This is a genomic window from Vreelandella mediterranea (genome assembly GCF_970647075.1).
On the sequence record NZ_OZ310198.1, the window covers coordinates 3,519,237 to 3,721,309 of the forward strand.

The 202,073-nt window shown below is 61.1% G+C and carries 192 protein-coding genes (1 of these 192 only partly in view); 80 read left to right on the forward strand and 112 right to left on the reverse strand.

Going from position 1 to position 202,073, the window contains the following annotated elements; genetic code table 11:
• On the reverse strand, window positions 1–445 hold the beginning of the coding sequence (locus tag ACWFVE_RS16235) for an FAD binding domain-containing protein (protein ID WP_447530296.1). Its footprint begins 506 nt before the window's first position; only the first 445 of its 951 coding nucleotides appear in the window; its start codon is at window positions 443–445; the stop codon falls past the left edge of the window.
• Window positions 442–999: a 2Fe-2S iron-sulfur cluster-binding protein gene (locus tag ACWFVE_RS16240; protein WP_447530297.1), complete on the reverse strand. Its 558-nt coding sequence runs from the start codon at window positions 997–999 to the stop codon at window positions 442–444. Before ACWFVE_RS16240 ends, ACWFVE_RS16235 begins: the two co-directional genes overlap by 4 nt.
• 191 nt (window positions 1,000–1,190) lie before the next feature.
• Between ACWFVE_RS16240 and ACWFVE_RS16245 the strand changes: the two genes are divergently transcribed.
• Both ACWFVE_RS16245 and ACWFVE_RS16250 read left to right on the forward strand, forming a co-directional pair.
• Window positions 1,191–2,165 carry an XdhC family protein gene (locus ACWFVE_RS16245; protein ID WP_447530298.1) on the forward strand — a complete coding sequence of 325 codons (975 nt, stop codon included), beginning with the start codon at window positions 1,191–1,193 and terminating at the stop codon, window positions 2,163–2,165.
• Window positions 2,155–2,739, forward strand: a complete 585-nt coding sequence (locus ACWFVE_RS16250; RefSeq protein WP_447530299.1) for a nucleotidyltransferase family protein — start codon at window positions 2,155–2,157, stop codon at window positions 2,737–2,739. Before ACWFVE_RS16245 ends, ACWFVE_RS16250 begins: the two co-directional genes overlap by 11 nt.
• Window positions 2,740–2,765: 26 nt before the next feature.
• On the opposite strand, the gene ACWFVE_RS16255 is transcribed toward ACWFVE_RS16250, so the two are convergent.
• On the reverse strand, window positions 2,766–3,902 hold the full coding sequence (locus tag ACWFVE_RS16255; RefSeq protein ID WP_447530300.1) for a Gfo/Idh/MocA family protein: 1,137 nt from the start codon (window positions 3,900–3,902) through the stop codon (window positions 2,766–2,768).
• Between the two features lie 72 nt (window positions 3,903–3,974).
• On the reverse strand, window positions 3,975–4,355 hold the full coding sequence (locus tag ACWFVE_RS16260) for a DUF423 domain-containing protein (RefSeq protein WP_447530301.1): 381 nt from the start codon (window positions 4,353–4,355) through the stop codon (window positions 3,975–3,977).
• A gap of 122 nt (window positions 4,356–4,477) precedes the next feature.
• On the opposite strand from ACWFVE_RS16260, the gene thiS reads away from it, so the two are divergent.
• Genes thiS through trmB form a run of 3 tightly spaced genes read left to right on the forward strand, consistent with a single transcriptional unit; the run spans window position 4,478 to window position 6,311 of the window.
• Complete coding sequence (thiS, locus tag ACWFVE_RS16265; protein WP_447530302.1) at window positions 4,478–4,699, forward strand: sulfur carrier protein ThiS; 222 nt, start codon at window positions 4,478–4,480, stop codon at window positions 4,697–4,699.
• A gap of 31 nt (window positions 4,700–4,730) precedes the next feature.
• The gene (locus ACWFVE_RS16270; RefSeq protein ID WP_447530303.1) at window positions 4,731–5,525 is read left to right on the forward strand and encodes a thiazole synthase; all 795 of its coding nucleotides are present in this window, start codon (window positions 4,731–4,733) and stop codon (window positions 5,523–5,525) included.
• A 36-nt stretch (window positions 5,526–5,561) separates the two neighbouring features.
• Window positions 5,562–6,311: a tRNA (guanosine(46)-N7)-methyltransferase TrmB gene (gene trmB / locus ACWFVE_RS16275; protein WP_447530304.1), complete on the forward strand. Its 750-nt coding sequence runs from the start codon at window positions 5,562–5,564 to the stop codon at window positions 6,309–6,311.
• A 472-nt stretch (window positions 6,312–6,783) separates the two neighbouring features.
• On the opposite strand, the gene ACWFVE_RS16280 is transcribed toward trmB, so the two are convergent.
• The gene (locus ACWFVE_RS16280; protein WP_447530305.1) at window positions 6,784–6,921 is read right to left on the reverse strand and encodes a DUF2256 domain-containing protein; all 138 of its coding nucleotides are present in this window, start codon (window positions 6,919–6,921) and stop codon (window positions 6,784–6,786) included.
• A gap of 307 nt (window positions 6,922–7,228) precedes the next feature.
• The gene (locus ACWFVE_RS16285; protein WP_447530306.1) at window positions 7,229–8,146 is read right to left on the reverse strand and encodes an AEC family transporter; all 918 of its coding nucleotides are present in this window, start codon (window positions 8,144–8,146) and stop codon (window positions 7,229–7,231) included.
• 116 nt (window positions 8,147–8,262) lie between these two features.
• Between ACWFVE_RS16285 and ACWFVE_RS16290 the strand changes: the two genes are divergently transcribed.
• Both ACWFVE_RS16290 and ACWFVE_RS16295 read left to right on the forward strand, forming a co-directional pair.
• Window positions 8,263–8,763, forward strand: coding sequence for a hypothetical protein (locus ACWFVE_RS16290; protein WP_447530307.1), 501 nt, complete (start codon window positions 8,263–8,265; stop codon window positions 8,761–8,763).
• A gap of 3 nt (window positions 8,764–8,766) precedes the next feature.
• A complete protein-coding gene (locus ACWFVE_RS16295) occupies window positions 8,767–9,378 on the forward strand; it encodes an SCO family protein (RefSeq protein ID WP_447530308.1) in 612 nt (203 codons plus the stop codon).
• A gap of 18 nt (window positions 9,379–9,396) precedes the next feature.
• Here the strand turns inward: ACWFVE_RS16295 and ACWFVE_RS16300 are convergent, their stop codons facing one another.
• The 8 genes from ACWFVE_RS16300 to ACWFVE_RS16335 form a co-directional block, all read right to left on the reverse strand.
• Window positions 9,397–10,446: an alpha/beta hydrolase-fold protein gene (locus ACWFVE_RS16300; RefSeq protein WP_447530309.1), complete on the reverse strand. Its 1,050-nt coding sequence runs from the start codon at window positions 10,444–10,446 to the stop codon at window positions 9,397–9,399.
• Window positions 10,447–11,286: an FKBP-type peptidyl-prolyl cis-trans isomerase N-terminal domain-containing protein gene (locus tag ACWFVE_RS16305; RefSeq protein ID WP_447530310.1), complete on the reverse strand. Its 840-nt coding sequence runs from the start codon at window positions 11,284–11,286 to the stop codon at window positions 10,447–10,449.
• A gap of 121 nt (window positions 11,287–11,407) precedes the next feature.
• Window positions 11,408–12,118, reverse strand: coding sequence for an FKBP-type peptidyl-prolyl cis-trans isomerase (locus ACWFVE_RS16310; protein ID WP_447530311.1), 711 nt, complete (start codon window positions 12,116–12,118; stop codon window positions 11,408–11,410).
• A 128-nt stretch (window positions 12,119–12,246) separates the two neighbouring features.
• Window positions 12,247–12,690, reverse strand: a complete 444-nt coding sequence (locus tag ACWFVE_RS16315) for a universal stress protein (RefSeq protein ID WP_447530312.1) — start codon at window positions 12,688–12,690, stop codon at window positions 12,247–12,249.
• 18 nt (window positions 12,691–12,708) lie between these two features.
• Entirely contained in the window at window positions 12,709–13,992 is a 1,284-nt protein-coding gene (locus tag ACWFVE_RS16320; protein ID WP_447530313.1) for a TRAP transporter large permease, read from the reverse strand.
• A 29-nt stretch (window positions 13,993–14,021) separates the two neighbouring features.
• Complete coding sequence (locus ACWFVE_RS16325; protein ID WP_447530314.1) at window positions 14,022–14,600, reverse strand: TRAP transporter small permease; 579 nt, start codon at window positions 14,598–14,600, stop codon at window positions 14,022–14,024.
• Between the two features lie 155 nt (window positions 14,601–14,755).
• Window positions 14,756–15,805, reverse strand: coding sequence for a TRAP transporter substrate-binding protein (locus ACWFVE_RS16330; protein ID WP_447530315.1), 1,050 nt, complete (start codon window positions 15,803–15,805; stop codon window positions 14,756–14,758).
• 159 nt (window positions 15,806–15,964) lie between these two features.
• A complete protein-coding gene (locus ACWFVE_RS16335; protein WP_447530316.1) occupies window positions 15,965–16,537 on the reverse strand; it encodes a TIGR02444 family protein in 573 nt (190 codons plus the stop codon).
• A 26-nt stretch (window positions 16,538–16,563) separates the two neighbouring features.
• Between ACWFVE_RS16335 and ACWFVE_RS16340 the strand changes: the two genes are divergently transcribed.
• Entirely contained in the window at window positions 16,564–18,504 is a 1,941-nt protein-coding gene (locus tag ACWFVE_RS16340) for an ABC-F family ATP-binding cassette domain-containing protein (protein WP_447530317.1), read from the forward strand.
• A 156-nt stretch (window positions 18,505–18,660) separates the two neighbouring features.
• On the opposite strand, the gene dtd is transcribed toward ACWFVE_RS16340, so the two are convergent.
• The 6 genes from dtd to ACWFVE_RS16370 form a co-directional block, all read right to left on the reverse strand.
• Entirely contained in the window at window positions 18,661–19,101 is a 441-nt protein-coding gene (gene dtd / locus ACWFVE_RS16345) for a D-aminoacyl-tRNA deacylase (protein WP_447530318.1), read from the reverse strand.
• Window position 19,102: 1 nt separating this feature from the next.
• The gene (thiD, locus tag ACWFVE_RS16350; protein ID WP_447530560.1) at window positions 19,103–19,924 is read right to left on the reverse strand and encodes a bifunctional hydroxymethylpyrimidine kinase/phosphomethylpyrimidine kinase; all 822 of its coding nucleotides are present in this window, start codon (window positions 19,922–19,924) and stop codon (window positions 19,103–19,105) included.
• A 13-nt stretch (window positions 19,925–19,937) separates the two neighbouring features.
• Window positions 19,938–21,329, reverse strand: a complete 1,392-nt coding sequence (locus ACWFVE_RS16355) for a TRAP transporter large permease (protein ID WP_447530561.1) — start codon at window positions 21,327–21,329, stop codon at window positions 19,938–19,940.
• 20 nt (window positions 21,330–21,349) lie between these two features.
• Window positions 21,350–21,898, reverse strand: a complete 549-nt coding sequence (locus ACWFVE_RS16360; protein WP_447530319.1) for a TRAP transporter small permease subunit — start codon at window positions 21,896–21,898, stop codon at window positions 21,350–21,352.
• A 133-nt stretch (window positions 21,899–22,031) separates the two neighbouring features.
• Window positions 22,032–22,877 (reverse strand): endonuclease/exonuclease/phosphatase family protein, encoded by an 846-nt coding sequence (locus ACWFVE_RS16365; protein WP_447530562.1) that lies wholly within the window; start codon window positions 22,875–22,877, stop codon window positions 22,032–22,034.
• 5 nt (window positions 22,878–22,882) lie between these two features.
• Entirely contained in the window at window positions 22,883–23,515 is a 633-nt protein-coding gene (locus ACWFVE_RS16370) for a thiol:disulfide interchange protein DsbA/DsbL (protein ID WP_447530320.1), read from the reverse strand.
• 326 nt (window positions 23,516–23,841) lie between these two features.
• Between ACWFVE_RS16370 and yihA the strand changes: the two genes are divergently transcribed.
• Window positions 23,842–24,501, forward strand: coding sequence for a ribosome biogenesis GTP-binding protein YihA/YsxC (yihA, locus tag ACWFVE_RS16375; protein ID WP_447530321.1), 660 nt, complete (start codon window positions 23,842–23,844; stop codon window positions 24,499–24,501).
• 40 nt (window positions 24,502–24,541) lie between these two features.
• On the opposite strand, the gene ACWFVE_RS16380 is transcribed toward yihA, so the two are convergent.
• The 8 genes from ACWFVE_RS16380 to ACWFVE_RS16415 all read right to left on the reverse strand — a co-directional run bounded on the left by ACWFVE_RS16380 (window position 24,542) and on the right by ACWFVE_RS16415 (window position 32,727).
• Window positions 24,542–25,294: an HAD family hydrolase gene (locus ACWFVE_RS16380; protein ID WP_447530322.1), complete on the reverse strand. Its 753-nt coding sequence runs from the start codon at window positions 25,292–25,294 to the stop codon at window positions 24,542–24,544.
• Window positions 25,291–26,202 carry a tyrosine recombinase XerC gene (locus tag ACWFVE_RS16385; protein ID WP_447530323.1) on the reverse strand — a complete coding sequence of 304 codons (912 nt, stop codon included), beginning with the start codon at window positions 26,200–26,202 and terminating at the stop codon, window positions 25,291–25,293. Before ACWFVE_RS16385 ends, ACWFVE_RS16380 begins: the two co-directional genes overlap by 4 nt.
• Window positions 26,195–26,905, reverse strand: coding sequence for a DUF484 family protein (locus ACWFVE_RS16390; RefSeq protein ID WP_447530324.1), 711 nt, complete (start codon window positions 26,903–26,905; stop codon window positions 26,195–26,197). The genes ACWFVE_RS16385 and ACWFVE_RS16390 overlap by 8 nt, the downstream gene beginning before the upstream one ends.
• Window positions 26,906–26,922: 17 nt before the next feature.
• Window positions 26,923–27,756: a diaminopimelate epimerase gene (dapF, locus tag ACWFVE_RS16395; protein WP_447530325.1), complete on the reverse strand. Its 834-nt coding sequence runs from the start codon at window positions 27,754–27,756 to the stop codon at window positions 26,923–26,925.
• Entirely contained in the window at window positions 27,756–29,027 is a 1,272-nt protein-coding gene (gene lysA, locus ACWFVE_RS16400) for a diaminopimelate decarboxylase (RefSeq protein ID WP_447530326.1), read from the reverse strand. The genes dapF and lysA overlap by 1 nt, the downstream gene beginning before the upstream one ends.
• A complete protein-coding gene (gene lptM / locus ACWFVE_RS16405) occupies window positions 29,027–29,140 on the reverse strand; it encodes an LPS translocon maturation chaperone LptM (RefSeq protein ID WP_447530327.1) in 114 nt (37 codons plus the stop codon). Before lptM ends, lysA begins: the two co-directional genes overlap by 1 nt.
• Complete coding sequence (gene argH / locus ACWFVE_RS16410) at window positions 29,137–30,540, reverse strand: argininosuccinate lyase (protein WP_447530328.1); 1,404 nt, start codon at window positions 30,538–30,540, stop codon at window positions 29,137–29,139. The genes lptM and argH overlap by 4 nt, the downstream gene beginning before the upstream one ends.
• A 117-nt stretch (window positions 30,541–30,657) precedes the next feature.
• Window positions 30,658–32,727: a sensor domain-containing protein gene (locus tag ACWFVE_RS16415; protein WP_447530329.1), complete on the reverse strand. Its 2,070-nt coding sequence runs from the start codon at window positions 32,725–32,727 to the stop codon at window positions 30,658–30,660.
• Window positions 32,728–32,881: 154 nt separating this feature from the next.
• On the opposite strand from ACWFVE_RS16415, the gene hemC reads away from it, so the two are divergent.
• The 6 genes from hemC (at window position 32,882) to ACWFVE_RS16445 (ending at window position 38,635) form a co-directional block, all read left to right on the forward strand.
• Complete coding sequence (hemC, locus tag ACWFVE_RS16420) at window positions 32,882–33,826, forward strand: hydroxymethylbilane synthase (protein WP_447530330.1); 945 nt, start codon at window positions 32,882–32,884, stop codon at window positions 33,824–33,826.
• A gap of 13 nt (window positions 33,827–33,839) precedes the next feature.
• Window positions 33,840–34,619: a uroporphyrinogen-III synthase gene (locus ACWFVE_RS16425; RefSeq protein WP_447530331.1), complete on the forward strand. Its 780-nt coding sequence runs from the start codon at window positions 33,840–33,842 to the stop codon at window positions 34,617–34,619.
• Between the two features lie 16 nt (window positions 34,620–34,635).
• The gene (locus tag ACWFVE_RS16430) at window positions 34,636–36,084 is read left to right on the forward strand and encodes a uroporphyrinogen-III C-methyltransferase (RefSeq protein WP_447530332.1); all 1,449 of its coding nucleotides are present in this window, start codon (window positions 34,636–34,638) and stop codon (window positions 36,082–36,084) included.
• Window positions 36,081–37,340, forward strand: coding sequence for a heme biosynthesis HemY N-terminal domain-containing protein (locus ACWFVE_RS16435; RefSeq protein WP_447530333.1), 1,260 nt, complete (start codon window positions 36,081–36,083; stop codon window positions 37,338–37,340). The genes ACWFVE_RS16430 and ACWFVE_RS16435 overlap by 4 nt, the downstream gene beginning before the upstream one ends.
• Before the next feature lie 298 nt (window positions 37,341–37,638).
• The gene (locus tag ACWFVE_RS16440; protein WP_447530334.1) at window positions 37,639–37,953 is read left to right on the forward strand and encodes a hypothetical protein; all 315 of its coding nucleotides are present in this window, start codon (window positions 37,639–37,641) and stop codon (window positions 37,951–37,953) included.
• Between the two features lie 367 nt (window positions 37,954–38,320).
• Complete coding sequence (locus ACWFVE_RS16445; protein ID WP_447530335.1) at window positions 38,321–38,635, forward strand: hypothetical protein; 315 nt, start codon at window positions 38,321–38,323, stop codon at window positions 38,633–38,635.
• A gap of 86 nt (window positions 38,636–38,721) precedes the next feature.
• Here the strand turns inward: ACWFVE_RS16445 and ACWFVE_RS16450 are convergent, their stop codons facing one another.
• From ACWFVE_RS16450 to mscL, 4 genes are all read right to left on the reverse strand, one after another.
• Window positions 38,722–40,035: a c-type cytochrome gene (locus tag ACWFVE_RS16450; protein WP_447530336.1), complete on the reverse strand. Its 1,314-nt coding sequence runs from the start codon at window positions 40,033–40,035 to the stop codon at window positions 38,722–38,724.
• An 11-nt stretch (window positions 40,036–40,046) separates the two neighbouring features.
• Window positions 40,047–41,819, reverse strand: coding sequence for a GMC family oxidoreductase (locus ACWFVE_RS16455; protein WP_447530337.1), 1,773 nt, complete (start codon window positions 41,817–41,819; stop codon window positions 40,047–40,049).
• A gap of 2 nt (window positions 41,820–41,821) precedes the next feature.
• Window positions 41,822–42,526, reverse strand: a complete 705-nt coding sequence (locus tag ACWFVE_RS16460; protein WP_447530338.1) for a gluconate 2-dehydrogenase subunit 3 family protein — start codon at window positions 42,524–42,526, stop codon at window positions 41,822–41,824.
• Window positions 42,527–42,811: 285 nt separating this feature from the next.
• Window positions 42,812–43,303 carry a large conductance mechanosensitive channel protein MscL gene (gene mscL / locus ACWFVE_RS16465; RefSeq protein WP_447530339.1) on the reverse strand — a complete coding sequence of 164 codons (492 nt, stop codon included), beginning with the start codon at window positions 43,301–43,303 and terminating at the stop codon, window positions 42,812–42,814.
• 344 nt (window positions 43,304–43,647) lie between these two features.
• On the opposite strand from mscL, the gene gbdR reads away from it, so the two are divergent.
• From gbdR to etfB, 7 genes are all read left to right on the forward strand, one after another.
• Entirely contained in the window at window positions 43,648–44,790 is a 1,143-nt protein-coding gene (gbdR, locus tag ACWFVE_RS16470) for a choline metabolism transcriptional regulator GbdR (RefSeq protein ID WP_447530340.1), read from the forward strand.
• 228 nt (window positions 44,791–45,018) lie between these two features.
• Window positions 45,019–45,996, forward strand: a complete 978-nt coding sequence (locus ACWFVE_RS16475) for a dipeptidase (RefSeq protein ID WP_447530341.1) — start codon at window positions 45,019–45,021, stop codon at window positions 45,994–45,996.
• A 70-nt stretch (window positions 45,997–46,066) separates the two neighbouring features.
• Window positions 46,067–46,600 carry a DUF5943 domain-containing protein gene (locus ACWFVE_RS16480; protein ID WP_447530342.1) on the forward strand — a complete coding sequence of 178 codons (534 nt, stop codon included), beginning with the start codon at window positions 46,067–46,069 and terminating at the stop codon, window positions 46,598–46,600.
• A 10-nt stretch (window positions 46,601–46,610) separates the two neighbouring features.
• On the forward strand, window positions 46,611–48,683 hold the full coding sequence (gene dgcA / locus ACWFVE_RS16485; protein ID WP_447530343.1) for a dimethylglycine demethylation protein DgcA: 2,073 nt from the start codon (window positions 46,611–46,613) through the stop codon (window positions 48,681–48,683).
• Window positions 48,684–48,763: 80 nt separating this feature from the next.
• Window positions 48,764–50,785 (forward strand): (Fe-S)-binding protein, encoded by a 2,022-nt coding sequence (locus ACWFVE_RS16490; protein WP_447530344.1) that lies wholly within the window; start codon window positions 48,764–48,766, stop codon window positions 50,783–50,785.
• The gene (gene etfA / locus ACWFVE_RS16495; protein ID WP_447530345.1) at window positions 50,782–52,062 is read left to right on the forward strand and encodes an electron transfer flavoprotein subunit alpha; all 1,281 of its coding nucleotides are present in this window, start codon (window positions 50,782–50,784) and stop codon (window positions 52,060–52,062) included. Before ACWFVE_RS16490 ends, etfA begins: the two co-directional genes overlap by 4 nt.
• Complete coding sequence (gene etfB / locus ACWFVE_RS16500; protein ID WP_447530346.1) at window positions 52,052–52,861, forward strand: electron transfer flavoprotein subunit beta; 810 nt, start codon at window positions 52,052–52,054, stop codon at window positions 52,859–52,861. Before etfA ends, etfB begins: the two co-directional genes overlap by 11 nt.
• A gap of 281 nt (window positions 52,862–53,142) precedes the next feature.
• On the opposite strand, the gene ACWFVE_RS16505 is transcribed toward etfB, so the two are convergent.
• Both ACWFVE_RS16505 and ACWFVE_RS16510 read right to left on the reverse strand, forming a co-directional pair.
• Window positions 53,143–54,030: a DMT family transporter gene (locus tag ACWFVE_RS16505; protein WP_447530347.1), complete on the reverse strand. Its 888-nt coding sequence runs from the start codon at window positions 54,028–54,030 to the stop codon at window positions 53,143–53,145.
• An 84-nt stretch (window positions 54,031–54,114) separates the two neighbouring features.
• On the reverse strand, window positions 54,115–55,860 hold the full coding sequence (locus ACWFVE_RS16510) for a sodium:solute symporter family protein (protein ID WP_447530348.1): 1,746 nt from the start codon (window positions 55,858–55,860) through the stop codon (window positions 54,115–54,117).
• Window positions 55,861–56,241: 381 nt separating this feature from the next.
• Between ACWFVE_RS16510 and ACWFVE_RS16515 the strand changes: the two genes are divergently transcribed.
• Window positions 56,242–56,478 carry a hypothetical protein gene (locus tag ACWFVE_RS16515; RefSeq protein ID WP_447530349.1) on the forward strand — a complete coding sequence of 79 codons (237 nt, stop codon included), beginning with the start codon at window positions 56,242–56,244 and terminating at the stop codon, window positions 56,476–56,478.
• Between the two features lie 103 nt (window positions 56,479–56,581).
• Here ACWFVE_RS16515 and ACWFVE_RS16520 read toward each other — a convergent pair whose 3' ends face one another.
• Window positions 56,582–57,874 carry an aromatic ring-hydroxylating oxygenase subunit alpha gene (locus ACWFVE_RS16520; RefSeq protein ID WP_447530350.1) on the reverse strand — a complete coding sequence of 431 codons (1,293 nt, stop codon included), beginning with the start codon at window positions 57,872–57,874 and terminating at the stop codon, window positions 56,582–56,584.
• A 380-nt stretch (window positions 57,875–58,254) separates the two neighbouring features.
• Here ACWFVE_RS16520 and ACWFVE_RS16525 point away from each other — a divergent pair, with 380 nt between their 5' ends.
• On the forward strand, window positions 58,255–59,361 hold the full coding sequence (locus tag ACWFVE_RS16525) for an FAD-binding oxidoreductase (RefSeq protein WP_447530351.1): 1,107 nt from the start codon (window positions 58,255–58,257) through the stop codon (window positions 59,359–59,361).
• A 149-nt stretch (window positions 59,362–59,510) separates the two neighbouring features.
• Here ACWFVE_RS16525 and fdhA read toward each other — a convergent pair whose 3' ends face one another.
• Window positions 59,511–60,698, reverse strand: coding sequence for a formaldehyde dehydrogenase, glutathione-independent (gene fdhA / locus ACWFVE_RS16530; protein ID WP_447530352.1), 1,188 nt, complete (start codon window positions 60,696–60,698; stop codon window positions 59,511–59,513).
• 384 nt (window positions 60,699–61,082) lie between these two features.
• On the opposite strand from fdhA, the gene glyA reads away from it, so the two are divergent.
• From glyA to ACWFVE_RS16565, 7 genes are all read left to right on the forward strand, one after another.
• The gene (glyA, locus tag ACWFVE_RS16535) at window positions 61,083–62,414 is read left to right on the forward strand and encodes a serine hydroxymethyltransferase (protein ID WP_447530353.1); all 1,332 of its coding nucleotides are present in this window, start codon (window positions 61,083–61,085) and stop codon (window positions 62,412–62,414) included.
• A 45-nt stretch (window positions 62,415–62,459) separates the two neighbouring features.
• The gene (locus ACWFVE_RS16540) at window positions 62,460–63,710 is read left to right on the forward strand and encodes a sarcosine oxidase subunit beta family protein (protein WP_447530354.1); all 1,251 of its coding nucleotides are present in this window, start codon (window positions 62,460–62,462) and stop codon (window positions 63,708–63,710) included.
• Window positions 63,711–63,721: 11 nt separating this feature from the next.
• Window positions 63,722–64,111 carry a sarcosine oxidase subunit delta gene (locus ACWFVE_RS16545; protein WP_447530355.1) on the forward strand — a complete coding sequence of 130 codons (390 nt, stop codon included), beginning with the start codon at window positions 63,722–63,724 and terminating at the stop codon, window positions 64,109–64,111.
• Entirely contained in the window at window positions 64,108–67,161 is a 3,054-nt protein-coding gene (locus tag ACWFVE_RS16550; protein ID WP_447530356.1) for a sarcosine oxidase subunit alpha family protein, read from the forward strand. Before ACWFVE_RS16545 ends, ACWFVE_RS16550 begins: the two co-directional genes overlap by 4 nt.
• A complete protein-coding gene (locus tag ACWFVE_RS16555; protein ID WP_447530357.1) occupies window positions 67,154–67,804 on the forward strand; it encodes a sarcosine oxidase subunit gamma in 651 nt (216 codons plus the stop codon). Before ACWFVE_RS16550 ends, ACWFVE_RS16555 begins: the two co-directional genes overlap by 8 nt.
• 57 nt (window positions 67,805–67,861) lie before the next feature.
• Window positions 67,862–68,728 (forward strand): formyltetrahydrofolate deformylase, encoded by an 867-nt coding sequence (gene purU / locus ACWFVE_RS16560; protein ID WP_447530358.1) that lies wholly within the window; start codon window positions 67,862–67,864, stop codon window positions 68,726–68,728.
• Window positions 68,729–68,881: 153 nt separating this feature from the next.
• Window positions 68,882–70,264: an L-serine ammonia-lyase gene (locus ACWFVE_RS16565; RefSeq protein ID WP_447530359.1), complete on the forward strand. Its 1,383-nt coding sequence runs from the start codon at window positions 68,882–68,884 to the stop codon at window positions 70,262–70,264.
• 79 nt (window positions 70,265–70,343) lie between these two features.
• Here ACWFVE_RS16565 and pobA read toward each other — a convergent pair whose 3' ends face one another.
• Complete coding sequence (gene pobA / locus ACWFVE_RS16570) at window positions 70,344–71,528, reverse strand: 4-hydroxybenzoate 3-monooxygenase (RefSeq protein WP_447530360.1); 1,185 nt, start codon at window positions 71,526–71,528, stop codon at window positions 70,344–70,346.
• 152 nt (window positions 71,529–71,680) lie between these two features.
• Here pobA and ACWFVE_RS16575 point away from each other — a divergent pair, with 152 nt between their 5' ends.
• Complete coding sequence (locus ACWFVE_RS16575; protein WP_447530361.1) at window positions 71,681–72,583, forward strand: helix-turn-helix domain-containing protein; 903 nt, start codon at window positions 71,681–71,683, stop codon at window positions 72,581–72,583.
• A gap of 75 nt (window positions 72,584–72,658) precedes the next feature.
• The gene (locus tag ACWFVE_RS16580) at window positions 72,659–73,372 is read left to right on the forward strand and encodes a lipopolysaccharide kinase InaA family protein (RefSeq protein ID WP_447530362.1); all 714 of its coding nucleotides are present in this window, start codon (window positions 72,659–72,661) and stop codon (window positions 73,370–73,372) included.
• 4 nt (window positions 73,373–73,376) lie between these two features.
• Here the strand turns inward: ACWFVE_RS16580 and ACWFVE_RS16585 are convergent, their stop codons facing one another.
• The 4 genes from ACWFVE_RS16585 to ACWFVE_RS16600 all read right to left on the reverse strand — a co-directional run bounded on the left by ACWFVE_RS16585 (window position 73,377) and on the right by ACWFVE_RS16600 (window position 77,054).
• Complete coding sequence (locus ACWFVE_RS16585) at window positions 73,377–74,666, reverse strand: TRAP transporter large permease (protein ID WP_447530363.1); 1,290 nt, start codon at window positions 74,664–74,666, stop codon at window positions 73,377–73,379.
• Window positions 74,656–75,183 (reverse strand): TRAP transporter small permease, encoded by a 528-nt coding sequence (locus tag ACWFVE_RS16590; protein ID WP_447530364.1) that lies wholly within the window; start codon window positions 75,181–75,183, stop codon window positions 74,656–74,658. Before ACWFVE_RS16590 ends, ACWFVE_RS16585 begins: the two co-directional genes overlap by 11 nt.
• Before the next feature lie 3 nt (window positions 75,184–75,186).
• Window positions 75,187–76,218 (reverse strand): TRAP transporter substrate-binding protein, encoded by a 1,032-nt coding sequence (locus tag ACWFVE_RS16595; RefSeq protein ID WP_447530365.1) that lies wholly within the window; start codon window positions 76,216–76,218, stop codon window positions 75,187–75,189.
• A 170-nt stretch (window positions 76,219–76,388) separates the two neighbouring features.
• Window positions 76,389–77,054: a GntR family transcriptional regulator gene (locus tag ACWFVE_RS16600; protein ID WP_447530366.1), complete on the reverse strand. Its 666-nt coding sequence runs from the start codon at window positions 77,052–77,054 to the stop codon at window positions 76,389–76,391.
• A 149-nt stretch (window positions 77,055–77,203) separates the two neighbouring features.
• Between ACWFVE_RS16600 and ACWFVE_RS16605 the strand changes: the two genes are divergently transcribed.
• The 3 genes from ACWFVE_RS16605 to ACWFVE_RS16615 are packed head-to-tail and all read left to right on the forward strand — an operon-like array spanning window position 77,204 to window position 80,299.
• The gene (locus tag ACWFVE_RS16605; protein WP_447530367.1) at window positions 77,204–78,268 is read left to right on the forward strand and encodes an aromatic ring-hydroxylating dioxygenase subunit alpha; all 1,065 of its coding nucleotides are present in this window, start codon (window positions 77,204–77,206) and stop codon (window positions 78,266–78,268) included.
• Window positions 78,265–79,230: a PDR/VanB family oxidoreductase gene (locus ACWFVE_RS16610; RefSeq protein WP_447530368.1), complete on the forward strand. Its 966-nt coding sequence runs from the start codon at window positions 78,265–78,267 to the stop codon at window positions 79,228–79,230. The genes ACWFVE_RS16605 and ACWFVE_RS16610 overlap by 4 nt, the downstream gene beginning before the upstream one ends.
• 43 nt (window positions 79,231–79,273) lie before the next feature.
• Window positions 79,274–80,299, forward strand: a complete 1,026-nt coding sequence (locus tag ACWFVE_RS16615; protein WP_447530369.1) for a TRAP transporter substrate-binding protein — start codon at window positions 79,274–79,276, stop codon at window positions 80,297–80,299.
• A 95-nt stretch (window positions 80,300–80,394) separates the two neighbouring features.
• Here the strand turns inward: ACWFVE_RS16615 and pcaG are convergent, their stop codons facing one another.
• From pcaG to mdlC, 5 genes are all read right to left on the reverse strand, one after another.
• Window positions 80,395–81,027 carry a protocatechuate 3,4-dioxygenase subunit alpha gene (gene pcaG / locus ACWFVE_RS16620; RefSeq protein ID WP_447530370.1) on the reverse strand — a complete coding sequence of 211 codons (633 nt, stop codon included), beginning with the start codon at window positions 81,025–81,027 and terminating at the stop codon, window positions 80,395–80,397.
• Window positions 81,028–81,043: 16 nt separating this feature from the next.
• On the reverse strand, window positions 81,044–81,766 hold the full coding sequence (gene pcaH, locus ACWFVE_RS16625; protein ID WP_447530371.1) for a protocatechuate 3,4-dioxygenase subunit beta: 723 nt from the start codon (window positions 81,764–81,766) through the stop codon (window positions 81,044–81,046).
• Window positions 81,767–81,893: 127 nt separating this feature from the next.
• Window positions 81,894–82,832: a pca operon transcription factor PcaQ gene (gene pcaQ, locus ACWFVE_RS16630; protein ID WP_447530372.1), complete on the reverse strand. Its 939-nt coding sequence runs from the start codon at window positions 82,830–82,832 to the stop codon at window positions 81,894–81,896.
• Between the two features lie 67 nt (window positions 82,833–82,899).
• Window positions 82,900–83,916, reverse strand: coding sequence for a TRAP transporter substrate-binding protein (locus tag ACWFVE_RS16635; protein ID WP_447530373.1), 1,017 nt, complete (start codon window positions 83,914–83,916; stop codon window positions 82,900–82,902).
• Window positions 83,917–83,992: 76 nt separating this feature from the next.
• Window positions 83,993–85,573: a benzoylformate decarboxylase gene (mdlC, locus tag ACWFVE_RS16640; protein WP_447530374.1), complete on the reverse strand. Its 1,581-nt coding sequence runs from the start codon at window positions 85,571–85,573 to the stop codon at window positions 83,993–83,995.
• Window positions 85,574–85,674: 101 nt separating this feature from the next.
• On the opposite strand from mdlC, the gene ACWFVE_RS16645 reads away from it, so the two are divergent.
• Complete coding sequence (locus ACWFVE_RS16645; RefSeq protein ID WP_447530375.1) at window positions 85,675–86,577, forward strand: LysR family transcriptional regulator; 903 nt, start codon at window positions 85,675–85,677, stop codon at window positions 86,575–86,577.
• 84 nt (window positions 86,578–86,661) lie between these two features.
• Here the strand turns inward: ACWFVE_RS16645 and ACWFVE_RS16650 are convergent, their stop codons facing one another.
• From ACWFVE_RS16650 to aroQ, 7 genes are all read right to left on the reverse strand, one after another.
• Window positions 86,662–88,113, reverse strand: coding sequence for an aldehyde dehydrogenase (locus tag ACWFVE_RS16650; RefSeq protein WP_447530376.1), 1,452 nt, complete (start codon window positions 88,111–88,113; stop codon window positions 86,662–86,664).
• A gap of 57 nt (window positions 88,114–88,170) precedes the next feature.
• Window positions 88,171–89,343: an alpha/beta fold hydrolase gene (locus ACWFVE_RS16655; protein ID WP_447530377.1), complete on the reverse strand. Its 1,173-nt coding sequence runs from the start codon at window positions 89,341–89,343 to the stop codon at window positions 88,171–88,173.
• An 11-nt stretch (window positions 89,344–89,354) separates the two neighbouring features.
• Window positions 89,355–90,557 carry a 3-oxoadipyl-CoA thiolase gene (pcaF, locus tag ACWFVE_RS16660; RefSeq protein ID WP_447530378.1) on the reverse strand — a complete coding sequence of 401 codons (1,203 nt, stop codon included), beginning with the start codon at window positions 90,555–90,557 and terminating at the stop codon, window positions 89,355–89,357.
• 24 nt (window positions 90,558–90,581) lie between these two features.
• The gene (locus ACWFVE_RS16665) at window positions 90,582–91,355 is read right to left on the reverse strand and encodes a CoA-transferase subunit beta (protein ID WP_447530379.1); all 774 of its coding nucleotides are present in this window, start codon (window positions 91,353–91,355) and stop codon (window positions 90,582–90,584) included.
• Window positions 91,352–92,173, reverse strand: a complete 822-nt coding sequence (locus tag ACWFVE_RS16670) for a CoA transferase subunit A (protein ID WP_447530380.1) — start codon at window positions 92,171–92,173, stop codon at window positions 91,352–91,354. The genes ACWFVE_RS16665 and ACWFVE_RS16670 overlap by 4 nt, the downstream gene beginning before the upstream one ends.
• Before the next feature lie 184 nt (window positions 92,174–92,357).
• The gene (locus tag ACWFVE_RS16675) at window positions 92,358–93,686 is read right to left on the reverse strand and encodes a class-II fumarase/aspartase family protein (RefSeq protein ID WP_447530381.1); all 1,329 of its coding nucleotides are present in this window, start codon (window positions 93,684–93,686) and stop codon (window positions 92,358–92,360) included.
• Between the two features lie 164 nt (window positions 93,687–93,850).
• Window positions 93,851–94,300, reverse strand: a complete 450-nt coding sequence (gene aroQ / locus ACWFVE_RS16680; protein WP_447530382.1) for a type II 3-dehydroquinate dehydratase — start codon at window positions 94,298–94,300, stop codon at window positions 93,851–93,853.
• Window positions 94,301–94,436: 136 nt separating this feature from the next.
• Here aroQ and ACWFVE_RS16685 point away from each other — a divergent pair, with 136 nt between their 5' ends.
• The 3 genes from ACWFVE_RS16685 to ACWFVE_RS16695 all read left to right on the forward strand — a co-directional run bounded on the left by ACWFVE_RS16685 (window position 94,437) and on the right by ACWFVE_RS16695 (window position 97,651).
• On the forward strand, window positions 94,437–95,231 hold the full coding sequence (locus ACWFVE_RS16685; protein ID WP_447530383.1) for an IclR family transcriptional regulator domain-containing protein: 795 nt from the start codon (window positions 94,437–94,439) through the stop codon (window positions 95,229–95,231).
• A 58-nt stretch (window positions 95,232–95,289) separates the two neighbouring features.
• Window positions 95,290–96,144 (forward strand): DUF72 domain-containing protein, encoded by an 855-nt coding sequence (locus tag ACWFVE_RS16690; RefSeq protein WP_447530563.1) that lies wholly within the window; start codon window positions 95,290–95,292, stop codon window positions 96,142–96,144.
• A 163-nt stretch (window positions 96,145–96,307) separates the two neighbouring features.
• Window positions 96,308–97,651 (forward strand): sodium-dependent transporter, encoded by a 1,344-nt coding sequence (locus tag ACWFVE_RS16695; RefSeq protein ID WP_447530384.1) that lies wholly within the window; start codon window positions 96,308–96,310, stop codon window positions 97,649–97,651.
• Between the two features lie 102 nt (window positions 97,652–97,753).
• Here the strand turns inward: ACWFVE_RS16695 and ACWFVE_RS16700 are convergent, their stop codons facing one another.
• Window positions 97,754–97,972: a PA3496 family putative envelope integrity protein gene (locus ACWFVE_RS16700; protein WP_447530385.1), complete on the reverse strand. Its 219-nt coding sequence runs from the start codon at window positions 97,970–97,972 to the stop codon at window positions 97,754–97,756.
• 264 nt (window positions 97,973–98,236) lie between these two features.
• On the opposite strand from ACWFVE_RS16700, the gene hexR reads away from it, so the two are divergent.
• The 3 genes from hexR to ACWFVE_RS16715 all read left to right on the forward strand — a co-directional run bounded on the left by hexR (window position 98,237) and on the right by ACWFVE_RS16715 (window position 102,557).
• Window positions 98,237–99,091 carry a transcriptional regulator HexR gene (gene hexR / locus ACWFVE_RS16705; RefSeq protein ID WP_447530386.1) on the forward strand — a complete coding sequence of 285 codons (855 nt, stop codon included), beginning with the start codon at window positions 98,237–98,239 and terminating at the stop codon, window positions 99,089–99,091.
• Window positions 99,092–99,165: 74 nt separating this feature from the next.
• Complete coding sequence (gene uvrD, locus ACWFVE_RS16710) at window positions 99,166–101,367, forward strand: DNA helicase II (protein WP_447530387.1); 2,202 nt, start codon at window positions 99,166–99,168, stop codon at window positions 101,365–101,367.
• 101 nt (window positions 101,368–101,468) lie between these two features.
• Window positions 101,469–102,557 carry a TRAP transporter substrate-binding protein gene (locus ACWFVE_RS16715; protein ID WP_447530388.1) on the forward strand — a complete coding sequence of 363 codons (1,089 nt, stop codon included), beginning with the start codon at window positions 101,469–101,471 and terminating at the stop codon, window positions 102,555–102,557.
• 57 nt (window positions 102,558–102,614) lie between these two features.
• Here the strand turns inward: ACWFVE_RS16715 and ACWFVE_RS16720 are convergent, their stop codons facing one another.
• A complete protein-coding gene (locus ACWFVE_RS16720; protein WP_447530389.1) occupies window positions 102,615–103,031 on the reverse strand; it encodes an acyl-CoA thioesterase in 417 nt (138 codons plus the stop codon).
• Window positions 103,032–103,152: 121 nt separating this feature from the next.
• Here ACWFVE_RS16720 and ACWFVE_RS16725 point away from each other — a divergent pair, with 121 nt between their 5' ends.
• The 6 genes from ACWFVE_RS16725 to cysZ all read left to right on the forward strand — a co-directional run bounded on the left by ACWFVE_RS16725 (window position 103,153) and on the right by cysZ (window position 109,047).
• Entirely contained in the window at window positions 103,153–104,100 is a 948-nt protein-coding gene (locus ACWFVE_RS16725) for a PstS family phosphate ABC transporter substrate-binding protein (RefSeq protein WP_447530390.1), read from the forward strand.
• Window positions 104,101–104,174: 74 nt separating this feature from the next.
• Window positions 104,175–105,287 carry an ABC transporter permease subunit gene (locus ACWFVE_RS16730; RefSeq protein ID WP_447530391.1) on the forward strand — a complete coding sequence of 371 codons (1,113 nt, stop codon included), beginning with the start codon at window positions 104,175–104,177 and terminating at the stop codon, window positions 105,285–105,287.
• The gene (gene pstA, locus ACWFVE_RS16735; RefSeq protein ID WP_447530392.1) at window positions 105,287–106,702 is read left to right on the forward strand and encodes a phosphate ABC transporter permease PstA; all 1,416 of its coding nucleotides are present in this window, start codon (window positions 105,287–105,289) and stop codon (window positions 106,700–106,702) included. The genes ACWFVE_RS16730 and pstA overlap by 1 nt, the downstream gene beginning before the upstream one ends.
• Window positions 106,687–107,493: a phosphate ABC transporter ATP-binding protein PstB gene (pstB, locus tag ACWFVE_RS16740; protein WP_447530393.1), complete on the forward strand. Its 807-nt coding sequence runs from the start codon at window positions 106,687–106,689 to the stop codon at window positions 107,491–107,493. Before pstA ends, pstB begins: the two co-directional genes overlap by 16 nt.
• 29 nt (window positions 107,494–107,522) lie before the next feature.
• Window positions 107,523–108,248 (forward strand): phosphate signaling complex protein PhoU, encoded by a 726-nt coding sequence (gene phoU, locus ACWFVE_RS16745; protein ID WP_447530394.1) that lies wholly within the window; start codon window positions 107,523–107,525, stop codon window positions 108,246–108,248.
• Window positions 108,249–108,315: 67 nt separating this feature from the next.
• Window positions 108,316–109,047 carry a sulfate transporter CysZ gene (cysZ, locus tag ACWFVE_RS16750; RefSeq protein WP_447530395.1) on the forward strand — a complete coding sequence of 244 codons (732 nt, stop codon included), beginning with the start codon at window positions 108,316–108,318 and terminating at the stop codon, window positions 109,045–109,047.
• 353 nt (window positions 109,048–109,400) lie between these two features.
• On the opposite strand, the gene ACWFVE_RS16755 is transcribed toward cysZ, so the two are convergent.
• From ACWFVE_RS16755 to ACWFVE_RS16775, 5 genes are all read right to left on the reverse strand, one after another.
• Window positions 109,401–109,736 (reverse strand): hypothetical protein, encoded by a 336-nt coding sequence (locus ACWFVE_RS16755; RefSeq protein WP_447530396.1) that lies wholly within the window; start codon window positions 109,734–109,736, stop codon window positions 109,401–109,403.
• A 294-nt stretch (window positions 109,737–110,030) separates the two neighbouring features.
• On the reverse strand, window positions 110,031–111,335 hold the full coding sequence (gene phoR / locus ACWFVE_RS16760) for a phosphate regulon sensor histidine kinase PhoR (protein ID WP_447530397.1): 1,305 nt from the start codon (window positions 111,333–111,335) through the stop codon (window positions 110,031–110,033).
• A gap of 3 nt (window positions 111,336–111,338) precedes the next feature.
• A complete protein-coding gene (phoB, locus tag ACWFVE_RS16765) occupies window positions 111,339–112,028 on the reverse strand; it encodes a phosphate regulon transcriptional regulator PhoB (protein WP_447530398.1) in 690 nt (229 codons plus the stop codon).
• Between the two features lie 95 nt (window positions 112,029–112,123).
• Window positions 112,124–113,014: a 4-hydroxybenzoate octaprenyltransferase gene (gene ubiA / locus ACWFVE_RS16770; RefSeq protein ID WP_447530399.1), complete on the reverse strand. Its 891-nt coding sequence runs from the start codon at window positions 113,012–113,014 to the stop codon at window positions 112,124–112,126.
• Window positions 113,015–113,047: 33 nt separating this feature from the next.
• Complete coding sequence (locus ACWFVE_RS16775; RefSeq protein ID WP_447530400.1) at window positions 113,048–113,611, reverse strand: chorismate--pyruvate lyase family protein; 564 nt, start codon at window positions 113,609–113,611, stop codon at window positions 113,048–113,050.
• Between the two features lie 168 nt (window positions 113,612–113,779).
• On the opposite strand from ACWFVE_RS16775, the gene ACWFVE_RS16780 reads away from it, so the two are divergent.
• The 4 genes from ACWFVE_RS16780 (at window position 113,780) to yccS (ending at window position 118,258) form a co-directional block, all read left to right on the forward strand.
• Window positions 113,780–114,967, forward strand: coding sequence for an NAD(P)/FAD-dependent oxidoreductase (locus tag ACWFVE_RS16780; RefSeq protein WP_447530401.1), 1,188 nt, complete (start codon window positions 113,780–113,782; stop codon window positions 114,965–114,967).
• A 104-nt stretch (window positions 114,968–115,071) separates the two neighbouring features.
• A complete protein-coding gene (locus ACWFVE_RS16785) occupies window positions 115,072–115,344 on the forward strand; it encodes an HU family DNA-binding protein (RefSeq protein ID WP_447530402.1) in 273 nt (90 codons plus the stop codon).
• The gene (locus tag ACWFVE_RS16790) at window positions 115,344–115,700 is read left to right on the forward strand and encodes a hypothetical protein (RefSeq protein WP_447530403.1); all 357 of its coding nucleotides are present in this window, start codon (window positions 115,344–115,346) and stop codon (window positions 115,698–115,700) included. Before ACWFVE_RS16785 ends, ACWFVE_RS16790 begins: the two co-directional genes overlap by 1 nt.
• A gap of 374 nt (window positions 115,701–116,074) precedes the next feature.
• Complete coding sequence (gene yccS, locus ACWFVE_RS16795; protein ID WP_447530404.1) at window positions 116,075–118,258, forward strand: YccS family putative transporter; 2,184 nt, start codon at window positions 116,075–116,077, stop codon at window positions 118,256–118,258.
• Between the two features lie 4 nt (window positions 118,259–118,262).
• On the opposite strand, the gene recG is transcribed toward yccS, so the two are convergent.
• Together recG and ACWFVE_RS16805 are read right to left on the reverse strand one after the other, a co-directional pair.
• Window positions 118,263–120,341, reverse strand: a complete 2,079-nt coding sequence (recG, locus tag ACWFVE_RS16800) for an ATP-dependent DNA helicase RecG (protein WP_447530564.1) — start codon at window positions 120,339–120,341, stop codon at window positions 118,263–118,265.
• Complete coding sequence (locus ACWFVE_RS16805) at window positions 120,338–121,249, reverse strand: hydrogen peroxide-inducible genes activator (protein ID WP_447530405.1); 912 nt, start codon at window positions 121,247–121,249, stop codon at window positions 120,338–120,340. Before ACWFVE_RS16805 ends, recG begins: the two co-directional genes overlap by 4 nt.
• 152 nt (window positions 121,250–121,401) lie before the next feature.
• Here ACWFVE_RS16805 and ACWFVE_RS16810 point away from each other — a divergent pair, with 152 nt between their 5' ends.
• Entirely contained in the window at window positions 121,402–122,280 is an 879-nt protein-coding gene (locus ACWFVE_RS16810; RefSeq protein ID WP_447530406.1) for an SDR family oxidoreductase, read from the forward strand.
• 63 nt (window positions 122,281–122,343) lie between these two features.
• On the opposite strand, the gene ACWFVE_RS16815 is transcribed toward ACWFVE_RS16810, so the two are convergent.
• The 4 genes from ACWFVE_RS16815 to gmk all read right to left on the reverse strand — a co-directional run bounded on the left by ACWFVE_RS16815 (window position 122,344) and on the right by gmk (window position 126,005).
• The gene (locus ACWFVE_RS16815) at window positions 122,344–122,733 is read right to left on the reverse strand and encodes a RidA family protein (RefSeq protein ID WP_447530407.1); all 390 of its coding nucleotides are present in this window, start codon (window positions 122,731–122,733) and stop codon (window positions 122,344–122,346) included.
• A gap of 136 nt (window positions 122,734–122,869) precedes the next feature.
• Window positions 122,870–125,002, reverse strand: coding sequence for a RelA/SpoT family protein (locus tag ACWFVE_RS16820; RefSeq protein WP_447530408.1), 2,133 nt, complete (start codon window positions 125,000–125,002; stop codon window positions 122,870–122,872).
• Window positions 125,003–125,029: 27 nt separating this feature from the next.
• A complete protein-coding gene (gene rpoZ / locus ACWFVE_RS16825) occupies window positions 125,030–125,287 on the reverse strand; it encodes a DNA-directed RNA polymerase subunit omega (protein WP_447530409.1) in 258 nt (85 codons plus the stop codon).
• Between the two features lie 85 nt (window positions 125,288–125,372).
• Window positions 125,373–126,005 carry a guanylate kinase gene (gene gmk / locus ACWFVE_RS16830; protein WP_447530410.1) on the reverse strand — a complete coding sequence of 211 codons (633 nt, stop codon included), beginning with the start codon at window positions 126,003–126,005 and terminating at the stop codon, window positions 125,373–125,375.
• A 179-nt stretch (window positions 126,006–126,184) separates the two neighbouring features.
• Between gmk and ACWFVE_RS16835 the strand changes: the two genes are divergently transcribed.
• Window positions 126,185–126,880: an extensin-like domain-containing protein gene (locus tag ACWFVE_RS16835; protein ID WP_447530411.1), complete on the forward strand. Its 696-nt coding sequence runs from the start codon at window positions 126,185–126,187 to the stop codon at window positions 126,878–126,880.
• A 13-nt stretch (window positions 126,881–126,893) separates the two neighbouring features.
• Here the strand turns inward: ACWFVE_RS16835 and ACWFVE_RS16840 are convergent, their stop codons facing one another.
• The 4 genes from ACWFVE_RS16840 to ACWFVE_RS16855 form a co-directional block, all read right to left on the reverse strand.
• On the reverse strand, window positions 126,894–127,145 hold the full coding sequence (locus tag ACWFVE_RS16840) for a hypothetical protein (RefSeq protein ID WP_447530412.1): 252 nt from the start codon (window positions 127,143–127,145) through the stop codon (window positions 126,894–126,896).
• A gap of 81 nt (window positions 127,146–127,226) precedes the next feature.
• Window positions 127,227–128,423 (reverse strand): MFS transporter, encoded by a 1,197-nt coding sequence (locus ACWFVE_RS16845; protein ID WP_447530413.1) that lies wholly within the window; start codon window positions 128,421–128,423, stop codon window positions 127,227–127,229.
• Between the two features lie 189 nt (window positions 128,424–128,612).
• Window positions 128,613–128,939, reverse strand: coding sequence for a helix-turn-helix domain-containing protein (locus ACWFVE_RS16850; RefSeq protein ID WP_447530414.1), 327 nt, complete (start codon window positions 128,937–128,939; stop codon window positions 128,613–128,615).
• Window positions 128,936–130,279, reverse strand: a complete 1,344-nt coding sequence (locus ACWFVE_RS16855) for a type II toxin-antitoxin system HipA family toxin (protein ID WP_447530415.1) — start codon at window positions 130,277–130,279, stop codon at window positions 128,936–128,938. The genes ACWFVE_RS16850 and ACWFVE_RS16855 overlap by 4 nt, the downstream gene beginning before the upstream one ends.
• Before the next feature lie 135 nt (window positions 130,280–130,414).
• Between ACWFVE_RS16855 and ACWFVE_RS16860 the strand changes: the two genes are divergently transcribed.
• Window positions 130,415–131,041 carry a DNA-3-methyladenine glycosylase family protein gene (locus ACWFVE_RS16860; RefSeq protein WP_447530416.1) on the forward strand — a complete coding sequence of 209 codons (627 nt, stop codon included), beginning with the start codon at window positions 130,415–130,417 and terminating at the stop codon, window positions 131,039–131,041.
• Here ACWFVE_RS16860 and ACWFVE_RS16865 read toward each other — a convergent pair.
• The gene (locus tag ACWFVE_RS16865; RefSeq protein WP_447530417.1) at window positions 131,038–131,913 is read right to left on the reverse strand and encodes a pirin family protein; all 876 of its coding nucleotides are present in this window, start codon (window positions 131,911–131,913) and stop codon (window positions 131,038–131,040) included. The two genes, ACWFVE_RS16860 and ACWFVE_RS16865, sit on opposite strands and share 4 nt — an antisense overlap.
• A 205-nt stretch (window positions 131,914–132,118) precedes the next feature.
• Here ACWFVE_RS16865 and hsdR point away from each other — a divergent pair, with 205 nt between their 5' ends.
• The 6 genes from hsdR to ACWFVE_RS16895 all read left to right on the forward strand — a co-directional run bounded on the left by hsdR (window position 132,119) and on the right by ACWFVE_RS16895 (window position 143,447).
• Window positions 132,119–135,661, forward strand: coding sequence for a type I restriction-modification system endonuclease (hsdR, locus tag ACWFVE_RS16870; protein WP_447530418.1), 3,543 nt, complete (start codon window positions 132,119–132,121; stop codon window positions 135,659–135,661).
• Window positions 135,662–135,881: 220 nt separating this feature from the next.
• On the forward strand, window positions 135,882–136,625 hold the full coding sequence (locus ACWFVE_RS16875; RefSeq protein WP_447530419.1) for a Fic family protein: 744 nt from the start codon (window positions 135,882–135,884) through the stop codon (window positions 136,623–136,625).
• A 75-nt stretch (window positions 136,626–136,700) separates the two neighbouring features.
• Window positions 136,701–136,952 (forward strand): hypothetical protein, encoded by a 252-nt coding sequence (locus ACWFVE_RS16880; RefSeq protein ID WP_447530420.1) that lies wholly within the window; start codon window positions 136,701–136,703, stop codon window positions 136,950–136,952.
• A gap of 17 nt (window positions 136,953–136,969) precedes the next feature.
• Window positions 136,970–138,595 (forward strand): N-6 DNA methylase, encoded by a 1,626-nt coding sequence (locus tag ACWFVE_RS16885; protein ID WP_447530421.1) that lies wholly within the window; start codon window positions 136,970–136,972, stop codon window positions 138,593–138,595.
• A complete protein-coding gene (locus ACWFVE_RS16890; protein ID WP_447530422.1) occupies window positions 138,595–139,902 on the forward strand; it encodes a restriction endonuclease subunit S in 1,308 nt (435 codons plus the stop codon). The genes ACWFVE_RS16885 and ACWFVE_RS16890 overlap by 1 nt, the downstream gene beginning before the upstream one ends.
• Window positions 139,899–143,447, forward strand: coding sequence for an AAA domain-containing protein (locus ACWFVE_RS16895; protein ID WP_447530423.1), 3,549 nt, complete (start codon window positions 139,899–139,901; stop codon window positions 143,445–143,447). Before ACWFVE_RS16890 ends, ACWFVE_RS16895 begins: the two co-directional genes overlap by 4 nt.
• 201 nt (window positions 143,448–143,648) lie before the next feature.
• Here the strand turns inward: ACWFVE_RS16895 and ACWFVE_RS16900 are convergent, their stop codons facing one another.
• Both ACWFVE_RS16900 and ACWFVE_RS16905 read right to left on the reverse strand, forming a co-directional pair.
• The gene (locus ACWFVE_RS16900) at window positions 143,649–144,395 is read right to left on the reverse strand and encodes a glutathione S-transferase family protein (protein WP_447530424.1); all 747 of its coding nucleotides are present in this window, start codon (window positions 144,393–144,395) and stop codon (window positions 143,649–143,651) included.
• A 93-nt stretch (window positions 144,396–144,488) separates the two neighbouring features.
• Window positions 144,489–145,367 carry a YicC/YloC family endoribonuclease gene (locus tag ACWFVE_RS16905; RefSeq protein ID WP_447530425.1) on the reverse strand — a complete coding sequence of 293 codons (879 nt, stop codon included), beginning with the start codon at window positions 145,365–145,367 and terminating at the stop codon, window positions 144,489–144,491.
• 124 nt (window positions 145,368–145,491) lie between these two features.
• On the opposite strand from ACWFVE_RS16905, the gene rph reads away from it, so the two are divergent.
• On the forward strand, window positions 145,492–146,229 hold the full coding sequence (rph, locus tag ACWFVE_RS16910) for a ribonuclease PH (protein WP_447530426.1): 738 nt from the start codon (window positions 145,492–145,494) through the stop codon (window positions 146,227–146,229).
• 102 nt (window positions 146,230–146,331) lie between these two features.
• Here the strand turns inward: rph and ACWFVE_RS16915 are convergent, their stop codons facing one another.
• Window positions 146,332–147,099: an exodeoxyribonuclease III gene (locus ACWFVE_RS16915; RefSeq protein ID WP_447530427.1), complete on the reverse strand. Its 768-nt coding sequence runs from the start codon at window positions 147,097–147,099 to the stop codon at window positions 146,332–146,334.
• A gap of 136 nt (window positions 147,100–147,235) precedes the next feature.
• Here ACWFVE_RS16915 and pyrE point away from each other — a divergent pair, with 136 nt between their 5' ends.
• Window positions 147,236–147,913 carry an orotate phosphoribosyltransferase gene (gene pyrE, locus ACWFVE_RS16920; protein WP_447530428.1) on the forward strand — a complete coding sequence of 226 codons (678 nt, stop codon included), beginning with the start codon at window positions 147,236–147,238 and terminating at the stop codon, window positions 147,911–147,913.
• On the opposite strand, the gene ACWFVE_RS16925 is transcribed toward pyrE, so the two are convergent.
• Window positions 147,908–148,372 carry a tRNA (cytidine(34)-2'-O)-methyltransferase gene (locus ACWFVE_RS16925; protein ID WP_447530429.1) on the reverse strand — a complete coding sequence of 155 codons (465 nt, stop codon included), beginning with the start codon at window positions 148,370–148,372 and terminating at the stop codon, window positions 147,908–147,910. The two genes, pyrE and ACWFVE_RS16925, sit on opposite strands and share 6 nt — an antisense overlap.
• A 229-nt stretch (window positions 148,373–148,601) precedes the next feature.
• Here ACWFVE_RS16925 and rep point away from each other — a divergent pair, with 229 nt between their 5' ends.
• The gene (gene rep / locus ACWFVE_RS16930) at window positions 148,602–150,668 is read left to right on the forward strand and encodes a DNA helicase Rep (RefSeq protein WP_447530430.1); all 2,067 of its coding nucleotides are present in this window, start codon (window positions 148,602–148,604) and stop codon (window positions 150,666–150,668) included.
• A gap of 57 nt (window positions 150,669–150,725) precedes the next feature.
• Here the strand turns inward: rep and ACWFVE_RS16935 are convergent, their stop codons facing one another.
• Window positions 150,726–151,481, reverse strand: coding sequence for a c-type cytochrome (locus ACWFVE_RS16935; protein ID WP_447530431.1), 756 nt, complete (start codon window positions 151,479–151,481; stop codon window positions 150,726–150,728).
• 225 nt (window positions 151,482–151,706) lie between these two features.
• Window positions 151,707–152,633, reverse strand: coding sequence for a GNAT family N-acetyltransferase (locus tag ACWFVE_RS16940; protein WP_447530432.1), 927 nt, complete (start codon window positions 152,631–152,633; stop codon window positions 151,707–151,709).
• A gap of 71 nt (window positions 152,634–152,704) precedes the next feature.
• Here ACWFVE_RS16940 and ACWFVE_RS16945 point away from each other — a divergent pair, with 71 nt between their 5' ends.
• The 3 genes from ACWFVE_RS16945 (at window position 152,705) to ACWFVE_RS16955 (ending at window position 155,518) form a co-directional block, all read left to right on the forward strand.
• A complete protein-coding gene (locus ACWFVE_RS16945) occupies window positions 152,705–153,382 on the forward strand; it encodes a response regulator transcription factor (RefSeq protein WP_447530433.1) in 678 nt (225 codons plus the stop codon).
• Window positions 153,379–154,773: an ATP-binding protein gene (locus tag ACWFVE_RS16950; protein ID WP_447530434.1), complete on the forward strand. Its 1,395-nt coding sequence runs from the start codon at window positions 153,379–153,381 to the stop codon at window positions 154,771–154,773. The genes ACWFVE_RS16945 and ACWFVE_RS16950 overlap by 4 nt, the downstream gene beginning before the upstream one ends.
• Before the next feature lie 130 nt (window positions 154,774–154,903).
• Window positions 154,904–155,518: a CBS domain-containing protein gene (locus ACWFVE_RS16955; protein ID WP_447530435.1), complete on the forward strand. Its 615-nt coding sequence runs from the start codon at window positions 154,904–154,906 to the stop codon at window positions 155,516–155,518.
• Between the two features lie 117 nt (window positions 155,519–155,635).
• Here ACWFVE_RS16955 and nhaD read toward each other — a convergent pair whose 3' ends face one another.
• From nhaD to ACWFVE_RS16980, 5 genes are all read right to left on the reverse strand, one after another.
• Complete coding sequence (nhaD, locus tag ACWFVE_RS16960) at window positions 155,636–157,102, reverse strand: sodium:proton antiporter NhaD (protein WP_447530436.1); 1,467 nt, start codon at window positions 157,100–157,102, stop codon at window positions 155,636–155,638.
• Between the two features lie 149 nt (window positions 157,103–157,251).
• The gene (gene glmS, locus ACWFVE_RS16965) at window positions 157,252–159,078 is read right to left on the reverse strand and encodes a glutamine--fructose-6-phosphate transaminase (isomerizing) (protein ID WP_447530437.1); all 1,827 of its coding nucleotides are present in this window, start codon (window positions 159,076–159,078) and stop codon (window positions 157,252–157,254) included.
• A gap of 30 nt (window positions 159,079–159,108) precedes the next feature.
• Window positions 159,109–160,476 (reverse strand): bifunctional UDP-N-acetylglucosamine diphosphorylase/glucosamine-1-phosphate N-acetyltransferase GlmU, encoded by a 1,368-nt coding sequence (gene glmU / locus ACWFVE_RS16970; protein WP_447530438.1) that lies wholly within the window; start codon window positions 160,474–160,476, stop codon window positions 159,109–159,111.
• A 1-nt stretch (window position 160,477) separates the two neighbouring features.
• Window positions 160,478–161,590, reverse strand: coding sequence for an FAD:protein FMN transferase (locus ACWFVE_RS16975; protein ID WP_447530439.1), 1,113 nt, complete (start codon window positions 161,588–161,590; stop codon window positions 160,478–160,480).
• Between the two features lie 27 nt (window positions 161,591–161,617).
• A complete protein-coding gene (locus tag ACWFVE_RS16980) occupies window positions 161,618–162,418 on the reverse strand; it encodes an undecaprenyl-diphosphate phosphatase (RefSeq protein WP_447530440.1) in 801 nt (266 codons plus the stop codon).
• Between the two features lie 179 nt (window positions 162,419–162,597).
• Here ACWFVE_RS16980 and ACWFVE_RS16985 point away from each other — a divergent pair, with 179 nt between their 5' ends.
• Complete coding sequence (locus tag ACWFVE_RS16985; RefSeq protein WP_447530441.1) at window positions 162,598–163,791, forward strand: cation diffusion facilitator family transporter; 1,194 nt, start codon at window positions 162,598–162,600, stop codon at window positions 163,789–163,791.
• A gap of 101 nt (window positions 163,792–163,892) precedes the next feature.
• Here the strand turns inward: ACWFVE_RS16985 and mgtE are convergent, their stop codons facing one another.
• From mgtE to argC, 19 genes are all read right to left on the reverse strand, one after another.
• A complete protein-coding gene (gene mgtE / locus ACWFVE_RS16990; protein WP_447530442.1) occupies window positions 163,893–165,272 on the reverse strand; it encodes a magnesium transporter in 1,380 nt (459 codons plus the stop codon).
• 149 nt (window positions 165,273–165,421) lie between these two features.
• Complete coding sequence (locus ACWFVE_RS16995) at window positions 165,422–165,850, reverse strand: F0F1 ATP synthase subunit epsilon (RefSeq protein ID WP_447530443.1); 429 nt, start codon at window positions 165,848–165,850, stop codon at window positions 165,422–165,424.
• Window positions 165,851–165,874: 24 nt separating this feature from the next.
• The gene (gene atpD / locus ACWFVE_RS17000) at window positions 165,875–167,254 is read right to left on the reverse strand and encodes a F0F1 ATP synthase subunit beta (protein ID WP_447530444.1); all 1,380 of its coding nucleotides are present in this window, start codon (window positions 167,252–167,254) and stop codon (window positions 165,875–165,877) included.
• A 68-nt stretch (window positions 167,255–167,322) separates the two neighbouring features.
• Window positions 167,323–168,210 carry a F0F1 ATP synthase subunit gamma gene (gene atpG / locus ACWFVE_RS17005; protein ID WP_447530445.1) on the reverse strand — a complete coding sequence of 296 codons (888 nt, stop codon included), beginning with the start codon at window positions 168,208–168,210 and terminating at the stop codon, window positions 167,323–167,325.
• A 65-nt stretch (window positions 168,211–168,275) separates the two neighbouring features.
• Window positions 168,276–169,820 carry a F0F1 ATP synthase subunit alpha gene (atpA, locus tag ACWFVE_RS17010; protein WP_447530446.1) on the reverse strand — a complete coding sequence of 515 codons (1,545 nt, stop codon included), beginning with the start codon at window positions 169,818–169,820 and terminating at the stop codon, window positions 168,276–168,278.
• 16 nt (window positions 169,821–169,836) lie between these two features.
• On the reverse strand, window positions 169,837–170,370 hold the full coding sequence (locus ACWFVE_RS17015; RefSeq protein ID WP_447530447.1) for a F0F1 ATP synthase subunit delta: 534 nt from the start codon (window positions 170,368–170,370) through the stop codon (window positions 169,837–169,839).
• An 11-nt stretch (window positions 170,371–170,381) separates the two neighbouring features.
• Window positions 170,382–170,852, reverse strand: coding sequence for a F0F1 ATP synthase subunit B (locus ACWFVE_RS17020; RefSeq protein ID WP_447530448.1), 471 nt, complete (start codon window positions 170,850–170,852; stop codon window positions 170,382–170,384).
• Window positions 170,853–170,928: 76 nt separating this feature from the next.
• The gene (gene atpE, locus ACWFVE_RS17025; protein WP_018918432.1) at window positions 170,929–171,156 is read right to left on the reverse strand and encodes a F0F1 ATP synthase subunit C; all 228 of its coding nucleotides are present in this window, start codon (window positions 171,154–171,156) and stop codon (window positions 170,929–170,931) included.
• 106 nt (window positions 171,157–171,262) lie between these two features.
• Window positions 171,263–172,090, reverse strand: a complete 828-nt coding sequence (gene atpB, locus ACWFVE_RS17030) for a F0F1 ATP synthase subunit A (protein ID WP_447530449.1) — start codon at window positions 172,088–172,090, stop codon at window positions 171,263–171,265.
• Window positions 172,091–172,106: 16 nt separating this feature from the next.
• The gene (locus tag ACWFVE_RS17035; RefSeq protein WP_447530450.1) at window positions 172,107–172,427 is read right to left on the reverse strand and encodes an ATP synthase subunit I; all 321 of its coding nucleotides are present in this window, start codon (window positions 172,425–172,427) and stop codon (window positions 172,107–172,109) included.
• 293 nt (window positions 172,428–172,720) lie between these two features.
• Entirely contained in the window at window positions 172,721–173,653 is a 933-nt protein-coding gene (locus ACWFVE_RS17040) for a ParB/RepB/Spo0J family partition protein (protein WP_447530451.1), read from the reverse strand.
• A gap of 53 nt (window positions 173,654–173,706) precedes the next feature.
• Window positions 173,707–174,474 carry a ParA family protein gene (locus tag ACWFVE_RS17045; RefSeq protein ID WP_447530452.1) on the reverse strand — a complete coding sequence of 256 codons (768 nt, stop codon included), beginning with the start codon at window positions 174,472–174,474 and terminating at the stop codon, window positions 173,707–173,709.
• Window positions 174,474–175,139, reverse strand: coding sequence for a 16S rRNA (guanine(527)-N(7))-methyltransferase RsmG (gene rsmG, locus ACWFVE_RS17050; protein ID WP_447530453.1), 666 nt, complete (start codon window positions 175,137–175,139; stop codon window positions 174,474–174,476). The genes ACWFVE_RS17045 and rsmG overlap by 1 nt, the downstream gene beginning before the upstream one ends.
• The gene (gene mnmG, locus ACWFVE_RS17055) at window positions 175,136–177,040 is read right to left on the reverse strand and encodes a tRNA uridine-5-carboxymethylaminomethyl(34) synthesis enzyme MnmG (protein WP_447530454.1); all 1,905 of its coding nucleotides are present in this window, start codon (window positions 177,038–177,040) and stop codon (window positions 175,136–175,138) included. The genes rsmG and mnmG overlap by 4 nt, the downstream gene beginning before the upstream one ends.
• Before the next feature lie 576 nt (window positions 177,041–177,616).
• The gene (locus ACWFVE_RS17060) at window positions 177,617–178,375 is read right to left on the reverse strand and encodes an amino acid ABC transporter ATP-binding protein (protein WP_447530455.1); all 759 of its coding nucleotides are present in this window, start codon (window positions 178,373–178,375) and stop codon (window positions 177,617–177,619) included.
• 10 nt (window positions 178,376–178,385) lie between these two features.
• A complete protein-coding gene (locus ACWFVE_RS17065) occupies window positions 178,386–179,057 on the reverse strand; it encodes an amino acid ABC transporter permease (protein WP_447530456.1) in 672 nt (223 codons plus the stop codon).
• Between the two features lie 103 nt (window positions 179,058–179,160).
• Window positions 179,161–179,928, reverse strand: a complete 768-nt coding sequence (locus tag ACWFVE_RS17070; protein WP_447530457.1) for a transporter substrate-binding domain-containing protein — start codon at window positions 179,926–179,928, stop codon at window positions 179,161–179,163.
• 166 nt (window positions 179,929–180,094) lie between these two features.
• A complete protein-coding gene (erpA, locus tag ACWFVE_RS17075) occupies window positions 180,095–180,448 on the reverse strand; it encodes an iron-sulfur cluster insertion protein ErpA (RefSeq protein WP_447530458.1) in 354 nt (117 codons plus the stop codon).
• Between the two features lie 120 nt (window positions 180,449–180,568).
• A complete protein-coding gene (argC, locus tag ACWFVE_RS17080; RefSeq protein ID WP_447530459.1) occupies window positions 180,569–181,597 on the reverse strand; it encodes an N-acetyl-gamma-glutamyl-phosphate reductase in 1,029 nt (342 codons plus the stop codon).
• A gap of 218 nt (window positions 181,598–181,815) precedes the next feature.
• Here argC and ACWFVE_RS17085 point away from each other — a divergent pair, with 218 nt between their 5' ends.
• The 5 genes from ACWFVE_RS17085 (at window position 181,816) to ACWFVE_RS17105 (ending at window position 186,692) form a co-directional block, all read left to right on the forward strand.
• On the forward strand, window positions 181,816–183,624 hold the full coding sequence (locus ACWFVE_RS17085) for a chloride channel protein (protein ID WP_447530460.1): 1,809 nt from the start codon (window positions 181,816–181,818) through the stop codon (window positions 183,622–183,624).
• A 9-nt stretch (window positions 183,625–183,633) separates the two neighbouring features.
• Complete coding sequence (hemJ, locus tag ACWFVE_RS17090) at window positions 183,634–184,065, forward strand: protoporphyrinogen oxidase HemJ (RefSeq protein WP_447530461.1); 432 nt, start codon at window positions 183,634–183,636, stop codon at window positions 184,063–184,065.
• A complete protein-coding gene (gene thiD, locus ACWFVE_RS17095) occupies window positions 184,065–184,874 on the forward strand; it encodes a bifunctional hydroxymethylpyrimidine kinase/phosphomethylpyrimidine kinase (protein ID WP_447530462.1) in 810 nt (269 codons plus the stop codon). The genes hemJ and thiD (ACWFVE_RS17095) overlap by 1 nt, the downstream gene beginning before the upstream one ends.
• 93 nt (window positions 184,875–184,967) lie before the next feature.
• Window positions 184,968–186,248 (forward strand): glutamate-1-semialdehyde 2,1-aminomutase, encoded by a 1,281-nt coding sequence (gene hemL / locus ACWFVE_RS17100; RefSeq protein ID WP_447530463.1) that lies wholly within the window; start codon window positions 184,968–184,970, stop codon window positions 186,246–186,248.
• Window positions 186,249–186,422: 174 nt separating this feature from the next.
• The gene (locus ACWFVE_RS17105) at window positions 186,423–186,692 is read left to right on the forward strand and encodes a hypothetical protein (protein WP_447530464.1); all 270 of its coding nucleotides are present in this window, start codon (window positions 186,423–186,425) and stop codon (window positions 186,690–186,692) included.
• 112 nt (window positions 186,693–186,804) lie between these two features.
• On the opposite strand, the gene ACWFVE_RS17110 is transcribed toward ACWFVE_RS17105, so the two are convergent.
• From ACWFVE_RS17110 to ACWFVE_RS17135, 6 genes are all read right to left on the reverse strand, one after another.
• Window positions 186,805–187,641: a curlin subunit CsgB gene (locus tag ACWFVE_RS17110; protein ID WP_447530465.1), complete on the reverse strand. Its 837-nt coding sequence runs from the start codon at window positions 187,639–187,641 to the stop codon at window positions 186,805–186,807.
• Window positions 187,642–187,697: 56 nt separating this feature from the next.
• Window positions 187,698–188,222, reverse strand: coding sequence for a hypothetical protein (locus ACWFVE_RS17115; protein WP_447530466.1), 525 nt, complete (start codon window positions 188,220–188,222; stop codon window positions 187,698–187,700).
• 248 nt (window positions 188,223–188,470) lie between these two features.
• Window positions 188,471–189,301: a CsgG/HfaB family protein gene (locus ACWFVE_RS17120; RefSeq protein WP_447530467.1), complete on the reverse strand. Its 831-nt coding sequence runs from the start codon at window positions 189,299–189,301 to the stop codon at window positions 188,471–188,473.
• A gap of 83 nt (window positions 189,302–189,384) precedes the next feature.
• Window positions 189,385–189,807, reverse strand: coding sequence for a curli assembly protein CsgF (locus ACWFVE_RS17125; protein WP_447530468.1), 423 nt, complete (start codon window positions 189,805–189,807; stop codon window positions 189,385–189,387).
• A complete protein-coding gene (locus ACWFVE_RS17130; protein ID WP_447530469.1) occupies window positions 189,807–190,304 on the reverse strand; it encodes a CsgE family curli-type amyloid fiber assembly protein in 498 nt (165 codons plus the stop codon). The genes ACWFVE_RS17125 and ACWFVE_RS17130 overlap by 1 nt, the downstream gene beginning before the upstream one ends.
• Window positions 190,305–190,324: 20 nt before the next feature.
• On the reverse strand, window positions 190,325–191,017 hold the full coding sequence (locus tag ACWFVE_RS17135) for a LuxR C-terminal-related transcriptional regulator (protein ID WP_447530470.1): 693 nt from the start codon (window positions 191,015–191,017) through the stop codon (window positions 190,325–190,327).
• Window positions 191,018–191,273: 256 nt separating this feature from the next.
• Between ACWFVE_RS17135 and rdgB the strand changes: the two genes are divergently transcribed.
• The 4 genes from rdgB to ACWFVE_RS17155 all read left to right on the forward strand — a co-directional run bounded on the left by rdgB (window position 191,274) and on the right by ACWFVE_RS17155 (window position 194,747).
• Window positions 191,274–191,882, forward strand: coding sequence for an RdgB/HAM1 family non-canonical purine NTP pyrophosphatase (gene rdgB, locus ACWFVE_RS17140; protein WP_447530471.1), 609 nt, complete (start codon window positions 191,274–191,276; stop codon window positions 191,880–191,882).
• Window positions 191,875–193,041, forward strand: coding sequence for a radical SAM family heme chaperone HemW (hemW, locus tag ACWFVE_RS17145; RefSeq protein WP_447530472.1), 1,167 nt, complete (start codon window positions 191,875–191,877; stop codon window positions 193,039–193,041). Before rdgB ends, hemW begins: the two co-directional genes overlap by 8 nt.
• A 44-nt stretch (window positions 193,042–193,085) precedes the next feature.
• Window positions 193,086–193,793: an OmpA family protein gene (locus ACWFVE_RS17150; protein WP_447530473.1), complete on the forward strand. Its 708-nt coding sequence runs from the start codon at window positions 193,086–193,088 to the stop codon at window positions 193,791–193,793.
• A gap of 111 nt (window positions 193,794–193,904) precedes the next feature.
• Window positions 193,905–194,747, forward strand: a complete 843-nt coding sequence (locus ACWFVE_RS17155) for a 23S rRNA (adenine(2030)-N(6))-methyltransferase RlmJ (protein WP_447530474.1) — start codon at window positions 193,905–193,907, stop codon at window positions 194,745–194,747.
• 20 nt (window positions 194,748–194,767) lie between these two features.
• Here ACWFVE_RS17155 and ACWFVE_RS17160 read toward each other — a convergent pair whose 3' ends face one another.
• Window positions 194,768–195,220, reverse strand: a complete 453-nt coding sequence (locus ACWFVE_RS17160) for an Lrp/AsnC family transcriptional regulator (protein ID WP_447530475.1) — start codon at window positions 195,218–195,220, stop codon at window positions 194,768–194,770.
• 108 nt (window positions 195,221–195,328) lie between these two features.
• Between ACWFVE_RS17160 and rarD the strand changes: the two genes are divergently transcribed.
• Both rarD and ACWFVE_RS17170 read left to right on the forward strand, forming a co-directional pair.
• Window positions 195,329–196,237 (forward strand): EamA family transporter RarD, encoded by a 909-nt coding sequence (rarD, locus tag ACWFVE_RS17165; RefSeq protein WP_447530476.1) that lies wholly within the window; start codon window positions 195,329–195,331, stop codon window positions 196,235–196,237.
• Window positions 196,238–196,348: 111 nt separating this feature from the next.
• Window positions 196,349–197,440, forward strand: coding sequence for a cobalamin-independent methionine synthase II family protein (locus tag ACWFVE_RS17170; RefSeq protein ID WP_447530477.1), 1,092 nt, complete (start codon window positions 196,349–196,351; stop codon window positions 197,438–197,440).
• Window positions 197,441–197,717: 277 nt separating this feature from the next.
• Here ACWFVE_RS17170 and mnmE read toward each other — a convergent pair whose 3' ends face one another.
• The 4 genes from mnmE to rpmH form a co-directional block, all read right to left on the reverse strand.
• Window positions 197,718–199,088 carry a tRNA uridine-5-carboxymethylaminomethyl(34) synthesis GTPase MnmE gene (gene mnmE, locus ACWFVE_RS17175; protein WP_447530478.1) on the reverse strand — a complete coding sequence of 457 codons (1,371 nt, stop codon included), beginning with the start codon at window positions 199,086–199,088 and terminating at the stop codon, window positions 197,718–197,720.
• 103 nt (window positions 199,089–199,191) lie between these two features.
• Window positions 199,192–200,877 (reverse strand): membrane protein insertase YidC, encoded by a 1,686-nt coding sequence (gene yidC, locus ACWFVE_RS17180; protein ID WP_447530479.1) that lies wholly within the window; start codon window positions 200,875–200,877, stop codon window positions 199,192–199,194.
• A gap of 115 nt (window positions 200,878–200,992) precedes the next feature.
• On the reverse strand, window positions 200,993–201,394 hold the full coding sequence (gene rnpA / locus ACWFVE_RS17185; RefSeq protein WP_447530480.1) for a ribonuclease P protein component: 402 nt from the start codon (window positions 201,392–201,394) through the stop codon (window positions 200,993–200,995).
• Between the two features lie 13 nt (window positions 201,395–201,407).
• Complete coding sequence (gene rpmH, locus ACWFVE_RS17190; protein WP_447530481.1) at window positions 201,408–201,542, reverse strand: 50S ribosomal protein L34; 135 nt, start codon at window positions 201,540–201,542, stop codon at window positions 201,408–201,410.
• Window positions 201,543–202,073 lie beyond the last annotated feature (531 nt).

Here is a 202,073-nt window from a genome sequence, read left to right on the forward strand (position 1 = left end):
GGCGGGTATCGGCGCCATCGTTGAGCGCGGCGCAGCCCGTGCCTGGCTCGCGCTTGTTGCAGGGCATTGCCGTATCGTAAAAGTAGGGGCAGCGGGTGCGCTGCAATAGGTTGCCACCGGTGGAGGCTTTATTGCGCAGCTGGCTCGAGGCGCCGGCAAAAAGCGCCCGGCTCAGTACCGGGTAGTCGCGGCGGATACGCTCGTCAGCGCCCAGGGCGGTGTTACTCACCAAAGCACCGATGCGCACGCCGCCTTCGTCGGTCTCAGTGATATCGTCAAGGCCGGTGCCGGTAATATCGATTAGATGCGGCGGGACTTCGATCTCGTGCTTCATGAGATCCAAAAGGTTGGTGCCGCCGGCAATGAACTTGCTACCCGGCACTTCAAAGGCGCGCGCCGCCGCCTGGGCGGCGTCATCGATACGCTCGAAGGAGAAGGATTTCATGAGCGCTCCCCGGCTACCTGGTGAATGGCTTTGAGAATGTTGGCGTAGGCGCCGCAGCGGCAAAGATTGCCGGACATGCGCTCGCGAATCTCCTCATCGCTGATCTCGATGGGGCCCTCGAGCTCTTTCGTTACGTGGCTCGGGATACCGGCACGAATCTCTTCGAGGGTCGCTTTCGCCGAGCAAATCTGACCCGGGGTGCAGTAGCCGCACTGGAAGGCGTCGTGGTCGATGAATGCCTGCTGCATAGGGTCCATGTGCTCGACATCCCCCACGCCTTCGATGGTGGTGATCTCATCGGCCTGATGCATGACGGCCAGGGTCAAACAGGCATTCACCCGTTTGCCGTTGATATTCACCGTACACGCCCCGCACTGGCCAAGGTCGCAGCCTTTTTTGGAGCCAGTGAATTTTAGATGTTCGCGCAGGGCGTCCAGCAGCGTGGTGCGATTATCAAGCTCCAGCTCGTAGCGCTGGCCATTGATGGAAAGGGCAACTGCTGAGCGCGTTTGAGCGCCGTCAGGATGCTTCTCGGACGTTGTCGTTGAGGTCATTTTGAATTGCCTTTAATTTTTTCGTCGCTATAGCCTGGTCACGGTCATGACGCATTAAGCATAGCCGCTATTAAAGCCAACGCCTCATCGCATCCAATAACACAAATTAAAGCGCGCCAGTGGTCTACGCTAAGCAGGCAGATGAACGCGAGCCATTTAAAAGGGCCGCCCAACAAGGAATGGTTTTCTCGATGCAACACCTCGACCTCAAGGTCATCGAACGAGCGCGGGATTGGAGTGACGAGGGTCAAACGATTTGGCTCTGCACCGTACTGGACACCTTTGGCTCCTCGCCCCGGGCGCCGGGCGCCTGGCTTGTGGCGAATGCACGCGGCGAGCACGTCGGCTCGCTTTCCGGCGGCTGCGTGGAGGAGGATTTTCTCGAACGGCTCACCAAAGGCGCCTTCGACCAGCCCGTGACCACTACCCGTTATGGCGACACCGCCGATACCGACGCGCCGAACGTAACACTGCCCTGCGGCGGCGTACTCGATGTGCTGGTCGAGCGGCTTTTGCCCGCCCCAAACACCCATGAGCATTTGAGCGCGCTACTCACGGCGCTCGAAGGCCACGCGCCCTTGATGCGCGAAGTGAATACCGCAAGCGGGGCGCGCACGCTTCGCCCTGCCCCACCGACCGGGCCGCGCGTGGAAAGCGAAAATGACGTTATCCACCTGCGCGTCTCACCGGCGCACCGGCTGGTGATCGCCGGTATTTCGCCGATCACCGCGCCCTGCGCCGCCTTTGCGGTCACGTTGGGGTTCGAGGTCATCGTGTGCGATCCGGATGAGCGCGCCTGCGCGCGTTTCGAGGTACCCGGTGCCCGGGTCGAGAACGTGCTGCCGTCAATGTATATCGCCCAGGGCACCTGTCACGCCGCCACCGCCGTGGTGGCGCTGACTCACGACCCGCGCATCGACGATCTGGCGATGATGGAGGCGGTGCGCACCCAGGCGTTCTACATTGGCGTGATGGGATCAAAACGCACCTCCCAGGCGCGTTTTGAGCGCCTCGAACGCTCCGGCGGCCTGAATGAGGCCGAGCTTTCGCGCATCCACATGCCCATTGGCCTGGCGCTTGGCAGCAAAACCCCCGCCGAAATCGCCCTGGCGGTGATGGCAGATATCGTGCGCGTGCAGCACGGGAAACGCCTCGATGAGCTCTGATTCGGTGATGGCGTTGGTGATGGCGGCGGGCTACTCGAGCCGGTTCGGCGCGGCGGATAAACGTCAAGCGGTGCTGAGCGATGGCCGCTCCTTGCTGATCGCAAGCGTTGCCAACGCCCGGCGAGCATTTACGAGCCTGCGGGTGGTGGTGCGCGAAGAGGATGCGCCCCAGGGCCTTGAGGAGTGCTCGCTGATCCGCGTGCAAAGCGCCCGCCACGGGTTGGGGGCGAGTATTGGCGAGGCGTTCAGCGCGATCCTGGAGGATGCGTCCCTGTCAGACATTCAGGCCGCCGCCGTGCTGCTGGGCGATATGCCTTATATCCAAAGCCAAACCCTAACGGCGCTTATGGCAATGAGTGCACCCGACATCATCGTCTCGCCCAGCGTCGAGGACAGGCAGGGCCATCCGGTGATATTCGGTCGTGTCTTCTGGGAAGCACTTTCCAAAATCAAAGGCGGCGAAGGCGCCAGGCGGGTATTAAAGGCCCACGCGGCGCACCATCGGGTGCTGCCGGTCGATGACCCGGGGGTGGCGATGGATATCGACCGGCCAGCGGACCTGGCTGGCCCGTAACACTGCCCCCAAGGCATCGCGGGTTATCAGCCGAGCGGGGTCCAAACACCGTTTTGTCGACTGGAGGCGAGCACCGCGTCGATAAAGCGCATGCCGTCCACGCCATCCTCGATACCGGGTAGCCAAGCGGGTTGCGTCTTCGCCTTCACACCGTCGGCAAACCCCTGATAGAGATTAGCGAAACTCTCGATATAGCCTTCCGGGTGGCCGCCGGGAATGCGAATACTGCGACCCACCGTTTGGCTGACGGCGTCATCCCGGCGAGTCAGACGCTGGCTGGGGGCGTTGAGCGGCTTGAGCCACAGCTCGTTGGGGCTCTCCTGAGCCCATTGCAGGCTCGCCTTCTCGCCGACCAGGCGAATGCTCAGCTCGTTTTCAAAGCCAGGGGCGCACTGGCTGGCCCAGAGCATGCCACTGGTACCGGGCTCGAAGCGCAACAACGCCTGAACGCTGTCGTCCAGTTCCCGCCCTTCGACCGCGGTGGTCAAGGAGGCGCTCACGTCTGCCACCTTCTGACCGCTGACGAACTGCGCGAGTTGAAAGGCGTGAACACCGATATCGCCCAGACACCCCGCTGCCCCCGCCTGATCAGGGTCCATTCGCCAGGCCGCCTGGCGGTTATCCTCGCCTTGCGCCTCGCTCAGCCACTCCTGCACGTACTCCACCTGAACGTGGCGTAACTTGCCAAGCGCCCCCGTGGCGACCATTTCACGGGCGTGCTGAATCATCGGGTAACCCGCGTAGGTGTGGGCGAGCAAAAAGTGCCCTGCGCTTTGCACCGCCGCCGTTTCGAGACGTCCGGCTTGAGCTGAAGTCAGCGTCATGGGCTTTTCGCACACCACGTGAAGCCCCGCCTCAAGGCCTTTGAGTGCGGCGTCGAAGTGCAGGTGGTTGGGCGTGACGATAATCAGCACCTCGATGCCATCGTCCCGCGTCGCCTCGGTCTCGATCAGCGCGTCGACGTCTTTGTAACAGCGCGCCGGCTCGATATAGAGCGCCTTGGCGCTTGCCCGGTTGCGCTCGGCGTTCGAGGAAAACACCCCGGCAAGTAGCTCGAAGTGGTTATCCAGACGCAGCGCCAAGCGGTGCACCGCGCCGATGAACGCGCCCTGGCCGCCGCCCAGCATGGCTGCCCGCAAACGGCGGGGAGTTTGTTCGTGCATGCTTCTCTCCTCGTCAAAACTGCGTTTTATCCCATCACCCTGCGACCGGCGGCCGCTGCCTTGGCACTGGCCTCAAGGGCGCGCGATCAGCACCACCAAAAGAAGTGACAACCACCCGCCGATCAGCGCGAGCCCGCCTATGGGCGTGACCAGCCCCAGGTTCATCCCGCCAAGCGCCATGGCGTAAAGCGAGCCGGAAAAGCAGAGCGTGCCCAAAAGCCAAAGTGATAGCACCAGCCGCTGCCCGGCGCGGGCGCGTTGGCCGCGCCATACGAGCACCGCCAGCATGGCCAGCGTATGCCAAGCCTGGTAGCGTACGCCGGTTTCAACGGCATCAACCATGTCACTGCTCACTCGTTCGGCCAACCCGTGGGCGGCGTAGGCACCGAGTGCGACCATGAGCGCACCGGAAACCGCGACCCAACACCACCATCCTTTATCGGCTTGCTGCACAGTACGCTCCTTGAAAGGTTGTCGAATTCTTTAGCACTTTCATATCCTGGGTGACATACCTTGAGCGCCCCTAAACCGCTACAATAGGGATCGTTTGCCTCATCAAGGGATACTCATCACCCATGTCTACCCCTAATGCCTCCATAGAGCTTAGGCTCAACGGCGAACCTTACGCCATTAATCAAGGGCTGACGGCGGCGGATCTCGTCGCTCAGCTCGGCTTGACCGAGCGGCGCATCGCCGTCGAGATCAACGAACAGATCGTTCCCAAAAGCCAGCTTGGCGCCACCGCGCTGCACGAAGGTGACCAGATCGAAGTGGTGCACGCCATCGGCGGCGGCTAGCCAGGCCTTGCTCGCGCTTGAGGATTTTTTTATGACAGCACTACACGATACGCCGTTTTCCGTTGCCGGTCGCACCTTCGGCTCGCGCCTTTTGGTGGGCACCGGCAAGTACAAGGACATGACCGAGACCGGCGAAGCCGTGGCCCAAAGCGGCGCCGACATCGTCACCTTTGCCGTGCGCCGCACCAACCTGGGCCAGGACGCCGACGCGCCGAACCTTTTGGACGTGATCCCGCCCAGCCGTTACACCCTGCTGCCCAACACCGCCGGCTGCTACACCGCCAAGGATGCGGTGCGCACCTGCCGGCTGGCCCGCGAATTGCTGGACGGCCACAACCTGGTCAAGCTCGAGGTGTTGGGCGACGAGACCACGCTCTACCCCAACGTGGTGGAAACACTCAGCGCGGCCAAAACGCTGATCGACGATGGCTTCGACGTCATGGTCTACACCAGCGACGACCCGATCGTGGCCCGCGAGCTCGAGGCGCTTGGCTGCTGCGCAATCATGCCGCTGGGCTCGCTGATCGGCTCCGGCCACGGCATTCAAAACCCCTACAACATTCGCCTAATCATCGAACAGGCAAACGTGCCCGTACTGGTGGACGCCGGGATCGGCACCGCCTCGGAAGCCGCTCAGGCCATGGAGCTTGGCTGCGACGGCGTGCTGCTCAACTCCGCCATCGCCCACGCAAAAGACCCGCTGCGTATGGCCAACGCCATGAAGCTCGCCGTTCAGGCCGGGCGCGATGCGTTTTTATCCGGACGCATGCCGCGGCGCCAAAGCGCCGACCCGTCGACGCCGTTTGCTGGCCGCATCAACGGCTGATTTAACGCCCCTTAGAGAGAACCCTGCCGAGACACCATGAACGACGACAACGCACCTTCGCCTGAAAATGGCGCTACCGGTCCCGAAAGCCAGGACGCTCCGCTACACCGGCGCGGTATCAAAAGCTACGTGATTCGCGCCGGGCGCATGACCCCGGCGCAAACCCGCGGGCTCGACGACGTCTGGCCCCGCCTGGGCCTCACCCTCGCCGACGGCCTACAGGATCTCGATGCGCTGTTCGGCCGCAAAGCGCCGCGCGTGGTCGAGATCGGCTTTGGCATGGGTAACTCGCTCATCGAGCAGGCCAAAACCCATCCCGAAACCGACTTCATCGGTATCGAAGTACACGCCCCGGGCGTAGGCAAGCTGCTCGACGAGGCGGACAAACTGGGGCTCACCAATTTACGGGTCTACCGTGAAGACGCCTTGAAGGTGCTGGAAGAGTGCCTGCCGGAAGCCTCGATCAACACCGTGCAGCTGTTCTTCCCCGACCCCTGGCCGAAGAAAAAGCATCACAAGCGGCGCATCGTGCAGCCCGCGTTTGTGGCGCTGATTCGCACCCGCCTGGAGCCGGACGGCTTTTTTCATATGGCGACGGACTGGGAAGCCTACGCCGAGTGGATGGCCGAGGTCATGGACGCCGCGCCCGGCTACGCCAACACTGCTGAAAGTGACACCGCGCCCTTCGTGCCCCGCCCCGGCTTTCGCCCGCTCACCAAATTCGAGGCCCGCGGCGAAAAGCTCGGCCACGGCGTGTGGGATCTGATTTACCGGAAGGCGCGCTAACCCGCGATGATTAAAAGCCGCCAGCGTTGGCTAATGCCGATCAATTAAGGCTTTTGCCTACCCACAACGAGCGGTAAATCTATTGTAGCAGCGCGTTGCGCTGCGTTGCTGGCTAAAGCCTGCTCTTACGAGAGATGGGGCACGACTCCATTGTAGGAGCCCAATTCCATTGGGCGATGGCGGCGATAGCCGCCCTTCGATGGCGACGGCACTTTTGGTTGCCATCATCACCAACCCCAGCAGCGCGTTGCGCTGCATCGCTGGCTGAAGCCTGCTCCTACAAGGGATGGATGCAAGATTTCGTTGTTGTGGAGCCCGCTTCAGCGGTAGTCCGACCATTCGGCGAATGGCGCCGTCAGGCGCCTTGGCCAAGCCACCCGTCGCGAGCTAAAGCTCCGTCCCACAGGTGATAGCCAAGCTTAACTGAACGGCATTAGCCAGCGTTGGCGGCTTTTTTTATGGCCATCCGATATCAAACGCCCGAACGCCGACACCGCTGCGAGCAGTAAACGACGTTGTTCCAATCCCGCGCCCACTTCTTGCGCCAGGTGAAGGGTCGCTGACAGACGGGGCAGATTTTGGTCGGCAGGTGGGGTTTCTTGTGGGCCATGATCGCGAGAGCCTGGAATGAAGGACAATGAGTGAGCGCCTCGGTCTAGACACTTTAGCGCGCGCAGCTTGCATCATCGGCAGGGGGTTGAGGCCACGGCGTGCCTGAGATAACGATTCGAAGGGCCCAAAAAAAAGAAAGCCACTCCAGAGGAGTGGCAAAAGACCGTGACTAGCAATGAGAGGGAGAAACCATGACAGAAAAAGTCTGCTGCCTTGGCCCTGACGTCTCATCAAACGCCAGTAAGGACAATATAATCATTCTCATTTACTGCGTCAACACAAATGCGAATACTTTTTATTTATTTTTACCCGCTGGCTAATTGAAGCCATAACGGCAGCGTGAGCATCGCCAAAAGTGTTTGCCCGGTGATGATCGCCGCCATGAGCTCGGCATCGCCGCCGAGCTGGCGGGCAAGGATATAGGCCGAGGTGGCCGTGGGGAGTGCCGCGAACAAAAGCGCCACGTCACGGCTCAGCGCATCGAGGCCTAGAGCCCAGGCCAGCAGCAGCACGACGACGGGCATCACCAAAAGCTTGGTCACGTTGGTGGTGAGTGTTCCCCGGTCTATACGTAAAAGCGCCGCCGGGCGCAGCGCCACGCCAACGGCGACCAGCCCCAGCGGTAGCGCCGCGCGGCCCAGCAGTTTCGCGGCGTTTTCGCTCCAGCCCGGCAGGCCGATCCCGATCAGGTTCAGAAAAATACCCGCAAGGCACGCCAAAATCAGCGGGTTCTTGATCAGCGCCAGGGCGCTGGCGCGAAGGCTCGTTGGGCCAAGCGTCCCCGCCTTGATGAAACTCGCCACGCAGAGAACATTGACCACCGGCACCATCACCGCGACCGCCACCGCCGCGGTGGTTACCCCCGCACTTCCGTGCAGCGCCCCGGCACCGGCCACCCCCACGTAGGTATTGAAGCGAATCGCCCCCTGGAAGACCGAGGTAAACGCCGGCGCCGGGAGCAAAAGCCACCCGCGTAGCCCCCAGAGCAGCAGTGTGAGAAGGATAATCGCGCCGAGCAGCACGCCCGCAAGCCTGGCCACCGGCACCTGGCTTACATCCGCGGTGGCAAGCGTTGCCACCAGCATGGCGGGGAACAGTAGAAAGTAGATGAGTTTTTCCATCTGCGCCCAGAACTCGCTGCCCGGCCAGCGCTTGTAGCCAAGGGCCGCGCCGAGCAGAATCAGTAAAAAAAGTGGCCCTAGCGCCCCGGTAATACTGTTCATCGCTACTCCTGATTGACCCCGCCCACGTGCGACATCCTGGCCACTGGCCTGGGGCACGTTTGCTGCTACCATGCAGTATCTTTTCTAGCCTATGGCCGTATCGTGACGCTTTTCCCATGAACAAACCAACCTCTTCGGGATACGTTACCGGATTTCCTGTCCTCAATGTGCTGATGCTGGTGACCGCCGTGGCGCTGATGGCTTGCCTGGTGTATGGCCTGAACAGCTGGCTGCGCGGCGGCGACGATATCACCTGGTTTGCCCCGAACCCGGGCTGCCAACTCCACGACAGCGCCTGCACCGCCCCCCTGGGTGATGGCAAGCTCAGCTTCGCCGTGGACGTGGATGGCTCGATCGACGCCCTGAGTGTCTTGCCGCTAGAGGTCAAGATCGAAGGGATCGAGGCAAGCCAGGTAAGCGTCGTGTTCAACGGCCGTGACATGGACATGGGGCTTCATCGCTTTAACCTGATGGCCACCGCCCCGGGCCACTTCAACGGCCAGGGCCAGGTGGGTATGTGCACCCAGGCCGTCATGCCCTGGCGCGCACGTGTCATACTAACCACCCCGGAAGGGAAAATCGGCAGTTGGTTCGATTTCGACGTCACCAGGAGTTAGTCAATGCAAACACGTTTAAAAAAGCGCCCTGCGGTCATTGTAGCGGTGTTTTTGGGGGTGGCCGCGCTCGCCGCGCTGGTGCTATTCATCATGGGCTCGAGCGACGATGAGCAGGGCCTGCGCGGCGGGCCGATCGCCATGGCCTCGACCGACGGCGCTTTCGCGCTGACCCAGCTGGAAGAGGACCAGGTGGCCGTGGTCTCTTTTGGTTACACGTTTTGCCCCGACGTTTGCCCGATCACCCTGGCGGTCAAACGCCAGGCGCTGGCTCAGCTCGACGAAGAGACGCGCGAACGCGTGGTGCCGGTGATGGTGACCGTCGATCTGGAGCGCGACACCCTGGCGCGCATGCGCGAATACATGGAGGCGTTCGGTGAGGAGTTCATTGGCCTGGTGGGGTCGCCCAAAGAGCTTGAGGACGTGGCCGAGCGCTACGGCGTGGTGTGGCAGCGAGTCGACACGCCGGACTCCTCCATGGCTTACACCCTGGACCACACCGCCGGGCTTTTTCTGGTCAATCGGGAAGGAGACGTTCTCGAACAGGTGCTTCACTCGCCCACGCCCGGCGCGCTGGTGTCCGCCCTGGACCGGGAGCTTCGCCGCCAAAAAAGCTAACGAGCGCCGCGAAGGCGCTTAATCGAGAGGCGCTTCGAGTCTATCCAGCATGTTCATCAACGCCTGTACCTGCACGCCTTCGCGGGTATCGTGCTGCGGGTTGAGCTGCCAGGTACTTTCGGCAAAGCCCCACCAGTCCCAGCACCCCTGGGGGTTGGCCAGGCTGCTTTCGGCCTGGGGGTAGAGCACGACCTGGCCGTGCTCTACCGCCCAATCATTCAGGCCGCTATGGCGGATGAACACGTCGCCAATGTCCTCGACGCTCATCTGGCAGCCGTGAAGCGCCACGGTCACCGGACACCCACCCTCTTCACATCCCCTGGGCAGGAAAAGATAACCGGTGTCGGCCAGGCCTTTCGCGGCGAAATCGCTTTGATCAAAGGCTATTAGCGCGCCATCGGACGCCGCCCCGGCGCGCTCAGGGTAGAACCACGCGAGCATATCCGCGGCCAGGTCGTCGTCGCAGGCGAGCACGAAGCTGCCCCCGCCCTGGCGGCAGCCCCCCAGCGCGTGGGGGCCAACGCTTGCCTGCGCGGGCAGGCGCACCGGCCAGCCGTGGCCCTGGCTTCCGGGCGTGAAACGCACCTGGTCCTCTGCGCTCCAGCCACGCCATTGGCGGGCCAGCAGCGCACCCAGCTCCGGCGCCACCACCTCGTCGTCGTCGCCGTGGGCAATGAACACACGAAGCGCGCCAAGCGCTTCCCGGCTGCCCACCAGCGACTGCTCGCGGTAGCGCTCGAAGCGCTCGTCCAAGGCCTCGAGCGAGGGCAGCCCCCGGCTCACCTGCATGCACTGGCGAAGCGCCAGACTCAATGTTCCTTGTGCACACCCCCAGGGCCCGGCAGCGACGACACCCAGACCTTTAAAGCGCTCGGGCCACGCTGCCGCTAGCTGGCTGGCCATATAGCCGCCCGCGGAAACCCCGACGACGCTGGCCTGGCCTTGCGCGGCGCCTAACGGGGGTAGCGCCCCGGGCGTGCCATTCTCGGCGACAGCGTCGCTATTCGCGCCTGCCATCGACAAAAGCGCGCCCGCCAACCAAAAGGTAAAACCGCAGGGATTTTTCATTTATTCAATGCTCAATAGCTCGACACGCTGCAGTTGAAGCCCATTATCCTGGTCAAGCTTTGCGGGCGTGTAGAGCATCCAGACATCGCCCACGCGCATGAGCGGCAGTAGCTGTTTAAATCCCCCTTGCGCTTCGTTGATCGCGTAGGTACTCGTCGAGGCCGGTTCACCCGACTCGGTGCCGTCCGGGTTCATACGTTGGATGCTGATCTCGACGCTATCGTCCAGGCCGGGCGAGGCGCCGCTACCGGACTCGAGCTTTTCGAACTGAAAACCGGCTTCGGTTTCGATCACGCCGTCACGCTGGGCATTGCGCGCCAGAAAGGCCTCGCTATCGGCATTCAAGAGCCGCTCTTTCTCGTCGGCCGTTTGAGCGCGGCGTGCTTCAAACGCCTCTCTTGTCGCACTGATCTCGTCGCGGCTTAGCGCCAGCGCGTTACCGGCAAACACGTCACGCATGCCGTCGATGAACGCATCGATATCGACTTCGAGTGGCTCAGCGAGGCCTTCGGTATTACGCATGAAGTTTTGCGCCATGGTAGCACCGTAGCTGTAGCCAAGATGATGCCCGTCGAGGGCGCCACTCGGCCCTTGCTGGACCGCCGTATTGATCACCGGCCAACCATACACCAGCGCGTTGTGATCAAACACATCACGCATGCCGTCGCCGAGTGCCTGTAAATCGAGGTTTTCGATTTCGAGGTTTTCCTGCATATCCTCGGCGATCGTGGCCCCAAAGCTATAGGCGAAGCGCTGTTCGTCAGTGTCCGGCGCCGCCGCCGCATAGGGCGCCGTCAGCAGCCAACCAGCCAAGGCGATAGAAGACAGTAATCCTTTCATTGAAAGCCTTTCATTGAAAACTCTGTTTACCGTAAGGCGTTTAAACGATGACAAAGCGCCCCTGATACTAAAAGCGCCGCTAAAAAGCGGCGCAGAGTAGCTTAAAGGCGTGGGATCATGCTTACTCGATGCCCAGCAGTTCGACGCGGAAGGTGAGCATCTCGTTGGGACCGATCGGGCCCTGTCCCTGCTCGCCGTAAGCAAGCTCGGACGGAATGTAGATCATCCAGCTATCGCCGACGCTCATCATCTGAAGCGCTTCCTGCCAACCTTCGATTACCTGGTTGACCTGGAAGGTGACTGACTCGCCGCGCTCGAAAGAGCTGTCGAACACGGTGCCGTCGAGCAGCATGCCTTCGTAGTTCACTTCCACCGTGTCTTCGGGGCCGGGGGATTGACCGTCGTCTTCGCCGGACTCGAGCACTTCATACTGAAGGCCGGAGTCGGTGACTTCGACGCCTTCGCGCTCGGCGTTTTCTTCGAGGTACTCTTCGCCCTCTTGCTGGTTCATTTCGGCGATTTCGGCGGCCTGCTCTTCACGCTCCTGCATGGAGCGCTGCTGGAACGCGACCAGCGTTTCCATCATCTCTTCTTCGCTTAAGGCAAGCTCGTTGCCTTCGAACACGTCGCGCATACCTTCGGAAAAGGTGTCGATATCAAGATCTTCGACATCGGCCTGCATGCTTTCGCCCAGCGTAACGCCCAGGCTGTAAGCCAAGCGCTGCTCGTCGGTTTCCGGCTCGGCGGCGGCAAAGGGGGCCACCAAAAGAAGACCCGTCAAAGCCGCGGTTTTGAACGTAGTTTTGAACGTAGTAGAGACCATTGCTTTCATTTTAAAACCTTCTTCAAGGACGCTGTGCGCCGGCTAATAAATGCTGTGTCGCTGTTATGCGCAAAGCGTTCGCTGACACGATACGCTTACCTTCGCTTAAGACCTTATGTTGCGTCAAAGGTTTAAGACTACACCACCAGTGTAGGACAGTGCGATGCTCCCGCGACGCGTTGCGAAACGCTGCCCAGCAATAAATTCTTGTCGCCGTTGGTGCCTTGAGCCCCAATCACGGTCAGATCGCACTCCCGTTTTCGGGCAAAGCGCACGATGGTACGCGATGGCCGCCCGCCCTTCACGAAGGCGCGCACTTTGGTGGACTCCGCACCCAGCTCCACCGCGTGGGACTTGGCGTAGACGGCGATTTCGGTGGCGTACTCTTTCAAGGCGTCGTCGGGAATGTCGAGCCGGTTAGGCCGCACCATGGAGAGCGACGCCTCTAAAAGGCTGTGATGCTTGAAAACGCACAGGATGTAAAGCTCCGCACCGGTTAGAAGGTGAAGGCTGACTGCCTTTTCGAGCGCTTTCATGGCGCCCTTCGAGCCATCCACCGGTATCAGGATACGATGAAACATGCCTCACACTCCTTGCGTTCAACGAAAGGCGACATCGCGTAAAAACAGCGCGATCTGCGGGAACATGATCAAAAGCGCCGCGGCGAGAATCAGAATGAAGATAAACGGCGGCGTTCCCTTGATGACGTCCAGGTACGGGCGCTTGAATATCGCGATGGCGGTGAAGATATCGCACCCAAAGGGTGGCGTGGCCGAGCCGATGGCCACCTGCAGCGTGATCAGGATACCCACCAGCACCGGGTCCAGCCCCGTGGCGGCAATCGCCGGGGCGAAGATGGGCGTGAGCACCAGAATCACCACGATCGGGTCGACGAACATACAGGCGATGAAAAACGAGACGCAGATCGCGATCAATACCCCAGTGGGGCCGGCCTCGTTGACGCCTACCGCTTCCAGAATGGCTTGGGGGATCTGGGCAAAGGAGATGATCCAGGAGAAACCGTTACCCACCGCCACCAAAATGAACACCACCGCGGTGATCAAACCGGTGGACTTGGCGATGGTGTAGATGTCGTTCATCTTTAGCGAACGAAACACCACGAACTCCAACAGTACCGCGTAGAGCACACAGGCCGCCGCCGCTTCGGTGGGGCTGAAGACCCCGCCGTAGATACCACCGACGATGATGACCGGAAAGCCCAAGGGCCAGAGCGCCTTTTGCACCGCCACACCGCGCTCTTTCCAGCTCGAGCGTGGCTCGGTGGGCACATCCTTGACGACCGCATAAAGGATGCAGTACGCCGAAAACATGAACAAAATCAGAAGGCCCGGCCCGATACCGGCGATGAACAGCTCGCCGATGGAGGTACCGGAAATGACCCCGTAGATGATCATGCCGATACTCGGCGGAATCAAAAAGGCGATGTCGCTGGCGTTGATGATCAGCGCCAGCGTAAAAGAGTCCGAGTAGCCCGCCTTGAGCATTTTGGGGCGAAGCGGCGAGCCCACCGCCACCACCGTTGCCTGAGTGGAGCCGGAAACCGCGCCAAACAGGGTACACGAAGCGGCGGTACTCACCGCCAGGCCGCCCTTGATATGGCCGATAAACGACATCACCATTTCGATCAGCCGGTTGGCCGATTGCCCCCGAGTCATGATATCGGCGGCGAGAATGAACATGGGAACGGCGATCAGGGAGGCCGGGCGAATACCGGCCATCATCTGCTGAATCAGCGTATCCATCTGGCCGAAACCGTTGAACATCATGTAAAAGCCGATTACCGCCGCGGTAATCAGCGGCACCATCATAGGAAAGCCCAGCAACAGCAGGGCGATCATGGTCACTACCATTATCGTCGTCATAGTGTTTCCCTAAGCCTGCCTTACTCTTGTTAGACTTCCGTTTCGGTATCTTTGTAGCCGTCCACAACGCCGGTCGAGAGGTACACGTCGTGGCTGGTCACGTTTTTCACCGCGGTCAGCAAGTACTGAACAGCAGTGATCAAAAACCCCATGGGCACCCAGATGTAGATCATCCAGATGGGCAGCCCGAGCGAGGGCAGCACCCGCCCCTTGCTATAAAGATCGAGGATGTACACCACCGAGTAGTAGAGCAGAAAGAACATGACGAGCGAGGTAAAAAGCGAAATCACGATCATCAGCGCCCGGCGCCCGCCCACCGGCAGCGCATCGTAAATGGCCGACATGCGGATATGACGCCCGTGACGGGCAGCGTAGCCGATACCCGCGAAGGTGATCATGATGATCAAAATTCGGTTTAACTCGCCGGAAAACATGATGCTGTTGCCAAACACGAACCGGGCAATCACGTTGACCACCGTATTCAACGCCATTAGCAAAACCCCCAGCGCCAGAATCACTGACTCGATTTTGCTAATTGCGGTGTCGATCATGCCCAGCACGCCGGGTAACCCCGAGCGGTAGTTATCTTCGGCTTCTTCATCGGTCATGGGTGTCTCCTTGAGCGGTTTCGAACGTAGCGTCTGGAAAATGGTGGTTAAACGGCCATGGTCAACCGGTGAACACGCCGGTGACATAAAAAAGGGGCAGCCGTGGCTGCCCCTGCGTCATTGCTTTGTGGTGCCAACGTAAGATGGCAGGCGCTTCATGACTCGTTAGTGACGGCTTCGAGATCGGCCTTGAACTGCTCGAGAAGCTCAGCGCCACGCTCACCGGTCATTTCAAGAAACTCTTCTTCGACCTGGGGAGCACGCTCGCGGAACGCCTCGATCTGCTCGTCGTTCAAGCGAGTAACTGTCACTTCGTCGGAAGCGGCCTGGATTTTCTCCAGAGATTCTTCGGCCAAGCCCTGGATGTGCTCCATGGTGTGCTCGTAGGCCGCCCCGGTCGCCTCTTGTACCAGCTGCTGGTCTTCCTCGGAGAGCCCTTCGTAGAAGTCCTGATTGGCCATCATCGCGGTGGTGAACCAGCCGTGACCGGTAAAGGTCAGGTGGGGCGATACCTCGTAAAGACCACCGGACTCGATCCAGAAAATCGGGTTTTCCTGACCGTCGAGAATACCGGTCTGCAAACCGCCGTAAACCTCGCCCCAGGGCAGCGGTGTCGGCGTGGCGCCAAACGCGCTGTAGGTCTCGGACAGCAGCGGATTGGTCATGGTACGAATTTTCTTGTTTTGCATGTCCTCCGGCGAGCTAATCGGCTCATCGGTGGTGATCACCATTTCGCCTTCCGGATACATCTGCAAAAGCTCGAGGCCCTGTTCGGCATAGAGCTCGGGGAACGTCTCGTTGATCGCTTCGCTTTCATCGAAGAACGTGAGAACGGTTTGCTCGTCGGTGGGCAGCAGATACGGAATGAAGAAGATCTGCGCCTCGGGAATCAGCGCACCGGTAAAGCCAGGAGACTGGTTGACGAACTGCAGAATACCGTTTTGCGTCTGCTCCATGATGTCGTCGGACTCGCCCAGCTCGCCAAAGCGATAGACCTGAACGGTATGGTCGGAGTTATCCTCGACGTACTCCTTGAACGCCACCGCGAAGACGTCCTGGACATCGCCCTCGTACTCTTCGTGAGCATAGCGCCAGTTGTCTGCCTGGGCGGTGGCACTTAGCCCGAACAACAGCGCGCCGACGCTTGCCGAGGTAAGAAGTTTCGAGGTGACCGAGCGCGTAGATAAAGCCTTGTGAGCCTTCATGCAGTGTTCCCCTTGCAGTGGTAAGCGCGTCAAGAAGTGCGCAAAAATCCATTTTCGAATAACGGCTAGCGCAGGAGTCGATGCATTACCCGCTACGTTTGAAAGCGGGCACGGGCAACTCAAAAACCACGCGTTATTCAAAAATAGCTTAATTTGAGGCTAGCGCGCACAGTTAACGGGGTCAAGGCGCCAAACCAGCGTGCGCCAGGTGCTTTCAACGCTTCGACCCTGCTCGTACATGAGTTTTTGGCTCTGGGCAAAAGTGAGCGAAAAAAGCCTACTTTGCAGCCAAATGCCTACATCACGCGCGCTTCTGCCGTTTTCGTCAACCGCGGACACAGCATGAGGATTTTTCTCGATAAATGCCTGCCAAGCCTGGAGATTTTCTTTTTCGGCTTGAAGCTCGGCGTTTTTGATCGTCTCGCGCAGCTTAGCAATCGAGCTGCTGTGGGCGGCGTCGGGTTTTAGGTCGCGGCGCAGCTCGCGTAGGGTTTGCGTCACGCTTTGCTGCCAATGCTTTCGCACCGCGCGGGCTTTTTCGAGCGCCGCGGTTTGCGCCTGCAGACCGTATCGGTAAAGCCAGCAGTGAAACAACAGTTCGCACACATCGACTCCGGCGCTGTCCTGAAGGATCAAACACGCCGTCGCCACCTCATCAAAGGCGTAGAAATCGCAGGCGAAATCCCAAAGCGGTGCCTGCTGCAAGCGCTGCAATCGGTTAGAATCGGGCATCACGTAAGCCTCACTGGGGAGAAAGCATGATCGCACTGCGCCAAGTCGCCCTGCAACGGGGCACGCAAACGCTGCTGAACAACGCCGACCTGACGCTCAATAACGGCGTCAAGGCGGGCATCATCGGCGCCAATGGCGCCGGTAAGTCGAGTCTTTTCAAACTGCTGCTTGGCGAGCTAGGCCCGGACCAGGGCGATATCGAAATGAGCGGCGGCCAGCGCGTGGCCCACATGGCGCAAGAGGTCGAGGCGCTGGACCGCTCGATCATCGAATACGTGCTGGACGGCGACACCGCCCTGCGCCAGGCCCAGCAAGACCTGAGTGACGCCCAAAACGCCCAGGATGCCCACCGCGAAGCCGAATTGCACGGTCTGATCGAAACCCTCGATGGCTACACCGCCGAATCCCGCGCCGCCCAGTTGCTGGTTGGTTTGGGCTTTTTACAGGCGAATTTGACCCAGCCTCTATCGAGCTTTTCCGGCGGCTGGCGGATGCGGGTCAACCTGGCGCGCACCCTGTTCATGCCGTCCGATTTGCTGCTGCTCGACGAGCCCACCAACCACCTGGATTTGGACGCGCTGCTGTGGCTGGAGAACTGGCTGACCCGCTACCCGGGCACGCTTTTGTTGATCTCCCATGACCGAGACTTTCTGGACGCGGTGTGCGATCACATCGTGCACATGCACCACCAGGACGTCGAGCTTTACCGCGGCAACTACTCGCGTTTCGAGCGCACCCGGGCGGAAAAACTCGCGCTGCAGCAGGCCGAAGCCGCCAAGCAGCAGGCCAGACGCGAGGAGATCGAGCGCTTCGTGACCCGCTTCAAGGCCAAGGCGACCAAGGCCCGTCAGGCGCAGAGCCGCGTGAAAATGCTCGAGCGTATGGAAGAGATCGCCGTGGCCCACGTCGACTCGCCCTTTCACTTCACCCTGCCCGCCGCGGACAAGACCTCGCACCCGCTGCTGGTCCTCGACGACGCCCAGCTGGGCTACGCTGGCGAAAACGGCCATAACGTGCAGCTCGACAAGGTCAATCTCAGCCTGCTGCCAGGCAGCCGAATCGGCCTGCTGGGCCCTAACGGCGCGGGTAAATCGACGCTGATCAAGTCGCTGACCGGCGAGCTCGAATTACTCACCGGCAAGCGCATCCCCGGCGAGCACCTCTCGATCGGCTACTTCGCCCAGCACCAGCTCGAAGGCCTCGATGTTAGCTCCACGCCCTTCGTGCACGTGCAGCGCCTCTCGCCCACCGCCAGCGACCAGGATATCCGCAACTTCCTCGGCGGCTTCGGCTTCAAAGGCGACGACGCCTTTAGCAACGTGGCCACGTTTTCCGGCGGCGAAAAGGCGCGCCTGGCACTTTCCCTGGTCGCCTGGCAAAAGCCCAATCTTTTGCTGCTCGACGAGCCCACCAACCACCTGGACCTGGAGATGCGCGAGGCGCTCACCCAGGCGCTCTCGGCCTTCGAAGGCACGGTGATTCTGGTCTCCCACGACCGCCACCTCTTGCGCGCCACGGTGGATGAGTTCTGGCGGGTGGCGGATCACCGGGTCGAGCCCTTCGATGGCGACCTGGACGACTACCGCGCCTGGCTGAAAGCGCGCCTGGAAGAGAGCCGCCGGGAGGAGCGTCAGGAGAAAAACGAGCGCCAGGCGCCGACGGTGGATCGCAAGGCGTCCCGCAAGGCCGCCGCGGAGCTGCGCGAAAAGCTCAGACCGCAGAAGAAGGAGCGCGACAAGGCGGAAAAGGCGATGGAGAGCGCGCAAAAAGCGCTCGAGCGCGTCGAAGAGCGCCTGGCCGATGCCGAGCTCTACACCGACCCGGCACGCAAGGGCGAGTTAACGGATGCGCTGGCCGAGCAGGCCAACTGCAAGGAGCGCGTCGAGCGCGCCGAGCAGCAGTGGCTCGCCGCCGAAGAAGCGCTGGAGGCGATGGAGGCCGAAATACTCGAAAGCGAGGCGCACTAGCGCCCGCTCGAACGCTAGGGTCTGTCTGAAAAGTCGACGAGCGAAGACAAGACAAGGCAAAAACTGGCGAAAAAACGGAGTTTACATGTGTAAATGAGTATTTTGAGCCAATTTTTAACGCTGTATTGTCGAGCGCAGGCACTTTTCAGACAGAGCCTAGCGGCTTTCGAGCATGAAGGTCACGGGCCCATCATTGACCAGCGCTACCTGCATATCGGCGCCGAACCGGCCGGTTTCGACGTTCGGCCAAGCCGCTTTAGCCTTACCAACCAGATAATCGAAGAGCCGCTCGCCCTCTTCGGGGGCGGCGGCGCTCGAAAAGCCCGGGCGCAGCCCCTTGCGGGTATCGGCGGCCAGCGTGAACTGAGAGACCAGCAGCAAACCGCCTTCGGCCTGCTGCAGGTTGTCGTTCATCTTGCCCTCCAAATCGCTGAACACGCGGTAGTGAAGCAGTTTGTGCAGGAGCTTGTCCGCGTCCGTTTCGCTATCGCCGCGCTCCACCCCCACCAGGGCCAAAAGCCCCTGCTCGATGGCGCCGACGCTCTCCCCCTCGACGCTGACATCGGCGTTTTTAACGCGCTGAATCAAGGCCTTCATATTACCACCAGCGGTGAAAGTGATGGACCGGCCCGCGGCCGTGGCCGACGTTTAGCCGCTCACTGGCCTCAAGCGCTGCGTGCAGCCACTGTTTGGCCTCCTTGATCGCGGCAATCGGCGCCTGGTTGTCCGCCTCCAGGGGCAGCTTCGCCAGACACGCCGCCACCGCCGATGAGAGCGCGCAGCCGGTGCCGTGCAGGTTCTCGGTGGCGATGCGCGAGGCGGGAAGCCAGGCGTGCTCAGAAGGCGTCGCCAAAAGATCCGGGCAGGTTTCACCGGTCAGATGGCCGCCCTTGAGCACCACGAAAGGCGCGCCGAGCCGGGTGAGCCCGGGCAGCATCGCCTCCATTTCGTCCGGCGTTTTCGGCGAAGCCGACCCCAGCAGCACGGCGGCCTCAGGCAGGTTCGGGGTGATCACATGGGCCAGCGGCACCAGGATATCACGCACCGCGCGGATGCCCTCGTCGTCCACCAAAATATCGCCGCTTTTCGCCACCATCACCGGGTCGAGCACGATCCAGCGCGGGCGGTGCTTGTCGAGCACGTCAGCGATCACTTCGGCGACCTCGCGGCTGCCCACCATGCCGATTTTCACCGCGTCGATCTCGACATCCGCTAACAGATTCTCGAGCTGGACGCGGATCATCGAAGGCGACACCGGCTCGACCTGGGCCACGCCCTGGGTGTTCTGCGCGATCACCGCGGTGATGACGTTGGTCGCGTAAACGCCCAGCGCCGAGAACGTCTTGATATCCCCCTGTAGCCCGGCGCCGCCGGAAGGGTCGGAGCCGGCGATGGTCAGTACCTTTGCAATGTCTGTCATCATTACCTACCTCTTACATCACGGAAGGAAGCCAGGTCGCAATTCCCGGGAACAGCGACAGTGCCAGCAGCATACCCAGTTGCAGCAGGATGAACGGAATCACCCCTTTGTAGATGGCCGAGGTCGGCACACCGGGTGGCGTAACGCCGCGCAGGTAGAAAAGCGCAAAACCGAACGGCGGTGTCAAAAACGAGGTTTGCAGGTTCACGGCGATCATGATGCCCAGCCAAATGGGGTCGACCCCCATGGCGAGCAGCACCGGCCCGACGATCGGTACCACCACGAAAGTAATCTCGATGAAGTCGAGAATGAAGCCGAGCAAAAAGATCACCAGCATCACGATGATCGTCGCCCCGACCACGCCGCCCGGCATCGACTCGAACAGGCTGGTGACCAGCTCCTCGCCGCCGTAGGCGCGAAAGACCAGTGAAAACAGCGCCGCGCCGATCAAAATCAAAAACACCATGCTGGTGACCTGGGCGGTGGAGTAAAGCGCCTCTCTCAGCATCGAAAAGCTCAAGCGCCGATTCGCCGCCGCCAGCACCAGCGCGCCGAACGCCCCGACCGCCGAGGCCTCGGTGGGCGTGGCGAAACCGCCCAGAATCGACCCCAGTACCGCCACGATCAGAAGCACCGGCGGCACCAGTCCTTTCAACAAAAGCGGCCAGATCGCCCCCGTATGATTGAGCTCCGCCTTGAGCGTCTCACGATCCACCGCCGGCGCCGAGGCGGGCTTGAGCCAGGCGAAGACCAGAAGATAAACGATGTAGGCCACGACCAGAATCAGCCCCGGCACCAGCGCGCCGATGAACAGATCGCCGATCGAAAGCGTTTGCGGGCTCCAGACACCCATGGCGAGCTGCGCCTGCTGGTAGGCATTGGAGAGCACGTCGCCCAAAAGCACCAGGGCGATCGAAGGCGGAATGATCTGACCCAGGGTGCCCGTGGCGCAAATGGTGCCGGTGGCAAGCGCCGGCGAGTAGCCACGTTTGAGCATGGTCGGCAGCGACAAGAGCCCCATGGTGACCACCGTGGCGCCGACGATACCCGTCGAGGCGGCCAGCAGCATGCCCACGATGACCACCGAAAGCCCAAGTCCGCCGCGCAGCGAGCCAAAGAGCATCGCCATGGCGTCTAAAAGCGTCTCCGCCACCCGGGATTTTTCCAGCAGCACGCCCATCAGGATGAAAAGCGGCACCGCCAAAAGCGTCGAGTTGGTCATGATGCCGTAAAGGCGGTTGGGCATCGCGCCCATCATGCGCGCCTCGAACGGCACCGATACGCCCAGCGCCTGTAGCGCCATCCCGATACCCGCAAAGGCCAGCGCCGTGCCGGCAAGCGACAGCGCCACCGGGTAACCCAGCATCAACACGCCACACACGGCGGCGAAGAGCACCAGCGGCATGAAGTCCAATAAAACGGCCACTAGACGACCTCCTCGTGCTCATGGGAGGGGTTGGGCAGTGCGCCGCGGATGATCAGCGCCTGGCGGATCAGTTGCGCCACCGCCTGCAAAAGCAACAGCCCCACCATGACCAGAATCAGCGTTTTCAAGAGATACACCGCCGGGATGCCGCCGTTGGGCGAGCGTTCGAGAATGGCCCAGCTACTCGCCACGTAGTGGACGCTTCCGATAGCGATGAAAAGCGCCACGGGAATGAGCAAAAAGAGCGTGCCGAGGAAATCGATCCATGCCCGCGCCCGACTGGAAAGCTTGCGGTAGAAGATATCCACACGGACGTGACCGTCGTGCTTGAGCGTCCACGCCGAGCCCAGCATGAAGACCGCGGCGTGCATGTACATGACCGACTCTTGCATGACGATGCTGTTGGTTCCAATCACGTAGCGCAGCACCACGATGGCAAACTGCACCAGCATCATGACGATCACAAGCCAGGCGATCGCTCGGCCAACGCCTTCGGTTAGCCCATCGAGGGCGCGCAGCAGACGCGGCTCGTGAGAATTTGCACGCATTAGGGTGTCCTGCCTTCAAGAATCGACTCGAAATGATCGCTGATTCTAGCCCTTGCGTCATCCCCTGCGACCACGATAGGTCTTCAAAGCGCCCTTTTATGGCTTAAAGGGCGCTTACGGGCGGTTATAGCGCTTAGTCCGCGGTGGTGGGGCGTTGGTGCTGGCTATCCTTGAGGGCTTGCAGGCAGGCGGCGGGCAGCGGCAAATCGACGGCGACCGGCAGATGATCCGAGAAGAGATGATCGAGCACGTTCACCTCGGCGGCCTCCAGGGTTTGCGAGAGCAGGATATGATCCAGCGCCCGGCGCGGCTGCCAGGAGGGGTAGCTCAAAAGCGGCTTGACCGGATGCAACGGCAAGGAGGCGCTGAAGCGCTCGTGGGCGTGCAGCTGCTCCGGCGTGCAGTTGAGATCCCCCATCACCACCACGTGGCGAAGCGGGGCGATGATATCGCTTAGGTAGTTGAGCTGGCGCACCCGGCCGCGGTGGCTAAGCGCCAGGTGCGCCACGAAGATATGCAGCGCATCCGGGCCGTCGCCAAAGCGCACGTGAATGGCGCCGCGCCCTCGAGTGCCGGGCAGGCGGTGCTCTTCGATGCGACTGGGCTTGAGCCTGGAGAGCAGCCCGTTGCTGTGCTGGGCCATGCGCCCCAGGTTGCGGTTGAGCTGCTGAAAGTGATGCGGGAACCCGGCCTGGGTGGCCAGGTACTCGACCTGGTTGATGCGACTCGAGCGAAAGCTTCCGCCGTCAACCTCTTGAAGCCCCACCACGTCGAACTTGCCGAGCACCCCGCCCATCACATCCAGCCGCTTGACGCGGCGCGGGTGGGGCAAGAAGTGCTGCCAGCTACGGGTCAGGTAATGATGATACGCCGACGTTTGAATGCCCACCTGGAGATTGAAGGTCAAAAGTCTCAGCGACCCTTTTTCCCAAAGCGGGCTATCCGTGCCAAGCGGTTTATCGCTGGCCGAGGTGCTCAGCACGATTACTCGTCACGCTCGCTGCGCACGCGCTCGATCAGCGCCTCGGCGATCACCGGCATGTTGTCCAGCCCCCCGGCGCTGCTGGGCGTGACCACGTAGCGGCCGTCGACGATCAGCGCCGGCACGCCCATCAGGCGCATTTCGCGCATGCGGCTATTGGCGCGGTTGGTTTCGCTGCGCACCGGGAAGGAATTCAGGGCCTTTTTGGCCTCGTCTTCGCTCACGCCGTAGTTGGCGAAAAACGCGGCGATGTCGTCTTCGTCGGTCAGCGACTGGCCGTTTTGATGAATCGCGTCAAAAAAGTCTTCGTGCAGGTCTTCTTCGATACCCAGCGACTGAGCGGCGTAGAAGGCGGTCGCGTGGGTGTTCCAGTTGCCGCCCATGGTGGCCGGCATTTTGATGATCTCGACATCGTCATCCAGGGTTTCGTACCACTCGTTGACCGGCTCCTGCAGGGCGTAGCAGTGCGGGCAGCCAAACCAGAACACTTCGGTGACTTCGACGTTGGCGTCGTCGGCTACGGTCGCTACCGGGTTTTCCAACAGCGTGTAATCCTGCCCTTCTACGACGTCCTGGGCGCTGACGCCAGCGGAAAGGGTAAGACCGGCCAGGGCCGCCACGAATACTTTAAGCATTATAAAAATTCTCCAAAGTTGAGCGAAGCCTATGACTCTCGTAACCGCCAAGCGGTTCCCGGGTAAGCCCCTTTATAGCTTGCGCCTGAGCCCGTCAGACAAAAGTGAAAGCGCAGGGTGAAGATGATTCAAAAGCCATACTTGCCCGCTTTTTCGCCGCCGTCCAGTGTTACACTAGCGTTTTCAGCAAGCCTACCGGCCTGACCAAGTGTAACGAATCCCGCCCATGGCTTAAATGGCCGCCTCTGAACCGGCCACTGTGCGGGCCAGGATTTACAGCTTCAGGGTAGCCTTGATGTGTGACTCAAGCATTCAGGATCTTTTCCATGCCGACTCAAGATCGCGAAAGCGAAAGCCCTCGCCCGGCTAGCCCGCGCCTTAATTACGCCACCGCTCAGTTCATGGTGAGCGCCCCGCACCTGGGCCTCTGCCCGGACGACACCGGCGCCGAAGTCGCCTTCGCCGGGCGCTCGAACGCGGGTAAGTCGAGCGCGATCAACGCGCTGACCCAGCAAAAAGCACTGGCGCGCACCTCACGTACGCCCGGGCGCACGCAGCTAATCAACTTCTTCAGCCTGATGAACAACCCCGCCACGCGCATGGTGGATCTGCCCGGCTACGGCTACGCCAAGGTGCCCGAGTCGGTCAAGCTCGAGTGGCAGCGCCATCTCTCCGAGTACCTGACCGCGCGCTTTAGCCTGAAAGGCGTGGTGCTGTTGATGGACGTGCGCCACCCGCTGACCGAGTTCGACCTGACCATGCTCGACGTGGCCGACCAGCGTGGGCTACCGGTGCACATTCTGCTCACCAAGGCGGACAAACTGAAAAAGGGCCCGGCCAGCGCCTCACTTCAAAAAGTGCGCTCGCGCCTTGTAGAGTGGGAAGACCTGGTATCGGTGCAGCTTTTCTCGTCGCTCAAGCGCGACGGCGTGACCACGCTTTGCCAGACCCTGGACCGCTGGCTCGACGCCCCGGAGCCCGAATAGCTCGGTCCGATAACCAAGTTCAATCACTCAGTCCAATAATTCAGCCCGCCGCGTTCTCCAGCCGTTCGATCAGCGCGGGCAACTCCTTGACGTGGCTCAGCCGGTAAACGCGGCTGGGCAACACCTGGTCGCTCTCGGCGGCGATCCACACCGCGTGCATCCCTAAGCGGCTGGCGGGCAGCACGTCCTCCTCCCAGGAGTCGCCGACGTGCATGGCGTTGTGTGGGTCGACGTTCATCTGTTCGAGCACGGTGACGAACGCATGGGGGTCGGGCTTGGGCGCAAAGAGCTCCCCGGCCGCCACGGCGATGGGAAAATACCCCGCCAAAGGCTGGCGTTTGAGGTGAATATTGCCGTTGGTGATGGCCGCCAGGTGAAAGCGCTGGCCCAGCGTCTCGAGTAGCTCGGCGGCTTCCGGGTGCGGCGTCACCTGCACGCGCAGGCGGTGGAACTCGTTCATCGCCGCCGCCGCCCACAAAATGGCGCTACTGCGCGTAAGGCCCGCCGCCTCCAGCTGCGCCTCGAGGGCGCGAAGGCGCAGCCAGGTGAAGTCGCCCCGGCGCTTGGGGGTCGCTTTTGCAAATGCCTGACGCCTTGTCAGGTAATCCGCCAGACCTTCTTCGAAGTCGATCGCAAGCGGCGCTTCGCCGCGCGCGCGCTGCCACTCGGCCAGCGCGTTTAAAAGCCACTGGTAGTGGCCCTGCTCGGTTTTCAGCATCACGCCGTGATTATCCCAAAGCGTATCGTCGAGATCGAAGGTGATGGCTTTTAGCTCGGCTCTTGATTCGGTCATGGCTCGCTCCGGGGGCGGCGTTTGGCACGGGGGTGGGCGGCGTCGTAGCTCTGGGCCAGATGCTGCCAGTCAAGGCGGGTGTAGACCTGGGTGGTGGCCAAATTGGCGTGGCCCAAAAGCTCCTGCACCGCGCGCAGATCCTGGCTCGACTCCAGCAGGTGGCTGGCAAAGGAGTGGCGCAGCCGATGCGGGTGCAAGTGCTCGGGCAGGCCACGCTCGATAGAAAGCTGCGCCAGGCGCTTTTGAATGGCGCGGTGGCCAAGGCGCCGGCCCTGGCGGCCGATAAAAAGCGCAGCCTCCTCCCCGGCCCAGCCGCCGCGGCCCGCGAGCCACTGATCGAGCGCGGTGCGGGCGCGGCCACCGACCGGCACCTGACGGGGCTTGCCGCCCTTGCCCAACACCCGCACGTAGCCCGCATTCAGACTCGTCACATCCAGCGCGGCAAGCTCGGCCAGGCGCAGCCCGCTGGAGTAGAAAAGCTCGAGCATCGCCTGGTCGCGCTGGGCCAGAAGCGAGCCGTCGTGAGGGGTATCGAGAAACTGCGCCAGAATATCCACATCCAGCGGCCTTGGCAGGTGGCTGGGCTGTTTGGGGGTGCGCAGCAGCTTGATCGGGTTGTCCGCCAGCACCTCCTGGCCTACCAGGTCATCGGCGAAGCGGGAGAGCGCGGCGCGGCGCCGCGCCAGGCTACGAGGGGCGAGCCCGCGGCTTCGCTCGGCCCCCAAAAACGCGCGCGCAAGCGGCGCGTCGAGGGCGGTGACCTCGGTGATCCCGCGCTTGTCGGCAAACCGCGCGAACGCGACTAGATCCTGGCGGTAGCCCGCCACCGTCGCCGGGCTCGCCCGCCTGGCAAGCGTGGTCAGGTAGCCATCGATAGCATCGGCGAGGGTAAGCGTCGGCTCAGCCATGCGGACCCAGGCGCTGCAACAGCCTGGCGACGATATCGCCCAGGTATTCGGTAAATAGCGTGTCCATGCTGGCCTTGTAACACTCCGCATCCGGGCTCGCCAGCACCAGATAGCCCATGGGCTCGCCGGCGGAGAGGCGCGAAATGGCACACGACCCGGCCTTGCGCGGCGCCTTGGTATGGGGCAAAAGCCGTTTCCAGTCGCTCACACTTAGCTTCGCGCAGCGGCTGCTGCGGCCATCGAGCAGCGCGCTCAGCCGCGTAGTGGCGTGCTGGTCGAGCACGTGGCGCGGCGGCTGGGGCAGCGCGGGCTCGTCATCGGTAAGCGCAGACGGGCACCAAAGCGCCATGGCCGGCGTGTCGAAGCGCTCGCTCAGCTGGGTGGCCAGCGCCTGGGCCAGGGCGTCCCGGTCCTCGGCTTCGATCAGCGAAAGCATCGTTTCGCGCAGGCGCCGGTACTGCGCCTCGTTGTGCCGGGCGGTTTCCAGCAGGTGCTCCAGGCGCCCCTCGGCGCCTTCTGCCCGCTGGCGAAGATCCAGCACCAGCCGCTCCAGAAGCGACACGGCGCCGCCGATATCCGGGTGCGGCACCTTGAGCTGCTGAAGCAGGCCCTCCCGGCCGACGAAAAAATCCGGATGGCGGGCCAGCCAAAAGGCGACCTGGTCCGGGTCGAGCGTTTTACGCGGCTCGGGGGCTTGCGACATCGCTATTCTCCTTGGAACTAGTTGAGCGTCACGCGGCCATCGAACACCCGCGTGGCCGGGCCGACCATGACCAGCGGGCCGTTGGTATCCGGCCACTCGATGAGCAGCGTTCCGCCGGGCAGGTGGACCGTCACCGGGCTTTGCAAAAGCCCCTGGCGAATGCCGCTGGCCACCGCCGCGCAGGCGCCGGTACCGCAGGCCAGGGTTTCGCCGCTACCGCGTTCAAAAACGCGCAGGCGGATCTCGCTTTGTGATACCACCTGCATGAAGCCGGCGTTGACGCGGTGGGCAAAGCGCGGGTGCGCCTCCAAAAGCGGGCCCAGCCGTTCGACCGGGGCCTGCTCGACGCTTTCAACGGTGAGCACCGCGTGGGGGTTGCCCATCGAGACCACGCCGATCTCGAGCCGCTCACCTTGAACATCGATCGCGTGCAGCGGGACGTCTTCGGCGGCGTCGAAGGCCAGCGCCTCGGGCTCGAAACGCGGGCGGCCCATATCAACCCGTACCAGACCGTCATTTTGTACATGGAGCGTGAGCGGCCCGCCCGCGGTTTCCACACAAATCTCGTGCTTGTGGGTCAGGCGCTGTTCGCGCACGAAGCGCGCAAAACAGCGCGCGCCGTTACCGCAGTTCTCTACTTCGCTGCCATCGGCGTTGAAGATGCGGTAGCGAAAGTCCATGTCCGGGTCCCGTGGCGGCTCGACCACCAGCAGCTGGTCGAAGCCGATACCGAAGCGCCGATCGCCCAATTGCGCGATCAGCTCATTGGTGAGCCGGGCGCGCTGAGTGACCAGATCGATGACCATGAAGTCGTTGCCCAGGCCATGCATTTTGGTGAAGTGAAGCAGCATCAAGACGCCTCGTCTGGCAGCAGCGTTTCGCCCGCCCACAGGTTCTCGAGCGTTTCCCGAGCGCGCACGATGTGAAAACGCTCGCGATCCACCATGACCTCGGCAGGCCGTGGGCGGCTGTTGTAGTTCGACGCCATCACGTAGCCGTAGGCGCCCGCCGAGCGCACCGCCAGTAGATCGCCTTCGGCAATGGCGAGCTCGCGCTCCTTGCCCAGGAAATCGCCGGTTTCACAAACCGGGCCGACCACGTCATAAATCGCCTCCGAGCGCGCCTCGCGGGTGTCCACGCAGACGATCGCTTGCCAGGCCTGATAAAGCGCCGGGCGGATCAAATCGTTCATGGCCGCGTCGACGATGGCGAAGTTTTTCGTCTCACCGGGCTTTAAAAACTCGACCCGGGTGAGCATCACGCCGGCGTTGGCGGCGATGGAGCGGCCGGGCTCGAACAGCAGGGTCAGGTTTTCGCCGCCTTCCCAGCGCGACAGCCGCGCTAAAAGCTTACTGGCGTAATCGAAGGGCTGGGGCGGGGTCTCGTCGCGGTACGGCACGCCGAGCCCGCCGCCCAGATCCAGGTGCTCGATCTCGATACCGCGCTCGCGAAGCCGTTCCATGAGCAGCAAAAGCCGCTCCAGGGCATCCAGAAACGGCGCCGTCTCGGTCAATTGCGAGCCGATATGGCAGTCGAGGCCCTTGATCTCAAGATTCGCCAAGCCAGCGGCGAGCTCGTAAGCATCGAACGCCTCACTAACGGCGATGCCGAACTTGTTGTCCTTGAGCCCGGTGGAAATATAGGGGTGGGTGCCCGCATCCACATCCGGATTCACACGAAGCGACACCGGCGCAACCATGCCAAGCTCGCCAGCCACTTGATTCAAACGCTCGAGCTCCGGCGTGGACTCCACATTGAAGCACTTGATACCCACCTGAAGCGCCCGAGCCATCTCATCGGCGCGCTTGGCAACGCCAGAGAAGACGATTTTGGACGGGTCGCCGCCGGCGGCCAGCACGCGCTCCAACTCACCGACGGAGACGATATCGAACCCCGCGCCCAGGCGCGCCAGAAGCCCCAGCACTGCCAGGTTGGAGTTGGCCTTCACGGCGTAGCAAATAAGATGCGGGTGACTGCCCAGCGCTTCGGTATAGGCGCGAAAGTGACGCTCTAGCGTCGCTTTGGAGTAGACGTAGCACGGCGTGCCGACCTCCAACGCAATACGGCTAAGCGCCACCTCTTCGGCAAACAGCACGCCGTCGCGGTAGTTGAAGTGATCCATTAGCTCTCCTCGGCGGCGGTTTGCGCGTTATCGTCGGGCTGATAGAGCGGGCCCTTCTGCCCACACCCGGCCAGCAGCAGGGCGATGAGCGTGATCGAAACGAGGGCTTTCATTTCGCCTCCCGGTGCGCCTTGAGGGCTTCCAGGGCGCGGCTGGCCGCGGCGCGCACTTGATCCGGGGCGGTGCCACCGATGTGGTTACGCGCGGCCACCGACCCCTCCAGGGTCAGCACCTCGAACACGTCTTCTTCGATGGTATCGGAGAACTGCTTGAGCTCCTGCAAACTCATCTCGGAAAGATCTTTCTTCTCTTTCAGACCGAAAGCGACGGACTGGCCAACGATTTCGTGGGCATCGCGGAAGGCCACGCCCTTGCGCACCAGGTAATCCGCCAGGTCCGTGGCCGTCGAGAAGCCGCGCCGCGCTGCCTCATACATGCTTTCTTTCTTGGGCTCGATGGCCGGCACCATGTCGGCAAACGCTTTCAGGCAGTCGAGCACCGTGTCCACGGCATCGAACAGGGGCTCCTTGTCTTCCTGGTTGTCCTTGTTATAGGCCAGCGGCTGGGACTTCATCAGCGTCAAAAGGCTCATCAGATGGCCATAGACGCGCCCGGTCTTGCCGCGCACCAGCTCCGGTACGTCCGGGTTTTTCTTCTGGGGCATGATCGAGGAGCCGGTGCAGAAGCGATCCGGCAGATCGATGAAATCGAACTGAGCGCTGGTCCAGAGCACCAGCTCCTCGCTCATGCGCGACATGTGCATCAAGAGGATGCTGGCAAAGCTTGTAAATTCGATGGCGAAGTCGCGATCCGACACCGCGTCCAGCGAGTTTTCTGCCGGACGCGCAAAGCCCAGAAGCTCGGCAGTGACGTGACGATCGATCGGGTAAGTGGTACCGGCCAGCGCCGCCGCCCCCAAGGGCAGCACGTTGACACGCTTGCGAGTGTCCAAAAGGCGCTCGTGGTCCCGGGCGAGCATCTCCTGCCAGGCCAGCAGGTGATGGCCAAAGGTGACCGGCTGGGCGGTTTGCAGGTGCGTAAAGCCGGGCATGATGGTATCGGCCTCATCCTCGGCAAGGCCAATCATGCCCTCGCGTAGGCGGGTGAGTTCGACATCGATCATGTCGATGGCGTCGCGCAGGAACAGGCGAATGTCGGTCGCCACTTGGTCGTTGCGCGAGCGCCCGGTATGCAGCTTCTTGCCGGTAATGCCGATCTTTTGGGTCAAGCGCGCTTCGATGTTCATGTGCACGTCTTCAAGCGGCACCGACCACTGGAATTCGCCGCGCTCGATCTCGCCCTGGATCTCGGTTAGGCCGTCGATGATCGCCTGGCACTCGTCTTCGGTTAATACGCCCACTCGGCTTAGCATGGTGGCGTGGGCGATCGAGCCTTGAATGTCCTGGGGCGCCAGGCGCTGGTCGAAATTCACGGAGGCGGTAAAGCGGGCAACAAAGGCGTCGGTGGGCTCGCTAAAGCGTCCACCCCAGGACTGATTCGTAGCTTGGGTCATCGAGGGTTCCTGCTGACAAAAAAGGTGACAAAAATCAGGGGGAGTCGTTGTCGACGAGTGTATCAGAGTCGACCCCGTTCGCGGCACGGGGTTTTGAGCGCTCTAAAAGTATTCGCCTTAGGCGTCCAGGCGGTCCAAAAGCACCGTGTCGCAGTCGAAGTGATCCAGATAATCGACCAGGGCGTCGAATGCGATGGGGCGGGCAAAGTAGTAGCCCTGCAGGTAGGTCGGGTGCTTCTCGCGCAGGTAACGAAACTGTTCGAGGGTCTCGACACCTTCGATGAGCACCTCGAGCCCCAGCTTCGACGCCATGGTGATCACGCCTTCGACGATGGCGGCGTCGTTCTCATCGTGGGTCACATCGTGTATGAACGAACGGTCGATCTTGAGCTTGTTGATCGGCAGGCGCTTTAGGTAGCTAAGGCTTGAAAAGCCGGTGCCGAAATCGTCCAGCGCGATATGCACGCCAAGCGTTCGCAGCCCGTTGAGCGCCTCGATCGCGTGCTCGGTGCTGTCCATCAATACGCCTTCGGTAATCTCGATTTCCAAAAGCGCCGGGGCCAGACCACTCTCGTTCAGCACTTTTTCGATCGATGCGACGAACCCCGGGCGCTGAAACTGCACCGGCGAGACGTTCACTGCCATGGTGATCGGGCCATGCTCCCCGCTATTCAAGCGCACCGCGTCCTTACAGGCCTGGCTTAGCACCCACTCACTAATCGGAATGATCTGACCGGTCTCTTCGGAAAGCCCGATAAACTCGATGGGCGGGACGTTGCCTCGCTCCGGGTGTTGCCAGCGAATCAGCGCCTCTACGCCCACTACCTGGCCTGTGACGCTATCGATTTGCGGCTGGTAGTGAAGCTCGAACTGCTCCTGCTCGATGGCTTTTTGCAGCGCGTGGCGCAGGTCGACGCGCTCGCTCACTTTGCGGTTGAGCTCGTCGGTGTACCACTGGTAGGTGTTGCGCCCGCGCCGCTTGGCCTTGTACATGGCAAGGTCGGCCTGTTGCACCAGGGTGCGTGGTTTGGCGACGCTACCGTTGTCGGTGCCGATACCGATACTGGCGGTGATGCGTAGTTCCTTATCCTGATACCAGTAAGGCGCGGCGATGCGCTCGAGCAAACGCTCAACCACCTGCATGACGTCCTGCTCGTGGGCCAGATCCGGCAGCAGTACGATGAACTCGTCGCCGCCGATGCGCGCTACCGTATCCCAGGGGCGCAGCTCCTCTTCCAGGCGCCGTGCCACGCTCATCAAAATGAAGTCGCCGACATCGTGGCCCATCGAGTCGTTGATCGGCTTGAAATCGTCCAGGTCGATGAACAGCACAGCCAGATAGCGCTGATAGCGCTTGGCCATCACGCAGCCCTGGGCCAGGCGCTGATTCAGAAGCTGCAAATTGGGAAGCCCGGTCAGCGCATCGTGGTTGGCGTTGTGTCTAAGCTGCGCCTGGTACTCGCGCTGGGCGGTGACATCGTTTTGCACGCCGACGAAGTGGGTCACCACCCCCTGGTCATCGCGCACCGGGGAAATATACAAATCGTTCCAAAACAGCGTGCCGTCGCGGCGGTAGTTGCGCAGCATCACGTGCACGTCGCGCTGCTCCTTGATCCCCCGGCGAAGCTGTCGGCGTACCGCCGGGTCGGTCTCTTCGCCCTGCAAAAAGCGGCAGTTGCGGCCCAGCACCGCCGTGCGCTCATAGCCGGTAATCTGCTCGAAGGCCTTGTTGACGTAGACCATGGGCAAGTCGTCGGCCTGGGCATCGACGATGATGACCCCGTTGGTGCTCGACTCCACGCTTCGCTCTAAAAGCGCCAACTGCTGCGCGGAGGTTTTACGCAGGGTAATGTCCCGGGCGATCACGTAGATCACCTTATCGTTGGCGAACGCGCTCACCTCCAACCACTTGAGCTTGCCGGCGCGACTTGTAGCGCGAACGTCAAACGGGTCGACCAGCTCCCCCTGGTGTATCCGCGCAAGCGCCCTCTCTATAATGGGGTGATCCTGGCGCTCGATGATCACGCCGCAGGGGCGGCCAATGAGCTCCTCGGCACAATATCCAAGCAGGTTTTCGAAGCCGGGGTTAACATTTATAAGCGTCCCTTGGAAATCGATGCAGCAAAGCATGTCCTGGGACAACAGAAAAAATTGATCCAGCTCGCCTTGAAGATCGGCAGAGGGCATAGGGCATTACCTGTGCAAAGACATTTACATTATACGTTAACTAATATTATACGTTAGCCAATTACGGCTGGTTGTTTTTACTGCGAGACCGGGTGCTTTATGATGAGATTTATCATAGTTCGACACGCCGTGTCAGCGGCAAAGGGAGAATAACGTGTCATCCATCACCAAATTGCGCATCGCCACGCGTAAGAGCCAACTGGCCATGTGGCAAGCCGAACACGTCCGGGATCGACTGATGGCGGCACATAGCGGTCTGGAAGTCGAGCTGGTGGCGCTGTCCACCAAGGGCGATAAAATCATCGACACGCCGCTTTCTAAAATCGGCGGTAAGGGGCTGTTCGTCAAAGAACTCGAAGACGCCATGCTCGACGGCCGCGCCGATATCGCCGTGCATTCGATGAAAGATGTGCCCATGCACTTTCCCGAAGGGCTGGGGCTTTCCGTGATTCTGGAAGGCGCCGAGCCGACGGATGCGTTCGTCTCCAACCGCTATCAAAGCGTTGACGAGCTGCCCGAAGGGGCGCGTATCGGCACGGCCAGCCTGCGCCGTGGCCTGCAACTGCGCGAGGCCCGCCCGGACCTGGAGATTTTGAATCTGCGCGGCAATGTGCAAACACGCCTTGCCAAGCTCGACGACGAAGAGTTCGACGCCATCATCCTGGCAACCTCCGGTCTCAAGCGACTGGGGCTCGATGCGCGCATCGCCCAGGAACTGCCGCCGGAGATCTGCCTGCCGGCCTGCGGCCAGGGGGCGCTGGGTATCGAATGCCGCCTCCACGACCCGGACCTGATTGGCCTGCTCACTCCGCTTGACGATCAGGATACCGCCACCCGGGTACGCGCCGAGCGCGCCATGAACACGCGCCTGGAAGGCGGCTGCCAGGTGCCGATCGCCGGCCACGCGGTGCTGGATAAAGCCAACGAAACCATCTGGCTGCGTGGGCTCGTCGGCAACCCGGAAGGCACCGAGGTGCTGCGCGCCGAGGGCCGCGGCTCTATCCATGAGCCCGAAGCGCTGGGCATTCGCGTCGCCGAAGACCTGCTCGACCAGGGCGCGGGCGAAATCCTTGCCGAGGTCTACGGCAACAACGTATGAGCACGCCCGCACCATGAAGGAGCCGGTACTCATCTGCCGCCCGGGCGAGCGCGGCGAAGTGCTCGCCGAGGCGCTGCGCGCCGAGGGCGCGTGGGTCGAGCCGCTGGAGGTAATGACCCTTCAAGCACTCGACGAGGACGCCACGCTTCGAAGCGTATGGCTGGATCTGGATCAGTACCATAAGATAGTCGTCATCAGCCCGTTTGCGGCCCGCTGCCTGGTGGAGGCAATCGATTGCTACTGGCCGCAATTACCGGTGGGCATCGCCTTTTATAGCCCCGGGCGCGGCACGGCGGAGGTGCTCCATGATGAGCTGGGTGCCCGTGTCCATGTCCCGCCGGCAAGCGCGGGCGAGGATACCAGCGAAGCGCTTTTGTCGCTGCCCTCGCTCCAACGCCTTACCCATCAGCGCGTGCTTTTGGTGGCCGGCGAAGGCGGACGGCCGCTGCTGGCGGATACGCTTACCGCCCGCGGCGCCGCCGTGACGCGGCTGGCGGTCTACCGGCGCGTCTACCAGCCGCCTAGCGCCGAGTTGCAAAGGCGCCTGGCGAGTGGCAGTTTTCATACATTGATTGTGACCAGCGGCGAGCTGCTTGAATATCTGGCAAAATGGTGTCAACAGGCGGCGTTGGATCAACCCCTAATCGTTTCCAGTCACCGTTTAGCGACGCTTGCCGGTAAGCTGGGTTTTAGCGACCTTAAGGTGGCGTCGGGCGCATCGAAAGCCGCGCTGGTAGCAGCGTTGAACGAATCCTGCACTCCCCGGGATGCCGATGTCGATCAAAGAACTTAACAAGGGCTAGCGACAGATGAGCAAACAACCACTTGACCAGGAAGGCGCCAACAAAACGCCTGACGATGCCTCTCAAAACCGACCAGCGAGCGAGACGCCTGTGGCGGATGAGTCATCGAGCACGGCCTCGCCCCCGGTCGATGATAAAAACGCCGCTGACCAGGCCGCGCAAAACGACTACGCCACTAAAAACAGCCGTTCGCGTCGCCGCAACAAGGGGGGCAACAACGCTAAAAACGCTAGCGCCCCGGCCACGACCGGCGCCAGCACGCCCGGTTCATCCAACGCCGCGCCCGACAAAACGAGCACCACCGAAGCCAGCACCGGTGCCAAAACGGCGTCCAGTGCCCCGGCAAGCAAAAGCACCGCAAGCGCCACGCCGCCCCCCAAAACGCCCGCCTCTCAAAAACCGGCCTCTTCCGGCGGCGGCGGTAAAGGCGGCGTGGTCGCCCTCGTGTTGGTGCTGATTCTGGCGCTTGTGTTGGGCGTGGTCGCCTGGCAGCTTTGGCAGCGCCTGGATAACCAGCAGGCGCGTATCGACGAGCTCGACCAACAGACCCAAGGCAGCGCCACTCAGCAAAACTTGAGTGAGCTGGAGTCCCGCCTTGAAAGCAATGAGGCCGAGCGCAACGAAACCCTCGAGAACACCGCTCGCGAACTGCGCGCCGAGCTTGACGAGGTCCAGGCCAGTGTCGATGAAACCGTGTCTGAGGTGCTCGACCAGCTCTCCCAGGCCCAGGATACCGATGAGCGCGACTGGCTCCACGCCGAAGCCGCCTACCTTTTGCGTCTGGCCAACCAGCGCCTGCAGCTCGAAGGCGACGTTGAGGGCGCCGCGGCACTGCTGCGCACCGCCGACGCCCGCCTGGTAGACGCCGACAACCCGGCGCTGACGCCGGTACGCCGGGAAATCGCCAGCGAGCTGGCCGCGCTCGATGGCGTTCCCCGCGTTGACCGTACCGGTATTTATCTGGCGCTGAACGCACAGCAGGAGCGTGTGGCCGGGCTTCGCCTCTCCCAGGAAATCGAGGAGCGTGCGGTCAATTCCGGTATCGAACAGCCGCCCCAGGGTTCTTTCGAGCGCCAGCTGGCGCGCTTTGGCGCCGAGCTGCGTGATTTGGTCGTGGTGCGTCATCACGACGAAGCGCTGGAGGCCCTGGTCACGCCGGAGCAAGAGTCGTATCTACGCCAGAGCCTGCGCCTGATCCTCGAGCAGGCGCAGCTTGCGCTGCTGCGAGAAGAGCAGCCGCTTTTCGAGGCAAGCCTGGATAAAGCGCTGAATCTGCTCGATAGCTACTACGACACCGAACGTGAAGAGACGCAAAGCGTTATTACGCGCCTCCAGGAGATCAAACAAAACGACGTCGAGCCCGAGCTTCCCGACATCAGCGGTTCGCAGCAAGCAATGTCGCGCTTTATCGACAATCGTTTCGAGTCACGCCGCCAGGGCGGAGGTGACGAATGAGAAAACTGCTGCTGTTAATCGTCGCCGGGCTCGCCGTGGGCGCCCTGTTCGGCCATCTGATGATGTCGGTACCCGGCTACTGGCTGATTCGCGTCGGCGATACCTCCGTACAAACCTCGTTCTGGTTTGGCCTGGTGCTGCTGCTGGGCGCGTTTATCCTGGTGCACTTCGTGCTTCGACTACTTGCCGGCATCCTTCGTCCGATGGGCCGGTTTCGCACCTGGAATAGCCGGGCCCGTAACCGCCGCGCCATGAAGCGCACGGAGCGCGGCCTGGTCGCGCTGACCGAGGGCCGCTTCAAACGCGCCGAGCGCACTTTGGCCGGTGCCGCGGATGACTCCAGCGCGCCGATGGTGAACTATCTTTCCGCCGCGCTTGCTGCCCACTACCAGGGCCATCACGAGCGCTCCCAGGAGCACTTGAACCAGGCCCAACTCTCGACCGACGGTGCGGGTACCGCGGTGGGCCTGATGCAGGCGCAGCTCATGATCGACCGGCAGCAGCCGGAAGAGGCGCTGGCGATTCTCAACCGCCTCGACCAGAAGCTGCCCAACCACCCGCAGGTGCTCAAGCTACTCAAGCAGGTGTACTTGAGCGTCAGCGACTGGGAAGGCCTGCGCCACCTGGTGCCACGGCTGACCGCCAAAAAGCTGATTACCGAGCAAGAGCGCGAGCAGCTCGAGTTCAAAGCCTACCGCGAGCTGATCGTGTTCGAAGCCGGCAACCCGGCCAACATCGAGCGGGTCCGCGGGCTTTGGTCGGACATGCCGGAGTACCTGCGCGGTAACACCGAGCTGATCGTGCTTTACGTAGAAGCGCTCTTACAGTCCAACGAGGAGACGATTGCCGAGCGTCTCTTGAACCAGTCGCTGGACGTTCACTGGGACGCGCGGCTAGTGAAGCGCTACGGGCTTTTGGGCGTCGACGCGGCGCGCCAGCTGGCCAAGGCAGAAAAATGGTTGCAAGAGCGCCCCAACGATCCGGAACTGCTGCTTGCCTGCGGCCGGCTGTCGCTACGTACCGGCCAGTGGGAGAAAGCGCTCGAGTACTTCGAAGCCAGCCAGCGCCAGCGCCCGAGCGGCGAAGTGTGTGCCGAGCTTGCCCGCCTTTACGCAAGCCTTGGCGAGCACAACAAGAGCCAGCTCTACTACCGCCAAAGCGTCGACATGATGGCTCAGTCGCTCCCTTCACTGCCCCAGCCAAGCGATGCAAGCGACAGCGACGGCCCTCGCAAGGGCGCCAAAAAGCGCCGCTAAGCAAGTTCTGCGCAAGCAAGCTGTCTCTTTTCAAGGGTGCCCTCGGGCACCCTTTTTTGGTTGCCCTCGGTACTTTGAAACACCTCTCGCCTCCTCCTGGCCTTGCGGCGGGCGCTGCAAATGAAGCGCGTCTCGGTACGGCGCACTCGCGCTATTATTCTAAATAGACGAACGGTCTATGCGATTTTAAGCGCTTTTTATCCTACTTTTTCGACACTACTATGAGTGCATGTTCTGAAGCGCAGGGCGCGAACAGAGCCCCTAAACATATTCGATAACTACATTAAGGTACGCCACCATGAAAAAACTGACCGCTACTGCCGCCATCGCACTTGCTCTCGTTTCTGGCTCTGCTTTCGCCGAGCGCGGCTCCGCCGAGCTGAACGCCATTAGCCAGCCGGAATCGAGCGCCACGCACCAAGTCGAATCGCGCAACGCCTCCACGCAGCAAGTGATCGCTAAAAACAGTGCCTCCGGCGAGCACGTCACCCCCGCCGCTTCCAGCGGATCGAACACCGACCAAAGCGCCTCCCTGGACCAGGTACAGGCCAGAAACGGTGCGACCGGCGAGCAGACCGATAACGCCGTTTCAAGCACTAACTCGCACGGCTAAGCACGAATCCCCCGCCGCTCGGTGGGGTGTTCACTAAAAAGGGTGCCCCTTCTGGGGGCACCCTTTTTTTGTGTGCGCGGCGCTTGGGGCGTTGTCGTGGCCACCCCGGGCTGGCTGGATCTTCTCCTTGACCGATCATCGTTTGGGTGGCGTGCTTACCGCCTAATGCCTTAAGCACCACAGGTAACATCACCTCCGCCTCATCAAGTAGTACCAGGTATGCATTGATTTATTTTCATATTAATCGAATGGTCTAGATACTTTTAAGCGCTTTTTATACTAATTTTTTAGGCCTACTATATATTCATGTTCTGAAGCAACCGTTGCGACAAGAACCCAACAACTCGATATCTTGAGGTACGCCAGCATGAAAAAATTGACCGCTACTGCCGCCATTGCACTTGCACTCGTTTCTGGCTCTGCATTGGCCGAGCGCGGCTCCGCCGAGCTGAACGCCATCAGCCAGCCTGCATCGAGCGCCACTCACCAGGCCGAAACACGCAGCGCCTCCATGGATCAGGTGATCGCTAAAAACAGCGCCTCCGGCGAGCACGTCACCCCCGCCGCTTCCAGCAGCTCGGACGCCGACCAAAGCGCCTCCCTGGACCAGGTACTGGCCAGAAACGGTTCGACCGGCGAGCAGACCGATAAAGCTGCTTCACGCGCTCGCACGCACAGCTAAGCATTAAAAAACCCCACGCACTGTTGGGGTTTTCATTAAAAAAAGGGTGCCCCTCATCGGGCACCCTTTTTGGTTTGCGCGGAAGGTCAGTCGTCGATGACCGGCGCGCTCGTTATGCGCTCCTCGGGCAGCTCTTCGCGGATGTCGGCTACGTCACCCGCGCTGACACCGCCGGCTTCGTTACCCCAGGCGTTACGTACGAAGTTGGCCACCTCGGCGACCTCGTCGTCAGAGAGCCGCCAGGCGAAGTCCGGCATGGCCAGTTGCGCCGGGCGCTGCTCGGTAGACGGCAAGCGAGCGCCGCCCAGAATCACACGAATCAGCCCGGTGGCATCGTCGGCATTGACCATCGAGCTTCCCGAAAGCGAAGGGAAGACGCCGGAGGCGCCCTGACCGTTGGAGAAATGGCAGGCGTTGCAGTTATCCAGATAAAGCCGCGCGCCCAGATCATCCCCCACGTCGGCACTGGTCAGCCGGGTATCGGTTTCATCCACCTGTTCGGTGGTAATCACGCGGCGCCCCTCGTCATTGCCCAGCGACTTCAAGTAGCCAGCGATCGCGTGCAGGTCGCTCTCGTCAAGACGCGAGGTGCTGTGCGCCACCACCGACGTCATCTCACCGGCCACGGCGCTATGGTCGTTACGCCCGGTGGCCAGATAGTCGACGATGTCCTGCTCGTTCCAGCGCTCCATGGCGCTGCCGCCATCACCGTCGCCGCGCAGGCTGGGCGCATACCATCCATCCAATACCTCACCGGCCAGATAAGCCTCATCGCCATCGCTGAGCGCTTTCTCCTGGAAAAAGAACCCGCGCTCGGTATGACAGCTACCGCAGTGGCCCAGCCCCTGCACCAGGTAGGCGCCGCGGTTGAGTTCTTCGCTGCGCTCGGTATCGGGTGTGAAGGGCTCGTCTGCGGTAAACAGCCAATTCCAGGCCCCGATGCCCCAGCGCTGGCTGAACGGAAAGCTAAGGTCCGTTTGCGGCGGCTCGTTATGCACGGGCTCGACCCCTTCCATGAAGTAGGCATAGAGCGCGTCGATGTCCTCATCGTTGATCAGCGAGTAGGACGGATACGGCATGGCCGGATAGAGATTCTTGCCGTCGGCACGCTTGCCTTCTCTCAGCGCGGCGGCGAACTCGTCGCGGCTGTAGTGACCGATGCCGGTTTCCGGGTCCGGGGTGATGTTGGTCGAGAAGATATCGCCAAACGGGCTGTCTACCGCCAGGCCGCCGGCGAAGGGCTCGCCCCCCGGCGCACTATGGCAGGCCACACAGTCGCCGGCGCGGGACAGGTACTCGCCGCGTTCGATGTCGGCGTCGTCGAACGCCAGCAAGGGCGAGGCCACGCTTAAAAGCCCTACGCCGACAAGCCCCTGGCGCCATTTTGGGTAATGCTTCATGGTCGCTCTCCTTAGGCTTGAACCAGCGGGCCGGGATTGGGCAAGTACTGCTCGCGGATGGCTTTCGCCGACCAGTAGGTCAGCGCGCCGACCAACCCCGTGGGGTTGTACTGGATGTTCTGCGGGAAAGCGCTGGCGCCCATCACGAAGACGTTGTGCACGTCCCAGCTCTGCAGGTAGCGGTTCAACGCACTGCTCGAGGGGTCGGTACCCATGATCGCACCGCCCACGTTGTGGGTGGTTTGATAGGGGCGTACGTCGTAATGGGAGTCGAAGTCCTTGAACGACAGCTTGTAGTCGTCCGGGCCCAGGGCCTTGGAGAGCGCGTCGATTTTTTGCTTCATGAACTGGGTCATGCGCACGTCGTTGGGTTTCCAGTCGAAGGTCATGCGCATCAACGGCCGGCCATGATCGTCAGTGTAGTTCGGGTCCAGATCCAGGTAGCAGTCACGATACGACATGTTGCTGCCATGAGAGCCGATGGTCATGGTGTGGCCGTAGGTCTCTTGTACCGCTTCTTTCCAGCCCACGCCCCAGCTCGGCGCGTCCGCGCGCAGCGGCATGTTGCGAATCGGTTGGCCGTTGGTCATCGCCGCATTGAAGTAGGAGCCGCCGATGAACCCTTCCTGGGCGAAGTCGATCTGCTCGACGCCGAAGTCGTTGATGATCTCGCCGTTGGCGCCAGCGCCGACGAAGGGGTTGAACTCCTTGTCATTGAAGTAGAGCGTCGAACCGCCGTTCATCTGGTAGGCGTAGTTCTTGCCCACCACGCCCTCGCCGCTTTCCGGGTCGTAAGGCGTACCGATGCCGGAGAGCAGCATCAGATGAACGTTGTGCAACGAATAGGCACCCAGGATCACCAGGTCGGCGGGCTGGAATATCTCGTTGCCCTCACCGTCGATGTAGGTCACGCCGGTGGCCCGCTCGCCGTCGTTATCGAGCTCCACGCGCAGCACTTCGCTGTTGGTGCGGTAGGAGAAGTTCTCGCGGCGTTTGAGCGCGTCCAGAATGCAGGTTTGCGGCGACGACTTGGAGTAGTTCAAACAGCCGTAGCGTTCGCAGAAGCCGCAGAAGTTACACGGGGCCAACTGCATACCGTAAGGGTTGGTATAGGCCTGGGAGGCGTTGGCGGCGGGCATCGGGAAGGGATGATAGCCCTCGCTTCGCGCGGCGTCGGCGAAAAGCGCGTCGTTGTAGGTACGGGGCATGGGCGGCATCGGATACTCATCCGAGCGCCACCCTTCGAAGGGGTTGCCGCCGGTCTGGATCTCACCGTTCAAATTACCCGCTTTCCCGGCAATACCGGCGACCTTCTCGAAGAAATCGAAATGCGGCTCGAGCTCCTCGTAGCTGATACCGAAGTCTTGAATAGTCATCTCGTCGGGAATGATATCCGCGCCGAAATTCTCCTCCACATAACTCCTCAAACGAAGCTCTTCAGGCTGTGGGCGCCAGGTGTGGCCATTCCAGTGAACGCCGGCGCCGCCGACGCCATCACCGGGCAGAAACGAGCCGAGGTTTCGGTAGGGTACCGCCATATCGCCCATGTTGTGGCGCACGGTGAGCGTGCTCTTTGCCGGGCGCTGCATCAGTTTATAGCGCACCCCATAGGTAAGCTCGTCGGCTATTTTGGGGTAGGCAAAATCCGGTACCGTATCCCGGTCCTCGCCGCGCTCGAGGGCGAGTACGTTGAGCCCCTCTTCGGTGAGCTCCATGCCCATGATCGAGCTGGTCCAGCCGAAGCCCACCAGCACCACGTCAACGGGTGGTTGTGTCTTAGCCATGCTTATCCTCTCTCCCCGTTAATGCTGACCGGTCCCAGCGGATACTCGACGTTATGCTGGTCGACCCACTCGCGATACGACCCCCGCGCGCCGGGGAAGCCGATGAACTTCCACGCCGCCATGTGCTTGTTGCCGCCGTGGATGGGGTCGGCAAAATAGCCCTCTTTGGTGTTTTGCAGCAGCATGTCGAAAAAGTAGCTGCTCCGCATCGCTTCCATTTCGACATCCCCCTGGGCGAGCGCGGTGAGTACGTCATCGCGCGCCGCGTCGTCGAGGGCGGCGAAGGCCTGACCGTGCTGGCGCTGGCAAAACGCGTTGACCGCAGGTATGCCCTGCCGGTACATGTCGCGGGGGGCCAGCGATATCTGATGGCCGAACAGTTCAGGGACGTCGTCGGGAAACGGCCCTTTCATGTACCAATCGGCGGCGTGGCCGAAACGGCCTTCCATTTGACGGTCGATGAAGATGGGGACGTTGGTTTCGAGCGCGCCGGGGCCGGGGCCATCGCCGGGGATCAGCCGGTCGCAGGCGGCGATGATGAATTCCCACTCGCTCTCATCGAAAAATACCGGCTGGTAGTCGCCAAGCTGCTCGGGGGGTTCATCGGCGGGGGCAGTCAGCGAAACGCCGCTACCGATCGTGACCGCGGGGATACTGGTCAAGGCGCCTTTCATAAAGCGCCGGCGTGATGCGTCTTTAAGGCTCACGTGCTCTCCTCTTCTTTGCGTCGACGGGCCATGGCGTAACGAGTCCTTCAATCGCTTTAAAAGCGAAGCGTTTATAAGACTTCTTTTAATTATGGCGGTTAGCTTAATGCAAAACCGGTTAATTAGCTTAGTAACGATCAAAGCAAATTGCCCGAGCGCTTGGAAAAAAAGCACCCCCAAAAAGCGACGCCCGGCGGATGCCGGGCGTTTCAGACGGGATTACAACTTTGGTAGTAAGGGCTTTTATCATCCGCGTTTATATACCCGAATGTACTGCGCCAATGATTAGCTCTGTGCCTTTGGCGCGTCCTCCTCCACTTTTGTTAAAGCAGAAGTACAGTGCCCGCAGCGGCTTGCCTTGATCGGCACGGCCATAAAACAGTACGGGCAGGACTTTTCTACCGGGCTTTTGGGTTCATCCACTTCTTCACGCTTTAGGCGGTTGATGGTGCGTACCAGCATGAACACCACGAAGGCCACGATAGCGAAGCTAATGACGGCGTTTAGAAAAAGCCCGATATTGAGCGTCACCGCCCCCGCCGCCTGGGCCGACGCCAGTGTCAGGTAAGGCCCCGCCACCGCCCCTTCGCGCAACACAATGAAAATGTTCGAGAAATCGATTCCGCCGATCAACAAACCAATGATCGGATTCATGATATCCGCCACCAGACGCTGGACGATGAGCGTAAAAGCGCCGCCGATGATAATACCCACCGCCATATCGATGACGTTTCCTTTAACGGCAAACTCGCGAAACTCCTTGAAAAACCCCGACATTTCAGCACTCCTCGTTTAGAAAGTTTATTAGCATATAACGCTTTAATCATAAAACCCGCTACTTCAATAACTTATAAAAAGCGACGCCGGGTGTTCAGAAAACGTTGCGTTTTACTGGTTAATGCGAGAAAACCTCATTGGAGGGTTTTACAGGCGACCTTGGCCATTCTATTTGCGACAAGCCGTGCACCTCTTTCAAGATTGCTTTGTCAGTATAAGTGTCATCCATGCCACTATGCAGGCAGGACGCAAAAAAGCTCGTTCATGGATTAAAACAACACGCCAGCGACATACCAGAAAAACAATAAAAAACCCAAGACGTTTAGGTGATAGAGGTAAAGACCATGACATCCGATCAAGTAACATACGGCGCTCCCGAGAGCCGCCCCAGCGCACCGCAAACCCTCGGTTTTCTGCTGCTGGATAATTTCACCCTGATTTCCCTGGCGTCTGCCATTGAACCCCTGCGCATGGCCAATCAGCTGGCCGGCCGGGAGCTTTACCGCTGGTATACGCTCACCCAGGACGGTGCGTCGGTACGCGCCAGCGACGGGCTCAACGTGACCCCGGATGCCGCCATGCAGGCGCCGCTTTCGCTTGATTGGGTGATCGTTTGCGGCGGAGTGGCGCCCCAGCACAGCGTCAGCCGCGAGCACATTCACTGGCTGCAGGCCCAGTCGCGCCAGCTGCGCCACCTGGGCGCCATCTGTACCGGCAGTTGGGCGCTGGCCAAGGCGGGGCTTCTGGATCACTACGAAACCAGCATTCACTGGGAGTGTTTGGCCTCGGTGCAGGAAGCGTTCCCGAAGATCGTGCTGACCACCAAGCTTTTTTCCATCGACCGGGACCGCTTCACCGCCTCCGGCGGCACCGCCCCTTTGGACATGATGCTCAACCTGATTGCCCAGGACCACGGCAAAGCGCTGTCGGCGGGTATTTCGGAGATGTTCATTTACGAGCACATGCGCAACGAGCAGGACCAGCAGCGCGTCCCCTTGAAGCACGTGCTAGGCACCACCCAGCCCAAGCTTTTGGATATCGTGGCGCTGATGGAATCCAACCTCGAAGAGCCTTTAGAGCTCAATGAACTTGCCACCTACGTGGATGTGTCCCGGCGCCAGCTCGAGCGGCTTTTCCAGCGCTACCTGCACTGCTCGCCCTCGCGCTACTACCTGAAGCTTAGATTGGTACGCGCGCGCCAGCTTTTGAAGCAGACGTCGCTTTCGATCATCGAGATCGCCTCTGTGTGTGGTTTCGTCTCCACGCCGCACTTCTCCAAGTGCTACCGCGAGTGCTTCGGCATTCCCCCACGCGACGAGCGCTTGGGCTCGCAGTCGCGCCAGTCGCCCCAGATCAAGGCCGCGCCGATGATCCAGCACTGGGGCGTCGAGCCAACCGGCGGCGAACCCGCCTCGAGCGCCCTGCTGGCGCTGGCCTACGCCCAGGGCGAGCCGACCTTTGCAAGCGTACCGCTGGTGAACTACTAGCGCGCCCGGCCACTTGCCGTAAGCACTGCCGAAGAGCTGCCCCATGGGCAGCTCTTTTTTTATATCGCCCCTTCCCAGTGCCCCGGTGCTTTTTAACGCGAAGCCGAGGGCTTTGCCACGCGCATTGCTCATGATGACGCTTTTGGAATTTCCGTCGTCGTTTCCAAGAGCAGAGCAGGCCCAGGGCAGCGCTATGCTCCCCTTCATGGACAACCCTGGAGCCTCGTTATGAACCCTGCTGAATTACACCAAGACGCCATCGTCATCGACGGTTTGATCATCGCCAAATGGAACCGGGAGCTTCTGGAAGACATGCGCCGCGGTGGCCTGACGGCGGCCAACTGCACCGTCTCGGTTTGGGAGGGCTTCAAGGCCACGGTGGACAACATCGTCGCCTCCAACAAGCTGATGGAAGAGTGCAGCGACCTGGTCCGCCCGGTGCGCACCACCGCGGATATCACCCGCGCCAAGGAAGAGGGCAAAACGGGCATCATTTACGGGTTCCAGAACGCCCACGCCTTTGAAGACCAGATCGGCTACGTGGAGGTATTCAAGCAGCTCGGCGTGGGCATCGTGCAGATGTGCTACAACACCCAGAACCTGGTGGGCACCGGCTGTTACGAGCGCGACGGCGGGCTCTCGGGCTTTGGTCGCGAGATCGTCGCGGAGATGAACCGCGTTGGTATGCTGTGCGATCTCTCCCACGTGGGCGCCAAAACCTCCGAGGAAGTCATTCTCGAGTCCAAAAAGCCGGTGTGCTACTCCCACTGCCTGCCCTCGGGCCTTAAAGAGCACCCGCGCAACAAGTCCGACGACGAGCTCAAGTTCATTGCCGACCACGGCGGCTTCGTCGGCGTGACCATGTTCACGCCGTTTCTCAAAAACGGCGTCGATTCGACCATCGACGACTACTGCGAAGCCATCGAGTACATCATGAACATCGTCGGCGAAGACGCCATCGGCATCGGCACCGACTTCACCCAGGGCCACGACCAAAACTTCTTCGAGTGGCTGACCCACGACAAGGGCTACGCGCGGCGCCTGACCAACTTCGGCAAGATCATCAACCCGGAAGGCATTCGCACCATCGGCGAGTTCCCCAACCTGACCGAAGCGCTTTTAAAGCGGGGCTTAAGCGAGTCCCAGGTCAGAAAGATCATGGGTGAGAACTGGGTGCGCACCCTGAAGGACGTGTGGGGCGAGTGAACACCGCAGGAATATACCGACGCGCCGTGAACCAATAGCGTGAACAAATATAAGTTTAAGGAATATCACCGTGACCAAGACAGCTCCCGAACTCCCGATCGAGGTCGACAGCGAAACCGGTATCTGGACGACCGACGCACTGCCGATGCTCTACGTGCCGCGCCACTTCTTCGTTAATAACCACATGGCGGTCGAAGAGGCCCTGGGCGCGGAGAAATATGCCGAGATTCTCTATCACGCCGGCTACAAGAGCGCCTGGCACTGGTGCGAAAAAGAGGCCGAGCTTCACGGTCTCGAAGGCGAGGCCGTTTTCGAGCACTACATGAAGCGGCTTTCCCAGCGCGGCTGGGGGCTTTTCATCACCGAGGAAATAGACCTGGACGCGGGCACCGCGCGGGTACGCCTGGAGCACAGCGCCTTCGTGTACCAGATGGGCAAGGTGAATCGTAAGATCGAGTACATGTTCACCGGCTGGTTCGCCGGCGCCATGGACCAGATTCTGGCCGCGCGAGGAAGCGAAACGCGCACGGTGGCCGAGCAGACCCAAAGCGGCGCCGAAGACGGCTGCGAGCACGGTCTGTTTGTCGTAACGCCCGTGAACTGAGGTTATTCCCATGGCATTCGATGCACTATTCAAACCGATCCAGATCGGCAGTCAGACGATTCGTAACCGCGTGGTCAGCACCGCCCACGCCGAGGTGCACGCCACCGACGGCGGCATGACCACGGATCGCTACGTCAAATACTACGAAGAGAAGGCCAAGGGTGGCTGCGGGCTTTGCATCTGCGGCGGCTCATCGATCGTTTCCATCGACAGCCCCCAGGGCTGGTGGAGCTCGGTGAATCTGTCCACCGACCGTATCATCCCGCACTTCCAGAATCTGGCGGACGCCGTCCATAAGCACGGCGGCAAGATCATGATTCAGATTACCCACATGGGCCGCCGCTCACGCTGGGACGGCTTCGACTGGTCCACCCTGGTCTCGCCTTCGGGTATCCGCGAGCCGGTCCACCGCTCGACCTGCAAGACCATCGAGGAAGAGGAGATCTGGCGCATCATCGGCGACTTCGCCCAGGCCGCGCGCCGGGCGAAGGAAGGCGGCCTCGACGGCGTCGAGCTCTCTGCGGTGCACCAGCACCTGATGGACCAGTTCTGGAGCCCCCGGGTCAACAAGCGTACCGACGAGTGGGGCGGCACGTTTGAAAACCGCATGCGATTCGGCATGGAAGTGCTCAAGGCGGTGCGCGCCGAGGTCGGCGACGACTTCGTGGTGGGTATGCGCATCACCGGCGACGAGTTCCACCCGGACGGCCTCGATCATGAAGAGATGAAGCGCATTGCGGCCTATTTCGACGCCACCGGCAAGGTCGATTTCTTCGGCGTGGTGGGTTCGGGCTGCGATACCCACAATACGCTCGCCAACGTCATTCCCAACATGTCCTACCCGCCGGAGCCCTTTCTGCACCTGGCCGCGGGCATCAAGGAAGTGGTCAACGTGCCGGTCATTCACGCCCAGAACATCAAGGACCCCAACCAGGCCCAACGCATTCTGGAGGGCGGCTACGTCGACATGGTCGGCATGACCCGCGCGCACATCGCCGACCCGCACATCATCGCCAAGATCAAGAACGACCAGGTGGATCAGATCAAGCAGTGCGTGGGGGCGAACTACTGCATCGACCGCCAGTACCAGGGCCTCGACGTGCTGTGTATCCAGAACGCCGCCACCGCGCGGGAGTACATGGGTTTGCCGCACATCATCGAGAAAACCGACGGCATCAAGCGCAAAGTCGTCGTCGTGGGCGGCGGCCCCGGCGGTATGGAAGCCGCCCGGGTCTGCGCCGAGCGAGGGCACGACGTGACGCTGTTCGAGGCCAAGGACCAGATCGGCGGGCAGATCACCATCGCCTCCAAAGCGCCCCAGCGCGACCAGATCGCCGGCATCACCCGCTGGTATCAGTTGGAGCTCAACCGGCTGGGCGTCGACCAGCGCCTGGCCATCAAAGCCGATGAAGCCACCATCCATGACCTGCGCCCGGACGTGGTGATTCTGGCCACCGGCGGCCAGCCGTTTCTCTCCCAAGTGCCCGAGTGGGGCTATGACGAGGACACCGAGCAGAGTTTGGTGGTCAGCACCTGGGCGATCCTCAACGGCGACGTGGAGCCTGGCAAGAACGTGCTGATTTTCGACACCATCTGCGAGTTCTCCGGCGTCTCGGCGGCGGACTACCTGGCGGACAAGGGCTCAAGAGTCGAGATCGTCACCGACGACATCAAACCCGGCGCGGCGGTGGGCGGCACCACCTTCCCCACCTACTACCGGAGCCTGTACGAGAAAGAAGTCATCATGACCTCGGATCTCGCGCTGCATAAGGTGTACCGCGAAGGCGAATCCTTGGTCGCGGTGCTCGAAAACGAGTACACCGGCGCCCAGGAGGAGCGCGTGGTCGATCAGGTCGTGGTCGAAAACGGCGTTCGTCCGGACGAGGCGCTCTACTACGCGCTCAAGGCGCAGTCGCGCAACAAGGGCCAAACCGACATCGAAGCGCTCTACGCGATCGAGCCCCAACCTTGCCTCTCACAAAGCGGTGAAGGCTTTGCCCTGTTCCGCCTGGGGGATTGCACCGCGCCGCGCAACACGCACGCCGCCATCTACGATGCGCTGCGCCTTTGCAAGGACTTCTGACACAATAACGCTGTAAGCTGAACGGCCCGGGGCACGCCCCGGGCCGCAGACCTTACGGTGTCTCTGAGAGGAGAGACGCCATGCTCGATACCCTGTTACCGATTTTACTGTTTTCCGCGCTGGCGCTGGCCATCGTCGGGGCGGTTCGCCGTGCCCGCCTTTGGCGCCAGGGGCGGCCCTCTCCCGTACCCGTATTGAAGGGCCTAATGCAGGTGCCCAGGCGCTACCTGGTCGACCTGCACCACGTCGTCGAGCGGGACAAGTACATCTCCCACACCCACGTGGCCACCGCTGGCGGCTTCGTGCTGGCCGCGCTTCTGGCGATCATCGTCCACGGCTTTGGCCTGGACAGCGCGATTCTCGCCTGGGTACTGCTGGCCGCCACCACCAGCATGTTCCTGGGCAGTATCCTGGTCGCCAAGCGGCGAAGCCCCCCGCCATCAAGGCTTTCCAAAGGGCCCTGGATGCGCCTTCCGAAAAGCCTGATGGCGTTCTCGATCGGCATGTTCGTGGTCACGCTGCCCACCGCCGGTATCCTGCCGGAAGGCGTTTTCCAAAGCGGCATGGGCTGGGTTGTGGCGCTGGTGCTGGCCGCGGTCATCGTCTGGGGCCTGGGCGAGATGTTTTTTGGCATGACCTGGGGCGGGCCGATGAAGCACGCCTTCGCCGGTGCGCTGCACTTGGCGTTTCACCGCCGTCCGGAGCGCTTTTCGGACAAGACGGGCGGTGAGCACCGCTCCACCGGCTTGAAGGCGCTGCACCTGGGTGATGACCACGCCAAACTTGGCGTCGAAAAGCCCGCGGACTTTACCTGGAACCAGCTGCTCGGTTTCGATGCCTGCGTGCAGTGCGGGCGTTGTGAAGCCGCCTGCCCGGCGTTTGCCGCCGGCCAGCCGCTCAACCCCAAAAAGCTGATTCAGGACATGGTCGTCGGTATGGCCGGCGGCAGCGACGGCCACTATTACGGCTCGCCCTACCCCGGCAAGCCGGTCGGCGAACACACCGGTGACCCCTTTGGGCCCATCGTCGCCCGGGAAGGCACCTCGCTGGTGGATGCCGAGACGCTCTGGTCCTGCACCACATGTCGCGCCTGTGTGGAAGAGTGTCCGATGATGATCGAGCACGTCGACGCCATCGTCGATATGCGCAGATTCCTAACGCTTGAGCACGGCAACACGCCCAACAAGGGTTCCGAGGTGCTGGACAACCTGATCGCCACGGACAACCCCGGCGGCTTCGATCCCGACTCGCGCCTCTACTGGGCGGCGGATTTGAACCTGCCGCTGATGGCGGACAAGGGCGAGGCTGACGTGCTCTTGTGGCTGGGCGACGGCGTGTTCGATATGCGCAACCAGCGCACCCTGCGCGCCTTCATCAACGTACTGCGGGCAGCAAACGTCGACTTCGCGGTGCTGGGTAATGAAGAGCGCGACAGCGGCGACGTGGCCCGCCGTCTGGGCGACGAAGCGACCTTCCAGACGCTCGCCAAGCGCAACATCCAGACCATGAGCCGCTACCGCTTTAACCGCATCGTCACCTGCGACCCGCACAGCTTCCACGTGCTCAAAAACGAGTACGGGGAGCTTGGCACCGATGATGCCCCCGCCCGCTATCATGTGCAGCACCACAGCACCTATATCAACGAGCTGGTGGTGGGCGGTGCGCTCACTTTCAAGGAGTGGAAAGGCGGCCGCGTGACCTACCACGACCCGTGTTATCTGGGCCGCTACAACGGTGAGTACGAAGCACCGCGCGACGTACTCAAGGCGCTCGGTATCGAGGTGCAGGAAATGGCGCGCTCCGGCTACCGCTCGCGCTGCTGCGGCGGTGGCGGCGGCGCGCCGATCACCGATATTCCCGGCAAGCAGCGGATTCCCGATATGCGCATGGAAGACGTCCGCGCAACCGGCGCGGATCTCGTCGCCGTTGGCTGCCCGCAGTGTACCGCGATGCTGGAGGGCGTGGTCGAGCCACGCGCCGGTATCAAGGATATCGCCGAGCTGGTCGCCGACGCGCTGATCATCGATGCACCAACCGATAAAGCCGCGCCTGAACAGAGCGCTTCCACGCCGGCGCGCGCCGTAGAGGAGGTAACGCCATGAGCGACCTGATTCGCCGCGACCCGCGCAAGGAGTGGATCGCGCGTAACCGCCTGCACCCGCAGCATTTAACGGTACTGGCCGAACTCGGCGGTGGCGCTAAAGCCACCGAGTGGATGGGCCCTAACGGCGTCATCCGCCGCGACCCTCGCGCGATCGGCTTTATGGGTCCGAACGGCGTTCGCCGCATTGATCGTAGCGGCGCCCAGCAAGCGGCCCAGGCCCCGGCGCACAGCACCGAGGCAAAGGACACGCGCAAGTCCGTCACTATCGAGTCGCCGGCGTTTATGGTCGCCGTGGTGCCGGATATGGCCGGCGGACGGCTGTCGGCACATGATCGCGACCTGCTGGGCCTGGCGCGCCAGCTGGCCGATACCGACCCGGCCAACCCCGGTGCGGTGGTGGCTATCGTGTTTGGTGAGCACAAGGAGAGCAGCTTTGGTGACGCCGGTATCGACCGGCTGATGCACCTGGAGGGCGAGCGCTTCTCCGGCTACCTGCCGGAGCTCAAGGTGGCGTCGCTTCAAAGCGTCGCGCGCGAGCTGGCGCCGCGCTTTTGGCTGCTGCCTGATTCCATCATCGGCGGCGGCGAACTTGGCCGACGCCTGGCCGCGCGGCTGGGGGAGCGTCCGGCGGCGCAGGTATGGCAAGTCGAAGGCAATGATGAAAGCCCCTCCGGGTGGCGGGCCACCGCGCGCGCCGGCGCCGGGCGCCACGATGTTCACCGCGCCCTGCCCCGGGTCGTGCTGGCGCTAGCCGAGTGCGCCGACCCGGTCAGCGACACCCGCCACGCCGCCCAGGCCCTCGAGCTGAACCAGCCGCTTCCCGACGTGCTCGGGCGCATCGAGGATCTCGGCGAAGTGGCGGTGGACCCGGCCAGCGTCTCGCTTGCCGAAGCCGAGTTCATTCTCTCGGCGGGTAACGGCGTCAAGGATTGGGAGGGCTACCACCACGCCGCCGAGGTGTTGGGTGCAGCCAAGGGCGCCTCGCGGGTGGCGGTGGACGACGGCTACATGGCGCGGGACCGCCAGGTGGGCGCCACCGGCACCTGGGTTTCCGCCCGCGTGTACCTGGCCATCGGCATTTCCGGTGCCATTCAGCACCTTCAGGGCATTCAAAGCTGCGATAAAGTCGTTGCCGTCAACCTCGACGAAGGCTGTGACATGGCCAAACGCGCCGACCTGACCGTGATTGGCGACGCCAGCGCGGTGCTCGCGGCGCTGGTGACACGGGTCGAGCAGTACCGCGCCGAGCAACAGGAGAACCGCGATGCCGCCTAACGCCCCCGCCAAACAAAGCGCGTCACTCGACGTGGCCGTACTGGTCTCGATCGGCCGCCATCCGCTGACCGCCCGCGCCCGGCGCGCCGACCAGGATGCCCGCGCGGTGGAAATGGCGCTCACCCTGGAGAATGCTTCTGTGCGCCTGCTGCACGCCGGCCAGCACGAAAGCGAGCAGGAAGAGGCCCTGCGCGGCTACCTCGGCATGGGCATCGACCATATCGGGCTAATCGAGCAAAGCGAGAACGCCGACGTGATTCCGGCGCTCGTCGAGGCGCTTCGACACGATGCCCCGCAGCTGATTCTGACCGGCAGCCGCGCGGAAACCGGCGAAGCCTCTGGCCTTCTGCCCTACCAATTGGCCGAGGCGCTGGGCTGGCCGATCATCACAAGCCTGGCCGCGGTCGAGAAGGTCGAGCAGGGTACGGCGGTGGTACTCCAGGCCCTGCCCCGCGGCAAGCGCCGGCGCCTGCGCATTCGCCTGCCGGCGATTGCCACGATCGACACCAGCGCCCCGGCGGCGCGCCAAAGCGCCTTTGGCCCGGCCCGGCGCGGCGAGCTGGCGCTAAGCGAGGCACAAAGCAAAATTGATGAGACGTTAGCCGGTTGGCAGTTCCACCCGGCGCGCAAGCGTCCGAAACGCCTCAAGATCGTCAAATCCTCCTCGGCGCGAGACCGCTTCAAGGCTGCCGCCGCCAAGGCGGACGGCGGCGGCGGGCAAACGCTCAACGATGTCACCCCGGAACAGGGCGCCGAGGCGATTTTCAAGCTGCTCAAGGAGGAAGGCGTGCTGCGCTAGTCACGCATCCGCGCCCCTCCAGCACGAACCGCCCACCCCAGCGACGCGTTGCGCCGCGTCGCTGGCTAAAGCCTGCTCCTACGGAAGATGAATCACACTGCACGAATGGCCACGGGGTTTCGTAGGAGCCCGATTTATTGGTGGTCCGACACTTCGGCGATGGCGCCGACAGGCGCCTCGGATGAGGCCGCCGTGACATCGACCACCCCAGCGACGCGTCATGGGCCAAAGCGCCCTGTCACAAGATCAAACCGCGTTCGTTGAACAGCGATTCGAGGGGCTTATTTTACGGCAACCCCCGGATGCAACCTCAGCCGCTGGCGCTCTCGGCGCAGGCCAATCCAGGAGTGCAGCACCAGCACGGTAATGACCACCACCCCGCCGGCCAGCGTCGAGGCGGTGGGCTCCTCACCCAGCAGCCACCACACCCAGAGCGTGCCCAGCGCGGTTTCCACCAGATAGAAAAGCGCTACTTCGGTGGAGGGCAAGTAGCGCGTGGCGCTGTTGATCAGCACGGTGGCCAGCGGCATTTGGATCAGCCCCATCAGCGCCAGCACGCCAAACTGCGAAGAGTTCAGCGCCAGCGGCGCGGCCAAGGGCAGCGCGATCGCCGCGGAGAGAATCCCGCCGCCGGCAATCAACGCGATCCGGTCAAGACCGGGAAAGCGACGTAAAAGCGTGAGATTGCCCCCCACCGCGGCAGCGGCGGCGAGCGCATAAAGATTGCCCAGAAGCATGCCATGGGCGCCCTCACCCATGAACACCAGACCCATGCCGGCCATACAGAGCGCAATAGCGACCAGGGTGCGCAGTGCAACACGCTCGCCCAGAAACACCCGTGACAGAATCGCGGCAAACAGCGGCGCCGAGCTTAGAATGACCACCACGTTGGCGACGTTAGCGTTCATTACCGCCAGTACGAAGAGCAGCGAAATCAACCCCAGCAAAATGGCCGAGGCGAGCGCCGCGAGCGGGTTTGCGCGCAGCGTGGCAAGGCGCTTACCGGAAAGGCAAAAAAGCCCCAGCACGGCGAACATCAGAAAACCGCGCCAGAACACGATCGTAAAGCCATCGGTACTGGCCAGCCGGATCAGCAAACCGTCGAAACTGAGACATACCACGCCCAGCACCACGATGACCAGGCCGCGTTGATAAGCACTTGGCTGCATTGTTTTAGCTCCGGGTCGGTTAAAAAAAACCAACCGCCCGCCATGAAGGCGGGCGGTTGGGCGGTAAGCGGACGTCCTTTGGTTTTAGCGGCTCGCCGCGCTAGCCCGATGAGGGGCGCTTGGCGAGCGCGGGCGCACCAGCCAGAAGCCGACGCCGCCGGCCATCAATAACATGGTGCCGCAGCCAATAGCCAGCACGTAAGCGCCCTGCACCGCGCCGGGGGCGACGCCGAACGGCTCGGCAAAGCCTGCCAGCGTGACCGCGTACTGCTGCCACAAAAAGACCCCGATCGCCACGCCGCAGAGCATGGTGCAAAGCGCGATCCAGCGGGTGCCCGGCACCCAGCCGCGAACGGCCTGGGTATCGACGTCATGCAGAAACGCGCGGTAGGTATGCTCGGCCTGGCTGACGTGCGTGGCCTTGGAGGCAAGCCCAATGGCCACCAGCGCCATCAGCGTGCTCAATAGCACCGGGTGCAGATACACCGGCAGGCTCAGCCACTCGGCCTGTACCATCAACGAAATGGCCACGTTGCCGGCAAAACCGACCGCCAGCCCCCAGCCCGCACCGGCGGCGGTGATGCGCTTGCTCCAGATGCTCAAAAGCGCCACCGGCCCCCAGGACGAGGCGAACAGCGTCGCGGCAAACCACACCACGGCCATGACCGCCGGCGGCTGAAAAAGCGCCAGCACCAGCGCGACCAGCCCGGCAGCCAGCACCGCCAAACGGCTTTTGCGCATCGCCGAGGCCTCGTCTTTCGAGGCGGCAAGAATATCGTTGGAGATGCTAAAGCCGATGATCGACAGAAAGGTCGAACACGACGAAAGCCCGGCGGCGAACACCCCGGTCAAAATCACGATGCCAAGCCAGGTCGGCAGGATGTTGAGCGCCACCCAAATCATGGAGCGCTCCGGGTCGAGGCCCGGGTCGTACAGGTTGATCGCCGCCCCGGTCACCATCATCAGCGCGTAGAAAACGGCGAGTGCCACCGCGGTGAGCATGGCCGAGCGCATCACCACGTGCTCGTTGCGCGCCATCAGGTAGCGACTCGACTGCCAGGGGCTCGCCGCGAGCACCGCCGCCCACACAAGACCCAGCGTCAAACCCCAAACCAGCGCCTCGCCGGGGGTGGAGAAGGTAGCGTTCGGGCCTTCCAGCACGCCGTGCCACAGCGCGATATCGGGCTTGTCGGTTTGACTTAGAAGCCCTTCGATCACACCGCTGAAGCCGCCCAGGTCCTGAATCACATAGATCGATCCGCCTATTGCTGCCAGCGAAAAGATCACGAACATGATCGTGTCGGTCAGCATGACCCCGGGGGAGCCGGAGTAGAGAATAAAGCCAGTGTAAGTCGCCCAGACCAGTACCAGGCCCACCCAGTAGGGCATACCGGTCAGCTCGGCAAACATGATGCCCGCGCCCTGCATCACGCCCAAAAGGTAGGCGCCCAGGCCGATGATCGTGGTGAGCCCGGCAATGATTTGCACCCGACGCGAGGCGAAGCGCTTGCCGAAAAATTCCGGCACGGTATTCGCCTCGCTTCGGCGCAGATAGCGGCCAAACACCAGCGCGCCCAGCAAGCAGCCCGAGGTGCTGATCGCGGCAAAGATCAGCATGACGAAAGGATAGCCCTGGTAGGCAAACCCGGTTTCACCCAGAAACGCGCTGGTGCTTAGGTAGCTTGCCACCAGGGTGCCCAGAATGAAAAAGGTCGGTGCGTTGCGCCCAGCCACCAGGTAGTCGTCCAGGCCCTTGACGCGCCGCCCGGCCAGATGCCCGATCACAAAGTAGCCGACCAGGCTCAACAGTATCGCGATGGTGTAAATCATAAGCGCAGCCGTAAGGTTATTGATGTTGTTAAGCGGGGTTGCCAAGCGCTTTCAAGACGCTTTACAGCATGATGCAGCGCTTTATAAGCGTACTCTTAGCTATTAACGCCAGCGGCTGCCGGAATTACGACATACGCCAATGCACCTGCGAGAAAGGCAGCTCTGGGGCAAGCGACATCACCTTTTCACCCCTTGTTGTGCGCGGCACGCCTGTACCGGCCACGGCTTATAAAGCCTTGAGCCCGGCACCGAAACCCGGTTGCCCAAAACCGACCTCGACGTAGCCAAAGACGCTGTCCATCGCGCACGTACAAAGCGACTTTGCGTACACTGAGCGCTTTAGCCTCGCTTGTCGCGACCCATTGATAAGAGGATGCAGCCATGATGATTGTCGAACTGATCGACGGTGATGACTTTCGTGCGCGGCTCGAGACGCTGGGGATCGCGCTCCCCCTGGATGCCGACCAGGACACCTGCGCCCGGATCGCGGCCAGCGCCCACCGCCAGCAGCCCGTCGATGGGTTACCCGCCTTCATTGAAGCGCTAAAAGCCCGGCAGGATATCGTGCTGCCCGAGGTTCGCGAGGCGGTCGAGCGTCATCTGGCCTTTATCGAGTAGGCCAGTCGGCCGCCAGTGCTTGAAGGGCTCTTGAAGGGATAGAAACGAAAAACCGGCGCCCCGCTAAGCGGGAGCGCCGGTAGGTAGACCAAAAGGCGGGCGGCTAGCCTTGGGCCTTGGCAAGCGTGAGTGAAACGCCCTCGCCGCCAAGGTTCTCCAACATGCGCTCGGCGTACCAGTTGACGAAATCGATCACGCCGAACTCATAGGTTTCCGAGTACGGGCCGGGCTGGTAGGCCTTCGAGTTGATGCCGCGCTGGTTCTCTTCGGCAAGCCGGCGGTCCTGGTCGTTGGTGGCGTCCCACACCCGGCGCATGTTCTCCGGATCGTAATCCACGCCTTCGACCGCGTCCTTGTGTACCAGCCACTTAGTGGTCACCAGGGTCTGCTGCGGGCCCAGCGGCAGCACGCGAAACACGATCGAGTGATCCCCCATGAAATGGTTCCAGGAGTTGGGCAGGTGCAGGATCCGCAGCGAGCCCATGTCCGGACTGGTTAGCCGGCCCATCAGCTTGCTGCAGGCGGGCTTGCCATCCATGGTCATGGAGACCACGCCATCCAGCAGCGGCGTGCGGGTGATCCGGTTGCGGCTACCAAAGCGCTTGAGCTGCCAAGGCACCTGTTCGCCGTTCCAATCTGACTGCTTGCGCGACACCAGATCCTTGTACTTATCGGTGGCCCGCGGGTCTTCGGTGTCGTCGAACTCCATTAGCGAGTTCAAAAGCTCCGGATGAGCGCCGTTGCAGTGGTAGCACTCGCGGTTATTCTCGAGCACCAGCTTCCAGTTTGCCGCCTCAACGATACTCGACTCCACCGCCACCTTGACGTTGTCCATCTGGTAGGGCTCGAGGTAGTGCTCCAGCGTCACCAGGAAGTCGTCGATCGACGAGGGGTTCTCGCTTAAGTTGATGAACACGAAGCCGCCGGCGGTGCGTACGCTCACCGGCTTCAAGCCAAACTCATTCAAATCGAAGTCGGCCCCCATGTCGCTGCCGGCAAACAGCAAACGGCCATCGAGCTCGTAGGTCCACTGATGGTAGGGGCAGACGAGCTTGGCCACCTTGCCCTTATCGGTGGTGCAGAGCCTGGAGCCGCGATGGCGACAGACGTTATGGAAGGCGTGGATCTCGCCTTCGCCGCCGCGCACGATCACGATGGGGTTGTCACCGACGTTCAGGGTCATGAAGTTGCCCTTGGCCGGGATCTCGCAGCTCATGCCCGCGAACAGCCACTCTTTCTCGAAGATCTCTTGCATATCGAGGGCAAAAAGCCGGGCGTCGTTATAAAACGGCTGAGGCAACGAGTAGGTGCGCGCCCGAGACGTGAGCATCTCGATCGTCTCTTCACGCATGGCGGCCAGGGGGTCGTTCTGGGTGTAATCCGTCGTGTTGTTCATACCAGATATCCTTTTAAACCCGCCTCCCCATGAGGGCGGCGACACAGTCATTGACCAAACGTAGTTGTCTTGTTGTTTAAGTTGCGTGACCTGACGTTGTGCGGGCGCGCGGCGATGGCTATTTGTGATTTGCTACTTATGAAAAGGATTGTGGTCCAGGGGTTTTGACGTCAATTATCTGCCGACGACACTGCGTAGCGTGCCGACGACGCGAAAACGGATTTCTCACGGTCTGGAGGTGGCACCAGATAAGTGCGTGTCGCTAACAGGTAAGCTGGCCCGAAAGCGCGTATCCAGAATGCAGGCAATGGTGCTGGACCGTGCAGTGCAAGGACGGGCCGGTGAAGGCAACGCGATAGCACGGCCATATTGAGACGACGATGACAACGAACTATTTCAACCCCGTCACGACCCAGACCTGGACCAATGGCCGCCACCACGTGCGGTGCGTCAAGATCATTCAGGAAACCCCGGACGTGCGCACGTTCTGCTTCATGGCCGAGCAGCCCGTCATGTTCTTCTTCAAGCCGGGCCAGTTCGTCACCCTGGAGCTCGAAATCGACAACCAGCCGGTGATGCGCTCCTACACCATCTCGAGCTCGCCCTCGATCCCCTACAGCTTCTCGATCACGGTCAAGCAGATACCAGGCGGCCAGGTCTCCAACTGGCTGCACGCCAACATGAAAGTCGGCGACGAGCTGGTGGTTCACGGGCCGGTGGGTAACTTCAACTCCATCGACTTCCCCGCGGACAAGGTACTGTTTCTCTCCGGTGGCGTGGGCATCACGCCCTTGATGTCGATGACGCGCTGGTTTTTCGACACTAACGCCAACGTGGACGTCGAGTTCATTCACAGCGCCCGCGCGCCTCGGGATGTCATCTATCACCGCGAGCTGGTGCACATGTTCTCGCGCATTCCCGAATTCAAGCTGCATATCGTCTGCGAGAAAAAAGACGATATCGGCGAAGCCTGGGCGGGCTACCGGGGGTTTTTGACTCAGCCCATGCTCGAGCTCATGGCGCCGGACTTCCTCGAACGGGAGATTTTTTGCTGCGGCCCGGTGCCCTACATGAATGCCGTCAAGGCGGTATTGCGCGCCAACAACTTCAACATGGACCACTACCATGAGGAGCTTTTCGGCGCCACGCCGGTCGACGTTCAGGAAGACGTCAAGGAGCTTGCAGAGCAGGCGGAAGTGGAAGCCGAGCTTGCCGAGCCCGAAGACCTTCTCAGCGTCGAGTTCGCCCAGTCGAACAAGAGCGTGCGCATCCAGCCTGGCGAGACGGTCCACGCCGCCGCGGCCAAGCTTGGGCTACATATTCCCAAGGCGTGCGGTATGGGGATCTGCGGCACCTGCCGGGTGCAGCTCAAGTCCGGCGACGTGGAGATGGAGCACAACGGCGGCATCACCGAGGAGGATATCGAAGAGGGGTATATTCTCAGCTGCTGCAGTCGGCCCAAGAACAGCCTGGTGGTGGATTTTTAAGCCACCACACTCAAAGAGCGCAACTCAAAGGGCGCAAAGCGGATACCACCTCGTGGTATCCGCTTTTTATGCCCATATCGTGCTGGAACCAAAGATAAAAAAACGCCCGCGGCAGTGGCCGCGGGCGCTGGGTGAGGCGACGAGACGCGTTAAGCGACGCCGAGCAGCCCATGCGGGTCGAGCACGAACTTGCTGGCCACGCCCTGATCGAACTGCTCGTAGCCCGCTGGCGCGTCCTCGAGTGAGATCACCTGGGCGTTGACGATCTCGGCGATGTTCAGACGCCCATGCAGAATCGCCTGCATCAGCTGGCGGTTGTACTGCACCACCGGGGTCTGGCCGGTATGAAACGACAGGCCCTTGGCCCAGCCCTGGCCAAAGCGCAGGCTAAGGCTTCCGGTTTGCGCGGCTTTTTCCGTCGCGCCCGGGTCTTCGGTCACGTAAAGGCCCGGAATACCGATGGAGCCGCCTTCGCGGGTGATGTCCATCATCTGGTTGAGCACCACCGCGGGCTGCTCCTTGCCGCTATGGCCCACGGCCTCGAAGCCTACCGCGTCGATGGCGCTGTCCACGCTCGGCTCGCCGACCACGGCGGCGATCATTTCGCCCAAGCGGTCGTGGTTGTTCAAATCGATCGGCTCGAAGCCCATCTTGCGCGCGTGCTCCAGGCGATCCTTGTTGAAGTCGCCGATCATCACCACCGCCGCTCCCAGCAGGCGCGCCGAGGCGGCCGCGGCCAAACCGACCGGACCCGCGCCGGCGACGTACACCGTGGAGCCCGCGCCGACGCCGGCTTTTAATGCACCGTGGAAGCCCGTGGGCAGGATGTCGCTCAACATGGTGAGGTCGCGAATCTGGCTCATGGCCTGGTCCCGGTCCGGGAACTTCAAAAGGTTGAAGTCCGCGTAGGGCACCATGACGTAGTGCGCCTGACCGCCGACCCAGCCGCCCATGTCGACGTAACCATAGGCGCCGCCGGCGCGGTCGTCGTTGACGTGTAAGCAAAGGCCGGTATGGCCCTCTTTACAGGTGCGGCAGCGCCCGCAGGCAACGTTGAACGGCACCGAGACGATATCGCCGATGCCCAGGAATTCGACGCCCTTGCCCTTCTCGATCACTTCCCCGGTGATCTCGTGGCCCAGCACCATGCCAGTCGGGGCGGTCGTGCGCCCGCGCACCATGTGCTGGTCCGAGCCGCAGATGTTCGTTGAAACCACTTTCAGGATCACGCCGTGATCGATGGGCTTGCCATTGGGGGTTTCCATTTTCGGGTAGGCGATATCCTGTACGTCGACCTTCCCGTCGCCGATATAAACAACACCACGATTGTTGGACATGGGACATCCTCTTTTCCAGGTGCCGCGCGGCCATGACCACGCGGCATCGTTATTCTTGAAGGGAACTGGCGTATTTGGCGCGGCGACACAAGCCCATGCTTGTCAGAAACCCGCCAAAGAGCATTAGCTTGCTGCTCCAGCATGGTCCATTAGCCGGTTTGAAAATTACTCACAGACGACATCGAACGGTAGATGGGCGACCTCTTTTGGCGCTAAACACGATTTTGTCGCCAATGTCGCAAATACGCCGCGCGGTGACGTCGGCAAGCATCCTGGGGGCGAGGCCCGGCGATACTATCGCGGCAGGATAGCGTCAAACGGTAGTCAAAATACCGGCGCTAACAGACTCTCAGACCGAATAGAGCGACTAGCCTGGAGCACTCGATGTCACACAATAATTTTCTTTCTGATGCCCGTCTGGCCGACTACGACACAGCCCTTGCCTCGGCAATCGCTGAAGAAACGTCGCGCCAAGAAGCCCATATCGAGCTGATCGCCTCGGAAAACTACACAAGCCAAGTGGTGATGGAAGCCCAGGGCACGCAGCTGACCAACAAGTACGCCGAAGGCTACCCGGGCAAGCGCTACTACGGCGGCTGCGAGTTCGTCGACAAGGTCGAAGCACTCGCCATCGAGCGCGCCTGCAGCCTGTTCGGCGCCAACTACGCCAATGTGCAGCCGCACTCCGGCGCCCAGGCCAACGCGGCGGTCTTCATGGCGCTGGTCAAGCCTGGCGACACCATTCTAGGCATGAGCCTGGCCCACGGCGGTCACCTGACCCATGGTGCGGCGCCCAACTTCTCCGGCAAGCACTACAACGCCATCCAGTATGGCCTGGTCGAAGGTACCGGCGAGATCGACTATGAAGAAGTCGAGCGTCTGGCCCGCGAGCACCAGCCGAAAATGATCATCGCCGGCTTCTCGGCCTATTCCCGCGTGGTCGACTGGCGCCGTTTTCGCACCATCGCTGACGAAGTAGGCGCTTATTTGATGGTCGACATGGCCCACGTGGCGGGCCTGGTCGCCGCGGGCCTCTACCCAAGCCCCCTGCCCCACGCCCACGTGGTGACCACTACCACCCACAAAACACTTCGCGGCCCGCGCGGTGGCCTAATTCTCTCCGCCGAGGGCGACGAGGCGCTCAACAAAAAATTCAACGGCGCGGTCTTCCCGGGCCAGCAGGGCGGCCCGCTCATGCACGTCATCGCCGCCAAGGCCGTGGCGTTCAAGGAAGCGATGAACCAGGATTTCGTCAACTACCAGCGCCAGGTCATCACCAACGCCCAGGCCATGGCGCGGGTCTTCGTCGAGCGCGGCTTCGACGTCGTCTCCGGCGGCACCGACGACCACCTCTTTTTGGTTTCGCTGATCAAACAGGGCGTGACCGGAAAAGACGCCGACGCCGCTCTGGGCCGCGCGCACATCACGGTCAACAAGAACAGCGTACCCAACGACCCGCAAAGCCCGTTCGTCACGTCGGGGCTGCGCATTGGCACCCCGGCGGTGACCACCCGCGGCATGAATGAAGCCGACTGCGAACACCTGGCCGGCTGGATCTGCGACATTCTCGACGTGCTTGCCGATCAAAAAGATACCACTGAGGTAGAGAACCAGGTGCGCGACAACGTCTCTGAGCTGTGCGCCCGCCATCCGGTGTACGGCCAGGCCCAAACCCAGAGCGAGCAGACCACCGAAAGCGCCACTTCCATCGCTTAACGATCGCCGCCGGCGGGCTTTCCGGCGCCGATTCAGGAGAGATTTATGCAACGTTATTCCGGCTTCGGATTGGTCAAACATGCGCTCGGCCATCACGAGAACTGGGAGCGCCAGTGGCGCAACCCCGAGCCCAAAAAACGCTATGACGTGATCATCGTCGGCGGCGGCGGCCACGGTTTGGCCACCGCCTACTACCTGGCCAAGGAGTTCGGCGTCAAGAACGTCGCCGTGGTCGAAAAAGGCTGGCTGGGCGGCGGCAACACCGCGCGCAACACCACCATCGTGCGCTCCAACTACCTGTGGGACGAAGCCGCCAGACTTTACAACCACTCCCTCGACTTGTGGAAAGGCCTTTCCCAGGATTTGAACTACAACGTCATGTTCTCCCAGCGCGGGGTATTGAACCTGGGCCACACCCTGCAGGACATGCGCGACATTCAGCGCCGCGTCCACGCCAACCGCTTGAACGGCGTGGATAGTGAAGTGGTGACCCCGCAGCAGATCAAGGAGATCGAGCCGGAGCTGGATATCTCCAACCGCGCGCGCTATCCGATCATGGGGGCCTCTTGGCAGAAAAGCGCGGGCGTTGCCCGTCACGACGCGGTGGCCTGGGGCTACGCCCGCGCCGCCGACGCCCTGGGCGTGGATCTTCTGCAAAACACCGAAGTCACCGGATTCAAGATTCGCGATGGCAAGGTGCTGGGCGTGCACACCAACCGCGGCGACATCGAAGCCAATACCGTGGGCTGCGTGGCGGCGGGTAACTCCGGGGTGCTGGCCAACATGGCGGGCATCAAGCTGCCGCTCGAGTCCCACCCGCTGCAGGCGCTCGTTTCCGAGCCGCTCAAGCCGGTGCTCAACACCGTCACCATGTCGAATCACGTGCACGGCTACGTTAGCCAGTCCGACAAGGGCGATTTGGTCATCGGCGCGGGTATCGACGGCTACGTGGGTTATGGCCAGCGCGGCAGCTACCCCACCATCGAGCACACCCTGCAGGCCATCGTCGAGATGTTCCCGATGTTCTCGCGGGTGCGCATGAACCGCCAGTGGGGCGGCATCGTCGACACCTGCCCGGACGCCTGCCCGATACTTTCGAAAACGAAGGTGAAGGGGCTTTATTTCAACTGCGGCTGGGGCACCGGCGGCTTCAAGGCCACCCCCGGCTCCGGCCACGTGTTTGCGGCAAGCCTGGCCAAGGGTGAAATGCACCCGATCGCCGCGCCTTTCTCCATCGACCGCTTCCACACCGGCGCGTTGATCGACGAACACGGCGCCGCCGGCGTTGCGCACTGAGGAGAGCCACCATGTTTTATATCTTATGCCCCTACTGCCAGGAGCACCGCGAGGAAGAGGAGTTTCACCCTCGCGGGCAGGCTCACCTGATGCGCCCCGCGGACCCGGACAACACCACCGACGAAGAGTGGGGCGACTACCTGTTCTTTCGCGATAACCCGCGCGGTATTCACCATGAAATGTGGGTGCACTCGGTGGGCTGTCGCAAGTTTTTCAACATCACCCGCAACACGGTGACCTACGAAATCCTCGAGACCTACCCGATGGGCGAGCAGCCGACCATCACCGCCGAGTCCGAAAAAGTCCGCAAGGAAGAGGGCGTACAAACCGCCGACGGCGGCTGGCAAACCATCGGTGCCCAGCCCGAAACAAAGGCCCTGAACGAGGAGGCTTCGTCATGACGCAGACCAATCGTATCGATGCCGGCGGTCGTGTCGATCGCTCTCAAGTGCTCGAGTTCACCTTCAACGGCCAGCGCTACCACGGCCTCAAGGGCGACACCCTGGCCTCGGCCTTGCTCGCCAACGGCGTGGACATCGTCAACCGCAGCTTTAAGTATTCGCGAGCCCGCGGCATCGTCGCCGCCGGCGCCGAAGAGCCTAATGCCGTGGTCCAGCTCGGCGCCCGGGACGACACCCAGGTGCCCAACGTACGCGCGACTCAGCAGGCGCTTTATAAAGGCCTGGTCGCGCGCAGCACCAACGGCTGGCCCAACGTCCAGCGCGACGTGATGAGCTGGGTCGGCCGCCTGGGGGGTGGTTTCATGCCGCCAGGCTTTTACTACAAGACCTTCATGGCCCCGGCCTCCATGTGGATGACCTACGAAAAGTACATCCGCAAGGGCGCGGGCCTTGGCCGGGCGCCGACCGAGTCCGACCCGGATATCTACGACCACATGCACCACCACTGCGACGTAATGGTCGTGGGCGCCGGCCCTGCCGGGCTAACGGCGGCACTGACCGCCGCCCGCGCTGGCGCCCGGGTGATCCTCTGCGACGAGCAGGAAGAGATGGGCGGCTCGCTTTTGGATAGCCGCGAAACGCTGGGCGGCGTTTCCGCCACGCGCTGGGTCGAGGAGAGCGTCAAAGAGCTGGCAGGCCTGGAGAACGTCACGCTTCTACCGCGCACCACCGCCAACGGCTACCACGACCACAACTTCGTGACGCTGCACGAGCGGCGCACCGAGCACCTGGCCGACACCGCTCGCGAAGCCGGCTTCCCCGGTAAGTCCCGCGCGCGGCTGCATCGCGTGCGTGCCACCCAAGTGGTACTGGCGAGCGGCACTCACGAACGCCCGCTGGTGTTCGCCAACAACGACCTGCCCGGCACCATGCTCGCCGGCGCGGTATCGACCTATATCCGTCGCTACGCCGTGGTGCCGGGTAAGAAACTGGTGCTCTCGACCAGCAACGACCACGCCTACCGCGCCGCACTCGACTGGAAAGAGGCCGGCCGCGAGGTGGTCGCCATCGTCGACGCCCGCGCCAACCCGGACGGCGACCTGGTGCGCCAGGCGCGGGACAGCGGCATTCGCGTGATCACCGCAAGCTCCGTCGTCGAGGCGCGCGGCAATCAGCGCGTTACCGGCGCCCGCGTTTGCGCCATCGATTTGGAGCGCTTCGTGGTCACCGGTAAAACCGAGGATCTTGAGTGCGACACCATCGCAAGCTCCGGCGGCTATAGCCCGGTGGTGCATCTCTCCTCGCACACCGGCACTCGGCCGGTATGGAACGACGAGCTTTTAGGCTTCGTGCCCGGCGAAGTAAAAGGCATGGTCTCGGTAGGCGGCGTGGCCGGCCACTTCGCGCTCACCGAGACGCTGGCCAACAGCACTCGCGCCGGCCAACAAGCGGCCCTAGCAAGCGGCTTCGACGACGCCCAAGCGATCGCACTGCCCGAAACGCAGCCCCGCCGCGACGGTTTGGGCTGCGCGCTTTACCAGGTCCCCCACGAGAAGAGCGCGCTGCGCGCGCCCAAGCAGTTCGTCGATTTGCAAAACGACGTGACCGCCGCCGGTATCGAAGTCGCCACCCGGGAAGGCTTCGAGTCCATCGAGCACGTCAAGCGCTACACCGCGCTGGGCTTTGGTACCGACCAGGGCAAGCTTGGCAACATCAACGGCATGGCGATCGCCGCGCGCTGTTTGAACCGCTCGATCCCCGAGGTGGGCACGACGGTTTTCCGCCCCAACTACACGCCGATCACCTTTGGCGCCATCGTCGGCCGCCACTGCAACGAGCTTTTCGACCCGAAACGCTACACTGCGATGCACGAGTGGCATCTGGAAAACGGCGCCGAGTTCGAGGACGTCGGCCAGTGGAAGCGCCCTTGGTACTTTCCCAAAAAACGCCGCGCAGACGGTAACGAGCGCATGGAGACCATGCACGAGGCGGTCGCCCGAGAGTGCCTGGCGGTGCGCGAAGGCGTGGGGATTCTGGATGCCTCGACGCTTGGCAAGATCGACATTCAGGGCCCGGACGCCCGCGAATTCCTGGGCCGCGTTTACACCAACAAGTGGGCCAAGCTCGACGTCGGCCGCGTGCGTTACGGCTTGATGTGTAAAGAAGACGGCATGCTGATGGACGACGGCACCACCAGCTGCCTGGGCGACAACCACTTCCTGATGACCACCACCACCGGCGGTGCGGCGGGCGTGATGGAGTGGCTGGAGCTTTGGCACCAGACCGAGTGGCCGGAACTACAGGTCTACTTCAACTCGGTGACCGACCACTGGGCGACCATGACCGTGACCGGGCCGGACGCGCGCAAGCTGATGGCGGAAGTCACCGATATCGATCTGGATAAAGAGCAGTTCAAGTTCATGGACTGGAAGGAAGGCAACGTGGCCGGGGTACCGGCGCGGGTGTTCCGGATCTCGTTTACCGGGGAGCTTGCTTACGAGATCAACGTTCAGGCCAACTACGCCCTGCACGTCTGGAAAAAGCTCTTCGAGCACGGCGAGAAGTTCGATTTGACGCCCTACGGCACCGAAACCATGCACGTGCTGCGCGCCGAAAAAGGCCTGATCATCGTCGGCCAGGACACCGACGGCTCGGTGACCCCGGAAGATTTGGGCATGCAGTGGGCAATCGGCTACGACAAACCCTTCCCCTGGATCGGCAAGCGCGCGCTGAGCCGCCCGGACACCATCCGCGGCGACCGCAAACAGTTCGTCGGCCTGAAGCCCAAAGACCCAAGCGTGGTACTCGAAGAGGGCGCGCAGATCGTGTTCGATGGTACGCAAAGCATTCCCATGGCGATGAAGGGCCACGTCACGTCGAGCTACTACAGCCCGTCATTGGGCCACGGCTTCGCCCTGGCCGTGGTGGTCGAAGGCCGCGAGCGCATGGGCCAGACCGTCTACCTGCCCATGACCGACGGCACGATGCACGAGGCCGAAATCGTAAGCCCCGTCTTCATCGACCCGAAAGGAGAGCGTCAGCATGTCTAACGCGAGCGTATCGAACGTGCAGGAGTTCAACACCGTGCCTGACGGCAACCCAGCGGTCGAGTCGCCGCTGGCCTGGAGCTACCAGCAGCAAGCGACGCCGGAGGCGCGCCAAGCGTCGCCGGGTGTGGTGCTGCGCGAAAAAGCCCTAATGGGCCATCTGGTGCTGCGCGGTGGCGCTATCGTGCTGGACGAGGCGGTGCGCCAGGTGCTGGGGCTGAGTCTTCCCGCCAAACCCAACACCGTGACACAGGACGAAAGCGGCGAACGCTCGATTCAGTGGATCTCGCCGGACGAGTGGCTGGTGATCGTGCCCGGCGGCGAAGAGTTCGCCCTTGAGCGTTCCCTGCGCGACACCCTGGGGGATGCCCACTTCAGCATCGTCAACGTCAGCGGCGGCCAAACGCTGCTCACCTTGAGCGGCCCGAACGCGCGCGAAGTGCTGATGAAATCGATCTCCTTCGATGTTCACCCCAGCGCCTTCCCGGTGGGCAAGGGCGTCACCACGGTATTCGCCAAGGCGAGCGTGGTGCTGCGCCGCTCGTCTGACACCGAGTGGGAGCTGGTGCTCAGGCGAAGCTTTGCCGACTACTGCTACCGCTGGCTGCTCGATGCAGCGAAAGAGTACGGGATCGACACACAATAACAAACACTTCGGCCGGCCCCGCCGGCCACCCCTGACTGTGGATGAATGAGACGCGCCATGAGCCGAATGACGGATACCTGGATTATCACCGCCCAATGCCCCAGTATTCTGGGGACGGTCGATGTCGTGACCCGCTTCTTAAAGGAGCAACACTGCTACATTACCGAGCTGAGCTCCTTCGATGATCGGCTCGGCGAGCGTTTCTTCATTCGCGCGGAGTTTCGCCCGGAGCGCGAGCCGTTCAACGAGCAGGCGTTCCTGGAGGATTTCACGTCCCGCGCTGACGCGTTCGAGATGGCCTTCGAGCTGACGCCGCCGGCCAAGCGCACCGGGACGGTCATTCTGGTCTCCAAGGCGGACCACTGCCTGAACGATCTGCTCTACCGTTACCGCACCGGGCAGTTGCCGCTGGATATCCGGGCGATCATCTCCAATCATCCGGATTTAGAAGCGCTGGCCGACTGGCACGACCTGCCCTACCATTACTTACCCATCACCCCGGACACCAAGGCCGAGCAGGAAGCCCAGGTGCTCGATATCATCGAAGAAACCGGCGCGGAGCTGGTGATACTGGCACGCTACATGCAAGTACTTTCACCTCGTATGTGCGAACTACTGGACGGGCGGGCGATCAACATTCACCATTCGCTTTTGCCGGGATTCAAGGGCGCCAAACCCTACCACCAGGCCTACGACAAGGGGGTGAAGCTCGTCGGCGCCACCGCCCACTACATCAATAACGACCTGGACGAAGGCCCGATCATCGCCCAGGGCGTCGAGCCGGTGGACCACGCGCACTATCCGGAGGACCTGGTGGCCAAGGGGCGCGATATCGAATGCCTGACGCTCGCCCGGGCGATTGGCTACCACCTCGAGCGGCGCGTGTTCTTGCACAACGGCCGCACCGTGGTGTTCGGTAACTAGTATCGCCTGGCCTTTGCGGCCCACGTGATGGGCACAGCACAACAACAATGAAATCTGCTTGCCGAGTAGCGCGTGCGACGGCGCGGCATCACTGCGCGCCGCGTGTCCTATACTCAGTGAGCGGGCTTTATACTCTCAATTCAGAGGTCTCCCATGCCTATCAGTGTCTTCGATCTTTTCAAGATTGGCGTCGGTCCATCCAGCTCGCACACGGTCGGCCCCATGATGGCGGCCTTCAAGTTTGCCAAGGCCGTAGACGAGGGCCAGATGCTCGGCCAGGTCAGCCGTCTGGAAGTACATCTTTACGGCTCGCTCTCGGCCACGGGCATCGGCCACGCCACCGACCACGCCATCATCATGGGCCTACTCGGCGAGCGCCCGGACACGATCGACCCGGCGATCATCGGCCCAGCCATCAGCGCGCTCAAAGAGACCCAGCGCCTGTCATTTTGTCGCCAGCAGGACGTGGCCTTCGTGTGGGATCGGGATTTGGTGTTTCACGAAGAGAGCCTGCCCCATCATCCCAACGCCATGAAGCTCTGCGCGTTTGCCGAAGACGGCCGAACGCTACTCGAAAACACCTACTACTCGGTGGGCGGCGGCTTCGTGGTCGACCAAAGCCAGGTGGACGCCAAGCTCGAAGACATGGACACCGCCGAGATCCCCTTCGACTTCAACTCCGCCGAAGAGCTGCTGGCGCTTTGCAAGCGCGAAAACATGAGCGTCAGCCAGTTGATGATGGCCAACGAAAAAACCTGGCGGCCCGAGCAGGCGGTGCGCGACGAGCTTTGGCGCATTTGGCAGGTGATGTGCGAGTGCGTCGACAACGGGCTGACCCACGAAGGCGTGCTGCCCGGGGGGCTCAACGTCAAACGCCGCGCCAAACTTCTGCATCAACGCCTATCGGCCGCCGAACAGGACCCCTGCCTGATCGCGACCACCTTCTCCGCCATGGAGTGGGTCAACATCTTCGCGCTGGCCGTGAACGAGGAAAACGCCGCCGGCGGGCGCATGGTGACCGCCCCCACCAATGGTGCTGCGGGCATCATCCCGGCGGTGCTGCACTACTACATGAAGTTTCAGGCGGGCGCCTCTGAGCGCAACGTGGTGGATTTTCTGCTCGCCGCCGGCGCGATCGGTATCCTATGCAAGAAAAACGCCTCGATTTCTGGGGCCGAGGTGGGCTGCCAAGGCGAGGTAGGTTCCGCCTGCGCCATGGCCGCCGCAGGGCTTGCCGAGGTGATGGGCGCCACCCCGGAACAGGTCGAGCACGCCGCGGAAATCGGCCTGGAGCACAACCTGGGGCTGACCTGCGACCCGGTGGGCGGCCTCGTTCAGGTGCCCTGCATCGAGCGCAACGCCATCGCCACCGTCAAGGCGATCAACGCCGCGCAAATGGCCCTACGTGGCGACGGCAGCCATTTCATCTCGCTGGATAAAGTGATCCGCACCATGCGCGACACCGGCCGCGACATGCTCGACAAGTACAAGGAGACCTCCAAGGGAGGGCTGGCGGTGAATGCGATCGAGTGTTGACACGGGAAACGGGCTCGTTCCGATACAAAGCCCAGGCCTTGCCTGGGCTTTGTTGTATCAAGCAGACTCGAAAAAGTCGCTACTCCAGCGGCTCGTAAGGTAACCCTACATAGTTCTCGGCAATCGTCGTCAAACCGGCTCGAGAGCTGGTTACGTAATCGAGCTCCGCTAGCTGCATGCGGCTGTTGAAATCCTCTTCATCAGAGAAGTTATGCAGCATCGAGGTCATCCACCAGGAGAAACGCTCGGCTTTCCAGATGCGCTTTAGGCACGTTTGCGAATAGCGCTCGATCAGATCCGTGCGGCCATCGTGATAGACCTTCACCATCAGCCGGTAAAGCGTATTCACGTCGCTGGCGGCCAGGTTCAGCCCCTTGGCGCCGGTAGGTGGGACGATATGCGCGGCGTCGCCCACCAGAAACAGCTTGCCGTACTGCATGGGCTCGACCACGTAGCTGCGCAGCGGCGCGATGCTCTTTTCGATCGAGGGGCCGGTCACAAGCTGTTCGGCCACCTCGTCGGGCAAACGGCGCTTGAGCTCCTCCCAAAAACGCTCGTCCGACCAGTCTTCGACTTTTTCATCCAGCGGCACCTGCAGGTAGTAACGGCTGCGGGTCGCGGAGCGCATGCTGCATAGGCTGAAACCGCGCGGGTGGCGGGCATAGATCAGCTCATCGGAGACCGGCGGCGTATCCGATAACATGCCGAGCCAGCCAAACGGGTAAACCTTTTCGAACTCGGTCAGGCGGTCTTCGGGAATGGCCTGGCGGGAAACGCCGTGATAGCCATCGCACCCGGCGATATAGTCGCAGTCGAGCCGCACGGTTTCGCCGTTGTGTTCGAAGGTTAAATAGGGCGAGTCGCTTTCCAGATCGAAAGGCTGAACATTTTCAGCTTCATAAAGCGTCGTGGCACCCGCCGCCTCGCGGGCCTGCATCAAATCGCGGGTCACCTCGGTCTGTCCGTAGACCATCACTTTGCTGCCGCCGGTCAACTCATCCAACGCAACGCGCACGCGGCGGTTATCGAAGGCCAGCTCGAAACCATCGTGAGGCATGCCCTCCTGGTCCATGCGCTCCTCGACGCCGGCTTCGCGCAGCAAATCCACCATGCCCTGCTCGAGCACGCCCGCCCGTATACGGCCAAGCACGTACTCGCCGCTGCGCCGCTCGACGATCACGTTGTCGATACCCTGGCGATGCAGTAATTGTCCCAGCAGCAGTCCGGCAGGGCCGGCACCGATAATCGCAACCTGTGTCTTCATGGGGGAGGCCTCATCGTCATTATTATCAAGCAAAACGTCTGGCTTGTATTTTTGACCGATAAAGGCACTAAAATAAGGCAGAATATCGAGAGTCTCTTGGACTTTTCACGTATCCATGACCCACCTTGGTCGAACACGGTGATTGCCGCCCGATGACACAGCGCCCGATCGTCCCCGTCTTCAAGCTATACGGCGAAACCGAGCACTGGCCGACGCCGGACTTGCTGCACTGTGAATCCATTGCCGAGCGCAGCCGCTTGCACGATTGGCGTATTCGCCCACACCGGCACGCCGATCTCGTGCATATCCTGTTGATCAAGCGGGGCAGCGTAGCGCTGGAGCTGGAGGGCGCCCATCACCACTTCCAGGATATGGGGACGATCGTGGTACCGGCCATGACGATTCACGGTTTTCGTTTCTCTGCTGACGTGGAGGGCGACATCATTACCCTCGCCAAACCTTTGGCCGAGCACCTTTCCCGCGCCCTGGAAGGGAGCAGAGTACTGTCGAAGGCGGGGTTTTATCGTTTGGAAGGCGCCAGCAACCAGCAGCAGATCGCCACGCTGGTCGGCCAAATCAGTCAGGAGTACCATCGACCGGCACCGGGGCGTCGTCAGCTACTGGAGATATTAGCGCAGGCGCTGGCGATCGAGCTGGAGCGCCTCACACTGCCTGAAAAGACAAGCATCAAAAGCCGCCGTTCCCAGCGAAGCGAGAAAGGGCGTCAGCACTTCGAGCGTTTTCAGGCATTGGTCGAAACACACTACCGCCAGCAACCCAGCATCGCTATGCTGGCAGACCAGCTAGGCATGAGCAGCGCCCACCTCAATTTGACGTGTCGCAAACAAGCGGGGCTCAGCGCGCTGCAACTCCTGCACGAGCGCGTGTTATTGGAAGCCAAGCGGCAACTTACCTACACTAACATGACGGTTGCCGAAATCGCCGATAGCCTGGGGTTCTCCGAGCCGGCGTACTTTACGCGCTTTTTCAAGCGCAATACGGCGCAGGCCCCGCGCGAATTTCGCCAGCGGCAAACGCACCTGTTAACGCACTAGCGGGGTAGATCGATCAACCGGCCGTCGGCGCTGCGAACGTAGCTCCCCCGATTAACGTCATTATCCAAGATTTCAATGAAGAAAAAATTACAGCGCTTCATCTTTCCCGAAAGACCGTCCTGGTACCTTGTCCGCGACACCCAGAATGCCCGCTTGCTAAGCCTTGGCGAGCTGCAGCCCATGCCACAGCTCGATGCGCAGAGCAGCAGTCGCTTTTATGCCCAACCGCAGTCGAGCACCCTGTTCAAGCTGGTGGGCGACAAGTACTCCCCCCGGCAGAATTTCTGGCGCTGGCTGGGGCGCGATATCCTCTCCAAGCGCTTGGCGGGTTCCTACGATGCTCACAAGGAGTTCAAAAGCCGCCGGGTCCTCAAAAAGCTGGGCCAGCGCACGGTGGACGTGCGCTGTTACGGCGTAGCGCTCAACTTTCTGAACCCGCTGGGGTCACTCTATGCGATGGAGTACATGAATAATTGCACACCGGGCAGCGCCTATTTCGAAGCGCAGGATGAGCAGGGGCGCCACGCGTTTATCGAATCTCTCGGCCAGCAGGTCGCTCAACTTGCCCAGGCGGGCTATTACCATCGTGACCTGCACATCGATAATTTACTGGTCGACAGCGAGCACCATTTGATCTGGATCGATACCCATATCAAGGCGCTGCCATCCTCGGCGAGCAAACGGGCCAAACTGCTCGAGCACATGCTCGACCATAACCGCATCGAGGGCGCTGCTTATCGAGCCGAGCTCAGCGCTCGGCTCGCGCCCTATTTCCAGGGTGCGCTTTGAGAGACTAAAGCAGGAAAAACGTGCTCAAGACGGGGAATGCGATCAAAAGCGCCAGGCGGATGAAGTCCGAGACGATAAACGGCGCTACGCCTTTGAAGATTTCCCCTAATCTTACGTGGGGGGCCATGGCCTTGATGACGAACACATTCATCCCGACCGGCGGAGTAATCAACCCAAGCTCCACGGTCAACACGGTAATAATCCCGAACCAAACCGGATCGATACCCAGTGCCTGAATAATGGGATACACCACGGGCACCGTGATCACCAGCATGGCGATCGAATCCATGAACATGCCCAGCACGAAATAGAGCAGCAGGATACAGAGCACGATCGCGATGGGTGCCAGATCCACGCCCATCAAAAAATCGCTGATCGAGAAAGAGATCCGCGAGACCGAGATGAAATAACCCAGCGTCTCGGCACCCACCAGCATGAAGAACACGACCGCCGAAAGCGCCAGCGTTTCTTGCAGGCTTCGCCATAAACCGACCAGGCGCATCCCTTTATAGAAAGCGTACAAAAGCGTGGCGAAGGCCCCCACGCTTGCGCCTTCGGTCGGAGTAAAAAGACCGAAATAAATCCCCAGAATCATCACCAAAAACACGGCGAAGAAAGGCAGCAGTCCGGAGATCGAGCCCAGCTTCGCCCGCCAAGTGGTCGGCTCGCCGGCTACCGCCAGCTGGGGGCGCAGGCGCATCACCACCGTCACCGTGAGGGCGTACATCACAAGCCCCATCAGACCGGGAATGAGCCCGGCCATGAACATGTCACCAACGGACTGCTCGGTTAAAATCGCGTAGATCAGCAGGGCAATGCTGGGCGGAATCATGATGCCCAGGGTGCCGCCAGCGGCAAGAGCGCCGGTCGCCAGGCCCCGGTTATAGCCATAGCGTTCCATTTCCGGCAGGGCCACCCGGGTCATGGTGCTCGCCGTGGCAAGCGACGAACCGGAAATGGCCGAAAATACCCCGCACGACCCCACCGCGGCGATCGCCAGGCCCCCTTTCCAGCCCCCGCAGATCGTGCGCGTGGCATCGAAAAGCTTGCCCGCCATGCCCGAATGCGCGGCCAGTACGCCCATCAAGATGAACATGGGCACGGCACTGAAGCTGTAGTTCGAAAGCACTTCGATAGGCACGGTCTTCAACTGCGCGATGGCGGCGTCCCAGCTAATGATCCACGCAAAGCCGCCCACCCCGATCACCAGCATGGTCAACGCGACGGGCACCCGCAGCACCATAAGAACCAGTAGTAGCCCAAGGCCAATGGCCCCGATCATTTCACTCCCCATTGGCAACGTCTCCCTCAGCGCCAAAGAGCGCACCCAGCAAAGCATGCAGGGCGCTGCGAATACCCAGCATCAGGCTCATGGCGGCCGCGGCGTAATAAATGGGCCCCATGGGCAGGCGTAAATCCTGGGTTACCTCTCCGTGTCGCGACGCCGCGGCCGCCGAATCCAAAAGCCCGGTGAACAGCACCAGCCCCAAGGCGGCAAAACCGAACAGATAAACACCATGGAGCCGGTTTTTCATCCAGGCGGGCAGACGGTGTGAAAATGCCTCGACCACGACCTGGCTTTTTTCGACGTTGGCGGCCATGGCGGCCAGCAAGGAGCACAGCATGAGATAGCTCACAAGCTCCACACTACCGCTGACACGCAGCGCGAACGCGCCGTCCGTCAACCGGTAAAGATAGCGTGTGCTGACATCCGCAATCGTGACCATCAGCAGCGCCACCAGGGCGATCCCGGCAATGACACGGCATAACAGGGCCAGCCCATGGCTGGCCCTTTCCAGGGAAGTCTGCATTCATTACTCCTGGTCAGCGGCGCAGTCGGCGCTGGCGCTCAAGGCCGCCTCGTAGACATCGCGCGCCTGGCTCAAGCCGCGTTCTTCCAGACGGGTCAGGTAGGTTTCGATACCAGCTTCCAGCGGGCCTTGCCAATCGGGATGCTCGAGCGGATTTTCTATCTCGCGAATAGTGTGGCCCGCGTCGACGGCTTCCTGCTTGCCCTCTACATCCAGGCGATCGAAGACCTCCCCGGCCTTCTCGGCCCACTTCATGCCCGAATTATCGTCGATCACCGCCTGCTGTTCGGGCGTCAAACGCTCGTAAGCGCCCTGATTCATGGTGGCAACGAACACCAGCGTATAAAACGGCACTTCGGTGTGATAGCTCACCAACTCGTTGATACGAAAGCCCGCAAGGCCCTCCCAGGGAAAGCTCAAACCATCGATGACGCCGCGTTGCATAGCGGTATAGATATCCGGCGCTGGCATCCCGACCGGGCTTGCGCCCATGTTCTCCAGCATTTGACCGGCAACGGCGGTCGGGCGGCGGATACGCAGGCCTTCCAGGTCAGCGGGGGTTTGAACATCGGTATCGATGGTATGGATACCGCCAGGCCCGGTGGTGAACATGAAAAGCGGGCGCGTATCTTCATACTCGCTATCCAGATGGCCATCGTCATAAAGGGTTTGCAGCACGCACGCGCCTTGGGTTGCCGAGTTGGCAACGCCGGGTAGCTCGACGATTTGAGAAAGCGGGAAACGGCCCGCCGTGTACCCCTGCGCCGTCGCCCCGATATCGGTAATACCGTTGGCCGCCGCTTCGTAGATGGAATCGGGCTTGGCAAGCGTCCCCGAGGGGAACATCTGTACCGTCAGATCGCCGTCGGACTCTTCGGCAATGGTATCGGCCCAGGCTTGTAGAACGTCTTCATTGACACCGGATGCCCCCGGCCAGAAGTGGGCCATACGTAGCGTGGTGGCCGCCTGGGCTGAGGCCATCGAGAGACCCGCAATGGTGGCGGCAATCGCACACCGAGTGAAAATTGCTTTCATGAGAAGCTCCAGTCCAGTCAGTAGAACGCGCTTGTTCGCATAACGAATATTAGTTCGTTTTATGAAAACAACCTTAATCCACTAATCCCCTCAGAGCTAATCGACCTTGGTCTACTTTTTTGTAAAATCCTTTGGGCACAGGCGTCTGGTGAGCGACGCCGAGCGGTGAATCAGAAGCGTTCTGCATAGCGAATACCAATCAAAGCGTGCTCGCGCATCAACATTTCGACACGCGCCCCCTCGCCGTTTTCAAGCGCCTGATAAATAAGCTCGTGATGCAGCTGGGCCAATTGCAACTTTCTAAATTCACGGATCAATTCACTGTCGTCGATCACGATGGAGGCCGCGGCCGCGAAGGGCAGGTGGTTGTTACGCGCAATGGCATCGCCAATGACACCACTACCGGCTGAATTCACGATCTTTTCATGAAAACGGTAATTGAGTTCGATCCAACACTCGATATCGGCCTCACTCAAAAACCCCTTCTCGATCACCTCGCGCCCTTTTTGGATCCAAAAGAACAAATCACGGCGCTGCTCTTCCGATACGCCCTGCTCGGCCAGGCGCCGCGCGGCCAAGCCTTCCAAAACGCCGCGAACCTCGACGGCACAGTGAATGTCGGCCTCGGTAAACTCGCGCACCATAAAACCGCGCTTACCCGCCCGCTTGAGTAGCCCTTCTTGCTCCAGGCTTCTGAACGCCAGGCGCACAGGCGTTCTCGAGACCCCCAGATGCTCGGCGACGGCCTCTTCGCCCAGCCGCTCACCTTGCGGGTAGTCCCCTTCCTCGATCAATTTACGAAGCCGGCTGGCAACGCTTTTATCGTTGCTACTCATCAACGCGTCCCTATATCAACAGTTTTTTATCAACCGCTTTTAGCCCCACCCCGAAAGAAGGCTAAACCAAAGTATGGGTTGACCACCAAATCACTCATGTCCTTTACTTTGGATCCAATAAAAAAGAAACCTTCAAAGAGGATATCACCGTGACGCAACAAGCTCCCTACCCATTGAATACCTGGTACGTCGCCTGCACGCCGGATGAACTGGACGGCAAGCCGCTAGGACGGACCATCTGCAACAAGCAACTCGTGTTCTTCCGCGGTGACGAAGGCCGCGTGGCCGCCATGGAGGACTTCTGCCCCCACCGCGGCGCGCCGCTCTCGCTGGGGTTCGTGCGCGACGGCAAGCTGGTGTGTGGCTACCACGGCCTGGAGATGGACTGTAGCGGCAAGTGTGACAGCATGCCCGGCCAGCGCGTGCGCGGCTTCCCCAGCGTCACGTCCTACCCGGTCGAGGAGCGCTATGGCTTTATCTGGATCTGGCCCGGCGACCCGGACAAGGCCGACGCCGACCTCATCCCGGTTCTCGAGTGGGCGAATAATCCCGAATGGGCCTACGGCGGTGGCCTTTACCACATCGGCTGCGAATATCGGCTGATGATCGACAACCTCATGGACCTGACCCACGAGACCTACGTGCACGCCTCGAGTATCGGCCAGCCCGAGATCGAGGAGTCCGCTCCCGACACCAAAACGAATGGCGACGAGGTCATCACCAGCCGCCAAATGGAAAACATCTCCGCACCGCCCTTCTGGCAGGCGGCGCTGCGCGGCAACGGCCTGGCCGACGACGTGCCGGTGGACCGCTGGCAAATTTGTCGCTTCACCCCACCAAGCCACGTGCTGATCGAAGTCGGGGTCGCCCACACGGGCAACGGCGGCGCCGATGCACCGGCAGACAAGAAGGCCTCGAGCGTGGTGGTGGACTTCATCACCCCGGAATCCGACACCTCGATCTGGTACTTCTGGGGCATGGCGCGCAACTTCAAGCCCGAGGATCAGGAACTGACCGACAAGATTCGCGAAGGCCAGGGCCAGATTTTCGAAGAGGATCTCGAGATGCTCGAAGCGCAGCAGCGCAACCTGCTCGCCTATCCGGATCGCCAACTGCTGAAGCTCAACATCGACGGCGGCGGTGTACAGGCGCGCCGGATCATCGACCGCATCCTCACCGAGGAGCGTGAAACGGCGGCGGAGACGAGCGAATGAGCCATACAGCCCCTTCGCTGATCGTGGAGGTCAAGGCACGCCACGAGGAAGCGCTCGATATCGTCACGCTTGAACTCGCTGATCCGCACGGCCGGGAGCTCCCGGCCTTTAGCGCCGGTGCGCATATCGATGTGCGCGTCAAAGAGGGGCTCATCCGCCAGTATTCACTTTGCAACCACTCGGACGACCGCGCGCGCTACCTGATCGGCGTGCTGCGCGACCCGGCCTCCCGCGGCGGCTCCCACGCCATGCACGACGAGCTGCAGGTGGGCGATCTGGTGCAGATCAGCGCACCCAAGAACCACTTCCCCCTGGAACCCGCCAAACGCACCCTGCTACTGGCCGGAGGCATCGGCATTACCCCGCTGCTCTGCATGGCCGAACGCCTGGCGCACACCAACGGCGAGTTCGAGCTCCACTACTGCACCCGATCGCAGGAACGAACCGCGTTCTACCAGCGCCTGAAAGAGTCCGCGTTCGCCGAGCGGGTGCACTTTCACTTCGATGATGGCGAACCAAATCAACACCTGAACCTCGAGACGCTGCTCGGGCAGCCGGATCCGGATACCCATGTTTACGTCTGCGGCCCCAAGGGGTTCATCGACGCCGTCTTGACCGCCTGCAAGGCCGATGGCTGGACGGATGACCGGGTACATACCGAGTATTTCAGCGGCGCCGAGACATCGAGCGACGATGGAAGCTTCGAGGTGCGCATTGCCAGCAGCGGTCAAAGCTTTACCGTACCCGCGGACAAGACGGTACACCAGGTGCTCGCCGAAAACGGCATCGAGGTCATGGTCTCCTGCGAACAAGGCGTGTGCGGCACCTGCTTGACCCGCGTGCTGGAGGGCGAGCCGGACCACCGCGATCTTTACCTGGAAGATGACGAGCACGCCGCCAATGACCAATTCACGCCCTGCTGCTCGCGTTCCAAAAGCAGTGTGCTAGTGTTGGATCTTTGACCCGCACCTCGCCATCGATTGGTTAGAAACAAGGATAACGACAATGAAAAAATCTCATAAAACCGCGACCCGAGCGGCGCTGATCGGCGCGCTCGCCCTTTTGCCGGCCGCCGTTCAGGCGCAAACGACACTGCGCCTGGCCCACGTCTGGCCTGGCGGTTCGATGATCGACAGCGCGCTTTTTCAAACCTGGGCCGAAAGCATCAACGAGGCTTCCAACGGCGAGCTAAACGTCGAGGTTTTTCCCAGCCAGACGCTGGCCAAGTCCGCGCAAACCTACGAAAGCACCGGGCGCGGGATCGCGGATATCGGCTCATCCGCTCAGGGCTACACCGCCGGGCGCTTTCCGCTGACCCAAATCGTCGAGCTGCCTGGCGTCTCCTCGAGCGCGCGCGAAGGCGCCTGCATTCTGCAATCGCTTTATGAGCAGGGCCACCTGGACGACGAGTACGCCGACACGCATCCGCTGTTCTTCTTCACCACCGGCCCGGGCTACCTGCACACCAAGGAGCGCCAGATTGAAAAGCCAGAAGACCTGGCGGGCTTGAGACTGCGACGCCCCACGCCGGTCGTGGGTGACATGATGGAGCGCTTGGGCGCCCAGGCCGTCGGCATGCCCGCCCCGGATGTGTTTACCGCCATGCAGCGCGGCGTGGTGGATGGCTTGAGCTTCAACTGGGAAGGGATGAAAACCTTCCGCCTCAACGAGCTGGCCAACTACCACACCGAAGTGCCGCTTTACGATTTGTCGCTGTTCGCGGTCATGAACCAGCGCAACTATGAAAACCTTTCCGGAGAGCTTCAGCAAGTGATCGACGACCACAGCGGCATGGAGTGGTCGATGCGTGCCGCCGAGGTCTACGACACACTGATCGCACAAGGCCGCCAGGAGGCCGTCGAAGCAGGCCACGAGTTTATCGCCATCGAGGATGCGCTGAACGACCCGGACTGGGGCCCCGTACTGCGCGAAACCATCGATCGCTACCTGGACGAGGTAGGGGGTAACGCCAAAGAGGTCTACGATGCCGCCATGGGCTTTAAACAGACGTGCGCGACGACCAACGCCTAGCCATCACACCCCGTTTGACTCGCGTGGATAAACGGCAAGCGCCGCACAGGAGTGCGGCGCTTTTTCGTGGTCTGGCTTTTACCCATACGACAAGGCTAGAAATCAAAAAAGACCGTCTCACCCGGGCCTTGAAGGCGGATATCGAAACGGTAGCGGATGACGCCGTCGGCCTCTTCGCGCTTGGCGATCAGCGTCTGACGGCGGCTGTCCGACTCGACCCGCGAGAGCACCGGGCACGCGCGGTTGGCCTCGGCCTCATCGTCGAAGTAAAGGCGCGTCTGCAGCTGAATATTGATGCCCCGGGCAAACACCGCCAGATTGATGTGCGGGGCCATGGGCGTGCCGCCAGGATGGACGACGGCGCCCGGCTTGACGGTCTTGAACAACCACTCGCCCTGTTGCTCTGCGATCGTGGCGGTGCGCCCGAAGCTGTTGAATGCATTACGTAAATCGTAATTTGTTTGATAATGGCCGTCGGCGTCGGCCTGCCACGCCTCCAGAAAGGCATCGCGCACCGGGTCACCATTGCCATCGATGACGGTGCCGATGATCTCGATATGCTCGCCCTTGGCATCCGGCCCGGCCATCTCGTTCCAGATTTCTTCGTCGCGCTCGGGATTACCGGCGGCGGCGGGCGCCAGGCCGATGTGTACATAAGGGCCGGCGGTCTGCGAGGCGGTTTCGCGCAGCATCAGCTCGCTGGTCGGCTGGGTGTTAGGCTGTTTCATGATGGTCTTCCCCGCCTCACTGGTTTTCGAAATAGGTTTGCAGTTCACCGCGCACCACGATATCGAAGCGGTACGCAAGGCAATCCATCGGCCGGCTCTGGGCCATGTCCAGCCGCCCGATCATCGTTTCGACCGCCTCCGGGTCGTTCAGCGTATGAACGATGGGGCAAAGCGGAATCAGCGGGTCGCCCTCGAAATACATCTGGGTAATCAGCCGCGTCGAGATCGACGGCCCCATCACCGAGACGTGAATGTGCGCCGGGCGCCAGCTGTTCACGTCGTTGGGCCAGGGGTAGGGGCCGGGTTTGATGGTGCGAAAACGGTAAAAGCCCTGGTCGTCGGTCAGACAGCGCCCCACGCCGCCGAAATGGGGATCCAGTGGCGCCAAGTAGGCGTCTTTCTTGTGCCGGTAGCGCCCGCCAGCGTTGGCCTGCCACATTTCCACCAGCGTGTGGGGCACGGGCTTGCCGAACTGGTCGACCACGCGGCCATACATGATGATCCGTTCGCCCTGGGGCAGCCCTTCGCCCTGGGTGAAATTCATCAGCAGGTCGTTATCGAAACGGCCCATGCGCAGGTGGCTGAAGTCCGGGCCGGTCAGCTCCGAGGCGGTGGGCTGCTGCAGGCTCATCAGCGCCTGCTGGGGCGAGCGCGCCACCGAGGTTTTGTAGCCGGGGGCGTAGGCAGGGGGATGCCAGTTACGGTCGCGGGTCACGAAGCGGTTATGATTATGGGTCATGGACGAAGCTCTTGATGACGTTGTAAGCACCGGCCGCGCTTGCGCGGCCAGGTTGCGAGTGTGGCGCGTTGCCCTACCCTTGCCAATTGAAGAGTCGTGCCCACCCATAACCCATAGGTTATGGCGACTAAGACCTTGGTTGAATACGCTGCGCCGCGACTTGGCGCAACGTTTCGCAGAACGCATCCCGAGTCATCGACTTTTCCATGCTTACGTTGGTGCAGATCCCCACCGAGCCCCCCTGAGCTTCGAAGGGTAGCGCGATTTCGACGAGCTCCCCTTTTTCGAGCTCCCCGACTACCGCTTCCCGCGGGGCGATCCAGAGCGCGTCGCTCTCCAGGGTGTAGCGGTGGCTGACCGGCAGCGAGAGGGTTTCCAGCAGCAGCGCCGGCAAGGTGATGGCGTGGCGTACACAGAAGCTATCGACCTGCTGGCGCAGCGTGGTCTGGGGTGGAGGCAACGCCCATGGATAGGCGATCAATTGCTCGGCGGCTACCGAAGAGAGGGCCGCCAAAGGGTGCGCCTGCCGTGCAACGATAACCAAAGGCTCATAGTAGAGGTGCTCGAAGTAGAGATCCCCGATCTCCCGCGCCTCGGTCATGCGGCCCACTACCATGTCCAGCTCGCCCAAACGCAGCCGCGACAGCAGATAGGCGCTGGCCCCGCTCACCACCGAGACACAGGTATCGCCCTGGCCCGGCGGCGGCGCGCTATGCCAGCGCTGGATCGCTACCGGCAGCAGCCGGCTCTCGACGGTGGAAAGCGCGCCCACGCGCAGCCAGCGCTTGCCACGGTGGGCATCGCCAATGGCGCCCACGCCTTCGTCCAGCGCGCGCATGGCGGGGCCGGCGTGGCGCAGCAGCGTCAGCCCCGCCTGGGTGAGCGACACCCCTTGAGAGGCGCGCTCGAAAAGCGGCGTCTCGAGGATCTCCTCGAGTTCGCGTATCGCCTTGGAAATGCCCGGCTGGCTGATCGCCAGCGCCTCGGCGGCGCGGGCGAAGCTGCGCCGCTTGGCCACTTCGAGAAACGCCATCAGGTGGCGCAGTTTGATGCGAGCGTTCAGCATGGCTCTCCATCCGCGAAAGGAAAGCCCCTACCTTCGCCGATTCACCCGCGCAAGGAAACCACGCGATTCACTCTGCACACTCGTCACGCAGGCTCAAGGCGCGCTCATGGACCTCGCGGGCGTTATCCAGGCCGCGCTGTTCGAGCCGCGTCAGGTAGCGCTCGGTGCCCTCTTCCAGCGGCCCTGCCCATTCGGGGTCGTTCAAGGGGTCTTCCACGGTGTGGATGGTATCGCCCTGTTCCAGCGCTTCTTCACGGCCCACCGCGTCGAGTTGGTGATACACCTCACCGGCCACCTGGGACCATTCCATACCACTGTGCTGGTCGATCACCGCGCGCATATCATCGCTCAACCCCTCATAGGCATCACGATTCATGACCGCCATCACCGCCCCCGAGTAGTAGGGCACTTCCAGGTGGTAGTCGACCAATTCGTTGATGCTAAACACGCGCATCGCCTCCCAGGGAAAGCTCAAACCATCCATGACGCCGCGCTGAAGCGAAGTATAAATATCCGGCGCGGGCATACCCAGCGGATCCGCCCCCAGGCTCGAGAGCATCTCACCGGCGACGTCGCTCGGTCGGCGGATACGCAGCCCCGCCAGATCCGAAGGCGACTGGATCTCGGTGCTGCGCGTATGCAGGTACGCCGGCCCGGTGGTGAACAAAAACAGCACTTTGACGTCCTCGTACTCGCTGGCGATCAGGTCTTCGTCGAAGAGCGTCTGCAGAATGCACGAACCTTGCGGTGCGCTGCTGGAGACCCCGGGTAACTGCACGATCTCGGAGAGCGGGAAGCGACCGGAGGTGTAGCCCTGAAGCGAGGCGGCGATGTCGGAAATACCGTCGACCGCCCCCTGGTAGGCGTGATCCGGCTTGCTCAGCGTGCCTGAGGGAAAGATCTGGACGTCGAGTTCCCCTTGGGAGGCCTGTTCGACGCTCTGCGCCCAGGTTTCGAAAATCTCCTGATGAACGGCAGAGGCCGAGGGCCAGAAGTGGGACATTCGCAGCGTTTCGCCCTGGGCGCCGAAGGACGCGGTGGCGACGCAAGCGGCCAGCAGGTTGAGTGAGATGGCGCGTTTCATGAGGTCGTCCTCTTGTTGTCATTATCAAGCGATGGTCATTGTCGAGCGAGTTGCGAAAGCGTGGTGGCACCCGCGTTTAGGTCTGGAGCGTGGGCACCTCGATCAGCAGCGGAGTATCCATGCCAAGGCCCTTCGTCAGCGCGGCTTCCAAATCCTCGCGGTTCGTGGCGCATACGGCCTCCACGCCGTAGCCTTCGGCCAGCGCACAGAAATCGATGTCGGGCACGTCGAGCCCCGGCGCGTCGTCCACCTGCATGTGCCGGGCAAAGCCGCGCAGGGCGCCGTAGGTGCCGTTCTTCAGGATGATGAAGATCACTGGAATGCGGTACTGGGCCGCGCTCCAGAGGGCTGTGATGGCGTAGTTGGCCGAGCCGTCGCCGACCAGGCCAATCACCTGGCGCTCCGGCCGGGCGAGCTGGACACCGACCGCCGCCGGCAAACCAAAGCCGAGCCCGCCGGCGGCGGGGAAGAAGTAGCTACCGGGGTGGCGCATCTCGACCCGCTCCCAGAAAATTTCCACCGTCGAGGTGGCCTCCTTGACGTAGATGGCATCCTTGGGCGCCAGCGCGTTCACCGCTTCGAACACGTTAGCCGGCGCCATTCGGTCCTGCCCGTCCTGCACGGCGTCGGGCGTCGGTAGCGCTTCGGGCATCGCGCGGCTGCTTGCCTCGAGATGCGGCAAGAGCGCCTCGAGCATGCCGTGCACGCTGCCCACGTACGCCTCGCCCATCGGCGCCCGGGCGGCCTCGTCCGCGTCGGAGGTAACGTGCACGAGGCTCGCCCCTTCGGGTAGATAACGCCCCGGGGCGTACTTGTGATAGCGAAACACCGGCGCGCCGATGACGACGACCAGATCATGGCCCTCGAGCTGCTCACTGATCCCGGCGATGGCCGCGGGCAGCACGCCGCGAAAGCAGGGGTGGCGGTTGGGAAACGGGCAGCGCGACGCCGACGGCGCCACCCAAACCGGCATTTTCAGGCGCTCGGCAAGCTCGACGGCCAGGGCGCTTGCCTGCTCGGCGTCGACCTCCGGGCCGAGCACCAGCACCGGGTTCGCCGCCGCCTGAAGCCGCCCGGCCAGGCGCTCGACCTGCCCCACCTGCGGCGCATTGGCATGGCGCACCTCGCGCTCCAGCAGGTGACGTGTCTCCTCGCCGGCCTCGCGCTCCCAGTCGTCGTGGGGAATGGAGACGTAGACCGGCCCCCTGGGCGGCGCGCTCGCGCTGTGGATCGCCTGACTCAGCGCCCGTGGCGTGTCTTCGGCGCAGGACGGCTCATAGCTCCACTTGACCAGCGGCCGGGGAAGCTGCGGCGCGTCGACGTTGGCGAGCATCGACTCGACGCCGATCATCGAGCGCGCCTGCTGGCCGGCGGTGAGCACCAGCGGCGAGTGGGAATACCAGGCGTTGGTCAGCGCGCCCATGGCGTTGCCCGTGCCCGCCGCAGCGTGCAGGTTCACGAAGGCGGGCTTGCCGCTAGCCAGCGCATAGCCATCCGCCATGCCGGCCACCACACCCTCGTGAAGGCCTAGAATGTACTCGAAGTCCTCCGGCATACCCTTGAGAAACGGCAGCTCGTTGGAGCCTGGGTTGCCGAAGATCTTGGTGATCCCCTGGCGGCGCAAGAGCGCGTAGGTCGTGGCGTGAACGCTGGGCATTGACTGCTCCTTTTTGGATGTCTTGCATCCAACCTAGCGGGCTCGCCTATAATTGATCAAATCAATAATATTTCTTATAAAAATAGATGAGGCTTATAGTTATGGCGCAGGTCGATCTGAACCTGATTCGCACCTTCCTGATGCTGCATGAAACCGGCAGCGTGACGCTGACCGCCGAAAAGCTCCACGTCACGCAGCCGTCGGTCAGCTACGCCTTGAATCGGCTAAGAGAGCTGTTCGACGACCGGCTGTTCGTGCGCACTGCCCACGGGATGGAGCCCACCACGGTCGCCCGCCAGCTCTATCCGTCGCTGAAAGAGGCCATGCGCCAGATCAACGACACCATCGACGGCAGCCGCCACTTCACTCCCGAGCGCTGCAAACTCCGTTTCCGACTCGCGCTGACCGACCTGGGCGAAATGGCACTGCTGCCCGCCATTTTGAAAGCCTTCTACGCCCAGGCGCCCCAGGCCGAGCTCGACGTGGTACCACTGGAGATCGACAAGGCGCGGGAGTGGCTGACCACCGGCAAGGTCAATGCGGTGATCTGCAGCCGGGCGCTCGGCGGCGCCGATATCGACAAGCACGTGCTGCTCGAGGACCGCTACGTCTGCCTGCTCGACCGGCAAGGCGGCGCGGCCGACGAAAACTTGAGCATCGAGCGGTTCGTTCACGGTCGGCACGTGTCGATCGCCTCCTCGTCGGGCCACGACCTGGTCGAGGAGGTCATGGCGCAGCGCGGTATCGAGCGCAAGGTGAGCCTGTCGCTTTCGCACTTCTCGGTGCTCCCCCAGGTTCTGCAAGGCAGCGATCTCATCGCGATTTTGCCCCTTCAGATCGCCGCGCGCTTTGCTGATGCCAGGCTCCGGGTCCATGAGTTGCCCTTCGCGGTGCCGAGTTTCGAGGTCGCGCTGCACTGGCACGCTCAACCGCGCAGCGCGGCGTCCCAGCGCTGGTTCTGCGCTACCGTCATCGACGCCGTGACCGCCGCACAACGAGCGTAGCCTCGCGGCGGCCCGGCCCAAAAAAGCGGCGCACAAGGCACCGCTTTCAGGGTCATGACTAAAAGATGGCTAATGACGCAGGTATCAGATCGGATAGTGGCGCGGGCCGGTCTGTAGCGTCATCCAGCGCAGGTCGGTGAACTCTTCGATCACCGCCTTGCCGCCGAAACGGCCGTAGCCGCTGCTTTTGACACCGCCGAAGGGCATCTGCGGCTCGTCGTGCACCGTGGGCGCGTTGATGTGGCAAATGCCGGTGACGACCTGCCCCGCCACGCGCAGCCCGCGGGCGCTGTCCCGGGTGAAGACCGCCCCGGAAAGGCCGTACTCGCTGTCGTTGGCGATGCGAATCGCCTCCTCTTCGCCCTTGACGCGCATCATGGCCACCAGCGGCCCGAAGGACTCCTCTGCGTAGAGGCGCATATCGGCGGTCACGTTATCCAAAAGCGTGGGCTGCATCACCACGCCCTCGGCCTTGCCGCCACACGCGAGCCGCGCACCCTTACCGGTCGCGTCGTCGATCAACGCATTGAGCTTGTCGCCGGCGGCCGCCGCCACCAGCGTGCCCAGAGCGTTGCTATCGTCGCGCGGGTCGCCGGCGCGCAGCGTTTTCGCCTTCGCCGCGAGCTTCTCAGCGAACTCGTCGGCCACGGCGTCATCGACGATCAAGCGCTCCGTGGACATACAGATCTGGCCCTGGTTGAAGAAGGCGCCGAAGGCCGCCGCCTCCACCGCCGCGTCGATGTCCGCGTCGTCGAGCACCAAAAACGGCGCCTTGCCGCCCAGCTCGAGAAGCACGGGCTTTAAGTGTTTGGCCGCTTGCTCGGCGATGATCCGCCCCACGTGGGTGGAACCGGTGAAGTTGATACGCCGCACCGCCGGATGCGCGATCAGCGCGCTGACCACGTCCGCCGCCTGCTCTGGGTCGTTGTGAAGGACGTTCACCACGCCGTCGCCCAGGCCCGCCTCGATGAGCACCTCGCCGATCAGCGCGTGGGTGTGCGGGCACATCTCAGAGGCCTTGAGGATCACGCTGTTGCCGCAGGCAAGCGGCCCAGCGATGGCCCGGGTGCCGAGGATGATCGGCGCATTCCAGGGCGCAATTCCCACCACCACGCCGCAGGGCACCCGGACACTCATGGCCAGGTTATCCGGCACGTTGGAAGGGATCACGTCGCCCTGGATCTGGGTCGTCAGCGCCGCCGATTCGCGCAGCACGTTGGCCGCTACGGTGACGTTGAAAGCGGCCCAGCCCGGCGTGGCGCCGGTCTCGTCGACCATGGCGTCGACGAACGCCTGCTGACGCGCCTCCATCAGGTCGGCGGCCTTGTTGAGCTTCGCCCGCCGCTCGCTCGGGCCGACCTGCGACCAAGCCTTGAACGCCCGCTGCGCCGCCTCGGCGGTGCGCGTCACGTCCTCGAGCGACGCCGCCGCCACCTCGGACACGGCCTCACCACTCAACGGGTTGTTGCGCGTAAACGTGGCGCTCTGTGAGGCCGGGCAGGGTTGGCCGTCGATTAAAAGTTGAACAGGCGTCATGGCGTGGCTCCTTGGGGTTCGTTGAATTGTTATTAAGGACGACTGACGAAAGATTGGCTACCCCTCACCCCAGCCAAGCTCCTTGGCCAGAGTGAAAGCGTGGTTGGCCGCCGGTACCCCGGCGTAGATCGCCACGTGCATCAACACCTGGCGCAGTTCGGCCTCGCTCAAACCGATACGTTGAGCGGTTTTCAGGTGCAGCGTTAGCTCTTCACGGCCGAGTGCTGCCAAAATGGCGGTGGTGATCATGCTGCGCTCGCGCCGCGTTAGGTCCTCGTTGCTCCAGAGCTCGCCCCAGGCCAGCCGCGTGATCATCTGCTGAAAAGGTGTATCCAGGCTGTTGGCGTTGGTGGTGGAACGTTCGACGTGCGCCTCGCCCAGCACCTGCTTGCGGGTTTCAAGACCGGTGGCGTAGGTCACGCCTTCGTTGGCCACGTCGCCAAGCTCGATCGCCATGACGCTCAGAAGTGTCTCGGCAAAGCGCGCCGGCGCCTCGACCGACGGCACGTGGCCTACGCCGTCAAAAACCTCGAGCGGTGCACCGCCGAGTTCTTTTGAGAGCGCCTCGAGGGTCGCCGGCGGCGTCGCGAGGTCTTCGCTTCCGCCAAGCAGGTGCACATTGGCGCGCTTGCCGGCCAGCCGGCCGGTGAACGTATCGCGGCCCAGCATCTCACAAAGCTGGGCATAGGATTCGTCGTCCCCGCGGCCCATCTGGACACACCAGCCCGCTTTGAGGGCGGGGCTCGCATCGAACGCCCGGGGCGCGAACCAGCGTGGCACGATCTCCTTTGCCATGGCCTCGAGCCCCTCTTCACGCACGCGGCCGGCACGGGTGTTCCATAAATCCGGGTTACCGATCACCGCTCCGGTATTGGTGAGGGTCGCGGAGAGCAGTTGATCGCCATGCTCGGCGATCAACTGCTGGCCCACGACACCGCCGATCGAGGTGCCCACGAAGTGAAAACGCCGCGCGCCGACAAGCTCTGTCAGCGCCAAGGTTTCCTGGGCCAGATCGGCGGGGCTGATTTTGGCGTCGTTGACCGCTTGACTGGCGCCGTGGCCGGGCAGATCCCAGGTCAGTACGCGGTAGCGGGGGAGCAGTGCGGGTATCACGTCGTCCCACACGGCCTGGCTCATGCCCAAAGGGTGGGCCAGCACCACCAGCGGATTGGCTTGCGAGCCGAGCAGCCGATAGGCAACGCTGCGGCCATTAATCGTATGAAACGCCATGATGGCCTCCGTTAAACGCGTTCGATCAGCGTGGCAATACCCTGGCCGACGCCGACACACATGGTACAGAGTGCGTAGCGCTTGCCGCTATTTTGAAGCTCATAAGCAGCGGTGAGCAAAAGCCGCGCGCCGGACATGCCCAGCGGGTGGCCCAGCGCAATCGCGCCGCCGTTCGGGTTCACGCGCGGGTCGTCGTCCTTGAGCCCCAGATCGCGCATACAGGCCAGCGACTGGGAAGCGAACGCCTCGTTGAGCTCGATGACGTCGATATCGTCGAGGGAAATGCCGGTACGCGCGAGCAGTTTTTTCACCGCCGGTACCGGGCCGTAGCCCATGATGCGTGGCTCGACCCCGGCGGTGGCCATGCCAATGATCTTCGCCATGGGCGTCAGGCCGTGCTGCTTCACGGCGGCTTCGCTGGCCACCAGCATGGCGGCAGCGCCGTCGTTGACGCCGGAGGCGTTACCCGCGGTGACGCTGCCCCCTTCACGAAACGGCGTAGGAAGACCGGCGAGCTTCTCGAGCGTCGTTTCCCGCGGGTGCTCGTCGGTATCGAAAATCAGGGGCTCCTGCTTACGCCGGGGGATCTCGATGGCAGTGATTTCGCGGGCGAAGCGGCCGGCCTTTTGCGCCGCGGCGGCTTTTTGCTGAGAGCGCAGCGCGAAGGCGTCCTGATCTTCCCGGGCAATATCGAACTGCTCGGCGACGTTTTCCGCGGTCTCCGGCATGGAGTCGATACCGAAGGACTTTTTCATGATCGGGTTCACGAAGCGCCAGCCGATGGTGGTGTCTTCGATTTTCTGGCCGCGGGAAAAAGCGCTGTCGGCCTTGCCCATGACAAACGGCGCGCGGGACATCGACTCCACGCCGCCGGCAAGCGCGAGTTCCATTTCCCCGGCTTTAATGGCGCGAAACGCGGTGCCCACGGCGTCCATGCCCGAGCCGCACAGCCGGTTCATGGTGGTGCCGGGCACCGAGGTGGGAATGCCCGCCAAAAGCGACGACATGCGCGCCACGTTGCGGTTGTCCTCGCCGGCCTGGTTGGCGCAGCCCATGAAGACTTCCTCGATGGCCGCCGGGTCGAGGCTCGGCGCCTCTTGAAGCACCGCCTTGAAAATCGTCGCGGCCATATCGTCCGGGCGAACCGGCGCCAGGGTACCGCCGAAGCGGCCGACCGCGGTGCGGCGGGGGTGGCACAAATAAACGTCGCTCATCGTTCTCTCCTGTAACTCAAACGCCTACTGGCCGGCGTGGGCGCGGTCGGTGCGCTCTTTCAGCTCGCGCAGCACCGACAATTCGTTCTCATCCGGCACCGGGGTGCTTTCCAACTGCTCGGCAAAGCGGATCTCCCAGCCGGTGGCTTCCTGGACCTGCTCCCGGGTTACCCCCGGATGAAGCGACACCACCACCAGCTCCCTGGTCTCCGGATCGGGTTTCATCACGCACAGGTCGGAAATCACCCGGGTAGGCCCCTTGCCGATGTTGGGGACGCCGTCGCGGCCCTTTCCATCGCGACCAAAGCCGAGCGTCGTCACGAAATCGACCCGCTCGACGAAGGCCCGGCTGGAGTGCTTCAAGGTAATGAACACTTCGCCGGCGTTGGTGGCGATCTCCGGCGCGCCGCCGCCGCCGGGCAGACGCACTTTGGGTTCGCGGTAGTCGCCGATCAAGGTGGTGTTGAGGTTGCAGTACTTGTCGATCTGGGCGGTGCCCAGAAAACCGACGTCGACCTTGCCGCCCTGCAGCCAGTAGCGAAACATTTCCGGCACCGAAACGGTGGTCAGCGCGGTTTCGGCCAGCTCGCCGTCGCCGATGGAGAGCGGCAGTACGTTGGGTTTGGTCTGCAGCGTGCCGGATTCGTAAATCAGCACGACATCCGGGGCGTGGGTGAGACGCGCCAGGTTGGCCGCCTCTGACGGCAGGCCGATCCCCACGAAGCAAGTCGAGCCGTTTTCCAGCGCCCGGGCGGCGGTGACCGTCATCATTTCAGACGAGGTGTATTCGAGGCTCATTGGGCGTTCTCCCCTGCCTGGTAGACGTTATCGTCAAGCCACTGGGTGAAGGTGTCGCGGTCCCGGGCAATGGCGTCCCACTCCTTATAGAAGCGGTTGCTGCGCCCGTAGTAGCCGTGGGTGTAGGAGGGCAGCGCGCCCTTTTCGGCCACCGCGATGGCGCTGATCGCCCAGCCCGGAATCACGCAGGCGTTGGGGTGGGTGTCCAGATCGTCGACGATCTCTTCCACCGTGACGATGCTGTGCTTCGCGGCCAGTACGGCCTCTTTTTGAACGCCGACGATGCCTTCCACCAGCACGTTACCCTGGCGGTCCGCGCGCTGGGCGTGAACGATCGAGACGTCCGGGCGCACCGACGGTACCGCCGCCAGGCGCTCGCCGGTGAACGGGCACTCGATGAACTTGATCTGGTCGTTGACGCTGGGCAGCTCGCTTCCCACGTAGCCGCGCAGCACCGCCAGCGGCAATCCCGCCGCACCGGCTTCGAACGCGCAGGCCATGGCAGCATGGCTGTGCTCCAAAATCTCGATTTTGCGAGGCCAGCCCTTCTCGACCGCGTCGCGCAGGCGGTGAAGCGAACCGACGCCCGGATTGCCGCCCCAGGAAAAGATCACCTTTTTGGCGCAACCGGCGCCAATCAGCTGATCAAAAATGATGTCCGGGGTCATGCGGATCAGGGTGAGGTCGCGCTTTTGCTGGCGGATCACTTCGTGGCCCGCGGCAAACGGAATGAGGTGGGTAAAGCCTTCCATGGCCACGGTCGCGCCGTCTTCGACGTAGCGCGCCACCGCGTCATGCAGGCTGAGAAACTCGGCCATAGGGGTGCCTCTTAGCAGGGAATTGCCATCTCTGACATCTTGTTCACATAACGAACATACATTCTTTATACGAACAAGTTACTGCGCTAAGCGAATAGCGTCAAACCCCAAGCCATGACGGTAGCGCTTCGATAACCGGCACCCTTTTTAAACTCCGCTTAATTAATCTATATAATTCATTTGCTTATGATTTTTCCAACCAATCTTTAGCGCGGCTTACCTGGGCGACGCTGCTACCAAGGTATAAAGCGGGATCACAAGTCTTCTCCAGTGCCTCTTGGCTAACGGCGTTTGCCACGTCGGCGTACTCGGCGAGTACCTCGGCGTAGGGGCGTTCCTGCTTGCGCGCTCGTTCGGCGGCTTCGGCGCTCACCGCCTTTGCCCGCTCTGCTCCCAGCGCGGGTGTCAGCAAACGCGTGACCGGCTCGGCCATAATGCCGCCGCCGGTTGCCGACAGATTGCGCCGCATCGCTTGCGGATTTACTTCCAATCCCTCGAGTAGCACCGCGGCCTGCTCCAGCATGCCCTCGACCAATAGCGCGCTTTCCGTGAGCGGGGCCCACTCGGCATGCCACTCGCCCAGGCCACGCTCCAGGGGCTGCGCCGCCGCGTTCGAAAGCACACTGGCATGGCCGTGTACCTGCCGGGCGGCGCCGCGAATCAACGCGCAGCGCACCGGATTGCGCTTATGCGGCATCGACGACGATTCGCCCATACCGGGGGCCGAAGGTTCGGCCACTTCACCGACTTCGGTCTGGGTTAACAGCGAAATATCCAGGGCGATGCGCTCGACCGACCCTGCGACGCCATCAAGCGCGGCGCCCAGGGTTTGAACCGGGTAGCGGTCGGTGTGCCAGGGCAGCACCGGCGCCACCAGCCCCAGCCGCTTTGCCAGCGCGTCCATCCAGCCAAGGCCGTGATCCCCCCAGCCCGAGTGCACGCCCACGGCGCCGCCAAACTGAACCGGGAGCTCCACCCCTGCCAAACGTCGGCGCGCCTGCTCCAGCCCAATGGCCCAGTGGGCCACCTTGACCCCGAAGGTGATCGGCAGCGCCTGTTGCATCAGCGTGCGCCCTACCATAGGCGTTTCAGCGTGGGCCTCCATAAGCAAACCCGCCGCGGCGCGGCAGCGCTTTAACCTCTGATCGAGCGCTTCAAGACGCGGCTTGAGCAGGAGCATCAGCGCGGTGTCCACCACGTCCTGGCTCGTGGCGCCTTGGTGCCAGTAGCGCTTGAGGCCGTCACCGAGTCGCGCCCGGCCCTGCTTAACGAACGGAATCGCGACGTTACCGCCGCTGGCGATGCCCTCGGCGAGTTCGGCGGTCTCAAAAGTAGCGCTTTCGAGCTGCTTGCGCATTTTCAGGGCTACGCCTTCGGGCGCTGCCCCCGAGGCTTCCTGGATTTCCACCAGCGCCAGCTCGAAAGCCAGCATGGCGCGTACCATGGCGCTTTCGTCACAGGTGGAAAGCGCGCTCTGGCTCATGAAGGGGTGTTTAAAGAAGGGGGCGGGCATGGGTGTGGGGCTCCGATGACGATTATTCAGAGCATGAAAATAGCGTAAAAACCGCACCCAATGAAAAAATGGTATGAATATTCGCTATGTGCACCGAGGCACTCAAGGTGTATTCCAGATATCAATTACTCCTCGTTACCGCTCGTTATGCCACTGCCCACGTTTTATGCAGCACCGCGCGCTTTCATGATGGCCTCAAGCGCCGCCAGGTAGCCTTGTGTTCCAAGCCCGGCGATCACCCCGTCAGCACGCAGTGACACGTAGGAGTGGTGACGAAAGCTTTCGCGCTTGTGCACGTTGGAAATATGCACTTCTATGACCTTCCCTTCGAAGGCGTTGAGCGCATCCAGGATAGCAACGGAGGTGTGCGTATAGGCCGCCGGATTGATGATGATCGCCATGCTCCCGTCTTGCCGGGCAGCGTGGATCGCATCGATCAGCGCGCCTTCGTGATTGCTTTGAAAGCAGTTGACGTTCCACCCCGCCAGCACCGCCGCTTCGCGCAGCCGGTTGTTCACGTCCTCCAGCGTTTCGTGGCCGTAGATATCAGGCTGGCGGGTGCCCAAAAGATTGAGGTTCGGCCCGTGCAGTACCGTTGCCTTTTTGTGACCCATAGTAGATGGCTTCCTTGATGGCGGGTTGAGCGTGCAGGCGCGTGCTGGAGCAGACTATCGAATAATTGTTCGCTATTCGAACACCATGTTACATTAGCTTTTTTATAACCCCGTGCCTAACGGTGATTCCTTCGCTATGAAAGACTCTTTACCGGACGATGTGCTCACGCCCGATAGCCGTGACTTTGTGTCTGCCCTGGCCAGTGGCTTGGAGGTCATTCAGGCCTTCGACGATACGCATCCACGCATGACCTTGAGCGAAGTGGCCGCGCGCACCGACATGAATCGCGCCAAAGCGCGGCGTTTTTTGCTCACGCTGCACGCGCTCGGCTACGTGCGAAAGCACCAGCGTTATTTCGAGCTGACGCCCAAAGTCTTGCAGCTGGGCTATTCGTTTCTTTCCGCGAACAATTATCGTAGCGTTATCCAGCAGTTCCTGGAAGACATTACCGCCCGGACCGGGGAGTCCTCCTCGCTTGGTCAGCTCGACGGTGACGAAGTCATTTACCTCGCGCGTTCAGCGGCGCCTCATCGCTTGATGGCCATTACGCTTTCCATCGGCACTCGCCTACCGGCGGCGCATACGTCGATGGGCCACGTTCTGCTTGCCCAGCTCCCTGAGCAGGCGCTCGAGGAGTATCTGGAACGCATCGCCCTAAAGCGCTACACCGACAAGACCCTGGTCGACAAAACGGCGCTCAAAAAGCGGCTTCACGCCGTTCGCGAGCAGGGCTACGCCGTTGCCGACCAGGAGCTGGATTCCGGTCTGCGCTCGCTTGCCGTACCGGCCTTTGACGCCTCGGGTAAGCTGCTGGGGGCGATCAATATCAGCACCAATGCGGCACGTGTCGATATGGACACGCTGCTCGAGGAGTATCTGCCGCTATTACAGCAAAAGGCCGCGCAGATACGCACCGCCATTACGAGCTAAAACCGTTTGAACCCTGACTGAAAGCTGCGCTTCACTAAAAGAGTTATCGCTGATGAGTGTGCCCCTTCCCCTCTACCTGGGCCTGCCCATGTGGGCCAACGCGGACTGGCAGGGTGGTCTCTACTCGCGCCACGCGAAAACCGACCTTCTCAGCGACTACGCCACGGTGTTCTCGAGTGTCGAGGGCAATACCACCTTTTACAGCGGAGCGCCGAAGGCCGACACTATTGCGGCCTGGGCGCGTCAGGCGCCGCCGCACTTTCGTTTCTGCTTCAAACTGCCCGCGCGGGTAACGCACGATCAGCGGCTGGGCTCGCTCGGCGACGCCTGGGCGTTTCTCAACGCACTGACGCCGCTGCACGACCGGCTAGGGCCTACCATGGTGCAACTGCCCCGGGATTTCGGCGCTCAGGAGCTGCCCCGACTGGAGGCGCTGCTCGCCCAGTGGCCGGCGCATTTACCCTGCGCCGTCGAGGTACGCCACCCCGAGTTTTTCCAGAAAGGCGACGCGGAAAAAGCGCTTAACCAATTGTTGATAACTTATTCGGCTAACCGTGTAATGCTGGATGTACGTCCGGTCTTTTCAACGCCGGACCAACGCCACCCAGGGCTTGACAAGGCGCGTCAGGAAAAGCCGAAACTCCCGCTACACGTGCTTTCAACGGCGAACCAGCCGGTCATTCGTTTCATCGGACACGTTGACAAGGCGATCAATAAGGACTATTTCGCGCCGTGGATAGCGCGTATCAACCTGTGGATAAATCAGGGGAAAACCCCTTTCTTGTTTGTGCATACAGCGGATAACCGCGAGTCGCCCCAGATGGCGCAAATGCTTTATAACGCCTTGTGCGAACAGGTTTCACTCCCCGCACTGAGTACCTTCCCCGGCGACACCCAAACACCGCTCTTCTAGCCGAGCCTTCAGCGTGACGAATTGCCCACCGGGCGCCGGCGGATGCTGGCATGGCGGGCGCTGTTCATATAAATTGCGCATACTTTCGATAGCCACTTAATGTTATCGAGTGGGGGCATTAGCTTAAAAAAGCTTATTACAAACTGAAAACCTTGGGTGATGTATGGCAAAACTGGCACATGCACAATGGTCATCGCGTATGGGCTTTGTGCTGGCGGCCGCTGGTTCAGCGGTTGGCTTGGGGAATATTTGGCGCTTTTCATACCTGACCGGCGAAAGCGGCGGCGCGGCCTTCGTTCTGGTTTACCTGGCGTGCGTGGCGCTGGTGGGCCTGCCGATTCTGGTGGCGGAGTGGATGATCGGCCGGCGTGGTCAGAAAAACCCGATCAACACCATGGCGGATCTCGCCAAACGCCATGGCCGCACGCGTCGGTGGGCGCTGGTGGGTATCAGCGGCGTGCTGGCGTCGTTTTTGATCCTGTCGTTTTATAGCGTGATCGGCGGCTGGTCGCTCAACTACACCATCAACGCGGTGGCCGGCTCGTTCAGCGGCCAGGACGCCGAGGCCAGCGAAGCGGCCTTCGGCGCGCTGCTGGGCGATCCGGGTTCGCTTTTGATTTGGCATACGCTCTTCATGGTGCTGGTCGTGGGCATCGTGGCCCGCGGCGTTACCAAAGGGCTGGAAGCCGCCGCGCGCATCCTGATGCCGGCGCTGGTCGTCCTTCTGCTGGTGCTGGTCGGTTACGGCGCGGTGAGCGGCTCCTTCGGTCAGGCGCTCGCCTTCATGTTCACCCCGGATTGGAGCGCGCTCAACGGCGGCGTCATGCTGGCCGCCATGGGCCAAGCCTTTTTCACGCTGTCGCTGGGTATGGGCATCATGATGGCCTATGGCTCGTATCTGGGTGAGGACGTCAACCTGCTGAGTACCGCGCGGACGGTCATCGTACTCGACACCGCCATCGCGCTGCTGGCGGGCCTTGCGATCTTCCCGATCGTCTTCGCCACGAACCTCGATGCCTCCAGCGGCCCCGGCCTCATCTTCGTCACGCTGCCCATCGCGTTCGGCAACATGGTCGGCGGAAGCCTCCTGGGACTCGGCTTCTTTTTGCTGTTGACCTTCGCGGCACTCACCTCGGCGATTTCGCTGCTGGAACCGGTGGTGGAAACCCTGGAGGAGCGCACGCGTCTTGGCCGCTTGGGCGCCACGCTGGTCAGTGCCGTGGCCGTGTGGCTGGTCGGTGTGGCGGCGCTGTTGTCGTTCAACGTGTGGGCAGACGTGCTGCTGTTCGGGCTGAACATCTTCGACTTCCTGGACACCTTCACCGGCAAGATTCTGCTGCCGCTGACCGGTCTGGGCGCAATCGTGTTCTACTCACTCTGCCTGGACAAGGAAGAGTCGCGCAAGGAGCTTGGCATGGACGTGTACGACTACAGCCTTTGGAATCTGCTGACCAAATACGTGGCACCGATTGGCGTGGTCGTGGTGTTCGTGGCGGGCTTCATCTAAGCCGCTTGGCAAAACGGATGCCGGCCACTTACGGGCCCTGCCAGTGGCAGGGCCTTTTGGTATCTGCGCAAGGCTGGACCCGGCGCTTTACCCCGTTACGCGCTAGTGAAGCGCGTGGTGGGCCAGCTCATCGTCGTCCGGCAGCGGGGCGATGTCTCGGGAAAGCTTTTGTGACTCCCGGTGCAGCTCGATGCCTCGGCGTGCCTTCAGGTTGCGCTGGGCGGCGCTTCTTCGGCGCTGCGTGTGTTCGGCAACTTCCATTCCCATGAATAGTTCGAGCAGTTCGCTTTTAAGCGACGTCAAGCGTTCGACGTTTTTCATAATCGATGCTCCCTCAGGTGAATCGGCGTTCGTCCACCTGCATCCGTGACCACTATTTATGATGCAGTGCGGCACGTCACTTATTACTATAACCTACTTGACAAAATGATGACGGCCCGGAAAGAAAAGCTTTAACGGCTTTTAAACGCGCAAGCGCCACGTTCAATGGCGGGCGGCTTAACGGCGCATAACGCGTTTGGGTCAGGCATACTGCCGAAAACGCTATGGGATCGTAGCGTGTACCGAATAATCAAGGAGCTCACCGTGAGTCGCGCCCTGTTCGATGAAATGAGACGCCGCATGGAGCACTTTCGCCGCTCCGAACAAAAAGTCGCCCGCTTCGTCCTGCGTAACCCCGACGAAGTGATCCACATGCGCATCGTGGACCTGGCAACGGAAGCCGGCGTCAGCGAACCCACGGTGGTGCGCTTTTGCCGGGCGCTGGGCTGTAACGGCTTTCAGGATTTCAAGCTGCAGCTGGCGCAGATGCTTGCCTCGGGCAGCCAGTTCGCCCAGTTCTCGATGAACGATAGCGACTCGGTAGCGGAGTTCTCCCACAGTATTTTCGACTCCACCGTGGGCACGCTTTTATCGGTGCGCGACCGGCTGGATAACGACGCCCTCGGCCGCGCGGTCAACGCCCTGGCCATGGCCAACCGGGTCGAATTTTACGGTTTTGGCGCCTCCGGGGCGGTGGCGTTCGACGCTCAGCACAAGTTCTTCCGCCTGCAGATTTCCACGTCCGCCTACGCCGACCCGCACATGCAGAACATGTCCGCAGTAACGCTCCAGGAAGGTGACGTGGTGGTGGCGATCTCGCAAACCGGGCGCACCAAGGCGCTGGTGGCAAGCGTTCGCCTGGCCCGGGAAGCCGGCGCCACGGTGATCGGACTTTGCCCGAGCGAATCGCCCTTGGCAGACGAGGTGAGCCTGCCGCTTTACATCGATGTTCACGAAGATACCGAGATCTACACGCCGCTTAGCTCGCGCATTGCGCATCTGGTGCTGATCGACGTGCTGGCGGTGGGCGTTGCCAAAACCCGCGGGCCGAAGCTTGCCGAGCAGTTAAAAGCGGTGAAGAAGAGCTTGAACACGCTGCGCTACCCGGACGAAAGCTAGTACGCACTGTATGGTCGTCCAGTGGCCGGGCTGTGTTAAACTGTCGGCCCATTTGCAAACCGGCAGCGGCTACCATGGACGACGTGACGGCGATTCTCGATCAGCTCAACCCCGCGCAGCGCGAGGCGGTCAGCGCCCCCCAGGGCAATCTACTGGTGCTCGCCGGGGCGGGCTCGGGCAAAACCCGGGTACTGGTGCATCGCATCGCCTGGATGATGCAGGCCGAGGGCCTTTCGCCCTACGCGTTGCTCGCCGTTACTTTTACCAACAAGGCCGCCCGGGAGATGCGCACGCGCCTGGAAGCGCTTTTGGGCATCTCCATGCGCCACGTCTGGGTGGGCACCTTTCACTCCATCGCCCACCGGCTTTTGCGCACTCATTGGCAGGATGCGAAACTCCCCCAGAACTTTCAAATTATCGACTCCGACGACCAGCTACGCTTGGTCAAGCGCTTGCTGAAGGACTACAACGTCGATGACGAGCGCTACCCGCCGCGCCAGGTGCAGAGCTTCATCTCCGGCTGCAAGGAAGAGGGCCTACGCCCCCACCAGGTCAATGTGGACGGCGACGGTTACCTGAGCCAGATGGTCGAACTCTACGAGCGTTACCAGTTCACCTGCGAGCGCGGCGGGCTGGTCGATTTCGGCGAGCTCTTGCTTAGAAGCCTGGAGCTTTTGCGGGACAACCCGGCGCTTTTGAACCACTACCGTGAGCGCTTCGGCCACGTGCTGGTGGACGAATTTCAGGACACCAACACCCTGCAGTACGCCTGGCTGAAGCTTCTGACCGGCATGCAGACGCCGATGACCGCGGTCGGCGACGACGACCAGTCGATCTACGGCTGGCGCGGGGCGAAAATCGAGAACATCCGCCGCTTCGAGGACGAGTTCCCCCAGACCCATACCGTGCGCCTGGAGCAGAACTACCGCTCCACCAGCGCGATTCTCGACGCCGCCAACGCCTTGATCAGCCACAACAGCGAGCGCATGGGCAAGAATCTTTGGACCGATGGCGTCGAAGGCGAGCCGATCTCAGTCTACGCCGGCTTCAACGACCTGGAGGAGGCGCGCTACATCGTCGACACCATCAAGGAGCGCGTCGACGAAGGCGTGAACCGGCGCGACGTGGCGATTCTTTACCGCTCCAACGCCCAGTCGCGGCTGATCGAGGAGACACTGATCCGCCAGGGGATGCCATATCGCATCTACGGCGGCCACCGCTTCTACGAGCGCCTGGAGATCAAGAACGCCCTGGCCTACCTGCGTCTTTTGCTCAACCGTGACGACGACGCCTCTTTGGAGCGGGTGATCAACGTGCCCACCCGGGGCATCGGCACGCGCACCGTGGAAATCCTGCGCCACCGCGCCCGCCTGGAAAGCGTCTCCCTCTGGCAGGCGCTGCACGACGCCGTCGGTGATGGCACGCTGAAAGGCCGGGCGGGCAACGCCGTACAAAAATTCGCCAACCTGATCGAGCAGCTCGAAAACGACGCCGCGGGGCTGACACTTTTTGAAATCATCGACCACGTCATCGAGCACACCGGGCTGATCGAGCACCACAAGAGCGAGCGCGGCGAGAAGGGCCAGGCGCGGGTGGAAAACCTGGGCGAGCTGGTCACCGCGGCGCGGGCCTTCACCCAGGGCGACGCCTTCGAGACCCCGGAAGCCGGCGAAGGCCTGACCGCACTGGAAGCGTTTCTGTCCGAGGCCGCGCTCAACGCCGGCGACCACGAGGCCGAGGAGTTCGAGGACAGTGTGCAGCTGATGACGCTGCACTCCGCCAAGGGTTTGGAGTTTCCGGTGGTGTTCATCGCCGGCGTCGAAGAAGGGCTTTTCCCGCACAAGATGTCCGTCGAAGAACCGGGGCGCCTGGAAGAGGAGCGAAGGCTTTGTTATGTGGGCGTGACCCGCGCCATGCAGAAGCTTTATCTCACCCACGCCGAAACGCGGCGGCTGCACGGCAAGGAGGTCTTCCCCCGGCCGTCGCGGTTTCTGCGTGAACTACCGCCGCATCTGCTCGAGGAGGTGCGCCTGCGCGGCCACGTCGCGCGCCCGGTCACCGCCTCCGCGCGGCCCAACTACGCGCAGACCTCCATCGAGAGCGACGGGGAGCTTCCAGAGCTTCACGTGGGCCAGCGTGTGAGTCATCCGGTGTTCGGCGAAGGCATGATCCTCAACGCCGAAGGCCAGGGGGCGCGGGCCAGGGTGCACGTTAGTTTCGAAGGCGAAGGCGACAAGTGGCTGGTGCTCGGTTTTGCCAAGCTCACCCCGCTTTAGGCTCACTTGCCCAACAAAACCCCTTTGGCGCATACTCACAAGCGACGCTTGCGCCTTTGTGCAACTATAAAAAAACAGACTTCGTTGGAGTATCCCCTCTCATGCAACGCCGCCAATTCATCAAAACCGCCGGCTTCGGCGCCGCTGGTGTCGCCGCCGCCCCCTTCGTGAGCAGCGCCCAGGCCCAACAAACCTACACCTGGGATATGGTCACCTCCTGGCCGAAAAACTTCCCGGCGCTCGGCACCGGCGCCAACGACTTCGCCCGCCGGGTGGAAGAGCTCTCCAATGGCCGCATGCGTATTCGCGTACACGGTGCCGGCGAGCTGGTCCCGGCCCTCGAAGTATTCGATGCGGTCTCCGCGGGCACCGCCGAGATTGGCCACTCCACGCCCTACTACTGGCGCGGCAAGGTGGCGGCGGCGCAGTTCTTTACGGCGGTGCCGTTTGGTATGACCACCACCGAAATGAACGCCTGGATCTACCACGGCGGCGGCCAGGAGCTTTGGGACGAGGTGTACGCCAACCACAACCTCAAGCCGTTCGCCGTGGGCAACACCGGCCCGCAGATGGCTGGCTGGTTCAAAAAAGAGATCAACTCGCTCGACGACATGCAGGGCCTTCGCCTGCGTCTGCCCGGTCTTGCCGGTGAGGCGATGAACGCCATCGGCGTGAGCACCGTGAACATGCCAGGCTCCGAGATCTTTACCTCGATGCAGACCGGCGTGCTCGACGCCGCGGACTGGGTCGGCCCGTACAACGACATGGCCTTCGGCCTGCACCAGGTCGCCGACTACTACTACACCTCGGTATGGAACGAGCCCTGCGCGCTGGTCGAAAGTTTCATCAACCTGGACGCCTGGAACGAACTGCCGGAAGATCTGCAGGCGGTGATCCGCGAAGCCGCCCGGGCCTCGAACCTGGCCATGTTCACCGAGTTCGCCTTCCACAACGCCCAGGCGCTGGAAACCCTGGTCGACGAGCACGGCGTCGAGCTTCGCACCTTCCCGGACGACGTCATGCAGGCGCTGTTCGAGGCATCGAAAGAAGTGATTCAGCGCCAGACCGAAAACGACGAAGAGTCGCGCCGCGTCTACGAATCCTATTCGGCGTTCCAGCAGTTGATGCGTCCGTTCAGCGACATCGGCGAGTACGCCTATTTCAAGGGTCGCGAGAGCATCGGCGCCTGAGTGTCAGCGTCAGAGCATTGAAAAAGGGCGCCCAAGGCGCCCTTTTTGATGGCCGCGCTAGTCGCTATGCACGGCGCGAATACGCCCGTTATCGTCCAGGGCCACGACCACGAAGCGGGCCTCGGTCACCTTTTGGCGCTCTTCGAGGGTGCGCCCCTGGGGCGGGCGCACCCACACCTCGACATCGATTTTGATCGAGCTGTGGCCGATTTCCTGTACCTGGGTGTATACGCTCACCATCGAGCCCACCCGTACCGGGCTTAGAAAGTCCATCGACTCGATCGCAACCGTCGCGGTGCGCCCGCCCGCTTCACGGCCTGCCGCCAACTCAGCGGCCTGGTCCATCTGATTGACCAGCCAGCCGCCGGCAATATCGCCATAAAGATTGGTATCCTGACGTGAAGCCAGTAGCTTTAGCGTCAACTGCCCAAGCGGAGCAGGCGCATCGTCGAGGTCATGTTCAAGCGGTGTCATAGTCGGGTCGCTTCAAAGGCTTATTGTTGTAAAAGACGGCTGTAACGTATTTTTGTAACAGGATGCGGACATGATGGCACGGTTAGCATCCGGCGTCAGCTAATCACAAGAGGTGGATCGTTTGAAGAGTCGCGGGTTACGCCCAGCCAATAGATACGTAAGCCTTGCGCTTTGGCTGCTGCTTTGGCTCAGCGCGCCGGTCTTTGCGAGCGCGCCGATTAGCGGCACCCTGGGGGCGACCGGCTCCGACACCATGGCGAGTTTGGTGCTGCGCTGGGGCGAGGCGCTCACCGCGCGCTATCCGGATATCAACGTGCAGTTTCAGGCGGGCGGCTCGGCGATTGCACCGTCGGCGCTCACCGCGGGGACGACGCGTCTCGCCCCCATGTCGCGGCCCATGAGCGAAGGCGAGCGTGCCCGCTTCAAAGCGCGCTACGGCTATCCGCCACGCGAACTTCGCGTCGCCCGGGATGCGTTGGTCGTGGTGGTGCACCGACACAACCCCTTGAACGCGCTGACCCCCGAGGCGCTGGACGCCATCTTTTCCACCACCCGCGCCTGCGGGGCCAGCACACCGATTCGCCGCTGGGCCGACATCGCGCCACCGCCACAGTGGCCTTATGGGCGCATCGCGCTCAGCGGGCGCAACCTGGCCTCGGGCACCTTCGATCTTTTCCGCCAGCGGGCGCTTTGCGGCGGGCAGTTTCGGGCCGATATCAGCGAATACCCGGGCTCTTCGGCGGTCGTGGCCGCGGTGGGCCACGCGCCGGACGCCATGGGCTATAGCGGCTATCACCACCTGACGCCCATGGTGCACTCGCTGGGCATCATCGATGGCCAGGGCAAAGCGATCTTCCCCACCGAGGCGACGATCCAAAGCGACGAGTATCCGCTTTCAAGAGATTTGTACCTGTACGTGAACGCCGCTCCCGATACGCCGCTGCCCCCGGTGGAGCAGGCCTTCATCGAACTGATCATGTCCCTCGAGGGCCAGCAAATCGTGCGGGACGCAGGCTTTGTACCGCTCACCGCCGAGCAGCTCGAAACGCCGCCGCTGTCACACGATTGACATAAAAATGACTTACGTTAAGGAGAGCTGATGCTCCACTCCGGTTACCCCACGCGCTCTCTTATGATGTTCCTATGACGCGATCTGCCTTGCCTGGGCCTTTGTCCTGGCGAACACTCAAGGACCGTTTAGCCATCGCCATGATCACCGCCGCCGGCGTTGGCGTGCTGCTGGCGATTCTGGCCATCGGCGTGTTTTTGGTATGGGAAACGCTTCCGCTGTTGACCCGGTTCGACGATTTCTCGCTGGCGCGGCTGTCGCCTCTGGCCTGGGGCACGCTCAAGGCCGCCCTGGCTGCGCTGCTGTTGGCGGTGCCGTTGGCGCTGGGCGCGGCGGTTTTTTCGGCCCTGTTCATGACCGAGCGGCTTCGTGCGCGGATCAAGCCGACCCTGGAGCTGATGGAGGCGGTGCCCGGCGTCGTCATCGGCTTCGTGGCGGGGCTCGTGCTGGCGCCCTGGGTGGAGCACCACCTTGCCAGCACGCTGACACTTCTGGTGTGGCTGCCACTGAGCGCGGCGCTGGCAGGCGTTTTATGGCATAGGTCGCCGAAAGCGCTGCGCCGAAGGCTATCGCTCGACCGGGCCGGGCTCTGGCTGTTGCCCTGGTTCGCCGTCATGGCGGCACTCGCCCTCTGGCTTGCGCCCATGATCGAGCAGCAGTGGCTGGGCGGCGACCTGGCCCGGCTGCTGGATCAGCGCTTCGGCATCGATTACACCACCCGCAATACGCTGATCGTCGGCCTTGCCATGGGGTTTGCCATCATTCCAAGCGTTTATTCGCTGGCCGAAGATGCGCTTTACGGGACGCCCCAAACGCTGATGGAAGGCGCCCAGGCCCTCGGTGCCAGCCGCTGGCAGGCGCTTTGGAAGGTCGCCCTGCCCATGGCGGGGCCGGGCATCTTTTCGGCGGTGATGATCGGCGCCGGCCGCGCCGTGGGCGAAACCATGATCGTCCTCATGGCGAGCAGTAACGCCGCGCTCATGAGCCTGAGCCCCTTCGAGGGGCTGCGCTCGTTTTCGGCGGCGATCGCCATCGAGCTGCCCGAGGCGCCGCCGGACGGGATGACCTATCACCTGCTGATTTTGGCTGCACTCGTGCTATTTATGTTCACCTTTTTGGTCAACACCCTGGCGGAAGTCGTTCGCCAGCGCCTGCGCCGCCGCTACCAGCGGCTGGGGGGGTATTGATGGTACGCGCTGGTCAGCGCCGCTTTTGGCCAGGCGATACCCTGTGGGCCTGGCTCTGCGCCGGCTGCGTGGCGCTGTCGCTTTTGATGCTGGCGACGCTGCTCACGCTGCTCACCGTCAAAGGGCTGGGGCATTTCTGGCCGGCCACGCTCGAAGAGCTGACGCTGCGCTCCGGCGAGCAGGTGATCGGCCAGCCAATACGCGAAGCCCCCATTCCCCAGGGCGAGGGCGCCGAGCGGCTTTACTTTACCGGCAACCGCGAACGAACCGGCGCCGACTGGCGCTGGATCGCGCTGGACGAGATCACAAGCCGGTCCACCCCCGATGACGTGGTACGGCTCGAGCGAAGCCCCAAGGGGGATATCATCGGCCGTCTGAGCACTTTGGAGCTCGAAGGCGAGCGTCTAACCGGCACCGCCGCCCGAACGCGCGTTGCCGGGTTGGTCGATACACCCCGGGAGCACCGCCCGGACGGCCAACTAATACTGCTCACCAGCCAGGGGCAGCGCCTGGTGCAGCCCCTTTCAAGCGTCAGCGCTTTCCAGACGCCCAATGCGCTCTCCTTTCTGGAAAAAACCGCCGTTTGGGGGCGAGGCGTGTGGCGGTTTTTGAGCGAAGGCCCACGGGCGGCCAATACCGGCGGCGGGGTCTGGCCGGCCATTTTCGGCACGCTTTTAATGGTGATTTTGATGTCGGTGATCGTAACGCCCTTTGGTGTACTGGCGGCGATCTATCTCAACGAGATCGCCCATCAGAATCGCCTGACCCGGCTGGTGCGTATCGGCGTGCGCAACCTGGCCGGTGTCCCTTCGATCGTTTACGGCGTGTTCGGGTTAGGCGTGTTCGTTTACGGCGTAGGGGGCTCGATCGACCGCTGGTTTTTCGATGACGCCCTGCCCTCGCCCACCTTCGGTACCGGTGGGCTTTTGTGGGCCTCATTGACGCTTGCCCTGCTGACGCTGCCGGTGGTGATCGTGGCCACCGAAGAGGGCCTGGCACGCGTGCCCATCGCCCAGCGCGAAGGCGCCGTGGCGCTGGGCGCGACCCGTCTGGAGATGCTGACCCGGGTCGTGCTTCCCATGGCGACACCGGCAATGCTGACCGGCGTGATTCTGGCCGTGGCCCGTGCCGCGGGAGAAGTAGCGCCGCTGATGCTGGTCGGCGTCGCCAAGCTGGCCCCGCAGATGCCGCTGGACGGGGAGTTTCCCTACCTGCATCTCGAGCGCAAATTCATGCATCTTGGCTATCATCTATTTGATACCGCTTTTCATGGCGATGATGTCGAGGCCGCCATTCCGCTGGTTTACGCCACGGCGCTTTTATTGGTGCTGATCGTGCTGGTGCTTAACCTAACTGCCATATTTCTACGTCATTATTTACGGCGTCAACGAGGAGAGTCATGGTCGCGCCCTTGAAAGTCGCACCGCCGCCGGTAGTGACGTTCGACGCCGAACAGCGCTGTTTGAATGTCCAGGACTTCAGCCTGACCTATGGCGGCAAACCCGCGCTCAAGGCGCTAACGCTGCAAGTGCCGCGCCACCGGGTCACCGCGTTTATCGGCCCCTCCGGGTGCGGTAAGTCCTCGCTTTTGCGCGCGTTCAACCGGCTGCACGACCTTAACGAAAGCGCCGTTCATCACGGCCGTATCGAGCTTGAAGAGCGCGATATTTTCGAGGCGGACATCAATGTGAGCGAGCTTCGCCGTCGAGTGGGCATGGTGTTTCAAACCCCCAACCCCTTCCCGATGTCGATCTACGAAAACGTGGCCTTTGGCCTGCGCCTGGAGCGGCGCTTGCCCAAGCGCAAGCGCGACGACATCATCGAGTGGGCGCTTAGCTCCGCCGCGCTTTGGGACGAGGTGAAGGATCGCCTGCACCGCTCGGCGTGGCTTTTATCCGGCGGCCAACAGCAGCGGCTGGTGATCGCGCGCACCCTAGCGGTCAGGCCCGACGTACTGCTGCTCGACGAGCCGGCCTCGGCACTGGATCCGATCTCCACGCTCAAAATCGAGGAGTTGATTCGCAATCTTAAAAACGAGCTGACCCTGGTGCTGGTGACGCACAACATGCAGCAGGCCGCTCGAGTATCCGATTACACCGCCTTTTTAAATAACGGCGAGCTCGTCGAATACGGCCCGACCGACCAGGTCTTTACCAACCCGAAACAGCAGCGGACCGAAAACTACATCACCGGCCGGGTCACATAGCCCGGCGCCGATCCCCGCAGGAGTGCTCGATGGATATTACAAGCGATACCCATAGCCAGCATATTTCGCGCCAGTTCAATCAGGAGCTGGAAGAGCTGAAAACCCGTCTGATGGCGATGGGTGGGCTGGTCGAAAAGCAGGTACAAAACGCCGTACACGCGCTGATGGAAAACGACAGCCACTTGGCCGAAGAGGTGCGCGACAACGACCGCCAGGTCAACGACATGCAGTTGAAGATCGACGAGGAGTGCACCCGCGTACTCGCCAGGCGCCAACCCGCCGCCTCGGACCTGCGCCTGGTACTGGCGGTGATTCGCGCCACGTCGGATTTGGAGCGCATCGGCGACGAAGCCAGCAAGATCGCGCGTAACGCCCTGACGCTATCCGACAACAGCAGCGGTATTCGTGGCCTCGTCGAGGTGCGCCATATTAGCGAGCACGTTCGCAAGATGCTGCGCGATGCGCTCACCGCCTTTGCCCGCTTCGATACCGAACTTGCCATGCAGGTCGTGCGCGAAGACGAATCCGTGGACGACGAATACGGCAGCGCCATGCGCTCGCTGATGACCTTCATGATGGAGGATTCGCGCTCGATCAGCTCGGTGCTGAGCATCATGTGGGTGCTGCGAGCGCTCGAGCGCGTGGGCGATCACGCCAACAACCTGGCCGAGTACGTCGTCTACCTGGTGAAAGGGCTCGATATTCGCCACACCGCGCCAGAAAGCCTCGATGAGCAGATGCTAAAAAAGCCTTGACCTTTTAAAGCGTTGAGCCTGCAATACGCCCAGGCATTCCAACTGGGCGTATTTATAAGGATCCTCGATGCTAACTGCGGTCTCCGCCCTGAGCCAGGGCATTCGCCTGGTCTATCGAAAAGGACTACGGCGCTATATATTTCTACCCATCCTGATCAATCTGATCGTCTACATCAGTCTTGCAAGCTTCACTGCTCGGCGCTTTTCCGGCTGGCTGGACCATGCCATGGCGAGCATACCGGCCTGGCTTGACTGGCTCTCTTGGCTAATCTGGCCGCTGTTCGTCTTGAGCCTGCTGGTGGCGATATTTTTTACCTTCACGCTGGTGACGCATCTAATCGCCGCTCCTTTTTACGGCTTTTTGGCCGCTCACATAGAGCGCAGCGCCACCGGTGTCGAGCCGCTGGACGACCGGGGCCTGGCGAAAACGGCTCTGGACGCCGTGGGCCGCGAGCTGGTCAAGCTGCGCTATATTTTGCCCCGCGCTGCTCTTCTGTTCATTCTAAGCTGGATACCCGGGCTCAATTTAGTGGCTCCACTACTCTGGGCGCTTTTTTCCGCCTGGGTAATGGCCATCACCTACCTGGACTACCCCATGGATAACAACAAGGTGAGCTTTAAAGACATGCGCCAACGCCTGGCCGCACGCTGGTGGCCGAGCATGAGCTACGGGGGGCTTGTCACGCTGATTACCTGGATACCGCTTGCCAACCTTTTCTTGCTACCCGGGGCCGTGGCCGGAGCGGTGCTGATGTGGGACGCCCATTACCGGGATATCAAGCAGTTGACTCATGATTGAGGCTGGCTGGTATCGCAGGCTTTTGAAACATGGGATACAGGAGAGGATCGAGGCGCGAACCTTTATAGTGATCAAAAGGCTCACAGCAAACAAAACGTTATACCCATAAAAACTAGACCCCGCTACAAGGCGGGGTCTTCATTTATGCTTAGCGATTGCGATGCTTAACGAAAGCTTCCTATCCTTTTGAGGGGCTCCAACCGTGGAATCTAACCCTAACTAACGTTTTTTGATCGTCGCTTGATTCAATCCTTGAATCGTTTGGAGCATCCATGCGGTGGGACATCCTGTCCCTTATAAATGCTCACTCCCTAAGCGTAATGCTTTGTACGTAAATTGCAACAAAATGTTACTTACGACTCAGAGTTTTTCTCGACGACGCCTTCCGGAGAGGTTTCTGAACCCTCTTCAGTGGAAGTACCCATTGAGTCCGGCTCACCGATAGTTTCATCGTTGGGGCCTTGGGTGTGATGGTCGGTTTCAAGCTCTTCCTGAGTGTAATCCGGGTTGTCATTGGTGTTCATGTTGACACCTGATGACTCTTGCGCCGGATCTTGCTCGACCATGCTGTCCTGATTTTCTTCGATCGACGGATGATCGGTGGTATCTGCGAATGCCATCGGGCTTGCCAACAGACCAAACGAAATACCTACGATACCGGCTTTCTTGAGTAGCTCCTTGGACATCATATTCCACCTCCTGAATCGCTGTGGTTACCGCTTAAAGTAAGAAAGAGTACCTTTCGGTCGACTACTTTGAAGCAGCTGTCTTTCTTACCAAAAGCTTTGCAGAGGCTGTGCCAAACATGGCATAAAAATTAATATCACTTTAAAAACAGAAACTTAAAATATTACAAGTCTTATACAGAAAGCTGGACAACAGCGTTTGCATCAATAAAAAGTGGCTAATAATGACACATAGACAATTTGTGACCCATTCTTGTATGCCATTTTGACACACTGTACAACTTTGGTCTCATATACCTAGGTCTGAGCAATTCGCGAGACGGGGAAGACGCAGCGAAAACGCGCCCCCTGCTGAGGGTGAGAGTCGATTTGAAGCTTGCCATCGTGGCGCAGCAGGACGTGTTTCACGATGGCAAGCCCGAGCCCGGTGCCGCCAGTGGCCGTACTGCGGCCTTTATCCACACGGTAGAAGCGCTCGGTCAGGCGGGGAATATGGACCGGGTCGATACCGTGTCCATTATCTTCCACTTCGATACACACGCCGCCGTCGGGAAGGAGGGCGTAACGCAGGGTGATCTCGCTCCCCCCAGGGGCGTAACGCACGGCGTTGAACATCAGGTTGGAAACGGCGCTTCGAAGCTCCTGCTCGCTTCCGATCAGCCGCGCGTCGCTTTCGATCACAAGCTCGATACGCTGGGACTCGGTATGCTGCTGCTGAGAAAGAGCGTTGGCATCCTGGTGAATGCTTTGTAAAAGTGGCGCCAGCGCCAACGGCTGATGATCCTTGCCGCCCTGGTCGATTTCCAACCGGGAAAGCAGTAGCAGGTCATTGACCAGGTTCTGCATACGCAACGTTTGCGCCTGCATTTGGCCGATACTGCGCCCCAACCGGGGCGGCAGCTCGTCTTTTAAATCGCTGTAGGTTTCCAGGTAACCCGAAAGCACGGTAAGCGGCGTGCGTAACTCGTGGGACACGTTGGCCACGAAGTCACGGCGCATCTGCTCCAGGCGGTGCAGCCTGGTAATGTCGCGCGCCATCACCAGGCGCTCGTCATCGCCGTAGAGCGTGATTTGATACTCGAGAATACGCCGCTCGTCGATGGGCGAGGTAAGCGTTAATGGCTCACTGTACTGACGCGCCGAGAAGTAGCGTACGAAGGCGGGATCGCGCAGCAAATTGGTAATGTGCTGGCCGCGGTCGTGCGCGGTTTGCAGTCCCAGCATCTGGTGGGCGGCGCTGTTCCACCATTCGAGATCACCGTTGCGGTCGAGCATGACCACACTGTCGCGCATCGCCTCGGAAGACTCCTGAATGCGCGCCAAGGTGGCTCTTAGTCGGCTTTGCGTGATTCGCTGGCTTTTCTGGTAGCGGTAAAGCCGGTCCAGCAGCTCACCCCATAGCCCCTTGGCCGCGGGGGGCTCTTCGTTGGGCGTGAACGTCAGCCACTGGTGCAGGGTACGCAGTTGGCGCAGATGGTAGAAAAGACACGCCCCCAAACCCGCGGACAGCCCCAGCCCCGGCGAGCCAAACAGCCAACCCAGGACGACGCCGAGGGTGGCCAGCCCCGCGATACGCCAAAGCTCTCGGCTCCACAAACGCACGCGCTACACCCGGGCGGAGAAGCGGTACCCGGTGCCGCGCACCGTTTGAATCAGGTTCTGGTGGACATCGCCCAACGCCTTGCGCAGACGGCGGATATGCACATCCACGGTGCGCTCTTCGACGTAGACGTTGCCGCCCCATACCTGATCCAACAGTTGGCTGCGGGTGTAGGCGCGCTCCTGGTGGGTCATGAAAAACTGCAGTAAGCGGTATTCGGTGGGCCCCATATCCAATGCCTTGCCGTGGGCGCTGACCCGATGGCTTACCGGATCGAGCATCAAACCGTTGATTTCGATGGGGTCTTCCACGCCGCGTGGCGTCGTTCGGCGCAGCACCGCTTTCAAACGCGCCACCAGTTCGCGAGGCGAAAACGGCTTGGTGATGTAGTCATCCGCCCCCGCTTCGAGCCCCTGGATCTTGTTATCTTCTTCGCCCTTGGCGGTCAGCATGATGATCGGGATTTCGGCGGTCGCCTCTTCGCGCTTCAGGCGCCTTGCAAGCTCGATCCCACTGGTGCCAGGCATCATCCAGTCAAGCAGCAGAAGGTCCGGCTGATGATCCACGACCAGGGCGTGGGCGTCCTGGGCATTGTCCGCTTCGAGCACGCGATAGTCCGCCATTTCCAGCGCCACCGCGATCATCTCACGAATAGGTGCCTCATCATCGACGATCAAAACGGTCTTGGCGGTCATTGGCGGGCCTCACGGTGTCCAGACGAAAGTGGTTCGATGACATATCGGTGACAATCACACCATGCACGGGTGACAGTTTTATGACAACTTCGACATTAGCCTGTCACCGGCCACCCGCTCAATGCCAGCCCGGCAAATACCAGAAGCCCCGACCAGTGGTTGTTCAAAAACGCCTGAAAGCACGCGTCGCGCTCGCGGCCCACTATCAAGCGCTGCTGATGCACGAAGGTCACCGCCATGGCCCCAAGGCCCAGCCAGAAGAACCCACCAAGCCCTACACGCCAGCCCACCAGCGCCAGCAACACAAGCGTGGCCGCCTGCAGCAGCCCGATGATCAGCCGGTCGGCCTCGCCAAACAGCACGGCGGTCGACTTGATGCCGATTTTCAGGTCATCGTCGCGATCCACCATCGCGTATTGGGTGTCGTAGGCGACGGTCCACAGCACGTTGGCCAAAAACAGGATCCACGCTTCGAGAGGCACGTAGCCCAGCACCGCGCCGAACGCCATGGGGATCGCCCAGGAAAACGCGGCGCCCAGTACCACTTGCGGGAAATGGGTATAGCGCTTCATGAAGGGGTAGATAAACGCCAGCGCCACGCCGCCCAACGAGAGGGCCACGGTAAACCAGTTGGTCAGCAGGACCAGCACGAAGGAGGCGGCGACCAGCAAGGTGAACAGCAGTTTGGCTTCGGTCTCGCTGATGCGCCCGGTCGCCAGTGGCCGGTTTTTAGTACGCTTGACGTGACCATCGAAGTGGCGGTCGGCGTAGTCGTTCACCACGCAGCCCGCCGCGCGCATGGTGTAGACCCCGGCGATAAAGATCAGCAGCACGCCGCGCCTAGGCACGCCTTCGGCGGCTACCCACAGCGCCCAAAGGGTAGGCCACATCAAAAGCCAGGTGCCGATGGGCCGGTCCAGGCGCATCAGGGTGATGAAATCCGCCGCCCGAGACCACCCGGTAGGACGCAGCAGTGAACGATCCATGCTTACCTCTCAAAGACAAAACGCGCGTCTAGCCTAGCGCGAAGCCATGCCAAGATCATCCGCCATCGTGGATAAAAAGGCCTCCTGGACCAATAGCGCCAGGCCTGCGTGATAAAAGACCGAACGCCGCGCCCATACCCCGGCCACCCCAGGAGGACACAAGTGGCGGGCAAACGCTGGCCGCTGGCGGGTAGCAAAGAGGGGCCCGCGTACAAGGTCCGGCTGGCGAAACAGCCAGCTACCCAGTGAACGTTCGCCAAGGCGCTTTAGGTGTTGCCCCTGAAGCTGCTCGAGAGGCGCCACCGAACGCGCCACTACCCAAGGGGTGTCATCCACGCACAGGGCCACTTCACGAAGCCAGGCCAGACGGCGCGGCGCCAGGCCCAATGCCTGCGCCTCGTCGCGGGTGGGCACCCCCACCGTTTGGCGCAAAAGCTGCACGCGAAAGGGGCTGGGCCGGCCTGCCGAGACCAGCCGCTGGGTCAGGGAATCGGTCGAAGCCACCCACTGCCACCAGGCAGCACTCATGGCCGGGCGCAGCGCGTTTACGGGTTGCCAGCGCGCGTAGGGGGTAGGGTGCAAAAGGTGTGAAGCCACGCGACCTCCAGGGCGGTCAAGTCGTTGAAGCTAGTGTAACATGACGTTCTGACGCACTTTTCTCAACGACGTTTTCTTGAAGACCGTTCATTTAAAGACCGTTCATTTAAAGACAGTCGCTTAAAGACAGTCATTTAAAACATCATGGTTCCAACACTGGGTGATGACATGACCCACTCCTTCTCTCAAACCGAAAAGCCGGTGGATCTGATCGTCCTGGGCACCGGCATGGCCGGTGTCGGTCTGGCCCGGGCATTGCGGCGCCAAGGTGACGCCCGCTCGATCACCCTGGTGAGCTTCGACAGCGGCGATGAGTACAGCAAACCGCTGCTCTCCACGGGCTTTGGCAAGCGCCTGGCGCCCGAGGCACTCGCCAGGCAAAGCGCCGATGAGGTGGCCCGCGAGCTCGACGCCACGCTGCGCCCCCATACCCATGTCACCGCGCTCGACGCCGATAGCCGCCGCCTGACGCTTGCCAACGGCGAGCAGCTTGCTTTCGAAAAGCTCGTGCTGGCCACCGGCGCCAGCCCACGCATGGCCCTTGACGTGCCCGACACGCTGGCCGGGCGCTTTTTCAGCGTGAACGACCTGGACGACTACCGGGGCTTGCATGAAGCACTGGCTTCGCGCAGTGCCCGGGTGGCGGTCATTGGCGCAGGACTGGTCGGCTGCGAATTCGCCAACGACCTGCACGCCGCGGGTCACCAGGTCACGCTAATCGCCCCGGAAGCCACGCCGCTACCGCGCCTTCTACCCGCACCGCTTGGCGAGGCGCTGGGCAGCGCATTCGAAGCGGGCGGCATCGCCTTGGCGCTGGGTCGCACGGTGAGCGCTATCGCAACGGATGAACACGACGATCTGATGCTCACCCTCGATAACGGCGAAACCTGCCGCGTGGATGCCGTGCTAATGGCCACCGGCCTGACCCCGCGCACAGCGCTTGCACGCCAGGCCGGGCTTGACGTGTCGCCAAGCGGTATCCAGGTGGACCGCTACCTGCAAACCTCGAACGCTTCGATCTACGCGCTGGGCGATGTCGCCTGTGTCGACGGCGTCAATGCCATGTACGTACAGCCCCTTCAAGCCAGTGTGAAGGCATTGGCGGCCACCCTGGCCGGCACCCCGACCCCCGTCAGCTTCGGCGCTTGGCCGGTGGTAGTGAAAACGCCGCTGCTGCCCGTGGTGGCCTATTCCCCGCCTGCGCCCGTCGCACAGTGGCGTATCGAGGGCGAAGGTGATGCACTCGCCGCCCTTGGCGAAGATAAAGATGGCCAATTAGTCGGGTTTGCGTTGACAGGCAGTTGCGTCAAAAGGAAAGTGGAGCTTTCCAGAGCGGTGCCTGCGCTGCTAGGCTAATCCACGACCAATTGAAGATCAGGCCATAAAGTTAAAACACTCGTTTGTTTTCAATAACACTCATAAGCGTTACGCTTACTTTTTCTATCAGGGAGACCCCTTTTATGCGCAAACCTGAACTCGCCGCTGCCATTGCTGAAAACGCTGATCTTTCCAAAGACAAAGCGGGCCAAGTGCTGAACGTCATTCTTGATGAAATCACCAATAGCGTGGCCAAGGGTGAAGACGTGGCCCTGATCGGTTTCGGTACCTTCACCGTGCGCGAACGCGCCGCCCGTACCGGTAAGAACCCGCAAACTGGCGAGCCGCTGAAGATTCCGGCCAGCAAAAACGTGGCGTTCAAGCCCGGTAAAGCGCTCAAGGACGCCGTTTCCTAATGAAACTCCGGCTAACGCTGTGGCTACTTGGCTTGATGCTCAAGCGAGCACTGCGGCGTAAGCCGCGTTTCAAAGAACAGCTTGAGCGTATGCGCAGTCTGGACTGGGGCATTGCCACGGAAGACCTCGGCACTGCCCGCCACTACCGAATGACGCCTAACGGCATCGACACCGGTAAAGGTCTGCCCATCGACCTGGATCTCGAACTACGTTTTCGCGACCAGGACGCCGCGCTGAAAATACTCAAAAAACCGACCCAGCAAGCCTTTCTGCACGGCATGATGAACGGCGACGTACGCTTGGTCGGCGACTCCAGCGATATGAACAAGCTGCAGAAGCTTTTGAAGTATTTGTAACGGCTAACAGCCCGCCCCCCGCCAAGGGGGCGGGCTGTTTTAGTCTGCTGCAAACTGATCGCCACGTTCAAGCTTACGCGTTGCTGAGCACCTCTTCGAATAGCCGCCAATACATCCATTACGCGCCGGTTTGCACTTTTTTGGATGTGCCTGACGATTGCCACCCTGGTCCCAGGCGAAACGCCTTTTACCCCGCTATACCAGTACCTTTCCTTACATGTGTATCCGAATACACGTCCAGGGCAACGGCTTTATGTCGCGTTGGCCAATGCATCGGCGAAATATCCTAAAGTAACCGCTTGATAGGTGCGCCATAGCAACTCACGCGCCGCCATTGTTATACTAACGTCTAATAAATCAAACGAAGAGACGCCATGCCGATCCTGCGCCGCCTTTGGACCCTGGACAAGTTCGCCTACAGCCTGCGCGTGTTTATCGCCTTTAGCGGGGCGCTGCTTTTTAGCGTGCTGCAGGCCGACGTGGCGCTGGTGATTCCGCTGTTTTTGGGCATTATTGCCTGCGCGCTTTCGGAAACCGACGATAGCTGGCAGGGCCGCCTACAGGCGCTGGTGGTCACGCTGTTATGTTTCGCGCTGGCCTCTTTTATCGTCCAGTGGCTGTTTCCCTGGCCGTGGCTGTTCGCGTTGGGCCTGGGGGTGTCGGCGTTTACGCTGATCATGCTCGGTGCCATCGGCCAGCGCTACGCGACGATCGCCTCGGGCACGCTGATCCTGTCGATCTATTCGATGATCAATATCGAGCAGCACGGCGGCGTGGATGCGGACGTGGCCTCGCGCCAGCTTCTGCTGCTGGCGGGGGCGGCCTGGTACGGGGTCATTTCGGTCATCTGGTGCGCGCTTTTTTCCCGCCAGCCGCTCAAGCAGAGCATGGCGCGGGTCTACAAAACCCTGGGCGAGTTTTTGATTCTCAAGTCGGCGCTTTTTGAGCCGGTGCGCGGAGTGGATGTCGAGGCGCGTCGAGTGGCGCTGGCGCACCAAAACGGCCAAGTGGTCGCCGCGCTGAATCAGGCCAAGGAGATGATCTTTCGCCGGCTGGAGGGCCAGCGCGGCAGCCAAAAGCTCAACCGTTACCTGCGCATCTATTTCGTGGCCCAGGATATCCACGAGCGGGCAAGCTCCACCCACTACCCCTACGGCGCGCTGACCGAGGCGTTTTTCCACCACGACGTGCTGTTTCGCTGTCAGCGCCTTCTCGACCAGCAGGGCCGGGCGTGCCGCCAGCTGGCCAAATCACTTCTATTGAACCGGCCGTTTAGCCATGAGCAAAGCGAGCAGGCGTTGGTCGACCTGCGCGCCTCGATCGACAACCTGCGCGACCGCGGCCGCCCGGAGTGGCGCAACCTGATCCACCCACTCAACGCGTTGGCGGACAACCTGGCCACGCTAGAGGCGCAGATCGCCAGCGCCCATAACCCGGACAGCAGCGTGGAGCGGCGCGACAGCGCGCTTTATGACCGCTCGCCGGCCAGCCTCAAGGATGCCTGGAGCCGCGTGCGCTTGAATTTGACGCTGGGCTCGCCGACCTTTCGCCACGCCGTGCGCCTTTCCACCGCGCTGATGGCGGGCTACGCGATTTTGCACTGGCTCGATCCGGAACAGGGCTTCTGGATCCTGCTTACCACGCTGTTCGTCTGCCGACCCAATTTCGCGACCACCCGGCGCTTTCTCTCCCAGCGGATTCTGGGCACGGTGCTGGGACTGATTGCTGGCTGGGCATCGATTAGTCTTTTTCCCCAGCCCGGCATTCAAAGCATCATCGCGGTCGCCGCCGGGGTCGCGTTCTTTGCCAACCGGGAGCGGCACTACGTGATCGCGACCGCCTCGATCACCCTGCTGGTGCTTTGCAGCTTCAACCAGGTGGGCGACGGTTTTAATCTGATTTGGCCGCGGCTGTTCGATACGCTGATCGGCGCGGTGATTGCAGGGCTTGCGGTATTTTTCATTCTGCCGGACTGGCAGGGACGCAAACTTTACCGCGAAGCCGCCAAGGTGCTGACCAGCCACCGCGGCTATCTCGACGAGATCGTCCACCAGTACGAAGAGGGCAAGCAGGACGACTTGAGCTACCGCCTGGCGCGGCGCAACGCACACAACGCCGATGCGGCGTTTTCGACGCTTTTGACCAACATGCTTCACGAGCCGGGCCACTACCGCAAGCAGGATGCGGACAGCGGCCTGCGCTTTTTGGTGCTCTCCAATACGCTGCTGAGCCACCTTTCCGCGCTGGGCGCCCACCGCCACCGGCTAACCGAAGCCGAAGACGACGCCGCGCTGATGCCCCAGGCCAAACGGATTAGCGAGCTGCTGGCGGCGCTGACCGAGCAACTCCACAAGCGCCGACCCGTCACGGATTTGGAAGACCAGACCCGTGCGCTTCTGGACGCGCTGGGCGAGCCGGCGCAAGCGCCCGAGAGCGACGCCAACGCCGTTACGCTTTACCGGCCCATTCAGAGCCAGCTACAGCTGATCGCCGAACAGCTAACGCCGCTGGCGCAGAGCGCCGGGCGGCTGACCCAAACCAAATCCGACGCCTCATGAACCGCTATACCTGGCCGTAGCGCCCGGCCGCCTCGCCCAGCCAGCGGCGCACCAGCACGGCGGTGGCCTCGCTATCGCTTTGCAGCACCTGGGCAAGGGCCGTAACCCGTTCGAGCAGATCAGCATCGCGCTCCAGGTCGGCGATTTTCATCTGGGCAAGCCCGGTCTGGCGGGTGCCCAGCACTTCGCCTGGGCCACGAATCTCCAGGTCCTTCTCGGCGATGCGAAAGCCGTCGGTGGTTTCGCGCATCACGCCCAGGCGCTGCCTGGAGCTTTTGGAGAGCGGCGGATGATAAAGCAGCACGCAGAAGCTCTCCGTGCTGCCCCGCCCCACCCGGCCGCGTAGCTGGTGAAGCTGGGAAAGTCCCAAACGCTCCGGATTTTCGATGATCATGAGACTCGCGTTGGGCACGTCCACCCCCACCTCGATCACCGTGGTGGCGACCAGTAGATCAAGCTCGCCTTCCTTGAACGCCGCCATCACCTCGGCTTTTTCGCCGGCCTTCATGCGCCCGTGAATCAGGCCGATGGCAAGCTCCGGCAGCGCGGCGGTCAACTCTTCGCGAGTGACCTCGGCGGCCTGGCACTGTAATACCTCGGACTCGTCGATCAGCGTGCAGACCCAGTAGGCCTGGCGGCCGTCGCTGCAGGCGCGGCGGATCCGCTCGACCACCTCCGGGCGGCGCTCATCAGACACCACGACGGTTTTCACCGGCGTGCGCCCCGGCGGCAGCTCGTCGATCACCGAAACGTCCAGATCCGCGTAGGCGCTCATGGCCAGCGTCCGGGGGATGGGCGTGGCGGTCATAATCAGCTGGTGCGGGGTAAGCCCGCCCGCCTCGCCCTTTTCACGCAGCGCCAGGCGCTGGTGAACACCGAAGCGGTGCTGCTCGTCGATGATCGCAAGCCCCAGGCAGTGGAACGCGACATCGTCCTGGAAAAGCGCGTGGGTGCCGACCACCATGCGCGCCCGGCCATCGGCGATGGCCGCCTTGGCATCCAGGCGGCTTTTGCCCTTGAGTTTGCCGGCAAGCCATGCCACCTCGATCCCCAGCGGCTCGAACCAGGCCTTGAAAGAGCGGTAGTGCTGCTCGGCCAGGATCTCCGTGGGCGCCATGATCGCCGCCTGGCAGTCGCCGGAAAGCGCCGAAAGCGCGGCCATGGCGGCCACCACGGTCTTGCCCGAACCGACATCGCCTTGAACCAGCCTGAGCATCGGCGCGCTCTGCCCCAAGTCGAGCTCGATCTCCTCGAGCACCCGGCGCTGGGCGCCGGTGAGCGCAAAGGGAAGCTGGGCCAAAAAGCGGGTTTGCAGGCTGCGCCCGGCGGGAAGCTTGGGCGCGCCATCGGCCTGGATGCGCAGGCGCACCTCGCGAAGGCTTAGCTGGTGGGCCAGAAGCTCCTCGAGGGCCAGCCGCCGGGTGGCCGGGTGCAGGCCCTGGGCCAGGGTATCCAGGTCCACATCCGGCGGCGGCTGATGCAAAAGCGCGAGGCTTTCGTGAAGCCCCGGCAGGTCGAAACGCTCGGCAAGCGCTGGCGGAATCATGTCCGGCAGCGCCTGCGGGGTATCGGTTAGTCTGGCGAGCGCCTGGCTTGTGAGGGCGCGCAGCCGGGTCTGGTGCAGCCCTTCGGTGGTGGGATAAATCGGCGTGTAGTGCTCTTCGACCGGCGTATCGGCGGCGCCGCTTGGCCGGTACTCCGGGTGGTAGATCTCAAGACCCGTGGCGCCGGCGCGGGCCTCGCCAAAGGCGCGCAGCGTAACCCCGGGGCGCAGCTGTTGGCTTTGGGCCGGCGAGAAGTGAAAAAAACGCAGGCTCAGGATGCCACTTGCGTCGCGCAGGCGCACCAGCAGGCTACGCCTTCGCCCCTTGACGATATCGCAGGCGGTGACTTCGCCCTCGATCACGGCCTCGCTGCCCGCGCGCAAGAGCCCGATAGGCGTGACGCGGGTACGATCCTGATAGCGCAGCGGCAGGTGAAACAGCAGGTCGCTCACGCGTTCGACCCCCAGCCGCGCAAGTTTGAGCGCTAGCGCCTCGCCGACACCCTTGAGCTCGGTGACCGGCGCGTCGAGCTCGTTCATGGCGCGGGCTGCCGGCACTGGCTGATCGCCTCGATCAAGGCGTCGATGGCCTTGGGCCGAGGAAAACTCGCCCGCCAAGCAATGGCCACGGTACGCGAAGGCGCCGGTGCCACGAAAGGCCGGCTTGTCAGTAGCGACTGCTCGTGCTTATCTGTACCCAACGCCGACTGCGGCAGCACCGTAATGCCCAGTTTCGAGGCCACCATATGACGGATCGTCTCGAGTGAGCCGCCTTCGGCAATCAGCGTATTGCTCGGGCTATTGAGCTTGTGGGTAATCGCCGGGCAGGCCTCCAGTATCTGGTCGCGAAAGCAGTGCCCCTCACCCAGCAGTAAAAGCCGCTCTTCGAGCAGATCTTCCTTATCGATCGCCTCCCGCGCCGCCCAAGGGTGATTGCTGGGGATCAGCACCTCGAACGCTTCGTCGTAAATCGCCTTGGTCACCACGTCGGTTTCGGTAAACGGCAGCGCCACGATGATCACGTCCAGTTCGCCGCTTCTAAGCTTGCTACGCAGCGTGCCGGTCAGCCCCTCTTCGATGTAGAGCGGCATTTGCGGCGCCACCTTGGCCAGCGCCGGAATCAGGTGCGGGTAAAGGTAAGGCCCGATGGTGTAAATGGCCCCAATGCGTAGCGGGTTGGCCAGTTGGTCGCGCCCAGCGCTTGCCAGCTCGAAAATCAGACTGGACTGCTCCAGCACACGCTGGGCCTGGGCGATGATCTTCTCACCAAGCGGGGTGACCTGCACCGTGGACTTGGAGCGCTCGAACAAGGGCGTGTCGAGCTCGTCCTCGAGTTTTTTGACCGCCACCGAGAGCGTCGGCTGGGAGACGTGACACCGCTCGGCAGCGCGGCCGAAGTGGCGCTCTTGTGCAAGGGTTACGATGTAGCGAAGTTCTGTTAAAGTCATAACGGTGCCGGCTGGCATCCTCTCGTAGCAGGTCGTGACGCATCGTCGTGGCCATGAACGGGATGGCAAGGACAGACAAACCTCTTTGACGATGGCATATCTCAAAGGGACTTTGTATCTAATAGGGAATATTTATCAAGAGGAGTGCGCAGGTGAAACTCACTGTACTGATTATCGGCTGTGGCGATATCGGCATCACCCTGGGGCGCGAGCTCTTGAGTGAAGGACATCGCGTGGTGGGCGTACGCCGCCAAACCGAGTCGTTACAGGGTACTGGTATCGAACCCCTGGCTCTCGATCTTAACCATCTTGAAGGGGCGAGCGCCACGGCGCTACCCCAGGCGGACTACGTGATCTACACCGTCAGCGCCGACCGCTTCGAGGAGAGCGCCTACCAAAGCGCCTACCCGGATGGCTTGAAGCGCGTGCTCAGCGTACTGGAGCAACACGACGTGCCGCCACGGCGTATTTTCTTCGTCTCTTCGACCAGCGTTTATGGCCAGCAAGAGGGCGAAGCGGTCAGCGAAGTCAGCCCCACGGACTCCACCAGCTTCTCCGGCAGCCTGATGCGCGAAGCCGAGCAGGCGCTTTTGAACCACCCGCTGCCCGGCACGGTAGTGCGCTTTTCGGGCATCTACGGCCCGGGCCGCGACCGGCTGATTCACCAGGTGCTGGGTGGGCGTATGGCCGCCATAACGCCGGCGATCTACTCCAACCGTATTCACCGCGACGATTGCGCCGGCATACTCGCCCACCTGATCCAGTGTCAGGAGAGCGGCAAGCCCCTGGCCGAGCTTTATCTGGGCAGCGACTCTGAGCCCGCCACCATGTACGACGTCATGAGCTGGCTTGCCAAAGAGCTCAAGGTGGAAACCACCGAGACCATGCAGTCACCGCTTCGCCGGCGTACCAGCAAACGCTGCGATAACAGCCGTATCCGCGAGACGGGCTACGCGTTTCGCTACCCGAGCTTTCGCGAGGGCTACGCCCAGATCCTCAAGGAAGGCGGCTTCAAGCCACAAAAAGCGTAACGGCTTTTCAACACAAAAGAGCGAGCCCGCGGGCTCGCTCTTTTTTTGGCTCTTTGGCAGCGCTTAGTCGCCAATGATCATCACGGCTTCGGCTTCCACTTGGCTTCCCTTGGGCAGCGCGCGAACGCCCACCGCGGCGCGCGCGGGGAACGGTGCCTTGAAGAACTCTTCCATTACGCGGTTAACGATGGCGAAGTTATCCAGGTCCACCAGGTACAGGTTGAGCTTGACGATATCGGCAAGCGTACCGGCGGCTTCTTCGCACACCGCTTGCAAGTTGGTGAACACCTGACGCGTTTGAGCTTCGATATCACCGGCTACGAGTTCCATGGACTCCGGGTCGAGCGGAATCTGACCGGACATATAAACCGTATTGCCCGCCTTGATGGCCTGGGAGTAGGGGCCGATGGCGGCTGGGGCTTTCTCGGTATTGATAACGGCTTTATTGCTCATGGTGCCTTGCTCCTGTTGCGGCCATTCAATGGCATTTTTAATAAATGTGTTAAACGAATAAAACCTTCCAACCGTACATAAAAAGCCGCTCCCGCCCGCGCATCAAAGGCATTGAAAGCGCGCGACCAGGGAGGGCTTAGTTGGCTATTCGGGTTATTTTGCTGACGCTTGGCAGGTTGCGGATACGTTTCATGATGCGGGCCAGGTGAACCCGCCCTTTTACCGAGAGCGTCAGGTTCACCGTGGATAGACGAGCGTCGCGCTCTTCGATGCCGATACGCTCGATATTGGCGTCGGCGTCGGTCACAAGGCCTGCAAGCTCCGCCACCAGGCCTCGGCGGCTTTCGATCTCGATACGCAGCGCCACCGGGAAGTCTTCGTCGATGTTCTCCGACCACTCCAGGCTGAAGAGCTTTTCCGGATCGCTTTTCAAATCCGACAAATTCTTGCACTCGCTGCGATGCACGACGATGCCCTTGCCCACGGATAAATGCCCGACGACCGGGTCACCGGGCAGCGGGTGGCAGCAGCGGGCAAAGCTTAGCACCATGCCTTCGCTGCCGCTGATCACCACGGCGTCATCGCTGTTTTCCAACCGTTTGGGGCCGCCGCCCGCGCCGTGGGCAACGTCCACCAGCCGCCGGGCGGCGACGTAGGCCATGCGATTGCCAAGGCCCAATGATTCGAGCAAGGTGTCCAACGACGACACATCCAGCTCCTTGAACGCCCGGGGGAAGATCCGTTCGTCGAGCTCCTCGAGGCTCGTCTCGAAGGAGGCGAGCGCCTTGTTCAAAAGCCGCCGCCCCAGCATGATCGCTTCCGACTGCTGCTGGTGTTTCAGCGCGTGGCGAATGGCCGAACGCGCCTTGGCGGTGGAAACGAAGTTGAGCCAGGAGAGATTGGGCCGCGCACCGGGGGCGGTAATGATTTCCAGGGTCTGCCCGCTTTCAAGGCGCGTGGAAAGCGGCGCCAGGTGGCGGTCGATACGACACGCGATGCAGTTGTTGCCGATATCGGTGTGCACGCTGTAGGCGAAGTCGACCACCGTCGCCCCCTGGGGGAGCTCCATGATGTCGCCCTTGGGCGTGAAGACGTAGATATCATCGGGGAACAGGTCGTTTTTGACGTGCTCGATGAACTCCAGCGAGTCGCCAGCGTGGCGCTGCATCTCCAAAAGCCCTTTCACCCAGGCCCGCGCCCGGGCATGGCTGCCTTCGGCGATGGGGTGAGCGGTTTGGCCGGCCTTGTAGAGCCAGTGCGCGGCGATGCCGTTGTTCGCCATGGCTTCCATTTCACGGGTGCGTATCTGCACCTCGATGGGCATACCGCGCTGGCCGAAAAGCGTCGTATGCAGGCTCTGGTAACCGTTCGCCTTGGGAATGGCGATGTAATCCTTGAAGCGCCCGGGTACCGGCTTGAACAGGTTGTGGACCACGCCCAGGATGCGATAGCAGCTCGCCACATCGTCGGTGATGATGCGAAAACCGAACACGTCCATGATTTCGGCAAAGGGCTTGCGCTGGTCGCGCATCTTTTTATAGATCGACAGCAGGTGCTTTTGCCGGCCGACCACCGTGCCCTTGAGCGCTTCGTCGTCGAGGCTTTGTTGAAGCGAGGACTGTATTTCGCGCATCGCGCCGCGCCGGTTACCCCGGGCCTTGGCCACCGCGCGCTTGATCCGCTCGGCGCGCATCGGGTGGATCGCCTGAAAGGAGAGATCCTCGAGCTCGATACGAATGGTGTTGATACCCAACCGCCCGGCAACGCGGGCATAGATTTCCAGCGTTTCACGAGCGATGCGCCGCTTTTTGTCCGGGCGAAGCGCCCCCAGGGTGCGCATGTTGTGCAGGCGGTCGGCGAGTTTGACGATGATGACGCGAATATCCCGCGACATCGCCAGCACCATCTTCTGGAAGTTCTCGGCCTGGGCGACGGCCTTGTCTTCGAAGGTGATCTGAGTCAGCTTCGAGACACCGTCGACCAGCTCCGCCACCGGGTGGCCGAACTGCTCGCCGAGGGCGTGTTTCGAGACCCCGGTATCTTCGATGACATCGTGCAGCATGGCGGCCATCAGGCTCTGATGGTCCATGTGCATGTTGGCCAAAATGTTGGCCACGGCGAGCGGGTGGGTAACGTAGGGCTCGCCGGAGCGGCGGCGCTGGCCGTCGTGGGCCTGTTCGGCGTAGTAGAAGGCGCGTTTGACCTGTTGGATTTCATCCAAGGGTAAATAGCCGCCGAGTCGGTCGGCCAGGTCATCGATGGTGAACATTTACCGCGCCCCTGATCGGTTTTAGGCTTAGTCGTCGATTTGGACGCTAGGCGCGGCCGGGCGCTGACGCACCGGTGCCTCGACGGGCTCGTCCAGCACGGTATGATCGACCAGACCCGCGGCAATTTCACGCAGCGCCAGGACCGTCGGTTTATCGTTTTCCCAGGCCAGCTGTGAATCCCGCGAGCCGCGGGCGAGCTGACGGGCACGCTGGGTGGAAATCATCACCAGCTTGAAGCGGTTTTCAACATTTTCCAAACAATCTTCAACGGTTACGCGTGCCATGGGGCTTTCCTTTAATAACGGCGCCGGGCCAGCAGTGCTTAAAACGCCTGCCAGCCCGGCAAAATGGGCAACTTGACCCGATAGATTACTCGACGGTTGGCGCCTGTGACAAGAGCGCTTCGAGCAGCGGTGCGTGGCGATGCTGCATGGCAACACACGTTAGCCGCTGGCTGATGACCAGCGACGTGAGCTCGCCAAGGGCGGTGGTGAAGTCGTCGTTCACGACCAGGTAGTCGTATTCGTCGAAATGGGTCATCTCGTTGACCGCATCGCGCATGCGCCGCTCGATCACCGCGTGCTCGTCGGTGCCCCGGCTGGCCAGGCGGCGTTCGAGCTCGGCCCGGGAAGGCGGCAAAATGAAGATCGATACGGCGTCTTTCATCTGCGCTCTGACCTGCTGCGCGCCCTGCCAGTCGATTTCCAGAATCACGTCCTGGCCGGCGGCCAGCAGCGACTGAACGGCTTGACGCGAGGTGCCGTAGTAGTTATCAAAGACCCTGGCGTACTCGAAAAAGTCGCCACGCTCGATCATCGTCTCGAACGTTTGGGTCTGGCAGAAGTGATAGTTCACCCCGTCCACTTCCCCCTCGCGGCGGCCCCGTGTGGTATGCGAGACCGACACCTGAAGGCCATCCATACTCTCGATCAGCTCGCGAACCAGGCTGGTTTTGCCAGCGCCGGACGGCGCCGAAACGATAAACAGCGTACCCTGGGACATGAAACGCTTCCCTAATTGATAAAAACAGTCGTTAGCCCTATGACGCCGCCACGCTTGCTGGCCGCGGTGCGCACTAAAGGCGGGCAGTATCGCATACCTGCCGCGCGGTCTGTAGTAGAAGACATAAGTAGACGACATGGTAGCAGCCACGCAACGAACGTCATCGAAAGGAGTGCGGTATGCGGGGAACGATCTTTATATTAGCGCTGATCGCGCTGGGCGTGGCGCTGCAAAAAGGCCTGATCGAGGTCCCCCGCGAGTGGGCGCCTTGGGCGCCCTTGCACATCGACGACCCGATCACCCCGGTCACACAGTTAAAACTCAAGCGGCTGGAGGGCGACCGCGCCGGTTGCCTGGCGGCGCTCGAGACCGCGCCAACGGGTGAGCTCGACGTCACCCCCATGAACGACTACTCGCCCACGGCCAGTTGCCCGCTCACCAACATCGTGCGCATGAACGCGAGCAGCGTACGCTTTAACCGAAGCTTCGTGGCCACCTGCCCCATGGCGCTTGCCTGGGTAATGTTCGAACGCCACGAACTACAGCCCGCCGCCGAACGAATCATGGGCAGCCGCGTAAGCCAGGTCGACCACGTGGGAAGCTTTGCGTGTCGTAACGTATACGGGCGTGAATCGGGCAGGCGCAGCGAACACGCCACGGCAGAAGCACTGGATGTAACCGGGTTTCGGTTCGAGAACGGCCAGCGTATTACGCTGATCAATAACTGGAATGACGAGGGGGCGGTGGGCGAGTTCTTCCGAGAAGCGCGGGATGGTGCCTGCAACACCTTTGGCAACGTACTAGGGCCTGAATACAACGCCGCGCATGCCGATCACTTTCACATGGGCATGCGCGGGTTCAGCCTTTGCCGCTAGACGCGGCGAGCGATCACTCGAGGTTGATGTCGTCTTCGTCGGTCAGCGCGCCCGCCGCCGCACCGGCGCCTGCGCCGAGTACCGCGCCGCCGCCAACGCTACCACCGGTCGCCGCTGCGGTACCGGCACCCGCCGCCGCGCCAAGGCCCGCGCCGCTGGTGGCGCGCTCGCCAGAGGTCGAGCCGCAGCCCGCCAGGCCGATGGTCAAGGCCGCAATGGCGCCCAGGGTCAAAATACGCGAGGTTTTTACAAATTGAGTATGCATGAGTCATCTCCTTATGGTGTGCACTCTTATACCTTAGAAAGAATTACCCACCTGCGCCAATTTTATTACCCCAACGCTTCGCTACCGCGCCTGGGCTACCCGGTAGGTGCGCTTTTCAAGCCAGCGCCCGTACACGAAAATCACCAAACCACACAGGGCAAGCCCGGTGCCCACGAAGCCAGTGCTCGACGGCGTAAGCCCGGCGCTGATCGCAAGCCCGGCAAGCCAGGCGCCCAGCGCGTTGGCACCGTTGAAGGCGGCGTGGTTGAGCGAGGCCGCCATGGTCTGGGCATCGCCGGCCACATCCATTAGGCGCGTTTGCAGCGACGGCGCCAGCGCCATGCTGGTGCCCACCAGGCCCACGAACAAAAGCCCGGTCCAGACGTTATTGGCCGCGAAGTAGTAAAGCCCCTGAATGACCGCACACCAGATCAAAATACGCGGAATCGCCCGCATCAGGTTCTTGTCTGCCATGCGCCCGCCCACCAGGTTACCGATGATCGAGCCGACACCGAAGATGACCAATACCAGCGGCCCTAGCGCCTCGCTCATACCGGCCTGCTGGGTCAGCGTCGGCATCACGTAGCTAAAGATCGAGAACATGCCGCCACAGCCCACGCAGGCAATGGCCACCGTGACCAGCACGCGCTGTTTGATCAGCGCGGAAAGCTCCTTGAGCGGGCTCGCCAGCGCATCGAAGGGTTGAACGGGCACGTAAAGGCGAATCAGCAGCGCCGTTAAAAGCGCGATGCCCCCCACCCCGGCAAAGGCGATTTGCCAGCCAAACTGGTTGCCCGCCCAGGTGCCCAGCGGCGCGCCGAGCAAAATCGCCACCGTCAGCCCCAGCATGACCCGGGAAACCGCCCGCGCCCGCTGGTCCACGGGGACCGCTCCGGCGGCCACCAGCGCCGCCACGCCGAAGTAGGCCCCGTGAGGCAGCCCGGCCAAAAAGCGCAGCCCCACGAAGGACCAAAACCCCGGCGCCATGGCGCTGGCAATGTTGCCCACGGCAAATACCAGCATCAGCACGATCAAAAGCGAGCGCTTGGGTACCCGAGCCGCCATCGCGGAAATGATCGGCGCGCCGACCACCACGCCCAGGGCGTAGCTGCTGATCGCATACCCCACTTGGGGCACGGTCACGGCCAAATCCCCCGCCACCCGGTTCATTAACCCCATGATGACGAACTCGCTGGTCCCGATACCAAAACCACCCAGCGCTAACGCAAATTCGGCCAGACGAGGGTTACTCGCCCGGCCCGCGGAAGACTCTTGCACACTCTGCTCCTCGGGGGTTAGCCCGCTTTTACAACGTTTGGAATGGGGTAAATGATCGCAGGATTAGACTAAAGTAGAAACTCTTCGCCACAAAAACCTGCCAGCGAAACACGGGTAGCCAAAACCGAGAAGCCAAAACCGAGAAGCCAAAACCAGAAATTTAAAACGTAGCACCTCGACCAGATGCCCTCAGGACGAGCGGCCATCCGCCTTGACGGATAGCAAACGCTCGCGCAGCTGAGGACTCTTGGGTATCAACCCTACTTGCAACCCCAGCGGGCGGAATACCTGGTCCAGCAGTGCCCGCGTCGGGCTCGCTTTATCCCCTTCGATATCGGAGAGCGAGCGGCGGCTGATACCGACCTTCTCGGCATATTGCGTTTGCGACATTCCCAGCACCTCACGACGCAATTGGCGCAGTACCTGGCCGGTGCTCATTTCATCGCGCAGCAGCCGGTCGAGCAGCTCCACCAGCAGCGCCTCGCGCTCGATACTACTTAACGCTTTGCGCTTCATAGTAGCCCCCAACGCTTAAGCTTATCGTCCAGGTAATCAAGCCCCAGTGCCGGCGAGTCCAGCAGCGTAGGCGCGACACCCCGCAGGGCAAGACGCTCTTTCAAGCCGAGCAACTGCCTGGCCTGGGCTTGCAGCTCGCCCATCAACTGCTCCGGGGGCAGGTAGGTTTTTAGCGCCTCGGCAATGGCGAACCAGTCGACCTCTCGCCCCTGCTCGAAAGGCGCGCCCCAGGTCGTGGTGCGAATGATACCTTCCGGGTCGGCCTTCATCGGTGCAAAGTCGTAAATCGGCGCCAGCCAAATTCCTTGCGGTGTTTTCAGTAACGCCGTATTGCGGCCGTGATTATCGCTGTTGGCAAACGCAATGTTGAGCAGATCACGTTTGACCCACTCACACACAAACTGCGCTTGATCGAAGAACTGTCCCTCTTCCAATACGCGATACTGCTTGCCAAGCCTGCCGGTCAATGTCTCGATCACCGCAAAGTGATTCAGAAAACTTCCGGGTTCGCGGCCCATCACGGCGTAAACGGATTCCAGACCGAAAAAAGTACGCTGACCCGCTATATGTGCCACGTCGAACCGCGGTAGCCAAAGCGAAGGATACCGCTCGCCTTCCAGCAGCCGCATACCCTGGGTGTCGATGGTGGCCACGCCAAGGGCGGTGAGTTCCTGGTAGAAGTGGTACTCGGCGCGCAGAATGTTGCTGTCGAGCTCACTGCGTTGACCGCGCGGAAACTTGACCAAATAGTGCTGGTCGGTGCTGGCCTGGTCGTCCTGATAGGTATCGATCCAGACCTGATCATCAGGCGTACAGCGCAGCAATAGCTTTGGCGCCTCGCCACCGGCACCGGTCGCGCCCCCACCCGCGGCGCCCATTTGCTGGGCATAGGCCAGGAAGTCACTATCCCGGTCTACGACATCACGTAAAGGAAAGCGCTGCTGCTCCAGCGTGCTGCCCGCCGGGCGTGCGGGCAGCGACTCCTTGATGCGCAGATTGCCTACCGGCGCGATGGTGCCGTTGGCCAATAGGGTGTAATCCTGCTCCGCCTCGCTCAGCGATGCGATCCCCAGTTGAGTGACCCAATAGCGCCGGCTAGCGCCCGACGGCATGATGTCATCAAGAAACGTAAACCAGGTGGACGAATGGTGGGTTTCCATTAACGCGACGGGTAAACGTAAGCTGCAGGCCGCGTCATCGTCGCGCTCGAGATACTCGAGCGCGTAATCGGTCACATAGCCCAGCCGGGCCGCCCCTCGGCGCCCCTGCAAGGGGTGCTCGATGACCAGCTCGGCGGCGTCCTGCCATTGGCCGCGATGAAATAGTTGGATCATCAGCACGATCGGACTACCTTGATTGAGTAATTTATTACTCAAAATTATAGCTCAGGGGCTTATTTTGTGCACTTTATTGCGCACCAGCGCTCAGAGTAGACTCTAATGAACATTATTTTGCTCATTAACCATTGGTGATTCATGTCGTTCGATATCTCTACCCAGCCCACCCTCGACCACGCCATGGCCGCGCTTGCCGAGGCCGACCGCGATATCGCCCGGGCCCTAGCGCACGTGGGTCCGCCCGCCCCGCGCCAACGCGACAAGGGCTTCGCCACCTTCTTCTCGACCATCGTCAGCCAGCAGATCTCTACCGGCGCGGCGCGGGCGATCATGGGCCGCGTGAATACGCTGCTACCGGATCTTCACGCCCAGGCGGTGATGGAGGTCGAAGGCCAAGCGCTGCGCGACGCCGGGCTCTCCTGGCGCAAGGTCGAGTACGCCAAGGGCCTGGCCGAGGCGGAGCTTGCCGGCACCTTCAGCGCCGACGGCCTGGAGGCGCTGGACGACGACGCTGCGATTACCGCGATCACCGAACTCAGAGGCTTTGGCCGCTGGAGCGCCGAGATCTATTTGATGTTCTCGCTCAAGCGTGCGGATATTTTCCCCGCGGACGACCTGGCGCTGCGCGTCGCCCTGGGCCGGCTGAAGCGCATGGATGACAAGCCCACGCCCAAGCAGGCGCGCCAGCTGGTGGAGCACTGGGCGCCCTGGCGAAGCGTAGGCTCGCTTTTTCTATGGCACTACTACCGGGGCGAGCCGCTTTAGGCGTTCAACCCGCCGAACTTGCCCGCCTGGTAGTCCTCGACCGCCTGGACGATCTCCTCGCGGGTGGTCATCACGAAGGGGCCGTGGGAGAAGATCGGCTCGTCGATGACGTCACCGTGACCAAAGAGCAGCCGCGCACCCGATGAGGCTTCGATTTCGAGGGTCTCGCCCTCGCGGTCGACCTCGATCAGGTGGTGGGCCTTGACCGGCTCGCCGCCCACGCTTACCTCGCCGTTCACCACGTAGAGAAACACCTGGCGGCCAACGGCCACGGGCAGCGTCTCACTCGTGCCCGCGGGCAGCGTGAGGGTCGACATGAAAATGCCGGTCAATGCCTCGATAGGACCGGTCTTGTCGTCCCACTGCCCGGCGATCAGGTTCAGCTCGCCGCCGCCGGGAAGCGCCAGCGCCGGGATATCCTGCTGCTGCAGGCCCACGTAGTGCGGGTCGCTCATCTTCAGTTTTGACGGCAGATTGATCCAGAGCTGGAGAATCTCCAGCGGCCCGCCCTCGCGCTTGAACTCGGGCGGCGAGACTTCCGCGTGAACGATACCGCTGCCCGCGGTCATCCACTGCACACCGCCTTCATGGATCACGCTCTGGTGGTCGGTGCTGTCGGCGTGGGCAAGCGAGCCCTCGAGAATAAAAGTGACCGTCTCGAACCCGCGGTGCGGGTGCGGGCCAAAGGGCAGCCCCTGGTTATTGGCCGGGTAGGTCTGCGGGCCGTGGTGATTCAAAAACAGAAACGGGTCGAGCTGATCGAGCCCGGGTCCCGGTAGCGGGCGGCGAGTGGTCAGGTCGCCGATATCGTCCCGGCGGGCGGCGTGCTGGGCGATGACGCGGCGGGGGGTGGAAGGCTTCGCTGCGGACATGAGGAGCTCCTTTATCCAGAATATCCCCAGTGTAAAACCCGACGCCGCGATTGAGGAGCGAATAATCTCCCGGGTTTGGTTGAAGTAAATCGAGCGGAGGTCGGCGCTGCCACCTAAAGTTGTCTTAACGTCATGAGCGGGTTCGATTAGTATGCCGGTACGGTACGGCCAAACCATATAGAGCCAAGAACGGAGCGCCCTGGGAATGACGACCGAACACGCCCCCACGAACTTTGGCTTTTTGGCCGAGCACGACGCGTTGCTGGCCGAGCTCGCCGCGGCCGCCGAGCGTGCCTTTGCCAACGACCCCAATACCACGCTGATCAAGCTGCGCCAGCTCGGTGAGGCGCTCGCCCAGCATATGGCGGCGGTCTCTGGCATCGAGTTCGACGAGCAAACCAGCCAGGCCGACCTGCTCTACCGCTTGAATCGCGAGCTTGGTTTGGAGCCTCAGGTTAAAGAGCTGTTTCACACCCTGCGCATCGAAGGCAACAAGGCCACGCACCAGTTTCGCACTCAGCACAAGGAGGCGATGGACGGCCTACGCCTCGCCCGGGAGCTGGCGATCTGGTTTCACCGCTCCTTTGGCCAGGCAGGTACGGCGTTCAAGCCCGGCGCCTTCGTGCCACCCCGCGACCCCAGCATCGAGCTGCGCCAACTGCAGGGCGATATAGAACAGCTGCGCCACGAGCTTAAAAGCGCCAATCTGGCGCTGGACAGCAGCCAACAGCTCAGCCAACTGGTCGAAAGGGAGAAGCAGGAGTTCGAAGCACTGGCCTACGCCATGGACGAGGAGGCGCAAACGCTCAGCCAACAGGCCCAGCAAAACGAACGGACGCTGAATGCCCAGCGCCAGGCCTACGAGCAGAAAATTCAGGCGCTCCAGCAAAAGCTCGATGTGCAGAGTGAGCAGCAAAAGAGCCAGCAGCTTCAAAAAGTCGCCACCCAGACCCAAGCCGCCAGCCAGTCGCTGGAGCTCAGCGAAGAGCTCACCCGGCTACTGATCGACAAGCAGCTCAAGGAGGCCGGTTGGGAGGTCGACAGCCAGGAACTCACCTACGCCAAGGGCGCGCGGCCCGAGAAAGGCACCTACCGCGCCATCAGTGAGTGGCCCTGCCGGCCCAGTAGCGGCAAGGCCACCGGCAAGCAGGACCAGGCCGACTACGTGCTGTTTGTGGGGCTGACGCCGATGGCCGTGGTCGAGGCCAAAAAAGAGAACGTCAACGTTGCGGGCAAGATCGACCAGGCCGAGCGCTACAGCAAGGGGTTAAGCATCGCGCCGCCGCTGGTGGGTGCTTGGGCGCTAGCCGGGCGCACCGTTGCCTGGCCCTTTGAGGAAGAGGCCCACTACAAGGTGCCTTTCGTCTACTCCTGCAACGGTCGCCCTTACGTGCCGCAGCTCAAGGAGCAGTCGGGCACCTGGTTTCGCGACGTGCGCGAGCCCAGCAACCTGCGCCGCGCCCTGCCTACCTTTCATACACCCGGCGGCTTGGTGAACCTGCTCGAGCGCGACCGGTGCAACGCCGAGAAGCTGTTGCAAAGCGAACCTTTCGGCTACCTGAACCTGCGCGACTATCAGCAGAAGGCCATTACCGCGACCGAGCAGGCGCTGGCGCACGGGCAGCGCACCGCCCTGCTGGCCATGGCCACCGGCACGGGCAAAACCCGCACCATCATCGGCCTGATGTATCGCTTTTTAAAAACCGAGCGCTTTCACCGCATTCTGTTTTTGGTCGACCGGACGGCGCTTGGCGACCAGGCGGTGGATGCCTTCAACGAAGCGCCGCTCGAGCAGAACCACACGCTCTCGAGCATTTATAACGTCGCCGAGCTGGGCGACAAGGTGGCGGAGCTTGAAACTCGCGTGCAGGTGGCCACCGTGCAGGCCATGGTGAAGCGCATTTTCGCAAGCGACGCCCCACCGCCCATCGACCAGTTCGACTGCATCATCATCGACGAGGCCCACCGCGGCTATACCCTCGACCAGGAGATGACCGAGGGCGAGCTTGCCACCCGCGACCCCGGCCAGTACCTCTCAAGCTACCGCCGCGTGCTGGATTACTTCGACGCGGTCAAAATCGCCCTAACCGCCACCCCGGCACGCCACACCAGCGAGATTTTCGGCAAACCGGTGTACACCTACTCCTACCGGGAAGCGGTGGCGGACGACTGGCTGATCGACCACGAGCCGCCCATCCGCTACGAAACGCTGCTGACCCAGGAGGGCATCCAGTTCGATAAGGGCGCCACCGTCGAGGTGCTCAACCCGCAGACCGGCGAAGTCGACACCGCCGAGCTCGAGGACGAGCTGAGCTTCGAGGTCGAGGCCTTCAACCGCCAGGTCATCGCCCCCGATTTCAACCGGGTGATCTGCGAGCAGCTTGCCAAGGAACTGGACCCGTTCGGCGACGAAAAAACACTGGTTTTCTGCGCCACAGAATCTCACGCCGTTATGGTCAAAAACGCGCTGGATATCGCCTTTAAAGCGCTTTATGGGAAGAGCTACCATCAGGCCGCCGTGGCCAAGATCACCGGCAAGAGCGACAAGGTCAGCCAGCTCATCCGCCGCTATAAAAACGAGCGCTACCCCAACATCGCCGTAACCGTCGACCTTTTAACCACCGGCATCGACGTGCCCCGCATCTGCCATTTGGTGTTCCTGCGCCGGGTGCGTTCGCGCATTCTGTTCGAACAGATGATCGGCCGTGCTACACGGCGCTGCGACGACATCGGCAAGACCGTCTTCACCCTTTACGACCCAGTGGATATCTACGCCGCCCTTGCCGAGGTCAACACCATGCAACCGCTGGTGCGCGACCCAAACATCAGCCTTGCCCAGCTGGTGGGTGAACTCTCTGACCCCCAGCGGCTCGAAAACGCGCTGCAAAGCCCTGGTGACACGCCCAACCAGAGCCAGGCCGATGCGGTGCTCGACCAGCTCGGTCAGAAGGTCATGCGCGTGCTGCGTAAGGCCGAGGCCAAAGCCAAGGGGGAGCAAAAGCCCGCGCTCAAGACGAAACTCGCCGAGCTGCACAGCCAATGGGGCGTCGAGCCCGGCAAGCTCCACGAGCACTTGCAAGCGCTGGGCCCCAGAGAGGCCGCGGCGTTTTTGGCCACGCACCACAACCTCATCAACCAGCTCGCCGAGGTGAAACACCTGGTGGGCAGCGAGCGAATGCCGGTGATTGCCGAGCACGACGACGAGATCCGCGAGCGCAGCCAGAGCTACGGCGTGCACAAGCGCCCGGAGGATTACCTCGACAGCTTCAACACCTTCATCAACGAGCAGCTCAACCACTCCGCCGCCTTGGCGGTCGCTGTCAACGCGCCCCGCGACCTGACCCGCGAACAGCTCAAAGAGGTCAAGCTGCTGCTGGATGGCCAGGGCTACTCCGAGGCCAACCTGCAAAGCGCGGTGCGCAACCAGACCAACCAGGACATCGCCGCCAGCATTATCGGTCACATCCGCCGCGCGGCCCTTGGCGAGCCGCTCAAGCCGTTCCAACAGCGCGTGGCCGAGGCGATGGACACGATCCTCACCCAGCACGCCTGGAACGCCAACCAACGCAAGTGGCTACAGCGCTTGGCCAAGCAACTGGTCCACGAAGTGATTCTCGACCGCGAGGCGGTCAACCAGCTTCCCGCCCTGCCCGGCGGCGCCAAACAGCTGGACAAGGTACTTGATGACCAGTTGGATGGCGTGCTGGAAGAACTTATTGAGGCGATGTGGCCTTCCCGCAGCGCCTAAGCAAGCATGTAGATAGCGTCGACATGGGCTTAACCTGTGTCGATTTTTCGTGGTTTTTTCGACATGGCTCGGGGTTGGGAAGCACGTAAAACATATAATTTTTCCTGCTATTGATACAGGTAAGATTCAACATGCAAAGAAAATCCGTTTTTCTTTGCATATCGATCAGAGCATGTATAGTTTTCTAAACTTTCTATACACAAGCTGAAAAGGAGGCGCTGTGCTGCCCACCCTGCCCCTTGAATCCCTCGAGCAGTGGGAAACCCGCGCCGTGCTAAAAAAAGCAGCGCAAGCCCATCGGTATCTGGCAGAGCTCAAGGGCGTGGCGGCGACCATTCCCAATGAAGAAATTCTGATCAATACCCTCACCCTGCAGGAAGCCCGGCACAGCTCTGAAATCGAAAACATCATCACCACCCAGGATGATCTATACCGGGCGGTCGTCGCCGATGAGGCCAGCATCTCTCCGGAAACCAAGGAAGTTCAGGATTATGCCAGTGCGCTGCGGGCAGGATTCCACAGCGTTCGACAGTCCCGGTTGATGCGCTTGAACGACATTCTACTCATCCAGCAAATGATCGAAAAAAATCGTGCAGGCCTGCGCAAGCTCCCCGGGACAGCCCTCAAAAACCAGGCCACCGGTAAAGTGGTCTATGAGCCGCCTCAGTCGGCTCTGGAAATAGAAGAGCTGATGGCTAACCTGGTGGCCTATATCAACGATGACGAGCTGTGCGACGGTGACCCGCTGGTCAAAATGGCCATCATTCACCACCAGTTCGAGAGCATTCACCCGTTTTACGATGGCAACGGCCGAACCGGGCGCATCATCAACATGCTCTATCTGGTCGCAAACGACCTGCTCGACCTGCCGGTACTTTACCTGAGCCGCTATCTGATCCAGACCAAGGCGAGCTACTACCGAGAGCTGCAGGCCGTACGCGACACTGGCAACTGGGAGCCCTAGCTGCTCTACATACTGGAAGGCGTCATCCAGACCGCCCGTCAAACCGTTGATCTCATCGCTCAGATACGCGACCTGATGCAGCACACCAAACACCGCATGCGTGAAGAATGCCCCAAGATCTACCGACAAGAGCTGCTGAATAATCTGTTCAACCACCCCTATACCAAAATCGATTTCATAATGGAGGATCTGGGTGTTAGCCGCATCACTGCCACCAAATATCTGGATGAGCTGGTTAGCATCGGCTTGCTCGATAAAACCAGGGTCGGCCGCAGCAACTTTTACATCAATACGTCTTTAATGGCGCTCTTCCTCGAGCGTGGATAACCCAACAGGAATTTATTGTGTCCAATAACGACATCGTCCAAAAGCTCTGGAACCTCTGCGACGTGCTGCGCGACGACGGCATCAACTACTCGGACTACGTCACCGAGCTGGTGCTTTTGCTGTTCATCAAGATGGTTCACGAGAACACCGAGGCGGGCACATTAGAGCGCCACCCGCTGCCGGAAGGCTGCCGCTGGACGGACCTGAACAACAAATCCGGCCTTAATCTGCTGGATGACTACAAGCGCATTCTGCTAAGCCTTTCCAGCGGTCGCGATGGCAACGGTGACGTGGTACATGCCGACCCGCTGATCAGTGCGATTTACGCCGACGCCCAGACCCGGCTGCGCGAGCCGCGCCACCTGGAGCAGATGATCAAGGCGCTCGACGGCATCGACTGGTTCAGCGCCCAGGCAGATGGCCTGGGCGATCTCTATGAAGGCCTGCTGGAGAAAAACGCCAACGAGACCAAATCCGGCGCCGGGCAGTACTTCACGCCGCGCCAGTTGATCGACTCGATGGTGCGCTGCGTAAAACCCCAGGCCGGGGAAACCGTGCAGGACCCCTCCGCCGGCACCGCAGGCTTTTTGATCGCCGCCGACCGCTATATCAAGTCCCAGACCGACGATCTGTGGGACCTCACCGCAGCACAGCAAACGTTTCAGAAGAACAAGGCCTTTACCGGCATCGAGCTGGTTCCCGGCACAAGGCGCCTAGCGCTGATGAACTGCCTGCTCCACGGTATGGAGGGCGACGACGAGGGCGTGGTGCACCTGGGCAATGCCCTGGGCCAAGCCGGGGCGAGCCTTGCCAAAGCCGACGTGATCCTCGCCAACCCGCCCTTTGGCACCAGCAAGGGCGGTGACGCGAGCATTACCCGCGACGACCTGACGTTCAAGACCAGCAACAAGCAGCTCGCTTTCTTGCAGCACATCTACCGCAACCTGAAACCCGGCGGCCGCGCCGCGGTGGTGTTGCCGGATAACGTGCTGTTTGAAGCCGGTGTAGGCGCGGATGTGCGCCGCGACCTGATGGACAAGTGCCACTTGCACACGATCCTGCGCCTGCCCACCGGCATCTTCTACGCCCAGGGCGTGAAGACCAACGTGCTGTTCTTCACCAAAGGCGCGGCCGAGGACAAGCACCAGGACACCGGCTGCACCGACTACGTCTGGGTGTATGACCTGCGCACCAACATGCCGAGCTTCGGCAAGCGCACACCGTTCGGTAAACAGCACCTGACCCCGTTCGAGGCGGTGTACGGCGACGACCCCAACGGCCAAAGCCCCCGCCGTGAAGGCGAATGGTCGTTCAACGCCGACGAGATCGCCGTGGATGCCGAGGCGGCTGAGGAAAACCAGGGCGTGAGCGATGACCGCCTCGCCAAATCCCGCTGGCGCTGCTTCTCGCGCGAGTGGATTCGCGACACCAAGGGCGACTCGCTGGACATCAGCTGGCTCAAGGACAAGGACAGCGTCGATGCTAGTGAGCTGCCCGCGCCCGAGGTGTTGGCCGGGGAAGCGATGAGCGAGCTGGTGCAGGCGCTGGGCGAACTGGATGGGTTGATGCGTGAGCTGGGGGCCGAGGACGAGGCTGACGGGCAGCGGGTGTTGTTGAAAGAAATGATGGGTGGAGGGGAATGATGCCTACTACTCCAGCAGAATGGGTGCGGGTAAAAGCGGCAACTGGTTTTAGTCAAATTTCTACAACAGGCAAGAAGGTTAAAACAAAAGACTGTTTAGAAGTCGGCAAATTTCCTGTTATTGATCAAGGGCAAGGTAAAGTCGCAGGTTACGTTGATGATCCTGATAAATTGATCGCCATATCTAAACCGATAATTGTCTTCGGCGATCATACTCGAGCAATAAAGTGGGTCGACTTTGATTTTGTCCCTGGGGCGGATGGCACTAAAGTCCTTCAGCCAGATATGTATCTCTTGCCACGTTTCGCATATTTTCAAATGCGAGCGTTAGAAATACCCGATAAAGGTTACTCACGACATTTTAAATTCTTAAAAGAACTGGACTTTGCAGTTCCCCCCCTCGCCGAACAAAAGGTCATCGCCGATAAGCTCGACACCCTGCTGGCGCAGGTGGACAACACCAAGGCCCGCCTCGAACGCATTCCCGAGATACTCAAACGCTTCCGCCAATCCGTACTTGCGGCGGCGGTGAGTGGGCGGTTGACGGAGGAGTGGCGAGTTGATCGTAGTCTTGATTTTAATTCTTGGAAAAACACTACCTTTGCTGATATCTGTTGCGAGATCACTGTTGGCTATGTGGGAAAGATGGGTGATCGCTATGAAAAAGATGGTGTTCCATTTTTACGTTCTCAAAATGTAAGAGCATTTCATTTTTCGCCAACAAACCTGCTTTATATATCCGAAGAATTCCACCAGAAGATTTATAAATCTAGGCTTGAACAAGGCGACCTTGCAATTGTGCGTTCTGGCGCACCAGGTACGACCTGTGTAATTCCAGAATCGTTAGGTGTCGCTAATTGTTCAGATTTAGTGATTGCAAGACCGGCAGATAAACTGGTTTCAGAGTTTGGATGTATTTTCATGAACTCTGAGATTGCAAAGAAAAATGTGTTAGAAAATCGAGTTGGAGTAGCTCAACAGCACTTCAATGTTGGATCTATGAAAAAGATGCCTATTCATCTGCCATCCATTGAAGAACAAACCGAAATCGTCCGCCGGGTCGATCAGCTCTTCGCCTACGCCGACACCATCGAACGTCAGGTCAATAGCGCCCTCGATCGCGTCAACCAGCTCACCCAGTCGATCCTCGCCAAAGCCTTCCGTGGCGAGCTGACCGCGCAGTGGCGGGACGACAACCCGGAGCTGATCAGCGGCGACAACAGTGCCGAGGCGCTTCTGGCGCGCATCAAGGCGGAGCGCGCCGCGCAGGCGCCAATTAAACGTACAAGGAAGAAGGCGACCGCATGAGCCAAGCAGAGACCACCCCGCCCACGGCCCGGCAGTGGCTTCGCTACTGGCGCAACTCGCTGGCGGATGCAGAGAGCGGGCAAGGCGCTCTGCGCCACAAAGATCTGGATAAAACAGAGCGGCTCGACAGCACGGTATACCGGGAAGGGCGTATACCGATGGACCATCCGGTACTCAAGCGCCTTTTCGAGAATGAGGAGACGTCTACTCAGCTTGTGCAGGTGGTACTGCGACCGGCTGTATACAAGGTGTTGCAGGAACACGGCGCGAAAAAAAGCGCGCTCTATCCCGAGATCATTACGCCATTGATCTGTGGTTTGTGGGTCGCCCGCGACGGCCGCCTGATTCCCGCCGAGCCGCCGGTGATACCCCGCGACCTGCTGGCGCCCCAGGCCGATGACCGGTTCACGCTGGCAAGCGTTGCCGAACAGGACCGCTTCCTGAGCAAGGCCGAGCCGCAAACGTGGTCAAAGAGCGAAGCCCAGACGCTGCTTGAAGATAAAACACGTCAGACACATGACGAGCGCTGGCAGGCCTACTATGACCTGTCGCGCCGCTTGTTCGATCAGCTTTATCCCAAAACCCTTTTGCGAGACGTGTTCGTCAGCGCCGACGAGGCGCGCATTGCCAAGGTCGATGAGCAGTTGGGCGCGGCTGACAAGATCATTGCCCTTTACGACTGGCTCTCGAAAAACGAGCCGACGCTGCCGCTGCTGGAAAACTACGCGCTTTCACGCGTCGAGACGTACCGGCCCTGCGTCGCGCCGTTATCCGGAATGGCGCATCGGCTGGGCCACGCCAACTCGCAGTACCCGCTGGCCATTGCCCAGCGCGACGCGCTGGCGCAGGTCATGGCCATGGAGGAAGGCGAAATACTGGCGGTCAACGGCCCGCCGGGCACGGGCAAGACCACCTTCGTGCTCTCGGCCGTTGCCTCGCTGTGGGTAAAAGCGGCGCTCAATAAAACCGAGCCGCCATTGATCGTCGCCGCTTCGACCAACAATCAGGCCGTCACCAACGTGCTCGAAGCCTTTGCCAAGGATTTCGAGGAAACCGGGGGCGCCTTTGGTAAGCGCTGGCTACCCAAGATTACCAGCTACGGCGGCTACTACTGCGCTTTCAGCAAGGAAGGCGAGGCATCAAAGTCTTACCAGACTCCGTCTTTCTATCGCCACGTTGAATCGCCGGAGTACCTTGATAGTGCCGAGACGGTTTTTCTTCAGCATGCCAGGCAAGCGCTGGATGATGACTCGCTCACGCGCATAGACGCCGTTCGCCAGCAACTTCACCAGCGGCTGACAGAGCGTCAGGCAAGGCTTTCAAAGCTTCAGCAGCACTGGGCGGCTCGGGCCACACTTATCGCTCAGCTTGCTGAAAAGCTCGGTGATCCCCCCGAGGAGGCGCTGGCCCATAAGCAAAACGTACTTACCGGCCTGCAAACAGAATACGATGCCATCAAAGCGGACCTGAAAGCATGGCAGCGCTTTTGCGCTGACGAACCCATGTGGCTGTCGCTCTTTGCCGTGCTGCCACCGGTTGCCAAAAAGCGCCGCCTGCGGCGCGAGCTGTTCATCGATGAGCATTTTAGCGATGACGCCCAACGGTTAATCGAGCAGGCGGGCTCGGCCGGTGCCATTGATGCCACACTGAATGCCTGGTTGGGTAAAAAGCGCGACGTCATCGCGCAAAAAAAAGCGTTTGTCGCCGAGTGCCAGCGGAACTTGCAAGAGATCGAGCAAGCCACGAGAAGGCTTGAAACGGCGTATCAGGCGCTGGGCTTTAGTGCGCTACCCGCCTCGTTCGACACCTTTGATCAGGGGCTGGATACCACGCTACGCTTTCAGCTCTTTCAACTGGCGGTACACTACTGGGAGGCGCGCTGGCTAGAGGATTGCGCCGAGCGCTCGGAGGAGCTTGCAGAGCAGACGGCCAAGGGCAAGGAGAAACCGGGGCTTTCAAAGGTACGCCCTCGTTGGCGCCGCCGCATGATGCTCACACCCTGCATCGTGTCGACGCTGCACTCGCTACCGTCTCACATGACCCACAGCGTATTCGAAGGTGAAGGCCAGTACCGCAATGATTACCTAATCAACGAGATCGATCTGTTGATCGTCGACGAGGCCGGGCAGGTGGCGCCGGATGTGGCGGGTGCTTCCATGGCGCTTGCCAAGCGCATACTGGCGATTGGCGATGTACACCAGATCAAGCCGGTGGCCACGCAGTCGCAGACGGTCGATGTGGGCAATCTTGCGCATCAGGGTCTGCTCAACGCCGTTGAGGAGTACGAAGGGCTACGCGAAGGCGGGCGCTCGGTAGTGGATGGCAGTGTGATGCGTATCGCGCAAACGGCCAGTCGCTACCACTACCTTGAACAGGCCGAGCCGGGCATGTTCCTGCGCGAACATCGACGCTGCTTGGATGACATCATCGCCTACTGCAACGACCTCTGCTATCAGGGCTTGCTACAGCCGTTACGTGATAAACCCGCCACCGATACGGAGCTGCCACCCTTTGGCTACGTGCATGTCGACGGTCGGGCCGAAACCCCGCCCTCCGGGAGCCGCATTAACCGGCTGGAAGCCATCACGATAGCCGAATGGCTGGTAGAGCAGCGCGAGCGGCTGGAAGTGGTGCATGGCAAGCCGCTGGAGCAGATTGTTGGGGTCGTGACGCCCTTCAAGGCTCAGGCCAATCTGATCGAGCAAGAGTGTAAAACCCGGGGTATCACCGTTGGCACGGGTGAGTCTGAAATGACGGTGGGCACGGTGCACGCCTTGCAAGGTGCCGAGCGCCCGATCGTGCTGTTTTCCGGCGTGTATTCGCGACATGACGACGGCAGTTTCATCGACAACGACCCTTCACTGTTGAGCGTCGCGGTATCGCGCGCCAAGGACAGTTTCCTCGTGTTTGGCGATATGGACGTTATTGACGCGGCCCCTAGGGGAACGCCGCGGCATCTATTGGGACGGTATCTGTTCGGCCGTGAAGAAAACGAGCTGCTCTTTACGGCAAGTATCGCACGCCCTGACTTGCTCGAGCTTTGCCGAACGCCACGCATCATCAACGATGCAGAGGAGCACGATAACTGCATAAAAGAGTTGCTTGAAGCCGTTGGTGAACGCCTCGATATGGTTTCGCCCTGGATATCCTACAAGCGCCTGAAAGAAACCGGCTTGCTGGCGGCGCTTAAAAAAGCGGCTATACGGGGCATCGCCATTACGATCTATACCGACTACCGCTTTAATACCGCCAATGGTGATCAGCCGGATTCTCAAAAAAAGGCGCGCTTTGAAAGCTGTTGCGAAGCACTTGCGGAGGACGGCTTGACGGTGAAGGCGGTCAACCGAGTCCATAGTAAACTCGTCATGGTCGACGATCATGTCATGTGTGCAGGTTCTTACAATTGGGCATGCGCGGCGCGGTGGGGTCCGTACAGAAACATGGAAACCTCGGTACTTTATAGCGGTGATCTGAAGGAAGAGTTGAAACTTCAGCGTGAAGCTCTGGATGAGCGCGTCAGAGATCAGCATACAGAAAGTACATGATTAAAATCTCCTTTTCACACAGCGCTGGTGGCAAGTACGGGCAGGGTGCTTTAAGCAACGTTCAGCGTGGCCTCTAACCAGCAAACCGGTTTAATCGGTGCTGATGCTGATAAGGCCCGCCGTTTCTGAAACGACGGACACATGATAAAGCCCCTATAGCAGCCTGGAGCGCTGTTAAAGCAGGCGGGGGCTCGCAAAGCGCTACCCAAACGCCTCCAGCGCCAGATACTCGCCGTTTTGCTCACGGATCTCGCGCCCTTGGGCGTCGACCGTTTCACAAACGGCCTTGAAGTGCGCACGCTCGGCCAGGGCGTTCAGCCACGCCTGCACGTGGGGGTAGCCGCCGAACGAGTAGCCCGTCGCCTTGATCTGGTAGAGCTCGCAGCTAATGGCCAGGTCGGCCAGGGTGGGGTGCTCGCCGCCCAGCAGCGTGGGCGGGTGGCCGGCCTGCGCGTGTCGCGCAAGCTGCGCCTCCAGCACGCCAAGGCCCGGCGCCAGGCCATCCTGCAGCGGTTTCAGCTGGGTGGCCTGAATCTCGCGTTTGAGCATGGGCAGCGTCAGGTGCAGGTTCATGATGGAGTGGAACATGTCGAAGCGACGCACGCCGGTGTGCATCCAGGCAAGCCACTGGTCGATCCGAGCGGAGGCAAGCGCATCTTCATCCCCCGGATACCAGCGCTTGGCGCACTGTCGATCGCTTGCCGTGCGACAAAGGTACTTCATGATCGCCTGGCTTTCGCCGAGGGAGAACGTGTCACCTGCCGATGAGGTCGCCTGCAGGGCGGGGACGGTTTCGAAGGGGTTGATCTCGGCAAACCACGGCGCATGGGTTTCACCACCCGCGAAGTCGATCTCGTGGAAGTCGTACTCGAGGCCCAGCTCGCGGGCTAGAATTTCGACAGCCCGCGAAGGCTGGGAGAGACGATGGGCGTAGAGGGTTATGGGCATGGGCAAAGCTCGTGTCTGCTAAACGGTATAGAGACAGCGTAGTGCACGGGGCGGCCATTGCGAAAACCCGACGCTTTGGGTCAAAAGCGTCGATCACTCAATATTCTGAATCTGCTCCCGCATCTGCTCGATCAATACCTTCAGCTCCACCGCGCAGCGGGTGGTGTCGGCGACCACGGATTTCGACGAGAGCGTGTTGGCTTCGCGGTTGAGCTCCTGCATCAGGAAATCCAGCCGGCGGCCCTGGGGGCCGGGCTCAACAAGCTGGCGGCGTACCTCATCCACGTGGGCCTCCAGGCGGTCGAGCTCTTCGTCCACGTCGGCCTTTTGGGCGACCATGACAAGCTCCGCTTCCAGGCGCTGGGGGTCGAGCTCGGTACGGGCGATTTCCAGGCGCTCGAGCAGCAATGCGCGCTGGCGCTCTAGAATCTGCGGGAGAAAACCGCGCACCAGGCTCACCTGCTCGCTGACCGCATCGAGGCGGCTTTCGATCATCGCGCTGAGCTTTTCGCCTTCGCGGGCGCGGGCGTCGATCAGCTCGTCCAGGGCCTGCTCAAAAAGGGCGTGGGCGGCGGTTTTGATGGCCTCCTGGTCGAGATACGGGGTCTCCATCACGCCGGGGTGATTCAAAAGCGCCAGCGTCGTCGGCGCCGCGGCGCCGGGTACCTGGGCCTGAATGGTCGCGAGCACGTCGGCGATCTCTTTTAGCCGCGCCTGGTTGACCGTGGGCGCCTGAACGTCATCGGCGCTTTCAAAGCGCAGGTTGCACTCTATCTTGCCCCGGGCCAAGCGCTGCCTGAGCGTTTCGCGAAGCGTGGGCTCGAGCTCGCGTAGCGCCTCCGGCAGGCGAAAATGCGGGTCCAGGTAGCGCTGGTTCACGGAGCGAATTTCGATCTGCAGCGTGCCGAAAGCGCTTGCCTGCTCGGTCCGGGCAAAAGCGGTCATACTGTGTACGCAGCGAGTGTTACCCATTGATCAGCTCCTTTGAAAGCGCATTTTCTTCAGTCTACCCGATAGGGGCGGGTTTAACCGTCAGGACGTGTACAATAGACGGCTTTTCCGAGTGATGCGCTTTTGAGCGCGATTGAGAGGTGCTATGCGTCCCGATGTTGTTCGCCCCAGTGGCCGCGAGGCCGACCAGCTGCGCGATATCCGCCTGACCCGCGACTACACCCGCCACGCCGAAGGCTCGGTGCTGGTCGAGTTTGGCGACACCAAAGTGCTGTGTAACGCAAGCGTCGAAGCGGGCGTGCCGCGCTGGCTGCGCGGCAAGCACCAGGGCTGGGTCACCGCCGAGTACGGCATGCTGCCCAGGGCGACCCACTCGCGCAGTGGCCGCGAAGCCAGCCGAGGCAAACAGGGCGGCCGGACGCTGGAAATCCAGCGTTTGATCGGGCGCAGCCTGCGCGCGGCGGTGAATCTGAAGAAGCTTGGCGAGTTCACGATCACCGTGGATTGCGACGTGATCCAGGCCGATGGCGGCACGCGCACCGCGGCGATCACCGGCGGCTGCGTGGCGCTGCTGGACGCGATTCGCTACCTACAGCGTGAGAAAAAGATCAAGGGCGACCCCTTCAAGCAGTTGGTCAGCGCCATCTCGGTAGGTATCTACAAGGGCGTGCCGGTGCTCGATCTCGACTACCCGGAAGACAGCAAGGCGGACACCGACCTGAACGTGGTGATGACCGACACCAACGAGCTGATCGAGGTGCAGGGCACCGCCGAGGCCGAATCCTTCAGCCGCGCCGAACTCAACGCCATGCTGGATTTGGCCGAGAAGGCCGGAGAGGAGCTACGCGAACATCAGCGCGATGCGCTGGGCATTCGCGGATAAGCCATTACGCCGCTATCGAGACGCAAAAGGCCAGCGCTAAGCTGGCCTTTTTGACGGCTACTTGAAAGTGACTACCGGCGCGACGCGGGAAGTCGCTCGGCCTTAAAGGGCCAGGTCGTACTCGACGATCAGCGGGGCGTACTCGGAGAAGGTCGCGTCATAGTCGATCCAGGCGTCGACCACGTGGCGGCGAAAGTTCGGGCCGACCAGCTGGTAGTCGATGCGCCAACCTTCCTGGCGGTCGCGAGGAACCTGCTGGTCGAGTTTCGGCCACCAGGTATACTCACCGGCGTCGCGATTGATCTCGCGGAAGGTGTCGATGAAGCCGGTCGGGCCGAGCACCTGGTCCATCCAGGCGCGCTCTTCCGGGCGAAAGCCCGAGGTGAGCTGGTTGTCGGACCAGTTGGCCAGATCCACGGTTTTATGGGCGACGTGCCAAGTGCCGCAGATGATGTATTCGCGGCGTTTGCGCGACATCTTCGTCAGGTACTCCTGGTACTGCTCCATGAAGGCCTGTTTGGCTTTTTGATCGGAGCCGTCGGGCATCAGGAAGGTAGCGATACTGAAACGGTCGTAGTCCGCCTGCAAAAAGCGCCCTTCGTGGTCGCACTGGGGAAAGCCCAGCCCGTACATGATGGCTTTGGGAATCTTGCGGCAATATAAACCGACACCGGCGAAGCCATCCTCTTCGGCGTCCAAAAAGTAGCCTTCGAAACCTTCCGGATAGAGGATATGGTCGCCCAGCTCAAAGCTCTTGGCTTTGAGGTTCTGCACGCAGACCACGTCGACATCCTGCTGAGCCAGCCAGTCCAGGAAGCCACGGTCGACGGCATCACGTATACCATTGACATTAATGCTGGCAATTTTCATAAATCGTCCCTTTTGCGTCGCTGCTGTATGATACCCGACGTTTAGACGTTTGGGTAAATAGGCAAGCTTAATCAGACTATTTACCTGATCATTAACGGTTACGTTCACTCACATTTTTGCTTAAGAGACCATCGCCGTGACTGCGACTTTAAAACCCTATCAGCGCGACTTCATTGCCTTCGCTATTGAGCAGGGCGTGCTTAAATTCGGCGAGTTCACGCTTAAGTCCGGGCGCGTCAGCCCCTATTTCTTCAACGCAGGTTTGTTCCAAACCGGCCGCGCCTTGGCCAAGCTGGGCCGCTTTTACGCCCAGGCCATCATGGACAGCGACCTCGAGGCCGACGTGCTCTTTGGCCCGGCCTACAAGGGCATTCCACTGGCCGCCGTCACCGCCGCCGCTTTGGCCGACCACCATGACCAGGACATGCCTTACGCGTTCAATCGCAAGGAGGCCAAGGCCCACGGTGAAGGCGGCAATATCGTCGGCGCGCCGCTTGCCGGCAATATTCTGATCATCGACGACGTGATCACGGCGGGCACCGCCATTCGCGAGGTCATGGCGCTGATCGAGGCCGAAAACGCCCACGCCGCCGGGGTGATCATAGCGCTGGACCGCCAGGAGCGCGGCCAGGGCGCGAAGAGTGCCCTACAGGAAGTGAGCGACCAGTACGCCATGCCCGTGGTAAGTATCGTCACTCTCGAGCAAGTACTTGAATATCTCGAAGAGCACGAAGGCGGCGAGATGCTCGCCTACGCCGAGGCGGTACGCGCCTACCGCGACCGCTACGGCGTGGTGGCTTCCCAGGCGCTATAGCGCGCCTTTGTAGCCCTGCTGCCGCCAGGCCTCGAAACTCACCACCGCCACAGCGTTGGACAAATTCAGGCTGCGGTTATTGGGCTGCATGGGGATACGAAGCTTCTGCTCCTCTGCCAGTGCTGCGTGCACCTCGGCCGATAAACCACCGGTTTCCGAGCCGAACAGCAGCACGTCCCCTGGGGCAAACGCCGCCTCGCTGTGCGCTCTTCCCCCTTTGGTCGTAATGGCCCACATGGTGCGCCCGGCCATGGCCTTTGCAAACGCCGCAAAGTCGGCGTGGCGCGTCACGTTGGCCAGATCCCGATAGTCGAGCCCGGCGCGGCGCAGCTTTTTCTCTTCAAGATCAAAGCCCAACGGCTCGATCAGGTGAAGCCGGCAGCCGTTATTGGCGACCAGGCGCATGATGTTGCCCGTATTGGGCGCCATGCGCGGCTCGAACAACGCTACTTCAAACATGACGAGTACCCTTTGGCCTGCACAACGTCGCTCCGGTGGCACGCCCCCGCCGGGTGACGATTTCGCCCAGCGGTGGCGCGGTATTATACAAACTCTTATAGAACTTTGGTCTAATGTTAGAAAAGATTTTTTTGACTCCATTCGACGTATTTATTCACCGGTTTCGCCTTCGACCCGCCGCCCTGTATGATACGGCCAAAGCGTCCCGCTTTCCTGCCAGGTAGTGTCCATGTCCTCTATTTTAAGCCGCATCAAAGGCCTTAATCCGCGCCAGCAAGAGGCTGTTCGGTATATCGATGGCCCCTGCCTGGTCCTTGCCGGGGCGGGGTCGGGCAAAACCAGCGTGATCACCACCAAGATCGCGTATCTGGTGCAGGAGTGCGGGATGAGCGCCCGGCGGATCGCGGCGGTCACCTTCACCAACAAGGCCGCCCGGGAGATGAAAGAGCGCGTGGGCCAGATGCTCAAGGGCAAGGAGGGCCACGGCCTGACCGTGTCGACCTTTCACACCCTGGGCCTCAACATCATTCGCGGCGAGCTCAAGACTCTGGGCTACAAGCCCGGCTTTTCGCTTTTCGACCCGGAAGACGCCAAGGCGCTTTTGCGCGATCTGATGAACAAGGACGCCCAGGTCGACGCCGAGCAGATCAATTCGGTGCAGGGCAAGATTTCCACCTGGAAGAACGACCTGGTACTGCCGGGTCAGGCGCTCTCCCATGCCGAAGACGAAGACGAGCAGTTCGCCGCGCGCGTCTATGAAGCCTACAACCGCCACCTGAAAGCCTACAACGCGGTGGATTTCGACGATCTGATTCTGCTGCCGGTGGTGCTTTTACAAAACGATGCCGAGGCGCTGGCCCGCTGGCGGCGCAAGATCCACTACATGCTGGTGGACGAGTACCAGGACACCAACGTGTCTCAGTACCTGCTGGTGAAGCTGTTGATGGCCGAGTGTGCCACCTTCACGGTGGTCGGCGACGATGACCAGTCGATTTACGCCTGGCGCGGGGCGCGGCCGGAAAACCTGGTGACCCTGGGCGAGGACTTTCCCCGGCTCAACGTCATCAAGCTCGAGCAAAACTACCGCTCCACCGGGACCATTCTGCGTGCGGCGAACACGCTGATTGCCAACAACCCCCACGTTTACGATAAGACCCTTTGGTCGGACATGGGCGACGGCGCGCCGATCCGCGTGGTGGTCAACCGCCACGAAGAGGCCGAGGCCGAGCGCGTGGCCAGCGAAATGCTCACCCGGCGCATCAAGGAGCGTGCCGAGTGGCGCGACTTCGCGGTGCTCTACCGGGGCAACTTCCAGGCCAGGCTTTTGGAGTTGAAGCTTCAGCACTACCAGATTCCCTACAAGCTCTCCGGCGGCACGTCGTTTTTCTCGCGCAACGAGATCAAGGACGCCATGGCCTACCTGCGCCTTTTGATCAACCCGGCTGATGACAACGCTTTTTTGCGCATCGTCAACGTGCCGCGCCGGGAGATCGGCCCGGGCACGCTTGAAAAGCTCGCCAACTACGCCAACGACCAGACCACCGGGCGCAATACCTCGCTTTTTAACGCCTGCCGGGAGCTGGGCCTCGAGCAGGTGCTGCCTACCAAAGCGGTGGAGCGGCTCGCGCGCTTTACCCACTTTATAGAAGGCGTGCGCAAACGCATGGACCAGGGCGATGCCATCGCTGCCATTCGCGATATGCTGCGCGATATGGACTACGAAGCTTGGCTTTATCAAAACGCCAGCGCGCCGACCATCGCCGAGCGGCGCATGGCCAACGTGTGGATTCTAATCGACCAGCTCGAAAAGTCGCTCAACCGCGACCCAGAAGAGGACGACGACTCCACCGCCACAGAAACCGACGGCGTCGAAGCCGCCATTTCGCGGCTGGTGCTGCGCGATATTCTCGAGCAGCAGGCCGAGGAGGACGACTCGGACCGTGTACAGCTTTTGACCATGCACGCCTCCAAAGGCCTCGAGTTTCCTCATGTCTACCTGATGGGGTTGGAAGAGGACTTGCTGCCTCACCGCAACGCCATCGAGGTCGGCACGGTGGAAGAGGAGCGCCGTTTGGCTTACGTGGGCATCACCCGCGCGCGGCGTACGCTGACGATGACGCTCGCTCGCCAGCGTAAGACCTACGGCGAGCTGATGGACTGCCAGCCCAGCCGCTTTTTGGACGAGCTGCCCGCGGAGGATCTCGACTGGGAAGGCCGCGCCGATAAAGAGGACCCGGTTAAAAAGCAGGCGCGTGGCAAGGATGCCATCGCCGGGCTGCGCTCGCTGCTCGACTAGCGGCTTGGGTTATCCACAGCGCCTTCGTTTGATGCGGCTGTGAATAAACGAAGTGAGCTAGCGAGAACGCTCGACCATGAAGTCGACCATCGCCTTGAGCTCGTCGTCGGAAGCGGTGCTCGCACCGCGGGGCGGCATCACCCCTTTACCGGCAATCACGCTTTGATAGAGCACGTCGGGGTCTTTATCCAGGCGCTCGCCCCAGGCGTTGGAATCGCCAAGCGCCGGGGCACCGGCAATGCCGGTGGCGTGGCAGGAGGCGCACCGGGCGCGGGCGTAAAGCGCTTCACCATCGAGTTGGTGGTGGGAAGCGCCCTCTTCGTCGTCAGTGGGGTCGGGGGCTGAGGGCTCGGTTGGCGCTTCGTCTCGTTGCTCCGGCGCCGGCTCCTCCATCACGGGCTCGACCAGATAGAACGTCGCTGCGCGCATTTCGTCGTCGGAAAGATTGGGGTTGCCTCCGCGCGGCGGCATCGCGCCGGCCCCGTCGATGGCGTGGCGTAAAAGTACCTCGAAGCCTTGGGGCAGGCGGGCCTCCCAGGCCTCGCTATCACCGCGAATCGGCGCACTGGCCACCCCGGTTTGGTGGCACGCCATACAAAGCCGGTCGTAGACCGCCTCGCCTTGCGCTCTCAACGCGTCGTTATCAGCCCACACAAAACTTGAGACAACGCTTAATAAAGCCCCTGCCACGCGCTTGAAATTCACTCCGGACCCCCTATAAAACGCGACCGTTAACGTCAAACGCTGGCATCGCGCCCCTTGGTGCGTAGAAGGCGTGATACCAGCGCGTGTAGCGATCCAATCGTAAAGCATCGGCAGAGCGGCGCCTGCCTGGGGCCGCGGGATCAGAAAATGAGGTTAAAGACACCGGTCAGCGTCAAAAGCCCGACAAGAAAAATGAATACGATGATGCCCAGGATAATTTTCATTGCGATTCCTCCATGAGTAGACAGGTATTCCTTAATGGAACGCGCTCAGTATAGAGTAAAAACTCGCGCCATGACGACCTTGTCAAACCCGCTCTTCTGCCCCCTTGCGTCAGCCGGTTCGACCCCTGGGCTCTTCCCGGCGCCATGCGTAGAGCTGCTGGGTGCTATCGCCGCTGAAACCGGCCCGGGTGTAGGCCTGCCAGGCGGGCGTATTGTGCGCATCGACCGTTAGCGTGAGCGTGTGGGCGCCGCCCTGGTGGGTCAGCGCCTTCGCCTGCTCGACAAGCGCCTGGCCCAGCCCCTTGCCGCGCCAGGCCGGAACGATCCCCATCAGTTGCAGCTCCCAGCTCGACGACGTTTGCGGGGCCAGCAGCAAAACGCCGACGGTCTCGCCCTTGTAGATGGCCTGGTACCAATGGCGCGGCGCTGCCGGCGCCTGGGCGTAAAATCCGGCTAATAGGGTCTCCATAGACAGTGCCTCGAGCAGCGCCGGGCAGTCCAGCGACGCTTCGCTAATGGCGCGCAAAAGCGCGAGCTGACGCGCCCGGCTCAGCCCGCCAAAGGGCGCCATGAGAAGAGGCGACGAGGCGGTGTCCGTCGCCGCGCAGGGCGCCCGCAAATGCGCCACCCGGGCGATGCGCTCCATCCCGCTCGCCGCCAGCATCGCCGCCCAGTCGCTTTGCCCACTGCTTAGCATGACGTGGCAAAGATCGAAGCCTTGGCGGCTTACCCACCGATGGACACCGGCGAGTAACGCCTCGGCGGCGCTATTTTGCCGGGCGGGTAGCCAAACCTGGGCGGTGGCGTCGGCCAGCGGCTCTACCCAAAGGGTGGCCTCGATGCGCTCTGCGCGCGTGATGATCCAAAAGCCTTCCCAATTGAGCGGCGGGCCGGCCTGGGCGCGCTCCAAAGAGGCTTTCAGAGCCGACTGCTGTGCCGGGTCATAAAACGCGGCCAGGTGGCTTAGCGCCTCCAACCGTCGATGGGTAGGACAAGGGCCAAGGTAGGAGTGGTCGAAAGCCTCGTGACATGGCATGTTAGGTTTTCCGGCGCGTTGCGATAGCCCCTGAACGAGCCCGCTGTGAATGAAAGGAGTCATCCGCCCCTATGCGTATACTGCTGGTCGAAGACGATCCCAGCCTGGCCTCCGGCATTCGCCTGGCCCTGAAGCCCGAGCACTATACCGTGGACCATCTTAGCGAAGGTACCGCGGCGTTGAACGCCTTGAAAAACGAAGTTTTCGACGCCGTCATTCTGGATTTGGGGCTTCCCCGGCTGGACGGCATGGCGGTGCTGGAAGGTGCCCGCCGCCAGGGCGTCCAGGTACCGGTGCTGGTGCTGACCGCCCGCGACGACGTGGACAGCCGCATTGCCGGGCTCGACGCCGGCGCCGACGACTACCTCACCAAGCCCTTCGAAGTCGAAGAGCTCAAAGCGCGTCTGCGCGCGCTGCTGCGGCGAAGTCAAGGCCAGGTGAGCTCGCAGTTGACCTGCCGGGGCATCGTACTCGACCCGGACACACTTTGCGTGACCTACCAGGGCCAGGAGATTGCGCTCTCGCGTCGCGAGCTGACCCTGTTGCAGGAGTTCATGAGCCACCCCGGCCGCGTATTTACCCGGGATACGCTCGCTCAACTGCTTTACGGCTGGGAGGAGGACGTCGAGAGCAACGCCATCGAAGTGCACGTGCATCACCTGCGCCGCAAACTGTTCAGCGATGCGGTACGCACGGTGCGCGGTATTGGCTACGTAATGGATAAAGCGGCCTCGGGGTCGGCCTCATGAAGTCGCTTCGCCAGCGCACGCTGGGGCTTACGCTGCTGGTGTTCGGGCTCAGCATGCTGGTCATCGGGTTCATCAGCTACCGCTACGCCGCCCAGGAGATCGAAGAGCTTTACGACGCCAGCCTGTCGCAAAACGCGCGCCTGTTGGAGGGCCTGCTGCGCGCGCCGCTGCCCGAGGCCGACCGGGCGGTGCTGTTGGGCAGCCTGGAAGACGCGCTGCGCACGGCCAACGAGGCCCCCGAGCACGCGGCGGGCCACCGCTACGAAAGTCAGCTCGTCTTTCAACTGTGGGAAGCGGATACACTGCTACTGCGCTCTGCCAACGCCCCACAGGCTTCGCTGAATCAGCAGCCCTCCGGCTATTCGTCGCTAGAGCTTGGCGATGCCGAGTGGCGAATTTACGTGCTGGACGTGCCCAACACCGCCCGCCAGGTGGTGGTCGGCGAGCGCGAAGACATGCGCGACGAGCTGATTACCACGGTGGCGCTGCGCACCTTGTTGCCGGACCTTTTGGGCCTGCCGCTATTAACGGTGCTTTTATGGTGGTCGATCGGCTGGGGGTTGGCGCCGCTTTCGCGCATGGCCGAGCAGATCAGAAGCCGCGACCCCAATAATTTGAAGCCGCTGCCGCGCGAGCCGCTGCCGTTTGAACTCGATACCATCGCCGGCGCCCTCAACCGATTGCTCGAACGGGTCAGCCGCCTGCGCGTGCGCGAGAAGCGCTTTATCGCCGACGCCGCCCACGAGCTTCGCACCCCGCTTGCCGTGCTCGACCTTCACGCTCAGAACGCCCTGGCTGCCGATAACGCCCACGACCGCGAAGCGTCGCTGACGCGGCTGCGCGACGGCGTGGCCCGCTCTACCCGCCTGGTCAGCCAACTGCTCACATTGGCGCGGCTGGACCCGGACACCGACGCACACCCGGCCTCGAGGCAGGTCGACGTAGCCATCGAGGCACGCGAAACCCTGGCAAAGCTCTCCCCTCTGGCGGCGAAAGGCGGCCAGCAGCTGCTGCTCAACGCCGACGACCAGGCCCCGTGGCAAATGAACGAGGAGCCCGGCGCGATCGAGACGCTGATCCAGAACCTGGTGGGCAACGCGCTTCAACACGCCCCACAGCAGAGCACCATTACCGTAACGCTCAGCGCCACCGTCGATACGGTCACGATCACCGTCGACGATCAGGGCCCGGGGATTGTGGAAAGCGAGCGGCTGCGCGCGATGGAGCGCTTTCAGCGCGCGGGCCCGGGGGCCGGTGCGGGCCTGGGGCTTTCGATCGTCGAGCGTTTGGTCAAACGCCACGCCGGGCAATTAAGCCTGGAAGACGCCCCCCAGGGTGGGCTTCGCGTGCGCGCCGTGCTGGCCAAAGGCGGCAACGCCGAACCACCATAGCCGTTGGTTATCATGTTGATTAAACAATAATTGGACACCCTTAAGGTTGTGGTAAGGATTCCGTGTAAATCTGAAAGCATAAAGCAGGCGTAACCGCCTGCGCACCCTGACAGATCACGGAGATACCGCCATGAATTTAATGGTTCGCAAGCCCAAGCCGCTCGTTCAGTTTGGCCAGACACCGCTTTTGACCACCCCCGCGGCCAAGGAGCTTACCCAGCAAAGCCCGGCGCTTTCGCTGCTGACCGATTTCACCCAGGTAGCGCCGCAGTCCATCGCCGCGGATACCCCGATCAACGAAGCGCACCTGAAAATGCGCCACAGCGGCGTAAGGCTTCTGTTCGTGATCGATCGCAACGAGCACTGCGTTGGTGTTTTGACCGCCAAGGAAGTCATCGGCACCCGCCGGGTGAACCTGGCCATGCAGCAGCGCCAGCTCGACCGCGAAGAGATCACCGCCGAAATGATCATGACGCCCTGGGAAAAACTCAGCGCCATGCCCATGGAGCACCTCACGTCCATGAGCATCCAGGATTTGATCCTCTCGATGGAGAGCTTCACCGAGCAGCATCTTTTGATCACCGAACACAACGCCGAGCACGCCTTGAGCGTTCGCGGCCTGATTTCAGTGACCGATATTCAAAACGCCATCGGTCAGGGCAATGGCAAGATCGACAATACCGTGGTGCCCATGGCCAGCAGCTTCGCCGACATTTGCCAGGTCATCACCGGCCACGATTTATAAAACGCGCCGCACCCCATCACGAAAAAACCGCCCTCTTTTAGAGGGCGGTTTTTGTTTGGCTGGCCAACACTTTCATACCAACTGGTCAGGGCAAGGGCACCCTGCGGTGCCCCTGGCTTAAAACAGCGACGCGTTGATCCAAAGATGTGCGCCGATGCTGGCCGCGTAGCCCAGCAAAATGGCCGGCACCCAGCGCAGGTGCACCGCGAAGGTGTAGATGCCGCGCGCCTGGCCCATCAAGGCCACGCCCGCCGCCGAGCCCATGGAGAGCAGGCTTCCGCCCACGCCGGCGGTCAGGGTGATCAACAGCCAGTTGCCCTCTGTCATATCCGGCGCCATGGAAAGCACCGCGAACATCACCGGAATGTTATCGACGACCGCCGAAATGAGCCCCAGCACCACGTTGGCCCAGATCGGGTTCCAGCTACCGTAGAGGGTCTCGGAGAGCAGGCTCAAATACCCCATGAAGCCCAAACCGCCGACACACAGCACGACCCCGTAGAAGAACAGCAATGTGTCCCACTCCGAGCGGGCGATCCGGCTGAAAATATCGAACGGTACGACGCTACCCAACTGCTCGAGCTTTTTCCAATCCCCCCGGCGGGAGTAGCGCTCGCGCTTGCGCTCCAGCGAGCGGGGCAGGCTCTGGCGCAGGTAGTAGCCAAAAAACTGCAAAAGCCCCAGGCCGAACATCATGCCCATGGCCGGCGGCAGGTTGAGCACCGAGTGACAAAGCACCGAGATCGCAACGGTGACCAAAAACAGCGCGATGATGCGCCGCGAGCCGCGCTTGAGCCAGACGTTCTCGGTCAAGGCCGCGGGCTGGCGGTTGATAATGAAGAAATTCATGATAGTGGCGGGCACGACGAAGTTGATGATCGCCGGTATCAGCAGTACGAAGAAACCCTCGAAGGGAATTTGTCCGCCCTGCCAGACCATCAGCGTGGTGATATCGCCAAAGGGGCTGAAGGCGCCGCCGGCGTTGGAGGCCACCACCACGTTCACACAGCAAAGGCCGATGAACTTGTTATCGCCTTCGGCGACCTTGAGCACCACCGCACACATGAGCATGGCGGTGGTCATGTTGTTGGCAATCGCTGAAATGCCGAAGGCCAAAAAGCCGGTAATCCAGAAAAGGCTGCGGTAGCTAAACCCCTTGCGCACGAGCCAGGCGCGCAGCGCATCGAAAATGCGCCGCTCCTCCATGGCGTTGATGTAGGTCATCGCCACCAGCAAGAAGAGCAAAAGCTCGGTGTACTCCAAAAGCGTTTCGCGAAACGCCGTTTCGGCCTCCTCGGGCATCCCCGCCTGCACGTAAATCCAGGCAACGATGGCCCAGATGAGACCGGCGGCCACCAGCACGGGTTTGGACTTGCGCATATGGATGATCTCTTCACTCATCACCAGCGCATAGGCGAGAATGAAGATGATCACACAGCTAATACCAGCGACGGTGGTGGTCAGATCGAGCGGGCCAGCAGCGGCAAAGGAGAGCGAAGGAAAAGCGAGGAGGAGAAGCGTAATCAACAACCAAGCACCCCGGCGGTTGGAGCACCGGGTTGCAAGGACGTTCGATGAAGTCATGGCGGCGGGATCCTGAGCGTTTTAAGTAGGGATGGAGAGACACCGCCAAATGATAAGCACACTAACTAAGTGTTGCAACGCAGCGGTTGCGCATAAGATGCGCCAATTCACTGCGCCTTGCAAAGTCGATTAACGAAGGTTTATGAGCCCTACTCGACGGTTACACTCTTGGCCAGGTTGCGGGGCTGGTCGACGTCGGTCCCCTTGAGAACCGCCACGTGGTAGCTCAAAAGCTGCAGCGGAAGCGTGTAGAGCAGCGGCGCCAGCGCTTCGTGCACGTGGGGTAGCGTCAGTACCTCGATGCCTTCCTGGGCGACGATGCCCACGTTCTCGTCGGCAAAAACGAAAAGCTGCCCGCCCCGGGCGCGTACTTCCTGCAGGTTGGACTTGAGCTTTTCCAGCAGGTCATCGTTGGGCGCGATTGATATCACCGGCATTTCGCTGTCCACCAGCGCCAGCGGCCCGTGTTTGAGCTCGCCGGCGGGGTAGGCTTCGGCGTGAATGTAGGAGATTTCCTTGAGCTTGAGCGCGCCTTCCAGCGCGACCGGATAGTGGGCGCCACGCCCCAGAAAGAGCGCGTGGTGCTTTTCGGCAAACGCCTGGGAAAGCGCCTCGATCTGGCTGTCCATCGCCAGCACCTTTTGGCAAAGCGCGGGCAGTTCGCGCAACACCTCAACGATCTCACCGTAATCCCCGCGCCCGTTGGCTTTCGCCACGCTCAGGGTCAAAAGCATCAGCGCAACCAGTTGGGTGGTGAACGCCTTGGTCGAGGCCACGCCGATCTCCGGGCCGGCCCGGGTCATCAGCGCCATGTCAGATTCGCGCACCAGCGAGCTTCCCGGTACGTTGCATATCGCAAGCGTACCCAGATACCCCAGGGTTTTGGCAAAGCGCAGCGCCGCCAGGGTATCCGCGGTTTCCCCGGACTGGGAGAGCGTCACGAACAGCGTCCCTTCCGGCACCACCGGGTAGCGGTAGCGATACTCCGAGGCCACTTCCACCTGCACGGGTACACCGGCGTAGCGCTCGAGCCAGTAGCGCGCCACAAGCCCCGCGTGAAAACTGGTGCCACAGGCGATGATGTGGATCTGGCGCGCCTTTTCGAAAAGTGCGTGGGCATCGGGGCCGAAGCTTTCAACCAGGACACCGTCAGCACTTAACCGGCCTTCAAGGGCCGCGCCCATCAACGCGGGCTGCTCGAAAATCTCCTTGAGCATATAGTGGCGATACTCGCCCTTGCTCGCCGAACCGTCGCCGTGCTCGAAGGTGTGGATAGGGCGCTCGACGGTCTGGCCGTCGCGGTCGACCACGGTGATCGCGCCCTTGTCGCGCAGCACGACCAGATCGCCCTCTTCCAGATAGATAAACCGATCGGTAACGGGCAAAAGCGCCATCGGGTCCGAGGCGAGAAACGCCTCGTCGATACCTACCCCCACCACTAGCGGGCTGCCCTGGCGGGCGCCGACCACCACACCGGGCTCGTTTTTGCACATCACACCCAGCGCGTAGGCGCCGCCCAGGTTTTTGACGATATAACGGGTCGCTTCGAACAAATCCGATCCGTTGGCCAGCTTCTCGCTGAGCAAGTGAGCGATCACTTCGGTGTCGGTTTGTGAGCTGAACGCGTAACCGTCATTTTCGAGGCGCGCCTTGATGGGCTCGAAATTTTCGATGATGCCGTTATGCACCACGGCCACCTGGTCCTGGCTGTGGTGCGGGTGTGCATTCGCCTCGGTGGGCTTGCCGTGGGTGGCCCAGCGCGTGTGAGCAATGCCCGAGGTGCCGGGAAGCGCTTCACGTCCGAGCTTTTCGGCAAGGGCGCCGACCTTGCCCACCGCCCGGTGGCGCCTTAGGGCCCCCTCGCTAAGCACCGTCATGCCAGAGGAGTCGTAGCCGCGGTACTCCAGGCGTTTGAGTCCCTCCAGCAGGATCTCCTGTACGTTACGCTGTGCAACCGCTGCGACGATGCCACACATGGGTCTCTCCTTGGCTTTTGGGCGATGGGTTCAAGAGGTTTTTTTGGTCGGGCGCGACCAGGGCGCTTTTTGCGTCTGCGGGCTACGGGTGAGCGCAAGCGCCTGGTCGCTGACATCCTGGGTAATCGTCGAGCCCGCGCCGACCGTGGCCCCGGCGCCCACGGTGACCGGGGCAACCAGGGCGCTGTTGGAGCCGATAAACGCCTCGTCGCCGATCACGGTGCGGTGCTTGTTGGCGCCATCGTAGTTGCAGGTAATCGTGCCGGCGCCGACGTTCACCCCCCGCCCCAGGGTGGCGTCGCCCACATAGCTTAGGTGGTTGATCTTGCTGCCCTCGCCCACCTCGGCGTTCTTGGTTTCGACGAAATTGCCGACCCTGGCGTCGAGCGCCAGCCGGGTACCCGGGCGAAGCCTGGCAAAGGGGCCCACCCGGTTGCGCCCCGCACTCCAGGTATCTTCGATGACGCTGTGGCTTTCGATCACGCTTTCCGCGCCGATGACGCTGTTTTTAATCACACTGTAGGGCCCAACCCGTACGTCGTTTTCCAGGCGCACGTCGCCTTCGAACACACAGCCCACGTCGATAAAGACGTCTTCGCCGCAGGTGAGCGTGCCGCGCACATCGAGCCTTGCCGGGTCGGCCAGGGCAACGCCCTGGGCCATCAGCGCCTCGGCCAAATCGAGCTGATAGGTGCGTTCGAGCCGCGCCATCTGCGCGCGGTTGTTGACCCCTTCGACCTCGGCGGCGCTTTGCGGCTGGGCGGTGCACACCGTCGTGCCCTCCGCGCTTGCCAGGCCAATCACGTCGGTCAGGTAGTACTCGCCCTGGGCGTTCTGGTCGGAAAGCTTCGGCAGCCAGCGTTCGAGCTGCTCGGTGGTCATCGCCATGATACCGGTGTTGCACTCGGTGATGGCGAGCTCGGCGTCAGTGGCATCCTTCTGCTCGACGATGGCCACCGCCTCGCCCTCGGCGTTGCGCACGATGCGCCCGTAGCCGCTGGGATCAGGAAGCGTCACGGTCAAAAGCCCCATGTGCGTCTCGTCCACCTGCTCGAGCAGCGCGGTGAGCGTCTCGGCCTGAATCAGCGGCACGTCGCCGTAAAGTACCAGTACCTTGCCGCTGCCACAGGCGGGCGTAGCCTGCATCACCGCGTGGCCGGTGCCTTTTTGCTCGGTTTGCTCGGCAAACGTGACCGCCTGACCGTCCAGGGCTTGGCGAAGCTGTTCGCCGCCGTGGCCGATCACTACGTGGGTGCGGGTAGGCGCGAGCGTGGCGGCAGTATCGAGCACGTGTTGTACCAATGTCTTGCCGGCAAGCGTATGCAGCACCTTGGGGGTTTGCGAGCGCATCCGCGACCCTTTACCGGCGGCGAGGATGACGATGTCGAGTTCTTGCATGTTAGTCCCTGATTGAAGCGGGTGAGGTCTCGGCGTTCCAGGCATCGATACCCAGCTCGGCCATCAACGCTTCACCGAAATAGTCGACGAAAGCGGGGCTTGCCAGGCTCTGCCACTGTTCTTCGCCGATATTGACGAGCATCAGCACGCTCAAGTCATTGTCGACGGCCATTTGCATGCCACGCTCTTCCCCCGCCACCGAAAGCGCGGTTGCCCAGGCATCCGCCCAGGCGTTGGAGGGGTGAAACACCGACACCGAGGCCAAACGATGGGTAATCGGGCGGCCGGTGCGCGGGTCGAGGGTGTGCGCGTAACGCTGGCCGTCGGCTTCGAAGTAGTGGCGGTAGTCGCCGGAGGTCGCCACCGACAGCGCCTCCAGTGGAATGACGTGCTGGGCCCGGGGCTGGCCGTTTTGAGGCACTTCGATACCGATGCGCCAGGGCTCCCGGTCGGCCTCACTGCGATGGCCGCGGGAGATCAAGTCGCCGCCCAGGTTCACCAGGTAATCCTCGATGCCCTGCTGGTCCAGATACGCCGCCACGCGATCCGTTGCGTGGCCCTTGGCAACGCCGGAAAGGTCGATGAAAACATCACGATTGCGCCTGGCCTGCATGCGCTGGGTGTCGACCTCGACGGCGTCGAAGCCGATGCGCGCCAGGCGATCCTCGAGTTCCTGCTCGGAAGGAACCTCTTCGGGGCGGGCCTCGGGCCCAAAACTCCACAAATTGACCAGCTCGCCGATGGTGATATCGAAAGCGCCGTTACTCGTCTCGGCCACCGACTGGCTAATCGCCATTACTTCGATCAATTCGTTGGAAAGCGGTTGCCACTCGCCCAGCGGGGCGTTGTTGAACGCAATCAGCTCCGAGTCGTCGCGGTAGGTAGACATTGCCTGGTCGACGTCTTCGAGCTCGACAAGAATACTTTCTTCCAGCGTTTGAGCTTCGCCTTGGGTGAGCGAATCGGCAATGGTCACCTGATAAAACGTGCCAAAAATGCCGCCTTCGAAGCGTACGGGGGAATCAAGCGGGCGGTCTTGTTCGGAGCAGCCCAAAAGCAGCAGCGCCATCAGCAAAAACGCGGCGTGGCACAACCTCGGCGAATAGTTTTTCATGTAGGGTCCCTTTAAAACGCCCAGGCATTAGAAATAAAAAAACCACAAAAGCCAAGCGCCGAACAGCACACGATAGATGACGAACGGCTGCATGCTCAGCTTTTTAATCACCGCTAAAAAGTAGTGGATACACAGGTAAGCACTGATGCCCGACAGCACCGTCGCGCCCAGCATGACCGGCACGTCGACCGAGGCGCCTTTGCTTGCAAGCTTAAACGTCTCGAGCCCACCGGCTAATATAATGACAGGAATGGAAAGCAGAAACGAGAACCGCGAGGCGCTTTCACGGCTCATGCCCGCCATCAGCGCGGCGGTAATGGTGATCCCCGAGCGCGAGGTACCGGGGATCAGCGCGAGTATCTGGGCGGCGCCGATAAACAGCGCATCCCTCAAGCGCATATCGTACTCGGAGCGGGTGCCGCGCTTTTTCCAATCGGCGTAGCCCAGCACCAGGCCAAAGACGATCAGACTGATGGCGATCACCAGCGTGGAGCGCATGTGACCTTCCACGATGTCTTGCAGCAAAAACCCGGCCAGACACACCGGTATCGTGGCCACTACGACCCAAAGCGCCAGCGTTGCCTCACGGTTGACGCCCCGGCCACCCACCGCTGCCAGGCTGCTAGCCACCATCTGCCAAAGCTCACGGCGAAAGTAGAGGATGACCGCGCTCAAACTGCCCAGGTGAAGCGCGACATCGAAGGCCAGGCCCTGGTCGTCCCAGTCGGTCAATACGGGCACTAAAATAAGGTGAGCGGAACTTGAAATGGGTAAAAATTCGGTCAGCCCCTGCACGACCGCTAACACTACCACCTGAAGCCAATCCATGGATTGTCCTATTCGTCTGTCGTTATTTAAAGAATGTTTACCTGTCAGGCGAGCAAACAATACCTGCCTCTTGGCGCATTGTCCGTTTCTCTCAACGAACAAGCGCCAAGGGGCTATAGATTACGCCGCTATACGCTACAATGGGGCTCTAATGAACGTGCACGCCCTGCAAGGTACCCATGTCTCAGACCGTAGAATCGTCAGTGGTTCAAAATCATACACTTGACCACGAACAAGCCAAACGGGTGACCTACATTGGCGCCTGGCTGGACGGGCTTTTGAGCATCGTCAAGGTAGCGGTGGGCTTTTTGGTCGGCTCGGCGGCGCTGGTCGCCGACGGTATCCACTCGCTCTCGGACCTGGTCACCGACGGTTTCGTGCTGACCGCGATCCACTACGGCCGCCAGGAACCGGATAACGATCATCACTACGGCCACGGGCGTATCGAAACGCTGACCACGCTATTGCTGGGCAGTATCCTGATATTCGTCGCCGGCGGCATCGCCTGGTCAAGCCTGGACCGGTTGTTAAGCGGCGAGGGGGTAAGCGCTCCGGGGTACGTGGCGATCGCCATCACCGTCGCCGCACTTGCCAGTAAAGAGTGGATATTTCGCTACACCATGCGCGTGGCCAAGCGCGTGCAGTCTAAATTGTTGGAAGCCAATGCCTGGCACTCGCGAAGCGATGCGCTTTCGACCGCCGTGGTGCTGGTGGCGCTTCTTGGCGCCCAGTTCGGGCTTGGCTGGGTGGACGCGGTAGCCGCCGTAGTGGTGGGGCTTTTGGTGGGTAAGGTCGGCTGGGATCTACTGTGGCAATCCGCCCGGGAGCTGGTCGATACCGCACTCCCCGAAAACGTCCAGCAGCAGATGCACGACGTGGCCTGTAGCGTGGCTGGCGTTGATAGCGTGCACGACCTGCGCACTCGCCAATCCGCGGGCTGGGTCATGGTCGATCTACACATCGTGGTCGGCCCCACCATTACGGTGTCCGAGGCTCACGAGATCGGCAACGAGGTGAGCCGCCGGCTGCGCCACGCGTTTCCCCTCCTCACCGACGTCATCTTTCATATCGACCCCGAGGACGACGCTGGTGAAGGCGACCCGAGCAAGCTGCCGGGGCTGCCGCTTCGTCCGGAGGTCGAGGCAGCGCTCGACGAGCGCTGGTACGCCCACCCGGTATGGCGCACGTTGAACGAATTACAGCTTCACTACCTGGACAACAAGGTCTCGGTGTCGCTGATCATCAGCGACGCCGTGCATCAGCCGCCCCAGTGCCTGGCCAGCCAACTCAAGGCCATGGCCAATGATATCGAGTGGCTGGGCCACGTGGAGATTCTCTTTATCACCCGGGCGGCGAGCAGCGCGCTTCGGTGAATCGTGAATCGTGAATCGTGAATCGTGAATCGTGAATCAACGCAGGGTGGTGCGGGCGCTGCCTTTTGCAGTACAGGGGCAGCGCCGGCGTGGGCGGTGGTTCAAACCGCCGAGAGGATGATGGTGGCGATGGTAAAGTAGATCAGTACGCCCGTGGCGTCGATCAGGGTGGTCACCAGCGGCGCCGACGCCGTGGCCGGGTCGACCTTGAAACGCTCCAGCACGAAGGGTAGGCACATACCGATCAAGCTGCCAAACAACACGATGGTCACCATACTCAGCGCCACGATCATCGCCACCGCTTCGCCGCCGCGCATGATGCCGATCGGCGTGACCGCAATCGCCATGGTCAGCCCAAGCGCCCCGGCGACCATGAGCTCGCGTCCGAGCATCTTGCCCCAGTCCTTGACGCCAACATCCCCGGTGGCCATCCCGCGCACCATCAAGGTCGCCGCTTGGGCGCCGGCGTTACCGCCACTACCGATCAGAAGCGGCAAAAAGAACACCAGCGCCACCTGAGAGGCGATGACGTCCTCGAAGTAGGCAATGCCCGCCCCGGAAAACAGATTGGCAAATACCAATAGTACGAGCCAGGTTACGCGCTTGCGGTAAAGGCTCCAGAGCTTGACCCGGCTGACGCCGTCCTCGAGCTGGCCGATCGACATCCCCTTGTGGATATCTTCGGTCGCCTCGGACTCCGCCACGTCCATGGCGTCATCGTGGGTGACGATCCCCACCATGCGCCCATCGATATCGATCACCGGTAGCGCCAGCAGGTCGTAGCGCGCCACCACCCGGGCGACCTCTTCCTGGCCGTTATCGACGGCGGTGCTGATCACGTCCTTGATCATGATGTCGTCGACCATCGCCCCGGGGCGCGCGACCATGAGCTGGCGAAGCGACATCGTGCCGATCAGCTCGCCGTCGCTGTCCAGCACGTAGAGCTGGTACACGGTTTCGGCGTCCGGCGCGGTCTGGCGTACCCGCATCAGCGCTTGCGACACCGTCATGCCACTGGCTATTGCGACATAGTCAGAGGTCATGATGGCGCCGGCAGTGCCCTCTACATAGCTTGCCAGACGCTTTAGGTCTTCGCGCTCCTGGTGGGCCATCCGCCGCAAAAGCGCTTCGCGGCGATCTTCCCCCAGCAGGTTGAAAAGATCCGCCCGCTCGTCCGAGCCCATCTCTTCCAATAGTTTCAGGACCTGGGTATCGGAGAGCTCGGCGACTACCTCGAGCTGGCTTTCGCCGGGCAGGTAGCCCAGCACGTTGGCCGCGCGCTCGGTGGAGAGGATATCGAGAATCGCTATCGCCGCGGTGAGCTCTTCGTCATCCTCGATGAACTCTTCGAGCACCTGGGCGATATCCGCCGAACGTACTTCCGCCAGACGCTCGGACACCGCCTGGCTCGGCGCTTGCTGGGAAAGCTCGCCCAGCAGCGTTGATTTCAATTCCTGCAAGGTTTCATCGGATAGCGACATCGCAATCTCCCTGAAAGAGGCGTTATGTTAGATGAGTTTTGCAGATAGATAGCTCGCTACTTTGCCGGAATTTATAGTAGCAGATAAAAAAAACGCCCCTTAAACCGCCAGGGGTTCAAGGAGCGTTTTATTCACGTCACGCGTGAGCTCTAGCCTTTACCCGCCTTCTTGCGCAACTGCTGGATCGTTCGCAGCTGAGCAACGGCTTCGGCCAGTTCCGCCGAGGCGCGCGTGTAGTCGAGCTCGGCGGACTTCTCGTTGAAGGCCTTGAGCGCGTCCTGACGCGCCTGCTCGGCGGCAGCCTCGTCAAGGTCGCTCGCCCGCGCCGCGGCGTCGGCCAGAATCGTCACCACCTCGGGCTGAACTTCCATGAAGCCGCCGGACACGAAGAAGTTCTCTTCCTTGCCGCCGTTCATGATCACCCGGATCGGACCCGGCTGAAGCTCGGTCAAAAGCGGCGTGTGGCCGGGTAAAATACCCAGATCGCCCATCAAACCGGAGGCGATGACCTGCTCGACGCTGTCCGAGAAGATGGACGCTTCGGCGCTGACGATAGTGCAAGTGAAGCTATTCGCCATAGCGAATCCCCCTAGTGAACGGGATTACTTCTTCATCTGGTTGGCTTTTTCGACCGCTTCGTCGATAGAGCCGACCATGTAGAAGGCCTGTTCGGGCATATCGTCGTACTCGCCGTCCAGAATGCCCTGGAAGCCGCTAATCGTGTCTTTCAGCGACACGTATTTACCCGGCGAACCCGTGAACACCTCGGCGACGAAGAACGGCTGCGACAAGAAGCGCTGGATCTTACGCGCCCGGGCCACGGCCAGCTTGTCTTCGTCCGACAGCTCGTCCATACCCAGAATGGCGATAATATCCTTGAGTTCCTTGTAGCGCTGCAGCACACCCTGTACGCCGCGGGCGACGTTGTAGTGCTCGTCGCCGATGACCAGCGGATCCAACTGACGCGAGGTGGAATCCAGCGGGTCGATCGCAGGATAAATACCCAGCTCGGCGATGGAGCGCGCCAGTACCACGGTGGCGTCCAGGTGCGAGAAGGTGGTGGCCGGTGACGGGTCGGTCAAGTCATCCGCGGGAACGTAAACCGCCTGCACAGACGTGATAGAGCCTGCTTTGGTGGAGGTGATACGCTCCTGCAACACACCCATCTCTTCGGCCAGCGTTGGCTGATAACCAACCGCAGACGGCATACGGCCAAGCAGGGCCGATACTTCGGTACCCGCCAGGGTGTAGCGGTAGATGTTATCGACGAACAGTAGCACGTCGCGGCCTTCGTCACGGAATTTCTCCGCGATGGTCAGACCCGTCAGCGCCACGCGCAAGCGGTTACCCGGCGGCTCGTTCATCTGACCGTAGACCAGCGATACCTTGTCGATAACGTTGGATTCGGTCATTTCGTGATAGAAGTCGTTACCCTCACGCGTACGCTCACCCACACCGGCGAATACGGAGTAGCCGCTGTGCTCGGTGGCGATGTTGCGGATAAGCTCCATCATGTTGACGGTTTTACCGACACCGGCGCCGCCGAACAGGCCTACCTTACCGCCCTTGGCAAACGGGCACACAAGGTCGATGACCTTGATACCGGTTTCCAAAAGCTCGTTGGAAGCCGCCTGGTCGGCGTAGCTCGGTGCCTTGCGGTGGATCGGCATGCGCTCGGCTTCGCCGATCGGGCCAGCTTCGTCGATCGGCTCGCCCAGCACGTTCATGATCCGGCCTAGCGTTTCGGTACCTACGGGTACAGAAATTGCGGCCCCTGTGTTGGTCACGTCCAGACCACGCTTCAAGCCCTCGGTAGAGCCCATCGCGATGGTCCGCACCACGCCGTCGCCCAGCTGCTGCTGGACTTCGAGGACGGTCTCTTTTTCAGAGACCTTTAGCGCGTCGTAGACCTTGGGCACAGAGTCCCGCGGAAACTCTACGTCAATCACCGCGCCGATGATTTGTACGATACGTCCGCTCATCTTGGTTCCTCTTTAAAACCTGCAAATGAAACCTGTCTGCCCGATGCCGACTCGCGGCATCAAGGGCGTTATACGGCTGAAGCGCCGCCGACGATCTCGGAAATTTCCTGGGTGATGGCGGCCTGGCGGGCCTTGTTGTACACCATCTCCAGATCGTCGATCAGATTGCCCGCGTTATCGGTGGCACTCTTCATGGCGATCATCCGGGCGGCCTGCTCGCAGGCGCCATTTTCGACCACCGCCTGATAGACCTGGGATTCGATGAAGCGAACCAACAGGCCATCGAGTAACGCCTTGGCATCCGGTTCATACAGGTAGTCCCAGCTTCCGGGACGGGCGTTTTCTTCATCGTTGGAGGCGTCGTCGCCCATATCCGGCGAAAGCGGCAGAAGCTGACGGACCACCGGCTTTTGCGTCATGGTGTTGATAAACTCGTTATACACCACGTAAAGCCGGTCGAGACGTCCTTCATCATAAGCTTGCAGCATCACCTTGACGCTGCCGATCAAACCTTCAACCGTTGGCTTTTCACCCAGCCCGCTTTTCGCGGCCACCAGGTTACCGCCGTAGTTACGGAAAAACGCGCTGGCTTTGGAGCCGAGGGCACAGAAGTCGAGCTCTGCGCCCTGCTCGTGCCAGGCCTTGGCGTCTTTCACCACGGCCTTGAACAGATTGGCGTTCAAGCCGCCGCACAGTCCACGATCCGTGGAGACCACGATATAACCGACGCGATTGACCTCGTTACGCTCGACCATGTAGTCGTGCTTGTACTCGGGGTTTGCGTCCGCGATGTGGCCGACCACGTTACGAATCTGCCTGGCGTACGGCTGGCCTGCCTTCATCAAATCTTGCGCTTTACGCATTTTCGACGCAGCGACCATTTCCATAGCGCTGGTGATTTTCTGCGTATTTTTGACGCTTCCGATCTGGTTGCGTATCTCTTTTGCAGCTGCCATAGCGATCTACCCTTCGTTCGTGGCTCTCAGAAAGTAGGCAAGCCCGCCTATAGGCGGGCCGGACATTACCAGCTCTGAGTCGCCTTGAACTGTTCGAGACCGGACTTCATGCCGTCCTTGATCTCGTCGTTGTAGTCACCGGTCTGGTTGATCTTGTCGAGCAGCTCAGCGTGTTCGGACTTCATGTAGTCGTGCAGGGCACGCTCGAAGTCCAACACCTTGTCGACGCTGACATCATCCAGATGGCCTTCGTTAGCGGCGTAAAGCGTCAGCGCCATTTCCGCCACGGACATCGGCGAGTACTGGTGCTGCTTCATCAGCTCGGTAACGCGCTGACCATGTTCGAGCTGCTTACGCGTCGCTTCGTCGAGATCAGAAGCGAACTGCGAGAACGCCGCAAGCTCCCGGTACTGCGCAAGCGCCAGACGCACGCTACCGCCAAGCTTTTTGATGATCTTGGTCTGGGCCGAACCACCGACACGAGAAACCGACAAACCTGCGTTGATCGCCGGACGAATACCGGAGTTGAACAGGTTGGTTTCCAGAAAGATCTGGCCGTCGGTGATCGAGATCACGTTGGTCGGAACGAACGCGGAAACGTCGCCGCCCTGGGTCTCGATGATTGGCAGTGCGGTCAAGGAGCCGGTCTTGCCGGTGACTTCGCCGTTAGTGAACTTCTCGACGTAGTCGGCGTTGACGCGCGCGGCGCGCTCCAAAAGACGCGAGTGGAGATAGAACACGTCACCCGGGTAGGCTTCACGGCCCGGCGGACGGCGCAGCAGCAGCGATACCTGACGATACGCCACGGCCTGCTTGGAGAGGTCATCGTAGACGATCATGGCGTCTTCGCCACGGTCGCGGAAGTACTCGCCCATGGTGCAGCCGGAGTAGGCGGCGAGGAACTGCATCGGCGCCGGGTCGGACGCGCCGGCCGCGACCACGATGGTGTGCTCCATCGCACCGTGCTCTTCGAGCTTGCGCACGACGTTGGCAATGGTCGACTGCTTCTGACCGATCGCCACGTAGACACAGGTGACGCCCTTGCCTTTCTGGTTGATGATCGCGTCGATGGCGATCGCCGACTTACCGATCTGACGGTCGCCGATGATCAGCTCACGCTGACCGCGGCCGATCGGCACCATGGAATCGATCGACTTCAAACCGGTTTGGATCGGCTCGTCGACGGACTGACGCGTGATGACGCCAGGCGCGACTTTTTCGACCGCGTCGGTGAGCTTGGCGTTGATGTCGCCCTTACCGTCGATGGGGTTACCGAGTGCGTCGACTACGCGGCCCGCGAGTTCCGGGCCCACCGGCACTTCGAGAATGCGACCGGTACACTTGGCGGTCATCCCCTCTTCGAGCTGGAGGTAGTCGCCCAGTACCACGGCGCCTACGGAGTCGCGCTCGAGGTTGAGCACCATGCCGAAGATGGCGTTCGGGAATTCGATCATTTCACCAAACATCGCGTCTTCGAGGCCGTGAACTTTCACGATGCCGTCGGAAACGGTGACGATGGTACCCTGATTACGGGCTTCGGATGCGACGTCAAGCTTCTCGATTCGCTGCTTGATGATGTCGCTGATCTCGGAAGGATTCAGTTGCTGCATGCCATGTCCCTCGGACTCAAGCGGTTAGCGCATCAGTAAGGCGGTTCAATCGACCACGCACCGAGCCGTCAATGACGGTATCGCCGGCACGCAGGATGACACCGCCGATGAGCGACTTGTCTACCTGAGTAGAAATTGAGATTTCGCGATTCAGACGTTTCTTAAGCGCGTTTGCCAATTTGGTCTTCTGCGGCGCCGTCAGCTTGTAGGCCGACGTGACCATCACCTCGACACGCTGCTCGAACTCGGCGCGCAAGCGCTCGAACTGATCAGCGATGAAAGGCAGTGCCAACAGACGGCCCTGGGTCGCCAGGGCCGTCAAAAACCGCTTAATGCCCTCGGGCTGTTCCGGCAAAATGCTGGAAAGCAGCTCGATCTTGGTTTCATTGACGACTTTTGGGCTACCCAACACCCGGCGTAGGCCGTCGTCGGCAACCGCAACGCTCAAAAAATTCAGCGCCTGAGACCAGCTATCAAACGCTTCGTAATCACGCGCGTATTCAAACGCTGCCTTAGCGTAAGGACGAGCGACGGTAAGTAGTTCCGCCATGGGTCACCTCCTTACAGTTCGGCGGCAAGCTCATCAAGCAACTTGCGATGTGCTGACTCGTCGACCGACTCTTGCAAAATACGCTCAGCGCCGATGACCGCGAGATGAGAAACCTGAGCGCGAAGCTCATTTTTAGCACGGTTCACTTCCTGCTCTATTTCGGAGCGGGCGCTTGCAACGATGCGTTCGCCTTCGGCGCGAGCCTCTTCGCGAGCCTCTTCGATCATCTGGGCAGAGCGTTTGTTGGCCTGCTCGATGATCTGGGACGCCTGCTCCTTGCTCTCCTTGAGCGTCTGCTCGGAGCGTTCCTGAGCAAGCTCGAGATCGCGCGTCGCACGGCTGGCTGCGTCCAAGCCATCAGCAATTTTCTTCTGGCGCTCGTGAAGCGCATTGCTGATCGGAGGCCACACGTACTTTATGCAAAACCAGACAAAGATCGCGAAGGCGATCGTCTGCCCGATAAGCGTCATGTTGATATTCACAGGACTGTACCTCTGACAAGTTCGTGGCGACCGGAGTGAAACAAAACCGAGCGATCTACCGCTCGGTCAAGTTAAATTAACCGGCAACAACGAAGATCAGGTACATCGCGATACCAACACCGATCATCGGAACCGCGTCGAGCAGACCCGCCATGATGAAGGTTTTGGTTTGCAGCTGGTCGCCAAGCTCCGGCTGACGCGCGGTCGATTCGAGCAGCTTGCCGCCCAGAATGGCGAAGCCGATACCGGTTGCCAGTGCGCCCAAACCGATGATGATGGCAGCTGAGAGATAAACCATTTCCATGATGTTGCTCCTGAGTTCAAGTTTTGGTTAAGGGTTGAGGGTTAATGAAACGGGTGTTGATGCAAAACTCAAGCGTACCCGGCGCCGCGCGCCGGGTACGCCTTAATCAGTGATGTTCGTGCGCGGCGCTCAAATACACGATGGTTAGCGTGGTAAAGATGAAGGCCTGAAGCGTCACGATAAGGATGTGGAAAATCGCCCACGGCACGTCCAGCACCCAGATGGCCCAGAAGGGTAGCATGGCGATCAAAATGAAGATCACTTCGCCGGCAAACATGTTACCGAACAGACGCATCGCCAGGCTGAACGGCTTGACCAGCAAGGAGACGATCTCGAGCACCAGGTTGAACGGAATCAGCAGCCAGTGGTTGAACGGCGTCAGCGAGAGCTCTCTGGCGAAGCCGCCCGCACCCTTGACCTTGATGTTGTAGTAAAGAATCAGGCCAAACACGCCCAGCGCCATGCCCAGTGTGGCGTTGACATCGGTGGTCGGCACGATCTTCATGTAATCCACGCCGAGCTTGGCAAACAGCACCGGGCCGTAGTCGACGGGTAGAATCTTGAGCGTGTTCATGAGCAGAATCCACACGAACAGCGTCAGCGCCAGCGGCGCGATATGGGGGTTACGCCCGTGAAAGGTCGAACGCGTCAAGTTCTCGATGAATTCGACGACCATTTCGACGGCATTTTGCAGACCACCGGGCACGCCGGAGGTGGCGATTTTACCCGCCTTGCGAAACAGCCAGATGAACAAAAGCCCCATGGCAATGGACCAGCCCATGGTATCCAGGTGGATCGCCCAGAACCCCATGTCGCTTGCCTCTTCGGCCGACTGCGCCAGCGACCAACCGTTGACCGGGTGATGCCCGAAGGTCAGATTCTGCAGGTGGTGCTGGATATAGTAAGTCGTCGAGACTTCGTTTCCTGCGGCCATAGAGTTGTCACCTCAATCAGTTGTGCGGTTTTTTGAGCATTAGCCAGGGCGCGAGCCAATGCGTCGAAATTACCGCAACGTAAGCACTAAAAAATAAAGTAGGGTTTGAGGGGGGCACTGCCACGAAGACCAGCGTAAAAAGAGCCACCGTCAAACCAAACTTGCCCGCTTCTGCACGCATCAACTGCGTTGCGTTACGTTTTTGGCGTTTCGAAAAAACGCCCATACGCTTTATGAAAAAAGCATAGGGTACGATCGCGACCAGCGAACCCAACGCCACCGAGATCGCCCCGCCAGGCTGCGCCAGCACGTAGGCCAGCGCCATCCCGATCAGCATTACGCCCGATTGAGCCCGTAAAAGCGAAACGCTGTAGGCTCGGCGGCGCTGGGCTTCGAATCGCTGCATGATTTCTCAGCACCTGTTGCCCCAGCTTCTCGGGCTAGTCGTTGTAAAATCCTGATGCGGGCGTTTTGATTATCGAAACAACCTGCACAAATCTTGCGCGATTATAGGGAAGCGCTATCGTACCTTCAACCGAAGTTGCGCCTAATTTGCCCGTCCAAGCGCGCAGTTGCGACCAAAGAGTTAAAAAAAGACGCTATCGTGCGACTTTTTAATAAGCCTGCTATTTATTTTATATGGCCCAAAATTCCGTCGAGTTCTTCAAGGCTCGTATAGCGGATCGTGACCTTTCCCTTGCCCCGTTGGCCGTGGTCGATGGAGACCGGCGCGCCGAGAAGCTCGCCCAGCTGGGTCTCGAGCCGGGTCACATCCGTCGTCTTGATCGAGCGTTTGGGGGCCGCTTTCGCGCTTTCGTCGCTGGCGAGCTTTTTCACCAATGCTTCGGTGGCGCGCACGGTCAGGTCGTTATTGACCACCTCGTGGGCGATGCGGCGCTGTTGGGCGCTGGCAAGCGATAAAAGCGCCCGCGCGTGGCCCATATCCAGATCACCGCGCTCTAAAAGCGTCTGTACTTCCGGATCCAGGGTCAAAAGCCTTAAAAGGTTCGCCACCTGAGTGCGCGACTTGCCCACCGCATCGGCGACCTGCTGTTGGGTCAGCTCGAATTCATCCCCCAGCCGTTTGAGCGCCAGCGCCTCTTCTACCGCGTTGAGGTTTTCACGCTGAATGTTTTCGATCAGCGCCAGCGCCAGCGCGGCTTCGTCGCTGACTTCGCGGATCACCGCGGGGATTACGTCGAGTTCGGCAAGCTGCGCGGCCCGCCAGCGCCGCTCGCCGGCGATGATTTCGTAACGTGCCTCGCCGACCGGGCGCACCACGATAGGCTGCATGACGCCCTGGGCGCGGATGGAGTCAGCGAGCTCTTCCAAGGCTTCGGGCTGGATGTCGCGGCGGGGCTGGTACTTGCCGCGGCTTAGCTGGCCAAGCGGCAAACGCTCCAGGCGTTCGCTGGCGGCGTCGAAGGCTGCGCTTGCAGGCGGCGCAGCAGGATCGACGCTTTCAAACGTTTCCTCACTGGTGAGATCCAGACTGTCACGGCGGCGTGCGCCCGCTCCAATGAGGGCATCCAGGCCACGTCCCAGCGCGCGTTTACGCGTCATGCGTTTCCCCTTAAACGTTGTATCAAGAACCTGTCCTCAGGCACTTACCGCCATTAAAGCGAAAGCTTGCGAATCAACTCTTTGGCAAGCACGCGGTACGCTTGGCTTCCCCGCGAAAAGCGTGCGTAGTGGGTCACCGGCAAGCCGTGGCTGGGTGCCTCGGCCACTTTTACGTTGCGCGGAATGGTGGTCTTCAAAAGCGCGTCGCCGAAAAAATCGCGAAGCTGCTTGTCCACTTCCCGGGTAAGACTGGTGCGTTTATCGTACATCGTGCGCAATATACCGGAAATCGCAAGCGCTGGATTAATGCTCTCCTTGATCTGCTCGACCGTGTCCAACAGCGCCGACAGGCCTTCGAGGGCGTAGAACTCGCACTGCAAGGGAATCAGCACGCCGTCGGCGGCGGTCAAGGCATTGACCGTGAGCATGTTGAGCGACGGCGGACAATCGATGAGGACGACATCGTAATTACCGGCCACGGTATTGAGCGCCGTGGAGAGTCGGCTTTGGCGCTCTTCGCTATCCAGAAGCTCCACCTCGGCGGCGGTCAGGTCGCCATTGCCCGGCAGTACGTCGTAATTGACCGGCAGATTGGTCACGATCGCATCCGCGGCGCGGGCCTCGCCCAGCAGCACGTCCAGTACGCTTTTATCAAGCTCGTACTTGTCGATGCCGCTGCCCATGCTGGCGTGGCCCTGGGGGTCCAGGTCCACCAGCAGTACGCGCCGGTCAAGGCTTGCAAGGCTCGCCGCGAGATTAACGGCCGAGGTGGATTTGCCCACGCCGCCTTTTTGGTTGGTCAGGGCAATGATCTGGCTCACTACAAGGCTCCTTCAGGGGTCAGAATCAACAGCTGCCGTTTCGCCGTATCATAAGGGATTTGCAGCCAATGTCGCGCGATGAGCGCGATATCGGCGGGAAGTGCCGCAAGCTCTTCATCGGCCCCGGGGCCTTTCATGGCCAGCCACTGCCCACCGGGGGCCACTAGCGTCCGGGTCAGGGTTACGAAGTCGTCAAGGCTTGCAAAGGCGCGCGATACCACCTGATCGAAGGTTTGGCCATTGAACGCCTCGACCCGGGTTTGGGTCGGCGTGGCGTTTTTAATGGCAAGCTCCATCACGGCCTGGCGCTGAAAGCGCACCTTTTTGCCGTTACTGTCGACCAGCGTGACGTGCATATCCGGTTTCAAAATGGCGATGACCAGCCCCGGAAGTCCTGGGCCTGCGCCCACGTCCAGAAGCGTTGCCCCGGTCACATAGGGGGCGATCGCTGCGCTGTCGAGCACGTGCCGGGCGACCATGTCGTTTATATCGCGCACCGCAGTGAGGTTATAAGCCCGATTCCACTTGTGCAATAACGCGACCAGCGCTAAAAGCTGGTCGCGCTGCTCGGCACTGATGGCGATGTCGAGTTGCTCGAGGCCGCTGTCCAGGCGCGACGCGACCTCGCCGGGCAACTCCTTGATCAAAGGCGCTAACGAACTCATCCGTTCGCCACCTCGGCATTTTTGATCATGCGGCGCTTTTTCAGGTGAATCAGCAAAATCGAGACCGCGGCCGGCGTCACGCCCGAGATACGCCCCGCGTGGGCCAGGGTTTCCGGACGCGCTTCGGCAAGCTTTTGGCGAATCTCGTTGGAAAGCCCCTCGACCTTTTGGTAGTCGAGCTCGGCGGGAAGCGGCGTCGCCTCGTGGCGCTTGAGCTTGTCGATCTCGTCCTGCTGACGGGCGATATAGCCCTGATACTTGGCCTGAATCTGGACCTGCTCGGCCACGGACTCGTCGTCGACCAGATCGCTTTCAAGGCCGGGGAGCGCGGTGATATCGGCGTAGCTAAGCTCCGGGCGCTTCAAAAGATCCGCCAGCGAGTACTCTCGCGGCAGCGGTTGGCCGGTTTTTTCGGCGACTTTCTCCGCTGCCGGGGTTTTCGGCTGTACCCAGACGGTGGCAAGACGCGCACTTTCGCGCTCGATGGCGTCGCGCTTTTGGCTAAACGCGGCAAAGCGCGCATCGTCGACCAAACCAAGCTCACGGCCCTTTTCGGTCAGGCGCAGATCCGCGTTGTCTTCACGCAGCATCAGCCGGTATTCCGCCCTCGAGGTGAACATCCGGTAGGGCTCTTTGGTGCCCATGGTGATCAAGTCGTCCACCAGCACGCCCAGATACGCCTCGTCGCGGCGCGGATGCCAGGCCTCCAGCTCCCGGGCGCGGCGGGCGGCGTTCAAGCCGGCCAGCAGCCCCTGGGCGCCGGCTTCTTCGTAGCCGGTAGTGCCGTTGATTTGGCCGGCGAAAAACAGGTTGTGGATAAATTTCGTCTCCAGCGAGTGCTTGAGGTCTCGTGGGTCGAAGAAATCGTACTCGATGGCGTAGCCGGGCCGGGTGATATGCGCGTTTTCAAGGCCTTTCATCGAGCGCACGACCTGAAGCTGAACGTCGAAAGGCAGCGAGGTCGAGATGCCGTTGGGATAGAGCTCGTTGGTTTCCAACCCTTCGGGCTCGATGAAAACCTGGTGGCTGGTTTTATCCGCAAAGCGGTGAACCTTGTCCTCGATCGACGGGCAGTAGCGCGGGCCGGTGCTGTCGATCACCCCGGAGTACATCGGCGAGCGGTCCAGATTCGCCTTGATGATGTCGTGGGCACGCTCGTTGGTCTGCGCGATGTGGCAGCTGACCTGGCGCGGGTGCATCTCCCGCGAGCCCATGTAGGACATGATCGGGGTGGGGGTGTCGCCGGGCTGCTCTTCGAGCTGGCTGAAATCCACGCTTTTGGCGTCGATACGCGGCGGTGTGCCGGTTTTTAGCCGATCAACGTGAAACGGCAGTGCGCGTAGCCGCTCGGCCAGGGCGTTGGAGGGCGGATCGCCGGCTCGGCCGCCGCGGCTTTTATCCAAGCCAATGTGAATCACGCCACCCAAAAACGTACCCGTCGACAGGACGACGGTTTCGGACATAAACCGAATACCGGTCTCGGTCACCACGCCGCGGACGGTGTCGTTATCCACAATCAGATCGCCCGCCGCCTGCTGAAAAATCGTCAGGTTTGGCTGGTTTTCCAGCATGCCGCGAATGGCGGCTTTGTAGCGGACACGGTCAGCCTGGGCACGGGTGGCACGGACCGCCGGGCCTTTGCTGGCGTTTAGAACGCGAAACTGAATACCGCCAAGGTCAGTGGCAAGCCCCATGGCGCCGCCCAGCGCATCGATTTCCTTGACCAGGTGACTTTTGCCGATGCCGCCAATGGCGGGATTACACGACATTTGCCCCAGGGTTTCGATGTTGTGGGTGAGCAGCAGGGTTTGACAACCCATACGAGCAGAGGCCAGTGCGGCTTCGGTTCCCGCATGGCCACCGCCGATGACAATCACGTCAAAGCGGTTGGGGTAATTCAATTAACACCTCAACTTGGCCCTTCAAAAAGCGCCTATTGATCATTTGAAAACGAGCAGGACTCGATAAGCCGGCCAGTATAAACCTCCTGTGAATAACAGTCAGGTTTTTCCACACCCGGATTTCACGTCCTTGCACTTATAAATAACAAAATAAAAAATATAGAGAGAAGTTCTATTGATGTTGTAATTATTGGTGTGGATAAAATCTGTGTATAACTGAATATTTCTTATATTTATTAAACAATTATATTGTTGAAGGAATGGTGATTAACCGGCGGAGTGCCTGCGTAGAAGCAGTGTTGAGGCTGTGGACGAAAGGGGCACTTATGCACAGCGCTAAAAAAACACGGGTTATCCACCGCTGCATACCCGTGCTGTGCGCGTGGCTATAAACACACTGTGGGTAACCGGGCTAAAGTGCCGATGGCCCAAGTGACGCGGGTTGCAGACAAACGTGAAGAAAATTGAAAAAATGATATCCACAGGCAAAAAAAGGGCCTGTCATGGTGACAGGCCCTTTTTTATTCGCATTTTTAAGCCAAAAGATGGTTTAAAAACGCCTTCGGTAGGTGTGTTTCAGTGTTTGAGCACCCGCGCCAAAAACGACTGGGTACGTTCGTGTTGAGGTGCATCGAACAATTGTTCAGGTGGCCCCTCTTCGGTGATTTCGCCTTTATGAATGAAGATGACGCGATCCGCCACTTCCCGGGCAAAGCCCATTTCGTGGGTGACGATCACCATAGTCATGCCTTCCTTGGCGAGCTCGCGCATGGCATCGAGCACCTCACCGATCATCTCCGGGTCCAGCGCTGAGGTCGGCTCGTCGAAGAGCATGAGGCGCGGCTCCATGGCGAGTGCCCGAGCGAGGGCGACGCGTTGCTGCTGACCGCCGGATAGCTGGCCTGGGTACTTGTCGGCCTGGTCGGCGATGCCGACCCGATCGAGCAGGCGTTTAGCGTTCTGTGTGGCCTGCTCGCGGCTTTGGCGGCGTACCTTGATGGGTGCCAGCGTCACGTTGTCCACAACGCTTAGATGCGGGAATAGATTGAACTGCTGGAACACCATGCCGACTTCGGTGCGAATGGTCTGCAGCGACTTGGTGCTTTTGCCGTGAGGCGTAAGGGGGTTGTTATCCACCTCGAGGGTGCCGGACTGAAACTCTTCCAAACCGTTGATACAGCGAATCAGCGTCGATTTGCCCGAGCCGCTTGCGCCAATCACCACGACGACTTCGCCGGGGGTGATCGCCAGATCGATATTGTTGAGTACGTGCAAGCTGCCAAAATGCTTATTGAGCTTTTCCATACGCACAATGGGGGGTTGGGTCGCTTTCATTGCGCGCTCCTTATTGACCGACGAAGTTTGAACGCTCGAGTAAGCGCAGCACCATGGAAAGTGTCCAGGTAATCGCCAAATACATCAGCGCCACCACGAAGTAGACCTCGAGGGCGGTGAAGGTCGTGGCGATATAAATTTGGCCCTGACGGACCAGCTCGCCCACGCCGATCACCGAGAACAGGGAGGTGTCCTTGATGCTAATGATCGCCTGGTTGCCCAGTGGCGGCACCATGCGCCTAAGCGCTTGGGGCCAGATGACGTAGGTAAAGGCCTGGGTACGCGAAAGCCCGAGCGACAAGGAGGCCTCGCGCTGGCCGCGCTCGATGGACTGCACGCCGCCGCGCACGATTTCCGAGATATAGGCACCGGAGTTCACCGCGATGGCGGCGATACCCGCGACCAACGCGTTGATTGGCCCACCCAAAAGCTGCGGCAGGCCATAAAAGATGAAAAGTACCTGCACCAGAATCGGCGTGCCGCGAAATACCTCGATATAGATACTGGCGATCCAGCGAAGCCAGGCGGAGGGGCTGATGCGTAAAAGACCGAAAAAGATGCCGATGAAAAAGCCGATCGCCAGCCCCCCGAAAGAGATCGCGAGCGTCCAGGGAATACCGGGTAACAGATGAGGGATCGAGGCCAGCGCCGCCGACCAGTCGAACTGAAAGTTAACGTCCACGCGTTATCTCCAGATAAAAATCATAAAACGAGGCTATTAAACGAAAGGCCGGGCAATGCGTTGCCCGGCCCTGCAGGAGTACTTGCGTGTCTACGAAATGGTATTAGTCCGCCGAGGGCGCTTCACCGAACCACTTCGAGTAGATTTCGTCGTAGGTACCGTCTTCACGCATGGCCGCCAGCGCTTCGTTGGTCGGCTCCAGCCACTCGCTACCCTTGTGGAAAACGATCCCGTACTGCTGACCTTCGTAGAGCGGGCCAACGACCTTGGTACGGCCTTCGCCACGGGTTTGCGAGAAGTAGGCGACGTTGGGGGCGTCGTATAGCACGGCGTCGACGTTGCGACCCAAAAGCGCCATGTACATATCTGCGGTACCGGGATAGGGCGTGATCTCGGCGTCGTCACCCAGCTCTTCTTGCAGGTAGTTATAGCTGGTCGAGCCGATCTTGGTCGCGATGCTCAGGCCTTCCAGGTCCTGGAGGTCTTCAACGTCATCGTTATCGGCGCGTACGATGATCTGAAGACCGGAGTCGTAGTAGGGGTCGGAAAAATCGACGACCTGGGCGCGCTCTTCGGTAATCGTGGTACCGGCAATGGCGATTTCCTGGCTGCCGGTCTGTACCGCCGGAATGATGCCGGAAAACTCCATGGTGGTGAGATTGACCTCGAACCCGGCGCGGTTGGCCACTTCGTTGATGATGTCTATGTCGAAGCCGATCATTTCTCCGGTTTCGGAATCCATCATTTCAAAGGGCACGAAGCTTGGGTCGGTGGCGACGTTGACCGAAGGCGTCTGCGCAAGCGCCGAGGCGCTGCCAAGGCTTAGAGTCAACGCGGCGGCAATGGCGCTATAGGTAAGCGGAGTGTTCATGTGTTTCCCCGTGTTTTATATGACGCTAGCGGTCGTGGGGCGTCATGCCCGTCGACCGCGCGCGATGTTGTAGACCTATCAACCTTGGCGAGAAACCGCCAAGGCGTCAAGTCACGAACCGGGGGTGGTATTAACGCAAGAAGTGGTTCTTGCTCTAAAACACGACCTAAACCATGAACGACGCACCGCACCCGCAGGTGGTGGTGGCGTTGGGGTTTTGCACGCGAAAACGGGCGCCGGCCAGACCCTCTTCGAAATCGATCGTCGAGCCGACCAGGTACTGATAGGAAAGCGGGTCGACGACCAGGGCGGCGGCGCCGAACTCGATCAGCGTGTCGTCGTCGGCGACGTTGTCGGCAAAGTCGAACCCATACTGAAAGCCCGAGCAGCCGCCGCCGGTCACGTACACGCGAAGCTTCAGCGCGTCGTTGTGCTCCTCGGTCATGAGCGCCTGAATACGACGTCGCGCGCTGTCGGACAGCAAAAGTGGGGTTGGTACGAAAGCTTCTGCACCGCTCATGGGTACCTCCCGCGAGCTAAAATGGCTGGGTGAAAGCGCAATTATGGGTAATCCCGAGCAAAAGGGTCAACTATTACGTCGCCTTTTTCTAAGTAGCACCTCTGCAACAGCGCTTTCCGTCTAGGGCATCAGCGCTGGAGCGTTGAGGCCCAGGGTCTCGTCGAGGCCAAACATCAAATTCAAATTCTGAATCGCCTGGCCCGAGGCACCCTTAACCAGGTTGTCGATGACCGACAGCACGATGACGGTACCGCCCTGTTGATGAACCGCGAGCCGGCAAGTGTTGTTGCCTTTGACACTGCGCGTTTCCGGGTGGCTGCCGGCGGGCATCACATCCACGAAGGGCTCGTTTTTATAGCGCGATTCGAAAAGCGCCTGCAGATCCGTTGCGCCGACCTTCAGGGTGCTATAGAGCGTGGCGTGAATGCCCCGGATCATTGGCGTTAGATGAGGCACGAAGGTTAGCTCGATCGGGTGTTCCTGCATGTCGTTCAGGCCCTGGCGGATTTCCGGCAGGTGGCGATGGCCCGAGGCGCCGTAGGCTTTCATCGATTCGCTCGCCTCGGCGAGAAGCGAGCCTACCTTGGCACCGCGTCCGGCGCCGGTCACGCCGGATTTACAGTCGGCGATCAGCCGTGTTTCGTCCACCAGCCCGGCCTCGAGTAGCGGCAGGTAACCAAGCTGTACGGCGGTGGGGTAGCAGCCAGGTACGGCGATCAAACGCGCGCCCTTGATCGCTTCGCGGTTCATTTCCGCCAAGCCATAGACCGCCTCTTCGAGCAGCGCCGGCGCGCCGTGAGGCTGGCCGTACCACTGGCTCCAGAGTTCGGCGTCGCGCAGACGAAAATCCGCGGAAAGGTCGATGACCCGCGTGCCGTTCGCCAATAGCTCACCGGCCAGCGCGTGGGCCACCCCGTGGGGTGTGGCGAAAAACACTGCGTCCAGAGCGCCCAGCGCGTTGGCATCGGGCTCGCTGAAGGCGAGTGCATCAAAATGGCCGCGCAGGTTGGGGTACATATCGCTCACCTTGACACCGGCCTCCGAGCGCGAGGTGATCGCCTCGACGCTGACCTCTGGATGCCCGGCTAAAAGCCTTAAAAGCTCTACTCCGGTATACCCTGTACCGCCTACGATACCGACCTTGATCACAAGCCACCTCTTGTCCGTTCGTTAATGTGAACCGCGTACGTTCAAGCCTAATAAACCCGCACCGGGCTGTCTAAGCGCTTCAAGCTATGATACACAAGAGTGACAGCCCAGGAGTGACGGATTCAATGAGTAAGTCCTCACTTTTGGCCGCCCCGAATAAACGCACTACGCTTTAACCTCGACCAATAAGAACCCACCAACAGGCAAGGAACGCGGCTGTGGCACGCTATTCCCGAGCAGATTTCACCCTCGACGCCTTCCGCCGCCAGCTGGCCAACGTCGATGCGTTGCCCCAGCTCTGCGTACTGGGCCTGGTCTCCGGCGTCATTACCGGCGCTGTGATGGTGGGCTTTCGTCTGCTTTTGGAAGTCGGCGCGATTGTCTATATGCCCGAGGGCGACCCGGAGGCGTTCGAAGGCCTTGCTCCCTGGCTTAGGGCGCTGCTGCCGCTTTTGGCGGTGACGCTGATTGGCGTTTTTCTTTACCGCCAGAAAGCCGCGGCACACAAACTCGGCGTTAGCCACGTGATCGAGCGGCTCTCCTACCACCAGGGGCGCTTTCCCATGCGCAACTGGCTCAACCAGTGGTGGGTCGGCGTGGTGTCGGTACTCGGCGGGCTTTCCGCCGGGCGCGAAGGCCCAGCGATCCACCTGGGCGCGGCCGCCTCCAGCGGACTTGGCCTCAAGCTTCGCTTGCCCAACAACAGTCTTCGCGTGCTGGTCGCCTGTGGTACCGCGGCGGGTATTTCCGCCTCGTTCAATACGCCGATCGCCGGGGTCATCTTCGCCATGGAAGTGGTGATGATGGAGTACACCCTGATGAGCTTCATGCCGGTCATTTTGGCCTCGACCATGGGCGCGGTGGTCGCTCAGGCGGTTTACGGCAGCGAACCCGCCTTTCGCATTCCCGATGTAGCGCTGGGCTCGCTGATGAACCTGCCCTGGGTAGTGGTGACGGGGCTGGGGATTGGCCTGCTCGCCGGGCTTTTCATTCACATTGCGCGCACTCAGCGCTTGAGCCGTCTGCCGATTTGGCTGCGCCTGGCGGTGGTCGGTGTGACCACCGGCGCAGTGGCCTGGTGGTTCCCCCAGGTACAGGGCATTGGCTACGATAGCCTGGCGGCGGCGCTCAACGGGCAGCTAAGCGTTAGCGTGCTGCTGGGGCTGGTCATTGCCAAGCTATTGATCACCGCGCTGACCGTGGCCGGAGGCGTACCGATTGGTATTATCGGCCCGGTACTGGTGGTCGGGGCGGCCGCCGGTGCGCTCAGCGGCTCGCTTGGCCTTTGGCTTTGGCCGGCGCCCGCCGCCGACCCAGGCGTTTTTGCCATGCTGGGGATGGCGGCCATGATGGGCGCGGTGCTTCAGGCGCCGCTGGCCGCGCTCATGGCGCTTTTGGAGCTGACCCACAGCCCGAACATCATGCTGCCGGGCATGCTGGTGGTCGTGGTCGCCTGTCTGACCTCGCGCCAGCTAACGGGCTGCGAAGGCTTTTTTATCAGTTCGGTACGTTACGGCCTACACCCCCTTCAACAGCCGCTGATGCAGGCGCTTTCCCGGGTGTCGGTACCCGCGGTGATGGAGCGCCAGCTAGTGCGTACCGAGCGAATCGTCACGCCGGATCAGGCGCGTAAGCTCTTGGAAACCAATCCGATGTGGCTTCTGATCGAGCGCTCCAGTGATAAAAAGCCGGTGCTGGGTTTGAAAGCCTCGGCGCTGGCGCGCTGGCTTTTGGAACACGACGAGGCGCTGGCCGGTGAGCCACCGCCAAAAGACGAGCAAGTGGACCTTCTGGAAATTCCTGGCCAGCGCGTGGAGATGGCGCCGATCGCGCTACAGGCCACGCTTTCCGAAGCTTTTTTGAAGCTTCAGGACAACGCCCTGGGTGCGCTTTACGTAGTGCACGGTTATCGGCCAAAGCAGCAGCGAATTTCAGGTATCATTACCCGGGGGGCAATCGAGCGTTACTACCACTATGCTGACCCTCGTGACAAAACCGACCCCCGTGACAATGAGCCGACCGCGTAAGGAGAAACCATGTATTTATGGATGAAGGCCCTGCATTTGATGGCCGTTGTGACCTGGTTCGCCGCGCTTTTTTATCTGCCGCGGCTGTATGTCTACCACGCTACTGCCCGCGATAACGGGGATGAGCAAGCGATCACTTACTTCAAGACCATGGAGCGCAAGCTCTATCGCGGCATCATGACCCCCTCGATGATTTTGGTGCTGTTGTTTGGCGGGATCATGCTCTATCTGATACCCGGCTGGATGAGCCAGGGGTGGATGCACGTCAAACTGACGTTGGTGGCGCTACTGGTGGCCTACCATCACGTCTGTCTGATCTATTTGAAGCAGTTTGCGCAAAACCGCTGCACCAAAAGCCATCGCTTTTTCCGCTTCTTCAATGAAGCCCCGGTCATCGTGTTGATCGCCGTCGTTCTGCTTGCCGTCATTAAGCCTTTTTGATGATAAAGCCGCTTCCTCCCGTCGTATTGGTACTGGCGGGTCACGACCCGACCGGGGGCGCGGGGCTGATCGCCGATAGCGAAGCCGTGGCCGGCTGTGGCGGCTGGGCATTGACCATTCCCACCGCCACCACCGTGCAAAACTGCCACGATGTTCAGCGCGTGCTGCCCGCCGACCCGCAAATGATGTTGCAGATGGCCCAAGCGCTCGAGGGGCTTCCCGTCAGCGCGATCAAGCTGGGCCTTTTGGCCAATGAAGCGACGCTGTTGGCCGCCGAGCGCATCATTCGCCGCTTTCCCGGTGTGCCGGTGATTGCCGATCCGGTGCTCAAGGCGGGGGGCGGCGCTGAGTTATCCACAGCCGCGCTTCAAAAGCGCTATGTGGAGCGCCTGCTACCCCTTGTGGATATTCTGACGCCCAACCGGTTCGAGCTCGCCGCCTTGACGCCGGACGTAGAAGAGGGCGCGGACGATACCACCCGCGCGGTGGCGCTTATTTCCCAGGGGTGCCAGGCGGTGCTGGTAACGGCCACCGACGATCCACTGCCGGGAAACGACGCCCAGGTCGTGCATACGCTGCACTCGCCGGATACCACGCGCCAGTGGCAGTGGCCGCGCCTGGCGCAGCGCTTTCACGGCTCGGGCTGTACGCTAGCCTCCGCCATTGCCGCGCGCATGGCGGTAGGTGAGCGCTTACCCACTGCCTGCGAGCAGGCCCAGCGCTTTACCTGGCAGGCTCTGTCCGAGGCGTTCGAGCCGCCGGACGGGCAGTATCTGCCCAACCGCTTGTCACGCCCAACCCGCTTTTGATCTCATTGGCCGCCGGGTCGGTAACGCGTCTATTTAAGTCCGCGTTTAAAGGACTAAGCTATTCACTTTCGAGTCATTCACGTTGAGGATGCCATGACCACTTCTGCCGAACTCTTTGAACTTGCAAGCCGCCATATTCCCGGCGGGGTCAACTCGCCGGTTCGCGCGTTCAAGGGCCTTCACCGCCCGCCGGTCTTCATGGAGCGCGCCCAGGGGGCTTACCTGTTCGACGTCGAGGGCAAGCGCTATATCGACTACGTCGGTTCCTGGGGGCCGATGATCACCGGCCATGCCGACCCGGACGTGCTCGATGCGGTACGTGCACGCCTCGATAACGGACTTTCCTTCGGCACGCCCACTGCGGTGGAAACCACCATGGCGGATCTGATCTGCGAAATGATCCCGTCCATGGATATGGTGCGCATGACAAGCTCCGGCACCGAGGCAACGATGTCCGCGATTCGCCTGGCCCGGGGCAGCACCGGCCGGGACAAGATCGTCAAGTTCGAGGGTAACTACCACGGTCACTCCGACTCGCTGCTGGTGAAAGCCGGCTCCGGGGCGCTGACCCACGGCGAGCCGAGCTCGCCGGGCGTGCCGGCCTCGCTTGCCGAGCACACCATCACGCTCTCCTATAACGACCCGGAAGGCGTAGAGGCCTGCTTTGCCGAAATCGGCGAGCAGATCGCCTGCATTATCGTCGAACCCGTGGCGGGCAACATGAACTGCATTCCGCCTCAGCCCGGCTTTTTGGAAACGCTACGCCGGGTGTGCAACGAGTACGGTAGCTTGTTGATTTTCGACGAGGTGATGACCGGCTTTCGCGTCGCGCTCGGCGGCGCCCAGGCCCACTACGGTATCACCCCGGATTTGACCTGCCTTGGCAAGATCGTCGGCGGCGGTATGCCGGTGGGTGCCTTTGGCGGCCGGCGCGACATCATGCAAAACGTCTCGCCCATGGGCCCGGTTTATCAAGCCGGTACGCTCTCGGGCAACCCGCTGGCCATGGCCGCTGGCGTTACGCTGTTGCAAAAGCTCAAGACACCGGGCTTTCACGATGCGCTGACCCAGCGAGTGCAAACGCTTTGCGAAGGCCTGCAAGAGCGCGCGAATGCGGCGAACGTGGCCATGATGACCCAGTCCGCCGGGGGCATGTTCGGGCTCTTTTTCACCTCGCAAACGCGTGTGGATAACTTTGCCCAGGCAACCGCTTGCGATGCGGACATGTTCCGGCGCTTTTTCAGCGCCATGCTGGACCAGGGCGTTTACCTAGCGCCTTCGGCTTATGAGGCGGGCTTTATGTCCAGTGCCCACGCGCCGGAAGACATTCAGCAAACCCTGGACGCCGCCGAGAAGGCGTTTGCCCTTCTATAAACCGCGGCTTTGGCCAACGCACTGCTATACTCAAAGCGCCGCTCATCGAAGCGGCGCTGTTGGTTAACGAGGCCAATCATCGTGAAATGGCAGTCGTTTTGGTCTTACACCCTTGGCGTTGCAAGCCTGGCCTCTGCTTTATCCACAGGCGCGCTTGCCTATCAGGAGCAGCATATGACCCAAATTCAAATCAACGTGAGCGGCACGCCAGGTGCCGAGTTTTCCGCCCATTGGCGGGTGAGCAACGGCGATGAAGTCACCGAGTACTTTGAGGAACGCAAAAGCGTACCCTTTGAATTCAGCTATGAAGGCACCGCGCTCGAGGGGGAGGTGACGCTTTTAACCGATAACGAACGGCTGGAAGTGGATATTTTGAAGGGCACCAACCGTTCGCGTTCGTCGACCCAGGGTAAGGGCGGCACGCTCACCTTGACGATTCGCTAGTAAAAGACGTCATAAAAAAACCGCCCCGAAGGGCGGTTTTTTGAATCCAGGCCCTTCAAGCGAGCAGCGCGTGGAGGACCTGATATCGGGGATCTGGCATCAAAGCCTTGGCTTAGTGGCCTTGAGCGACAACGTTCATGTTGTTGTTGCCCACGGTAGTGATGCTGGAGGTGTGGCCGCCGCCGAAGAAGCTGCCGCTTTGGGAGACGGTTTGCTGGTTGCCGTAACCTTCGGTGTAAGCGTAGGAGTCGTGGTTGTAGCCAGACTGCGAGATGTCGGCCGTGTTGTAGCCGCCAGTGGTCAAAATATTGCTCTCGTTGTAATAACCTTGCTGGCTGACGTTGGCCACGTTGTTGTTGCCTTCCAGGTAGGCGTAGCTGTCATTGGCGGTGCCATCCTGAGCGATAGTGGCGTCGTTGCTGCTGCCGATAGACTCGATGACGGACTGATTGAGCTTGCCTTCCTGGGTGACGGTGGCGTTGTTACCAGTACCTTCCTGATAGGCATAGCTGTCGTTCAGCCAGCCGTCCTGGGTAACATCCGTCGTGTTGTTTTCGCCGTTTTGGTTGGTAACAGAGACGTTGGCAACCCCGTTCTGGTCAGCAGAGGCTTGGTTGTTCAGGCCGCCCTGGTAGATGGTTGACTGGTTCTTGGCGCCCATCTGATCAACGCTTGCCACGTTGCCTTCGCCGACCTGCTCGATACCTGAATCGTTCCAGCCCGGAAGCGTGGTGGCAACGCCGTCAACGTCATCCTGGTTGACGGTCGTTTTGTTGTACGCGCCGTTTTGATGAACACGAGATGCCTGTGAACCCCACTGGGTTACGTTGTTGGCGTTGTGGTCGCCACTTTGATAGATAGTGGAGTTACTTCCAGCGAACTGGGCGGAAGCAGCAGCGCTCATGGTGATGGCAATGGCGGCGGTAATAGTGGCGATTTGAGTTTTCATGTGGATTTCCCCTTCAAGACGTTTGCTTTAGTTGTTACTGAGACAAAGCGATTGGCTCAGTAAGTTTCGACGATGACTGGTCGTGCGTTACCCGAGAACGCCTGCTGTTCCACGCTAACGCTGCGGTAGCCACTCCCCGATTGTGAAATCTCGATATCGCTTTGATGACCCGTTTGGGAAACAAAGGCTTGTAACCCCTGAACGCCATAGGATTGATTGATCGTGGCGAGGTGACGGTCGCCATTTTGTAAAATGACCCCGGCATTATTACCTCCGGCTTGCGTAATGGAGGCGGTATTGAAGTTGCCGGTTTGGCGAATATTGGAAAAGTTGCCGTGTTGATATTGGGCGGAATACGACTGTGTTACGGCGGTACGGTTGTGATGGCCGTTTTGTCTTATAATGCTGTAATTTTCTTTATAAACAGGTGCTTGAGAGGTTTTAGCGTACTGCTCTACACGGCTTTGCGCTTGGGCATTCACCGCGGCTGAATAGGTGATGAAAAACGCTAGAAAAGACCGAACCAGGGGCTTCGAGAGCGCCAGCGTTTTACGTGGTAAAAACGCCTGTCGAGTCTTCATCTCATTACCTTTTGAAAAGTTTTGTATCTAAGTGTATTGATGCGTCGAGTTTGGACTATTTAATAAATTGCGCTATCAGGGCTTTTCTTAAACGCGTGATCAAATATCTAAAAACAGCGGGCCCCTGAAGTACGGTTTTTCTAATATCCCGTAATAAAATTAACAAAAGCGGCGCTACCGTTAAGTAGCGCCGCTTTTGTTAATTAAACGTATGACTATTTTTTTAGTAGGCCAATCATGATAGTGGCCTATAAAGCAGGCGTTGGCGCATTAAGATACTCGGCTAATAGGGTGTTCTGCATGTTAGCGTTGTTGGCCAGGTTCCAGAGATTATTCTCGACGCCCCGGGCAATGAGATGAATGACCGCCGACTCGACCGCCGACATGACGGCCATCTGAACAGGCTCATTGGAGGTAATGCCGACTTCGGCTTCCAGTAAGCGCCGGAAATCGATAAACCGGTAAACGCCTGCGCGAAGCTCTTTCGAATAGATGGTTTTGGTCGTGGTGACGTTGGCGAGTATCTCGCCGGTGGATATTTCGACCGCACGCAGGTTGACCGTCACCTGATCCACCTGATATTGGCCCGACGCGCCGATACCGAAGTATTCCGCTCCGGCACCGCCGGTACGCACGTTGGATTCGTAGGCGATGATGCCACCTTCGAGCATGACCGAGGCCGCGCGCAGCGAAGGGAGTGTATCCGGCTGATTGAAGCGTTCGAACTCGGCGCGGATGATACGCCGCTCGGTTAGAAGATTCTGCAGGCCGACCCGCTCTAGCGGAATGAACCAGCCGGAGTCCGCCAGCGCCCCGGTCAGCATGGCCGCCGCGCCCTGGGTCACCGCGGTCGAGAACGTGCTGGCCGGTGCCGGGCGGTATTGGCCGGTTTGATCGCGAAAGTCGTAGACGGAAACGAAAATTTTACCCGCCGGTGGCGGTAAAGAAACCAGGTCTTGATAGGTCGAGCCGCGGGGGGTCAGTGTGGCCTGGGCGCCTTCCAGATTGTTGGAATTAGCGACCATGCCGGCGCAGCCGCTCAACAGCGCCGCCAGCATGAGTGAAGCGATGATTTTCATTTAGAGGTTCCCCTGACGACACACGTAAGCGTTATGTTGGTGTTGAGCCGGTTGATTTTTGAACAGTGTCGAATACCGCTTCACTATGGGTTGAAGAGCCCGCCCACGCTGATATTGGTGACATCGCCGGTAAGCTTGTCCACCACGCGCACCACGAGCTGGCCGCCGTTGTCGCTGACCACTACGTTGAACTCGCCGCTATCGAAAGAGCCCTGATTGACGTTACCCGCGCCTACATCGGAAATCAGCTGTGAAATCAGCCGGCTTTCCAGGTTCTGAACCAAACGGTCCGTGGAGGAGAGCTGCTGTATGCTGCGTGCATTGGGGTCGGTGTTGGTGTCTTGCGCCTGCGCCTTACCCAGCAGATACGTGCCCATGAAGGGGTCGCCACCAAAGGATGGGTTCAGCGGCCGGTACACCAGATCCCCTGCCAACGCAGCGCTCCCCCCGGCAAGCGCTACCACCGCGATAGTGCCTAGCCACAGGGGGTGTCGTTTGACGTTCATTATCGTAATTCCTCACTTCCCAGGTCTTTATCGAAGGTCAGGGTGGTAGCCAACTGCTCGCGCAGCAGCGCGTCCTGAACGATTTGCACGGCCTCTTCTGCCGCTTGATCCGCCTGATTGATGCGTGGCGAAAGCTGTGTACGGAAATACATCTGGTTGCCCTGCAGGATCCAAAGCTGGCTTCCCCAGCGGGCATCCGGACGCTCCTGAACAATGAGGGTCGCGTTATTGATCAGCGGATTACCCATGGCCCGCTGGCTAAAAGCGCGGTAGAAGGTCTTGCCTGCCATGGTGATGGTGCGGTCGACCATCACACCGGTCAGCTCGCTGCTACCGTAGCCGCGCGGCTCAACCTCGGCCCCGTCAGGGCCGGAGAGACGGTTGATCGCATCGACCGCTGCCTGCTCGTTTCCCGGCAGCGAGTCGCTTGCCGATACCGGTCCCGCAAGCGCCAGTGACAGCGCACCCAACAGCAGAAGCGTGCGATACAAGACCATGGTCGTTTTCTCGTTAGGGTTTAGCGCCCGCGCTGCAGGCTACGCGCCGTCTCGATATTGGGCAGGATGGGGCCGAGATTCTGGTGGATCCAGTTCAGCGCTTGAATACGGTTATGCACATTGATCTTTCTAAAGATGTTGTAAAGGTGCGATTTGACCGTGTGCTCGCTGACAAAAAGCTTTTCTGCGATCTGCTGGTTGGAGGACCCGCCGCTGAGAAGCGAGATGATCTCCATCTCCCGGTTGGTCAGCCCGCAGGCCGGGCGGAACGCATTGCTTTGGTATTTGCGGTAAAAAATGATCAGCCGCGCCATTAAATCGCGGGACATCCAAAGCTCTTCGTTGAGCAGGGCGTGAATGCCCTTGCAGATCACCTCGAGACTCTCGTTACGGTAGAACACCCCCTTGAGCTGGGAGCAGGAGAGGGCTTCCAGGGCGTGATCCATGTCGCGGATGTTAAACGCCGCCAGCGGCGCCTGGGAGAGCGACTCGGGAAGCTTCTCCTGCCAATCCGGGATGGCGTCGACGCTGACGTGGTCGGCATCCACCAGCAGAAGCTGTTTGCCGATAGTGGCCTCCGGCAGTGAAACCCCGGGGGCATACAGATGAATGGTGTAACCCGTCTGCTTATTCAAATACTCGGCAAACAAGTGAGACTGAGGGCTTTTTTCGGTGACGATATACACCACGCCCGGGGTTTTGTGCTGCGCCATTGATAACCCTCCGGCTGCTAATAAAGTGTGAGACGATCATGGGCAGATTGTTACCTATAATAATTTTTTAGTAAAGTTATGTTACTAAAAATGTTCGAATAGTAATGCTCATGGAAGTATGCGATTAGGAAATATAGGGGTAAAAACTGGATGCGCGGCAGCAGACGGCCGGTGGGAGGCCGTACTGATGACGAGGCATCTTTAGCTGGCGTGCGGTTAGGCGTAAACTGAGCGGCTCTTACTGGGAGGTTACGCCATGTCCGCCGTCAATACGCTTGTGTTAGCCAGTGGCAATGCTGGCAAGTTAAAAGAGTTCAAACAGCTTTTGGCCCCCTTGATGCTCGATGTGCGCCTGCAGTCGGAGTTTGGCGTTCATGACGTAGAAGAGACCGGATTGACCTTCGTCGAAAATGCGCTGCTCAAGGCGCGCGAGGCCAGCCGGGTTAGCGGGTTGCCGGCGCTGGCCGATGACTCGGGTTTGGAAGTCGACGCGCTCCACGGTGCCCCGGGGATCTACTCGGCGCGCTTTGCCGGCGAGCCCAAAAGCGATGAACGCAACAACGAAAAACTCTTGAGTGCGCTTGCCGATTGCGCCGAGGGCCAGCGTAGCGGGCGCTACTGGTGCGTGCTGGTGTACCTGCGCCACGCCGAGGATCCGGTACCGATTATCGTTCAGCGCAGTTGGGACGGTGAGATTCTCGCCCATCCGCGAGGCGAAAACGGTTTCGGTTACGACCCGCTTTTCTGGCTACCCGAGCAGAGCATGAGCGTGGCCGAGCTGCCCGCGGATACCAAAAATCGACTGAGCCATCGCGGCCGCGCCCTGCAGGGCCTGGTCGATTTTTTGAAGGTGGCGCATGGGTAGTACCCCGCCGCTTTCGCTTTATATCCACACCCCCTGGTGCGTTCGCAAGTGCCCTTATTGCGACTTCAACTCCCACGAGCCGACTTCCCAGGCGCTGCCGGAAAAGGCCTATCTCGCGGCGCTTTTAAGTGACCTGGACGATGACCTGGCCCTGGCCGACGGGCGCGAACTCGCCACGATCTTTATCGGCGGCGGCACGCCGAGTTTGCTCTCGCCGGCGTTTTACCGACGCCTTTTAGGCGAAGTACAGGCGCGACTGCCCTTCGCCCCGAATATCGAAATCACGCTGGAAGCCAACCCGGGCACCACCGAACAGGCGCGCTTCGTTGGCTACCGGGAGGCGGGGATCAACCGTCTTTCGATCGGCACCCAAAGCTTTCAAAGCGCTCAGCTCGAGGCCCTTGGACGCATTCACAGCGCCGATGAAGCCATCAAGGCAGTGGGCCATGCCCGCGTGGCGGGCTTTGATAACCTGAATATCGACCTGATGCACGGTCTGCCGGGCCAGACACCTACGCTTGCCCTGGAGGATATCGACCAGGCGCTGGCGCTTTCGCCGGAGCATCTCTCCTGGTATCAGCTAACGCTCGAACCCAACACCGCATTTCATTCAAGCCCCCCGGTACTCCCCGAAGAGGAGGCGCTTTGGGATATTCAGGAGCGAGGCCACGAGCGTCTCGTCAAGGCGGGTCTTTCACGTTACGAAATATCCGCCTATGCAAGGCCTGGTAAGGCAAGCCGTCATAACCTCAACTACTGGCAGTTCGGCGACTACCTGGGGATAGGCGCCGGTGCCCACGGCAAACTTTCGCACATAGGGGCGGATGGCCGCTGGACGATCGAGCGGCGCTGGAAAACCCGCCAGCCCGACGCCTATCTTCGCCGCCACTCCGACCCGCGCGGCTTTATCGCCGGCAAATCGGTGATCGAGCCTTCCGAGCTTCCGCTTGAGTTTGCCATGAACGCGCTACGCCTGACCGACGGTGTCGACATGGCGCTGTGGCCTGCCTACACCGGTCAGCCGCTAGAGACTTTGTTGGCGCGCTTGCACGGTGCCGACAAAAAAGGACTTTTGATGGAAATGCCCGAAAAACTACGTGCATCGCCGCAAGGTCTATTATTCTTGAACGAGCTGCTTGGGCAAATCAGTGACGACTAGCCCGGCAGCCTGGTTAATCAAATAAGTTTTTTAAGGAGTGAGTGATGCGTATTTCTCAACTGCTGACCCCGGTAGCCGCCGCCCTTTTAATTGCCGGCTGTGCTTCCTCTGACCCTTACGGTGGCCAATCGCAGCGCTCCAGCACCGGTATGGGAACAGGTATTGGTGCCGCGGTAGGGGCGGCGGCCGGCGCGCTTTCCGGTGATGGTTCCACCAGCCGCCGCGACCGTGCCTTGATCGGCGCCGCCGTGGGTGCCGCTGCCGGTGCCGGTGTCGGCGCTTATATGGACCGCCAGGAGAATCAGCTGCGCGAAAGCCTGCAGGGCTCGCGGATCGAAATCGACCGCCGCGGCGACGATATCGTCCTCAACATGCCCAGCAGCGTAACCTTTGGCTTCGACTCTTCCGAGCTTACCGGTGAAGCACGCAGTGCGCTCAACGAAGTGGCCAACGTGCTCACTCAGTACGCCGATACTCGCGTGAACATCGCCGGCCATACCGACAGCGTCGGTAATGCGGACTACAACCAGCGCCTCTCCGAGCGCCGCGCGCAGGCGGTCGGCAGCTACCTGGGCCAAAACGGTGTCTCTTCATCGCGTCTTAACACCCGCGGCTACGGCGCCAATCAACCGGTGGCCACCAACGACACCGACCAGGGTCGCGCGCAGAACCGCCGCGTTGAAATTACCCTGACGCCCACCGGTAACGGCCAGGGTCAGCAAGGCCAGCAGGGCCAGGGCAGCGGCTACTAAACGGCTGATGCTCCGGTAGGCCGGTAGGCTCAAACGCCCCGGCCAAGGCCTTTAATCCGAGCCCGCTATTATTTGATAGCGGGCTTTTTTTACACCGCGTTGTGAACCGCTATGCTCTCTTATCAACACGCCTACCACGCCGGCAACTTTGCCGATGTCCACAAGCACCTTACGCTTTACGCCGTCACTGGTTATCTATTACGTAAAGAAAGCGCTATTACATATATGGATACTCATGCGGGTCGAGGGCTCTATCCTCTGGATACCAGGGAGGCCTTGAAGCTCGAAGAGCACCGCGAGGGGGTCATGCCTCTCTGGCAGGCGCGGGAGCAGCTCGACGAGCCACTTTTGAACGAATGGCTGGCGCGTATTCAGACGATCCAGCCAAAAAGTGGCCCGTTGAGCCACTACCCGGGCTCGCCCTGGTGGCTTTCCCAGCGGCTTCGCGAGCAAGACGCGCTGCGCCTTTGCGAGCTGCACCCGCGGGAGCACGCCGAACTCGACGCCCAAGCGCTACCGCCAGCGGCAAAGCGCCTTTATGGCGACGGTCTGGAAGAGCTCAAAAAGCGTGTGCCGGTCAAAACACCGCGACTTTGCGTATTGATCGACCCAAGCTATGAGCAAAAAGCGGAGTACCGCGAGGTGGCCGACGCCGTGATTCACGCCCTCGAAAAGGTCCGCCACGCGGTCATCATGATCTGGTATCCACTGCTTCCGGCGGGGCATCACCACACGCTAATGGAGACGTTAAAGACCAGCGGCGTGCGCAAGATATGGCGTAGCGAGCTACACCGCGCCCCCGCTGGGCAAAGTCACGGTATGTACGCAAGCGGCATGCTGGTGATCAACCCGCCCTGGGGACTCGATGAGCATCTAAAGGGGGCCATGGACAGGGTTACCCCGCTTCTGGGCAAGGAGAGCCGCTACCAGGCGCAGTGGCTGGTAGCGGAGTAAACAAGCCGTTCGCGGGGCGTTTAAAGGACCTCGAGGGTCGATTTGACCCGGTCCAGCGCCACCAGGGTGCGAAACCACTTAACGTTGGGGTTTTCGTGGAGAAGCGCATCGCAGATTTGCTGGAAGCGGCGCATGCTGGGGACCAGTAACACCAGCATGAAGTCCGCTTCGCCGGTGACGTAGTAGCACTGCTGGATTTCAGGGCCGGAGAAGCGAGCTTTCAGCGCGTCCAGGTCCGCGGCGTGGGTCTTGTCTGCGCGTACTTCTACGAAGATAGTGATCACCTGACCCAGCTTGTCCGGGTCGAGTACCGCCACGTTTGCTTTTATGTAGCCTTCCTTTTTGAGCCGCTGAATGCGCCGCTGTACGGAGGCGGTGGAGAGATGCACCGTCTCGGCCAGTTCGCGAAGCGGCGTCTGGCACTCCTTCTGTAAATGTTTGAGTAGCGAACGGTCGTAGTCGTCCAGGGCCATGCTGATCACTCTGTGAGAAAATTTATCAATGTAAGGCGTTAATTCGAGCGCCTTTATCGTATTCGATGCAATAAAGTATCGCGACACTGCTTGGCCCGGATACGCTTTATGCAAACCACCCCTAACACGGCGCTCGGCGTCGTCTTGAACGTGACGGCTTCGCTTTTTTTCGCGCTTCTGTTCGCCTATACGTCGCTGCTGGATACGCTCGATGGTGGGGAAATATACGGTTGGCGGATGCTGCTCACCTTTCCCTGCCTAACGTTTTTTATTCTGCTGCGTGGCCATGGCGGACAGGTGGCGCTCGTTTATCGGCGGCTCAAGGCCGAGCGCTACTTCTGGGCAACCCGATTACTCGGCGCGGCGCTCCTTGCGCTCCAGCTGTGGCTTTTCATGTGGGCGCCGGGCAATGGCCAGGGGCTTGCGGTGTCGCTTGGGTACTTTCTGATGCCGATCACCATGGTCATCGTTGGCCGTCTAGCCTTCAAGGATCGCCTGTCGCGCTTTCAGACGCTCGCTAGACTGCTCGCTCTGGCGGGGGCGCTCAATCAACTGCTGTTTTCCCAGGCGCTTGCCTGGCCAACGCTTCTGGTGAGCCTTGGCTATCCGCTCTATTTCTGGCTGCGCCGGGTGACCGATACCAACCACATTGGCGGTCTCTGGTTCGATATGCTGCTGGCCCTGCCGGTCAGCGTCTATTTCATCGTTCAAGGCGGGGAGGTGCTGGGCGCCGCCAGCATCGCGCCGCTTGGCCTGGTGCTCGGCCTTGGGCTGTTAAGCGCCCTGGCGCTGGTGTTTCAGGCGCTCTCGGCGCCGCTTCTCAACCTGAGTCTTTTCGGCCTGCTGGTCTATGTCGAGCCTTTACTGTTGTTCGTGGTGGCGCTAGGGATGGGGGAGTCGGTCAGCGCGAACGAGTGGCCAACCTATGCCGCCATTTGGCTGGCTGTGGCGGTGCTCTGTGTGGAAGGTGGGCTTGGGGTGAAAAGGGCAAGGCAGCGCCCGCGTAGGGCCTTCTGACCGCACTATTAAAATGATTCACGCAGTATCAAGAAAAGATCACTTTTGTCCCTGCCAGGTTTGCGCGAGCATGGGGCATCGAGAAACACCCAAACAGAGCAGGAGAGTACGATGAGCGAACATAAAGCCCCTTTTCGCGCCGATGTCGTCGGCAGCCTGCTGCGCCCGGCGGCGATCAAGAACGCCCGTGAAAAAAGCCAAAGCGACCTGCGTCAAATAGAAGACGCGGCGATCAAGCACGCCGTCGCCGAGCAGTGCCAGTGCGGCTTGAAGGTGGTCACCGACGGCGAGTTCCGTCGTGCCTGGTGGCACTTCGACTTCTTCGAGGGCCTGGAAGGCGTGGAAGGCTACGACGCGGAGCAAGGCATCCAGTTTTCCGGCGTGCAGACCAAATCGCGCAACGTGCGCGTGACCGGAAAGCTTGGCTTTGGCGCGCACCCGATGCTCGAAGATTTCAAATATCTGGCGAGTATCAGCGACGGCGCCACGCCCAAGATGACCATCCCAAGCCCTAGCGTGCTGCACTTTCGCGGCGGGCGTAATGTTGTAAGTCGCGACGTGTATCCCGATATCGACGACTTCTTTGACGATCTGGCCCAGGTCTACAAGGAGGCGATTCAGGCGTTTTACGCTGCGGGCTGTCGCTACCTGCAGCTCGACGATACCGTCTGGGCGTATCTCTGCTCCGACGAGCAGCGCGCCCAGGTCATCGAGCGCGGCGAAGACCCGGACGAACTCGCTCAAACCTACGCGCGGGTGATCAACGAGGCGCTGGCGGACAAGCCTTCTGACCTGGTAGTGGGCATGCACGTCTGCCGGGGCAATTTCCGCTCGACCTGGATCTCCGAGGGCGGCTACGAGCCGGTCGCCGAGCTGCTGTTCGGAACGGTGGCCATCGATGCCTTCTTTTTGGAGTACGACTCCGACCGCGCCGGCGGCTTCGAGCCGCTGCGCTTTATCAAGCCCGGTCATCAGAAGGCGGTGCTTGGCCTGGTGACGACCAAAACCGGTGAGCTCGAAGACCCGCAGGCGATCAAGGCGCGTATTTATGAGGCGGCCCAGTACGTCCCGCTCGAGCAGCTCTGCCTGAGCACCCAGTGCGGCTTTGCCTCTACCGAAGAGGGCAACGCGATCACCGAGGCCGAGCAGCAGGCCAAGCTCGAGCTGGTGGTTCGCGTCGCCCGCGAGGTCTGGGGTGACTAGCTCCGTTTCACTGCCCTGGGGCATGAAGCCGTTACCCGGGTAGTCACCTTATTCGCCGTTTTGTGTTTTGACCGAACCCCGCCAGCGCCTGGCGGGGTTTTTTGTGTGCAGACGTGGCGGGGAGATAAAGAGGTGTCGTGTTGGTAAACCGTACCTATCTTCCGGTAGGTAGCATATGGCGCCGCTCTTACTTGGCTCGCTTACGAGGCTCCTCTTAGTGTTTTATTTAGAACCTTGCAAGCAAAGTGAGCGCTTACTAACATAGCGCCGAGTCGCCTTACTTGCCAATACAGAAACTGCCGAAAATCTCGCCCAGCAGGTCGTCGGCGCTGAACTCGCCGGTGATCTCGCCAAGCGAGGCTTGAGCGTCGCGCAGATCCTCGGCAAGCAGCTCGCCAGCGCCCATGCCTTCGAGCTGGGCACGGCCGTTGTCCAGTGCCGCCATGGCCCGGTCCAGCGCGTCCAGGTGGCGCCGCCTGGCCGAGAAGCGCCCTTCGGTGGTGGCGGCAAAGCCCATCACGTCTTTCAGGTGGGTTTTTAAGTTATCCACACCCGCCCCGGTTTTCGCCGACAGGCGTAGCGTCGGGGTGGCGGCCGCCTCGTCGAGCCCGGCGTCTTCCTGGCTTTCATCGATCTTGTTGCGCACCAGCGTCAGGCGACTCTGATCGGGTAGGCGGGCGACGAACTCGGGCCAGATGTCCATTGGGTCCGTGGCCTCGGTGGTCGAGGCGTCCACCATCAAAAGCACCCGGTCGGCACGCTCGATCTCCTCCCAAGCGCGGGCTACGCCAATCTTCTCCACCGCATCCGGGGTGTCTCTAAGCCCGGCGGTGTCGATGATGTGTAGCGGCATGCCGTCGATGTGAATATGCTCGCGCAGCACGTCCCGGGTGGTGCCGGCGATCTCGGTGACGATCGCCGTCTCCTGCTCGGTCAGGGTATTTAAAAGGCTCGATTTACCCGCGTTGGGCCGCCCGGCGATCACCACGCTCATGCCCTCGCGCAAAAGCGCGCCCTGGCCCGCGGCGCGGCGCACTTCAGAAAGCGACTGCTGGACCTCATTGAGGCGGTTGGCCACGTGGCCGTCGGCGAGAAAGTCGATCTCCTCTTCGGGAAAATCGATGGCGGCTTCCACGTAGACCCGCAGCGCGATCAAGTGCTCGACGAGCTGGGCTACCCGGTTGGAGAACTCGCCCTGCAGCGAACGCACGGCGTTTTGGGCCGCCGAGCGCGAGGTCGCATCGATCAAGTCGGCGATCGCCTCGGCCTGGGCCAAATCGAGCTTGTCGTTCAAAAAGGCGCGCTCGGAGAACTCGCCAGGCCTTGCCAGACGCGCGCCAAGGGCTACGCAGCGCTCGAGCAGCATATCCATGATGACCGGACCGCCGTGGCCCTGCAGCTCCAGTACGTCTTCGCCGGTAAACGAGTTCGGGCCCTCGAATACGAGCGCCACGCCTTCGTCGATGATGGCGTTTTCGCCGTGAAAGGCGCCGTAGTGAGCGTAACGCGGGGTAGGGTAGCGTCCCAGGATGGCACGGGCGATATCGCCGCAGGCGGGCCCGGAGACGCGAATGATGCCGACACCGCCGCGTCCGGGCGGGGTGGCAAGAGCGGTGATCGTGTCCTGGGTATAAAGTCGTTGTGCCATGGCACGCCTCCTGGATGAATGGCGGTATTGTGAATTTGTCCGGCCTTGAACGCCAGACCCCCGCACGAGGGCGGGGGTCTGGTGAGTCAAGCGAGGGGGGCGATTACTTGGTTCGCATCCCTTTACCGACACTGGGGTCGTTCTCGATGCGCCGGGTAATGAAGTACTGCTGCGCCACCGAGATGATGTTGTTGACCACCCAGTAGATGACCAGGCCTGCCGGGAACCACAAAAAGAAGAAGGTAAAGATGATGGGAAGCATCTTCATGATCTTCGCCTGCATGGGATCCGGCGGAGTCGGGTTGAGCATCTGCTGAACGAACATCGAAATGCCCATCAAAATCGGCAGGATGAAGTAGGGATCCTTCACCGAGAGATCCTGAATCCAGAACATGAACGGTGCGTGACGCAACTCAACGGACTCCAGCAGCATCCAGTAAAGCGCGATGAACACCGGCATCTGAACCAGAATCGGAAGACAGCCGCCCAGCGGGTTGATCTTCTCTTTCTGGTAGAACTTCATCATCTCCTGAGACATCTTCTGACGGTCGTCGCCGTACATCTCCTTGAGACGCTGCATCTCCGGGCCGAGCTTGCGCATCCGAGCCATCGACTTGTACGCCTTGGCGGAGAGCGGGAAGAGCACGGTTTTGACCAGTACGGTCAGCAGTACGATCGACCAACCCCAGTTACCGACGATGTCCTGGATCTTGTCCAGCAGCCAGAAAAGCGGGTTGGCGATGAACCAGAGCCAGCCGTAGTCCACGGTGAGCTGGAGGTTGGGCGCGACCTGTTCCAGGTAGTCCTGCACCTTGGGGCCCATGTAGAGCGTAGCGCCCAGCGTCGCTTCGCCTTCGGCGGCAACGTTACTGGTCGGGCCGGCAAAGGCCACCACGTTGCGATCGCGTGCGTCGGTGGTGACGTAGTAGAGGTTTTGCTGGTTCTGCGACGGTGCCCAGGCCGAAACGAAGTAGTGCTGGATCATCGCGATCCAGCCGCCTTCGGCTTCGCGGTTTTCAAAGCTCGAGCTTTGAATGTCGTCGAAATCGATCTTGTCGTAACGCGTGTCCGGCGTGGAGTACGCCGCACCCATGTAGGAGTTCATGCCCAAGGTGACGCCGCTGGAGGGGTCCGGGCTGTTGTCCCGGGCAAGCTGGCCGATAAAGCGGGCGCTGACCGGGTTCTCGGTGTTGTTGGCCACGAAGTAGCTGACGTCCACTGCGTAACTATCGCGCTCAAACGTCAACCGCTTGGTGACGTCGACGCCGTTGACCTCGGCGGTCATGTCGACCTCGAGGGTCTGCTCCTCGTTACCCAGGCGGTATTCGTTGCGCGCCGGCGTGAAGGCGATACGGCTTGCCTGACCGTCCAGCTGAATGCCCGAACGCGCGACGTAGCTGCGCGTGGTGTTGTCCGAGAGCAGCACGTAGTTGCGCTCGGAGTCCAGGGTCATCTTGTGCTGGGGCAGGGCGGCGAACACGATATCCCCGCCGTAGGGGTCGATACGTACATCGAGTACATCGGTGGTGACGGCGATGAAGTCGCGACCTTCGGATTCACCGGCTGCTTCTGCCGGCATCTCTTCGTTGGCGCTACCCTGGGGGGCGCCGGTACTGGGTACGGTCAAGTCATTGTTGGCCGACTCGGTATTGGCCCCGGTACTTTCACGCTGGGTGATGTCCGGCGTCGAGTCGTAGCTGGTTTGCCCGTAGTCCTGATTCCACTGAATCACTAGAAGATAGGCCAGTACAGCCAGTGGAATCAGCAATAAAAGTCGTTTTACGTCCATGAGGGTTCTGCCCGATGGGTGGTGAACATGCTAATGGCGCGGCGTCATTTACTCGGCCCAAGACACACGAAAGCCTGCCCTAAGGCAGGCCGAGGCCGAGCGGCGGAGTGTGTGATCAAGCGCCATGCGTAGCGTTAGCAAGCGGGGGAGGCGGTGGTGCTGCCAAGGCGTCGCGCTGAAGTCGTTTCCACATGCCGTGTAGCTGGCGATAAAGTGTTTCATTATCGATATCCTGAACACCGCGCTTGGCCAATATCACTATATCCACAGAGGGTAAGCGGTGTTGGCGAAGCCGAACGGATTCTCTAACGAGACGCTTGAAGCGGTTACGGTCAACGGCACGCTTGACGTTTTTCTTGCTGACCACCAGTCCAACGCGAGGATGACCTCGGGTATTGAAGCGTGCGAGCGCCATCATACCTTTGCCATGGACTTTCAGGTCTGCCTGCTCAAATACGTAGCTGAAATCCCCGGCGTTCAGTAAACGTAAACCCCGGGGATAGCCTTGATGCGACACACGCAATCCGAAATCAGGCGCTCAGACGCTTACGGCCTTTGGCGCGACGGCGTGTAATGACAGCACGGCCATTTTTGGTTGCCATACGAGCACGGAAGCCATGCGCGCGCTTGCGCTTAAGAACGCTGGGTTGAAAAGTGCGTTTCATAACTCGTTATTCCCACGTGGTTTAGGACGAAAGTGAATTCCAAACGACCCGGTCCAGTGAGGAACTAGCCGGGGAGATCCAATTCAAGACCGGAAATTGTAGAGACTTCGGCGCCGCGGTGCAATTTTTCTGCGCACAAAAAACGCTAAATATGCGCTAACGGCTCGTAACATGCCTTTAATGGACGCCTTTGACGCAACTACTATTACTAATGAAGTTATTTAAAACTTGTTGTTATTAATAGTGGGGATACTATTTGTGGATAAGTGTTTTTATTTTTTTATAAACAAACTGTTATAGGCATAAAAAATGTGTGCATAAACCGTAGAAAAGCGGCTTGTAAGGTGTGTGGCAGGTGTGGACGACCGGGTAAAAAAGCCCCTGTGGATGGTTTATCCGCAGCGTCTACGCGACTTGTCCCAAAAGCTCATCGCAAGTTGTCCACAGGCCGAAATGAGCCCCTTGCACGTGTGGATAACCAGCTCTTTGGGCGCTACAATAGGCGGCCGTTTTCAACTGATGGTGAGATGA

What these genes read in the sequence shown, in the direction of transcription:
- ACWFVE_RS16240 (WP_447530297.1), bottom strand. Translation starts at nt 999, where the DNA reads ATGACCTCAACGACAACGTCCGAGAAGCATCCTGACGGCGCTCAAACG.
- ACWFVE_RS16245 (WP_447530298.1), top strand. Translation starts at nt 1,191, where the DNA reads ATGCAACACCTCGACCTCAAGGTCATCGAACGAGCGCGGGATTGGAGT.
- ACWFVE_RS16250 (WP_447530299.1), top strand. Translation starts at nt 2,155, where the DNA reads ATGAGCTCTGATTCGGTGATGGCGTTGGTGATGGCGGCGGGCTACTCG.
- ACWFVE_RS16255 (WP_447530300.1), bottom strand. Translation starts at nt 3,902, where the DNA reads ATGCACGAACAAACTCCCCGCCGTTTGCGGGCAGCCATGCTGGGCGGC.
- thiS (WP_447530302.1), top strand. Translation starts at nt 4,478, where the DNA reads ATGTCTACCCCTAATGCCTCCATAGAGCTTAGGCTCAACGGCGAACCT.
- ACWFVE_RS16270 (WP_447530303.1), top strand. Translation starts at nt 4,731, where the DNA reads ATGACAGCACTACACGATACGCCGTTTTCCGTTGCCGGTCGCACCTTC.
- trmB (WP_447530304.1), top strand. Translation starts at nt 5,562, where the DNA reads ATGAACGACGACAACGCACCTTCGCCTGAAAATGGCGCTACCGGTCCC.
- ACWFVE_RS16280 (WP_447530305.1), bottom strand. Translation starts at nt 6,921, where the DNA reads ATGGCCCACAAGAAACCCCACCTGCCGACCAAAATCTGCCCCGTCTGT.
- ACWFVE_RS16285 (WP_447530306.1), bottom strand. Translation starts at nt 8,146, where the DNA reads ATGAACAGTATTACCGGGGCGCTAGGGCCACTTTTTTTACTGATTCTG.
- ACWFVE_RS16290 (WP_447530307.1), top strand. Translation starts at nt 8,263, where the DNA reads ATGAACAAACCAACCTCTTCGGGATACGTTACCGGATTTCCTGTCCTC.
- ACWFVE_RS16295 (WP_447530308.1), top strand. Translation starts at nt 8,767, where the DNA reads ATGCAAACACGTTTAAAAAAGCGCCCTGCGGTCATTGTAGCGGTGTTT.
- ACWFVE_RS16300 (WP_447530309.1), bottom strand. Translation starts at nt 10,446, where the DNA reads ATGAAAAATCCCTGCGGTTTTACCTTTTGGTTGGCGGGCGCGCTTTTG.
- ACWFVE_RS16305 (WP_447530310.1), bottom strand. Translation starts at nt 11,286, where the DNA reads ATGAAAGGATTACTGTCTTCTATCGCCTTGGCTGGTTGGCTGCTGACG.
- ACWFVE_RS16310 (WP_447530311.1), bottom strand. Translation starts at nt 12,118, where the DNA reads ATGAAAGCAATGGTCTCTACTACGTTCAAAACTACGTTCAAAACCGCG.
- ACWFVE_RS16315 (WP_447530312.1), bottom strand. Translation starts at nt 12,690, where the DNA reads ATGTTTCATCGTATCCTGATACCGGTGGATGGCTCGAAGGGCGCCATG.
- ACWFVE_RS16320 (WP_447530313.1), bottom strand. Translation starts at nt 13,992, where the DNA reads ATGACGACGATAATGGTAGTGACCATGATCGCCCTGCTGTTGCTGGGC.
- ACWFVE_RS16325 (WP_447530314.1), bottom strand. Translation starts at nt 14,600, where the DNA reads ATGACCGATGAAGAAGCCGAAGATAACTACCGCTCGGGGTTACCCGGC.
- ACWFVE_RS16330 (WP_447530315.1), bottom strand. Translation starts at nt 15,805, where the DNA reads ATGAAGGCTCACAAGGCTTTATCTACGCGCTCGGTCACCTCGAAACTT.
- ACWFVE_RS16335 (WP_447530316.1), bottom strand. Translation starts at nt 16,537, where the DNA reads ATGCCCGATTCTAACCGATTGCAGCGCTTGCAGCAGGCACCGCTTTGG.
- ACWFVE_RS16340 (WP_447530317.1), top strand. Translation starts at nt 16,564, where the DNA reads ATGATCGCACTGCGCCAAGTCGCCCTGCAACGGGGCACGCAAACGCTG.
- dtd (WP_447530318.1), bottom strand. Translation starts at nt 19,101, where the DNA reads ATGAAGGCCTTGATTCAGCGCGTTAAAAACGCCGATGTCAGCGTCGAG.
- thiD (WP_447530560.1), bottom strand. Translation starts at nt 19,924, where the DNA reads ATGACAGACATTGCAAAGGTACTGACCATCGCCGGCTCCGACCCTTCC.
- ACWFVE_RS16355 (WP_447530561.1), bottom strand. Translation starts at nt 21,329, where the DNA reads ATGCCGCTGGTGCTCTTCGCCGCCGTGTGTGGCGTGTTGATGCTGGGT.
- ACWFVE_RS16360 (WP_447530319.1), bottom strand. Translation starts at nt 21,898, where the DNA reads ATGCGTGCAAATTCTCACGAGCCGCGTCTGCTGCGCGCCCTCGATGGG.
- ACWFVE_RS16370 (WP_447530320.1), bottom strand. Translation starts at nt 23,515, where the DNA reads ATGCTTAAAGTATTCGTGGCGGCCCTGGCCGGTCTTACCCTTTCCGCT.
- yihA (WP_447530321.1), top strand. Translation starts at nt 23,842, where the DNA reads ATGCCGACTCAAGATCGCGAAAGCGAAAGCCCTCGCCCGGCTAGCCCG.
- ACWFVE_RS16380 (WP_447530322.1), bottom strand. Translation starts at nt 25,294, where the DNA reads ATGACCGAATCAAGAGCCGAGCTAAAAGCCATCACCTTCGATCTCGAC.
- ACWFVE_RS16385 (WP_447530323.1), bottom strand. Translation starts at nt 26,202, where the DNA reads ATGGCTGAGCCGACGCTTACCCTCGCCGATGCTATCGATGGCTACCTG.
- ACWFVE_RS16390 (WP_447530324.1), bottom strand. Translation starts at nt 26,905, where the DNA reads ATGTCGCAAGCCCCCGAGCCGCGTAAAACGCTCGACCCGGACCAGGTC.
- dapF (WP_447530325.1), bottom strand. Translation starts at nt 27,756, where the DNA reads ATGCTGCTTCACTTCACCAAAATGCATGGCCTGGGCAACGACTTCATG.
- lysA (WP_447530326.1), bottom strand. Translation starts at nt 29,027, where the DNA reads ATGGATCACTTCAACTACCGCGACGGCGTGCTGTTTGCCGAAGAGGTG.
- lptM (WP_447530327.1), bottom strand. Translation starts at nt 29,140, where the DNA reads ATGAAAGCCCTCGTTTCGATCACGCTCATCGCCCTGCTGCTGGCCGGG.
- argH (WP_447530328.1), bottom strand. Translation starts at nt 30,540, where the DNA reads ATGACCCAAGCTACGAATCAGTCCTGGGGTGGACGCTTTAGCGAGCCC.
- ACWFVE_RS16415 (WP_447530329.1), bottom strand. Translation starts at nt 32,727, where the DNA reads ATGCCCTCTGCCGATCTTCAAGGCGAGCTGGATCAATTTTTTCTGTTG.
- ACWFVE_RS16425 (WP_447530331.1), top strand. Translation starts at nt 33,840, where the DNA reads ATGAAGGAGCCGGTACTCATCTGCCGCCCGGGCGAGCGCGGCGAAGTG.
- ACWFVE_RS16430 (WP_447530332.1), top strand. Translation starts at nt 34,636, where the DNA reads ATGAGCAAACAACCACTTGACCAGGAAGGCGCCAACAAAACGCCTGAC.
- ACWFVE_RS16435 (WP_447530333.1), top strand. Translation starts at nt 36,081, where the DNA reads ATGAGAAAACTGCTGCTGTTAATCGTCGCCGGGCTCGCCGTGGGCGCC.
- ACWFVE_RS16440 (WP_447530334.1), top strand. Translation starts at nt 37,639, where the DNA reads ATGAAAAAACTGACCGCTACTGCCGCCATCGCACTTGCTCTCGTTTCT.
- ACWFVE_RS16445 (WP_447530335.1), top strand. Translation starts at nt 38,321, where the DNA reads ATGAAAAAATTGACCGCTACTGCCGCCATTGCACTTGCACTCGTTTCT.
- ACWFVE_RS16450 (WP_447530336.1), bottom strand. Translation starts at nt 40,035, where the DNA reads ATGAAGCATTACCCAAAATGGCGCCAGGGGCTTGTCGGCGTAGGGCTT.
- ACWFVE_RS16455 (WP_447530337.1), bottom strand. Translation starts at nt 41,819, where the DNA reads ATGGCTAAGACACAACCACCCGTTGACGTGGTGCTGGTGGGCTTCGGC.
- mscL (WP_447530339.1), bottom strand. Translation starts at nt 43,303, where the DNA reads ATGTCGGGGTTTTTCAAGGAGTTTCGCGAGTTTGCCGTTAAAGGAAAC.
- gbdR (WP_447530340.1), top strand. Translation starts at nt 43,648, where the DNA reads ATGACATCCGATCAAGTAACATACGGCGCTCCCGAGAGCCGCCCCAGC.
- ACWFVE_RS16475 (WP_447530341.1), top strand. Translation starts at nt 45,019, where the DNA reads ATGAACCCTGCTGAATTACACCAAGACGCCATCGTCATCGACGGTTTG.
- dgcA (WP_447530343.1), top strand. Translation starts at nt 46,611, where the DNA reads ATGGCATTCGATGCACTATTCAAACCGATCCAGATCGGCAGTCAGACG.
- ACWFVE_RS16490 (WP_447530344.1), top strand. Translation starts at nt 48,764, where the DNA reads ATGCTCGATACCCTGTTACCGATTTTACTGTTTTCCGCGCTGGCGCTG.
- etfA (WP_447530345.1), top strand. Translation starts at nt 50,782, where the DNA reads ATGAGCGACCTGATTCGCCGCGACCCGCGCAAGGAGTGGATCGCGCGT.
- etfB (WP_447530346.1), top strand. Translation starts at nt 52,052, where the DNA reads ATGCCGCCTAACGCCCCCGCCAAACAAAGCGCGTCACTCGACGTGGCC.
- ACWFVE_RS16505 (WP_447530347.1), bottom strand. Translation starts at nt 54,030, where the DNA reads ATGCAGCCAAGTGCTTATCAACGCGGCCTGGTCATCGTGGTGCTGGGC.
- ACWFVE_RS16510 (WP_447530348.1), bottom strand. Translation starts at nt 55,860, where the DNA reads ATGATTTACACCATCGCGATACTGTTGAGCCTGGTCGGCTACTTTGTG.
- ACWFVE_RS16515 (WP_447530349.1), top strand. Translation starts at nt 56,242, where the DNA reads ATGATGATTGTCGAACTGATCGACGGTGATGACTTTCGTGCGCGGCTC.
- ACWFVE_RS16520 (WP_447530350.1), bottom strand. Translation starts at nt 57,874, where the DNA reads ATGAACAACACGACGGATTACACCCAGAACGACCCCCTGGCCGCCATG.
- ACWFVE_RS16525 (WP_447530351.1), top strand. Translation starts at nt 58,255, where the DNA reads ATGACAACGAACTATTTCAACCCCGTCACGACCCAGACCTGGACCAAT.
- fdhA (WP_447530352.1), bottom strand. Translation starts at nt 60,698, where the DNA reads ATGTCCAACAATCGTGGTGTTGTTTATATCGGCGACGGGAAGGTCGAC.
- glyA (WP_447530353.1), top strand. Translation starts at nt 61,083, where the DNA reads ATGTCACACAATAATTTTCTTTCTGATGCCCGTCTGGCCGACTACGAC.
- ACWFVE_RS16540 (WP_447530354.1), top strand. Translation starts at nt 62,460, where the DNA reads ATGCAACGTTATTCCGGCTTCGGATTGGTCAAACATGCGCTCGGCCAT.
- ACWFVE_RS16545 (WP_447530355.1), top strand. Translation starts at nt 63,722, where the DNA reads ATGTTTTATATCTTATGCCCCTACTGCCAGGAGCACCGCGAGGAAGAG.
- ACWFVE_RS16550 (WP_447530356.1), top strand. Translation starts at nt 64,108, where the DNA reads ATGACGCAGACCAATCGTATCGATGCCGGCGGTCGTGTCGATCGCTCT.
- ACWFVE_RS16555 (WP_447530357.1), top strand. Translation starts at nt 67,154, where the DNA reads ATGTCTAACGCGAGCGTATCGAACGTGCAGGAGTTCAACACCGTGCCT.
- purU (WP_447530358.1), top strand. Translation starts at nt 67,862, where the DNA reads ATGAGCCGAATGACGGATACCTGGATTATCACCGCCCAATGCCCCAGT.
- ACWFVE_RS16565 (WP_447530359.1), top strand. Translation starts at nt 68,882, where the DNA reads ATGCCTATCAGTGTCTTCGATCTTTTCAAGATTGGCGTCGGTCCATCC.
- pobA (WP_447530360.1), bottom strand. Translation starts at nt 71,528, where the DNA reads ATGAAGACACAGGTTGCGATTATCGGTGCCGGCCCTGCCGGACTGCTG.
- ACWFVE_RS16575 (WP_447530361.1), top strand. Translation starts at nt 71,681, where the DNA reads ATGACACAGCGCCCGATCGTCCCCGTCTTCAAGCTATACGGCGAAACC.
- ACWFVE_RS16580 (WP_447530362.1), top strand. Translation starts at nt 72,659, where the DNA reads ATGAAGAAAAAATTACAGCGCTTCATCTTTCCCGAAAGACCGTCCTGG.
- ACWFVE_RS16585 (WP_447530363.1), bottom strand. Translation starts at nt 74,666, where the DNA reads ATGGGGAGTGAAATGATCGGGGCCATTGGCCTTGGGCTACTACTGGTT.
- ACWFVE_RS16590 (WP_447530364.1), bottom strand. Translation starts at nt 75,183, where the DNA reads ATGCAGACTTCCCTGGAAAGGGCCAGCCATGGGCTGGCCCTGTTATGC.
- ACWFVE_RS16595 (WP_447530365.1), bottom strand. Translation starts at nt 76,218, where the DNA reads ATGAAAGCAATTTTCACTCGGTGTGCGATTGCCGCCACCATTGCGGGT.
- ACWFVE_RS16600 (WP_447530366.1), bottom strand. Translation starts at nt 77,054, where the DNA reads ATGAGTAGCAACGATAAAAGCGTTGCCAGCCGGCTTCGTAAATTGATC.
- ACWFVE_RS16610 (WP_447530368.1), top strand. Translation starts at nt 78,265, where the DNA reads ATGAGCCATACAGCCCCTTCGCTGATCGTGGAGGTCAAGGCACGCCAC.
- ACWFVE_RS16615 (WP_447530369.1), top strand. Translation starts at nt 79,274, where the DNA reads ATGAAAAAATCTCATAAAACCGCGACCCGAGCGGCGCTGATCGGCGCG.
- pcaG (WP_447530370.1), bottom strand. Translation starts at nt 81,027, where the DNA reads ATGAAACAGCCTAACACCCAGCCGACCAGCGAGCTGATGCTGCGCGAA.
- pcaH (WP_447530371.1), bottom strand. Translation starts at nt 81,766, where the DNA reads ATGACCCATAATCATAACCGCTTCGTGACCCGCGACCGTAACTGGCAT.
- pcaQ (WP_447530372.1), bottom strand. Translation starts at nt 82,832, where the DNA reads ATGCTGAACGCTCGCATCAAACTGCGCCACCTGATGGCGTTTCTCGAA.
- ACWFVE_RS16635 (WP_447530373.1), bottom strand. Translation starts at nt 83,916, where the DNA reads ATGAAACGCGCCATCTCACTCAACCTGCTGGCCGCTTGCGTCGCCACC.
- mdlC (WP_447530374.1), bottom strand. Translation starts at nt 85,573, where the DNA reads ATGCCCAGCGTTCACGCCACGACCTACGCGCTCTTGCGCCGCCAGGGG.
- ACWFVE_RS16645 (WP_447530375.1), top strand. Translation starts at nt 85,675, where the DNA reads ATGGCGCAGGTCGATCTGAACCTGATTCGCACCTTCCTGATGCTGCAT.
- ACWFVE_RS16650 (WP_447530376.1), bottom strand. Translation starts at nt 88,113, where the DNA reads ATGACGCCTGTTCAACTTTTAATCGACGGCCAACCCTGCCCGGCCTCA.
- ACWFVE_RS16655 (WP_447530377.1), bottom strand. Translation starts at nt 89,343, where the DNA reads ATGGCGTTTCATACGATTAATGGCCGCAGCGTTGCCTATCGGCTGCTC.
- pcaF (WP_447530378.1), bottom strand. Translation starts at nt 90,557, where the DNA reads ATGAGCGACGTTTATTTGTGCCACCCCCGCCGCACCGCGGTCGGCCGC.
- ACWFVE_RS16665 (WP_447530379.1), bottom strand. Translation starts at nt 91,355, where the DNA reads ATGAGCCTCGAATACACCTCGTCTGAAATGATGACGGTCACCGCCGCC.
- ACWFVE_RS16670 (WP_447530380.1), bottom strand. Translation starts at nt 92,173, where the DNA reads ATGGCCGAGTTTCTCAGCCTGCATGACGCGGTGGCGCGCTACGTCGAA.
- ACWFVE_RS16675 (WP_447530381.1), bottom strand. Translation starts at nt 93,686, where the DNA reads ATGCCCGCCCCCTTCTTTAAACACCCCTTCATGAGCCAGAGCGCGCTT.
- aroQ (WP_447530382.1), bottom strand. Translation starts at nt 94,300, where the DNA reads ATGGGTCACAAAAAGGCAACGGTACTGCACGGGCCGAACCTCAATCTT.
- ACWFVE_RS16685 (WP_447530383.1), top strand. Translation starts at nt 94,437, where the DNA reads ATGAAAGACTCTTTACCGGACGATGTGCTCACGCCCGATAGCCGTGAC.
- ACWFVE_RS16695 (WP_447530384.1), top strand. Translation starts at nt 96,308, where the DNA reads ATGGCAAAACTGGCACATGCACAATGGTCATCGCGTATGGGCTTTGTG.
- ACWFVE_RS16700 (WP_447530385.1), bottom strand. Translation starts at nt 97,972, where the DNA reads ATGAAAAACGTCGAACGCTTGACGTCGCTTAAAAGCGAACTGCTCGAA.
- uvrD (WP_447530387.1), top strand. Translation starts at nt 99,166, where the DNA reads ATGGACGACGTGACGGCGATTCTCGATCAGCTCAACCCCGCGCAGCGC.
- ACWFVE_RS16715 (WP_447530388.1), top strand. Translation starts at nt 101,469, where the DNA reads ATGCAACGCCGCCAATTCATCAAAACCGCCGGCTTCGGCGCCGCTGGT.
- ACWFVE_RS16720 (WP_447530389.1), bottom strand. Translation starts at nt 103,031, where the DNA reads ATGACACCGCTTGAACATGACCTCGACGATGCGCCTGCTCCGCTTGGG.
- ACWFVE_RS16730 (WP_447530391.1), top strand. Translation starts at nt 104,175, where the DNA reads ATGACGCGATCTGCCTTGCCTGGGCCTTTGTCCTGGCGAACACTCAAG.
- pstA (WP_447530392.1), top strand. Translation starts at nt 105,287, where the DNA reads ATGGTACGCGCTGGTCAGCGCCGCTTTTGGCCAGGCGATACCCTGTGG.
- pstB (WP_447530393.1), top strand. Translation starts at nt 106,687, where the DNA reads ATGGTCGCGCCCTTGAAAGTCGCACCGCCGCCGGTAGTGACGTTCGAC.
- phoU (WP_447530394.1), top strand. Translation starts at nt 107,523, where the DNA reads ATGGATATTACAAGCGATACCCATAGCCAGCATATTTCGCGCCAGTTC.
- cysZ (WP_447530395.1), top strand. Translation starts at nt 108,316, where the DNA reads ATGCTAACTGCGGTCTCCGCCCTGAGCCAGGGCATTCGCCTGGTCTAT.
- ACWFVE_RS16755 (WP_447530396.1), bottom strand. Translation starts at nt 109,736, where the DNA reads ATGATGTCCAAGGAGCTACTCAAGAAAGCCGGTATCGTAGGTATTTCG.
- phoB (WP_447530398.1), bottom strand. Translation starts at nt 112,028, where the DNA reads ATGACCGCCAAGACCGTTTTGATCGTCGATGATGAGGCACCTATTCGT.
- ubiA (WP_447530399.1), bottom strand. Translation starts at nt 113,014, where the DNA reads ATGGATCGTTCACTGCTGCGTCCTACCGGGTGGTCTCGGGCGGCGGAT.
- ACWFVE_RS16780 (WP_447530401.1), top strand. Translation starts at nt 113,780, where the DNA reads ATGACCCACTCCTTCTCTCAAACCGAAAAGCCGGTGGATCTGATCGTC.
- ACWFVE_RS16785 (WP_447530402.1), top strand. Translation starts at nt 115,072, where the DNA reads ATGCGCAAACCTGAACTCGCCGCTGCCATTGCTGAAAACGCTGATCTT.
- ACWFVE_RS16790 (WP_447530403.1), top strand. Translation starts at nt 115,344, where the DNA reads ATGAAACTCCGGCTAACGCTGTGGCTACTTGGCTTGATGCTCAAGCGA.
- yccS (WP_447530404.1), top strand. Translation starts at nt 116,075, where the DNA reads ATGCCGATCCTGCGCCGCCTTTGGACCCTGGACAAGTTCGCCTACAGC.
- recG (WP_447530564.1), bottom strand. Translation starts at nt 120,341, where the DNA reads ATGAACGAGCTCGACGCGCCGGTCACCGAGCTCAAGGGTGTCGGCGAG.
- ACWFVE_RS16805 (WP_447530405.1), bottom strand. Translation starts at nt 121,249, where the DNA reads ATGACTTTAACAGAACTTCGCTACATCGTAACCCTTGCACAAGAGCGC.
- ACWFVE_RS16815 (WP_447530407.1), bottom strand. Translation starts at nt 122,733, where the DNA reads ATGAGCAATAAAGCCGTTATCAATACCGAGAAAGCCCCAGCCGCCATC.
- ACWFVE_RS16820 (WP_447530408.1), bottom strand. Translation starts at nt 125,002, where the DNA reads ATGTTCACCATCGATGACCTGGCCGACCGACTCGGCGGCTATTTACCC.
- rpoZ (WP_447530409.1), bottom strand. Translation starts at nt 125,287, where the DNA reads ATGGCACGCGTAACCGTTGAAGATTGTTTGGAAAATGTTGAAAACCGC.
- gmk (WP_447530410.1), bottom strand. Translation starts at nt 126,005, where the DNA reads ATGTCCCAGGGTACGCTGTTTATCGTTTCGGCGCCGTCCGGCGCTGGC.
- ACWFVE_RS16835 (WP_447530411.1), top strand. Translation starts at nt 126,185, where the DNA reads ATGCGGGGAACGATCTTTATATTAGCGCTGATCGCGCTGGGCGTGGCG.
- ACWFVE_RS16840 (WP_447530412.1), bottom strand. Translation starts at nt 127,145, where the DNA reads ATGCATACTCAATTTGTAAAAACCTCGCGTATTTTGACCCTGGGCGCC.
- ACWFVE_RS16850 (WP_447530414.1), bottom strand. Translation starts at nt 128,939, where the DNA reads ATGAAGCGCAAAGCGTTAAGTAGTATCGAGCGCGAGGCGCTGCTGGTG.
- ACWFVE_RS16860 (WP_447530416.1), top strand. Translation starts at nt 130,415, where the DNA reads ATGTCGTTCGATATCTCTACCCAGCCCACCCTCGACCACGCCATGGCC.
- ACWFVE_RS16865 (WP_447530417.1), bottom strand. Translation starts at nt 131,913, where the DNA reads ATGTCCGCAGCGAAGCCTTCCACCCCCCGCCGCGTCATCGCCCAGCAC.
- hsdR (WP_447530418.1), top strand. Translation starts at nt 132,119, where the DNA reads ATGACGACCGAACACGCCCCCACGAACTTTGGCTTTTTGGCCGAGCAC.
- ACWFVE_RS16880 (WP_447530420.1), top strand. Translation starts at nt 136,701, where the DNA reads ATGCAGCACACCAAACACCGCATGCGTGAAGAATGCCCCAAGATCTAC.
- ACWFVE_RS16890 (WP_447530422.1), top strand. Translation starts at nt 138,595, where the DNA reads ATGCCTACTACTCCAGCAGAATGGGTGCGGGTAAAAGCGGCAACTGGT.
- ACWFVE_RS16895 (WP_447530423.1), top strand. Translation starts at nt 139,899, where the DNA reads ATGAGCCAAGCAGAGACCACCCCGCCCACGGCCCGGCAGTGGCTTCGC.
- ACWFVE_RS16900 (WP_447530424.1), bottom strand. Translation starts at nt 144,395, where the DNA reads ATGCCCATAACCCTCTACGCCCATCGTCTCTCCCAGCCTTCGCGGGCT.
- ACWFVE_RS16905 (WP_447530425.1), bottom strand. Translation starts at nt 145,367, where the DNA reads ATGGGTAACACTCGCTGCGTACACAGTATGACCGCTTTTGCCCGGACC.
- rph (WP_447530426.1), top strand. Translation starts at nt 145,492, where the DNA reads ATGCGTCCCGATGTTGTTCGCCCCAGTGGCCGCGAGGCCGACCAGCTG.
- ACWFVE_RS16915 (WP_447530427.1), bottom strand. Translation starts at nt 147,099, where the DNA reads ATGAAAATTGCCAGCATTAATGTCAATGGTATACGTGATGCCGTCGAC.
- ACWFVE_RS16925 (WP_447530429.1), bottom strand. Translation starts at nt 148,372, where the DNA reads ATGTTTGAAGTAGCGTTGTTCGAGCCGCGCATGGCGCCCAATACGGGC.
- rep (WP_447530430.1), top strand. Translation starts at nt 148,602, where the DNA reads ATGTCCTCTATTTTAAGCCGCATCAAAGGCCTTAATCCGCGCCAGCAA.
- ACWFVE_RS16935 (WP_447530431.1), bottom strand. Translation starts at nt 151,481, where the DNA reads ATGCTTTACGATTGGATCGCTACACGCGCTGGTATCACGCCTTCTACG.
- ACWFVE_RS16940 (WP_447530432.1), bottom strand. Translation starts at nt 152,633, where the DNA reads ATGCCATGTCACGAGGCTTTCGACCACTCCTACCTTGGCCCTTGTCCT.
- ACWFVE_RS16945 (WP_447530433.1), top strand. Translation starts at nt 152,705, where the DNA reads ATGCGTATACTGCTGGTCGAAGACGATCCCAGCCTGGCCTCCGGCATT.
- ACWFVE_RS16950 (WP_447530434.1), top strand. Translation starts at nt 153,379, where the DNA reads ATGAAGTCGCTTCGCCAGCGCACGCTGGGGCTTACGCTGCTGGTGTTC.
- ACWFVE_RS16955 (WP_447530435.1), top strand. Translation starts at nt 154,904, where the DNA reads ATGAATTTAATGGTTCGCAAGCCCAAGCCGCTCGTTCAGTTTGGCCAG.
- nhaD (WP_447530436.1), bottom strand. Translation starts at nt 157,102, where the DNA reads ATGACTTCATCGAACGTCCTTGCAACCCGGTGCTCCAACCGCCGGGGT.
- glmS (WP_447530437.1), bottom strand. Translation starts at nt 159,078, where the DNA reads ATGTGTGGCATCGTCGCAGCGGTTGCACAGCGTAACGTACAGGAGATC.
- glmU (WP_447530438.1), bottom strand. Translation starts at nt 160,476, where the DNA reads ATGCAAGAACTCGACATCGTCATCCTCGCCGCCGGTAAAGGGTCGCGG.
- ACWFVE_RS16975 (WP_447530439.1), bottom strand. Translation starts at nt 161,590, where the DNA reads ATGAAAAACTATTCGCCGAGGTTGTGCCACGCCGCGTTTTTGCTGATG.
- ACWFVE_RS16980 (WP_447530440.1), bottom strand. Translation starts at nt 162,418, where the DNA reads ATGGATTGGCTTCAGGTGGTAGTGTTAGCGGTCGTGCAGGGGCTGACC.
- ACWFVE_RS16985 (WP_447530441.1), top strand. Translation starts at nt 162,598, where the DNA reads ATGTCTCAGACCGTAGAATCGTCAGTGGTTCAAAATCATACACTTGAC.
- mgtE (WP_447530442.1), bottom strand. Translation starts at nt 165,272, where the DNA reads ATGTCGCTATCCGATGAAACCTTGCAGGAATTGAAATCAACGCTGCTG.
- ACWFVE_RS16995 (WP_447530443.1), bottom strand. Translation starts at nt 165,850, where the DNA reads ATGGCGAATAGCTTCACTTGCACTATCGTCAGCGCCGAAGCGTCCATC.
- atpD (WP_447530444.1), bottom strand. Translation starts at nt 167,254, where the DNA reads ATGAGCGGACGTATCGTACAAATCATCGGCGCGGTGATTGACGTAGAG.
- atpG (WP_447530445.1), bottom strand. Translation starts at nt 168,210, where the DNA reads ATGGCAGCTGCAAAAGAGATACGCAACCAGATCGGAAGCGTCAAAAAT.
- atpA (WP_447530446.1), bottom strand. Translation starts at nt 169,820, where the DNA reads ATGCAGCAACTGAATCCTTCCGAGATCAGCGACATCATCAAGCAGCGA.
- ACWFVE_RS17015 (WP_447530447.1), bottom strand. Translation starts at nt 170,370, where the DNA reads ATGGCGGAACTACTTACCGTCGCTCGTCCTTACGCTAAGGCAGCGTTT.
- atpE (WP_018918432.1), bottom strand. Translation starts at nt 171,156, where the DNA reads ATGGAAATGGTTTATCTCTCAGCTGCCATCATCATCGGTTTGGGCGCA.
- atpB (WP_447530449.1), bottom strand. Translation starts at nt 172,090, where the DNA reads ATGGCCGCAGGAAACGAAGTCTCGACGACTTACTATATCCAGCACCAC.
- ACWFVE_RS17035 (WP_447530450.1), bottom strand. Translation starts at nt 172,427, where the DNA reads ATGCTGATCGGGATGGCGCTGGCCTACGTGCTGGCGCAGCCTGGCGGG.
- ACWFVE_RS17040 (WP_447530451.1), bottom strand. Translation starts at nt 173,653, where the DNA reads ATGACGCGTAAACGCGCGCTGGGACGTGGCCTGGATGCCCTCATTGGA.
- rsmG (WP_447530453.1), bottom strand. Translation starts at nt 175,139, where the DNA reads ATGAGTTCGTTAGCGCCTTTGATCAAGGAGTTGCCCGGCGAGGTCGCG.
- ACWFVE_RS17060 (WP_447530455.1), bottom strand. Translation starts at nt 178,375, where the DNA reads ATGAAAGCGACCCAACCCCCCATTGTGCGTATGGAAAAGCTCAATAAG.
- ACWFVE_RS17070 (WP_447530457.1), bottom strand. Translation starts at nt 179,928, where the DNA reads ATGAACACTCCGCTTACCTATAGCGCCATTGCCGCCGCGTTGACTCTA.
- erpA (WP_447530458.1), bottom strand. Translation starts at nt 180,448, where the DNA reads ATGAGCGGTGCAGAAGCTTTCGTACCAACCCCACTTTTGCTGTCCGAC.
- hemJ (WP_447530461.1), top strand. Translation starts at nt 183,634, where the DNA reads ATGTATTTATGGATGAAGGCCCTGCATTTGATGGCCGTTGTGACCTGG.
- thiD (WP_447530462.1), top strand. Translation starts at nt 184,065, where the DNA reads ATGATAAAGCCGCTTCCTCCCGTCGTATTGGTACTGGCGGGTCACGAC.
- hemL (WP_447530463.1), top strand. Translation starts at nt 184,968, where the DNA reads ATGACCACTTCTGCCGAACTCTTTGAACTTGCAAGCCGCCATATTCCC.
- ACWFVE_RS17105 (WP_447530464.1), top strand. Translation starts at nt 186,423, where the DNA reads ATGACCCAAATTCAAATCAACGTGAGCGGCACGCCAGGTGCCGAGTTT.
- ACWFVE_RS17110 (WP_447530465.1), bottom strand. Translation starts at nt 187,641, where the DNA reads ATGAAAACTCAAATCGCCACTATTACCGCCGCCATTGCCATCACCATG.
- ACWFVE_RS17115 (WP_447530466.1), bottom strand. Translation starts at nt 188,222, where the DNA reads ATGAAGACTCGACAGGCGTTTTTACCACGTAAAACGCTGGCGCTCTCG.
- ACWFVE_RS17120 (WP_447530467.1), bottom strand. Translation starts at nt 189,301, where the DNA reads ATGAAAATCATCGCTTCACTCATGCTGGCGGCGCTGTTGAGCGGCTGC.
- ACWFVE_RS17125 (WP_447530468.1), bottom strand. Translation starts at nt 189,807, where the DNA reads ATGAACGTCAAACGACACCCCCTGTGGCTAGGCACTATCGCGGTGGTA.
- ACWFVE_RS17130 (WP_447530469.1), bottom strand. Translation starts at nt 190,304, where the DNA reads ATGGTCTTGTATCGCACGCTTCTGCTGTTGGGTGCGCTGTCACTGGCG.
- ACWFVE_RS17135 (WP_447530470.1), bottom strand. Translation starts at nt 191,017, where the DNA reads ATGGCGCAGCACAAAACCCCGGGCGTGGTGTATATCGTCACCGAAAAA.
- rdgB (WP_447530471.1), top strand. Translation starts at nt 191,274, where the DNA reads ATGTCCGCCGTCAATACGCTTGTGTTAGCCAGTGGCAATGCTGGCAAG.
- hemW (WP_447530472.1), top strand. Translation starts at nt 191,875, where the DNA reads ATGGGTAGTACCCCGCCGCTTTCGCTTTATATCCACACCCCCTGGTGC.
- ACWFVE_RS17150 (WP_447530473.1), top strand. Translation starts at nt 193,086, where the DNA reads ATGCGTATTTCTCAACTGCTGACCCCGGTAGCCGCCGCCCTTTTAATT.
- ACWFVE_RS17155 (WP_447530474.1), top strand. Translation starts at nt 193,905, where the DNA reads ATGCTCTCTTATCAACACGCCTACCACGCCGGCAACTTTGCCGATGTC.
- ACWFVE_RS17160 (WP_447530475.1), bottom strand. Translation starts at nt 195,220, where the DNA reads ATGGCCCTGGACGACTACGACCGTTCGCTACTCAAACATTTACAGAAG.
- rarD (WP_447530476.1), top strand. Translation starts at nt 195,329, where the DNA reads ATGCAAACCACCCCTAACACGGCGCTCGGCGTCGTCTTGAACGTGACG.
- ACWFVE_RS17170 (WP_447530477.1), top strand. Translation starts at nt 196,349, where the DNA reads ATGAGCGAACATAAAGCCCCTTTTCGCGCCGATGTCGTCGGCAGCCTG.
- mnmE (WP_447530478.1), bottom strand. Translation starts at nt 199,088, where the DNA reads ATGGCACAACGACTTTATACCCAGGACACGATCACCGCTCTTGCCACC.
- yidC (WP_447530479.1), bottom strand. Translation starts at nt 200,877, where the DNA reads ATGGACGTAAAACGACTTTTATTGCTGATTCCACTGGCTGTACTGGCC.
- rpmH (WP_447530481.1), bottom strand. Translation starts at nt 201,542, where the DNA reads ATGAAACGCACTTTTCAACCCAGCGTTCTTAAGCGCAAGCGCGCGCAT.